The 230,686-nt window shown below is 62.6% G+C and carries 157 protein-coding genes and 1 pseudogene (2 of these 158 running past the window's edge); 74 read left to right on the top strand and 84 right to left on the bottom strand.

The genetic code is table 11. The features are described 5' to 3' along the window. From AD659_RS14165 to pedF, 9 genes are all read right to left on the bottom strand, one after another. Positions 1-621: the 5' end (the start) of a hybrid sensor histidine kinase/response regulator gene (locus AD659_RS14165; RefSeq protein ID WP_053122215.1), read on the bottom strand. The gene continues 750 nt to the left of window position 1, outside the view; the window shows 621 of its 1,371 coding nt (coding positions 1-621); the start codon lies at positions 619-621; its stop codon lies off the left edge, out of view. Next, a complete protein-coding gene (gene ercA, locus AD659_RS14160; RefSeq protein WP_153044023.1) occupies positions 605-1,762 on the bottom strand; it encodes an alcohol dehydrogenase-like regulatory protein ErcA in 1,158 nt (385 codons plus the stop codon). The genes AD659_RS14165 and ercA overlap by 17 nt, the downstream gene beginning before the upstream one ends. Before the next feature lie 133 nt (positions 1,763-1,895). Then, the gene (gene pqqA / locus AD659_RS29290) at positions 1,896-1,967 is read right to left on the bottom strand and encodes a pyrroloquinoline quinone precursor peptide PqqA (protein WP_003243383.1); all 72 of its coding nucleotides are present in this window, start codon (positions 1,965-1,967) and stop codon (positions 1,896-1,898) included. A gap of 317 nt (positions 1,968-2,284) precedes the next feature. Then, positions 2,285-3,805: an acetaldehyde dehydrogenase ExaC gene (gene exaC / locus AD659_RS14155; protein WP_053122211.1), complete on the bottom strand. Its 1,521-nt coding sequence runs from the start codon at positions 3,803-3,805 to the stop codon at positions 2,285-2,287. 269 nt (positions 3,806-4,074) lie between these two features. After that, positions 4,075-5,850: a PQQ-dependent methanol/ethanol family dehydrogenase gene (locus tag AD659_RS14150; protein ID WP_053122209.1), complete on the bottom strand. Its 1,776-nt coding sequence runs from the start codon at positions 5,848-5,850 to the stop codon at positions 4,075-4,077. Between the two features lie 331 nt (positions 5,851-6,181). Beyond that, positions 6,182-7,120, bottom strand: a complete 939-nt coding sequence (locus tag AD659_RS14145) for a quinoprotein relay system zinc metallohydrolase 1 (RefSeq protein ID WP_053122207.1) — start codon at positions 7,118-7,120, stop codon at positions 6,182-6,184. Positions 7,121-7,136: 16 nt separating this feature from the next. Further along, positions 7,137-7,892 carry a quinoprotein dehydrogenase-associated SoxYZ-like carrier gene (locus AD659_RS14140; RefSeq protein ID WP_053122205.1) on the bottom strand — a complete coding sequence of 252 codons (756 nt, stop codon included), beginning with the start codon at positions 7,890-7,892 and terminating at the stop codon, positions 7,137-7,139. A gap of 10 nt (positions 7,893-7,902) precedes the next feature. Next, positions 7,903-8,778 (bottom strand): substrate-binding periplasmic protein, encoded by an 876-nt coding sequence (locus tag AD659_RS14135; RefSeq protein ID WP_053122203.1) that lies wholly within the window; start codon positions 8,776-8,778, stop codon positions 7,903-7,905. Between the two features lie 5 nt (positions 8,779-8,783). Beyond that, complete coding sequence (gene pedF / locus AD659_RS14130) at positions 8,784-9,245, bottom strand: cytochrome c-550 PedF (RefSeq protein WP_053122201.1); 462 nt, start codon at positions 9,243-9,245, stop codon at positions 8,784-8,786. A 331-nt stretch (positions 9,246-9,576) separates the two neighbouring features. Here pedF and exaA point away from each other — a divergent pair, with 331 nt between their 5' ends. Next, positions 9,577-11,364, top strand: a complete 1,788-nt coding sequence (gene exaA / locus AD659_RS14125) for a quinoprotein ethanol dehydrogenase (protein ID WP_231987744.1) — start codon at positions 9,577-9,579, stop codon at positions 11,362-11,364. A gap of 149 nt (positions 11,365-11,513) precedes the next feature. Further along, positions 11,514-12,158, top strand: a complete 645-nt coding sequence (locus tag AD659_RS14120; protein ID WP_053122196.1) for a pentapeptide repeat-containing protein — start codon at positions 11,514-11,516, stop codon at positions 12,156-12,158. A gap of 180 nt (positions 12,159-12,338) precedes the next feature. Here AD659_RS14120 and AD659_RS14115 read toward each other — a convergent pair whose 3' ends face one another. Further along, positions 12,339-12,977, bottom strand: coding sequence for a response regulator (locus AD659_RS14115; RefSeq protein ID WP_053122194.1), 639 nt, complete (start codon positions 12,975-12,977; stop codon positions 12,339-12,341). Beyond that, positions 12,977-14,230 (bottom strand): HAMP domain-containing sensor histidine kinase, encoded by a 1,254-nt coding sequence (locus AD659_RS14110; RefSeq protein WP_053122192.1) that lies wholly within the window; start codon positions 14,228-14,230, stop codon positions 12,977-12,979. Before AD659_RS14110 ends, AD659_RS14115 begins: the two co-directional genes overlap by 1 nt. 378 nt (positions 14,231-14,608) lie before the next feature. Here AD659_RS14110 and AD659_RS14100 point away from each other — a divergent pair, with 378 nt between their 5' ends. The 6 genes from AD659_RS14100 (at position 14,609) to AD659_RS14075 (ending at position 19,833) form a co-directional block, all read left to right on the top strand. Next, complete coding sequence (locus tag AD659_RS14100; RefSeq protein ID WP_053122188.1) at positions 14,609-15,775, top strand: ABC transporter substrate-binding protein; 1,167 nt, start codon at positions 14,609-14,611, stop codon at positions 15,773-15,775. A 26-nt stretch (positions 15,776-15,801) separates the two neighbouring features. Beyond that, a complete protein-coding gene (locus tag AD659_RS14095; RefSeq protein ID WP_053122186.1) occupies positions 15,802-16,791 on the top strand; it encodes a YVTN family beta-propeller repeat protein in 990 nt (329 codons plus the stop codon). Further along, positions 16,788-17,519, top strand: a complete 732-nt coding sequence (locus AD659_RS14090) for an ABC transporter ATP-binding protein (protein WP_053122184.1) — start codon at positions 16,788-16,790, stop codon at positions 17,517-17,519. Before AD659_RS14095 ends, AD659_RS14090 begins: the two co-directional genes overlap by 4 nt. Further along, complete coding sequence (locus AD659_RS14085) at positions 17,516-18,307, top strand: ABC transporter permease (protein ID WP_053122182.1); 792 nt, start codon at positions 17,516-17,518, stop codon at positions 18,305-18,307. The genes AD659_RS14090 and AD659_RS14085 overlap by 4 nt, the downstream gene beginning before the upstream one ends. Positions 18,308-18,574: 267 nt before the next feature. Then, the gene (locus tag AD659_RS14080; protein ID WP_053122180.1) at positions 18,575-19,108 is read left to right on the top strand and encodes a PQQ-dependent catabolism-associated CXXCW motif protein; all 534 of its coding nucleotides are present in this window, start codon (positions 18,575-18,577) and stop codon (positions 19,106-19,108) included. A gap of 59 nt (positions 19,109-19,167) precedes the next feature. After that, the gene (locus AD659_RS14075; RefSeq protein ID WP_053122521.1) at positions 19,168-19,833 is read left to right on the top strand and encodes a response regulator transcription factor; all 666 of its coding nucleotides are present in this window, start codon (positions 19,168-19,170) and stop codon (positions 19,831-19,833) included. Positions 19,834-20,054: 221 nt separating this feature from the next. Here AD659_RS14075 and nahK read toward each other — a convergent pair whose 3' ends face one another. The 9 genes from nahK to AD659_RS14030 form a co-directional block, all read right to left on the bottom strand. Next, the gene (gene nahK, locus AD659_RS14070) at positions 20,055-22,697 is read right to left on the bottom strand and encodes a hybrid sensor histidine kinase/response regulator NahK/ErcS' (RefSeq protein ID WP_231987701.1); all 2,643 of its coding nucleotides are present in this window, start codon (positions 22,695-22,697) and stop codon (positions 20,055-20,057) included. Continuing rightward, on the bottom strand, positions 22,627-23,784 hold the full coding sequence (gene nosP / locus AD659_RS14065; protein ID WP_053122176.1) for a nitric oxide-sensing protein NosP: 1,158 nt from the start codon (positions 23,782-23,784) through the stop codon (positions 22,627-22,629). Before nosP ends, nahK begins: the two co-directional genes overlap by 71 nt. A 299-nt stretch (positions 23,785-24,083) precedes the next feature. Then, complete coding sequence (locus AD659_RS14060; protein WP_053122174.1) at positions 24,084-24,611, bottom strand: nitrous oxide reductase accessory protein NosL; 528 nt, start codon at positions 24,609-24,611, stop codon at positions 24,084-24,086. A gap of 31 nt (positions 24,612-24,642) precedes the next feature. After that, a complete protein-coding gene (locus AD659_RS14055; protein ID WP_053122172.1) occupies positions 24,643-25,473 on the bottom strand; it encodes an ABC transporter permease in 831 nt (276 codons plus the stop codon). After that, positions 25,470-26,387: an ABC transporter ATP-binding protein gene (locus AD659_RS14050; protein ID WP_053122170.1), complete on the bottom strand. Its 918-nt coding sequence runs from the start codon at positions 26,385-26,387 to the stop codon at positions 25,470-25,472. The genes AD659_RS14055 and AD659_RS14050 overlap by 4 nt, the downstream gene beginning before the upstream one ends. Continuing rightward, a complete protein-coding gene (locus AD659_RS14045; protein WP_053122168.1) occupies positions 26,384-27,697 on the bottom strand; it encodes a nitrous oxide reductase family maturation protein NosD in 1,314 nt (437 codons plus the stop codon). Before AD659_RS14045 ends, AD659_RS14050 begins: the two co-directional genes overlap by 4 nt. A gap of 25 nt (positions 27,698-27,722) precedes the next feature. Further along, positions 27,723-29,642: a TAT-dependent nitrous-oxide reductase gene (gene nosZ / locus AD659_RS14040; RefSeq protein WP_053122166.1), complete on the bottom strand. Its 1,920-nt coding sequence runs from the start codon at positions 29,640-29,642 to the stop codon at positions 27,723-27,725. A gap of 53 nt (positions 29,643-29,695) precedes the next feature. Further along, positions 29,696-31,846 (bottom strand): transcriptional regulator NosR, encoded by a 2,151-nt coding sequence (gene nosR, locus AD659_RS14035; protein ID WP_053122164.1) that lies wholly within the window; start codon positions 31,844-31,846, stop codon positions 29,696-29,698. A 327-nt stretch (positions 31,847-32,173) separates the two neighbouring features. Further along, positions 32,174-33,649: a hypothetical protein gene (locus AD659_RS14030; protein ID WP_053122162.1), complete on the bottom strand. Its 1,476-nt coding sequence runs from the start codon at positions 33,647-33,649 to the stop codon at positions 32,174-32,176. Between the two features lie 180 nt (positions 33,650-33,829). On the opposite strand from AD659_RS14030, the gene AD659_RS14025 reads away from it, so the two are divergent. Continuing rightward, positions 33,830-36,487 (top strand): excinuclease ABC subunit UvrA, encoded by a 2,658-nt coding sequence (locus AD659_RS14025; protein ID WP_053122160.1) that lies wholly within the window; start codon positions 33,830-33,832, stop codon positions 36,485-36,487. Positions 36,488-36,571: 84 nt separating this feature from the next. Here AD659_RS14025 and AD659_RS14020 read toward each other — a convergent pair whose 3' ends face one another. The 4 genes from AD659_RS14020 to AD659_RS14005 all read right to left on the bottom strand — a co-directional run bounded on the left by AD659_RS14020 (position 36,572) and on the right by AD659_RS14005 (position 40,824). Then, positions 36,572-37,171, bottom strand: coding sequence for a LysE family translocator (locus AD659_RS14020; protein ID WP_053122158.1), 600 nt, complete (start codon positions 37,169-37,171; stop codon positions 36,572-36,574). Positions 37,172-37,525: 354 nt separating this feature from the next. Next, positions 37,526-38,914 carry an oxygen-independent coproporphyrinogen III oxidase gene (hemN, locus tag AD659_RS14015; protein WP_053122156.1) on the bottom strand — a complete coding sequence of 463 codons (1,389 nt, stop codon included), beginning with the start codon at positions 38,912-38,914 and terminating at the stop codon, positions 37,526-37,528. Continuing rightward, entirely contained in the window at positions 38,911-40,284 is a 1,374-nt protein-coding gene (locus AD659_RS14010) for an oxygen-independent coproporphyrinogen III oxidase (protein WP_053122154.1), read from the bottom strand. The genes hemN and AD659_RS14010 overlap by 4 nt, the downstream gene beginning before the upstream one ends. Positions 40,285-40,380: 96 nt before the next feature. After that, complete coding sequence (locus AD659_RS14005; RefSeq protein ID WP_053122152.1) at positions 40,381-40,824, bottom strand: CopD family copper resistance protein; 444 nt, start codon at positions 40,822-40,824, stop codon at positions 40,381-40,383. Positions 40,825-41,221: 397 nt separating this feature from the next. On the opposite strand from AD659_RS14005, the gene AD659_RS14000 reads away from it, so the two are divergent. Then, on the top strand, positions 41,222-46,834 hold the full coding sequence (locus AD659_RS14000) for a putative Ig domain-containing protein (RefSeq protein WP_053122150.1): 5,613 nt from the start codon (positions 41,222-41,224) through the stop codon (positions 46,832-46,834). 398 nt (positions 46,835-47,232) lie between these two features. On the opposite strand, the gene AD659_RS13995 is transcribed toward AD659_RS14000, so the two are convergent. From AD659_RS13995 to gabP, 4 genes are all read right to left on the bottom strand, one after another. Beyond that, the gene (locus AD659_RS13995; protein ID WP_053122148.1) at positions 47,233-48,582 is read right to left on the bottom strand and encodes a TolC family outer membrane protein; all 1,350 of its coding nucleotides are present in this window, start codon (positions 48,580-48,582) and stop codon (positions 47,233-47,235) included. 2 nt (positions 48,583-48,584) lie between these two features. After that, positions 48,585-49,955, bottom strand: coding sequence for an HlyD family type I secretion periplasmic adaptor subunit (locus AD659_RS13990; RefSeq protein ID WP_053122146.1), 1,371 nt, complete (start codon positions 49,953-49,955; stop codon positions 48,585-48,587). Continuing rightward, positions 49,948-51,669, bottom strand: a complete 1,722-nt coding sequence (locus AD659_RS13985) for a type I secretion system permease/ATPase (RefSeq protein WP_053122144.1) — start codon at positions 51,667-51,669, stop codon at positions 49,948-49,950. The genes AD659_RS13990 and AD659_RS13985 overlap by 8 nt, the downstream gene beginning before the upstream one ends. 306 nt (positions 51,670-51,975) lie before the next feature. Continuing rightward, positions 51,976-53,376: a GABA permease gene (gabP, locus tag AD659_RS13980; protein ID WP_053122142.1), complete on the bottom strand. Its 1,401-nt coding sequence runs from the start codon at positions 53,374-53,376 to the stop codon at positions 51,976-51,978. A gap of 502 nt (positions 53,377-53,878) precedes the next feature. Between gabP and AD659_RS13975 the strand changes: the two genes are divergently transcribed. Then, positions 53,879-54,490, top strand: coding sequence for a TetR/AcrR family transcriptional regulator (locus AD659_RS13975; protein WP_053122140.1), 612 nt, complete (start codon positions 53,879-53,881; stop codon positions 54,488-54,490). Between the two features lie 51 nt (positions 54,491-54,541). Here the strand turns inward: AD659_RS13975 and AD659_RS13970 are convergent, their stop codons facing one another. The 6 genes from AD659_RS13970 to AD659_RS13945 all read right to left on the bottom strand — a co-directional run bounded on the left by AD659_RS13970 (position 54,542) and on the right by AD659_RS13945 (position 65,467). Beyond that, the gene (locus AD659_RS13970) at positions 54,542-55,645 is read right to left on the bottom strand and encodes a polyamine ABC transporter substrate-binding protein (RefSeq protein WP_053122519.1); all 1,104 of its coding nucleotides are present in this window, start codon (positions 55,643-55,645) and stop codon (positions 54,542-54,544) included. 39 nt (positions 55,646-55,684) lie between these two features. Beyond that, positions 55,685-57,022, bottom strand: a complete 1,338-nt coding sequence (locus tag AD659_RS13965) for an alginate export family protein (RefSeq protein ID WP_053122138.1) — start codon at positions 57,020-57,022, stop codon at positions 55,685-55,687. A gap of 115 nt (positions 57,023-57,137) precedes the next feature. Continuing rightward, on the bottom strand, positions 57,138-58,400 hold the full coding sequence (locus AD659_RS13960) for a serine hydrolase domain-containing protein (RefSeq protein ID WP_053122136.1): 1,263 nt from the start codon (positions 58,398-58,400) through the stop codon (positions 57,138-57,140). A 123-nt stretch (positions 58,401-58,523) separates the two neighbouring features. Beyond that, a complete protein-coding gene (locus AD659_RS13955) occupies positions 58,524-59,174 on the bottom strand; it encodes a response regulator transcription factor (protein ID WP_053122135.1) in 651 nt (216 codons plus the stop codon). 81 nt (positions 59,175-59,255) lie between these two features. Continuing rightward, the gene (locus tag AD659_RS13950; RefSeq protein ID WP_053122134.1) at positions 59,256-59,849 is read right to left on the bottom strand and encodes a lecithin retinol acyltransferase family protein; all 594 of its coding nucleotides are present in this window, start codon (positions 59,847-59,849) and stop codon (positions 59,256-59,258) included. A gap of 134 nt (positions 59,850-59,983) precedes the next feature. Then, positions 59,984-65,467 (bottom strand): trifunctional serine/threonine-protein kinase/ATP-binding protein/sensor histidine kinase, encoded by a 5,484-nt coding sequence (locus AD659_RS13945; protein WP_053122517.1) that lies wholly within the window; start codon positions 65,465-65,467, stop codon positions 59,984-59,986. A 359-nt stretch (positions 65,468-65,826) separates the two neighbouring features. Here AD659_RS13945 and AD659_RS13940 point away from each other — a divergent pair, with 359 nt between their 5' ends. The 5 genes from AD659_RS13940 (at position 65,827) to AD659_RS13920 (ending at position 71,820) form a co-directional block, all read left to right on the top strand. Further along, positions 65,827-66,207 carry a response regulator transcription factor gene (locus tag AD659_RS13940; protein WP_053122132.1) on the top strand — a complete coding sequence of 127 codons (381 nt, stop codon included), beginning with the start codon at positions 65,827-65,829 and terminating at the stop codon, positions 66,205-66,207. Between the two features lie 312 nt (positions 66,208-66,519). After that, positions 66,520-67,923, top strand: a complete 1,404-nt coding sequence (locus AD659_RS13935; RefSeq protein WP_231987704.1) for an efflux transporter outer membrane subunit — start codon at positions 66,520-66,522, stop codon at positions 67,921-67,923. Next, complete coding sequence (locus AD659_RS13930) at positions 67,920-69,482, top strand: MFS transporter (protein ID WP_053122128.1); 1,563 nt, start codon at positions 67,920-67,922, stop codon at positions 69,480-69,482. The genes AD659_RS13935 and AD659_RS13930 overlap by 4 nt, the downstream gene beginning before the upstream one ends. A 6-nt stretch (positions 69,483-69,488) precedes the next feature. Next, positions 69,489-70,520: an HlyD family secretion protein gene (locus AD659_RS13925; RefSeq protein WP_053122126.1), complete on the top strand. Its 1,032-nt coding sequence runs from the start codon at positions 69,489-69,491 to the stop codon at positions 70,518-70,520. 196 nt (positions 70,521-70,716) lie between these two features. Further along, positions 70,717-71,820, top strand: coding sequence for a sigma-54 interaction domain-containing protein (locus tag AD659_RS13920; protein ID WP_053122124.1), 1,104 nt, complete (start codon positions 70,717-70,719; stop codon positions 71,818-71,820). Positions 71,821-71,878: 58 nt separating this feature from the next. On the opposite strand, the gene AD659_RS13915 is transcribed toward AD659_RS13920, so the two are convergent. The 7 genes from AD659_RS13915 to msuE all read right to left on the bottom strand — a co-directional run bounded on the left by AD659_RS13915 (position 71,879) and on the right by msuE (position 79,113). After that, the gene (locus tag AD659_RS13915) at positions 71,879-73,204 is read right to left on the bottom strand and encodes an ABC transporter substrate-binding protein (RefSeq protein WP_053122122.1); all 1,326 of its coding nucleotides are present in this window, start codon (positions 73,202-73,204) and stop codon (positions 71,879-71,881) included. A gap of 72 nt (positions 73,205-73,276) precedes the next feature. Further along, positions 73,277-74,344 carry a branched-chain amino acid ABC transporter permease gene (locus tag AD659_RS13910; RefSeq protein ID WP_053122120.1) on the bottom strand — a complete coding sequence of 356 codons (1,068 nt, stop codon included), beginning with the start codon at positions 74,342-74,344 and terminating at the stop codon, positions 73,277-73,279. Between the two features lie 11 nt (positions 74,345-74,355). Further along, positions 74,356-75,237, bottom strand: a complete 882-nt coding sequence (locus AD659_RS13905) for a branched-chain amino acid ABC transporter permease (RefSeq protein WP_053122118.1) — start codon at positions 75,235-75,237, stop codon at positions 74,356-74,358. A gap of 203 nt (positions 75,238-75,440) precedes the next feature. Then, positions 75,441-76,223: an ABC transporter ATP-binding protein gene (locus AD659_RS13900; RefSeq protein WP_053122115.1), complete on the bottom strand. Its 783-nt coding sequence runs from the start codon at positions 76,221-76,223 to the stop codon at positions 75,441-75,443. 13 nt (positions 76,224-76,236) lie between these two features. After that, entirely contained in the window at positions 76,237-77,397 is a 1,161-nt protein-coding gene (locus AD659_RS13895) for an AMP-binding protein (RefSeq protein WP_053122111.1), read from the bottom strand. Between the two features lie 14 nt (positions 77,398-77,411). After that, positions 77,412-78,509 carry a dimethylsulfone monooxygenase SfnG gene (sfnG, locus tag AD659_RS13890; protein WP_053122109.1) on the bottom strand — a complete coding sequence of 366 codons (1,098 nt, stop codon included), beginning with the start codon at positions 78,507-78,509 and terminating at the stop codon, positions 77,412-77,414. A gap of 40 nt (positions 78,510-78,549) precedes the next feature. Beyond that, entirely contained in the window at positions 78,550-79,113 is a 564-nt protein-coding gene (msuE, locus tag AD659_RS13885; RefSeq protein ID WP_053122107.1) for an FMN reductase, read from the bottom strand. A 377-nt stretch (positions 79,114-79,490) separates the two neighbouring features. Here msuE and AD659_RS13880 point away from each other — a divergent pair, with 377 nt between their 5' ends. Both AD659_RS13880 and AD659_RS13875 read left to right on the top strand, forming a co-directional pair. Next, positions 79,491-80,735 carry an acyl-CoA dehydrogenase family protein gene (locus AD659_RS13880; protein ID WP_053122105.1) on the top strand — a complete coding sequence of 415 codons (1,245 nt, stop codon included), beginning with the start codon at positions 79,491-79,493 and terminating at the stop codon, positions 80,733-80,735. A gap of 338 nt (positions 80,736-81,073) precedes the next feature. After that, complete coding sequence (locus AD659_RS13875) at positions 81,074-82,027, top strand: MBL fold metallo-hydrolase (protein ID WP_053122103.1); 954 nt, start codon at positions 81,074-81,076, stop codon at positions 82,025-82,027. Positions 82,028-82,079: 52 nt separating this feature from the next. On the opposite strand, the gene AD659_RS13870 is transcribed toward AD659_RS13875, so the two are convergent. Then, positions 82,080-83,501 carry a diaminobutyrate--2-oxoglutarate transaminase gene (locus AD659_RS13870; RefSeq protein ID WP_082343560.1) on the bottom strand — a complete coding sequence of 474 codons (1,422 nt, stop codon included), beginning with the start codon at positions 83,499-83,501 and terminating at the stop codon, positions 82,080-82,082. A gap of 108 nt (positions 83,502-83,609) precedes the next feature. Next, a complete protein-coding gene (locus AD659_RS13865) occupies positions 83,610-85,673 on the bottom strand; it encodes a TonB-dependent receptor (protein ID WP_053122101.1) in 2,064 nt (687 codons plus the stop codon). A 248-nt stretch (positions 85,674-85,921) separates the two neighbouring features. Between AD659_RS13865 and AD659_RS13860 the strand changes: the two genes are divergently transcribed. The 8 genes from AD659_RS13860 (at position 85,922) to AD659_RS13825 (ending at position 123,283) form a co-directional block, all read left to right on the top strand. Further along, complete coding sequence (locus tag AD659_RS13860) at positions 85,922-86,899, top strand: TauD/TfdA family dioxygenase (protein WP_082343559.1); 978 nt, start codon at positions 85,922-85,924, stop codon at positions 86,897-86,899. 7 nt (positions 86,900-86,906) lie between these two features. Continuing rightward, the gene (locus AD659_RS13855) at positions 86,907-90,335 is read left to right on the top strand and encodes a condensation domain-containing protein (RefSeq protein WP_053122099.1); all 3,429 of its coding nucleotides are present in this window, start codon (positions 86,907-86,909) and stop codon (positions 90,333-90,335) included. Positions 90,336-90,352: 17 nt separating this feature from the next. Further along, entirely contained in the window at positions 90,353-91,399 is a 1,047-nt protein-coding gene (locus tag AD659_RS13850) for a TauD/TfdA family dioxygenase (RefSeq protein WP_053122094.1), read from the top strand. Positions 91,400-91,510: 111 nt separating this feature from the next. Next, positions 91,511-94,573 (top strand): non-ribosomal peptide synthetase, encoded by a 3,063-nt coding sequence (locus AD659_RS13845; protein ID WP_053122092.1) that lies wholly within the window; start codon positions 91,511-91,513, stop codon positions 94,571-94,573. 58 nt (positions 94,574-94,631) lie between these two features. After that, positions 94,632-108,566 (top strand): non-ribosomal peptide synthase/polyketide synthase, encoded by a 13,935-nt coding sequence (locus AD659_RS13840; RefSeq protein WP_053122090.1) that lies wholly within the window; start codon positions 94,632-94,634, stop codon positions 108,564-108,566. Between the two features lie 86 nt (positions 108,567-108,652). Further along, positions 108,653-117,754: a non-ribosomal peptide synthetase gene (locus AD659_RS13835; RefSeq protein ID WP_053122088.1), complete on the top strand. Its 9,102-nt coding sequence runs from the start codon at positions 108,653-108,655 to the stop codon at positions 117,752-117,754. A gap of 58 nt (positions 117,755-117,812) precedes the next feature. After that, positions 117,813-121,643, top strand: coding sequence for a non-ribosomal peptide synthetase (locus AD659_RS13830; RefSeq protein ID WP_053122086.1), 3,831 nt, complete (start codon positions 117,813-117,815; stop codon positions 121,641-121,643). Beyond that, a complete protein-coding gene (locus tag AD659_RS13825) occupies positions 121,640-123,283 on the top strand; it encodes a cyclic peptide export ABC transporter (protein ID WP_053122084.1) in 1,644 nt (547 codons plus the stop codon). The genes AD659_RS13830 and AD659_RS13825 overlap by 4 nt, the downstream gene beginning before the upstream one ends. A 45-nt stretch (positions 123,284-123,328) precedes the next feature. Here AD659_RS13825 and fhuF read toward each other — a convergent pair whose 3' ends face one another. Continuing rightward, positions 123,329-123,982: a siderophore-iron reductase FhuF gene (gene fhuF, locus AD659_RS13820; RefSeq protein WP_053122082.1), complete on the bottom strand. Its 654-nt coding sequence runs from the start codon at positions 123,980-123,982 to the stop codon at positions 123,329-123,331. Positions 123,983-124,217: 235 nt separating this feature from the next. On the opposite strand from fhuF, the gene AD659_RS13815 reads away from it, so the two are divergent. From AD659_RS13815 to AD659_RS13800, 4 genes are all read left to right on the top strand, one after another. Then, positions 124,218-125,921 (top strand): ABC transporter ATP-binding protein/permease, encoded by a 1,704-nt coding sequence (locus tag AD659_RS13815; RefSeq protein WP_053122079.1) that lies wholly within the window; start codon positions 124,218-124,220, stop codon positions 125,919-125,921. 852 nt (positions 125,922-126,773) lie between these two features. Beyond that, the gene (locus AD659_RS13810; RefSeq protein ID WP_053122076.1) at positions 126,774-128,636 is read left to right on the top strand and encodes an ATP-binding protein; all 1,863 of its coding nucleotides are present in this window, start codon (positions 126,774-126,776) and stop codon (positions 128,634-128,636) included. 76 nt (positions 128,637-128,712) lie between these two features. Further along, positions 128,713-129,951, top strand: a complete 1,239-nt coding sequence (locus tag AD659_RS13805) for a porin (protein ID WP_053122074.1) — start codon at positions 128,713-128,715, stop codon at positions 129,949-129,951. An 11-nt stretch (positions 129,952-129,962) separates the two neighbouring features. Beyond that, entirely contained in the window at positions 129,963-130,400 is a 438-nt protein-coding gene (locus tag AD659_RS13800; RefSeq protein WP_053122511.1) for a type 2 periplasmic-binding domain-containing protein, read from the top strand. Positions 130,401-130,480: 80 nt separating this feature from the next. On the opposite strand, the gene AD659_RS13795 is transcribed toward AD659_RS13800, so the two are convergent. After that, complete coding sequence (locus AD659_RS13795) at positions 130,481-132,829, bottom strand: bifunctional diguanylate cyclase/phosphodiesterase (RefSeq protein WP_197676976.1); 2,349 nt, start codon at positions 132,827-132,829, stop codon at positions 130,481-130,483. Between the two features lie 323 nt (positions 132,830-133,152). Here AD659_RS13795 and AD659_RS13790 point away from each other — a divergent pair, with 323 nt between their 5' ends. Continuing rightward, complete coding sequence (locus AD659_RS13790) at positions 133,153-134,163, top strand: response regulator (RefSeq protein WP_053122070.1); 1,011 nt, start codon at positions 133,153-133,155, stop codon at positions 134,161-134,163. 3 nt (positions 134,164-134,166) lie between these two features. Further along, entirely contained in the window at positions 134,167-135,120 is a 954-nt protein-coding gene (locus AD659_RS13785) for a GGDEF domain-containing protein (protein ID WP_053122068.1), read from the top strand. A 247-nt stretch (positions 135,121-135,367) separates the two neighbouring features. Here AD659_RS13785 and treA read toward each other — a convergent pair whose 3' ends face one another. Beyond that, positions 135,368-136,996: an alpha,alpha-trehalase TreA gene (gene treA / locus AD659_RS13780; RefSeq protein WP_053122067.1), complete on the bottom strand. Its 1,629-nt coding sequence runs from the start codon at positions 136,994-136,996 to the stop codon at positions 135,368-135,370. Between the two features lie 302 nt (positions 136,997-137,298). On the opposite strand from treA, the gene AD659_RS13775 reads away from it, so the two are divergent. The 3 genes from AD659_RS13775 (at position 137,299) to AD659_RS13765 (ending at position 140,696) form a co-directional block, all read left to right on the top strand. Beyond that, entirely contained in the window at positions 137,299-138,309 is a 1,011-nt protein-coding gene (locus tag AD659_RS13775; RefSeq protein ID WP_053122065.1) for a zinc-binding alcohol dehydrogenase family protein, read from the top strand. 17 nt (positions 138,310-138,326) lie between these two features. Next, positions 138,327-139,853 (top strand): UxaA family hydrolase, encoded by a 1,527-nt coding sequence (locus tag AD659_RS13770; RefSeq protein ID WP_053122063.1) that lies wholly within the window; start codon positions 138,327-138,329, stop codon positions 139,851-139,853. Positions 139,854-139,943: 90 nt separating this feature from the next. Further along, positions 139,944-140,696: a FadR/GntR family transcriptional regulator gene (locus AD659_RS13765; protein WP_053122061.1), complete on the top strand. Its 753-nt coding sequence runs from the start codon at positions 139,944-139,946 to the stop codon at positions 140,694-140,696. 156 nt (positions 140,697-140,852) lie between these two features. Here the strand turns inward: AD659_RS13765 and uxuA are convergent, their stop codons facing one another. From uxuA to AD659_RS13735, 6 genes are all read right to left on the bottom strand, one after another. Further along, positions 140,853-142,040, bottom strand: a complete 1,188-nt coding sequence (gene uxuA / locus AD659_RS13760) for a mannonate dehydratase (RefSeq protein WP_053122059.1) — start codon at positions 142,038-142,040, stop codon at positions 140,853-140,855. 16 nt (positions 142,041-142,056) lie between these two features. After that, positions 142,057-143,514, bottom strand: a complete 1,458-nt coding sequence (locus AD659_RS13755) for a mannitol dehydrogenase family protein (RefSeq protein ID WP_053122056.1) — start codon at positions 143,512-143,514, stop codon at positions 142,057-142,059. A 17-nt stretch (positions 143,515-143,531) separates the two neighbouring features. Then, on the bottom strand, positions 143,532-144,824 hold the full coding sequence (locus AD659_RS13750) for an MFS transporter (protein WP_053122054.1): 1,293 nt from the start codon (positions 144,822-144,824) through the stop codon (positions 143,532-143,534). A gap of 78 nt (positions 144,825-144,902) precedes the next feature. Next, complete coding sequence (locus AD659_RS13745) at positions 144,903-145,934, bottom strand: Zn-dependent oxidoreductase (RefSeq protein WP_053122052.1); 1,032 nt, start codon at positions 145,932-145,934, stop codon at positions 144,903-144,905. Between the two features lie 56 nt (positions 145,935-145,990). Then, positions 145,991-147,202, bottom strand: a complete 1,212-nt coding sequence (gene manD, locus AD659_RS13740) for a D-mannonate dehydratase ManD (protein ID WP_053122050.1) — start codon at positions 147,200-147,202, stop codon at positions 145,991-145,993. Between the two features lie 4 nt (positions 147,203-147,206). Then, entirely contained in the window at positions 147,207-148,208 is a 1,002-nt protein-coding gene (locus AD659_RS13735) for a sugar kinase (RefSeq protein WP_053122509.1), read from the bottom strand. 154 nt (positions 148,209-148,362) lie between these two features. Between AD659_RS13735 and kdgR the strand changes: the two genes are divergently transcribed. Continuing rightward, positions 148,363-149,145, top strand: a complete 783-nt coding sequence (kdgR, locus tag AD659_RS13730; RefSeq protein ID WP_053122048.1) for a DNA-binding transcriptional regulator KdgR — start codon at positions 148,363-148,365, stop codon at positions 149,143-149,145. Between the two features lie 216 nt (positions 149,146-149,361). Here the strand turns inward: kdgR and AD659_RS13725 are convergent, their stop codons facing one another. Beyond that, positions 149,362-150,909, bottom strand: a complete 1,548-nt coding sequence (locus AD659_RS13725) for a carbohydrate porin (protein ID WP_053122046.1) — start codon at positions 150,907-150,909, stop codon at positions 149,362-149,364. Positions 150,910-151,078: 169 nt separating this feature from the next. On the opposite strand from AD659_RS13725, the gene AD659_RS13720 reads away from it, so the two are divergent. The 6 genes from AD659_RS13720 to AD659_RS13695 all read left to right on the top strand — a co-directional run bounded on the left by AD659_RS13720 (position 151,079) and on the right by AD659_RS13695 (position 157,914). Continuing rightward, the gene (locus tag AD659_RS13720) at positions 151,079-152,353 is read left to right on the top strand and encodes an ABC transporter substrate-binding protein (RefSeq protein ID WP_053122044.1); all 1,275 of its coding nucleotides are present in this window, start codon (positions 151,079-151,081) and stop codon (positions 152,351-152,353) included. A gap of 21 nt (positions 152,354-152,374) precedes the next feature. After that, complete coding sequence (locus AD659_RS13715; protein WP_053122042.1) at positions 152,375-153,337, top strand: carbohydrate ABC transporter permease; 963 nt, start codon at positions 152,375-152,377, stop codon at positions 153,335-153,337. After that, complete coding sequence (locus AD659_RS13710; protein ID WP_053122040.1) at positions 153,334-154,176, top strand: carbohydrate ABC transporter permease; 843 nt, start codon at positions 153,334-153,336, stop codon at positions 154,174-154,176. The genes AD659_RS13715 and AD659_RS13710 overlap by 4 nt, the downstream gene beginning before the upstream one ends. Before the next feature lie 31 nt (positions 154,177-154,207). Beyond that, positions 154,208-155,347: an ABC transporter ATP-binding protein gene (locus tag AD659_RS13705; RefSeq protein ID WP_053122038.1), complete on the top strand. Its 1,140-nt coding sequence runs from the start codon at positions 154,208-154,210 to the stop codon at positions 155,345-155,347. Next, positions 155,344-156,846, top strand: a complete 1,503-nt coding sequence (locus tag AD659_RS13700) for a glycoside hydrolase family 32 protein (protein WP_053122036.1) — start codon at positions 155,344-155,346, stop codon at positions 156,844-156,846. The genes AD659_RS13705 and AD659_RS13700 overlap by 4 nt, the downstream gene beginning before the upstream one ends. 75 nt (positions 156,847-156,921) lie before the next feature. Continuing rightward, positions 156,922-157,914, top strand: a complete 993-nt coding sequence (locus AD659_RS13695; protein ID WP_053122035.1) for a LacI family DNA-binding transcriptional regulator — start codon at positions 156,922-156,924, stop codon at positions 157,912-157,914. A 227-nt stretch (positions 157,915-158,141) separates the two neighbouring features. Here AD659_RS13695 and AD659_RS13690 read toward each other — a convergent pair whose 3' ends face one another. Then, positions 158,142-158,732 carry a TetR/AcrR family transcriptional regulator gene (locus AD659_RS13690; protein WP_053122034.1) on the bottom strand — a complete coding sequence of 197 codons (591 nt, stop codon included), beginning with the start codon at positions 158,730-158,732 and terminating at the stop codon, positions 158,142-158,144. Positions 158,733-158,900: 168 nt separating this feature from the next. Here AD659_RS13690 and AD659_RS13685 point away from each other — a divergent pair, with 168 nt between their 5' ends. The 6 genes from AD659_RS13685 (at position 158,901) to AD659_RS13665 (ending at position 164,928) form a co-directional block, all read left to right on the top strand. Continuing rightward, positions 158,901-159,995 carry an alkene reductase gene (locus AD659_RS13685; protein ID WP_053122033.1) on the top strand — a complete coding sequence of 365 codons (1,095 nt, stop codon included), beginning with the start codon at positions 158,901-158,903 and terminating at the stop codon, positions 159,993-159,995. Between the two features lie 72 nt (positions 159,996-160,067). After that, positions 160,068-160,856, top strand: coding sequence for an SDR family NAD(P)-dependent oxidoreductase (locus AD659_RS13680; RefSeq protein ID WP_053122032.1), 789 nt, complete (start codon positions 160,068-160,070; stop codon positions 160,854-160,856). A gap of 90 nt (positions 160,857-160,946) precedes the next feature. Continuing rightward, complete coding sequence (locus AD659_RS13675) at positions 160,947-161,963, top strand: NADP-dependent oxidoreductase (protein WP_053122030.1); 1,017 nt, start codon at positions 160,947-160,949, stop codon at positions 161,961-161,963. After that, positions 161,956-162,105, top strand: a complete 150-nt coding sequence (locus AD659_RS29790; RefSeq protein ID WP_156330587.1) for a hypothetical protein — start codon at positions 161,956-161,958, stop codon at positions 162,103-162,105. Before AD659_RS13675 ends, AD659_RS29790 begins: the two co-directional genes overlap by 8 nt. Before the next feature lie 107 nt (positions 162,106-162,212). Beyond that, entirely contained in the window at positions 162,213-163,574 is a 1,362-nt protein-coding gene (locus AD659_RS13670; protein ID WP_053122028.1) for a DUF2599 domain-containing protein, read from the top strand. Between the two features lie 118 nt (positions 163,575-163,692). Beyond that, the gene (locus tag AD659_RS13665; protein WP_053122026.1) at positions 163,693-164,928 is read left to right on the top strand and encodes a DUF2599 domain-containing protein; all 1,236 of its coding nucleotides are present in this window, start codon (positions 163,693-163,695) and stop codon (positions 164,926-164,928) included. A 53-nt stretch (positions 164,929-164,981) separates the two neighbouring features. Here the strand turns inward: AD659_RS13665 and AD659_RS13660 are convergent, their stop codons facing one another. The 5 genes from AD659_RS13660 to AD659_RS13640 all read right to left on the bottom strand — a co-directional run bounded on the left by AD659_RS13660 (position 164,982) and on the right by AD659_RS13640 (position 169,747). Continuing rightward, positions 164,982-166,592 (bottom strand): gamma-glutamyltransferase family protein, encoded by a 1,611-nt coding sequence (locus tag AD659_RS13660; protein WP_053122024.1) that lies wholly within the window; start codon positions 166,590-166,592, stop codon positions 164,982-164,984. Positions 166,593-166,634: 42 nt separating this feature from the next. Then, complete coding sequence (locus AD659_RS13655; protein ID WP_053122022.1) at positions 166,635-167,414, bottom strand: amino acid ABC transporter ATP-binding protein; 780 nt, start codon at positions 167,412-167,414, stop codon at positions 166,635-166,637. 2 nt (positions 167,415-167,416) lie between these two features. Then, positions 167,417-168,193, bottom strand: coding sequence for an amino acid ABC transporter permease (locus AD659_RS13650; RefSeq protein WP_053122020.1), 777 nt, complete (start codon positions 168,191-168,193; stop codon positions 167,417-167,419). 12 nt (positions 168,194-168,205) lie between these two features. Then, the gene (locus AD659_RS13645) at positions 168,206-169,012 is read right to left on the bottom strand and encodes an ABC transporter substrate-binding protein (protein ID WP_053122018.1); all 807 of its coding nucleotides are present in this window, start codon (positions 169,010-169,012) and stop codon (positions 168,206-168,208) included. A 66-nt stretch (positions 169,013-169,078) separates the two neighbouring features. Next, positions 169,079-169,747, bottom strand: coding sequence for a GntR family transcriptional regulator (locus AD659_RS13640; protein WP_053122016.1), 669 nt, complete (start codon positions 169,745-169,747; stop codon positions 169,079-169,081). Here AD659_RS13640 and AD659_RS30375 point away from each other — a divergent pair. After that, on the top strand, positions 169,746-169,880 hold the full coding sequence (locus AD659_RS30375) for a hypothetical protein (protein WP_269457820.1): 135 nt from the start codon (positions 169,746-169,748) through the stop codon (positions 169,878-169,880). The two genes, AD659_RS13640 and AD659_RS30375, sit on opposite strands and share 2 nt — an antisense overlap. 180 nt (positions 169,881-170,060) lie before the next feature. Here AD659_RS30375 and AD659_RS13635 read toward each other — a convergent pair whose 3' ends face one another. From AD659_RS13635 to AD659_RS13590, 10 genes are all read right to left on the bottom strand, one after another. Continuing rightward, entirely contained in the window at positions 170,061-171,002 is a 942-nt protein-coding gene (locus AD659_RS13635; protein ID WP_053122507.1) for a helix-turn-helix domain-containing protein, read from the bottom strand. A 264-nt stretch (positions 171,003-171,266) separates the two neighbouring features. Further along, complete coding sequence (locus tag AD659_RS13630; protein ID WP_053122015.1) at positions 171,267-172,028, bottom strand: 2-keto-4-pentenoate hydratase; 762 nt, start codon at positions 172,026-172,028, stop codon at positions 171,267-171,269. After that, complete coding sequence (locus AD659_RS13625) at positions 172,025-173,632, bottom strand: bifunctional 3-(3-hydroxy-phenyl)propionate/3-hydroxycinnamic acid hydroxylase (protein ID WP_053122013.1); 1,608 nt, start codon at positions 173,630-173,632, stop codon at positions 172,025-172,027. The genes AD659_RS13630 and AD659_RS13625 overlap by 4 nt, the downstream gene beginning before the upstream one ends. A 2-nt stretch (positions 173,633-173,634) precedes the next feature. Beyond that, positions 173,635-174,498 (bottom strand): alpha/beta fold hydrolase, encoded by an 864-nt coding sequence (locus AD659_RS13620; protein ID WP_053122011.1) that lies wholly within the window; start codon positions 174,496-174,498, stop codon positions 173,635-173,637. Between the two features lie 27 nt (positions 174,499-174,525). Next, positions 174,526-175,128 carry an amino acid synthesis family protein gene (locus tag AD659_RS13615; protein ID WP_053122010.1) on the bottom strand — a complete coding sequence of 201 codons (603 nt, stop codon included), beginning with the start codon at positions 175,126-175,128 and terminating at the stop codon, positions 174,526-174,528. Between the two features lie 14 nt (positions 175,129-175,142). Beyond that, the gene (locus tag AD659_RS13610) at positions 175,143-175,592 is read right to left on the bottom strand and encodes a VOC family protein (RefSeq protein ID WP_053122009.1); all 450 of its coding nucleotides are present in this window, start codon (positions 175,590-175,592) and stop codon (positions 175,143-175,145) included. Between the two features lie 11 nt (positions 175,593-175,603). After that, positions 175,604-176,644, bottom strand: a complete 1,041-nt coding sequence (locus AD659_RS13605) for a VPS10 domain-containing protein (protein ID WP_053122007.1) — start codon at positions 176,642-176,644, stop codon at positions 175,604-175,606. Between the two features lie 12 nt (positions 176,645-176,656). Continuing rightward, positions 176,657-177,451 (bottom strand): SDR family NAD(P)-dependent oxidoreductase, encoded by a 795-nt coding sequence (locus tag AD659_RS13600; protein ID WP_053122005.1) that lies wholly within the window; start codon positions 177,449-177,451, stop codon positions 176,657-176,659. A gap of 26 nt (positions 177,452-177,477) precedes the next feature. Next, the gene (locus AD659_RS13595; RefSeq protein ID WP_053122002.1) at positions 177,478-178,968 is read right to left on the bottom strand and encodes an aldehyde dehydrogenase family protein; all 1,491 of its coding nucleotides are present in this window, start codon (positions 178,966-178,968) and stop codon (positions 177,478-177,480) included. A 10-nt stretch (positions 178,969-178,978) separates the two neighbouring features. Continuing rightward, positions 178,979-180,520 carry an acetolactate synthase large subunit gene (locus AD659_RS13590; protein WP_053122000.1) on the bottom strand — a complete coding sequence of 514 codons (1,542 nt, stop codon included), beginning with the start codon at positions 180,518-180,520 and terminating at the stop codon, positions 178,979-178,981. 273 nt (positions 180,521-180,793) lie between these two features. Here AD659_RS13590 and AD659_RS13585 point away from each other — a divergent pair, with 273 nt between their 5' ends. Then, positions 180,794-181,546 carry an IclR family transcriptional regulator gene (locus AD659_RS13585; RefSeq protein ID WP_053121999.1) on the top strand — a complete coding sequence of 251 codons (753 nt, stop codon included), beginning with the start codon at positions 180,794-180,796 and terminating at the stop codon, positions 181,544-181,546. A 176-nt stretch (positions 181,547-181,722) separates the two neighbouring features. Here the strand turns inward: AD659_RS13585 and AD659_RS13580 are convergent, their stop codons facing one another. The 4 genes from AD659_RS13580 to AD659_RS13565 all read right to left on the bottom strand — a co-directional run bounded on the left by AD659_RS13580 (position 181,723) and on the right by AD659_RS13565 (position 187,448). After that, positions 181,723-183,048, bottom strand: a complete 1,326-nt coding sequence (locus tag AD659_RS13580; RefSeq protein WP_053121997.1) for an alginate export family protein — start codon at positions 183,046-183,048, stop codon at positions 181,723-181,725. Positions 183,049-183,131: 83 nt separating this feature from the next. Further along, a complete protein-coding gene (locus AD659_RS13575; RefSeq protein ID WP_053121995.1) occupies positions 183,132-184,481 on the bottom strand; it encodes an aspartate aminotransferase family protein in 1,350 nt (449 codons plus the stop codon). A gap of 11 nt (positions 184,482-184,492) precedes the next feature. After that, complete coding sequence (locus AD659_RS13570) at positions 184,493-185,914, bottom strand: aldehyde dehydrogenase family protein (RefSeq protein WP_053121993.1); 1,422 nt, start codon at positions 185,912-185,914, stop codon at positions 184,493-184,495. An 85-nt stretch (positions 185,915-185,999) separates the two neighbouring features. Then, complete coding sequence (locus AD659_RS13565; RefSeq protein WP_053121992.1) at positions 186,000-187,448, bottom strand: APC family permease; 1,449 nt, start codon at positions 187,446-187,448, stop codon at positions 186,000-186,002. Positions 187,449-187,926: 478 nt separating this feature from the next. Here AD659_RS13565 and AD659_RS30505 point away from each other — a divergent pair. The 4 genes and pseudogenes from AD659_RS30505 to AD659_RS13550 form a co-directional block, all read left to right on the top strand. Next, a pseudogene (locus AD659_RS30505) lies at positions 187,927-189,120 on the top strand (PDC sensor domain-containing protein); the annotation flags it as partial. 102 nt (positions 189,121-189,222) lie between these two features. Next, a complete protein-coding gene (locus AD659_RS30500; RefSeq protein WP_408003309.1) occupies positions 189,223-189,978 on the top strand; it encodes a methyl-accepting chemotaxis protein in 756 nt (251 codons plus the stop codon). Positions 189,979-190,067: 89 nt separating this feature from the next. Beyond that, positions 190,068-191,237 carry an efflux RND transporter periplasmic adaptor subunit gene (locus tag AD659_RS13555; RefSeq protein WP_053121988.1) on the top strand — a complete coding sequence of 390 codons (1,170 nt, stop codon included), beginning with the start codon at positions 190,068-190,070 and terminating at the stop codon, positions 191,235-191,237. 3 nt (positions 191,238-191,240) lie between these two features. Further along, on the top strand, positions 191,241-194,336 hold the full coding sequence (locus tag AD659_RS13550; protein ID WP_053121986.1) for an efflux RND transporter permease subunit: 3,096 nt from the start codon (positions 191,241-191,243) through the stop codon (positions 194,334-194,336). A 268-nt stretch (positions 194,337-194,604) separates the two neighbouring features. On the opposite strand, the gene AD659_RS13545 is transcribed toward AD659_RS13550, so the two are convergent. The 4 genes from AD659_RS13545 to AD659_RS13530 all read right to left on the bottom strand — a co-directional run bounded on the left by AD659_RS13545 (position 194,605) and on the right by AD659_RS13530 (position 198,856). Next, positions 194,605-195,453, bottom strand: coding sequence for an ureidoglycolate lyase (locus tag AD659_RS13545; protein WP_053121985.1), 849 nt, complete (start codon positions 195,451-195,453; stop codon positions 194,605-194,607). A 25-nt stretch (positions 195,454-195,478) separates the two neighbouring features. Then, positions 195,479-196,219, bottom strand: a complete 741-nt coding sequence (locus AD659_RS13540; protein ID WP_053121983.1) for an SDR family oxidoreductase — start codon at positions 196,217-196,219, stop codon at positions 195,479-195,481. Then, entirely contained in the window at positions 196,216-197,598 is a 1,383-nt protein-coding gene (locus AD659_RS13535) for an MFS transporter (RefSeq protein WP_053121981.1), read from the bottom strand. The genes AD659_RS13540 and AD659_RS13535 overlap by 4 nt, the downstream gene beginning before the upstream one ends. Positions 197,599-197,917: 319 nt before the next feature. Beyond that, entirely contained in the window at positions 197,918-198,856 is a 939-nt protein-coding gene (locus tag AD659_RS13530; RefSeq protein ID WP_053121979.1) for a LysR family transcriptional regulator, read from the bottom strand. A gap of 114 nt (positions 198,857-198,970) precedes the next feature. Between AD659_RS13530 and AD659_RS13525 the strand changes: the two genes are divergently transcribed. From AD659_RS13525 to AD659_RS13515, 3 genes are all read left to right on the top strand, one after another. After that, the gene (locus tag AD659_RS13525; protein ID WP_053121978.1) at positions 198,971-200,152 is read left to right on the top strand and encodes a fumarylacetoacetate hydrolase family protein; all 1,182 of its coding nucleotides are present in this window, start codon (positions 198,971-198,973) and stop codon (positions 200,150-200,152) included. 47 nt (positions 200,153-200,199) lie between these two features. Next, a complete protein-coding gene (locus AD659_RS13520) occupies positions 200,200-201,984 on the top strand; it encodes an IlvD/Edd family dehydratase (protein WP_053121976.1) in 1,785 nt (594 codons plus the stop codon). A gap of 139 nt (positions 201,985-202,123) precedes the next feature. After that, positions 202,124-202,342, top strand: a complete 219-nt coding sequence (locus tag AD659_RS13515) for a tautomerase family protein (RefSeq protein ID WP_003200762.1) — start codon at positions 202,124-202,126, stop codon at positions 202,340-202,342. Between the two features lie 7 nt (positions 202,343-202,349). Here the strand turns inward: AD659_RS13515 and AD659_RS13510 are convergent, their stop codons facing one another. Next, positions 202,350-203,027 carry a TetR/AcrR family transcriptional regulator gene (locus AD659_RS13510; RefSeq protein WP_053121974.1) on the bottom strand — a complete coding sequence of 226 codons (678 nt, stop codon included), beginning with the start codon at positions 203,025-203,027 and terminating at the stop codon, positions 202,350-202,352. Positions 203,028-203,175: 148 nt separating this feature from the next. Between AD659_RS13510 and phlG the strand changes: the two genes are divergently transcribed. After that, complete coding sequence (gene phlG / locus AD659_RS13505) at positions 203,176-204,057, top strand: 2,4-diacetylphloroglucinol hydrolase (protein ID WP_053121971.1); 882 nt, start codon at positions 203,176-203,178, stop codon at positions 204,055-204,057. 19 nt (positions 204,058-204,076) lie between these two features. Here phlG and AD659_RS13500 read toward each other — a convergent pair whose 3' ends face one another. Next, positions 204,077-204,703 (bottom strand): TetR/AcrR family transcriptional regulator, encoded by a 627-nt coding sequence (locus AD659_RS13500; protein WP_053121965.1) that lies wholly within the window; start codon positions 204,701-204,703, stop codon positions 204,077-204,079. Between the two features lie 417 nt (positions 204,704-205,120). Here AD659_RS13500 and AD659_RS13495 point away from each other — a divergent pair, with 417 nt between their 5' ends. From AD659_RS13495 to AD659_RS13470, 6 genes are all read left to right on the top strand, one after another. Continuing rightward, positions 205,121-206,203 carry a hydroxymethylglutaryl-CoA synthase gene (locus tag AD659_RS13495; RefSeq protein WP_053121961.1) on the top strand — a complete coding sequence of 361 codons (1,083 nt, stop codon included), beginning with the start codon at positions 205,121-205,123 and terminating at the stop codon, positions 206,201-206,203. A 30-nt stretch (positions 206,204-206,233) separates the two neighbouring features. Then, positions 206,234-207,430: a thiolase family protein gene (locus tag AD659_RS13490; RefSeq protein ID WP_053121959.1), complete on the top strand. Its 1,197-nt coding sequence runs from the start codon at positions 206,234-206,236 to the stop codon at positions 207,428-207,430. Between the two features lie 10 nt (positions 207,431-207,440). Continuing rightward, entirely contained in the window at positions 207,441-207,881 is a 441-nt protein-coding gene (locus tag AD659_RS13485) for a Zn-ribbon domain-containing OB-fold protein (RefSeq protein WP_053121956.1), read from the top strand. A gap of 158 nt (positions 207,882-208,039) precedes the next feature. Further along, positions 208,040-209,089 (top strand): type III polyketide synthase, encoded by a 1,050-nt coding sequence (locus AD659_RS13480; RefSeq protein WP_053121955.1) that lies wholly within the window; start codon positions 208,040-208,042, stop codon positions 209,087-209,089. Positions 209,090-209,221: 132 nt separating this feature from the next. Next, positions 209,222-210,487 carry an MFS transporter gene (locus tag AD659_RS13475; RefSeq protein WP_053121953.1) on the top strand — a complete coding sequence of 422 codons (1,266 nt, stop codon included), beginning with the start codon at positions 209,222-209,224 and terminating at the stop codon, positions 210,485-210,487. Next, a complete protein-coding gene (locus AD659_RS13470) occupies positions 210,487-211,410 on the top strand; it encodes a fumarylacetoacetate hydrolase (RefSeq protein ID WP_053121951.1) in 924 nt (307 codons plus the stop codon). The genes AD659_RS13475 and AD659_RS13470 overlap by 1 nt, the downstream gene beginning before the upstream one ends. Positions 211,411-211,467: 57 nt before the next feature. Here AD659_RS13470 and AD659_RS13465 read toward each other — a convergent pair whose 3' ends face one another. Further along, positions 211,468-213,693 (bottom strand): TonB-dependent receptor, encoded by a 2,226-nt coding sequence (locus tag AD659_RS13465; protein WP_053121949.1) that lies wholly within the window; start codon positions 213,691-213,693, stop codon positions 211,468-211,470. A 247-nt stretch (positions 213,694-213,940) separates the two neighbouring features. Between AD659_RS13465 and AD659_RS13460 the strand changes: the two genes are divergently transcribed. From AD659_RS13460 to AD659_RS13430, 7 genes are all read left to right on the top strand, one after another. Then, complete coding sequence (locus AD659_RS13460) at positions 213,941-215,167, top strand: MFS transporter (RefSeq protein ID WP_053121947.1); 1,227 nt, start codon at positions 213,941-213,943, stop codon at positions 215,165-215,167. A gap of 84 nt (positions 215,168-215,251) precedes the next feature. Continuing rightward, positions 215,252-215,767, top strand: coding sequence for a sigma-70 family RNA polymerase sigma factor (locus AD659_RS13455; RefSeq protein WP_053121945.1), 516 nt, complete (start codon positions 215,252-215,254; stop codon positions 215,765-215,767). Next, positions 215,768-216,745 (top strand): FecR domain-containing protein, encoded by a 978-nt coding sequence (locus tag AD659_RS13450; RefSeq protein WP_053121943.1) that lies wholly within the window; start codon positions 215,768-215,770, stop codon positions 216,743-216,745. A 100-nt stretch (positions 216,746-216,845) separates the two neighbouring features. Further along, positions 216,846-219,257, top strand: coding sequence for a TonB-dependent receptor (locus AD659_RS13445; RefSeq protein ID WP_053121941.1), 2,412 nt, complete (start codon positions 216,846-216,848; stop codon positions 219,255-219,257). Between the two features lie 64 nt (positions 219,258-219,321). Next, complete coding sequence (locus tag AD659_RS13440; protein WP_053121939.1) at positions 219,322-220,509, top strand: ABC transporter substrate-binding protein; 1,188 nt, start codon at positions 219,322-219,324, stop codon at positions 220,507-220,509. Continuing rightward, positions 220,506-221,567 (top strand): FecCD family ABC transporter permease, encoded by a 1,062-nt coding sequence (locus AD659_RS13435; RefSeq protein ID WP_053121937.1) that lies wholly within the window; start codon positions 220,506-220,508, stop codon positions 221,565-221,567. Before AD659_RS13440 ends, AD659_RS13435 begins: the two co-directional genes overlap by 4 nt. After that, on the top strand, positions 221,561-222,316 hold the full coding sequence (locus AD659_RS13430; protein WP_053121935.1) for an ABC transporter ATP-binding protein: 756 nt from the start codon (positions 221,561-221,563) through the stop codon (positions 222,314-222,316). The genes AD659_RS13435 and AD659_RS13430 overlap by 7 nt, the downstream gene beginning before the upstream one ends. A gap of 43 nt (positions 222,317-222,359) precedes the next feature. On the opposite strand, the gene AD659_RS13425 is transcribed toward AD659_RS13430, so the two are convergent. Further along, the gene (locus tag AD659_RS13425; protein ID WP_053121933.1) at positions 222,360-224,321 is read right to left on the bottom strand and encodes a methyl-accepting chemotaxis protein; all 1,962 of its coding nucleotides are present in this window, start codon (positions 224,319-224,321) and stop codon (positions 222,360-222,362) included. 272 nt (positions 224,322-224,593) lie between these two features. Between AD659_RS13425 and AD659_RS13420 the strand changes: the two genes are divergently transcribed. The 3 genes from AD659_RS13420 to AD659_RS13410 are packed head-to-tail and all read left to right on the top strand — an operon-like array spanning position 224,594 to position 227,419. Continuing rightward, positions 224,594-225,391 (top strand): MipA/OmpV family protein, encoded by a 798-nt coding sequence (locus AD659_RS13420; protein WP_053121931.1) that lies wholly within the window; start codon positions 224,594-224,596, stop codon positions 225,389-225,391. Then, the gene (locus AD659_RS13415; RefSeq protein ID WP_053121929.1) at positions 225,391-226,077 is read left to right on the top strand and encodes a response regulator transcription factor; all 687 of its coding nucleotides are present in this window, start codon (positions 225,391-225,393) and stop codon (positions 226,075-226,077) included. The genes AD659_RS13420 and AD659_RS13415 overlap by 1 nt, the downstream gene beginning before the upstream one ends. Beyond that, positions 226,070-227,419: a sensor histidine kinase gene (locus AD659_RS13410; protein WP_231987712.1), complete on the top strand. Its 1,350-nt coding sequence runs from the start codon at positions 226,070-226,072 to the stop codon at positions 227,417-227,419. Before AD659_RS13415 ends, AD659_RS13410 begins: the two co-directional genes overlap by 8 nt. A gap of 1 nt (position 227,420) precedes the next feature. Here AD659_RS13410 and AD659_RS13405 read toward each other — a convergent pair whose 3' ends face one another. The 3 genes from AD659_RS13405 to AD659_RS13395 form a co-directional block, all read right to left on the bottom strand. Next, complete coding sequence (locus AD659_RS13405; protein ID WP_053121925.1) at positions 227,421-227,906, bottom strand: ester cyclase; 486 nt, start codon at positions 227,904-227,906, stop codon at positions 227,421-227,423. 61 nt (positions 227,907-227,967) lie between these two features. Continuing rightward, entirely contained in the window at positions 227,968-229,446 is a 1,479-nt protein-coding gene (locus AD659_RS13400; RefSeq protein ID WP_053121923.1) for an APC family permease, read from the bottom strand. Between the two features lie 87 nt (positions 229,447-229,533). Next, a protein-coding gene (locus AD659_RS13395) for an aldehyde dehydrogenase (protein WP_053121922.1) crosses the window boundary here: on the bottom strand, positions 229,534-230,686 show its 3' portion. It continues 341 nt past the right edge of the window; 1,153 of the gene's 1,494 nt are visible here — the last part of the coding sequence; its start codon lies off the right edge, out of view — the gene reads right to left on this strand; it ends in the stop codon at positions 229,534-229,536.

The raw sequence follows: 230,686 nt of genomic DNA, 5'->3' as shown, positions 1-230,686 counted from the left end.
GTCGGTCAGCACCGCCTCGTCGCCAAACCGCACCCGCAGCGTCAACCCGGCGGCACCGGCCACCGATTGAAACTCCGACACCAGCGGCCCCAGCAACTCATCCAGCCGATACGGCGCCAGGTCGGGCTTGACCGCAGCCTGGTCGAGCCGGGAAATGTCCAGCAGGTCGGTGAGCAGGTCTTCGGCCCCTTCGAGCGCCTGATGGGTGCGTTCCACCAGCACGTGCTCGGCGGCAGGCAATTGGCGCTCACGCAACGTAGCAATCAGCAGGCGGGCCGCGTTGAGGGGCTGCAACAGATCATGGCTGGCGGCGGCCAGGTATTTGTCCTTGCTGCGGTTGGCGGCCTGGGCGACATCCCGGGCGTCGCGTAATTGCTGCTCGATCTGCTCACGCTGGGCAATCTGCTGCTGCAGGTTGTGGTTGGCTTCCAACAGCGCATCGGTGCGCTCGGCCACCCGCTGCTCCAGCTGATCATTGAGCTGTTGCAGGTGTCGCCGGGCCTGTTCCAGCTCATCGAGACGCGCGGTCAGTTCCGGGTAGTGACTCTTGCGCGTCGAATGATTGCCCAGCCCCAGTAGCCCGGCCAGGGCTTTTTGTTGCTCGTCAGAGGGCTTCGCCATAGACGACCTCGACATCCCGCTGGCTCGACTCCCGAGGGTTGGTGAGAATGCACGGGTCGTGCATCGCATGTTGCGACAGGAACGGAATGTCCGAAGTGCTCACGCCGTGCAGGCCCAGGGTCTCGTGAAAACCGATGGTGCGCTTGAGGGCAATCAGGTGCTCCACCAGCCGGCCGCGGATCTGCCGGTGGTTGAGCCCCCGGCAATCGATGCCCAGGGTCTCGGCAATCACCTTGAAACGCTCCGGTGCCGAGTTGTAGTTGAATGCCACCACATGCTCCACCAGCACCGCGTTGCACAAGCCATGGGGCAAATCGAGGAAACCGCCCAAGCTGTGGGACATCGCGTGCACGGCCCCAAGGATTGCGTTGGAGAACGCCAGCCCGGCCTGCATGCTGCCCAGCATGATTTTTTCCCGCAGGGCGACGTCCGCCGGATTGGCGATCATCTGCACCAGGTTGCTGTTGATCAGGCGCATGGCTTCCAGCGCATGAGGGTCGGTCAACGGGCCGTGGCCGGTGGACACGAACGCCTCGATGGCATGCACCAGGGCGTCGATGCCGGTACAGGCGGACAGGAACGGGTCCATGCTCAGGGTGGTCTCCGGGTCGATCAGCGACACGTCCGGCACCGCCGCCTTGCTGACGATGGAGAATTTCATGCGTTCTTGCTGGTTGGAGATGATCACGAACTGCGACACATCCGCCGACGTCCCCGCCGTGGTGGGGATCAGGATCAGCGGCGGGCTGGGCACATGCAGGGTATCGACGCCTTCGAACTCGAGGATGTTGCGGCCGTGGGCGACGACAATGCCGATGCCTTTGCCGCAATCCATCGGGCTGCCACCACCCACCGCGACGATGACATCGCAATGGTTTTCCCGGTACAGGTCGGCGCCGAGCATCACTTCCTCGACTCGCGGATTGGGCGAGACCGCGCTGTAGATGCAGTAATCGATACCTTGGGCCTGGAGACTGGCTTCGACGTCCGCCACCCAACCGGCGGCGATGACCCCGGGATCGGTGACGATCAGCACTTTGCGTGCGCCGAAGGTCTTGGCGTAATTGCCGACATTGTGCCGACAACCGGCACCGAACATGATTTCAGGGGAAACGAACTTGCGCAGCGGGCTAAGGCTCATCTTTTCAGTGACGTGGCTCATCGGTAAGCCTGTTGTTATTGTCTGGGGAGACCTTGAGCCTAAAGCATCCCGCTGTGAATGCAATCAGACCAATGGGGGAGCCCGGCCTGAACGTCCCAGGCCGGGCCAGTACTCATCGGTTGGCGAAGTACATGGTCACTTCAAAGCCGATACGCAGGTCGGTGTACGCGGGTTTAGTCCACATGGGTCTTTCCTCTTCTTGTACCGGGCCATTCCGGCAAGGTCATTAATGCACGCCACGCCCGGGGCTCGAATGCTACTTTCGAAGCGGTGGGTGGGGTGCGTTGGTACTACTGGAACAGCGAGCACCTGCTCCCCCTAAGTTGCAGGAGCTGTGTAGATGCGGTGTAGGAGCTGTGTAGGAGCTGTCGAGTGCAACGAGGCTGCGATCTTTCCCAATACACTTGAATCTCAAGCGAAAGATCAAAAGATCAAAAGATCGCAGGCTTCGCCAGCTCCTACAGGGGTCACAGCAACTGCCCTGCTTGCTATCTCCCAGGGTTAGAAGAAACCCAGCGGATTGACGTCATAGCTCACCAGCAGGTTCTTGGTCTGCTGGTAGTGGTCGAGCATCATCTTGTGGGTTTCACGCCCGACGCCGGATTTCTTGTAGCCACCAAACGCGGCATGGGCCGGGTACAGGTGATAGCAATTGGTCCAGACGCGACCGGCCTTGATCGCCCGGCCCATGCGGTAGGCGCGGTTGATGTCACGAGTCCACAGGCCGGCACCGAGGCCGAACTCAGTGTCGTTGGCGATCGCCAGGGCTTCGGCTTCGTCCTTGAAGGTGGTCACACCCACCACCGGGCCGAAGATTTCCTCTTGGAACACGCGCATTTTGTTGTGGCCCTTGAGCAAGGTCGGCTGGATGTAATAGCCGCTCGACAAATCCCCTTCGAGTCGCTCGGCAGCACCGCCGGTGAGCAGCTCGGCGCCTTCTTGCTGGGCAATTTCAAGGTACGACAGGATCTTGTCGAATTGCTGTTCGGACGCCTGGGCGCCGACCATGGTCTCGGTGTCCAGCGGGTTGCCGCGCTTGATCCTGGCGATCTTTTTCATCACCTCGGCCATGAACGGCGCGTAGATCGACTCCTGCACCAGGGCCCGGGATGGGCAGGTGCAGACTTCGCCCTGGTTGAAGAACGCCAGCACCAGGCCTTCAGCCGCCTTTTCGATAAAGGCCGGTTCGGCCTGCATGATGTCTTCGAAGAAGATGTTCGGCGACTTGCCGCCCAGTTCCACGGTGGACGGGATGATGTTCTCGGCGGCGCACTTCATGATGTGCGAACCCACCGGAGTGGAGCCGGTGAAGGCGATCTTGGCGATGCGCTTGCTGGTGGCCAGGGCTTCACCGGCTTCGCGGCCGAAACCATGGACGATGTTCAACACCCCGGCTGGCAGCAGGTCGGCGATCAGTTCCGCGAAGACCATGATCGACAACGGCGTCTGTTCGGCCGGCTTGAGTACGATGCAGTTACCAGCGGCCAGGGCCGGGGCGAGTTTCCAGGCGGCCATCAGCAGCGGGAAGTTCCACGGGATGATCTGCCCGACCACGCCCAGCGGCTCGTGGAAATGATAGGCCGTGGTCAATTCGTTGATCTCGGCCGCCCCACCCTCTTGGGCGCGGATGCAGCCAGCGAAGTACCGGAAATGGTCGGCCGCCAGCGGCACGTCGGCATTGAGGGTTTCGCGCACGGCCTTGCCGTTGTCCCAGGTCTCGCTGACAGCGAGGATTTCCAGGTTCTGCTCGATGCGGTCGGCGATTTTCAACAGCGCCAGGGAGCGGTCCTGCACCGAAGTCTTGCCCCAGGCGTCGGCGGCGGCATGGGCGGCATCCAGCGCCTTGTCGATGTCAGCGGCGCTGGAACGCGGGAATTCGGCAATGACTTCGCCATTGACCGGGGACGTGTTGGTGAAGTACTCGCCGTTGACTGGCGCGACGAATTCGCCGCCGATGAAATTGCCATAGCGCGGTTTGAAGGAAACGACGGCGCCTGGAGTTCCGGGTTGTGCGTAGATCATGATGGGGCCTCTGCCTGGTCGATGCCTGTCACGGGACAAGCGATAGGCCGATGGTAGAGAGCCCCGTGCCATGGACGAATGCGTCATTGGCAGGGGGCTCTCTCGTTATTTGGTCGTAGGTTTCAAGCGACTGGCGCAAGTTCAAGGCCAGCGCAGGCCCTTGTGGCGAGGGAGCTTGCTCCCGCTGGAGTGCGCAGCACTCCCTCTTTTGGCGGCTGCTTCGCAGCCGAGCGGGAGCAAGCTCCCTCGCCACGGTTCTCGGCAAGCTTTTAGCGCTTGGCTACCAGCTCTTTCGGCAACTTGAAGGTCCAGAGCATGCCGCCCTGGTTGAAGTCCTTCACGCGCTTGGCCACCTCGCCGCCCCACAGCGGCACCGCGCCGCCCCAACCGGACACCACGGAGACGTATTGCTCGCCGTCCATTTCCCAGGTGATGGGCGAGCCAAGCACGCCGGAGCCAGTCTGGAATTCCCAGACCTTTTCCCCGGTCTTGGCGTTGAACGCCTGCAAAAACCCTTCAGGCGTGCCGGTGAAAACCAGGTTGCCCTTGGTGGTCAGGACCCCGCCCCACAACGGCGCGAAGTTCTTGTGGCGCCAGACTTCCTTGCCCGTCTTGGGGTCGATGGCCCGCAGCACGCCGATGTAATCCTCGTTCAGCGGCTTGATGGTGAACCCGGCCCCGAGGAACGCCGCGCCCTTCTTGTAGGCGATGCCTTCGTTCCAGATGTCCATGCCCCATTCGTTGGACGGCACGTAGAACAGGCCGGTGTCCTGGTTGTAGGCCATCGGCATCCAGTTTTTCGCACCGAGGAAGGCCGGTGCCACGAACACCGAACTGCCCTTGGCTTCGCTGCCCGGTGCCCCCGGACGGCTGGCCTCGTTGTAGATCGGCCGCCCATCCTTGTCCAAGCCAGAGGCCCAGGTGATCTTGTCGACAAACGGGAAGCCGCGGATGAACTTGCCGTTGGTGCGGTCAAGCACGTAGAAGAAGCCGTTGCGGTCGGCGGTCGCCGCGGCCTTGATGTCCTTGCCGCCTTCCTTGTAGTTGAACGAGATCAGTTCGTTGACGCCGTCATAGTCCCAACCGTCGTGGGGCGTGCTCTGGAAGTGCCACTTGATGCTGCCGTCGTCCGGGTTCAAGGCCAGGCGCGACGACGAATAAAGGTTGTCGCCAGGGCGCAGGTGGGAGTTCCACGGAGCCGGGTTGCCGGTGCCGAACAGCAGCAGGTTGGTTTCCGGGTCGTAGTAGCCGCCCAGCCAAGGCGCGGCGCCGCCGGTTTTCCACAGATCGCCCGGCCAGGTCTTGCCGGCCTCGCCGCCGGAAATACCGTTCTCGACCGCCTTGCCGTCCTTGTAGACATAGCCCATGTGGCCTTCCACCGTCGGGCGGGTCCACAGCAGCTCGCCGTTCTTCGGATCGTAGGCGCTGATCTGGCCGACTACACCGAACTCACCACCGGCCACGCCAGTGATCAGCTTGCCGTTCACCACCATGGGCGCGGCGCTGATGGAATAACCTTCCTTGTGGTCGGCCACTTTCTTGCTCCACACCACTTTGCCGGTGTCCTTGTTCAGGGCCACGAGCTTGGCGTCGAGGGTACCGAAAAACACCAGGTCGCCATACAACGCCACGCCGCGGTTGATCACGTCGCAGCAAGGGCGGATGTCATCGGGCAGGCGCGCATCGTATTGCCACAGCTTCTTGCCGGTGCGCGCATCCACCGCGAACACCCGCGAATAGGAACCGGTGAGGTACATCACCCCGTCCTTGATCATCGGCTGGGCCTGCTGGCCGCGCTGCTTTTCGCCACCGAAGGAGAACGCCCAGACCGGGCGCAGGTCCTTGACGTTACTGACATTGAGGCTATCGAGCGGACTGTAGCGCTGGCCCTGGACGCCCAGGCCGTTGGTCACGACCTGCTGCGGGTTTTTCGGGTCCTGGAGAATTTCCTGATCGGTCACGGCGGCCAAGGCCGAACCTGACAGCAGCATGGCACTGAGCAGCAGGCTCACGGCGAAGGGTTGGCGACGTGCGGGATGAGTCATGACGGCTACCTCTGCGGTTATTGTTATACCCGGGAAATTTTCCCGGTCTGCCACAGATTCTTGGGCTCGGGGCCCTCGCCAACAATTGCCCGCTGTGTTGAGTTTTCTAGTTCCTTGGTACACATGAGGAGTCGTCGCATCCAGCTTCTTCGCTGGTGACACCAACCCCTGTGGCGAGGGAGCTTGCTCCCGCTGGGGCGCGTGTAGGAGCTGACGAGTGCAACGAGGCTGCGATCTTTTCCCGGACACTTGAGTCTCAAGCGAAAGATCAAAAGATCGCAGCCTTCGGCAGCTCCTACAGGGCCCAGCGCCCCGCCACAGGGGCATGTGTTCAGTCAGGATCGTGGGTATCCACCCGCTTCATCCCCGCCCGCTCATAGCGTGGGTAGAGATGGCTGACACTGCGAATCAACTCATACCGGCTCAAGCTGATCCCGGCAAAACGCTCAGGAATGGGGCTGCGGATCATCTCGGCCATGTCGTCGCCCCGGGCCGCGCCGTCGCGCATCAGCTGGTCGAGCCAGCCCAGGTAGTCGCGCATCTGCGCAAAAGGCCGGGCGTCGCTCGCAACCGGTCCATGGCCGGGCACGATCTGCCTCCAGGGCAAGGCCTGCAAGGTGTCCAGGTCCTTGAGCCATACCTCCAGCCCCGGGCTGTTGGGGGTGGTCAGGGCCCGTTCGTAAAACACCAGGTCGCCGGCGAACAGCACGCCGGTGGTTTCGTCGAGGATCGCCAGATCGGCCCCGGTGTGCCCGGCCAATGCCAGCAGACGCAATGAATGATTGCCCACCGTCAACGTCCCGGCCGCCAGTTCCCGGGTCGGCAACATCACCTCGGTGCCGCGCATCCAGTCGCCCACCAGCCGGTACATGTTTTCCGCCAGCGCATCACCCTGTTGCCGCAGCAGGTCCGTGGTACCCGCCAAGGCGCCGATGGGTACGTCGCTGAAAGCCTGGTTGCCCAGTACGTGGTCAGGGTGATGATGGGTCAGCAAGACCTGGATGACCGGCTTGTCGGTCGTCGCAGCAATGGCCTGGCGCAGCGCCTCGCCGTAGCGTTTCGACGGCCCGGTGTCGATCACCACCACGCCGGCCTCGGTGACAATGAACGCCGTGTTGACGATGTTGCCGCCATTGTCCTTGGCAAAGTTCTCGGTGGTGCCTTCCAGCAACCAGGTGCCTTCGGCGATCTGCCGGGGCTTGAGGGAATAATCGGTGGCGGACCATGCCGGCAGGCACAGGCCAAGACAGAGCAGTAACAGCCAGCGCATGGCGCGCTCCTTCTGGTCAGGGAATGGCCGCCTCGAACGCGTTGCCGCTGTTGTCGCGCAGCACCAGGCGGGTCTGTCCCGGGCCTTGGATGTCGAAGCCCAGGTTGGGGTTTTCGCTGACCGCCGGGAACAGCTCCAGGCGCGCCAACACCTGGCCGTCGGCGTCCAGCAGTTGTGCCTGGTTGAGGAAAAACTCCGGGATGCCGCTCACCAGGCCGTTGTCCATTGGATGATTAACTTGCAGACGCAGGCGACTCGAATCCCCTCGCGGATAACGACCGCCCAGCACCTCGCCCAGATGCTCCTCCCAACCCGGCTGGGTGCGCACCACGCTGGGCGCGGTGCAACCACCTCCCGCCGCGTCGATCAAGGTCGAACCCACGTGCCACAGGCCATCGCGGGTCTGCACGGCGGCGCGCAACGGCGTGGCTTGCTCGATGCGAATACGGACCGACAACCAAGGCAGCACTCGCTCCCCTGGCTGGAAGTCGACGATTTTCGGCAACGGGTTCAGCTCGGCCCAGGCCAGTACCCGTACGACGTCGCCGGCAAAGGCCCGCGCATCGATTTCCAGTGGCACCTGGCGCGCGTCTTCGGCAAAGGGTGGCGCCAGCAGGCGCACCCGGTCGTCGAACACGAACGGCGCGTCCCCCAGCAATTGCTTGTGATAAAAGGCCCACATCACCGACGGCACCGGATCCTTCCCTGGCTCGACCGCCATCGCCAGCCACGGCAGGCACCACAACAGCAGGCCATACGCTCGCCAGTTCATCCCTGCGCTCCTATTGGTACATTTCGGGGACTTCGTAGCGCAGGCCATAGCGGGCATACACCGCCTTGAGGCTGCCGTCACGGATCAAACCTTCCAGCGCCTCTTCCACCGCATAGGCCAACTGACGGTTGCTTTCATGCACCGCCATGCCGATTTCCCAGCGTTGCTTGCCCATGTTCGGATAGGCATTCTCCGCCAGTGCCAGTTGCGGATCGGCCGCCTCATGCACTTGCCAGTCGACTTCCCCGCGCATCGCCATGACGGCGTCGACCTCGCCGGCCTGCATGGCCCCGAAGGCTTTGGCGACGCTGGGGTAATGGCGGGTCTTGGCGCTGAGCATGCCGTTGAACACCGAGGTCAGGTAGAACGACGGCACGCTGTCGACCTCCACCCCGATGGGGTGTTGCTGGAACACCGCGACGCTGCCCACCGAATCCAGCCGGCGCCGGTCATACGCCACCTGCCAGCACTCCTGCTGATAAGGCCCGAACATCACCACCTGGGCGTTTTCCAGCTCTCCGATGTCGTTGCGCCTTTGCACGTAGTCGTGATCGTACGGCACCCGCATCATCAAGTCGGCCAGTTGCCGGTCGTGCAGCGGGCTGCTGCGCCAGATGTAATCGCGCAGGTCGTCATCGAGCTTCTCGCCGGGCGGCGCCCACATCAGTTTCAGACGCACGCCCATGGCCTTGGCCAGGGCTTGCGCCAATTCAACATCGACACCCCGGGGCTGGCCGTGGTCTTCAAAACTGTAGGGAGCGAAATCCTTGTAGACCGCCACCTTCAACTCCCCGGCGGCGATCATCTGATCGTAGCTGCGCACCTGCGCCTGCACCGCCTGGCCACACAGCAGCACGCTGCACATCACCCACGCGAACAGGCGCATGGCGATCACTCCTCGACGTGCACGCTGTCGAGGTAAGTGCGCACCGCCCACAGGGCCTCCTGGCTCAGGTAGTCGGCCATCTTCGGCATGTAGACCCGGCCGTCGCGCACCGCACCATGGCGTACGCGTTCGACGAACCATTCATCGCCGGCTTCGGCGGCGTCGAGCATGCGCAGGTCCGGGGCGATCCCGCCGGATTTGGCCTCCAGGCCATGGCAGGCCGCGCAGTTCTGGTTGTACGCCGAGGCACCGATCTCCACGGCTTTATCACGCTCGGGGGAATTGCGATACGGGTTCTGGGCAGCCCACCCATCAGCGTCCAACGGTAAGTTGGTCTCCTTGATCGGGGTCAGTCCCTTGGTTTCCACTGCTTGGGGCACTACGTTGCCATGGGCCCATGCGGAGCCTGCGCCGGTCAGCCCCATCAATAATGCGGTAGCGATGATGGCGTTGCGTTTTGTTGTCATTGTTATGCCCTCTGGATTGCACGCAAGACCTCTTGGCAGAGGCCGTGCCGTCATCTTAGGAACCCTGTGCCGCCGGCCGAATGCTGCTTTGGTGGCCGGGGTCTAGTTCCTTGGTAGCAGGCCATCCGACGCAAGTCGCAAAGACAGGCGGTTTGGGAAATCTTCCCGGCAAAGGCGGGACTTTTTCCGTATCGGCGGACCCCGGCGCGACCCAACCTAGTCAGGCCAAAACCTTTCATTGGGAACTGCCACCATGAGAATAAAAACGCTACCCGCCCTCTCCTCCCTGACTGTTGCCTTGCTGCTGGCCGGCAGTCTGTCGCTCAGCCCCATGGCCAACGCCGCAGCGCCAGGGGTCAGTTGGGAAGACATTGCCAACGACCACCTGACCACCCAGGACGTGCTGCAATACGGCATGGGCACCAACGCCCAGCGCTGGAGCCCGCTGGCCCAGGTCAACGACAAGAACGTGTTCAAGCTGACTCCGGCCTGGTCCTATTCATTCGGCGACGAGAAGCAGCGCGGCCAGGAATCCCAGGCCATCGTCAGCGACGGCGTGGTGTACGTCACCGGCTCGTACTCGCGGGTATTTGCCCTCGACGCCAAGACCGGCAAGCGCCTGTGGACCTACAACCACCGGCTGCCTGACAACATTCGCCCGTGCTGCGACGTGGTCAATCGGGGGGCGGCCATCTATGGCGACAAGATCTACTTCGGCACCCTGGACGCACGCGTGGTCGCCCTGGACAAGAACACCGGCAAGGTGGTGTGGAACAAGAAGTTCGGCGACCACGCCGGCGGCTACACGATGACCGGCGCGCCGGTGCTGATCAAGGACAAGACCAGTGGCAAGGTGCTGCTGATCCACGGCAGTTCCGGTGACGAGTTCGGCGTGGTCGGGCAACTGTTCGCCCGCGACCCGGACACGGGCGAAGAGGTCTGGATGCGTCCGTTCGTCGAAGGCCACATGGGCCGCCTCAACGGCAAGGACAGCACCCCGACCGGCGACGTCAAGGCGCCCTCCTGGCCCGACGACAAGACCACCGAGACCGGCAAGGTCGAGGCCTGGAGCCACGGCGGCGGCGCCCCTTGGCAGAGCGCCAGTTTCGATCCCGAGACCAACACCATCATCGTCGGCGCGGGCAACCCCGGCCCATGGAACACCTGGGCGCGCACGTCCAAGGACGGCAATCCTCACGATTACGACAGCCTCTACACCTCCGGCCAGGTCGGCGTCGACCCAAGCACTGGCGAGGTGAAGTGGTTCTACCAACACACGCCCAACGACGCTTGGGATTTCTCCGGCAACAATGAGCTGGTGCTGTTCGACTACAAGGACAAGGACGGCAAGGTGATCAAGGCCACCGCCCACGCCGACCGCAACGGTTTCTTCTACGTGGTGGACCGCAACAACGGCAAGCTGCAGAACGCCTTCCCCTTCGTCGACAACATCACCTGGGCCAGCCACATCGACCTGAAGACCGGCCGCCCCGTGGAAAATCCCGGCCAGCGCCCGGCCAAGCCATTGCCCGGTGAAACCAAGGGCAAGCCGGTGGAAGTCTCGCCGCCCTTCCTCGGTGGCAAGAACTGGAACCCCATGGCCTACAGCCAGGACACCGGCCTGTTCTACGTCCCCGGCAACCAGTGGAAAGAGGAGTACTGGACCGAGGAAGTGAACTACAAGAAAGGCTCCGCCTACCTGGGAATGGGTTTCCGCATCAAGCGCATGTACGACGATCACGTCGGCAGCCTGCGGGCAATGAACCCCACCACCGGCAAGGTGGTCTGGGAGCACAAGGAACCGTTGCCGCTGTGGGCCGGCGTGCTGGCGACCAAGGGCAACCTGGTGTTCACCGGCACCGGCGACGGTTTCTTCAAGGCCTTCGATGCGAAAACTGGCAAGGAGCTGTGGAAATTCCAGACCGGCAGCGGCATCGTCTCCCCGCCCATCACTTGGGAGCAGGACGGCGAGCAGTTCATCGGCGTGACCGTCGGTTACGGCGGCGCCGTGCCGTTGTGGGGCGGCGACATGGCCGAACTGACCAAGCCCGTGGCCCAGGGTGGGTCGTTCTGGGTGTTCAAGATCCCGAGTTGGGATAAGGCGACGGCGCAGAAATAGCCCGAACCCACCCGGGCCCCGACCCACACCATAACCCCCTGTGGGAGCGAGCTTGCTCGCGATAGCGCAGTGTCAGTCAACATCAATGCCGGCTGAACCACCGCCATCGCGAGCAAGCTCGCTCCCACAGTTAACACCGAGTTCCTGCCATGAAATTATTGCCATTGCTGCTTCTGTTCATCGGCGTCTTTGCCCATGCCGACGACTCTGACACCCCTCTGACGATTAACGGTTGCCTCATCGCCGAATCCAGCCAATGCCCCGGCGCCAACCTGCGGGGCGCAAAACTGGCGAACCAGGACCTGCGCAAGATGAACCTCAGCGGCGCCGACCTGCGCGATGCCGACCTGCGTCACGCGCGACTGGACCTGGCCAACCTCGAGAAAGCCCAGCTACAGGGCGCCAACCTGACCCGCGCCAGCCTGCAACAAAGCAACCTGCGCCTGGCGGACTTCAGCGGTGCCACGCTCAAGGCGATCCAGGGTTGGGGCCTGTTCGCCCAGGGCGCGCAATTCCAACGTGCCGACCTGACGGCGGCCTACCTGCAATTCGCTCGCCTGTCCGGTGCCCGCCTGCACGAGGCCAACCTGCAGGCCGCGGACCTGGAAATGACCTGGCTGAGCAAGGCCGACCTGAAGGGCGCCGACCTGCGCGACGCCAACCTGCAAGAAGCCAAGCTCGGCGAAAGCAACCTGGAACAGGCCAACCTGAGCGGTTCTCGCCAGCATTACGGGAATTTCCAGGATGCGAACATGCAGGGCTGTACCGGATGCCCGATGTCGTGGGATCAATGAAGACTCTGGATCACACAACCCCTTGTGGCGAGGGAGCTTGCTCCCGCTGGGCCGCGAAGCAGCCCCAATAGGGTCAACTCAATGAACCTGACACACCGAGGTGCCGGGTTTTGGGGGCGCTCCGCACCCCAGCGGGAGCAAGCTCCCTCGCCACAAGAGGTCAGCATTTCAAATCAGTACTCACCCCGCCACCCGCACCACCCCCATATCAATCCCCAAATGCACCAACTCGGCATGAGAGCTGACCTGCAACTTGCTCTTGAGCAGCGTCAAATGGTTGGACACGGTCTTGGCGCTGATGCACAACTGTTCAGCGATGGTACGGGCCGGGGTGCCCTTGGCGAGCATGACGAAGATCTCCAATTCCCGTTGGGTCATGCATTGCAGGCGTGGGTCGACAGCCTGTCGCGAGCTGGCGCAAGCCAGTTGCGTGGCCAGGGACTGTTCGATGTAGGCATGGCCGGCCAGCACCCGGCGCACCGCTTCCACCAGTACCTGGGGCGCCGAGTTCTTGGTCAGGTAGCCCGCCGCGCCGGCATCCAGCGCCTGACGCACCAGCGGCAGTTCGTCGTGCATGCTGAAGAATAACACCCGCAGTTGTGGCAGGCGCTGGCGCAGCCGGCGGGTGGTTTCCAAGCCACTGATCCCAGGCAGGCCGAAATCCATGATCACCAGGTGAGGCACCTGCTCTTGCACCTGGCTCAACGCCTCTTCACCGGTGGCCGCTTCGCGAACCTGCAGGTCCGGCATCAGCACCCGTAACAGGCTGGCGTAGCCCTGCCGCACCACCGCATGGTCATCCACCAACAGAATGTTCATCACGCCTCCAAAGCAATATTCAAGGCCAGCGCCCAACCGGCACCGGGCTGGCTGATGACGCGCAACTCACCGCCAAGGCTGCGCGCCCGTTCGGACATCGAATGCAAGCCCACACCGGCGCGCGGGGGTTGCGTCGCGCCGCGGCCGTTGTCGCGCACCAGCAAGCGCAGGCGCCCGGCGCGGTGTTGCAGGCGAATCCGCACCTGCGTCGCGCCGGCGTGCCGGGCAACGTTGGTCAGCGCTTCCTGCAACAAGCGATACAGGTGGGTCTTGTCCGGCCCCGACATGGGCGGCAGGGCTGTATCGATCCGCAACTGGCAGGCGATGCCCTGGGTTGCCTGCCATTGCCCGGCCAACACCTCGATGGCCTCGCATAACGGCAGGTGCTGCAACACCACCGGGTACAAGTCATGCACCAGCGCCCGGAACCCCTGCTGCAAATGCTCGCAATGGTCTTCAAGCTGGCTGACGGTCTGCTCCAACGCCGGTGGCTGGTCGATCACCAGCCGCAGCAGGCAGGCACGGGCACGAATGCCGGCCACGTATTGGCCCAGGTCGTCGTGCAGGGTCTGGGCCAGCCGGGTGCGCTCCTGCTCCTGCACCGCCAGCAAGGCCTGGGTGAGCCGGGCGTTATCGGCCTGGGCCTCGGCCAGGGCAGCGGTCATGCGGTTGAAATGCCCCGCCAGTTGCTGCGCCTCCGGCACACCTCCAGTGCCCAGGCGCACCTGCAGGTTCCCCGCAGACACCTGACGCAGCGCCTGCAGCAACTCATCGAGCAAACGCATGCCCCGGCGTACTGCCCAGCGGATCACCAACAGACTGAGCAACAATGCCAGGGCGCAGACGTACAACAGTTGCACCAATGAATCGAGGATCTCGTCGATTTCGTCCCGCGGATCGACGGCAATCCACGCTCGCCGACCATCAAGCAAGTCCACCACCTGGGCCGCCGGTCCGTCGTCCAGCAGCCGGCGGCCGAGCCAGGCCTTCGCCCCTTCCTCATCCGCCGGGAACAGCTCCCCGGGGGCCAGCCAACGGACCCGCACGTGACGCAGGCTGCCGGTCAACCGTGGCTGAAGACTGGCCGGGTCACGCTCGGCGGTTTCACGCAGGTAATGCACCACCGACTCGGCCGATTGCAATTCGCGTTTCACATCGGCCATGGCTTGGTGCAACAGCAGGAGGGCACAGGCCAGGGTGACCAGGGCGAAGAAGGCACAAACCCAGAGGTTGATCCGCCAGAGGGCTGACATGGCTAGTGCTCCAACCCTGAATTCACACCCACACCTTGTGGGAGCGAGCTTGCTCGCGATGAGGCCGGGACTTTCAACATCGATGTTGACTGATCGGCCGCTATCGCGAGCAAGCTCGCTACCACAGGGGGGCTTGGGGGTTTCCAGATTTTGGGACGATCCACCCCAATCAAACTCAGGATCAGCAGGAATGGCAGCAGCAGGGTCTTGAGAATCCGCATGGTCTGTCCGCTCCTGGTCAATGACGATTGCCTTGCATCCTAAAACCCCCGCCTCCAAGGTGAGTTACTACCTTGGTACTGCCCCGGCGGTACTTTCTGCATATTTCCCCATGGCCGTGGCCTTCCTATGCTGGCGCTACCCGCAATGGAGGACGTCATGCGCCGGCTCGTCAGTTACGCCCTGGTTTTTCTGCTGGCAGCAGCCACCGCTCATGCCGGCGATGCCGCGCCGTTGCAAGTGCGCATCGGCTACCTGGGTTATCGCCCCGACCCGGGCCCGCTGCTCTCCAATGTCATTGCCGAACCGGCCGATGCCGGCTTGCGCGGCGCTGAGCTGGCGATCGTCGACAGCAACAGCACCGGGCGTTTCCTCAAGCACGACTACCGCCTGGAAAGCGCCAGCGTCGACACGCCCGAAGCCCTGCTCCAGGCCGCCCGTGCCCAACACGACCAGGGCCTACGGCTGTTCGTGGTCAACGCACCGGCCGCCAGCCTGCGCCAGCTCAGCGCCGCCCTCCCCGACAGCTTGCTGTTCAACGCCGGCAGCGCCGACGACAGCCTGCGCACCAGCGACTGCCTGGGCAACGTGCTGCACAGCCTGCCCGAGCGCGCCATGCTCGCCGATGCCCTGGTGCAGTTCAGCGTCGTGCGCAAATGGCAACGGGCCTTGCTGGTCGTCGGCCAGAGGCCCGAGGACCAGGCCTACGCCGCCGCATTGCGCCGCGCCATGAAGCGCTTCGGCATGAAGATCGTGGCCGAGAAGGCCTGGCAGTTCGACAACGACCAGCGCCGCAGCGCCCAGGCCGATATGCCGCTGTTCACCCAGACCGCCGAGTACGACGTGGTGCTGGTGGCCGACGAACGCGGCGACTTCGGCGAATACCTGCCCTACCAGACCTGGTACCCACGCCCGGTGGCCGGCACCCAAGGGCTGACGCCCACCGGCTGGCACAAGACCGTGGAAACCTACGGCGCCGCGCAGTTGCAAAAACGCTTCGAAGCCCTGGCCGGACGCTGGATGAACGACCGCGACTTCGCCGCCTGGATTGCCGTGCGCAGCATCGCCGCCGCCGTGAGTAAATTGCGTCAGGACGCCCCGTTCGCCATCCGCCAACTGGCCCTCAGCGACCAGTTGCCCCTGGACGGTTTCAAGGGTCGCAAGCTCAGCTATCGCTCCTGGAATGGCCAATTGCGCCAGCCGATTCCCTTGGTCCAGCCCCGGGCATTGGTGAGCACTTCGCCCCAGGACGGCTTCCTGCACCCTTCCAATGAAATGGACAGCTTGGGCTATGACCACCCCGAAGTGAGCTGCCGTTACCCCTGATCGATAACAACAATAAGGAAACCGCCATGCGCCGCTCCCTGATATACCCGGCCCTGTTAGGCAAAGCCCTCGCCCTGGGCACTGCATTGCTCGTTGCGGGGCCCGCCGCCGCCAGCATCGCCTGGGTCTCCAACGAAAAGGACAACAGCCTGAGCCTGATCGACCTGCAGCGCCTGGAAGTCATCGAGACCCTGCCGGTCGGCCAGCGCCCCCGCGGCCTGTTGCTGTCCCATGACAATCGCCTGTTGTACATCTGCGCCAGCGACTCGGACCGGGTCCAGGTGATGGACGTCGCCACCCGCAAGATCATCAAGGAGCTGCCCTCCGGCAAGGACCCGGAGCAGTTCGCCCTGCACCCCAACGACCGCTGGCTGTATGTGTCCAACGAGGACGATGCCCTGGTCACGGTGATCGACACCCAGACCTCTCAAGTGCTGGGCCAGATTGGCGTGGGGGTCGAGCCCGAAGGCATGGCCGTCAGCCCCGACGGCAAATGGGCGGTCAACACCAGTGAAACCACGAACATGCTGCACTGGATCGATACCAGCACCCAGACCCTGGCCGACAACACCCTGGTGGACCAGCGGCCGCGTTTCGTCGAATTCAATCGCGACGGCACGCAGCTCTGGGCCTCGGCGGAGATCGGCGGCACCTTGACCATTCTCGACGTCGCCACGCGCCAGGTGCTCAAGACCCTGACCTTCCAGATCAAGGGCGTGCACCCGGACAAGGTCCAACCGGTGGGCATCAAGCTCAGTGCCGACGGCACGCTGGCGTTCGTCGCCCTGGGCCCGGCCAACCATGTGGCGGTGATCGACGCCAAGACCTTCGAAGTGCTGGATTACCTGCTGGTGGGCCGACGGGTCTGGCAACTGGCGTTCACCCCGGACCAGAAGCAACTGCTGGCGACCAATGGCGTGAGCGGCGATGTCTCGGTGATTGACGTAGAGAGCCGCAAAGTCCTGAAGTCGGTGAAAGTCGGACGCTATCCGTGGGGCGTGGTGGTGACGCCATGAACGCGCTGGAGGTCAGCGACCTGAGCTTTGCCTATGGTGCACGCGAAGCCCTGAAGCCGATGAGTTTCAGCCTGCCCGCTGGACGTTTCGCCGCGCTGCTGGGGCCCAACGGCGCCGGCAAGTCGACGCTGATTGCCCTGCTCACCCGTCTGTACGACCTGCAACGCGGCGACATCCGTGTCGGCGGTCATTCCCTGCAATCGTCGCCACGCCCGGCCTTGCGCCAGTTGGGTGTGGTGTTCCAACAGAGCACCCTGGACCTGGACCTGAGCATCGAACAGAACCTGCGCTATCACCTGGCGCTGCATGGTTTTTCCCGGCGCCAGGGCAGCGCCCGCCTCGACGCCGAGCTGACCCGCCAGCACCTGACCGAGCGCCGCCATGAGCGGGTGCGCGACCTCAACGGCGGGCATCGGCGCCGGGTGGAAATCGCCCGCGCCCTGCTTCATGAACCGCGTCTGTTGCTGCTCGACGAACCCAGCGTCGGCCTCGATCCGGCCAGCCGCCTCGCCCTGGGCCTGCACATCCGGCAATTGTGCAGCGAGCAAGGCATCAGCGTGCTCTGGACCACTCACTTGCTGGACGAAGTGCAGCCCAGCGACGACCTGTTAATCGTGCACCAGGGCCGCCTGGTCGCCAGCGGCCAGGCCGATGCGGTGAGCCAGGAACACGGCGGCACCCTCGGTTCGGCCTTCACCCGTTTGACTGCCTCGGGAGTCCGGCCATGAACGCGTATTGGCAATGTTTCAGCGGCATCGTCATGCGCGAATGGCTGCGCTTCGTGCTGCAACGCACCCGGCTGCTCAGCGCCCTGGTCCGGCCACTGCTGTGGCTGCTGGTATTCGCCGCCGGCTTTCGCGCGGCACTGGGCATCGCCATCATCGCCCCCTACGACACCTACATCCCCTACGAGGTGTACATCGTGCCGGGGCTGGCCTGCATGATCCTGTTGTTCAACGGCATGCAGGGCTCGCTGTCGATGGTCTACGACCGGGAAATGGGCAGCATGCGCGTGCTGCTCACCAGCCCCCTGCCTCGGGCGTTCCTGCTGGCGAGCAAGTTGCTGGCGACCTCGCTGATCTCGCTGTTGCAGGTCTATGCCTTTCTCGCCATCGCCTGGCTGTACGGCATCCAACCGCCGGCCATGGGCCTGCTGCTGGCCTTGCCGGCCCTGCTGTTAGTGGCCCTGATGCTCAGCGCCCTGGGCCTGTTGTTGTCCAATGCGATCCGGCAACTGGAGAACTTCGCCGGGGTGATGAATTTCGTGATCTTCCCGATGTTCTTCCTGTCGTCAGCGCTGTACCCGCTGTGGAAAATGCAGGAAGCCAGCCCGTGGCTGTACTGGCTCTGCGCGGTCAGCCCGTTCACCCACGGCGTGGAATTGGTGCGTTTTGCGCTGTATGAGCAGTTCAACCTGCTGGCGATGGCGGTGTGCGTGGGCTTGACCCTGGTGTTCGCGCTGTTGGCGGTGTGGACGTTCAATCCGCAGCATGCGGCGTTGCGCAAGGGCAATTGAACTGCCCCCAAGCCAATCCTCCTGGGGGTGGAATCCCCTGTGGGAGCGAGCCTGCTCGCGATTGCGGTGGTTCAGCGAGCAAAAATGTGACTGGTAGACCGCTATCGCGAGCAGGCTCGCTCCCACAGAGGCTGTGCATGACGTCGAGATCACGCTTGTCTTTAAGACCGAAATTACTACTTTAGTACTGGTTTTCCTGTCTATGGTCGCATTCACAAGACCTCGACCCTGGCATGTAATGGGCGCATAACAAAAAGGATAAATCCTATGCCCCGTTTGCTGGCGATCCTCCTGCTGGGCCTGGCGCTGAATGTCGCACAGGCCGAGACCGCGCTGTTTTCAGCCCAGGGCTATCGCATCGCCCAATACCGCAGCCCGACGCCCGCCACTGTCGACGGTGCCCAGACCCTCGACACCCAAACCCTGCAGCGCCTGCTCGATCAAGCCCAGCCCCCGCTGCTGGTCGATGTTTACCGTCGTCCGTGGGTCCAAGGGCGTTTCATCGACAGCGAACCCCACGCCAACCTCCCCGGCAGCCTGTGGCTGGCCAATACCGGTGACGGCGATCTCGACCCGACCTGGCAGGACTACTTCAGCCATCACCTGCGCACGGCCACTGGCGGGCGGCTGGATCGACCGCTGGTCTTTTATTGTCGCTCGGATTGCTGGTTGAGCTGGAACGCGGTAAAACGCGCCGCGGCCATGGGCTATAAGCAATTGTATTGGTACCGCGACGGCCTGGACGCCTGGGAGGCGGCCAACCTGCCCCTGCAAGCGGCCCGGCCCGAACCCTTTCCCTGAACGTGCAAGAAATGCGTGCAACTGCCCTGCCCCACACGACAATAACGAGGTGAATGGCCATGTATAAAATCCTGATAGCCGACGATCACCCACTGTTTCGCGAAGCCATCCACAACGTCATCAGCGACGGTTTTCCGGGCAGCGAGGTCATGGAGACCGCCGACCTGGACAGTGCCCTGGCGTTGACCGCCGAGCACGACGACCTGGACCTGATCCTGCTGGACCTGAACATGCCCGGCATGCACGGGCTCAATGGCCTGATCAACCTTCGCAACGAAGCGCCGACCATCCCCGTGGTGATCGTCTCCGCCGAGCAGGACAAGCAAGTGGTGCTGCAAGCCATTACCTATGGCGCGGTGGGTTTCATCACCAAATCCTCGCCACGCTCGCAGATGACCGACGCCATCGAGCAGATCCTCAACGGCAACGTGTACCTGCCGCCCGACATCATCCGCACACAAAAAAGCCCGATGGGCCGCCGCCTGAACGAAACCCCGGCGTTCCCGCCGGAACTGCTCCAGGCCTTGACCCGCAAGCAACTGCTGGTGCTCGAACGCATGACCAAGGGCGAGTCGAACAAGCAGATCGCCTACACCCTGGACATCGCCGAAACCACGGTCAAGGCCCACGTCTCGGCGATCCTGCGCAAGCTCAATGTGCACAACCGGGTGCAGGCGATCCTCAGTGCCGGGGATATTGATTTCGGGGCTTATTTGCGGCGTTGACTGAATGCACATTCCTGTGGCGAGGGAGCTTGCTCCCGCTGGGCTCTGTAGGAGCTGGCGAAGCCTGCGATCTTTTGATCTTGATCTTTCGCTTGAGATTCAAGTGTCTGGGGAAAGATCGCAGCCTCGTTTCACTCGACAGCTCCTACACAGCTCCTACACACCTCCTACACAGCTCAGCCCCAGCGGGAGCAAGCTCCCTCGCCACAACAGCGTTCGACTTAATGGCTCTGAGATTGGCCTAGCAGATGGCTCATCGCGATCTTGAGCTTCATCGGCCGCACCGGCTTATGCATCAAAGTGTGCCCGCGCTCGCGGATCTGTTGCTTGAGTTCGTTGCTGTAGTTGGCGGTGATCATCATGGCCGGGATCGGTGAAGCCCGGCGGGCGTTGATTCGGGCCACGGCGTCCACGCCGTTCTGATCGTGGTCCAGGTGATAATCGGCGATCAGCAGGTCGGCCTCGGCGTGGTAATTGTCCACCTGACGGGCCAGGTCCTGTTCCGACAACGCCGTCACCACCTGGCAACCCCAGCCTTCCAGCAAAGTGCGCATGCCGGCGCAGATCGCCGCATCGTTATCCAGCACCCAGACCCGTGCCCCCCGCAGTCTTTCGAGCATCGGCTCGCTCATGTCCAGGCACGGCAACGGCTTGGGCGCGGTGGCGCTCAGCGGCACGTCGATAGCGAACATCGAGCCCTTGCCCGGCCAGGAGCGCACCTGGATCCGGTGCCCGAGAATCCCGGCGATTTTCTCGACAATCGCCAGGCCCAGGCCCAACCCACGGTCCTGGTTCGGGCGCTGGACGTCGCCGCGCTTGAATTCCTGGAAGATTTCCTCCAGACGGTTCTCGGCGATGCCGATGCCGCTGTCCCAGACCTGGATCGACACCCGCTGGCGATGCCGCCGGCAGCCCAACACCACCCGACCGCTGGGGGTGTAGCGAATGGCATTGCTCAGCAGGTTGCGCAGGATCCGCGCGAGCAATTGCATGTCGCTGCGCACCAGCACCGAACAGCCGACAAAGTGCAGCGCCAGCCCTTCGCTGCGGGCAATCTGGGCGTATTCGGCGGCCAGGTTGTCGAGCAACTCGCTGAGGCCGAACGGCGCGACATCAGCCTTGATCACCCCGGCGTCCAGCTTGGAAATGTCCACCAGGGTGCCCAACAGGTTCTCCACGTCCTGCAGCGAATTGCTGACGTTGCGCACCAACTGTGTGTTGGCAACCGGCTCGCGGCGTTCGAGCAAGGCACTGGTGAACAGCCGTGCGGCGTTGAGCGGTTGCAGCAGGTCATGGCTGACCGCGGCGAGAAATTTGGTCTTCGACAGGTTGGCTTGCTCGGCCTCGCGCTTGGCTTCGCGCAGGCGCAATTCCACCCGACTGCGCTCGTCGATCTCGCGCAGCAATTGGTCGTTGAGGGTGGTCAGTTCGGCCGTGCGTTCCTGGACTCGCTGCTCCAGGTTCTGGTAAGCCTGATGTAACGCTTCGGCGGTGCGCCGGCGCTCGGTGATGTCGCGGATCAGCACGAAGATCCCCACCACTTCGCCATTGGCCAGCCGGTTCGGTACGTAGGAGCGCAGCATGTAGCGCTCCTGGTTGTTGATGTTGGTCTCGGCGAATTCGAACGTCACGCTCTCACCCGCCAATGCCCGGGCCACGTAGGCTTCCAGGCGCTGGTAATGCTGCTCGCTGTGGGCTTCGCGCAGGCTTTGGCCGAGCATCACGCCACGGGGCCAGCAATACCACTGCTCGTAGACCTTGTTGGTGAATTCATAGACCAGGTCGGCGTTGAGGTAGGCGATCAGCGCCGGCACATGGTCGGTGATCAGGCGGATCCAGCGCTCGCTTTCGCTCAGCGCCTCGGCGTGCTGGTAACGCTCGGTGATGTCGGTGAAGGTGTTGACGTAGCCGCCAGTGGGCAATGGATGCGTGCGGATCTCCAGGACGCGGCCATCGGACAGGCGCTGCTCGCATTCATGGATCAGCCGACCGTTGCTGTCGCGACTGGCCGGGGTCAGCAGTTGCAGTTCGCTGTCGCCGATCACTTCGTTGAAGGGCCGATGGGCCGCCACCGGTGCCAGGCCGCTGAGTTCGAGGAAGCGCCGGTTCCACAGTTCCAGCACGCCTTGGGCATTGACCATCGCCACGCCTTGGGAGAGGTTGTCCACCGCCCGCTGCAACAAGTGGGATTTCTGCGCGATGGCCTGCTCGCGGCGCACGGTTTCGCTGAGCTTGACGTCGGTGATGTCGGTAAACAGGATCACTCGCCCGCCTTCCTGGGTCGGTCGCTCGCTGACTTGCAGCCAGCGGCCGTTCTGCAAGCGATACAACACGTGCTCATCGGCCTGGCCGCGGGGTTCTTCGCTGAACAAGCCGTTGGCGGTCATCAAGCGCTTGACTTCGGACAGACGCATCCCAGCGATGATGCGCACCCGGCTGTTGGCCCAGAAGGCCTTGAAGCGGCTGTTGAACAGCACAATGCGTTGCTGCTCGTCGAACAACACAAACGCGTCGGAGATGCTCTCGATGGCGTCAATCAGGTGCCGGTGGGCCGTTTCGGCTCGCAGCCGCGCCTCGCCCAGCAAGTGATTGCCGGCCTTGAGCTCGGCCATGGCCTGGTTCAGAGCGTCGGTGCGCTCGCGCACCTGTTCGGCCAGCACCACCGAGTGCTGGAACGCCGCATAGGGGTCGTTGCCTCGGGTCACGCCAGATTCCACCCGCTCGATCAGCGCCTCGTTGATGCGCCGCAACTTGCGGTTTTCGTTTTGCAGACTGGCGAGCTGGGCCTGTAGGTCAGCGATGGCCGGGGACGCGATGTCGGGCAATGGCAACTCCGGTGAACGTCTGGTTGATGTGCATGCCATTGAACTGTTCTCCATAGGTGTTGAACCCCATCACCCGTTGCTCGCGCAGGAACTGGCCGATCTGCTCCAGGCCGCCGCGATCTTCCAGCTCCAGCCGCCGGAGGAAGCAATCGCAGCCGATGGTCAGCAGCAAGTCGCCGAGGCGCGCCTGCAAACCGTCGAACAGTGTTTGCAGGTTGTGCAGCAAGGGACCGGGGGTCATCGCGGTGAGGACGATGCCGTTCTCTACCGCACAGTAGAAACTCAGGCTCAGGTCCGGGTGCACCTGCTGGATCGCCCGCACGTAGTACTGGTCGTTGATCCGTACCGCCAGGGGATGGGCAGCAAAGATCCGATAGTCGAGGGCGCTCACTGGCACGCCGATGTGCCGGGCGTATTCCTCGGCGGCGGGTTCGGCGTTGAGCTCATAGACCCGTCGCGAGGCACTGTCGGCGCCCGTCACCACCAGTTTCTCTTCCCGGGGCAGGATGTGATGGGTGGTGAAGACTTCGAATGCCAGCCAGGTGTTGATCAACAGCACCACGGCTGCGCCACTGTGGAACTGGCCTTCGAAGTAGACGTGGGTGTGGGTCAGGTAGTTGTCATCGCCAGCCGAACCGCCGAAATGCGGGATGTCCCCCAGCGCGGCGCTCAAGGCTGCCAGCACCATTTCCTCGCGGCTGGACAGGCCATCGAGCAAGGTCAGGGCGAAGCTGTGGCCCTTGATCGGCGCCAAGGCGTTGCTGCGACAGCCGCTGGCCAGGCGCTCGACCATCTGCTGGGCGTCGATCAGGCTGAAGTGTTCCATTTCGCCGATCAGCTCGGCGGCAATGGAAAAGTGCCGATGATCGAACCCCACCGCCGTCACGCAGTTGCGGCCGTAGCCCTGGACGGTGATTTCACCGGCGCTGGTGCAGCCCACCAGGCGAATCCCGCCGAAACTCCGGGACAGCGCCTGGCCCAGGGCCGGCAAGTCGTATTCGGCAGAACAGAAAAACAGCACGAACCCCAGGTGCGGGTGCAACAACTGCCGCGCCAGCGCCTGGGCCACCTGCTGGACGTCGGTCGCCTGGGACATGGCGCTCACCACACCTTCGCTCTGCTGCATCGTCGCCTCCGGCGGGTGCGTGATAGGAGCCCTGAGTGTACGAAGCCGCGCCGGGGCGACGAATGCTACTTGGGTAGTGGGTGGACGCTTCCATGGGATGAGAAGGTGATGCGCATGGCCCTCCCTGACATGAAATACCTTTGTGGCGAGGGAGCTTGCTCCCGCTGGGGTGCGAAGCGCCCCCCCATCCAGGCTGGAGGGATCAACCTGGCACACCGCGCGGGCCGTTCCGGGGCTGCTACGCAGCCCAGCGGGAGCAAGCTCCCTCGCCACAAAAGCAGTTCGATGCGTGATGAATATCAGTGGTTCATCGGCGCCATGGCACTCGCCTGCCCCAGCAGCTTCTGATCGATGTCCTCCAGGCGCAGCACCTGGCCACCGGTATCGCTGGCGAGTTTTTGTGCCGCCTGGGGATCGGAGAACGAAGCCAGTACCACGCCCATGGCGCCTTTGAGCCCGCTGCCGATGACGAAGTAGGCGGTACGAGCGTCGATCAGGTGGGCGTCATCCGGCGTATCCCAATGGCCGCGGCCCATGTCGTGGACATACAGCTTCACGTCGGCCCGATGGTTTTCCGGCTGCAACCACCAACCCAGCATTTCCGCCGGCGAACAGAACTTCTTCACGCCCCCTGCCCCGACCGCCGCGCCCTTGGGCCCGGGAAAGTCAGTGATGACCATGCCGCACACATGGCACTCGTCACTGGGATGGAACGCCAACGCCGCCTCGCTGACCGCCGGTGGCTCGGCCTTGTCGCACGCCGCCAGCGCCAGGCACACCAATAACCCGGCCAAGAGGCGGCCCGCCTTCAAAGACATTCTATTCATCGTTACATGCTCCTTGATCAAGATCAGACATTCACGGACACCGGCGATTGAACAACCGGTAGGCCAGCCACAACGGGATTGCCATCCACAGGCCCAGACACAGCCAGAGCAACGGCCCCGACACCGGCAAGTCGCTGCCCAGGGTCAGCACCGCGGCGCCGCTGGAGGTGGCATCGAACCCGGACAGGTTGATCAACCGATACACGTCGGTCGGGTTAAACAGCAGCAGCCAGGGCAACAGCTCCGGGCTGAACCTCCCCTCGCTCAGCACCAGCAGCGCCAGCAAGGCCAGGTCGAACACCAGCACGAAGAAAAACCACACCCCCAGCGCCAACCCGGCGGCGGTGGACTTCTCTGCCGACAGGCTGCTCAGCACATAGGCCAACCCGAGGAACACCCAGCCCAGCAGCGTGCTGGACACCATGAAGCGACCGAAGGCCCAGAGCAGCAGGCTTAACTCGACATCGTCCACCAACAGCGCAATGGCCAGCATCGCGCAACCAAAACCGATGAAGGTGGCCAGGGCCAGGATCAAGCCGTGCCCGACAAACTTGCCCAGCAGCAATTGGCCGCGACCCAACGGGTAGGTCAGCAACAGCAGCAGCGTGCCGTTCTCGTCCTCGCCAACAATCGCGTCGTAGGCCAGCAGCAAGGCGATCAGCGGCATCAGGAACGTCGCCAGGCTGGACAGGCTCGCGACCGTGGCGGGCACCGAGGTAAACCCCAGTTGACCGGACGCCGCCGCGCCAAGCCAGGCGATGCCGATCGCTAGCACCGCGAACAACAGGCTGATCGCCAACAACCAGCGATTGCGCAGGCCATCGCTGAATTCCTTGCGGGCCATGTTCCAGACCGGGTTCATAGGCTGGCCTCCTCGGCTGCGGCCCGGACCATGTAATGACGGTACAGATCCTCCAGGGACGGCGGCTTGATCTCGACATCCGTCGGGTCATCCTGGGCCAGTAGCTGGCGCAGCAATTTGAGTTTGCTGCCGTCCGGCGCGGACACCTGCACCCCTTCCGCGCCCCAGCCTTGGGTGGCGTGCCCTTCGCTGCGCCAATGCTGGCGAAGCCAGTCGGCCCGTGACAGGCCCGAGGCACGGATCAGTGTCGGCAGCCCGGCGTCCTCCCGCAGCCGGGCCAGGCTGCCCAGGGCCAACAGCCGACCGCGGGTGAGAATCGCGGCGCGGTTGATGTGCGCTTCCACCCCAGGCAACACGTGCGAGCAGAGAATGATGCTGGTGCCCTGCCAACGCAGGCGGTCAAGCAGCTGATAGAGATCCTGGGTGGCGATGGGGTCCAGGCCCACGGTCGGCTCATCCAGCAACAACAGGCGCGGTTGACCGAGCAGCGCCTGGGCCAGGCCGAGACGTTGGCGCATGCCCTTGGAATAGGTCCTTACGCGCCGTTGAGCGGCGCCCGCCAGCCCCACTTCCTCCAGCAGACGCTCCACCTGCGCCGGTGCCGCGCCTTTGAGCCGGGCAAAATGGCGCAAGGTTTCCAGCCCGCTCAATTGCGGATAGAACATGACGTTCTCGGGCAGATAACCGAGCATCTGCCGCACACTCGGGTCGCTGGGCGTGCGACCGAAGACACGCACCTCCCCCTCGCTGGCCCGCAGCAGACCGAGGATCAACTTCATGGTGGTGGTCTTGCCCGCACCGTTGTGCCCGAACAACCCGAGCACCTCGCCCTGGGCCAGGTTCAAGTCCAGCCCGCGCAGCACGGCGACATCGCCATAGCGCTGGCTGACCCCTTCGATCTCGACGACGTTCAAGACGCGCTCTCCTGGACACTGTTGCGTGGCGGGGGCTGGACGGGAGTCTCCATCAGCGGATGACTGTCCATCACCCCGGGGGATTTCATCACCGGGAAGGCCCGCTGCACCCAGCGCAGCAGTTCGATCCCCGGACTGTTCATCAACAACCGCACCTGGGGATACAGCCACAGCAGGCGATCGACGTTGTCGTTGGGTTCATAGGCCACATCGCCCAAGCCATCGCCGTTGCGATCCCAGCCCAGGTAATCGCTCCAGTAATTGCCGCGCCCGTCCGCCGACCACTCCTGCAACCTCGTGGCCACGTATTTGACCTGGCGCTGGTTGTGGACGAAGGCATTGCCGGCGATGCGGTTGTCCTCCGAGCCGGCCGTCAGGTGAATGCCCACGGCGCTGCGCTCGAAGTGATTGCCTTCGATGCGGTTGAACAACGAGTTGTAAATGAACAGAGCCTTGCCCTCGGCGCCGGTGATCATGGTGTCGCCGGTGGACCCGTCGCGTACGTCGCTGACGAAGTTGTCACGCAGGGTCGAATAAGTGATGTAGTTCATCAGGATCCCGTAGTTCTGGTCCTGTTCGGAGCGATTGCCGATCACCGTCAGCTGGCGGCTTTGCATCAACGCATAGCCGGTGCGGGTGCGCCGGGTGACGTTGTCCAGCAGGCGATTATCGTTGGCGAACATGTAATGCACGCCGTAGCGCAGGTCCTCGAGGACATTGCCCTGGAGCAGGTTGCCGCTGGAGGTGTCGATGTAGATGCCGTCGCGGGTTTCGCGCACCTGGTTACCGATGACCCGGGCGCCGTGTACGGCATACAAATGGATGCCGTTGCCCCGGTCCTGGGAGCGCAGGCTGGGGTCGCCCTGGATGCGGTTGTCGATCAGGCTGACGTCCCGCGTGCCGTCGACCCAGATACCGAAGCCCTGGCCCTGCATCCGGTTGCCGCGCACCACGGCGCCTGTTGCCCCGGGCTGGATGAATACGGCTGCATTCATGGCCGTGAGGTCGTGGCCCCAGTCCAGGAAGGTGCAGCCCTGGATCTGCACGTTCGGCACGCGAATGATCAAGCCATTGCCCTCGCCTTGCGCCTCAAATACCGCCTCTGGCGAACAAGTGAGCGTCATCGGTTGATCGATACTGAACGAGCCTTGGTAGTGCCCCGCAGGCAGGCGCCATCGCTGATCGCCCTCGGCCTGCAAAGGCAGATTCGTAATCGGTTGCGGCGCGCCGAACGCACCGCCCGACAGCAGACAGAACACCAGGGCAATGACCGGTCGACGAACGTTGGCATGCTGCGTTTTCCCGATCATTGCGCCTGTCCCCCTCATGAATGAATCAGGCCTTTTCAACCAGCATGCGCCCGACCATTTCCATGTGCAGGGCGTGGCAGAACCAACTGCAGTAGTACCAATGCAAACCGGCCTTATCAGCGATGAAGGTGATCGATGAGGTCTGTTGCGGGCTGATCTCCATGCTCGCGCCGTGGTTAGTCATGACAAAGCCGTGGGATACGTCTTCGATCTGGTCGATGTTGGTGATGGTCACCGTCACCTCGTTGCCTTGCTTGACGGTGAACTCCGTCAGGCCATAGGCCGGCGCCATCGAGGTCATGTAAACCCGCACCTTGTTGCCGTCACGGATGACCTTGTTGTCGGTTTCGAGGTTGATGCCGTCCTTCTTCGCCAGGGCCACGGTGTCGGCGAAGAACGGATCGTTGCGGTTCCAGATTTTCTGGGTCTTGATCTGGTCGCGCCGCGCGAGAATGCAGTCATGGGGTTCGGCGAAGGCCGGGCCGTCGTGCACCAGCTTCATTTCTTCACCGGAAATGTCGATCAACTGATCGTTCTCAGGGTGTAATGGCCCGGTCGGCAGGAAGCGGTCCTTGGAGAATTTGCACAACACCACCAACCACTTGCCGTCCGCCTCGCTGGTTTCGGTGAGGGACGCATGGTTGTGGCCGGGCTGGTACTGGACGTCGAGTTTCTGCTTGATGTAATTGACCTTCTCGCCCTTGTAGGCACGGATGGCCTCGTCCATGTTCCACTTCACCACTTGGCTGTCGATGAACAAGGTCGTGTAGGCATTGCCGCGCCCGTCGAAGGTGGTGTGCAGCGGCCCCAGCCCCAGTTCCGGCTCGGCGACGATCACTTCGCGCGGGTCCTTGAAACGGTCGGCGAACAAATCGTCCAACCGGTCGATGGCGATCATCGAGACCGTGGGGGACAGCTTGCCGTTGGCGATGAAGTATTTGCCGTCGGACGAGGTATTGAGCCCGTGGGGGTTCTTCGGCACGGGAATGTAACGGGTGAACTCGGAATCCTTGCCATCGGTCTTGCGGCCATCGACCACCGGCACCTTGGAGCCATCCAGGATGATGAACTTGCCGGCCTTGATCGCCGCCTCGATCCGCGGGATGTTGAACACCACCACCCAATCGCGCTCGTTGCGCATCATGCCGCCCAGGTCATAGGCCTTCTCAGAGTTGTAGCAAGTGCTGGCGGCGTATTTGCCGGTGTAGTCGGCGTCGGAGTTGTCCAGGTTGCCATCGACGATCACCTGGAAGGCCATTTCCATTTTCTCGGCATCGATGGCGTTGAACATCGTGAAGCTGTTTTTGTCCTGCAGGTCGAAGGTATGGCCATCGTTGGGGTGCGGGATCACGAACTCCGCGTTGGCGAACACGTACTTGGTGTACGGCACCTTCTGCAGGCGCAGGCCGTGGATGGCCTGTACGTTGGGCACGGTGAGGATCTTGTCGCACTTCATGATGTCCAGGCGAATGCGCGCGACCCGGGAGTTGGCCTTGTCGTTGATGAACAGGTATTTGCCGTCGTACTTGCCGTCGGTCATGGAGATGTGCGGGTGGTGGCAATCGCCGTTCTGGTATTTGGCGCTGTCCCCGAGGATGCGCTTGCTCTCGTTGGTCAGGCCCCAACCGGTGGCCGAGTCGACGTTGAACACCGGGATGCGCATCAGCTCGCGCATCGACGGCACACCCAGCACCCGAACCTCGCCTTGGTGACCGCCGCTCCAGAACCCGTAGTATTCGTCCAGCTCCCCAGGCCCGACGTGGATCTTGGACTTGGCCTCCTTGGCCGCTGCCGCCCAGGATTCACGGGTGAACGTCCCGGCCCCCAGCGCCGTCGCGCCAGCCAGCACCGCTCCCGTTACCGCACCGGTGCCGAGAAAGCTGCGCCGGCTGACACCCCTGGGTTCTTCCACCGAGCCCGGGGTTTGGTTTTTTTTATCGCTCATGCTGTGTGCTCCATGAAGAATGAAACGGTCAAGGGACAGGCCATTGGGGTGCCTCAAGGCGCCGGGTTCACCTGCACCACGGGAATCAGTTGCGGATCGATCGCGGTCGCCTTGCCGCGCTTCTTGCGCTTGTTGATCAGCGGCGGGCATTTGTTTTCGTTGTGCCAGGTCATCTGGCAGTCGAGGCAGTAATGGCATTCGTTGGCATTGATCCGGCCATCGGGATGAATCGCCTGGATCTCGCATTCCTTGGCGCACAGTTGGCAGGGGTTGCCACACTCCTTGCGGCGCTTGAGCCAGTCGAACAGCCGCAGCCGGGTCGGCATCGCCAGGGCCGCGCCCAGCGGGCAGACGTAGCGGCAATAGACTTTGCGGGTAAAGACATTGATCACCAGCAGGCCCGCTGCGTACGCGACGAACCACCCTTGGCGGTCGAACTTGAGGGTGATGGCGGTCTTGAACGGCTCCACTTCGGCCAGCCGTTCGGCGTTGGACATCGACTCCAGCGAGACGCCGAACAGCACCAACAAGATGATATATTTGATCGCCCACAGACGCTCATGCACGGCGAACGGCAACTCGTATTGAGGCACCTTGAGCTTGCGCGCCAGTTCGTTGATCAGCTCCTGCAACGCGCCGAACGGACACAGCCAGCCGCAGAACACCCCGCGTCCCCACAACAGAATGCTGCCGGCGGTGAACACCCAGAGGATGAAGATCAGCGGATCGGTGAGGAACAGTTCCCAGCGAAAGCCTTCGAACAGGGCGTGGACGAAAGTCAGCACGTTGACCACTGACAACTGCGCCAGCGCAAAGCCACCCAGGAACACCACGGTGAACACCAGGTAACCGCGACGCACCCAGTGCAGCAATCTGGGCCGCCGCGCCAGTGAGTCCTGGAAAAACAGGATCGCCGTGAGCACCAGCAGGGCCGCGCCGAGTACGCTGATTTCAACACTTTTCTGATACCAGAGCGTCAGCCACATTGGCCGGTTGGCTTCTTCGGCCGCCGCCAGTTGCTCGGCGGTGGGCAATGGCCGTTCCAGGTAAAGTTCGGGCAGTTGATAGGCCAGCTCGAAACTGCTGAAGGTGCCGCTGACCGGGCCGGTCTGGCGGCGCACCAACAGCTCCAGGTTCCACGGCGAGCCGGGGTCGAAACGGTGGGCGGCACGGATGATGAAAATCGCCATTTCATCGAAGTCCGGCATGTCGTCGAGGGCCACATCATTCAGGCGTTGGAAATCCAGGTCGCGAAAGCTGATGGTGTCGCCAGACTGGCGCAGTTGCACCCGGTCGAAAATGCCGCCCCGCACGTAGCCCGAGCCCTTGAAGGAATAACGCCCGCTGCCCATCACGGCGATGGCCTGCTCGCCCGGCTTGAGCTCGGCCATCAGCGTGCGGTATTGCGCCTCGCCCAGCAGGTTGCGGCCAATGGTGGGTGGGTTGAGGTGGGTGGCGTAGAGGTCGATGAAGGTGTCATTCACCTGCTCGCCGCTGGCGGTCTCGACCTGTTCGGCTTCGGTGCCCTTGAAGGACGCATCGACCTGGCCACGGGTCAGGTGCAGGCGACGGACCGCGCCGTTGCCGGTCAGGGTTTTCCAGTCGGCGGGCTCGTAGATATCCGCGCGCACCCGCGCCGGTGCCACGGCCAATCCTGCGTCACCCTTGACCAGGCCCAGGGACACCGCGACATCGTGGGCGGCGCGCATGATCACTTCGTTGACCACCATGGCCGTCACGGTCGCGCCGGCGATCGCATCGACCGTCACCGCATTCGGGTCGCTGGAGTGCCCCACCACCACCCGCTGGTTGACTTTGATGCCGCTGTAACGCGCGCTGAACCCGTGGAGTTTTTCTTCGGCGATGCCGATCAGCAGGATCGGTTCGTGGTGTTCAAGCACATAGGCGTCGAGGATCACCCCCGCCGTGTCGAGAATGACCTGGACGTTGATCGGCTTGCCGGAATAAGCGGGAATGTCCACCACGTCCAGGCTCTGGAACACGTAGCCCACGACCTTGCCGGCGGCGGACAGTTTGCGGACCTTGAAGAGACCGTCGGGCTCGGAGATCGAATCGACCGGGCCCAGGACGTGGTGGATGCGCTGTTGCGGGAGGTCACCGTAATCCTTGGCCTGGACGATTGCGGCGAACATCAGCAGTAGAACGAACAGCCCGGGGAGCCAGGAGCGGGACAGGTGCAACATCACAGAGGGACGGGTCATGAGCGCCAGGGCTTGAAGGCAGGATCTTGGCGATCATTGTGGGCCCCGCCCGTGGCTTGGGCCCTTGATTGAAATCAACTTGGGAAAACTTAACCCTGAATCCGGGAGCAGACGCCGACTTCCAGCAGATGAAAACTGCATTGGTGGCGAGGGAGCTTGCTCCCGCTGGGGTGCGAAGCGCCCCCCATGAGGCTGACCACATCAACCTGACACACCGCGCAGACTGGCCTTGGGGCTGCTGCGCAGCCCAGCGGGAGCAAGCTCCCTCGCCACAACAGCAGTTCAGCGATGTGTCAGGGACATCTGAACTCAGCGCAAGCCATAGGAATAGACACGGCCGTCGTTGCTGTCGTACCAATTGCCGTTGGCCCAGAACACCCGGTCCTGCACCGGTTCAAAGCCAAGAACGCCCAGGTAACCGCCGATGGCGAGGCGCTGCCAGGAGCGGCCCCAATCCTTGGAATAGAACACCCCGTTGGCGGAGATGTTCGCGTCCGACCACCAGTAGAGCCAGCGCGGTGGATGGTGCTCGCTGGTGGTGTTGATCAGCAGGGTGTTTTGTCCCATCCAGAAATTGCTGCCTCGCACCTGGGTTTGCGATGCCAGGGGTGAAAACACACTGGGCAGGTCACCCATGGGCGTCCAGGTCAGTGCAGCGGTGTCCAGTTCGGCGACAACTGTTTGCCCGTGGTTTCCCTGGTCAATCAGCCCCATCACCTTCCCGGCGTCATTCTGTATCAGCTTGCTCACGAACAGGTTGTCGTCACGCTGCACGTCGACCACCTGCCACTGCCCTGCCTTGGCTTGCAGCCGGGCCCGTGTGGTGACGTTAACCGCGAGATTGTTGCTGACGCCATCCGGATGACTGCCCCAGAAGCGTTGGGAGACCCAGATAAAGGCCGTCTGTGTATCCAGCTGCAGGACACCGGTGTGGACTTCCCCATGTTCACCTTCGCTCGTGCCCCACTCAGTGATGTCAGGACGCTTGCCATGCGCATATTCGGCAGGCACGAGCAACGACTCGGGTGCCATGACCGGCGAGCTGTGCGCACCGCGATCAGCCGAGTAAAAGACGCCGGTGGAAACGGCCGTCGGCTGTGCTTCAGCGCCGTCGTCCTCCACCCCGTCCGGCTTGCCCACGGCCCAGACTTCATTCGCGCCGTGGAAATAGGGAACCAGGCTCCAGGCCAACGAATCGACCTCGGGAAACCAGCCCTGGGTCAACCAGGTCCAGTGCTGGCCTTGATCATCGCTGCGAAAGACGGTCTGATCGGGCTCATGGGTATTCGCCGTCTCAGGTCGACGCAGGCCCGTGAGCAGGAACATATTGGTCCCATCGGGACTGGCCACAAGACAAGCGGCACCGCTGACATGGGCCACAAGTTGAAATTGCCCTTGGTCATCCAGGCGGGAAATGAAGGAGGTTTCCGTTTCGGCACGAGAGAACAAATGGGAAAAGGTCCCGAGTGCCTCCGGTTCTTCATTCTCGGCGGGCTTGCCATAAACCACCGCATCCAGGTTTACGACGCCCGCGGACGGTTCGAGCGCTTGGGCCTCCCTCTCCAGGCGCGCCACCAGCCAGGTGCCCTGCGGGGTCACCGTCACGCCCGTGCAATACTGGGTCATCGCGCGCAAGCGGGTGTCCTTCACGGCGCCCAGTTGCTGCTGATCGGGACTGTCGCCGCCCCACTCCAGCTTGGCACTGGTGATCATCCACATGTACCACAGCGCGGCGCCGGCCAGCAGCGCGACCAATAATTTAGAGAGCAGTTTTGAACGAGGCATGGGGAGGTCCGTAACCAGGGGAAAACTGCGAAGCTTTTCTCATCTCTTTTGTCCGGAGTAAATTTTTATCGCACGAGAATGGCCAAACCCGGTCGCATAATTGTCAGCGCTGTGATCCAGTCCACTCTCCCATCGCCATAACGCCCCGAAACGCTGATCGACGTACACAAGGAATGCCCGATGCCCCCACGTTCCGCCCCCGCTTCAACCGCTGACCAGCCGCAAGCCACCGGCTTCGTCCGGGTACGCGGCGCCCGCGAACACAACCTCAAGAACGTCGACGTGGACATCCCCCGCGATGCGCTGGTGGTGTTCACCGGCGTGTCGGGGTCCGGCAAGTCGTCGCTGGCGTTCTCCACGCTCTACGCCGAAGCCCAGCGTCGTTACTTCGAGTCCGTCGCGCCCTATGCGCGGCGCCTGATCGACCAGGTGGGCGTACCGGACGTGGACAGCATCGAGGGCCTGCCCCCGGCAGTTGCTTTGCAGCAACAACGCGGCACCCCCAGCGCACGCTCATCGGTGGGCAGCGTCACCACCCTGTCGAGCCTGATTCGCATGCTTTACTCCCGCGCCGGCAGTTATCCGGCCGACCAACCGATGCTCTACGCCGAGGACTTCTCGCCCAATACGCCTCAAGGCGCCTGCCAGGAATGCCATGGCCTGGGGCGGGTCTACGAAGTGACCGAGGCGTCCATGGTGCCGGACCCATCGCTGACCATCCGCGAGCGCGCCGTGGCCGCCTGGCCCATGGCCTGGCAAGGCCAGAACCTGCGGGACATCCTCGTGACCCTGGGCTATGACGTCGACATTCCCTGGCGCGACCTGCCGAAAAAGCAACGGGACTGGATTCTCTTCACCGAAGAAACCCCGACCGTTCCCGTCTACGCCGGACTGACCCCGGCCCAGACCCGCGCGGCCCTCAAGCGCAAGCTCGAACCCAGCTACCAGGGCACGTTCAGCGGCGCCCGGCGCTACCTGCTGCACACTTTCATGCATTCCCAGAGCGCCCAGATGCGCAAACGCGTGGCGCAATACATGCGCGCCAGCCCCTGCCCGGTGTGCGAAGGCAAGCGCCTCAAGCGCCAGGCACTGACCGTGACCTTTGCCGGCCTGGACATCGCTGAACTGTCGCACTTGCCACTGCTCGAACTGGCCGAGGTACTCAAGCGCGTCCTGGCGCCCGATTACCTTGAACAGGCCGAAGAAACGGGGAGCGTCCTCAGCCACCGACAAACCCGGGAGGCCCGTGAGCAACGCGCCGCCAGAGGCGACAACCCCCACGCCGGCGGACCGGACGCACGCCACACCCCCAACCTTTCCCTGGAAAAACGCCTGGCCGCCCAACGCATCGCCGCCGAGCTGCTGGAACGGATCACCACCCTCATCGACCTGGGCCTCGGCTACCTCGCCCTGGAACGCAGCACGCCGACGCTTTCTTCCGGCGAACTGCAACGCCTGCGCCTGGCGACCCAGCTCAATTCCCAGTTGTTCGGGGTGATTTACGTGCTGGACGAACCCTCCGCCGGCCTGCACCCGGCCGACAGCGAAGCGCTGTTCGGTGCCCTGCAACGCCTCAAGGCAGCGGGCAACTCGGTGTTTGTGGTCGAACACGACCTCGACACCATGCGCCGCGCCGACTGGCTCATCGACGTGGGCCCGGACGCTGGCGAACAAGGTGGAAAAGTCCTTTATAGCGGTCCACCGGCAGGCCTGGGACAGATCACCGAATCACGCACCCGCGCTTACTTGTTTGGCGAAGAACACGCCGCGACACGCAGCCCGCGAACGCCCAGGGATTGGCTGCGCCTGGAAGGCATCACCCGTAACAACCTCGACAACCTGAGCGCGGCCTTCCCGCTGGGCTGCTTCACCGCCGTGACCGGCATCTCTGGCTCTGGCAAATCCAGCCTCGTCAGCCAGGCCCTGCTGGATCTGGTCGGTGCCCACCTGGGCCAGGCCAGCCCCAACGCCGAACCCGACGAGCAAAGCCTGGAAGACGAACCCGTGCAAACCAGCGCCGGGCGCGTGACCGCCGGGCTCGACGCGGTCAAGCGCCTGGTCCAGGTGGACCAGAAACCCATCGGCCGCACCCCGCGCTCCAACCTCGCCACGTACACCGGGTTGTTCGACCATGTGCGCAAACTGTTCGCCGCCACCGAGCAGGCGCAGGCGCTGGGGTTCGATGCCGGACGGTTCTCCTTCAACGTCGCCAAGGGTCGCTGCGAGACGTGCGAAGGTGAGGGTTTCGTCAGCGTGGAATTGTTGTTCATGCCCAGCGTGTACGCACCCTGCCCCACCTGCCACGGTGCGCGCTACAACCCGCAAACCCTCGAGGTTCGCTGGCAGGGCCTGGACATTTCCCAGGTCTTGCAACTGACCGTGAACCAGGCGCTGGAGGTGTTTGCCGAGCAAGCGGCGGCCAAGCGCTCGTTGCAAGTGCTGCAGGATATCGGACTGGGTTACCTGCGCCTGGGCCAACCGGCCACCGAGCTGTCCGGCGGCGAAGCCCAGCGGATCAAGCTGGCGACGGAACTGCAGCGCAAGGCCCGGGGCGCAACGTTATATGTGTTGGACGAGCCAACCAACGGGCTGCATCCCCAGGACGTGGACCGCTTGCTGGTGCAGTTGAATCGCCTGGTGGAAGAAGGTCATACGGTGGTTGTGGTGGAGCATGACATGCGCGTAGTGGCGCAGAGTGACTGGGTCATCGATATCGGCCCGGGGGCTGGAACCCAGGGCGGAAAGGTGGTCGTTTGCGGGGCTCCGGAGACGGTGGCGAAGTCCCGGGAGAGTCGAACGGCGGGCTTCCTGGAAAGGGCTTTGCAGCTTGAACATTGAAGGCTCTACAGCGCGTTATCGGGCTCCCTGGCGCCGATCCAACGATCGGATCCGACGCCATTGAGCGTCAATATCAGCCCGGATTCAGGTGAAATGTACCTGGGAGGCGATATTGAAAAGCATGCTGCAGGCGAACAACCCGATCACCAGGGAGATGGCTCGATTCAAGAATCGTCCCGACACAATGGCGTGAAATTTTCGGCCACAAAAAGCCCCAGCCGCAATCCACACAAGCCCTACCGGAAAAACGATGGCTGTAAACAGCAACATGAATGACAGCCAGTTATCCAGCGACAAGAACGTACCGGCCGGCGCCACGAAGGACACAAAAAACAACCCTTTGGGATTGGTCAGCGTGGCCACAAACAGATCCGCAACGGTAATTCCCGTCGCGGCGCCAGGCGCATCGTTTTTTACCGAGAGCCACAGCTTGAGGGAAATATGAAACAAAAAGCACACGGCAAAAATCTTGGTGGCGGTCACCACCCACGCATGTTCCGCAATGAGCAGATCGATGAACACGCCCCATATCGTCGTCTGGATAACGTACGCCAACCACTCGGCGGCGACAAAACGCATTGAACGCGCATTGAGCCCTCGACTCACACCGACTTGTAACAACAATGAGTTCGTCGGCCCCGGAACCAACAACACGGCCAACAACGAAAGCGCAATATAATCCATAGAATTTTCCATACCAGAAGCCTGCACGGCGAACGTTCAGGGGGCAGGTCAATCCATCACCGTTGCAGCCCTAGCGCCAATTAGACGCGCACTTTACACCGCGGCGACAAGACGATGGTGGTCAAACATTCATCGTCCATCGCATCAGCCCGTTTTACGACGGCTGCGCCGCCGAGCGGGAGCAAGCTCCCTCGCCACAGGGGCTGTGTGTTGGTTGGAAATAACAGTGTGAACACCAGAAAACCTGTGGGAGCGAGCTTGCTCGCGATGGCGGTCGCACACCCAACACCTCCGTTGACTGTCGACTTCTGTGGCGAGGGAGCTTGCTCCCTCGCCACAAGAGCGGTCCTGGCTTCAGACCGTGCGCGAATACTGAACCGTCTGGTCCGCCCCCAGGTACGCGTCGAACGCCATGGCCACGTTACGCATCATCAATTGGCCCTGGGGCAACAACACCAGTTCGTTGTCGCGAATGTCCAGCAACCCGTCGCGCACCAGTTCCTGGAGCCGGTCCAGGGCATCGGCGAAGTAGTCGCCAAATCGAATGCCATGGGCGCTGTCGATCCGACCGAAGTCGATGCGCCCATGGCACATCAGTTCGCTGATGACCTCGCGCCGCAGTCGGTCATCGTCGCTCAGTCGATAACCGCGCTGCACCGGCAGCAAGCCTTGGTCCAGCCGGGCGTAATACTGGGAAAGCTCCTTGACGTTCTGGTTGTAGCTGTCACCGACCTTGCCGATCGACGACACCCCCAGGCCAATCAGGTCGCAATCGGCGTGAGTGGAATAGCCCTGGAAATTGCGCTGCAAGGTGCCCTGGGCGCGGGCACGCACCAGTTCGTCATCCGGCAGGGCAAAGTGATCCATGCCGATGTAGACGTAGCCGGCTTCGGTCAGGCGATTGATGGTCAGTTCCAGCAGTTCCAGCTTGCGCTCGGGTGGCGGCATGTCTTCGGGACGGATCATCCGTTGCGCCCGCACCCGTTGCGGCAGGTGGGCGTAGCTGTACGCCGCGATCCGGTCCGGACGCAGGGCAATGATCTTGCTCAAGGTGACGTCGAAACTGGCGATGGTCTGCAACGGCAGGCCATAGATCAGATCGACGCTGACGGACTTGAAACGCGCCCGGCGCGCCGCCTCCACCAGCTCGACGACCTGGACCTCGCTTTGCACCCGGTTGACGGCAATCTGCACCTGGGCATCGAAATCCTGGACGCCGAAGCTCAGACGATTGAAGCCCAGCTGGCGCAGACCTTGGATCTGCTCTGCATCGATGGTTCGTGGGTCGACCTCGATGGAAAACTCGTGGGCGTCGCTGTCGTCCATGTCGAACGACTGGTGCAGGCAGTCCATCAGGTCAGCCAGTTGCCCGTGGGTCAGGTAAGTCGGCGTGCCCCCGCCCAAATGCAGCTGGGTCAGTTTGCGCGAGCGGTCGAACAAGGCCGCTTGCAGGGCTATTTCACGCTTGAGGTAGGTCAGGTATTCGGCGGCGCGATGGGTCTTGCGCGTGATGATCTTGTTGCACGCGCAGTAATAGCAAAGGCTCTGGCAGAACGGGATATGGATGTATACCGACAACGGCTTCGGCAACGGCGCCTGGTGGCTGCGCTGGGCGGCCTGGCGGTATTCGTCCATGGCGAAGGCCTGGTGGAACTGCGGGGCTGTCGGATAGGAGGTGTAGCGCGGTCCCGGGCGGTCGTATTTCTCCACCAGGGCACGATTGAAACCGGAGGCAGTCTTCATGAGGGGGTCAACTTTTCAAAAGCGTGTGGGCTTGCATCATCCGGTGTCGGGTCGAACAGGTTGCAGATCGCGTCCACGTTCAAGCGCCCGGCGGGCAGAATGCCGATGAAACGGCTCGACAGTTCGATCAATCCCTGGTCATGCAACGCTTCCAACAACGGCCAGACCGACGCGAAGTACTCGCGAAACACCAGGCCGAAACGCGCCTCGATGGCTTGTATATCCAGCTCCAGGTCACAGGACAGCTGTTCGGTCACGCTCGTCCTGACCTGGTCCTGCGCCTCACAGCGCCAACCGCGACACACCGGCAATTGCCCCGCGTCCAACAGCTGGCAATACTGCAACAGGTCGTCGGTGTTCTGTACGTACAAGTGCTCGATCTGGGTGATGGCCGACAAACCGAAACCCACATGGTCACAGCAACCGTGACGGGTAAACCCCTGGCAGTTGCGGTGCAGGCGTCCATGCTCCTGGGCCACCGCCAGGTCATCGTCGGCCCTGACGAACTGACCCAGGCCGATGTAGTGATAACCGGCGCCGATCAACTGTTCGCAACAGATGCGCCGCATGGCGTCCTTGTCGGCCGCGCTGCAAAAAGTGCCGGCCAGCCCGGCGTTCTTCGAGCGATAACGATAAGGCGCGCGGGCATAGTCGAAGACGTGCAGCCGGTCCGGTTCCAGTTCGATCAGCGTCGCCAGTTTCAGGGCGAAGCTGTCGGGGGTCTGCCAGGCATGGCCATAGCCCAAGTCAATGTTGATGGAGCGAAAACCAAAGGTGCGCGCCGCATCGATCAACGAATGGATCGGTGCCGGATTCTGGTAGCAATCGACTGGCAACTCGCTGTCGAGGCCAATGTCGGGCACGCCGATGCTGACATGGGTGAAGCCCTGGTCACGGATCAGGCCCATGGTTGACCAGTCGGTGTGATGCAGGTCCACCTCGATGCTGTGATCGGCGCCGTCGTACTCGCTGAAGTCGAAGCGCTTGCGCAGGTCATGCATCAGCTTCTGCAGATGCGCGATCACCGGTGTGCCGCCGGTCAGGCAGAACTGTTCGACGCGCCGCCCTGCCCCCAGGTGGCAACCGACCAAGCCCATTTCATACGCCAGGCGTTGCAGATAGCCCTCGATCTCGCCACATCGGCAGTCGCTGGCCAGGGGCGAACATGACGCCAGCCGCAAGTGCGAAGGCAGGTGCACCGCCAAGGATAGGGGCCGGCGTTTCTGGCGGCTGGTGCGCAACCCTCGCAGCAGGTCGAGGGAACCGATACCTGCATGGAACCTGCGTGTGCCGACCGGGCAATCGAAATCAGCCACCCGCGGGGCACGTCCCGAGGGTCGCTCGCCGAGGGTATGGAACGGGTCGAACATGACAATCTCCGAGTGGCGGTGCGGAGCCAGTTTGCGCCCTGGCCCGCCGGGCCACCTTGACCTGTATCAAGCGCTTTGAAACCACACCGCCAGCGCTTACCAGGTAACGTAGAACATGGCCTTGGCCAGCAGCACGATCGCAACCAGGTGCAGGAACACGCTGGCATGGATGATGTGCACGTAGCGGGCGTTCATGCGCCCGCTGCGGAACAGCCACATGGCCCAGAGGAAATGCCCCAGCACACTGCCCGCCAACAGGATCTTCAACCCCAGCAGCACACCGAAGGACGACTGCAACGGCGACGACAACGCCGGCCAGTAACGCAGCCAGACCATGCCGCCGCCTGCGCCGAACAACACCAGCAGCACCCACGGCATCAACTGCCGGGCACGCTGGCTGACGCCTTGCTCCAGCAACACCATGACCTTGGCGGGCAGCTGCTTGCGAATGCTTTCAAGGAACAGGACTTCGAAAAACACCGTGCCGATGAACACCAGCGCGGCAAACAGGTGCAAGGTCAGAAACAGCGGATAACTCATGGAGGTCCTCGGCGCCCTTTTCAGCGGGGCGATGGTTTATTCGAGGTTATCCCGCGGTCCCGGAAGTGGGGTTGATGCCAATCAAGGAAACCGTATTGCCTACCCCTGTGGGAGCGAGCCTGCTCGCGATAGCGGTGTGTCAGTCAACGTCAAAGCATTTGATCTGACGCTATCGCGAGCAGGCTCGCTCCCACAGGGGGCGTCATTCGGGCTTGAAGCGTCAACGGAACGTTGCCCCTGCGCAACCTCGACACAACCGCTGATCAGTTACTTCGGCTTTTTGACACTTTCCCCGATATGCGGTCACAACTTTTGCGCTCCGCTGGGTCATAACACCGAGGTCGTCGATGGAATATTGGCGTCTACCGAGGTTTAAGCCTGATACGGAGATAAGCTCATGATTTTCAACGTACAAAATTTTGGCGCCAAAGGAGATGGCATCACCGACGACACGGCAGCCATTCAGAGTGCGATTGATGCGGCTGCCGCTGCGGGCGGAGGCCAGGTGTACATGCCGACCGGCACCTACATCGTTTCGGGGGGCGAGGAACCGTCCGATGGCTGCCTGATGCTCAAGAGCAACGTCTACCTGTACGGCGACGGCATGGGCGATACCACGGTCAAGCTGGCCGATGGCTCCGACACCAAGATCACCGGCATCATCCGCTCGGCCTACGGCGAGGAAACCCACGATTTCGGCGTGAGCAACCTCACCATCGACGGCAACCGCGACAGCACCACCGGTAAGGTCGACGGCTGGTTCAACGGCTACATTCCCGGCGAAGAAGGCTACGATTCCAACGTCACCCTCGACAGCGTCGAGATCAAGGATTGCTCCGGGTACGGTTTCGACCCCCACGAGCAGACCGTCAACATGGTCATCAAGAACAGCGTGTCCCACGGCAATGGCCTGGACGGCTTCGTCGCCGACTTCCTCAGCGACAGCACCTTCGAAAACAACATCGCCTACAACAACGACCGCCACGGTTTCAACATCGTCACCAGCACCCACGATTTCACCATGACCAATAACGTCGCCTACGACAACGGCGGCAATGGCATCGTGATCCAGCGCGGCAGCGAGGACATTCCCTCGCCCAGCAACATCACCATCACCGGCGGCGAGGTGTACGGCAACGGCGCCGAAGGCGTGCTGGTCAAGCTCTCCAGCGAGGTCACCGTCACCGGCGTCGACATCCATGACAACACCAGCGCCGGGATCCGCATCTACGGCAGCAACCACGTCGACATCATCGACAACACCCTCAACAACAACGCCCTGGGCAGTGCCGTACCGGAAATCATCATCCAGTCCTACGACGACACCCTGGGCGTGTCCGGCAAGTACTTCAACGGCAGCGACAATCTCATCCAGGGCAACGTCATCAGCGGCAGCGACCTGTCGACCTACGGTGTTGCCGAGCGCAATGAAGACGGCACCGACCGCAACGCCATCATCGCCAACACCATCAGCCACACGAGCAAGGGCGCCACGCTGGTGTATGGCGACGGCAGCTACGTCAGCGCGACGGTGCCGATGACCACCGTGCAAGGTACGGCGGGTAACGACATCCTTACGGGCACCAGCGCCAGCGAGATTTTCTACGGCGCGGCAGGCAACGACACCATCAACGCCGGGGCTGGAAGCGACATACTGGTAGGCGGCGCCGGCGTCGACAAACTCACCGGCGGCACCGGCGCCGATACGTTCCGGTTCGTCGCGCAGTCGGACAGTTACCGCAACGCGACCACCAGTTTCGATGACACCATCACCGACTTCGACGTCACCCAGGACAAGATCGACCTCGCCGGCCTCGGTTTCACCGGCCTGGGCAATGGTCGCGGCGGCACCTTGCAAGTCAGCTACAGCGCCAGCAACAACCGCACCTACATCAAGGACTTCGACGCCGATGCCAGCGGCAATCGCTTCGAGCTGATCCTCTCGGGCAACCTCGCCAGTACCCTGACCGCCAGCAACTTCATCTTCAATCGCGTGATCACCGGCACCAGCGGCAGCGACTCGCTGCTGGGGAGCGATGCGGCCGACACCCTGCTCGGCCTGGCGGGCAACGACAGCCTCAGTGGCGGCGCCGGCGACGACAAGCTCGACGGTGGTGCCGGGATGGACACCCTCACCGGCGGCACCGGCGCGGACACTTTTGTGTTCGCCAACCGGCTAGACAGCTACCGCAACTACAACACCGGCGGTGCCAACCTGGGTGACCTGATCACCGACTTCAACATCAGCGCCGACAAGATCGACCTCTCGGCCATGGGCTTCACCGGCCTGGGCGATGGCAAGAACAACACCGTGTACCTGGTGCTCAACAGCGCCGGCACCAAGACCTACATCAAATCCCTGGAGACCGACGCCAACGGCAACCGCTTCGAAGTGGCGCTGGACGGTAATTACCTCAACACCCTGACCAGCGCCAATTTCGTCTTCGCCACATCGTCGCCGACCAACCAGGCGCCCGTGCTGGCCACGCCTTTGCTGGACCAGAACGCCAGCGAAAACACCCCGTTCAGCTACGTGGTGCCGGCCACCAGCTTCACCGATCCGGATAACGACAGCCTGAGCTATACCGCCAAGCTCGCCAATGGCAGCGCCCTGCCCGCCTGGCTGACCTTCGATGCCGCCACTCGCACCTTCAACGGCACGCCCCCCGATACGGCATCGGGCACCTACTCGATCCAGGTCACGGCGACCGACGGCAGCAACGCGACCGTCAGCGACAGCTTTACCCTCGCCGTGCAGGACGTTCCAGCCGCCATTGTGATCAACGGCACACCGAACAACGACACGCTGACCGGCACCGCGGCCAATGAACAATTGTTCGGTGGCGCGGGCAACGACACCCTCAATGGCGGTGCCGGCAACGATATCCTGGTCGGCGGCACCGGGGTCGACAAACTCACCGGCGGCACGGGTGCCGATGTGTTCCGCTACACCTCGAAACTCGACAGCTACCGCACCAGTTCCACCAGCGCCAGTGACCAGATCCTCGACTTCGACGTGGCCGCCGACAAGATCGATGTCTCGGCCCTTGGCTATACCGGCCTGGGCAACGGACTCAACGGCACCCTTCAGGTCACTTACAGTTCGTCGACCAACCGCACCTACCTCAAGGACCTGACGGTGGATGCCAACGGCAACCGGTTCGAGATCTCCATGGCGGGCAACTTCGTCAGCAGCCTGACGGCCAATCACTTCGTCTTTGCCGACCAGACCAACCCCACCAACGTGGCGCCAGTGGTAGCCACTCCACTCCTGGACCAGAACGCCAGTGAAAGCACGCCGTTCAAATACACGGTGGCAAGCAACAGCTTCACCGACGCCAACCAGGATGTGCTGACCTACACCGCAACCCTCGCCAACGGCAACGCCCTGCCCGCCTGGCTGAGCTTCAATGCCACCAGCCTGACCTTCAGCGGTACGCCCACCAGCACCGCGGCGGGCAACTACGACGTATTGGTCAAGGCCACCGACCCATCAGGTGCCTCGGTCAGCGACAACTTCACCCTGGTGGTGGCCGATGCGCCCGCCAACACCATCACTGGCACCGCCAATGCCGAGACGCTCAACGGCACGACGGGCGCCGACCTGATCCTCGGCCTCGGCGGCAACGACACGATCAAGGCCGGCACCGGCGCGGATATCGTCGACGGCGGCGCTGGACGCGACTCTTTGTATGGCGGCGATGGCGCCGACACGTTCCGCTACAGCAACCTCGCCGACAGCTACCGCGACTACGACACCGGCGGTGTCACGGCCACCGACACGGTTTATGACTTTACCGTCGGCGTCGACAAAATCGACGTCTCGGGACTGGGCTTTCTCGGTCTCGGCGATGGCAGCAACGGCACGCTGTACATGACCCTGAACACGGCTGGCGACAAGACCTACATCAAGTCCGCCGAAGCCGACGCCGATGGCAATCGCTTCGAGATCGCCCTTAACGGCAACTACCTCAACACCCTCACCGCCAACGATTTCGTCTTCGCCGAGCGCGCCCAGCAGGACATCCTCTACCTGCCCACCCTCGGCCAATCCAATGCGCGCCTGCTGCGCATGTCCGAGGACGATGATCAATCGGGCACCTCGATGCTGGTCAACGACCTCAACCGTTACACCACCTATGACGTGCGCAGCCAGTTCAACGATGCCGACGGCAACGGGATCGACATTGCCGTGGGTGGCAGCACGGTCAACGGACTGTCCACACTCGGTGCCGAGGAACTCAAGCTGTGCTGGTGGCTGACCGACACCAACCAACCCGGGCAGGCGCTGTTGCGAGCGGTGACATTGCTGCGCGATCAGCGCACCGAACTGCAGTCGATCGATAACGTCACCATGGGCATCATCTGGGGCCAGGGCGAGGAAGCCGCCCAGGAGATCGCCCGCGCCACGGACAAGGCAGCGGCTGCGGCGGCGTACAAGGCCGCGACCTTGAAGGTGTTCGATTACCTGCACGCCCAGTTCGGCAATTTCAGCGTTTACCTGATGGAAACCGGTCATTACTCGGAGGACGCGGCTCGGGCCCGGGGTTATTCGGAAGAGAAAATCGCCGCCATCGTCGAGGGCGTCGGTTATGTCCGCGCCGCCCAGGAAGCCATGGCCGCCGAACGCGCCGACGTCAAGCTGGCGGTGGACTACACCGACCTGCCCCTGCGCTACGAAGTCGATCCACTGGTGTATCCCGATGACGTCTGGCACCTGCACGAGGAGTCGGCGGAAATCGTCGGCCAACGCCTGGCGGATTACATAGCCGATGACCTGGGTTTCCAGGGCAACCCCGACGACAACAACAGCGTGCAGGACATATTCGACAAGGGCCAGAACCAAGGCGGGATGATCTCCGGCACCGACCAGGACGACACCCTGGTGGGCAGCGCGGGCAACGACACCCTGGATGGCGACTTGGGTGCCGACACCCTGACCGGCGGTGATGGCAACGACATCTACGTGGTCGACAACGCCTTCGACAGCGCAGTGGAAACCAACACCTCGACCGCGCAGATCGATACGGTGCAGGCCTCGGTCAGTTGGACGCTGGGGGCCAATCTGGAAAACCTGGTGCTCACCGGCGTATCGGAGATCGACGGCACCGGCAACGAGCGGCGCAACTTCATCACCGGCAATACCGCCAACAACGTGCTCAACGGCGCCGCCGGGGCCGACAGCCTGAGCGGAGGCGATGGCAACGACACGTACTTCGTCGACAATGCCGACGACAGCGTAATCGAGACCAGCACCAACGCGGTGACAGGTGGAGTCGACAGTGTGCACAGCAGCCTGGCGGCCTACACCTTGGGCAGTAACGTCGAGAACTTGTATGTCGATAGCACCGGCGCGGCCAATGGCACGGGCAACGCCCTGGACAATACGCTGTTCGCCGGTGCCGGCAACAATGTCCTGGATGGACGCGATGGCATCGATACGGCGAGCTTTGAACGCGCGCTGTCCGGCGTGACCGTCAACCTCTCGACGTCTGCCCAGCAGAACACCGTGGGTTCCGGGCTCGACACCTTGAAATTCATCGAGAACCTGGAAGGAAGCGCCTACGCCGACACGCTGTCGGGGAACAGCGCGACGAACGTCCTCGACGGGGGCGCCGGTAACGATACGTTGGTGGGCGGTTCGGGCGATGACCGCTTGATCGGTGGTGCGGGTACCGACAACCTCACCGGTGGCACTGGCGCGGATACCTATGCGTTTGGTGCGCTGTCGGACATGGGTGTCGGGGCTTTGCGTGATGTGATCAGCGGGTTCAAGAGTGCGGAGTTCGACAAGCTGGACCTCACCGGCCTGGACGCCAACCCGTTGACCGCCACGGTCGATGCCTTCACCTTCATCGGCAGCAACGCCTTCGACCCCAGCAACGCCACCGGCCAGCTGCGCTTCGTCGATGGCGTCCTCTCCGGCAGTACCAACGCCGACGCCACCCCCGAGTTCGAATTCGAACTGGTGGGTGTCAAGGAGCTGCACGCCAGCGACTTCACCGCCTGACCCAAGCCCCCTCCGGGGGGCTTGCTATGCCAGAGAAACCCAAGACAACCACAAATCAAACTGTGGGAGCGAGCCTGCTCGCGATGACGCCAGCACATCCAACAGGGATGCTGACTGACACACCGCCATCGCGAGCAGGCTCGCTCCCACAGGGACATTGCTGTGCCAGAAAAACCCAGGTCAACCCCAGGGGCATGTTGGATCAGAAAAGTTGAGCAGTGGTCATGGACAGCTTTTGTGGCGAGGGAGCTTGCTCCCGCTCGGCTGCGCAGCAGTCGTGAACCGCTGGACTCGGTCTGCCTGAAACTACTCATTGCCTGGGTTTGGGGCTGCTTCGCAGCCCAGCGGGAGCAAGCTCCCTCGCCACAGGGATGAATGCAAACTTCAACCCTGGGTTTCTAGAACAAGCTTTGCACCTGCTCCAGCACCGCGCGGTTCATCTGGCCGGTGTGGGTGTGCAGGCTCACATAGCTTTGCAGCATGTCGAGCTTGGTGTTGAGCAGGTCCCGGCGGGCCTGGAACAGCCGCTGCTGTGCATCAAGAATATCTACCGTGGAACGCACACCGCCCTGGAAGCCCTTTTCCGTCGAGGCCAATGCGCGCTGATTGGACTCCACCGCCCGCTGCATGGCCTTGCTCTTGGTAAACCCGGCGACGACGCCCAGGTAATCGGCCTCGATGTCTTCGGCCAGTTGCTGGCGTTGCACGTCGTAGTCGGACTGAGCGCCGGCCAGTTGCGCTTCGGCCTTGGCCACCGACGCTCGCACGGCCCCGCCGCGATACAGCGGAATGTCCAGTTGCACGCCCACGTAATAGGTGTCCTGGCGCGGGTCGAGTTCCTGGTATTGACGGGTTTCCCGGCGGGTCAGCTGAGTGGTCAGCGACAAAGTCGGATAATGCCCGGCGCGCTGGCTGTCGGCCTGGGCCTCGGCGACTTTCACTGCCGCCAGCCGGGCGGCCAGCTCGGGGCTGGCCTGGCGGGCAATCGCGGTCCAGTACGGCAAATCCTGCTCCGGCGGGATCGGACTTCCAGCGGCCAGCTCCTCGCGCATTGGCAGGATGTCATCGATGGGCACGCTGGCTCGCCCGGACAAGGCCCGTAATGCCGCCACGCGACGGGCCTGGGCTTCGGCCTCCTGGGCTTGCACCAGGTCGAGCCGCGCCTGGGCTTCGTCGATGTCAGTGATCGCGCCCTGGCCACCTTCATAGAGCTTTTTGCTCTGGATGACCAAGCCTTGGATAGCCGCCTTTTGTTGCTGGATCAGCTTGATCTCGTTCTCGGCCCGGGCGACGTCGAAATACCCCTTCGCCACCCGGTCATACAAGGTCTGGCCAGCCACGTCGAACACCTGGGTGCCCAGTTGCCCCCGCGCCTTGCCTTCCTGGTACGCCGCCCAGCGGGCCTTGTCGTAGAGCGGCTGTTGCGCCGCCAGGGTGACATTGTTCGCCTGGTAGTCGTTGCTGTTGACGTAAGTGCTGTCGTCGCCGCCGTCGGTACGCCCGCCGTAGCCGTAGCGCGAACTCAGCGACACTTGCGGGTAGAGGCCGCCACGACCGATGTCCTCCTCATGCCGTGAAGCCTCAAAGGCGTGGGCCGCCGATTGCACGGTCGGATCGTTGAGGCGCGAGGCATCGTAGGCGGCGGTGAGGCTCAGGCCACCCTCGGCGGCCCACAGCGGATTGATCACCGCCCAACCGGTATACAGGCCCAGTAACACACGCCAACGGTAGCGGCAACGGTCGACCATGCTCATTCCTCTTTGAAGGCTGCCAGCAAGCGTTCACGCAACGGTTTCATCAGGTAATTCATCAAGGTGCGTTCGCCCGTCACCACCGTGACATCGGCGAGCATGCCGGGGCGCACCAGCAGGCCGGCGCTCTGCAACGCGGCCACGGTGTCGGCGGGAATCTCGACCTTGGCGGAGAAGTACGGTTGGTGCGTCTGCTCATTGATCAACTGGTCCGCCGACACCGTCGTCACCGTGCCGGTGACCGTCGGCGTATCCACCCGTTGCAGCGCGGTAAAATGCACATGCACCGGCAGGCCCGGGCGCAGTTTGTTGGCCATCAGCGGCTCGAACCGGGCAGTGATCGCCATCGGCGCATCCAGCGGCACCACCTGCATCAGGGTCTGGCCGGCCTGTGCAACGCCGCCGACCGTGTGAATGCTCACATCCATCACCTGCCCGGCCACCGGCGCCCGGATCGCACCGTTGTCGACCTCAAACTGCAAGGCCCGAATCTGATCGGCATAACCGGCCGCCTCGGCCGAGACCTCGCTGAGCTGCGTCTCGGCATCGCGGCGAAATTCCTGCTGCGCCTGCAAGGCCTTGAGCCGGCTTTCGTTGATCGCCTGGCGGGTCCTGCCGACATCGCCCACGCCAGAGGCGATCTGCCCCGCCAACTGGGCCGCGTTGCGCTCGGCCTCGAACAGTTTGTTGCGCGGAACGTAGCCTTCCCGGGCCAGGTCACGCAGGCCCTCAAGCTCCTGCTGCTGAAAGCGCATCTGCGCGTCGTAGTTGCGCTTGACTCCTTCATACCCCAGCAACTGCTGCTGCAACGCCGCGGCTTCGTGCTCGATGATTTGCAAGCGACTGCCCAGCTCCGCGCGGCGGGTGATGAACAATTGGCTCTGCAAGGCCATGGCCGCCTTGACCCGTGGCTCGTCGGCGTGCGCCAGCAGTTCGGCGGGCCATTGGATCTCGGCACTGCCCAGGCGCTCGGCAATCAAGCGCGCCTCGATGCTGCGATCGTTGAGCAACTTGCCCAGGGTCACGTCCAGTTGCGACTGCGCCTGCACCGTGTTGAGCTGCACGAGCAATTGCCCCTGGGTGACCCGGTCGCCATCGCTGACCAGCAGCTTTTCCACCACCCCACCGACCAACGACTGCACCGCCTTGCGCTCCCCCGCCACCACCACGGTGCCGCTGCCCACCACCCCTTGGTCGAGTGGCGCCAGGCAGGCCCAGAGCAGGAAACCGCCCAGCGTCAGGACCAGGAATCCCACGCCATAACGGGCCGCGCTCCCGGCGTCGGTCCGAGCACTGGGGAGTGTCGTGGTGCCGCGCACACTCAGCCCCTGCTCACTGTAGGTCTGTGCCTCAGGGATCAGATCACGCATCGCCGCCAGCCTCCCGGACCGCGGCCGGTCTCGGCCCCGGCATCAATGCCTTGAGCACCCGGTCTCGAGGCCCGAACGCTTGTTGAGTCCCGTCCTTGAGCACCAGGATGTGATCGACCACTGCCAGCACACTGGGCCGATGAGTGATCAACACCACGGTGCTGCCGGTCGCCTTGAGCACATTGATGGCCTGGACCAGCGCCAGCTCGCCGGCGTCATCGAGATTGGAGTTGGGCTCATCGAGCACGATCAGCGACGGTCGGCCGTAGAGCGCGCGCGCCAGGCCGAGGCGTTGTTTTTGCCCACCGGACAAGCCAAGCCCGCCAGGGCCCAGCGGCGTGTCGTAGCCCTTGGGAAACCGCAGGATCATTTCGTGGATGCCGGCATGCCGTCCGGCGGCGATGATCTGGTCCGCGTCCTGCTCGCCGAAACGGGCAATGTTGTCGGCAACCGTGCCGTCGAACAACTCGATGTCCTGGGGCAGGTACCCCAGGTATGGGCCCAGGGCGTCATGGGACCACTGGCTGATCTCGGCATCGTCCAGGCGCACCGACCCGCCCATGGCCGGCCAGACCCCGACCAGGGCACGGGCCAGCGTCGATTTGCCACTGGCACTGGGCCCGACCACGGCCAGTACGTCGCCCTTGGCGAGACTGAAATTGATCCCCCGCAAGATCGGTTGCGAAGCACCCGGCGGGCCGACATACAACTGCTCCAGCCTCACCGCCCCGGTCGGTGGCGGCAACGGCATGCGCAGGCGCTCGCGCGGGTGTTGGGCCAGCAATTGGCCCAGGCGCTGGTAGCTCTGGCGCCCGGAATTGAATTGCTTCCACGAGCCGATGGCGATTTCCACCGGCGCGAGGGCCCGTCCCAGCAACAGCGACATCGCAATCATCATGCCCGCCGACAGTTGGCCCTCCAGCACCAGCAAAGCCCCCAGGCCCAACGCCAGGGACTGCCCGGAAATCCGCACGAAACGCGTTGCCGAGGTGATGCGCGCGCCGCGGTCGCTGGCATGGGCCTGGGCAGCAATGATGCGTTGCTGCAACAGGCTCCAGCGCTGGCGCAACGGCCCGAGCATGCCCAGCGCCTGGATGACCTCAGCGTTGTGCAGCGTGCTATTGACGTAGATCGACGATTGCACGCCCAGGCGATTGGCTTCACCCAGGCGTGTACGTGTCGCCAGTTCGCCCCACAGCGCCAAGCCGATCAGCACCAGGGCGAGCACCAGCGTCAGCACGCCGAACCAGGGATGAAAGATGAACGCCACCAGCAGGAAGATCGGCAGCCAGGGTGCGTCGAGCAAAGCGATCAGGCCCTGCCCGGTGATCAACTGGCGCAGCGTCGCCAGGTCGGTGAGCACCTGCGCCGGGTTGGCGTTGTGCTCGCGCAGGCTGCGGGCGAAGGCGGCGTCGAAAACCCGCTCGCCCAGGGCATCGTCCAGCCCCGCGCTCATGCGAATCATCACCTCGCCGCGCACCCACTCGATCAGGGCACTGAACATGAACAGTCCCAGGGCCATCAAGGTGAGCATGAACAAGGTGGTTTCGTTGCGGCTGGTCAGGACCCGGTCGTAGACCTGCATCATGTACAGCGACGGCACCAGCACCAGCAGATTGATCACGCCACTGAACAGCGCCAGAGCCCAGAACACCCGGCGGTAGCTCAATAAGGCAGCATCGATGTCATGACGCGGATCGAGTAGAAACCCCATGGAAAATAGCCTGCAAGAGAAATTGTCGGTCTAGGACGCAATCCGTCGCGAGGCTCTTTTTCCCGAGGAGGCTCGAGAAAAACTATTCAGCCGATGTGCCGATACCAGGGACGATCCTCATCCCTACAGGCGCCAATTACTGACAACGCGGCCGCGGGTTAGTGCCGCTTCGCAAGGCTGGGTTTGCAAGTGGGTGACAGGCGGAAGAGCCGCGCTTCAAGACGGAGGTTTTTGCGCCTTGAATGGGCTTGAAAAGCGGTTTTGTTGACGCCAGTAACGTGGCGTCAACTGGGGAAAATGAGGGGGTTAGCCGAGCGAGGCGACGCTCTCAGGCTGGGGCGAATGCCGCGATGTCGCCAGGCCGATAAAGGAAATGATCAGCGCCAGGCCCAGGGTGGTACTGACCTCGCTGCGATGCTCGGGCGTGATCATCATGACCGCCAGCGCCGCCGAGATGAACACGATGACCAACCAGGTCAGCCAGGGGAACAGCCACATGCGAAAAGGCAGCTCGATATTCTGCCGTTGCAACATCCGGCGCATGCGCAGTTGCGAGATGGCGATCACCAGGTACACCAGCAAGGCGATGGCGCCGGAGCTGGCGAGCAGGAACTGGAACAGGCCGGCGGGCATGAAGTAGCTGAACAAGGTGACACCCGCGCCCAGCACGGTACTGGCAATCACTGCGGACCTTGGAACGCCGGCCGAGGACGTCACCTTCACCGCCTTTGGCGCATCGCCGCGGCGGCCCAGGGAGTACAGCATCCGCGAGGCGATGTAGATCGAGGAGTTCATGCAACTGGCCACGGCGATCAGCACCACCACATCCACCAGGAATTTGGCGTGGGGAATGTTCATCAGTTCCAGGGCCCGCTGGTAGGAACCGACTGAAGCCAGGAGCGGATCGTTCCAGGGCACCACGGAAATGACCACGAAGATCGACAGCAGGTAGAACACACCGATACGCCAGATCACCGAACGGGTGGCCTTGGCAATGTTCTGCGCGGGGTTATCGGATTCGGCGGCCGCGATCGTCACCGCCTCCGTACCGATGAAGCTGAACATGATGGTGATGAACGCGCCCACCACCGCCGACAGGCCGTTGGGGGCGAACCCGCCATGCTCCTCCATCAACCGACTCAGGCCGCTGGCTTCGCGCTCGGGTATCCAGCCCATCAGCACCGCGAACCCCAGGGAGATGAAGCCAATGATCGCCACGACCTTGGCCATGGCGAACCAGAATTCGAACTCGCCGTACTTCGACACGCTGAACAGGTTCGTGACGGCCAGCAGAACGATCGACACCGAGGCGAACAGCCAGGCATCGACGGCGGGAAACCATTGGTTGAGGACATGACCGGCGGCCAACGCTTCGATGGGAATCACCAGTACCCAGAACCACCAGTAGAGCCAACCGATGGTGAAGCCTGCCCAGCGCCCGATGGCCTGATCGGCATAGGTAGAAAAGGAGCCAGTGTCCGGATTGGCGACGGCCATCTCGCCCAGCATGCGCATGACCAGGACCACCAACAGCCCGGAAAACAGATAGGCCAGCATGACGGCCGGGCCAGCGGCGGCAATGGCATGGCCCGATCCCACGAACAGACCCGCACCGATGATTCCGGCAATGGACAGCATGGTGACGTGACGAGGCTTGAAGCCCTGTGCCAGATGGCCGTTCGAATCCTTGAAGCTGGGGCTGGTCATTTTTTTATTCTCTTGTGATCGAACATTGAGACGCGCGCAGGGACCGTCGGTGTCGCTGGTTTTCCCGCCCCTCCTGGAAGCGGCACCGCTTGGTTGTGTAGATCCACCTTGAGCGAACGTGCGCACTTGCGGTGAAAAGTCGCGCCACGTTACCTGCCTTCCCTCTCGAGTTAGTTACCTGAACGCGCCATCTCTATGCCTGATTTCGCCATGTGGGGCATGGCGTTTTGCCTCTTGCCAGGTGTCTGGACCGTGGCGTTCAGCCAGGTCCTTGTGGGGCAACATCGAAATAAACCCTTTAAAAACTTTACTGGGTTAAGTATTTTTGCAGACCTATACCCGGCCTGTTGCCAACCAACAATCCTGTGGGAGCGAGCTTGCTCGCGATGGCGGTGTTTCAATCGACTTCAATGCAACTGATCCACCGCTATCGCGAGCAAGCTCGCTCCCACAGGGTTGCTGCGCCAAGGCACTTAACCTCTTCTTCCAACAAGGACCTCCCGTGAGCGGACTGCGTGAACGTCAAAAAGCCGAACGCCGGCAAGCCATCAGCAAGGCGGCAGTCGAACTGTTCGAGCGCCAGGGTTTCCAGAACACCACCATCGAACAAATCGCCAGCCAGGCCGGCGTATCGGCGCCCACGGTGTTCAAGTACTTCGGCAACAAACAGGAGATCATCCTGGAAATCCTCCACGACGCCGACCAGCGCGCGCTCACGGACACCCGCAGCCAGATGCCTGCAATCGAAGACCCGGTCGAAGCGCTGTGTTATCTGGAGCGGCTGTTGACCGGCTACGCACTGGAGGTCATGCACCCGAGCCTGTGGCGCGAGTTGCTGCCGCTGATCCTGTTTGGTGGCGACAACGGGCTGCCGGAAGGGTATCGCGCCATGAACGATGCGCTCAGGGCGGAAATCAGTGGGCTGATCAGGGAATTGCAACAGGCCGGCAAACTGCGCGCCGACTTGGACGTCGACCTCGCCGCATTCCTGTTGAACGACTATTCGCACTTGCAGTTGTTCAGGCTGGTCAACCAGGAACAACCGGACATCGAGGCACACTCCACCCAGGTCCGGCGGATCACCGAGTTGCTCTTCCTGGGCATGCGCGCCTGAGCGAACTACCCACCGAGACGGACCCGGCGCCGCAACGCCGGGTCACGCCGATCAGCGATTCGTCTTGATGCTGATCCAGGTGCGGGTGCGGATCCGCTCCGCAGCGGCCGGCACCGGTTCCAGTGCGAACAGGGTCTTGCGCGCCTCGTCCGGCACATACATCGCGGGGTTGTTGCGGATTTCGGCATTGACCAGTGCCGTGGCTTCCTTGTTCGGGTTGGGGTAACCAATCTTGTTGCTGATCCGCGCAATGACATCCGGACGCAAGATGTAGTTGATGAAGGCGTAGGCTTCCTTGGCATGAGGGGCGTTGGTGGGCACCATCATGACGTCCGACCACATCGGCGCCCCTTCCTTGGGCAGCGCCATCTCCACCTTGACTCCCTTCCCTGCGTCTTCGGCCAGTCGCTTGGCCAGGGCCACCCCACCGGACCAACCTACCCCGACACAGATCTCACCGTTGGCCAGGTCCATGCCATAGCGGGATGAATTGAAGTAGGTGATATACGGCCGAACCTTGAGCATGGCCGCCTGCGCCTTTGCGTAGTCCTCACGTTTCTGGCTGTTGGGGTCCAGCCCTTCGTAATGCAAGGCAATGGGCACGATCTCGTTGGCGGCGTCCAGCAGACCGACACCACAACTGGCCAGCTTGGCCATGTTCTCTTCCTTGAACAGGATGTCCCAGGTGTTCATTTGCACATCGGCGCCCAGCACCTGGCGCACCTTGTCGACGTTGTAGCCGATCAGGGTGGTGCCCCATAGGTACGGCGCGGCATAGCGGTTGCCCGGATCGCCCACCGCTTCCAGAGACTTCATGAACTCGGGGTCCAAATGCTCCCAGTTCGGCAACTGGCTGCGGTCCAGGGGTTGGACGGCGCCGGCGGCAATCAGGTGACTGACGTTGGAACTGCTCGGGTAAACCACGTCGTACCCGGAATTGCCGGTCAGCAGCTTGGACTCCAACGTCTCGACGCTGTCGAAGACGTCATAGATGGGGCGGATGCCGGTTTCCTCCTCGAAACTCTTGAGGATTTCCGGCGGCAGGTACTCGATCCAGTTGTAGATTCGCACCGTCCGTTCTTCGGCCAGGCTCGCGCCACTGACCAGCATCGAAACGACAGCGCCCAGCAAGGTGTTGCGCAAAAACAGGCTCATGATCAAACACTCCAGCGCGGCCGCGAAGGCTCGCAGCACTTAATAGCGGTAGGTGAAAAAGAGTTCCAGCGCGCTGAATTTCCGGTCGTCGCCGAAGACTTGTTTGGCCGCCGCCATGGGCTTGACCCAGTTATAGGACAGCGAGGTGGACAGCGATTTCGAAGGCGCCCAATCCAGGAAGACTACACTCTCGTCGGCAAACCGTTTGTCGCTGACGGCAGTGCCCATGTAGTTTTTTTCGTCCAGCCAGAACTGGTAGTGGATCGCACCGAGGGTGAGGGTTTCGTTGAGGTGAGTCTTGAGTGAGAATTGCTGGACGTTTTCGTTGCTGTTGAACATCAGGTAGTTGCCGACGACATCGCCAATCAGCCAGGTGCTCCAGTCGACGAAGCCTTTGGTCAACGGATCCCAGGCTTTCTGTTGGTTGTCCGTAAGGTTGTCGTCGCCGGAAAAGCTCGCGTAGCGGTAGCCGATCACCGGGGTCAGCGGCAGCGTACCGAAGGTGTAATCGGCCTGGCCGTACCAGGCCTTGGCGTCGTAGTCCACGCTCTCGCCGCTGCCGCGCTCCACGGCATATTCGGCATTGAGGGTCAGGTCCGGAATACCCGGGAGCTTGGCGTTCAAGGCCCTGAGGTTGTACACCAGCATGCCATCGCGACGACGCGGCAACGTGCTGCCCTTGGGCCCCATGGCCTTGACCTTCAGCGCGGTGGCGCCCAGCGTCACCTGGTCGTCGAGGTTGTAGTCCAGGTTCACACCGCTCATGCGAAAATCGCCCAGGTCGCTGTCGGTTCCCAGGCTGAAGCCCTGGACCTTCAACGCGCCATGGTCCCAGGCGAGCACCGCCGAATCCTTGAAGGCAGTGCGTGGGGCGAGCCAATAGGCACCGTCGTTGAACTGGTCGAGGTTGCCATCCATCACGATGAAACCGTTGCCGATCATGTAGTTCTGGCGACCGCCCGTGACCGTCCACTCCCCGGCCCGGAATCCGCCATAGAACTCTTCGGTGGACACCTTGCCATCGGAGCTGCGGGTAAAACCACCGGCATCGCCATCACCGAAGGTGGTCGCCCCCACCAGGGAGCCGCCGGCCAGCAGGCTGAAATCCGGCTGCACCGCGTATTCCAACTTGACGCCCGGCTTGACGTAGAACTCCTGCCAGTCGATTTTCGTGCCGCCATTCTTGCCGCTGCGCAGGTCCACCACGCCGCCGCCAAAGTTGACGTTGCGGGTGGACACGGCTGCGCCACCGACCGTTAAGTTGACCTCGCCCTTGAGATTGCCCTCCTCGAAGGTATAGCCCGCCCAGGCAACCTGGGCGGTCAAGGGTAATCCGAGGACGAGGCACGTTCGGGACAAACGCATCATGGAAACCATATGGAGCTCCTGTTGATTATTGTTGTTACAGGGCAGTGAATGGCGGCGCAAACCCGCGCCAACACCTGGCCGGGCCAGGTGAGCGGAACGAAATTGTTGTGTTTATCGGGTGAAGTCAGGGCGTCAGTTGCGCCGCGATGGCCCGCAGCATGCGCACGCTGTCGCCGTCGAACGGGCTGACGGCTTCGGCCAGGGAAGACTGCTTGACGATCACCACGCCGGAAGGCTTGTCGATGAACAGGTATTGGCCATGGATGCCACCGGCCATGAGCGCCTGGCTGTGGTCGTTGAAGACATACCACTGGCTGCGGTAGGACGCGCCTGGGGTCCAGCTCGAAAAGTCGGCACTGGCGGCATAGATCGCCGGATCGGCACCGGCGGCGATGCCGGCGAGGGCCTCGGCCGAGAGCAGTTGGCGCCCGTCCTGGCGACCCTCGTTGGCCAACAGGCGGCCGAAGCGCGCCATGTCACGCAAGGTCGCACTGAACCCGGCACCGGCCACGCTGCGACCCCAGGGATCCGCCAGGAAGTAGCCGTCACGCTCACAGCCCAACTGGCTCCAGACCTCCTGCAGCAACTGGTGACAGGCCTTGCCGGACGCCCGTTCCATGACCCAGGCCAACGCCTCGGTGGTGGCCGTCACGTAATGGAAAAAGCCGCCGTGATTGCCGCGTTTGCGCAGTGACGGCAAGTACTGGTACAGGGATTCGAACGTCGTGTACTGCGCCGGCGCCGGCTGGAAACCGCAGGCGTAACCGTATTGGGAACTCTCCGAATCCGGATCCTCATAAACCTCGCTGTAATCGACGGCCACGGCCATGTCGAACAGCTGGCGCACGGTCGCATCGCCGAACGCGCTGGCGGTCAGTTCCGGTACGTAATGGGCGACCCTCAGCGTCGGGTCCAGCAAGCCTTCGCAGACCAACTGTTCACCCAGGGCACCGATCAGTGACTTGGTCACCGAAAACATGACGTGCCGATCCTGGGGGCGCTGGCCATTGAAGTAACGCTCAAACAGTACGGTGTCACCCTTGAGGACCAGGAAAGCATCGGTCTGGCTGGCGATCAGGTGGTCGATCACACTGATGCTCAAGCCACACTCGCTGTCGAAGTGCAGCGTATCCAGCGGCTGGAGCGCCTGCTTGAACACACTGACCGGCCCGGTGCCGGCCTGCACGTCGATGGAGGGGCGCAAGCGCGCCAGGTTGCGAAAGCCCCATTGGTTGAACGGCGGGCTCATCCAGTTGTGCCAGGTGACACGGCGGTGAGGTTCGGCGGGAAAGCCTTGCATGAGCGAAGGCGCCAAGCGTGCGTCAGAGGGCGATTCGTGAGTCTCGACGTAAAGACTGGCCAGTGAAGGCACGGTGTTCTGATTCATTGGGTTGCCCCTGCGAAATGACTCTGCGTGAAAGCAGATGCAGGAGAATAATTACCCGATGTAATTTTTTAGTCAATAAAACTTTTTACCGACACTTCTATACAGTGTTGAGGCCATGGACGCTCATCGACTCTGCCCAGTGCCCAACGCTTCGGCCATCCGGACCAGGTCCGCAAACGACTTGGCGCACATTTTTTTCATGGCGTGGGCGCGATGGATCTTCACGGTGATTTCGCTCAGGTTCATCTGCCCGGCGATCTGCTTGTTCATCAGCCCCGTGACCGCAAACCCCATGACCTCTTTTTCACGGACGGTGAGCGTCTGGTAGCGGGCATGCAGATCGGAAAACTGTTGCTCGACCTGCCGCCGCCGGACATCCACCTGAAGCGCGGCGGACACCGCATCCAGCAGGTTCTGTTCACGGAAAGGTTTCGCCAGGAAATCCACGGCACCGGCTTTCATCGCCTTGACCGACATCTCGATGTCGCCGTGGCCGGTGATGAAAATAATCGGGATATTCGAATTCGACTCCGCCAACTGCGCCTGGAAGTCGAGGCCACTGGCGCCTTGCAGGCGGACATCGAGGACCAGGCAACTGGGGCACTCAGGCTTCGGCTGCCGAAGAAAATCCGCCGTGGAGGCGAACGTCTCGACGCGGATCCCGACAGAGCGCAGCAGGTTACTCAACGCATCGCGCATGGAGGCATCGTCATCCACCACGAACACAATGGACCCTTTGAAACCCGGCTCATTGGATGAAGAATTACCGTTCATTCACGACCCTTCCGACGAGTAAAACGAAAAAAAGTGTAGCACAGCGACCTTGCGCGACCGGCCCTGTGCCCAAGGCAGAAACTAGGCAATCAGATGCGGCTCCAGCATCGACATAAAAGCGAAAAGATAACGGGGACGCTGGAAGTAGGCATCGACTTGGGCGCTGTAGTGTTTTCCGCTGATGCACCAGTTGCAAAAGTGCTCGCAGTTGTTGGACAGGATCCGGTATTGGTTCTCCCCGAGCCGTGAACGCGCCCGCCTGACGACTTCATCGTTGGAGTATTCATACGGTTCCTGTGCTATCCAGACCGGTTTGCCGTGGGCGAAATGTTCAAGGTCAATCACTTCGATGGGGCCGGATCTGAGCGAACCGCTGAACCCGGAGTAGTGAGCGACTTTCAGGCCGCCCAGGTAGATTCCGTGATGCAGATAGAACCCGCGCGGACTGACCAGGTGTGCACCGATCGGCAATGTATTCCCAGACTGCTCGACATGCACCCACTTCAAGGTTATGTCAGACAGGCCGCGGTTGCGGGCCGCTGTGCATGCCTGCCCGTCCAGCATCGGCGTACCCAGGCGATAGAAAGCACTCGTGGTGACAAGCGCCATGAAAATCAGCGCTATCGAACGAAGCGCAGAAAGTCCATCCATTGCCCGGTGGGTTAAATCGATCATGGCTCACACTCCGCAACCCTTGAAGCCAATCTATCGCCCGGGTTGAGGCGTTGCATTTGTACGTGGGAGTGGAGCCGGTGATCTATTGATATGCAGCCTTTAAACCTAAGTATGAATCAAACGCTGTCGAGCCCTCAGGCATGCGTTTCCCCGTGGACGACGGGCAACGTGAATTGAACGCTAGCGCCGCGAGGCTGGCTGGCGCAGGCCTTCAAGCAACCGCCATGGGACTCGATGATCGAACGACAGATCGATAACCCCAGCCCCAGTCCGGTGGGTTTGGTGGTGTAGAACGACGTGAACACCTGATCGACGTTTTCCGAGGCGAACCCCGGCCCCGAATCGCTCACACTCACCAGCACCCAATCGGCCCCGTCTAACGTTGCGCAGATCCGCAACTGCCGTTCGCCCTCGTTGACGCAACTCATCGCCTCGAGCGCATTCATGATCAGATTGAGCAGTACCTGTTGCAGCTCGACCCGGTCGCCCTGGATGAGCGGCAAACCGTCGGCCAGTTGCGTCTGGATCGAGACGCCACACTTGATGATCTGGCCACGGGTGAACTCGATCATTTCGCCGATCGCGACGTTGATGTCCATCGGGCCTTTTTGCGGCGGTGCCTTGCGGATATGCCCACGGATCCGGCCCAGCACGTCCGCCGCCCGACTGGCATCGAAGATAAGGCGCCCCAGTACCTGGCGGACTTCCTCGATCTCGGGTGGCTGGGTGTTCAGCCAACGCAGAGCGGCATCGGCATTGAGGATCGTCGCGGCAATCGGCTGGTTGACTTCATGGGCGATCGAAGCCACCAGTTGGCCCATGGTCGCGACTCGGTTGGCGTGCGCCAGTTCGGTTTGCACCTCGCGATAACGTCGCTCGCTTTCGCGGATTTTTTCTTCGGCCTGCCGGCGTTCGCTCAGGTCCAGCACGAAGGCGACCCCTTCCCTGCTGTTGGCCTCGAACAGCGCCAAGCCGACGATGACCGGCAGGCGGCTGCCATCCTTGCGAAAATATTCCTTTTCATAGGGCCGGGCGTGCCCGGTGAGCAGCGCCTGGGCCAAGGAGCGTTCGCTCAGTTCGCGGAACTCCGGCACCGTCAGGTCCCGCCAGCCCAGGCGGCCCAAGGCCAGGTCTTCGCGCTCGTAGCCGACCATGCGCAAAAAGGCGTCGTTGGCTTCGATAATGTCGCCCTCGGCATTCCAAAACAGGATCCCAATGATATTGGCGTCGACCAGCCGCCGGATCCTCGCTTCACGCTCGGCGACTTCGCGATACAAACGGGCATTTTCCAACGAGATGGCCGCACGGGATGCCAACAGTTTCAACACGGCGATCCGGGTCGGGTTGAATACATGGGCGGCCAAATTGTTTTCCAGGTAGAGCGCGCCGACGAGCTTGGCCTGGTTCAGCAACGGCACGCAGAGAATCGAGCGGGCGCGCTGCTGACGGATGTAGGGGTCTGCGGCGAACGGCGCCGCGATCTGGGCATCGTCAAGAAAAACGCTCTCCCCGGTGCGCAGGACGTGGTAGAGAATCGACTCCGGCAACAGTGCCGCACTGACCGGGGCATTGTGGATCTGCGTTGCGTGGTTGCCGGTGGTCACCTGCGCCGCGACACGGTGCTCGCCGTCGCTGGACAGAATCAATAACCCACGTTCGGCGCCGGCCTGTTCGATCGCCGTACACATGACCATGTCGATCAGCTTGTCCAGCACGATTTCTCCCGACACCGCCTCGGAGACCTTGAGTACGGTGGCAAGATCCAGGTGCTCGACCGGCGTGGTCATCGTCGTCGTTGGTCCGGGCACCGGCGCTTCGGTCCTCAGCGATGGATAGGTGTGCTCCAGCTGGCGCACTTTGCCCTCAGCGCCCCAACGCTGGTAGGCGTAACGAGCATCCTGGAGATAGACGCGGGCGATCTTGCCGAAACCACGGGCCGCGTAGAAGCGCGCCGCAAGCTCATTGGCCAACGCCTCGATATGCACAAAACCGCTGTCCTGTGCGGCCTGGATGGCTTGTTCGTAGAGCGACTCGGCATCGATTACGCGCCCTTCGACCCGGGCCAGTTCGGCACCGACCAACGCGGTGCGGCTGGCGAAGTTTTCCGGACACTGCTGCGCCCATGTCTGGAGCCGGCGGTGATCGACCGCCATCGCCACCCAGTGAGGTTCGCGCTCGTCCACCGGTACACCGTCGCACCAGGCGGCCCGCGCCAGGGCGCCGTAGAAATGATATTCGGCTTCCTCAAAGAATGCCTGGCAGACCCAGAGCAGACTTTGGGCCTTTGCCGCGGCCGCCATCGCCGCTTCAGGATCATCGGCCAGGTAGCGGGCCTGTAGTTTGCGGACCCAGTACAAACATTCAGCCAGTACCAGATCCGGGTTGCTGGACAAGTGGGTTTCGATGGCCGGTTCGTTCAACTGGCCGTCGTCCAGGCAGCCGAACGTCAGCGTCACCCCCCGAAGCATCCGGATCAGCGCCAACTGGGCGACGATAAAATCCGTCACCAGCCCGAAGTGCACCCTCCTGGCGTAGGCCAGGCCCCGTTCGGCTTCGTCTTGTACATCGGCCAACGGCTCGCCAGCGAACAGCAGATCGGCGGTGAGGTTATTGCCGGCGTAGGCCCCATATGGCAAGTCACCGATCCGGTTCGCCGCCGCAAACGAACGACGCAACAAGTCCCGGCATTGCCCCACGGGTTTCATCCAACGCACGGCAAAGCACGAAAAGCACAGATAAGTGCTGGCCTCGAATCGCCGCAGGTCGCGCTTTTCAATGAGATCGCAACCGAGCTGGCCGAAGCGGAATCCCAACTGGTAGTCACCGAACCGCCGGCCGGCGACCCGGAACAGATTGGCGTACAGCACGCAGGACGCATCGCAGTTGCCCTGCTCCAGGCTCAAGGTGACCGCCTTGCAGATCAACAGGTCCGCCAGGTTCGCTTCGCTCTGCAAGGCCGGCGCAAAGAGCTTGCCCAGTGCGTTGAGCGTCGCCAGCGAGGTGGCGTCCTCCATCAGCGGCAGATCGATAAGGCCCTCGATGGTCCGCTCGCCCAGCAGTTCCCCGATGCGCTCGTACTCGTGGCGCACATCGTCGTCGCTCGGATGGGCCGACCATTCGATCCCCACATGACGCAGATAGTCGAGACAGACTGCCACCGCACCATCGCTGCGATCCAGGAGCAGGTAGACATCCATCAACAGGCACGCCACGTTGGCCCGCTCGATCACCGTCACGGCGCGGTCGGCCAGGGCCTTGAGGCGTTCGTCTGCGGCACCAAGTTGCCCGGTCAGGAACTCGCATTCGGCCCGGTTCAATTCCAACGCGAAAATCAGGTCATGACACGATATCCAGCAGTCTTCATCCAGCAACTGCGCGCCGGTGGCCAGGTAGTTGAGTGCTGAAGCATAGGCCGTCGAGGCCTTGGCCCGTTGACCGGCCATCAGGTTGAATTCAGCCAACTGCTCCCGTTCAGCCCGGTCGCTGAGCAATGCCGCGCCACGATTGAGCTGGCCGGCAATTTCAAAGATCGCCTCTTCAAGCGCCTGGGCGTCCGTTTGCGCCGCGAGCAGCCGTCCGATGCGCAGGTGCGTCTCGGCACGCGCAGCCTGGGGAATCAGCGAGTAGGCGGCCTCATGAATGCGGTCGTGAACGAATCCATAGGCATCGTCCAGCCGCTCGACCAACTCCTGGCGGACCGCCTGCCACAGGACCGCCCGGACCTGCGCCGCGGGGATGTCCAAAACGGTGGCAAGTGCCTTGAGACCAGCCACGTTGCCCAGGCACGCCAGTTGCTGCAACGCCTGCTGCGTGTCGGCCGGCAAGCGGACCAGTTTGCCAACCATCAGGTCGACGACGTTGTCGGTGTAGCCCTTGCCGTGAATGCGCTCCGGATCCCACCACCACTGCCGCGCCTCGTGGTCGAAGGTCAGCAAACGCTCGTCAGCGAGCGCCTGCAGGAACTGGATGACGAAGAACGGATTGCCCGCCGTCTTGTCCAGCACCAGCTGTGCCAGCGGCTCGACGCGATCAAGCGCGTCATGCAGGGCTTCGGCGATCAACTGTTCGATGTGCCCCTTGGCGAGAGGCGCCAGGGTGATCTCGCTGATGGTGCCCCCCGCGCTCCGAATGGCCTTGAGCTTACCCGTCAACGGGTGCGCGGCGTCCACTTCGTTGCTGCGGTAGGCCCCCACCAGCATCAAGTGCCGCACGTCGGCGCTGATCAACAGATCCTCCAGCAGGTCGAGCGTAGCCGCATCCAGCCACTGCAGGTCGTCGAGAAACAGGGCGAGCGGATGGTCCGCGCGCGCGAACACACCGATGAAGCGCCTGAACACCAACAGGAATCGGCGTTGTTCCTGTTGAGGGTCAAGGGCCAGCACCGCCGGCGGCTCGCCGATGATGAGCTTGAGTTCGGGAATCAGATCGGTCATGAGCCGAGCGTTGACGTCCAGCGCCTCCAACAACGCCTCCCGCCAACTCGCCAGCTCCGTGTCGCTCTTGCCCAGCAATGTGCGCACCAGGCTCTGGAAAGCCTGCACCAGGGTCGAATAAGGAATGTCGCGTCGGTATTGATCGAACTTGCCACTGGCGAAGAGCCCCCGCGGCGGAACCAGGACCTTGTGCAACTCATTGACCACCGAGGACTTGCCGATACCGGAGTAGCCGGTCACCAGCACCAGCTCCGGCGCGCTGGTTTCAACCACCCGACCGAACGCTGTGACCAGCGTCTCGACTTCACGCTCACGGCCGTAGAGCTTCTCGGGAATCAGCAACCGATCGGATGCGCCCTGCTCACCCAGGGCAAAGACATCGATGTGCCGCGATTGTGTCCAGTGCGCGAGGCAACGGCGTAGATCATGTTCGACGCTCGCAGCCGTCTGGTAGCGCTCCTCGGCGGTCTTGGCGAGCAGCTTCATGACCATCCGGGACAGCATTTCGGGAATGGTTTCGACCCGCACACTGGGGGACGAAGGCATTTTAGCGATATGGCAGTGGACCCACTCGATCGGGTCGGACGCGGTGAACGGCAGCGAGCCGGTCAACATCTGGTACAGCGTGACGCCAAAGGAATAGAGGTCACTGCGCGAATCGATCGAGCGATTCATCCGGCCGGTCTGCTCGGGGGCCATGTAGGCGAGCGTGCCAGCCAGGGTCTCGGGGGCCTGGCGCTCCCGCGGCAGCCGCGAGGCCAGGCCGAACCCGGTGAGCCGGGCCTGGCCATCGGTGCAGTTCACCAGAATGTGGCTGGGTTTGATGTCCTTGTGGACGATGCCGCGCTGGTGGAGCTTGCCCAGCGCCACGGCGATGCTCACGGCAAGGCGCAGGAATGTCACGGTTTCCATCGGTGCGATCAGCAACTGCACCAGCGGCGCGCCACCGGGGTCTTCAAGCACCAGTTGCACCTGGGCACCTTCGCGCACCAAAGCGAGCGGCCGCACCGCCCAGGCGCCATCGAGTTCATCCTTCAGGCCAAACTCGTGGGCGAGCCGGTCAAGGCAGCCGGGGCGAGGCTGCTCGGTGGCGGGCCGGGCCACCAGGACCGGGCTATCGCTGTCCACACCCGAGCGGAGCTCCCGACAGAAGATACGCTCACCATCGTCCCATAATATTTGCATGCTGTTATCCATCGGCTATCCACCGGCACATGAACACTCGTTTGTCTGTTCTGCCGCACTTTGCCGTCGGCTGTCGTCCAGTGTCGTGTCGCCCTTGCCGATAGCGTCGCCTGGGGCGACTTCCGTGGCGGAGCTGGATGCCTGTGGTTCAAGCGTGTGCCGGGATCCAGGACGGGTCGTGTTGCGCTCTTTAGATTAGCGCCTCCCGCAAGCCCTTCCCAGTGTTTTCATGGCCTGGCGCAAGCCCCGGCAACCGGTGCCGAGCCTTTGGTTTTAGCGCGTTATACGTAGGTATACTTCTGCGACTTATGGGAGCGCGTATCGTGTCATCACGACAGGCGCTGTTACGAGCGATCCCTATGACGCAAGCCACCTTGCTACGCAATAAGACGACCATCGCCGTTGTTGATGATGACGAATCCGTTCGGAGGGCTCTGGATAGTCTCCTGCGTTCCAGTGGCTATAAAGTTCGAACCTATTGCAGCGCCATCGAGTTCCTGGACGCCGAGGCTCAGGCCGACACGCACTGTCTGGTTTCCGATATCCAGATGCCGGGCATGAGCGGTGTAGAGCTGCATGAACGGCTCGGTGCCATGGGCTTGCGGATTCCCACCATCTTCATCACCGCTTATCCGGACCTGGGTGCACATACGCCGGGGTTGGTCGCTTGCTTGCCCAAACCTTGTGATGCCGACAAGCTGCTGGATTGCATCGAGATGGCCTTGCGTCCGGCACGCTGAGGTTGATGTGTGGATCGCCCCTTAGTGTGTACATCCGTTTCTTCGGTAACGGATATACACCCCCCTTTACTGGCCCAAACACATACCTTCGTATAAATCCCCCGCCACCGAGGTATGACTTGGCTGACCCGATGTAGAAGTGCCCTCGCCGCAACCATTCAATACCATGACCCCACAGCGGACGACTCGCTATCCAGGATCGATCGAGCCCAGGCGCACGCTCACGCAGCGGCGCTGCAACCTTGTGGGGAACTGCCCATGTCGGCTTTTTTCGAGCTACTTCAACCCTGTTTGAAACCCATGGTCGTACTCATGACACTCGCCCTCGCCGGCTGTGCGGTGGGACCAGACTTCGTGCAACCCGGGAGCGAACTTGGCGCAGCGCAACTGACGCCCCGGCCCGAGCTAGGCAGCGGTGACTCCCTGTCCGCTGCCGCCGTTCCCAGCCAATGGTGGCAACTGTTCAACGACCCGCTGCTCGCCCTGCTACAGTCCCGGGCGCAGGCCGGCAACCTTGATTTGCAGATGGCCGCCGAACGCATCGAACAAAGCCGGGCGCAACTGGGAATTACCGCTTCACGGCTGCTGCCCAACGTCGGCGCCAATGCCAGCTACGCCCGGGAGGCCATTAGCGAACATGGCAAGTTCGCCGCGCTGGGAGCCCCTACCGATCCCAGCAATTTCTGGCAGCTGGGTTTCGATGCCAGTTGGGAAATCGATTTGTGGGGCCGGGCTCGCCGTGCGCGCGAGGGCGCGGCGGCAACCCTGGAAGCTACCGTTTATGATCGTGAGGCCGCACGGGTCGCCTTATCCGCCGAAGTGGCACGGACCTATTTGCAATTGCGTGGCACCCAGGCGCAACTGGACATCGCGCGGCAGAACCTGACAATCGCCGAGCGCACCCTGGGCCTGGCCGAAAGCCGCGAGCGCAATGGCGTAGCGACCCACTTCGAAACCTCCTCCGCTCGGGCGCAGTTGGCGACGATCAAGGCCATGCTTCCCGAGCTGGCCCAGCGTCGCAACGCCCAGATGAATGCCCTTGCGCTGTTGATGAGTGAACCGCCTCGCGCACTCGATGCACAACTGCGCCACGCCATGCCCCTGCCCTCGCTGCCCACCCGGGTGCCGGTCGGTGTGCCGTCTGAACTGGCCCAGCGACGCCCCGACATCCTGCGCGCCGAAGCGCAGCTCCACGCCGCCACCGCGGCCATCGGCGTGGCCAAGGCCGATTTCTACCCTCGTATCGGCTTGAAAGGGCGAATCGGCGTGGAAGCGTTCGACAGTGGCGACCTGGCCAGCTGGGACGCTCGCTTCTTTTCCATAGGGCCGACGGTTTACCTGCCGATCTTCCAGGGTGGCCGCCTGGTGCAGCGCCTGGTCTTGAACGAATCGCGGCAAAAGACCGCCGCCCTGGCTTATCGGCAAACCGTATTGCGCGCCTGGCACGAAGTGGATGATGCCTTGGACGCTTGGGCCGCCCAACAACGCCAACATGACGAATGGCGGGTGTCGTATGAGCAGAACAAGCAAGCATTGCACGCGGCTGAACGCGGCTATCAACAAGGTGCCACCGACTACCTGAGCGTCCTCACGGCGCAACTGAACCTGCTCGCCAGCCAGACCAGCCTCAATGCCAGTGCCACCAACGCCACGCTGACCGTGGTCAACCTCTACAAATCCCTGGGCGGCGGTTGGACCCCGGAGCAAGTCCAATGAACAGCGTTGCCTTGTCACCAGCGCCCGTCGCGGCCAGCGAAGCCCCCTTGGCCAAATCTTCGAAACGCCCGCTGGTCGGTCTGGCCGGGATCTTTCTCGCGGCCATGATGGCGGGGCTGAACACCCGGGTCGGCGCGCTGGCGCTGGCGGACGTGAGAGGCGCGCTGGGCTTTGGCTTGGACGATGCGTCCTGGCTGACCACGGCGTATAGCGCCGGGGAACTGATCGCCATGCCCTTTTCAGCGTGGTTTGCCCTGACGCTCTCACTCCGGCGCCTCGAACTGTGGATGCTCGCCACGTGTACCTCGCTGGCGCTGCTCCTACCGTTCATTCATGACCTCGACCTGCTACTGGGCCTGCGTTTTGTGCAAGGCATCGCCAGCGGCACGACGATCCCGTTGCTGATGATGGCGGCCCTGAAATTCCTGCCTCCCCCCATACGGTTGTATGGCCTGGCGATGTACGCGATGACCGCGACCTTCGCGCCCAACCTGGCCATCTGGCTGGCGGGGCATTGGACAGATGAACTGCTGGACTGGCGTTGGGTGTACTGGCAGATCATCCCTCTGGCCCTGATCGCTGCCGGCTTGATTGCCTGGGGGTTGCCACGGGACCCGGTTCAGTTCCCACGCTTTCGCCAGGCCAATTGGGCCGGCATGGCCTGCGGTGTCCCGGCGCTTGGCCTGCTGACCGTCGCCCTGGATCAAGGCATACGACTGGATTGGTTTCATTCAGCGTTGATCACGTCGACACTGGTCGCAGGCCTGGCGTTGCTGGCGATTTACCTGCTGACTGAGTGGTTCCATCCCTCACCGTTCATCAAGTTGCAGATCCTCGGGCGTCGCAACCTGGGGCTGGGCTGCATCCTGTTCGTCTCGTTGCTGGTGGTGCTGCTGTCCAGTTCGTTGCTACCGGCCAGTTACCTCGGGCCGCTGCAGGACTATCGCCCGTTGCAGATGGCCACGATCGGGCTGATCGTCGCGCTGCCGCAACTACTCCTCGGAGCTTTGGTGGCACTGCTGCTGTACCAGAAATGGGTCGATGCGCGCCTCATGTTCGCGTTGGGGCTGTGCCTGGTCGCCCTGGCCTGTCTCTGCGGCGCGCAATTGACCAGCGGCTGGAACCGCGACCAGTTCGTCGTGGCGCAAACGCTGCAAGCCCTGGGGCAGCCGATGGCGGTGGTGTCGATGCTGTTTCTCATCACCAGCGTGGTGCAGCCCACCGAAGGCCCTTATGTGTCGGGCACCATCAACACCCTGCGCGCCTTCGGGTCGTTGTTCGGGGCGGCGCTGGTCGGGCAGTTCGTGGTCGTGCGCAGCCGCTTCCACGGGGAAATGTTGCTGGACCAGGCGGCCCTGGCAAGCAATGCCCTGGCCTTCGCGCCGCAGCCCTCACAACTGGCGGGCATCGTCGGCCAGCAGTCAATGGTCTTGTCGATCGCCGATGCCTATCGCGTACTGGGGCTGCTGGCAGTGCTGTTGATTCCCCTCGTACTGCGACTGACCTACATCCCTGCGCCTGTCATCCAGGCTGCCTCACCTCCGTCCTTACAGGGGTAATTCATCATGGCCTTACCGAAAAAAACCCAAATCTTCAGCGTTGCGCTGCTCGTCGTAGCAACCGGTGCTGTTTTCTACCTTAATCGCCCCGAATCCAGCGCATCGATACAATCAACGGATGATGCCTATGTCCACGCCGACTTCACCACAGTCGCGCCGCAAGTGTCCGGTACGGTCGAGACGGTGTTGATCGAAGACAACCAGCGGGTCGAGAAAGGCGACTTGTTGGCGACGTTGGACGACCGTGATTTCGTCGCCGCCGTGAACGCGGCCAAAGCCCAGGTTGCCAGTGCCCGGGCCAGCATCGTCAGCCTGCAAGCGCACCTGAGCCGACAGCAGACCGCCATTCGCCAGGCGCAAGCGGCGGTGACCGCGGACGAAGCGGCGCTGAAACTGGCCAGTGCCAACCAAGCGCGGTATCGCAATTTGGCCAACGATGGCTCGGGCACCGTGCAAGCGCGGCAACAGGCCGAAGCGCAATTGAGCATCCAACGGGCGCGCCGGGACAAGAGCGAGGCAGGCCTGCAGGCCGCCCGGCAGCAAGTGGATGTCCTCAGGGCCGATATGGAAAAAGCCCAGGCCACCCTCGCCCATGCCCAGGCCACGCAGGCCATCGAGGAACTGAAGCTGTCCTATACCCGTATCACGGCGCCGATCGCCGGCACCATCGGACAGAAATCCGTGCGCATCGGCGCATTCGTGAATACCGGGCAACCGTTGCTGGCGATTGTGCCGCTCGACGCCGTCTACATCACCGCCAACTTCCGCGAGACGCAACTGGCGCACGTCGCGATGGGCCAGGCCGTGGACATCACGGTCGATGCGTTGCCGGGCGAGTCGCTGCTCGGCACCGTGCAGAGCCTTGGACCGGCCAGCGGCGTCAGCTATTCAGCCGTTGCGCCACACAACGCTACCGGCAACTTCACCAAGATCGTCCAGCGCTTGCCCGTGCGCATTCGCATCGACCCCGATCAACCCGCAGCGGCGAAACTGCGCGTGGGGATGTCCGTGACCCCGCATATCCGTATTGATGGATAAAAGCCAAGCCCCCCCCGGACTGTGGGGAGCGAGCCTTGCTCCCACAGTCGCCTAAGCAAATAACTTAAAGTTATTTATTATCATTTTTTTAGATCATTTAGATTAAGCCTTAAGCCCAATGGCTTCCGTGGTGCTGCCATCAAGGAGCGTTGGCGCCCACCTTCCGTCACGGCAATCTCATTAGCGGGCCACCGTCATGCAGCTTCTAACGCTACCTCCCTCCCCCGGCCTGGCCACCTCGATTCGTGCCACCGCCCAGGTCTTCGAAGACCCCACCTCCCGCGCCTTGCTGGCTCATCTGCAACAAGTCGCGCCCAGTGATGCCAGCGTGTTGATCATCGGCCAGACCGGGACCGGCAAGGAACTGGTGGCGCGCCATGTCCACAACCTCAGCGCCCGCCGCCACAAGCCGTTCGTTGCGGTCAACTGCGGGGCGTTTTCCGAGACCCTGGTGGAGGCCGAGCTGTTCGGGCATGAAAAAGGCGCCTTCACCGGCGCGTTGACAGCCAAGGCCGGTTGGTTCGAGGAAGCGGACGGCGGCACCCTGTTCCTCGATGAAATCGGGGACCTGCCGTTGCCGATCCAGGTCAAGCTGCTGCGGGTATTGCAGGAACGTGAAGTGGTCCGGCTGGGTTCGCGCAAAAGCATCAAGATCGACGTACGAGTGTTGGCGGCCACCAACGTACAGCTGGAAAAAGCCATCAACGCCGGGCATTTTCGCGAAGACCTCTATTACCGGCTGAACGTGGTCAATCTGGTGCTCAAGCCGTTGCGTGAGCGTCCTGGCGACATCCTGCCGTTGATACGCCACTTCATCGCGCAGTACAGCCACCGACTCGGCCACGGCGAAGTGACGCTGGATGCCCAGGCGCAACGCAAGTTGCTCGATTATTCCTGGCCGGGGAATATCCGCGAGCTGGAAAACGTCATTCATCACACGTTGCTGATTTGCCGCAACAAAGTGATCGGTGTGCAGGACTTGCACCTGTCGAACTTGCGCATCGAGCGCCAGGACAATTTTCCGGAATCGGTCCCTCAAAGTGCAGAGACGCTTTTGCAGAAGGCCTTCGAGAAACTGCTCGAGCAGGCGCATGGCGATGTGTATGAAAAGGTCGAGGCCGAGTTGTTGCGCACGGCCTACCGGTACGCCAATTGCAATCAGGTCCATACCGCCAGCCTGCTGGGCCTGAGCCGCAACGTCACCCGCACGTTGCTGATCAGGATTGGCGAACTGGTGGTCAATCGACGCCGCCCGGCCCTGGACACGCGGGATGGCCGAGTGATCAACCTGTCGACCTGAGCCCACACCTTTGTGGCGAGATAGCGACCTGACGCCCGCGCCCGGTCGCCATGATGCCTCAGGATTCCTTGCTGCAATCACGCGGGGTAATGCCTTTTTCCCGGGCGTACTGGTGCGAAGACGCTTCGATGATCGGCCGCAACAAGGCGCGGTCGGCCTGCACCCAGTCACTGATCAGCTTCCACTGGCTACCGTCCCATTGCTGGAAGCGCACCGCACCACCGCCTTCATGGTCCGAGCACGACAACTGCAACGGCTGCACCAGGCCCAACGCCCCCAGTTCCTTGAGCCGGGCGTCGTCGAGCTTGAGGTGCTCGAAGCCCCAGCGCACCTGCTCGCCGGTCAGGGGTTGCTTGCCGAATTTCTGCTGGGCAATACGCAGCGCTTCGACGTTGAGGATGCCGTTGACCACGCCGAGGTTGTAGTACACGGTGCCGAAACGCTTGGGATCGGCCAGGTCGCCATGGCCGGCGTCGACCACTTGCTGCTTGATGCCCTGCAACACCGGGAAATCAGTGCCTGAAGGGTGCGTGGTGATGGCGATAAAGCCTTTGGCCGCAGCACCGGCCGGCGCGGCATCATCTTCGGAGTTGCTCCAGATGTTGCCAATGATGTGGTCGGCCGGGAAACCGACTTTCTGCGCGGTTTTCAGCGCCACCGGGTTCATCACCCCCCAACCGCGCAGGATCACCCAATCGGGTTTTTCCCGACGGATATTCAGCCATTGCGATTGTTGTTCGTTGCCCGGGTGTGGCACCTCCAGCAAGGTCAGCGCAAAGCCGTACTTGTCAGCCAGGGTTTGCAGGACCTCGTTGGTTTCCTTGCCGTAGGGCGAGCCGTGATACAGGGTGACGATCTTCAAGCCCTTGAGCTTGTCCAACCCGCCGGCGCGCTGGCCGATGTAGTTGATGATCGCCGAAACCTCGGAGTACGGATTCAACTGCAAGGGGAAGACGTAGGGAAACACGCTGCCATCGGTGGAGTCGGTACGACCGTGGTTGATGGTGATCAGCGGCAGCTTGTCAGCCGTCGAACGCTCCAGCGTGGCGTAGGCAATGCCCACCGACAGCGGGTTGGTGGCCGCCGCCGGCGCGCCGTTCAAGCCTTTCTTCAGACGTTCGTAGCACTCCACGCCTTTTTCGACCACGTATTCGGTTTCGCACTCGCTCCAGGTCAGCTTGACGCCGTTCACCCCGCCGTTGGCGTTGACGTACTTGAGGTAGTCGATGAAGCCGCCGAAAAAACCGGTGCCGCCGGCCGCATAAGGGCCGACGCGATAGCTTTGCAGCGGGAAGTATTGTTCGTTGTCCGCCTGAACGGCGAAGGCCGCGGTGGTGAGGCTCAGGGCCAGTGCCAGGCTGCTGGCGAATGATCGTTTGAACATCGGATTTTCCTTGTCATGAAGCTGTAGGTAAGCCAACAAAATGGAACTGCAAACCCGCGCTGTGCGCATCGCTCAGTAGCGCAATGGCCACAGCCGTGCGCGCTGGCGAAATCTCTGCCAGAGGCGCGCAAGGCCCTCTGGCTCCTTGATCAGGAACAGAATGATCAGGGCGCCGAATAGCATCTTCTGAAGGTTCTCCACCTGGCCGGCGTCCACCAGCCCGCCAGGCAGCAGCGACACCAGGTTCGAGAGCAACACCGGAAACAGCACGATGAAGGCCGCGCCGAGGAAGTTGCCCAACAGGCTGCCGAGGCCGCCGATAATGATGATGAACAGGATCTGGAACGACCGATTGAGGTCGAACCCGTGGGGCTCCACCGTGCCCAGGTAAGCGAAGGCCCAGAGCGCGCCGGCCACCCCGAGGAAAAAACCACTGATGGCGAACGCCAGCAGCTTGGTTTTCGCCAACGCAATGCCGATGACCGAGGCGGCGGTGTCCATGTCGCGCACCGCCATCCAGTTGCGCCCCAACTCGCTGCGCACCAGGTTCTTGCCCAACCAGAACAGCGCCACCACCACGCTCAGGGTCAACAGATAGCGGCCGGCGGGCGCGTCGAGGCTCACCCCGAACACCTCCAGGCGCGGCGCACTGATCACGCCCGAGGCGCTGTTGTTGGAAAACCAACTGAACCGGGTCAGCGCCCAGGTCACGAAGAACTGCGCCGCCAAGGTCGAGACCAGCAGGTAGAAACCTTTGATGCGCAGGCTCGGCAGGCCGAACAACACTGCCACCAGCGCCGCCGTCAATCCGCCCAGGGCAATGCTGACCAACAACGGCAAGCCGGCGACGCGTATTTCAAGGTTGTAGGTGGCAAAGGCCCCCACCGCCATGAACGCCGCTGAACCGAGGGACAGTTGCCCGGCATAACCGGTGAGCAAGTTGAGCCCCAACCCGGCCAGGGACAGCACCAGGAACGGAATCAGGATCGCACTGAACCAGTAGTCATTGCCCAGCCAGGGCACCCCGACGAAGGCAAACAGCAGCAACGCGACCAGGCCGTGACGGTCCTGGCGCAGAGCGAAGATCCGGCGGTCCTGGGCGTAGCGGGTGTTGAACTGGCCTGCTTCTCGATAAAACATAAGTGCTCCCCCTAAACCCGTTCGATGGCCCGTTCGCCAAACAACCCCGCCGGACGCACCAGCAGGAACAGCAGCGCCAGCACATAGGGAAACCAGTTCTCGATGCCACTGCCGATGAAGGGCCCGAGGTAAACCTCCGCCAGCTTCTCCGAAGCACCGATGATCAAGCCGCCGACAATCGCCCCGCTGATGGAGGTGAAGCCGCCGATGATCAACACCGGCAAGGCCTTGAGCACCACCAGCGAGAGCGAGAACTGCACACCGAGGCGCGCGCCCCAGAGCAGGCCGGCGACCAACCCGACAAACCCTGCCACCGCCCACACCACCACCCAGACCCGCTGCAAGCGGATGCCCACGGCCAGCGCCGCCAACGGGTCATCGGCCACCGCCCGCAACGACAACCCGAGCCGGGTCTTGTTGAACAGCCAGGACAACAGCAGTACCAGGCACGCTGCCGTCACCGCGGCAAAAATGTCGAACTGCGACAACAACATCCCGCCCAGCTCCAGCGGTTCATCGCTGATGCCCAGTTCCAGGCCGTGCACCTGGGCGCCCCACAGCGCCTGGGCGAAGCCTTCGATGACGTAGGACAGGCCGAGGGTGGCCATGAACAGCGTGATCGGCGACCGGTTGACCAAGGGCCGCAGCACCACCCGCTCCACGGCCACGGCGATCAGCACCATGGCCGCCAGGCTGATGAGGAACGCCAGCCAGAACGGCACGCCGCGCTCCAGCAGGCTGACGAAGGTCAGCGCCGAGAACAGCACCATCGCGCCCTGGGCGAAATTGAACACCCCGGAGGCCTTGTAGATCAGCACGAAACCGATGGCCACCAAGGCGTACATCACCCCCGCCAGCAACCCGCCAATCAATACTTCAAAGAAAAATTCCATCGCTGTTCCTAATACTGTTCGGTCAATACAAACGAGGATCCTGTGGCCAGAGATTGCTCCCGCTGGGCTGCGCAGTAGGAGCTGTCGAGCGGAGCGAGGCTGCGATCTTTCCCCAGACACGTGAGTCTCAAGCGAAAGATCAAAAGATCGCAGGCTTCGCCAGCTCCTACAGAGCCCAGCGGGAAGGCGTTAAATATTCGGTGTCAGTGGCGAGTGCCCAGGTAGGCCGAAATGACCTCGGGGTTCTGCCGTACGTCTTCGGGCGAGCCGTCGCCGATCTTGCGCCCGTAATCGAGCACCACCACGTGGTCGCTGATGCCCATGACCACGCCGATGTCGTGCTCGATCAACACCACTGTCGTGCCCAGCTCACGGTTGATGTCGACGATAAAGCGGCTCATCTGCTGCTTCTCGTCGGCGTTCATCCCGGCCATGGGCTCATCCAGCAGCAACAGCCGAGGCTCCGCCGCCAGCGCGCGGGCCAGCTCGACCCGCTTCTGCAAGCCATAGGGCAGCGTGCCCACCAAGGTGTCGCGCCAGGGCTGCAAGTGCAGGAACGCGATGACCCGCTCGGCCGCTTCGCGCTGGCGGTCATCCTCGGCCCGGGCGCGACCGATGCGCAGCGCCTGCTCGATCCAGGTGCTGCGGCGCTTGAGGTTGCGTCCGGTGAGCACGTTGTCGAGCACGCTCATGCCCTTGAACAGCGCGATATTCTGGAAGGTCCGGGCGATACCGCGCACCGCCACGTCGTGGGGGCGCATCCGGCGCCGCTCCTGTCGATCGAAACGGATGTGCCCGTCCTGGGCCTGGTACACACCACTGATGACATTCAACAACGAACTTTTGCCGGCACCGTTGGGACCGATCAAGGCGCAGATTTCACCGGTGGCGACGCGAAAGCTGATGTCCGTGACCGCTTTGACGCCTTTGAATGACAGCGAAATATGCTCCAGCTCCAACAGATGCGTGACGGTCGTCTGGGTCATGGGGCGTCTCCTCTCAGGCCAGTTGCGACTGGAGCCGGGTCCAGTCATCGGTGGTGTGCCGCACCCGGTTCGACGGCGCTTCCCAGTGGGCCGCATCGTCCCACTGGCGAACCTTGATACCCAATGCCTGGAAAAAGGCCTGGGTTTCGGGCGGCAAGGCATCGCCCACCAGCAGCGGCGCGCGGGTTCGGGAAAAACCCAGCACGTCGCGCAAAGGCCGGCGAACCAGCCAGTTCCCCAGATGCCTTTGCAGGAAGTCCGGATGGGCCGCCAACGCCCAGTCCACCAACCGGCGCGGCCAACTGCCCGGCGCCGGCAAACGTTCCAGCGCATAGCGGTGCAAACGCTCGTAGGTTTCCCGCGTCCCGGCCACCAGCGTCGGGCCCAACTCGCGCCGGTCGCGATCGCGGGTCGCCAGGTTCTCAGGGAAGTTCAGGCGAAAACCGGCCATCAACCAGGGCGCCAGCAGATAGCGAGCTTGCCCACCCGAGGCGAACGCCCGTGCGGCCAATGCCTCTTCCTGCCGGCCCAGGCCTTCGCGCACCAGCAACCGCTGGCCTTCCTGCAACAGCTCGGCGTGGCTGACACGTTGCTCTTCAATCGCCTGCCCAGTCCCGCGATAAAAGACAAAGGCCGTTTGCAGCACTCGCCCTTGCGGCGCCAGATCATCGATTGGCCGCTCGGCAACCAGCGCGGCGTAATCCAGCGCTTGCGCAAATGGCGCCGAATCCGACAGGCCACGCTTGTCGAGGTAGACCCACACCCTCACCGCCACCTGCGCGGCACGCAGACGCAGCATTTCTTCCAGGCCTTCGACCAGGACGAAATCCGGTTGCAGCGTGGCGAGCCGTTGCACCTGTTCGGCCGCTGCTTCCAGCGGATCCAACAAACTCGCCACGCCACCCAGCCACTGCGCGGCCAATGCGGCAAGCAGCGCCTGCGGCCTGGGTCGGCTGATGATCGTCAGGGTCGCGCCCACCGCAAAACCGCGGGCCTGCAGGGCAGTCGCCAAACGGCGCACCTCGTCGGCCACGTGCGCCCAGGTCCGCTCCTGCCAGACACCCAGGTGCTTGTGGCGCAGCGCGACGTCCGTGCCGTGCGCTAGCGCCTGGTGCTGCAACCACTGGGGCAAACTGGCCGGGACCGCATCGGGGGTGTCGGTGAACGTGCTCATGCTGCCTCCCGCGCCTAAGCGACCGCCGCCGTTTTGGCCGCCACTTTGCGTTGCTCCAGTTCACGCACCAGCGGCAGGACCTTGCGGCCGAAATACTCGACTTCTTCCTGGAAATGCAGGAAACCGGCGAGTATCAAATCCACACCCACGGCCTTGAGGGCGACGATGCGCTCGGCGATCTGCTGCGGCGTGCCGATCAGGTTGGTCTTGAAGCCATCGTTGTATTGCACCAGGTCCTCGAAGCTGGACTTGGCCCAGTTGCCCTCGCCTTCCGGGCTGGACTTGCCGGCCTGCTTCGCCGCATCGCCAAAGGCATTGACCGCCTCGGGATCGGCCTGGTCGATGATTTGGGCGAGGACCGCACGCGCCTCTTCTTCGGTGTCGCGGGCAATGACAAAGGCGTTCACGCCGACCTTGACCTTGTGGTTGTTGGCCGCGGCTTTCGCCTGGAGATCATCGATCTGCGCCTTGACGCCTTCGACGGTATTGCCGTTGGTGAAGTACCAGTCCGATACCCGAGCGGCCATGTCCCGAGCCGCACGCGAGCTACCGCCCTGGAAAATCTCCGGGTGCTGCTGCAGGGGTTTTGGCTTGAGGGTGTAGTCGTGGAACCGGTAGAAGTCACCGCGCAGCGTAAAGTTGTCGGTGGTCCAGATGCCCTTGAGCGCGGTGATGAACTCTTCGGAACGGCGATAGCGCTCATCGTGCTCCAGCCACGGCTCGCCAATGGCCGTGAACTCGCCCTTGAACCAGCCCGACACGATGTTGACCGCCACCCGGCCACCCGTCAGGTGATCGATGGTTGCGATCTGCTTGGCCAACACCGACGGCGTCCACGGCCCCGGCAACACAGCCGCGATGACTTTCAGGCGCGTGGTGGCGGCCAGCAGGGCATGGCTGAACGCCACGGACTCGTGCTGGTATTCGGCGCCGTAGCCGGCGGTAAAGCGCACCTGGGACAAGGCGTAGTCGAAGCCGGCCGCTTCGGCGATCTGCGCCAGCTTACGGTTGTAGTCGATGCCCCAGTCGGTGCGTTGCTCGATTTTGCTGACCACCAGTCCGCCGCTGACGTTGGGCACCCAGTAGGCAAATTTGATCGTGTCCTGGCTCATTGCATGTACTCCACGGCTCGTTTCGAAAGGGAAAAATGGATCAGGCGGCACTGGCGTCGCGTCGGGCGCTCGGGACCAGGCTCAGCAGCGCCGACTCGACGGCGCGCTCGATACGCTCCAGCACCTGTGCACTGGAGATCCGGTATTGGCTGAAATCGGTTTCGCTGGCATAGACCCCCACCGGCAGGCTGAGGGCCTGGAAGAAGCCGAACAGCGGCCGCAACTGGTGATCGATGATCAAGGCATGGCGATCCGAGCCCCCTGTCGCGGCCAACAGCACCGGTACATTCTTGAGGGCTTCGTGATGAACGAAATCGAACAGGTGCTTGAACAGACCGGTGTACGAGGCTCGGTACACCGGGCTGGCGGCGATCAGCAGATCAGCCGACTCAATGGCATGCAGGTCCTCCTGCACCGCAGCCGGCAACGCCTCGCGTCGCAACACCCCGGCGAACTGTGGACCGACCTTGGCCAGTTCGATCAAGCGCACCTCGATCGGCAGTTGCTGCCCGAGCCTGTCCACCAATGCCTGGAGCAGTGCCAGGGTACGTGACGGGTGCTGCACGCTGCCTGACACCGCCACCACTTTGAATTGCTTGCTCATCACTGACCCCATGCCTGGAGACGCCACCTCAGCGTCTGCACAAGGTGTAGAGCAGCAACCGTGCCATGTGAATATTTCCTTAGTAATCAATAGATTAAAAGTTTCATCGAATCACTTCACTGTCGCTCGACGGACAAGCTGTTGCACCGCTGTTGCCTGGCAGACACCTGGCATGTCGATGCCCGTCGCGGCAACTGTTGCCGGGCACACAGTGGTGCAACAGATTGTCCGCAGCCAGGACAGCCCTTTCACTGATGAGCGCCGTACAGGCCCCGCATTTACGGGCGTCAGGGGCCGGGCATGGACTGTGCAATGGCCATTGGCACCGGCAGGTCTCCCCCCTGCCTGCCCACTCGCCATCAAGAAGGAACCTCAACATGACCGCACAGCAACAACACCTGCCGCCGATCCTTTCCACCGGCACCGATTATGAGCCCTTGGCCGAACGCTTCCGACCGATCTTCGCGCGCATCCAGGCCGGTGCCCTGGAGCGTGAGCAAACCCGCAGCCTGCCCTTTGAACAGGTGAAATGGCTGAAGGAAGCAGGCTTTGGCGCCATCCGCGTACCGGTCGAATATGGCGGCGCCGGGGCCTCGTTACCGCAGTTGCTGCAACTGCTGATCGAACTGGCCGAAGCCGATTCCAACCTGCCCCAGGCCCTGCGCGGGCACTTTGCATTTGTCGAGGACCGTCTCAATGCCCACGCCAGCAGCCCACAGGACACCTGGTTCAAGCGCTTTGTCGAAGGAGAACTGGTGGGCAACGCCTGGACGGAAGTCGGCGCGGTGAAAATCGGCGAAGTCGTCACCCGGGTTTCCCGCCAAGGTGATCGATGGGTAGTCAATGGCACCAAGTACTACAGCACCGGCAGTATCTTCGCCGACTGGATCGACGTATATGCCCAGCGCGACGACAACGGTGCCGACGTGATTGCCGCCGTGCGCGTGCACCAGCCGGGCGTCAAGCAACGCGATGACTGGGATGGCTTTGGCCAACGCACCACCGGCAGCGGGACGTCGCTGTTCGAGAACGCATGGGTCGACGCGGAAAACCTCATCGACTTCTCCACCCGCTTCAAATACCAGACCGCGTTTTATCAACTGGTCTTGCTCGCCGTGCTGACCGGTGCCGGCCGCGCCGCAGTCCGTGACATCACTGAGCAAGTGCGCAAACGCACGCGGATTTTCAGCACGGGCAATGCCGGCGAAGTCAGCCAGGACGTACAGGTGCAGCAAGTGATTGGCCGGGCATCGGCCCAGGTCTACGCCGCCGAAGCCACCACCTTGCAAGCCGCGAGCGCTTCCCAACGCGCCTACGAAAGCCGCTTCAGCCAGAACGCCGAGACCGAACACACCGCCAACATCGCCGCCGAGTTGGAATCGGCCCAGGCCCAGGTGGTGATTTCCGACCTGGTGCTCCGGGCCACCAGCGACTTGTTCAATGCCCTCGGCGCCTCGGCCACCAGCACCAGCAAGGCCCTCGATCGCCACTGGCGCAACGCCCGTACCGCCGCTTCGCACAATCCGTTGATCTACAAGGAGCGCATTATTGGGGATTGGGAGATCAATGGTACGGAGCCGCCGTATGTCTGGCAGATTGGCGGGGGGTCCAGGCAAGGTTGATTGCTTGGGCGCGGTAGGTCAGTGTGAATCTCCATTGCTACGGTAACGGCGACCTGGTTCTGGTAGGGACTGCATTTCTCCTGTGGGGGCGAGCTTGCTCGCGATAGCGGTGGGTCAGCTTCCGTTATTGGCGAGTGTACCGCCGCCAGCCGGGCTCGTTGAAAACCCCATACCTTTTACTGGGGTCGATCACGCTAAAGCGCCTGCGCAACATACCCACGTATGGTATCGAACGCCGTCCCGCGGGATGCAGACTCATTCTCCAGGCGATACCCGCTCACTCACGCCAAGCAAGGCGGTTTCGCCGAGTCCTTGATCCAAGCCATCGGAGAACGACCATGACCACGCAGTTGAACGCCCCTGCAGCAAAGGATGGGATACACCCGGATTCAAACATGAGCTTGCACGCGACCTCGTACGAGGAATTGGTCCCTTCGCGTTATGCCCTGAAGATTGGCGAGATCGATGTGCTGGTGGTCAGCGACGGGGTACTGCCGCTGCCGACCGCGACAATGTCCACCAATGCCGATCCCGCCGCCCGTGCGGCCTGGTTCAAGGAGATGTTCCTGGGCCCGGACGCGTTCGATTGGGCCTTGAACGTGCTGGTGGTGCGTAGCGGCGACCAGACCATCCTCGTCGATGCCGGGCTCGGCGGTCAGTTCCCCGGCTTCCCACGGGCCGGGCAGTTTCCCAAGCGCCTGGCCGCCGCCGGTATCGACCTGGCGTCGGTGACCGACGTGGTGATTACCCACATGCACATGGACCACATTGGCGGACTGCTCGTCGATGAGGTCAAGCAGCGGCTACGTCCCGACCTGAGGATCCACGTGGCAGCGAGTGAGGTCGCGTTCTGGGCCGCGCCGGATTTTTCCCGTACTTCCATGCCGTCGCCGGTACCGGACGTATTGCGCGTTACCGCCGAGCAATTCATGAACGAGTACCACGACAAGCTGCGCACGTTCGAGGAAACCTACGAAGTCGCCCCGGGCGTGCTCGTCAAGCGCACCGGCGGCCATACGCCAGGGCACAGTGTGGTCCACGTGACCTGCGGCGAGGAACGGTTGACGTTTGCCGGCGATGCCTTGTTCCCAGTCGCCTTCGACCATCCCGATTGGCAAAACGGCTTTGAACATGACCCTGAAGAATCGGTCCGCGTCCGGGTCCGCCTGATGCAAGAAGCGGCGGCGTCCGGTGAGCTGCTGGTCGCCACTCACCTGCCGTTCCCCTCCGTCGGCCGGGTGGCGGTCAACGGTGACGCCTTTCGCTGGGTAGCGGCCTTCTGGGACTATTGAGTATGCGTCGGGCCGGCCAGCGTCCAAGCCGGATGCTGGCCGAACCTGATGATCAGCCGGCGCGACGCTCGTTGATCGCGCTGGCGGCCTGGAACAGGATTTTCCCGACAAAGTCGATTTCCTGCTCGGTGATAATCAACGGCGGCAAGAAGCGTACGGTCGCGCCGTGACGGCCGCCCAGTTCAACGATCAATCCGTGTTTCAGGCACGCCTGTTGGAAAGCCTTGGCCCGGGCCGTGTCCACCGGCGGATGACCCTGTACGTCTGGCGTACCTTGCGGATCGACGATTTCCATGCCGAGCATCAGGCCGCGACCCCGCACATCACCGATCCAGGCGAACTCGTTCTGCAGTGCCTGCAAGTTTTTTTGCAGATGAACGCCCACAGTTTCAGCGTGTTGGACCAGGCCTTGATCGCGGATGAAGCGCAAGGTCGCGGTACCCGCCGCCATTGCCAACTGATTGCCGCGGAACGTGCCGGCGTGAGCACCTGGCTGCCAGACGTCCAGCGACTCGTGGTAGACCATGACCGACAGCGGCAACCCGCCACCGATGGCTTTGGACAGGGTGATGACATCCGGCGTGATCCCCGATTGCTCGAAGCCGAACATCCGCCCGCTGCGGGCAATGCCGCACTGGATCTCGTCGACGATCAGCGGAATGCCGTGGGCCTGGGTCAACCGACGCAGCTCCTGCAACCAGCGGTCCGGCGCGGCAATCACCCCGCCCTCACCCTGGATCGGTTCCAGGATCATCGCCGCAGGTGCGGTGATCCCGCTTTCCGGGTCGTTGAGCAAGTGTTCGAGGTAGCGAACGTTCAATGTGACCGCTTGATCGCCGGACACCCCGAACGGACACCGATAATCGTGGGGGAACGGCAGGCGCTGGACCCCGGGCATCAACGCGCCGAGGGCATTCTTGGGCGACAGGTTGCCGCTGATGGCCAGCGTGCCCAGGGTCATCCCGTGGTAGGCCCCTTCGAATGCCAGGACCGAGTGTCGCCCTGTGGCGGTACGGGTCAACTTGAGCGCGGCCTCGACCGCATCGGCCCCACTCGGGCCGCAGAACTGAATGCGTGCGTGGCGAGCGAACTCGCTGGGCAGGCAAGCGAAAATTTCTTGGACGAATGCGTCCTTCACAGGCGTCATGAGGTCCAGGGTGTGCATCGGCACACCGGCTGCCATGACCTGGGTGATGGCTTCGACGATCACCGGATGGTTGTGCCCCAGCGCCAGGGTTCCGGCACCGGCCAGGCAATCGACGAACACTTGCCCCCGGCTGTCCTGCACATAAATGCCATGGGCCCTTTCAAGCACCAGGGGAATGCGCCGCGGGTAACTGCGAGCGTTGGACTCCTGCTGTTGCTGACGCTCCAGCAGCGGCGTCGAGTCGAGGCAGTAAGGACTCGACAGACCGGTATGCAACAGGCGTAGCTGTTGCGCGCCACCTGCTGTGACATTCGAAAAAGCACTCATGATTTCCTCCATGGAGGCTGGGTTTGGAAGGGAACGAACAGCCTGGAAACAAACATCCGGAACGTTGCAGGACAGGCGCGGGGAGATTGCCTCCCCGCGCCCATGGGGTTACATGTCGTAGCGCAGGATCATCCCAACCGTGCGCGGTGCGCCGACGTCGATGATGTCGTCGCTGCGGTTGTTGGTGACGTATTCCTTGTCGAACGCGTTCTTCACGTAGGCGGAGACCGCGACGTTCTTGGTGACTTTGTATTCGGTGTTGAAGTTCACCAGCACGTAGTTGTCGCTGCGGCGCTCGCCGGTGACCTTGCCGCTGGCATCGAACTCATACTCCGAAGGCGCGGTGCTCTGGTAGACAACGTCCGTACCGAATATCAGGCGATCGTCGAAGCGATAGACACCGCCCACCGACACCTTGTATTTCGGCGATGAAAGGAACGATTCGCCGCTCATGTCCTGGCCGTCACCGGTGACGAAGTCCTTGTACTTGCTATCGGTAACGGCTCCACCGACGTTCAGCGTCAGCTGTTCGCTGATGTCTTTTTCGACGAAAACTTCCAGGCCCTTGATATCGCTGCGACCGGCATTGAAGACGTCAATGACCGAGCTGCCCGCCTGCCGAACACTGACCTGCTGGTCTTTCCAGTCGGTGTAATACAGGTTGGCGCGGGTGCGCAGGGTCTTGTCGAAAAACGAGCCACGGTATGACAGCTCGTAGTTGGTGGTGTATTCCGGGTCGTAGGCCTGGTGGCCGCTACCGGAGCGCAGGTTGACGCCCCCACCGCGATAACCTTTCTGCACCATGAAACCGAGGTATTGGTCCGTGGCCAGCTCATAGTCAATGCCGAGTTTCGGCAGTACGGCATCAAACGACTTGTTGACCTTGGCCGGTGCGGAGAAATCATCCTGCTTGACGTCGGTGTCGTTCGTTTCGTGGTCGTAACGCAGACCGGTGATCAAGGTCCAGCGCGGTGCGAACGTCCAGTTGACTTCACCGAACACCGCCTTGTTCTCGATCGTGGTATCGCCCTTGACCGTGCCGAACAGTTCGTCATCGAACAACAAGCGGTCGTGGAAGTTGTTGGTGTTACGCCCATAGTAGGCACCAACGAAGCTCTTCACCGTGTCGGACGCGTAATTCAAACGCAGTTCCTGACTGAACAGGTCGCCGTCCTGTTTACGTAGAACGACCTGGTTATCAACGGCGTTCTGGTCAAAGTCCAGTCGAGCGCTGTAGTCCGTACTCGTATTGGCGGTCATGCTCGTCAGCGTCCAGGCATCGTTCAGCCGGTAGTCCACCTTGGCGCTGAGGGTGTCCTGCTTGAGGTTGTCGAAGGCCTCGGTATTGGACGCGATGTCGTAATAGCTCGGCTTGCCATCGGCGCCGCGCATCGTCGAGCGGTCACCCTGGCGATGTTCGTTATGGGCATAAGTCAGCAAGACGTCAGTGTCGTCATTGGGCAGGATCAGCAATTTACCGCGGGCGTTGCTGGTGCGATGCGGGTTGGCGTCTTTATCGAGCGTGGTGTTGCGGATGTAGCCGTCACCGTCGGAATAATCCACGGCGATACGGCCGGCGATCTTGTCATCCACAATAGCCCCGCCACCTGCCACAGCCGCGCCGTGCTCACCGTAGTTGCCCATGTTGGTCTGCGCCGAGAAGCTCGGTTCGAAGGTGGGGTTCTTGGTCTGGATAACCACCGCGCCAGCCAGGGAGTTACGGCCCTGGGTGGTGGATTGCGGGCCAAGGAACACCTCGACCTGTTCGGCATCCCACAGCGGGACCGGGCTGAGGGTCAGCGCACGGTTCGGCTGCACGGCACCGTCGACATACACCGACACCGCACCGTTGAGAGTCGCCGGGCCCTGATCGTCAAAACCGGACACCGGCACGCCACGGATACCCCAGTTCTCATTGCCGGCCTGACTGAAGACGCCGGGCGTACGGGCAAACACATCCACCAGATCCTTGTCGCCGTGCTCACGCAGGTTCTTGTCGGTGACGACCACGACGCTGGACTGGGTCTTCTCGAGGCTGCGGTCGATCTTTTCACCGGTCACGGTGATTGGAGCGATCTCCATCTTGCCGGCTTCTTCAGCCGCCCATGCGCCGTTGCTCAGGCCGATGGCCGACCCTACAGCCAACGCAATTGTGTTCTTTTTGAAATTCACGCCCCGCTCCCCTGCGACAGATATTTTTGGTTTTTTGAGCTGGCCGAAGGCTGTTTGGCACCAGCGGAGCGGAGTCTAATCCAAAAAAAAAATTAAATAAATAGTATTGATAATCCATCTCATTTACACCTAGTATGCCGTCTTGTATTGATCTGGATACATTACAGACGAGTCCTACACAACCGACCGCTGCCCTGCTTACAAGGTCTTGTGACGAGTCGAAGAAGATAAAAAGAGGATGCACAAGGATGACCTCAATCGAACACCTGAACGGGCGTTCCGAGCTGTTTTCAATGGCGCCCACGGATGCAAGCGCCCAGTCGCTACCCGTGCTGGTGCAGGGAGCATCGGGACAGTCGATCCACGACCTGGACGCCTCGATACGCGACGGCCTGGCCCAAGTCCTGGCTACGGTTGGCGGCGTGTTGTTCCGCGGTTTCACCGTTGCCACGCCCATCGACTTCAAGCGCTTCGCCGCCAGCTTCGGCGCGCCGCTGGCCAGCTACGAGTTCGGCTCCACGCCGCGCAGCAAAGTCTTCGCCGGGGTCTATAGCTCCACCGAGTATCCGGCCCATCAGTTCATTCCCTTGCACAATGAGCAGGCGTACACCCGGCCCTGGCCTTCGCGCATCTGGTTCCATTGCATCAAGGCCAGTGAAACCGGCGGCGAGACCCCGATTGCCGACAGTCGCCTGATCTACCAGCGCATGCCTGCCGATATCCGCGAACTGTTCGCCAGCCGCGAGCTGCTTTATGTGCGCAACTACAGTGGCGCCCTGGACCTGCCCTGGGAAAAAGTCTTCAACACCCAGGACCGCGCCCAGGTTGAACGCTACTGCCAGGACAACGACATCGAGTGGGAATGGAAAGCCGATGGCGACCTGCGCACCCGCCAGCGTTGCGCCGCCGTACAGCAGCATCCCGAGACCGGTGAATGGGTCTGGTTCAACCAGGCGCACCTGTTCCATGTCTCGGCCATCGAACCCAGCGTACGCGCCAGCCTGCTGGCGGCGGTGGGTGAAGAGAACCTGCCGCGCCATGTCTATTTCGGCGACGGTTCGCCGATTGCCGACGACATGCTCGACACCGTACGCGAGGTCTATCGCGAGACGGCCATCAGCTTCCCCTGGCAGCCCGGCGACATCCTGATGCTCGACAACCGACTGGTGGCACACGGTCGCAATCCTTTCACCGGTGACCGCAAAGTCATCGTGGCCATGGCGTGAATTGCACATGTTTTCTTTCGAACACTGGATCGATGTGCTGGAAACCAACGCCCAGCACTTCCCTCAGCGCGCCGCCCTGCATTTTCTGCCGGACGGCGTAGAGATCGGCGAAACCCTGACTTTTGCCCAACTGCACGAGCAATCCCGCTCCCTGGCGGCCGCGCTGCAAGCGCGTTATGCCCCGGGTGATCGCGTGCTGTTGATGCTGCCCAGCAGCCTCGACTACGCCCGCGCCTTCTGCGCCTGCCTCTATGCCGGCCTGATTGCCGTGCCGTTGTTTCCACCACCGTCACGCAAACCGCGCCACCTCGACCGCGTCCGCAACGTGGTGGTGGATGCCGAGCCGGCGCTGATTCTTGCCCCGACGGATTATTGCGAAGGCTTGCTGGAACTGGTGGAGGGACGCGTCGATGTGCTGACCGTCCAGGACCTGGGCACGCCATCGGCCAGCCAGTGGCAACGCCCGGCCATCGACGGTTCGACCGTGGCCTTCCTGCAATACACCTCGGGCTCCACCGGCTCGCCAAAAGGCGTCGAGGTGCGTCAACGCAACCTGATCGCCAACGTCGAACTGATGCGCCAGGCCTACGATTTCGACGAGCACGGCGCCATGGTCAACTGGCTGCCGCTGTACCACGACATGGGCCTGATCGGCGGCATGCTGGCCCCGCTCTACAGTGGCATGCCGTGCTATTTGATGGCCTCCCAGACCTTCGTCAATGCGCCGTCGACCTGGCTGCAGGCGTTGAGTCGCTACCGTGCCACCGCCAGTTTCGCCCCCAACTTCGCCTATGCCCTGTGCAACCGCGTGGTCAGCGACAACCTGATCGCGCAGCTCGACCTGAGCGCCTGGAAGCACGCCATCAACGGTGCCGAGCCGATCCACCCTGGCACCCTGGAAGCCTTCGCCCAACGCTTTGCCGCGTGCGGCCTCAATCCGTTGGCCATCAGCCCCGGTTACGGCCAGGCCGAAGCGACCCTGTGCGTCAGCGCCACGCCGCCCGACGCGCTGCCGGTGGTGCTGCGCCTGGACAAGGCCGTACTGGAAACCGGCCGCGTGGCGCTGGCGGCAGCCGATGCCGCCGCCGTGGAATTCGTCGCCTGCGGTTACCCGCAAGCCTTGCACAGCATCGCCATCGTCGACCCGCAGACCTTCGAGCAATGCGCCGCCGATCGCATCGGCGAAGTCTGGCTCAAGGGCCCGAGCAACGCCGAATCCTACTGGAAAAATCCCGAAGCCACTCGCGAAGCCTTTGAAGCCCGGATCGTCGGTTCGTCGGAGCATTACCTGCGCTCCGGCGACCTGGGTTTCATGCACGCAGGCCAGGTGGTGATCTGCGGTCGGCTCAAGGACCTGTTGATTCTCAATGGGCGCAACCTCTATCCCCACGACATCGAATTCGCCATTACCGACTCAGAGCCGGGCATCCGCACCGGGCGCATCGCCGCTTTCTCGGAAATGGACCCGGCACTGGGCCGCGAGAAGCTGGTGATCGTCGCTGAGCCGCAACGCAAATTCGTCGACCCGGCGCATCACCCGGCGCTGTTCGCGTCGATGCAAACCGCCGTGCGCGAAGCCGCCGACTGCGGCATCGACCAGATTGTGCTGGTGCAAGCCGGCACCATCCCGATGACCACCAGCGGTAAGATCGCCCGTCAAGGCGCGCGCAAGCAATTGGCCGCGGGCACGTTGAGCATCATCGCCCAGAGCGGTGGGGCACCGGCCTCGAACGACGAGTCCCTCGACCTTGCCCAACTCAAGCGCCTGGCGAGCGAAACGCCGCAACAGGCCCAAGCCGCCTGCCGCCGATGGCTGGAACAGACGCTGCACGCAGTCAACCCGTATTTTTCCGCCGACTTCGACCTCAGCCTGATCGGCCAGGGCCTGGACTCCATCGGCGTGGCTGACTTCGCCGCGCGCCTGCACAGGGACCTGGGCTGGAACCTCGATACCCAAAGTCTGTTCGGGGAAACCTCTCTCGGGCAATGGGCGCTGGCCTTGCAAGATTTCCTGAATGAGCCGGCGCCGAACACCGAGGCTTCGACCGAGCAGGCCAACCTCAACCAGGGGCATCAATCGTTCGCCCAGCGTCGCCTGTGGTTCCTGCGCCAACTGAACCCGGACGACACCCGGCACAATCTGGTGCTGCACCTGCGCCTGCAAGGTCCACTGGACATCGAGGCGCTGGCCCTGCGCCTGAACGCGCTGGTGGCGCGGCACGGCGTGTTGCGCACGGTGTACCGCGACGGTGTCGACGGCCCGCAACAACAGGTGTTGCCGGCCACGGCGGTGGCGCTGGTCCATCATGATGTGCGTGAGCAGAGCGAAGCCCAGCAACAACAGGCGCTGAGCGAGCGCCTGGCCCACGAACACGCCACCCCTGTCGATTTGCAAGCCGGCCCGCTGCTGCGAGCGCAGTTGCTCAGCCGCCATGACCAGCAGCATGACCTGCTGTTGACCTTGCACCACATCGCCTTCGACGGGCGCTCGGCGCAACTATTGCTGGCGGAACTGGCGGGCTCGACCGACGCCGGACTACCGGGGCAATACCTCGATTTCGCCCAATGGGAAGCCCGGCACTGGAGCGAACAGCGGATCGCCACCGAGCAGGACTTCTGGCGCGAACACCTGGCCGACCTGCCCCAAACCTTGGAACTGGGTGGCAGCGGCCAGACACCAGGCGAACACAGCCTGGACTTCAACGTGCCCCAGGCCCGCTGCGAGCGGCTGGCGGCACTGGCCCGCGAGCAAGGCATGACCTTGTTCATGCTGTTGCTGGCCAGCTACCAACTGGTGCTCAAGCAACTGGGTGGCCAACAACAATTTTTGCTCGGCACCGACGTCAGCGGTCGGCCACTGGCCGAGCACAACGACGTCATCGGTTTCTTCGTCAACCAGTTGAGCTTGCGCTGTGACTTGCGCGGCGAACTGACCCTGGCCGGTTTCCTCGAGCGGGTTCGTGATGAAGCGCGCCTGGCCTACGCCCATCAAGGCCTGCCTTTCGACCTGGTGGTCTCGGCCCTCGCGCCGCAGCGTCGCCCCGGTCACTCGCCGCTGTTCCAGGTCAAGCTCAACTATCAACCTTCACGGGTGACCCCGACCGCCATCGCTGGCGCGCAACTGTCCGCGCTGGACGTGGCCCAGGCACCGGGGGATTTCCACCTGGTGCTCGACCTCGTGCACGGCAGCGAAGGCCTCGCCGCGACCCTCAAGTATCGCGGCGAATACGTCGACCAGGGCCGTGCCTTGCGCCTGCAACACCTGTGGACGTGCCTGCTGGAACAACTACCCACCCTGCTGGACGAGCCGTTGACGGCGCTGGCCGAGCGCATCGACCGTTGGGACCAGGCCTTTGCCCGTGAGCGACAACAGTCCCAGGCGCTGGCCGGTCGCAGCCAGATGATGCAAGCCAAACGTCGCTCCTTGTCCCTTTAACCGAGTCGGATGCCATTATGTCTATCGTGCCCCCATCGCCACGCGCCCTCGGCGCCGTGCGTCGCAAAGCCATGAGCGTCTCGGAACAACAATTGGTCACCGAGCGCCTGCTCAGCCCGGACCACGCCCTGCCTCTGGTGATCGAACCGGCGGTCAGTGGTGTCGACCTGGTCGCCTGGGCCGCCCGGGAACGCGAGTCGCTGGAAAAGAAACTGCTGCAATACGGCGCCCTGCTGTTTCGCGGCTTCAACGTCGCGTCCGTCGAGCAGTTCGACCAGGTGATCGCCGCCCTTTCCCCCGGCGCGCTGGAATACATGTTCCGCGCCTCGCCCCGGACACGGGTCGGTGGCAACATCTACACCTCGACCGACTACCCGGCCGACCAGATGATTTTCCCCCACAACGAACACTCCTACTCGCCGCGCTTCCCGCTGCGGTTGTTCTTCTACTGCCAACTGCCGTCCGAGACCGGTGGTGAAACACCGATCGGCTCGACCCGCGCCGTGAAGGCCAGGATCAGCCCGCAGATCGAAGCGCGGTTCCGGGAAAAAGGCGTGCTGTACGTGCGCAACTACGGCGACGGTTTCGGCCTGCCGTGGCAGACCGTGTTCCAGTCCGAAGACCGCGGCGAAGTGGAAGCCTACTGCGCCAGCGTCGGCATCGACGTGGAATGGAAAGACAACAACCGCCTGCGCACCCGTCAACGCGGACCGGCCGTGGTGCGCCACCCGCGCACCGGCGAAGAGGTCTGGTTCAACCACGCCACATTCTTCCATATCAGCACCCTGCCCGAGCGCATCCGCGATTCGCTGCAAAGCAACTTCAACGACCTCGACCTGCCCACCAACACCTTTTATGGCGACGGCGAACCGATCGAGCCGCAGGTCCTGGAGTCGCTACGCGCGGCCTACCTCGACTCGCTGGTACGGTTCAGCTGGCAACAGGGGGACGTGTTGTTCATCGACAACATGCTCGCCGTGCACGGTCGCGAACCCTTCACCGGCAAGCGCGCCATCATGACCGGCATGGCCGAAGCCCTGCTGTCGAGCGACGTTGCCGTCTGACATTCAACGAGGCCACCCGCCACTCGCAGGAGGCTTGCCCGACGCCTGTCCAGCAAGCTCCTGCGTCTGTGCGGTGATCCAGGCTCAAGCCCTTTTCCAGTCGAGATGAACATGAGCGGACTTCAAGGTTTTCGTATTTCGCCGCAACAGGCATCGGTTTACCCCCACATCAACGGCGCGACGGAACACCCGTTCAGTTGCCATTTGCAATGGTCCCTTTCGCACCCCCTGGACGTCGATGCGCTGAACAATCGCCTGCAGGCACTGGTGACCGGCAGTGAAATCCTGCGCACGCGCCTGATGCCCGTGCCCGGCCTGCGCCACCCGGTGCAGGTGATCGACGAAACCGCTTCGCTGGTGGTGAGTCTCCAGGACCTGCGTCAACACAGCCGCACCGCACAGGACGCCGCCCTGGCTCAACTCGCCAGCCAGCCCCGCGACTGGACAATCCCTTTGTGCGTGACCCTGGTGCGCCTGGCCGATGAACAAGGCGTACTGGACCTGGCGGCGGCCAGCAGCCACTTCGACCTCGCCAGCCTGAAATGGCTGGCCGAGGCATTGCTGCAAGACAGCGCTGCGGACCTGTCCGACACCTTGCAGTACGCCGACTACGCCGAATGGCGCTGGAGCCTGGTAGAAGACGCCCCGGACCATCCGGGCGTGAGTTTCTGGACACCCTCGGGCGATACCGAACAGGCCACCCTGCAACTGCCCCTCGAATCGGCTCTCGAAGGCGGGTTTGCGCCGACCCGATTGGACCTGACACTGCCGACCGACCTCGCCCGCCACCCAGCCCTGACCTCGGATTTGCTGCTGGCGGCATGGGCAGCGGTGTTGGGACGCCTGGCCGGCCAGCAACAGGTGCCGCTCACCCTGATCCATGAAAGTCGCGGTGCGGAACTGGAAAGCACCCTGGGCCTGTTCGAGCAGTGCCTGCCCGTGCGCATCGAACTGAATGCCCAGGCGTCCCTGCTGGAGCAAAGCACGCAAGTGGCCGCCACCCTGGAACGGGCGGTCGGCTGGCAGGACTATTACACCGGCACCCTCAACGGCGGATACGCCTTTGCCTGGCGCTCGGGCGATGCCCGGGAGCGTCATGCCAGCGCCGTGATGAACCCGTTCAAGGCGTGCCTGAACGTGCGCCAGGTGCCCGATAACCTGCACGCACAGCTGGTCTACAACCGCCATGCCCTCAGCGCCGAAGCCGCCGGCTGCCTCGCCGAGCAATGGCTGCAACTGCTGCAAGGCGCCCTGGCCGAACCGCAACGGGCCTGGGCGCAGTTGTCCTTGGGCGGAGCGCTGCAATCGCAATTGATCGGCACCGGCGCGGACGTGCCGACCATCGAACCGGTGACGCTGGTGGAACTGATTGCCCGTCAGGTTCGTCAGCAACCGAACGCCATCGCCCTCAGCGACCAGCACGGCGAGCTGAGCTACAGCCGCCTCGATGCCTGCGCCACGCAACTGGCCCATCGACTGGTCGCCGCCGGCATCGGCCCCGGGGTGCCCGTCGGTATCCTGTTCGCCCGCAGCAACGCCGCCATTGTCGCCATGCTCGCCGTCCTGAAAGCCGGCGGTGCCTACGTGCCAATCGACCCGACCTACCCGGCCGACCGCCGTGCCTACATGCTCGCCGACAGCGCCATTGCGCACATCGTGGTCAGCGCCGAACTGGCCGACAGCGTGCCGGCCGACCTGCAACGCTTCGTGCTGGATGACCTGGCGACACCGGACCTCGGCGATTTGCCGGTGCTGCCGTTGCCAGACGCGAACGACCTCGCCTACTTGATCTACACCTCCGGCTCCACCGGGGCACCGAAAGCCGTGGAAATCAGTCACGGTGCACTGAGTTTTTCGACCCAGGTGCGCATGGCGGCCTATGAGATGCCGGTACGCGCGTATCTGCTGCTGTCGTCGTTTGCCTTCGACAGTTCGGTCGCCGGGATTTTCTGGACCCTGGCCCAAGGCGGACGCCTGGTGTTGCCCGCCCCGGGTGAAGAGTTGGAGATGGCCCGCCTGGCGCAATTGATGACCCAGCATAAGGTCAGCCACGGCCTGTCATTGCCGTCGCTGTACCAGGCGTTGCTCGATCAATTGCAGCGCAGCGGCGCAACCGACAGCCTCGCCTGCTGGATCGTCGCCGGTGAGGCTTGCCCGCCGTCGCTGATCGCGCAACACAGCAAGACCCTGCCCCACGCAGGGCTGGTGAACGAATACGGCCCCACTGAAGCGACGGTCTGGGCCACCTACGAAGTGTTGGAGCCGGGCCGGAATGTCAGCATCGGCCGCCCCATCGCCGGCATGGACCTGCGCCTGCTGAACGAATTCGACAGCGCCTGCGGCGTTGGCGAACCGGGTGAAATCGTCCTCGCCGGGCCGACCCTGGCCCGCGGATATCGCCACAAACCCGAAGAAACCGCCAAGGCCTTCGTCACCCTGGCTGACGGCACCCGCGCCTACCGTACGGGTGACTTGGCGTGCTGGTTGGCCGACGGACGCCTGGCCTTCCTCGGGCGCAAGGACCATCAGGTCAAGGTGCGCGGCTACCGCATCGAGCTGGGCGAAATAGAACGCCAGTTGTGCAGCCACAGCGACGTGCGCGAAGCCGCGGTGATCGTCCAGGAACAGGCCGCTGGCAAGCGCCTGCTCGCCTACGTCCTTCCCGCCCACGGCTACGCACCGGATTCCGAGGCGATCAAGCGCTTCCTCGGCGAACGCCTGCCGTCGTACATGGTGCCGGCCCTGGTGCTGACCCTGGCGAGCTTTCCGCGCACGCCCAACGGCAAGCTCGACACCCGCCAGTTGCCCGACCCGGAGCAGTTCGACGAAAGCACCCATGTGGCGCCGCGCAACGCCATGGAAACCACCCTGCAAGCGATCGTCGCCAAGGTCTTGAAGCTCTCGACGGTGAGCGTCACCGACAACTTCTTCGCCATCGGCGGCGACTCGATCCTGAGCCTGCAAGTGGTGGCCCAGGCCCATGAGCAAGGCATTGCGCTGTCGGCCAAGCAAGTCTTCGAACGCCAGACCATCGCGGCCATGGCCGAGGTCGCGCAGCCGCTGGACCCGAGCGCCGCCGAGCCGCAAGCCGACAGCACCGAGTTCAGCGCCTCGGGCCTGTCCGATGACGAAATGCAAGCGTTGATGGCCGAACTGGACGAGGCCAACCTGTGAACGGCTCCTCCCGTCGCCCCGCCATCACCGTTGCCCCTTTTTACGCAGGACGTTTTCAATGACCACCGAAAAAACCGCCGGCAACCCGATCGAAGACATTTACCCGCTCTCGCCGCTGCAACAAGGGATGCTGTTCCACTCCCTGCTGCACGAAGACTCCGGTGTGTACCTGATGCAGGATCGCTACCGCATCGGCGGGGCCATCGATGAAGGAGCGTTCCTCGAATCATGGCGCCAGGTGGTGGCGCTGCACCCTTCCCTGCGCGCCAGTTTCCAGTGGAAAAGCCAGAAGCAACCGGTGCAAGTGATCCACCGCCAGGTCAAGGTGCCGCTGGATACTCTCGACCTGCGCGGGCTCGCTCCCCATGAACAGGAAGCGCGGATCCGCACGCTGCTGGAAGACGAGCAGAAAGTCGGCTTCAACCTGTCCAAACCACCGCTGATTCGCTTCCGTCTGGTGCGCCTGGCCGATGAGTCCTACGAATTCATTCGCAGCTTCCACCACATCCTGATGGACGCCTGGTGCATTTCCCTGGTGACCGTAGACTTCCTCAAAGTCTATGAAGCGCTGTGCAACGACCGCACGCCGGAGCTGAAAAGCCCTCGGCCATTTCGCGACTACATTCAATGGCTGCAACGCCAGGACGCGGGCAAGGCCGAGCAATTCTGGCGCGGCCAGTTGCAAGGTCTCAACGCGCCCACGCCCCTGACCGTGGACAACGGCGTGACCCGCGACCGCTACACCGATGCGGTGCTGGTGGACGACCAACTGATTCACCTCGACGAGCAGGAAACCCAGGCGCTGGCGGCGTTCTGCCGCAGTCGCCGGATCACCCCGAACACGTTTTTCCAGGGTGTCTGGTCGCTGCTGCTGTCACGCTACAGCGGGCAACAGGACGTGGTCTTTGGCGTCACCGTGGCCGGACGTCCGGCCGACCTGACCGGCGTTGCGGAAATGATCGGCCTGTTCATCAACACCTTGCCGTTGCGGGTCTCGGTGGACCCGAGTGCCGCGCTCGGCAACTGGCTGGGCGACTTGCAGAAGCTCAACGTCGACATGCGCGACTTCGAGCACACCCCGTTGACCGACATCCAGGGTTGGAGCGATTTCCCCCGGGGCGAAACCCTGTTCGACAGCATCCTGGTGTTCGAAAACGCGCCCATCGACGAACAGATCCTCGAAGGCGGCTTCCAGTTCAGCCTCGAAGGCATGGACCACAGCGTGCACACCCACTACGGCTTGACCGTGGTGATCCTGCCGGGCGAACAACTGGGCATCCGCGTGTCCTATGACCGCGAACGTTTCGACGCCGCCACCGTGCAGCGCCTGCTGGGCCACATCGCCAGCCTGGTGCGCAGCATGCTCGCCGCCCCCGACGCGCCGTTGTCCCGCTTCGAACTGCTGGCCGCCGACGAGCGTCAACAGTTGCTGGGCGAATGGGCGCTCAACCCTCAAGATTTTCCGCTGGATCAAAGCTACGCCGAGCTGTTTGCCGCCCAGGTCGCCCAGCGCGGTGATCAGGTCGCCGCGATCTGTGCCGGCGAGTCGCTGACCTACGCCGAGCTGGACCTGCGCTCCACGCGCCTGGCCCATGCCCTGCGCGAAGCCGGCGCCGGTGAAGACCAACTGGTCGCGCTGGTGGCCCCCCGTGGCCTGGCGCTGTTGACCATGATGCTGGCGGTATTCAAGGCCGGCGCGGCGATGCTGCCCCTTGAGGTCAATCACCCGCCCGAGCGCCTGCGGGAAATCCTCGGGCTGTCCCGCGCGCCGTTGCTGGTTGCCAGCGAAGGGTGCAGCGGCCTGCTCGATCAACTGCTCAGCGGCCTCGACCGGGCGCCTGAGGCGCTGTTCGCCGAAGCCTGCTGGACGTCCGGCAACGGTGCGCCGCTGCCGGTACTCGCCAGCCCGGACAGCCTGGCCTACGTGCTGTTCACCTCGGGCTCGACCGGCACGCCCAAGGGCGTGATGATCGAACAGCGCGGCATGCTCAACAACATCTTCGGCAAGGTGCCGGCCCTGGGGCTCAGCGCCGCCGACCGGATTCCCCAGACTGCGTCGGTGGCGTTCGACATTTCGGTGTGGCAGTTCCTCGCCGCGCCGGTGCTCGGTGCCACGGTGCACATTCTTCCGGGTGACGTCGCCCACGACCCGCAACGCCTGCTGCAAGTGCTCGCCAGCGAGCGCCTGAACGTGCTGGAAATCGTCCCGAGCCTGATGCGCACCTTGCTCGCGCTGTGCCCGTGCGACTTGCAACTGCCGGACCTGCGCTGGGTCCTGCCCACCGGTGAAGCCCTGCCGCCGACCGTGGCCCGGGACTGGTTCGCACGCTTCCCCGACATCGCCTTGATGAACGCCTACGGACCGGCCGAATGCGCCGACGACGTGGCCTTCCAGCCGATCTTCGAAGCACCGGGGGCCGAGGTCAGCCACATGCCCATCGGCCAGCCGACCGCCAACAACCGCCTGTATGTGCTGGATGAAGCCCTGCGCCCGGTGCCGGTTGGCGTGGCTGGGGAAATCTGTGTCGGTGGCGTCGGCGTCGGCCGCGGCTACCTGCACGACTCGCAGCGCACTGCAGACGCGTTTATCGACCACCCTCAACTCGAAGGTCGCCTGTACCGCACCGGTGACCTGGGACGCTGGCGCGCGGACGGCGTGATCGAATACCTCGGCCGCCGCGACCAGCAGGTCAAGTTGCGCGGGCACCGGATCGAATTGACGGAAATCGAACACCGTCTCGCCCAGCACCCCAACGTGCGCGAAGCCGCCGTCCTGCTGCGGGAAAACACCGTCGGCGAAGCCTGGCTGGTGGCGTATTGGTCGGCCCATGACCAGAACGTGGGCAGTGACGGCCTGAGCGAACATTTGCGGGCGCAACTGCCGCCGTACATGGTGCCGGCGGCCTTCGTCGGCCTGGACAAGCTGCCCCTGAACAACAACGGCAAGGTCGACCGCAAGGCCCTCGCCGCCCGCGAGCTGGACTGGCAAGCCGACGCCCAGGAGAGCATCGCCCCGCGCAATGCGCTGGAAGCCGCTGTGGCATCCATCTGGGCCGAAGTCCTGGGGCGTGACACGGTGGGCGTGGAAGACAACTTCTTCACCCTCGGCGGGCACTCGCTGCTGGCGACCCAAATCGTGGCCCGCCTGCGCACCCAGTTCAAGCTCGACCTGCCGTTGCGCGTATTGTTCGAACAGCCGACCGTGGCCTTGCTGGCCGTGGCCATCGGCGCCCGCCAGGCCGAGGCCGCCGCACCGCAAGCCAACGCGACCAGCCTGCTCAAGGCCCAGCCACGCCCGCCGTTGCTGCCGTTGTCGTTCTCGCAACAGCGCCTGTGGTTCATCGAACAACTGACGCCGGGCACCACCCTGTTCAACATCCCGTTCGCCCTGCACCTCAAGGGTGAACTCAATGTCGAGGCGCTGCACGCCAGCCTCAACGATCTGCTGGTGCGCCACGAAATCCTGCGCACCGGCATCCACAGCACCGACGGCGTGCCGTGCCAGCGCATCAGCCCAGCGCTGGACATCGCGCTGCCTTTCGAAGACTTGTCGGGCCTGACCGCCACCGCCCGCGAAGGCGCGCAATTCAATGCCCTGCAAGACACCTTCGAGCAGCCGTTCGACCTGACCTGTCCACCGCTGCTGCGGGCGCGTTTGCTGCGCCTGGCGCCGGGCGAGCATGTGCTCGGCATTGCCCTGCATCACCTGGTCTCGGACGCCTGGTCGGCCACCATTGCCCTGCGCGAGCTGGCCCTGGGTTATGAAGCCCGTTGCAACGGCGCCACCGCCGAACTGCCCGCCCTGCCGCTGCAATACGCCGATTTCGCCCTCTGGCAGCGCGAACACCTGCAAGGCGCCGAACTCAAGCGCCAGCTCGATTACTGGACCACTACCCTCGACCGGCGCGACAGCGACGCCAGCCCGCTGCTGGCCTTGCCCACCGATCATCCACGGCCGTCGGTGCAAAGCTACCGCGCCGGGATCGTGCAGCGTGAACTCAGCGCCGACCTCAGCGGCCGAGTGCAAGCCTTCGCCAGTCGCCTCGGCACCACGCCGTTCACCGTCCTCTTCGCCGGCTTCGCCGTGCTGATGCACCGCTTGAGCGGTGACGCCACGGTGCTGATCGGCACCCCGGTCACCCACCGCGAACAGCCAGGCACCGAAGGCCTGCTGGGCATCCTGTTGAACAACCTGGCGATCCGCGCGGACTTCGAGCCGCAAGCCGACTTCAGCACCCTGGTCAAACAAGTGGCCGAGCGCCTGCGCAGTGGCCTGCAACATCAGGACCTGCCGTTCGAGCAACTGGTGGACAGCCTGCAACTGCCACGCAGCCTCAGCCACGCGCCGCTGTATCAGGTGATGGTTGCCCAGCAACTGGCCATGGAGTCGCGGTTGCGCTTCCCCGGGTTGGAATTCGAAGCGCTGGACACGCCACTGCGGCATTCCGAATGCGACCTGGACCTGCACGTGCTGTGCCCGGCCAATGCGCCGATCCAGCTGGAACTGATGTTCGCCCTCGACCTGTTCGTCGCCGACAGCGCCCGCCAGACCCTCGCCCGCCTGGAACACCTGCTCCAACACATGCTCGCCGAGCCCCAGCGCCCGGTCGCCGCCTTGCCGCTGCTGATGGACGCGGAGTGGCAACGCACCGTGGTCGAGTGGAACCGTACCGAGATGGCGGTGCCGACGCACCTGACCTTCGCTCAGTTGTTCGAACAACAGGCCGAGCGCACTCCGGAGCGTGACGCGCTGTGTTTCGAAGGCCGCAGCCTGAGCTACGGCGAACTCAACCGTCGCGCCAACCAAGTGGCGCATTACCTGCGCAGCCGCGGCGTCGGTGCGAACAGCCCGGTGGCGCTGTGTGTCGAGCGTTCGCTGGAACTGCTGGTCGGGCTGTTGGGCATCCTCAAGTCCGGTGGCGCCTATGTGCCGCTGGACCCGACCTACCCGGTGGATCGCCTGGCGTACATGCTCGAAGACGCCCGACCGGCACTGTTCCTCGGTCAGCAGGGCCTGCTGGAACAGCTGGGGGCCGAACTGCCACGCGTGCGCCTGGACAGCGACGCAGCGCTGTTCGCCGACCAGCCGGACAGCAACCCCGCCCCGCTTGCCGGGCCGCAAGACCTGGCCTACATCATGTACACCTCCGGTTCGACCGGTAAGCCCAAGGGCACCCTGGTGACCAACGGCTCGGTGGTGAACCTGGCCTGGGCGCGTATCCATGGCTTGTATCGCCGCTACACCGACCAGCCGATGCGCACCAGTTTCAACTACTCGTTCGCCTTCGACAGTTCCGTGGCCGAGCTGATCCTGTTGCTCGACGGCCACAGCCTGTACCTGACCCCGGAAGACGTGCGCTACGACCCCGAGGCCCTCGCCGGCTTCTTCCGCGACACCCGCCTGGACGCCTTCGAGTGTACTCCGGCACAGCTCAAGGGCCTGCTCGAAAGCGACGGCGTCCGCCGGGGCGAGGTGTACCTGCCGCGCTTCGTGCTGTTCGGTGGCGACGCGGTGGACGCGCAGCTGTGGCAACGCCTGCCGTCGATTGCCGGCAGCCGCTTCTTCAACACCTACGGCCCGACCGAATGCACCGTGGATGCCACCGGCTGCGCGGTGGATGACTTCCCGTTGCGGCCGATCATCGGCCGTCCCATCGCCAACGTGCGCACCTACGTGCTCGATGCCTTCCTCAACCCGATGCCGGTGGGCGTCCCGGGGGAACTGCACATCGGCGGTGCCGGCGTGACCCTGGGCTACCTCAACCGCGCCGAGCAGACGGCGAAGGTGTTCATCGAAGACCCGTTCTCGTCGCAGCCAGGCGCGCGGATGTACAAGTCCGGCGACCTGGTGCGCTGGTTGCCCGACGGCCAGCTCGAATACCTGGGGCGCATGGATCATCAAGTGAAGATCCGTGGTTTCCGCGTCGAGCTGGGGGAAATCGAAACCTTGATCGGCGCCCAACCGGGCGTGCGCCAGGCCGTGGTGCTGGCCCGTGAAGACGTGCCCGGCGACAAGCGCCTGGTCGCCTACGTGACGTGCGACCCGCAAGCCGACATCCACGCTTGGCGCAAGACCATTGGCGCCGCCCTGCCCGACTACATGGTGCCCTCGGCGTTCGTGGTGCTCGATGAGCTGCCGCTGACCGACAACGGCAAACTCAACCGCAAGGCCTTGCCGGCCCCGGACATCCAAGCCGCGCCAGACGCCTTGGACCCGCCGCGCAGCGCCGCCGAACAGCAACTGGCGGCCCTATGGGCCGAGTTGCTGAACGTGCCGACGACGCAGATCGGCCGCGACAGCCATTTCTTCTACCTCGGCGGCCACTCGCTGCTGGCGGCGGCGCTGTTTGCCCGCTTGCGCCAACAGTTCGGCAGCGTGCCGCCGTTGCGGGCGGTGTTCGAACACCCGACCCTTGAGGCCTTGGCCGCGCTGCTGGGCGATCCCCTGCAAGCCCCGGCGGCGACGTTCGTTGCGGCGACCCGCCCGGCGCGCCTACCGCTGTCGTTCGAACAGCAACGCTTGTGGTTCTTGGAGCAACTGAGCACCGGCGGTGGCGAGTACAACGTGGTCAGCGCCGTGCAGTTGGACGGTGAACTCAATGCCCCGGCCCTGCAAACAGCCTTGAACAGCCTGGTCCAACGCCACGAGATCCTGCGCAGCCGCATCGTGCGCGATGGCGACGGCGAGTTGGCGTTGGTCATCGAACCGAAGGTCGATCTCACCATGCAGGTGACGGCACTCCAGGCGAGCAGCGACGAGCAGTGGCAGCAACTGACCGACTCAGCGATCCACGCAGAAACCGGCCGCCGTTTCGACCTCGCCGCCGAAGTACCGGTGCGGGCCACGTTGCTGCAACGCAGCGGCGGCGCCCAGTCGTTGCTATTGCTCAGCGTGCACCACTGCGCCATCGATGACGCCTCCAGCCAGAACCTGCTGGAGGAACTGCGACAGTGCTACACCGCCCAATGCCAAGGCACCCCGGCGGTACTGCCGGCGCTGGCGCTGCAATACCCCGATTACGCCCTCTGGCAGCGCGAACCCGGTCAACAGACCGCGTTCAGCAGCCAACTGGAATACTGGCGCGGCCAACTGGAGGACGGCGACTACCTGCTGGACCTGCCGACCGAACAGGGCCGTCCAAACCAGCTCGCCCCGGCGGCCGGCGCGGTGCAACTGCAGTTACCGCCCGTCCTGGTGGAACGCCTGCGGCAGTTCGCCCAGCAACGCGGTGCCACCCTGTACATGCTCATGCTCGGTGCCGCGCAGTTGCTCTTGGGCCGCTACGCCAACCAGCGCGACGTGCGGGTCGGTACCCCAGTGGCCCAGCGTCCATTCGCCGAGCTGCAGCCGCTGATCGGCTGCTTCGTCAACACCGTAGTCATGCGTGTCGACCTGGATCCGGCGCTGGACTTCGAAGGCTTGCTCGACCAAGTGCGCAACCGTGTGCTGGATGCCCAGCAGCACCAGGACGTGCCGTTCGACCAGGTCGTCGAGCATTTGAAACCGTCGCGCAGCCTCGGCCAGACGCCGCTGTTCCAAGTGCTGTTCGCCATGCAAAACGCCGACGCGTCGAGCCAGCCATGGCCGCAGTTGCAGGTCAGCGAGCGCCCCGTGACCGCCCAGGCCACCAAGTACGACCTGAACTGGGAAGTGCATGACGGTGAGGTGCTGTCGGTGTTGCTGGAATACCGCGCCGCGCTGTTCAGCGAAACCACCGCCCGGCGTTGGCTGAAACAGTGGCAACAACTGCTGGAAGCCATGCTCGAAGCGCCACAGACCCGCCTCGGCGATTGGACACCGCTGCCGCCAGCCGAGCGTCAGCGTCAACTGATCGAGTGGAACGCCACCGAACGTCACTACAGCGGCCCGACCAACCTGCACACGGCGTTGAGCCAACAAGCGGCCTTGAGCCCCAACGCCCCGGCGTTGGTGTTCGAAGGCCAGCGCCTGAGCTATGCCGAGCTGGATCAACGGGCGCAAACCGTCGCCCGGGCCCTGCGCGCCGCTGGCGTGGGCAGCGACAGCATCGTGCCGGTGTGCATGGAGCGCTCGGTGGAGATGGTCGTGGCCCTGCTCGGCATCGTCCATGCCGGCGCCGCCTGGTTGCCGCTGGATCCGGAGCTGCCAGCCGCACGCCTGGCTTTCCTGATCGAAGACGCCGACGCCAAGGTCACCTTGACCCAAGCCCAATGGTTGTCGCGCCTGCCGGCCGGGCATGACGCCTGGACGCTGGATACGTTGCCAAACGCTGAGATCGGAGAGCCGATCAGCGTCGAGGCCAATAACCTGGCCTACGTGCTCTACACCTCCGGTTCCACCGGCCAACCCAAAGGCGTGATGAACGAACACGGCGCCCTGATGAACCGCCTGCACTGGATGCAGGACGCCTTCCCGATTGGCCCGAACGACCGCGTCTTGCAGAAAACCCCGTACAGCTTCGACGTGTCGGTGTGGGAGTTCTTCTGGCCGCTGATCACCGGCGCAACCCTGGTGGTTGCCCGTCCGGACGGTCATCGCGACCCGGCCTACCTCAGCCAGTTGATCCAGCAGGAACGGGTCACGACCTTGCACTTCGTCCCTTCGATGCTGCGTGCCTTTGTCGAGGAGCCAAGCCTGGTCGACTGCCACAGCCTGCGCCAGGTCTTCGCCAGCGGCGAAGCCTTGCCGGTGGACCTGGTCCGACGTTTCATGGGTCAACACCCGGCGGCGCTGGTCAACTTGTATGGCCCGACCGAAGCGGCCATCGACGTCTCCGTCTGGCGTTGCTCGGCGGACGATGCCATCGTGCCGATCGGCAAGCCCATCGCCAACCTGCGCTTGTACATCCTTGACGAAGCCATGCAACCACTGCCGCTTGGCAGCATCGGCGAGCTGTACATCGGCGGCGTCGGCGTGGCCCGCGGTTACCTGAAACGCCCGGACCTGACCGAGGAACGTTTCCTCGCCAGCCCGTTCGTGGCCGGGGATCGGCTGTACCGCACCGGCGACCGTTGCCGCTTCCTGGCCGATGGCAACATCGAGTACCTGGGACGTCTCGACCATCAGGTGAAGCTGCGTGGGCAGCGCATCGAATTGGGTGAAATCGACGCGGCGCTGCTGGCCCAGGCCGGTGTTCGCGACGCCGCCACCTTGTTGCTCGACCAGCGCCTGGTAAGTTTTTGGTGCGGTGACGCCGACGAGGCGACTTTGCGTGCCGACTTGAGCGACAGCCTGCCCGCGCATATGCAGCCAAGCGTTTTCGTGCAGTTCGACCGCCTGCCGCTCAACAGCAACGGTAAGCTCGACCGCAAGGCCCTGGCCGCCACGCCGTTGCCACACAGCCAAAGCGACCAGCCGCGCACCGCGCCACGCAATGCCACTGAAACCGTGCTCTGCGAACTGTTCAGCGAAGTGCTGGGCGGTTCGCACGTCGGCATCGACGACAACTTTTTCCAACTCGGCGGTCACTCCTTGCTGGCCACCCGCCTGGTCAGCAGGGTCCGTGAGCGTCTGGGGGGCTCCCTGCCCTTGCCGCTGGTGTTCGCCCAACCGACGGTCGCGGCCCTGGCCGAGCATCTGCGCGCGGCCATGCCCGGTGAATCGATCACCGCACAACCGCGCCCGGCGCACTTGCCCCTGGGCCTGGCCCAGCGCCGGTTCTGGATGCTCAGTCGCCTGGTGCCGGAGTCCCGCGAATACCACATGCCATTCGCCCTGACCTTGCGCGGCGCGCTGCAGGTCCAGGTCTTGCGTGACGCCTTCGAGCAGATCAGCCAGCGCCACCTGGTGCTACGCAGCCGGATTGTCGAGATCGACGGCGAGCCGCAATTGCTGATCGACGACCACGGGCCGGCGCTTACGGTCACTGGCGTTGCAACCCAGGACTGGGCCGCGACCTGCGCCAGCGCCCAGGCCGAGCTGATGACGCCGTTCGACCTGGCCGCCGCCGCACCTTGGCGCGCGCACCTGCTGCAACGCCAGGGCAGCGACGAAAACCTGTTGCTGGTGTGCCTGCACCACAGCGCCACCGACGGTTGGGCCATGCAGTTGCTCATCGACGAACTGACCCAGGCCTACACCGCCGGCCTGAACGGACAGTCGCCCACCTGGACGCCGCTGGAGATCGACTATATCGATTTCGCCCTGTGGCAACAGCACCCGGACACCCAGGCCCGGCGCAGTGCCAGCCTGGACTACTGGAAAAACCACCTGGGCCAGGACGACTACCAGCTCGACCTGCCCATCGACCATCCACGTGGCGCCGAAGCCGATCGTCGCGCCCGCCAACTGAGCGTCCGCCTCGGCACCCAGCGCGCCGAAGCCATCCGCCAGTTTGCCCGTCAGCGCGGCACCACCACCTACGTGGTGCTGGCCACGGCCCTGAGCGCGCTGCTGGCCCGCTACAGCGGTCAGCGGGAGATTCGTCTCGGCACCCCGGCGGACCAGCGTGACCACGCGCAAACCCAGACGTTGCTGGCCTGCCTGGTCAACACCCTGGTGATCCGCAGCGACGTCGACCAACGGGCCCCGGCCGAGCAACTGCTCGCCAGCCTCGAGGCTGACCTGCGCGCCGCCCAGGCCCACGCCGACCTGCCCTTCGCCACCCTGGTCGGTGCCGTCGCGCAGAACCGCGACTTGAACCGTACGCCGTTGTTCCAGGTGCTGTTCTCCCTCAACTATGGCCGCGTCGACAGCAGCCAGTGGCCGGGGCTGAATGTCGAAGAGCAAATGCTGCCGGTGATCGACGCCAAATTCGAACAGAGCTGGGAAGTCCAGGACGACGGCAGCGACATGACGCTGGCGCTGGAATACCAATCGGCCTTGTTCGACGAAGCGACGATGCAACGCTGGAGCACGCAGTGGTGCGCGCTGCTTGACGCCCTGGTGACAACCCCTGGGCGCACCCTGGTCGAACTGTTCCCGCAACAGCAGGATCAGCAGCAACTCGACCGTTGGAACGCCACCGAACGTCACTACAGCGGCCCGACCAACCTGCACACCGCCCTGAGCCAGCAAGCGGCCTTGAGCCCCAACGCCCCGGCACTGGTGTTCGAAGGCCAGCGCCTGAGTTATGCCGAGCTGGATCAACGGGCACAAACCGTCGCCCGGGCCCTGCGCGCCGCTGGCGTGGGCAGCGACAGCATCGTGCCGGTGTGCATGGAGCGTTCGGTGGAAATGGTCGTGGCCCTGCTCGGCATCGTCCATGCCGGTGCGGCTTGGTTGCCGCTGGATCCGGAGTTGCCGGCCGCACGCCTGGCGTTCCTGATCGAAGACGCCGACGCCAAGGTCAGCTTGACCCAAGCGCAATGGCTGTCGCGCCTGCCTGTTGGGCATGAGGCCTGGACGCTGGAGGCGTTGCCAAACGCTGAAGTTGGAGAGCCCATCAGCGTCCAAGCCAATGACCTGGCCTATGTGCTCTACACCTCCGGTTCCACCGGCCAACCCAAAGGCGTGATGAACGAACACGGCGCCCTGATGAACCGCCTGCACTGGATGCAGGACGCCTTCCCGATTGGCCCGAACGACCGCGTCTTGCAGAAAACCCCGTACAGCTTCGACGTGTCGGTGTGGGAGTTCTTCTGGCCGTTGATCACCGGCGCAACCCTGGTGGTTGCCCGTCCGGACGGTCATCGCGACCCGGCCTACCTCAGCCAGTTGATCCAGCAGGAACGGGTCACGACCTTGCACTTCGTCCCTTCGATGCTGCGTGCCTTTGTCGAGGAGCCAAGCCTGGTCGACTGCCACAGCCTGCGCCAGGTCTTCGCCAGCGGCGAAGCCTTGCCGGTGGACCTGGTCCGACGTTTCATGGGTCAACACCCGGCGGCGCTGGTCAACTTGTATGGCCCGACCGAAGCGGCCATCGACGTCTCCGTCTGGCGTTGCTCGGCGGACGATGCCATCGTGCCGATCGGCAAGCCCATCGCCAACCTGCGCTTGTACATCCTCGACGAAGCCATGCAACCGTTGCCGATTGGCAGCATCGGCGAGCTGTACATCGGCGGCGTCGGCGTGGCCCGCGGTTACCTGAAACGCCCGGACCTGACCGAGGAACGTTTCCTCGCCAGCCCGTTCGTGGCCGGGGATCGGCTGTACCGCACCGGCGACCGTTGCCGCTTCCTGGCCGATGGCAACATCGAGTACCTGGGGCGTCTCGACTATCAGGTGAAGCTGCGTGGGCAGCGCATCGAGCTGGGAGAAATCGACGCGGCGCTGCTGAACCTGCCGGCCATCACTGGCGCCTGCACCCTGGTCATCGACAACCGCCTGGTGGCGTTCTACAGCAGTAGCACCGCGCAGTCGGACCTCGACACACAACTGGCGGCCGAGCTGCCGGCCTACATGGTGCCGGCGGTATGGGTACACCTTCCGGCCCTGCCCCTGAGCACCAACGGCAAGATCGACCGCAAGGCCCTGGCCGCGCTGCCCTTGCCCAACACCCAGAAAGACTACGCGGCACCGCGCAACGACCTGGAACGCCTGCTCTGCCAGTTGTTCGGCGAACTGCTCGGCGAGACCTTGACCGGTGGCTGCGACATCGGCACTTCGGACAGTTTCTTCGCCCTGGGCGGCGACTCGATCCTCGGGCTGAAACTGATCTCACGCTTGCGTGAGCAGGGCTATTCGCTCACGCCACGGGACCTGTTCCGTTCGCCGACCCCGGCGGCCCTGGCCCAGGTGGCCACGGCGCTGCTGACCCAGGCCGAACAAGGCGACGTGACCGGGCCGATGCCGCTGATGCCACTGCACCAGTGGTTCTTCGACCAGCAGCAAGTCCAGGCCGCGCACTGGAACCAATCGGTGCTGGCCGACAGCGACCGTCGCCTGGAACCGACCCTCGTGCAAGCCACACTGGATCGGCTGGTCGCCCACCACGACGCCCTGCGCCTGCGTTTCACCGACGCCGACGGCCAATGGCAGGCGCACATCGCGCCGGTGGCACCAGCGCCATTGACCTGCTGCGAGCACCCGGACCAATTGCTGCATATCGCGCAAAGCCTGGACCTGCAACACGGCCCGCTGTTTGCTGCGGCCCTGCTGGAAGGCACGCCGCAGCGCCTGTACCTGGTGGCCCATCACCTGGTGGTCGATGCGGTGTCCTGGACGCCGCTGCTGGAGGATTTCCAGCAGTTGTACACCACGCTGGAGCGTGGCGAGCAGCCGACGTTGCCGGCGAAAACCACCTCGTACCGGCAATGGGCCGAGCACCTGCAAGCCCATGCCGCGAAGGCCGCCGCCGAGCATCGCTACTGGAGCGCCCAGGCCAACGCGAACCGACCGCCGATGGCCACGGTCGCCGAGCGCCAGACCCTCTCGGCCCGCTGGGATGCCCGCCGCACCCAGCAATGGCTGACCGAGTCCCAGGCCGCTTATCGCACGCAGCCGGAAGAACTGCTGATCGCCGCCCTCGCCGCGACCTTGGCCGAGGTGGAACAGCGCAGCGACATCGTCGTGGATCTGGAGCGCCACGGACGTGACGCACCGTTTGCCGGGCTGGACGTCGGCCGTACCGTCGGCTGGTTCACCACCCTCTACCCACTGCGCGTGAACACCAGCGGCGCCGCGGGCGAGCAGGTGCGCAACGCCAAGCAAGCCTTGCGCGACGTACCCGCTCAGGGCCTGGGCTACGGCTTGCTGCGCCAGCGCGGCGAGTTGGCGGCCAGCCACGGCGATGTGCTGTTCAACTACCTGGGGCATGAGCAAACGCCAGCGGGCTGGTTGCGCGCGAGCAACCTGATCCCGCCGCCGGACGTAGCTCCCGAGAACCGCGTGACCCACGCCCGGGAGGTGGTGGCCTGGCTGGAGGACGGCGTGTTGCGTGTCGAATGGCACAGCGTCACGCCGAATGCCGACAGCCGTTTGCCCGCTCGCCTGCTGGAGCGCTTGCAGGCGCTGGTCGAACACTGCCTCGACCCGCAGGCCGGTTCGCTGATGCCAGCGGACTTCCCGCTGGCCAAGGGCATGAACCAGGCGACCCTCGACACCTTGCTCAAACGCCTGGGGCCGAAGAAGTGAGCCCCGGCACGACCTGTATCTGACTTAGCAGTGCGCCGTTCGCGGCGCACGTGTCTCCTCGTTTTTCTGGATTGAACACTGCCGCCATGCATGACCAAATCGAAAACATCTATTCGCTGACCCCGCTGCAAAAAGGCCTGCTGTATCACGAGGCCTATGCGCCCGAATCCCGGGTCTATTACCAGCAGATGAACATCGGCCTGGCCGGTGAGCTCGACCTCGCTGCGTTCCGCCAGGCCTGGGTAGCCCTGATGCAACGCCACGCAGTGTTGCGCACGGCGTTTCTCTGGGAAGAGCTGGACGACGCCTATCAGGTCATTCTCAAGGAAGTCGACCTGCCCCTTCGTGAGGTCGATCTGCGCGGTCACCCGCAAGCACTGGCCGCCCTCGCCGCAGAAGACCACGCGCAGGCGTTCGAACTGGGGTCCGCTCCGTTGATGCGCCTGACCCTGGCGCGACTGGATGATGTGAACGGACAGGCACAGTGGGCGCTGGTCTGGACGCACCATCACCTGTTGCTCGACGGTTGGAGCGTCGGCTCGCTGCTGGCGGACTGGCGCGATCTGTATCGCGCGGCACGACGCGGCCAGCATGCGGCGCTGGAAACGGTGCGACCGTTCCAGGATTACGTGGCTTACCTCAGTGAGCGCCCTTCGTCAGATGACTTCTGGCGCAGCCGCCTGGCGGACTTCGCCAACACCACCCGCGTGCCCGAGTCGGACCCGCGTGGCCTGCTCGCCGACCCGGTGGACGCGCACCTGCCGTGCACCGAGCATTCCCTGAGGCTGGATGCTGCAACCACCGCTCGCCTGGCCGGCTTCGCCCGCAACCACAACCTGACCGTCAACACCTTGCTGCAAGCGGCTTACGCTTACCTGCTGGGTCGTCACAATGGCACGGACGAGAGCCTGATCGGCGTCACCGTGGCCGGGCGCCCAGAGCGTCTGAACGGCGTCGAGCGCATGGTCGGTCTGTTCATCAACACCTTGCCGTTGCGCGTTCGTTGGGACGATGCAACGACCGTGGGCCAATGGCTGGCAGGCATCCAGGACTGGAACGCCGAGATGCGCGAGCACGAACACACACCGCTGGCCAGCCTGCGGGCATTGACCGCGTTGCCACCGGGTGGCGAGTTGTTCGAAGCCATCATCGTGTTCGAAAACTTCCCATTCCCCCGGGAACTGGATCAGATCGACGAGGGCCTGTTCGGCCTACCGGACGCCGAACACGCCGCGCCCTTGCGCCACACGGGCGGACGCAACAACTACCCGATGTCGCTGATCGCGTCGATGGAAAGCGACTGCCTGCAACTGCACCTGGTGCATCAACGCAAACGCTTGTCCGACGCGGCCGGCGCGCGCCTGTTGCAGCAATTGGCAACGCTGCTCGAAGAACTGAGCCGTGACGCGAATCGGCCCCTGGCCGACGTGCCCCTGTGCCCAGCGCAAGAACTGCAACTGACCCGCCACTGGGGCAACGGTGCGCCCCTCGATTTGCCCGATGCGCCGCTGCACGAACTGATCGCCGCCCAGGCCCGCCGCCATCCCGAGCGTGAAGCCGTGCGCGACACCCACGGCGCCTTGAGCTACGGCGAACTGCTCGAAGCCTCGACCGGATTGGCCAACGCCTTGCGCCAGCGCGGCCTGCAACAGGGTGATCGCGTCGCGCTGGCCCTGCCCCGCAACAACGACGCGGTCATCTCGCTGCTGGCGGTAATGCAGGCCGGTGGTTGCTTCCTGCCGCTGGACCTGGGCCAACCGGCCTCGCGCCTGAGTGCACTGATCGCCAGTGCCGATGTGAACTTCATCATCGGTACGCCGGCCTTCGAAAGCGCCAGCGTTCAGGTGATCGAGGCCTCGGCCCGCGCCACCGGCAGCGACCTGCCCGCGGTGGATCGACAGGCCTGCGCCTATGTGATCTACACCTCCGGCTCCACCGGTACGCCGAAAGGTGTACGCCTGTCCCATCGGGCTATCACCGCCTACATCACCGGCATCCTGGCCGAGCTGGGTTGCGCCGAGGCGGAACAACCCTGGCGCCATGCGCTGCTCTCGACCCTGGCGGCAGACCTCGGTTACACCCAACTGTTCGGCGCGCTGGCCAGCGGTGGCAGCCTGTTGCTGGTGGACGACGACACACGTGCCGACCCGAACGCACTGGCGCAGTGTTTTGCCGAGTTCACCCCGGACCTGGTCAAGCTCACCCCCAACCACTTGCACGGTCTACTCGCCGCTCGCCCCGACGCCGATCTGCTCCCGCGCCGCGCCTTGTTGCTGGGTGGCGAAGCGCTGCAAGGCACATTGCTGGAGCCCCTTCGGACACTGCGTCCGGACCTCGCGGTCTACAACCACTACGGGCCGACCGAAAGCGCCGTGGGCATTTGCCTGTCGCGCATCGACCAGCCCCTGGCCGGCGTGCAACCGCTGGGTCACCCGCAACCGAACCGGCAACTGCGGGTACTCGACAACCACGGTCACGCCGTGCCTGTCGGCGTGCCGGGCGAACTGTGGGTGGGCGGCGAAGGCCTGGCCATCGACTACCTCGGCGATCCAGCGCAAACCGCCGCGCGCTTCACGGCCGTCGCCGACCTGCCCCGCGCCTACCGCACCGGCGACCGTGTGCGTTGGCTGGAGTCCGGCGAGCTGGCCTTCCTCGGGCGCGTCGACAACCAGATCAAGCTGCGCGGCTACCGCATTGAGTTGGGCGAAGTCGAAGCACAGATCAAGCGCCTGTCGAGCAACATCCAACAAGTGCTGGTGCGCGTCGTGCAACCGGCCGAGGAGACGCCACGCCTGGTCGCCTGGTTGGTGGCCAGTACCTCCATGTCCGCCGACAAGCTGCGCCATGACCTGGCGCTGCGCGTGCCGGATTACATGGTGCCAGCGGATTTCATCGCGCTGGATGCCATCCCGCTGAACGCCAACGGCAAGCCGGACATCGCCCGCTTGCCCTTGCCCGACGCCCCGGCCCGCCAGGACACCTACGAAGCCCCGCGGGATGCGGTGGAAAGCGCCTTTGTCGAGATCTGGCAGGATGTGCTGCGGGTCGAGCGCGTCGGGATCCACGACAACTTCTTTGCCCTGGGCGGCGATTCGATTCTCAACCTGCAGATCATCGCCCGCGCCCACCAGCGCGGCATGAAGCTGACGCCCAAGCAGTTGTTCGAAAACCGCACCATCGCCGAGATCTCCGCGGTGATCAGCCAAGGCGCGAACTACAGCCGCGACACCAGCAGCGCTGCTCGCGATGTACCGCTGACAGCGGGCCAGCATGCCCGCCTCGAAGCCGGCCCGCTGACGGCAGACTGGCGTTGCGTGGCCTTGAATGCGCCGATCAGCGTCGAGGTGTTGAGCCGTGCCGTGTCGGCCCTGCAACAGCAGCACCGGGCGCTGCAATTGGCGCTGGCCCCACAGGCCGATGGCACCTGGGTGCAAACCCTGTTGACCACGCCTAAGCCGGCCAGCGCCAGTCGCCGATCGCTGAACACTGACGATACCAAGGCATTGGCCGAGCTGGCTGAAACCACCCTGGCCACACTGGACCACGCAGCCGGCGAAGGCTGGCATGCCTGCCTTAGCGAGCAGGGTGACGCGGTGTTGTTGGTCGCGCATGCCTTGCGCCTGGACACCAGCTCATGGGCGTTGCTGATGACGGACCTGGCGCTGGCCGTGGCGCAAGCGCAGTACGACCGTGCAATCGAATTGCCGCGTCACGGTGGTCATCTGGATGAATGGGCTGAGCATCAAAATACCCGTGCCAAGGATGAAGACGGCTTGGAGCCGGCGTGGGAATACTGGCTGCAATACGCCGGTGAAACCCTGCTGTCCACCCCGCAACCGGAGGGCCTGGGCACTGAAAGCCGCGTGCAGATTTCACCGTCTCTCAATGCCCGCCTGAACCTGCTCAGACGCCGCAGTCACGCGCCCTGGGGATCACTGGTCGCCACCGCTGTCGCAGCGGAACTGGCACAACAAAGTGCCCGTCAGGACGTCTGGCTAAGCCTGGATCGCGGTCGCTGCGAGCGCGCTCGCCTACCGCTCACCAGCGCCTTGAGCCGCACCGACTTCGATCCGGCCACGGTCATCGGCGCGCTGAGCCACGCCGTTCCCCTGCGCCTGAGCCTGACGCCGACGGCCAGCGCCGCACAAATGCTGGCGCAGGTTGACGCACAACTGGCCGCCGCCTCGGACACCGGTGATGACTACGGCGTGTTGCGTTATCTGGCCAACAACGAGTACTTGCGCGAACCGCTGCTGAGCCTGCCGCAGCCGACCGTGCATATCGTCATGGCCGGCGAGTGGCAAGCCCATGAAGGGCCGTTGGGCGACGTCATCGCCAGCAGCACGCCAATCGATGCCTCCGGGCTGACCCTGTCCGTCAGCCTGCAACACGATCAACTGCACATCGATTGTCGCGGCCCAGGTGCCGAACAGTGGGCCGAGGTGCTGGAACAGCGCCTGGCCCTGCTGGCCGCCGATGCCGAACACGCCACCCCCGGCGCCCACGCGTTCCCGTTGTGCCGCGCCGCCGGAAACGACCTCAGCGCCCTGGGCACGAATTTCGACTGGGCCGGCATCGACGACTTGCTGCCCCTGTCGCCGATGCAGGAGGGCATGTTGCTGCACACCCTGCTGCGCCCCAACAGCGGCATCTACCTGATGCAGCAACGTTACCGTTGGGACGGTGAACTGGACCGCAGCGCCATCGAATACGCCTGGGCACGACAACTGGCCAGGCATCCGATGCTGCGCACCGGTTTCTGGTGGCAGGACGGCAAGGCGGCGCTGCAATGCGTCTATCACGACACCGATCCGGCCTTCGCCTGGTACGACTGGCGGCACCTCGACGAGGCGAGCCGCCAGCGTCAACTCGACGCCGTGCTGGACGCCGAATGCCGTCAGGGTTTCGACATGCGCCGGCCACCCTTGACCTTCTTGCGGGTGTTCCAGGTGGCCGATCAGGAATTCCTGATCGTGCGCAGCTTCCACCACATCCTGACCGACGCCTGGTGCTTCGGCCTGCTGATGGCCGACCTCTTCGCCCACTACCAGGCACGCGTACTCGGCCAGCCGGTGGCGCGTCCGTTGCTGCCCTCGTTCAGCAACTACGTCCATTGGCTGCAATGCCAGGACACGTCCGTCACCGAGCAATTCTGGACCCGCGAACTGACCGGTTTCAGCGCGCCGACACCGCTGGTGGTGGATCGCCCGGCCACGGCCGAGCAAGCGGTCGAGACCGTGGCGAACCTTGACGTCACCTTGTCGATTGCCGATACCCGCGCATTGACCGCGCTGTGCCAACAGCACCAACTCACGCCTAACACGTGGATTCAAGGCGCGTGGGCCCTGCTCCTTTCGCGCTACAGCGGCAGCGATGACGTGCTGTTCGGGGTCACGGTGTCGGGCCGTCCCACCGACCTGCCCGGCGTGGAAGACATCGTCGGCCTGTTCATCAATAGCCTGCCGTTGCGGGTCAAGGTTGACGATGAACAAGCCGTGGTGCCATGGCTGCAAGCGCTGTTTGCGCACAACGTCGAGTTGCGTGCCTATGAACACGCACCGCTGGTGGATATTCAGCGCTGGAGTGAAATCGAGCACGGCCGTTCGCTGTTCGACAGCCTGGTGGTGTTCGAAAACGCGCCGTTCGACGCTGGCCTGTCGGATCGTCAGGTCGACTTCAACGTCGACATCTACGAAGACCGCGTGCACACCAACTATCCGATGACGGTGGTGCTTTACCCCGGCGATCGCCTGGGCATTCGCCTGACTTACGATGCCGCACGGTTCGACACCGAGACCGTGCAGCGCATGCTTGGCCACTTGCGCCAGCTACTGACGCAAATGGTCGCCCAGCCTGACGTTCCCCTGGCTTCGCTGTCGTTGCTGACGCCGGAAGAACGCCAGACCTTGCTGGTGGACTGGAACCGCAGCGAACTCGACTTCCCGCTGGACCAGACCTACGCCGAGCTGTTCGCTCGCCAGGTGGCCGCGGATCCACAGCGCATCGCGGTCGTGTGTGGCACCGACAGCCTGAGCTACGCCGAGCTGGACCAGCGCTCCAATCGCCTGGCCCGTGCCCTGGTGGAAACCGGCGCCGGTCGTGACACCCTGGTGGCCCTGGCCGGCGAACGTGGCCTGCCGCTGCTGAGCATGATGATCGCCGTGCTCAAGGCCGGTGCCGCCTACTTGCCGCTGGACATCAAGCACCCGCCGCAACGCCTGGGGGAAATTCTCCAACTGTCCGGGGCGACGATCCTGTTGGCCAGCGACAGCGCCGACGCGGTCATCGATCCGGCACTGGCCGCCTGTACTGCAACACCGCGACGCTTGCGCACCGAAGCCCTCTGGCTGACTGGCGATGCGACGCCACTGCAAATGGCAGGCAGCCCTGACGACCTGGCCTATGTAATCTTCACGTCGGGTTCCACGGGCACCCCCAAAGGCGCGATGATCGAACAACGGGGCATGCTCAACAACATCTTCGGCAAGGTGCCGACGCTGGGCCTGTCAAACGCCGACCGAATTGCCCAGACTGCCTCCCCGGCATTCGACATTTCGGTCTGGCAGTTCCTCGCCGCACCGATTCTCGGCGCCACCGTGCACATCCTGCCGGACGTGATTGCCCATGATCCCGAGCGCCTGCTGGCTGCGCTGGAAGACCAACAACTGTCAGTGCTCGAAGCCGTGCCGACGATGATCCGCGCCCTGCTCGACCTCGCCGACGCCGACACACGACTGTCGGCACTGCGCTGGTTGCTGCCGACCGGCGAAGCCCTGCCTCCGGCCCTGGCCCAAGCCTGGCTGGGCCGCTTTGCCCATGTGCCGTTGATGAACGCCTATGGCCCGGCGGAGTGCTCGGACGATGTGGCATTCCACCCGCTGACCCAAGTGCCGGACGAAGACGGCAATGCCATGCCGATTGGCCGGCCTACCGCCAACAACCATCTGTACCTGGTTGACGCGCAACTGCGTCCGGTGCCGGTGGGCGTACCGGGGGAAATCTGCGTCGGTGGCGTGGGGGTCGGTCGCGGCTACCTCAACGATCCGGAGAAAACCCGGGCCGCGTTCGTCGCGCACCCGTTCGAACCCGAGGCCCGTTTCTACCGCACCGGTGACCTGGGGCGCTGGCGTGCTGATGGGGTAATCGAGTTCCTCGGTCGCCGCGACCAGCAAGTGAAAATCCGTGGCCACCGTATCGAACTGGGGGAAATCGAAGATCACCTGGGTCGTCATCCCGCCGTGCAAACCGTGGCCGTGATCGTCAACGCCGACCAGCGCGGCGATCTGCAACTGGTCGCGTACTGGACGGGCGACGACACCCCGGTGGCGGTGCTGCGCGAATGGTTGACCCAACGCCTGCCGTCCTACATGGTGCCGGCCCATTGGCAACGGCTGGAGGCATTGCCGTTGAACGCCAACGGCAAAGTCGACCGCAAGGAGCTGACCTCTCGAACGCTGGGCAGCCAGCTGATCGAACAACGACCGCTGGTCAGCGATACCGAGCAGCAACTGGGCGCGATCTGGGCGCAGATTCTCAACGTGCCGGCAATCGGCGCTGACGACAATTTCTTTGCCCTTGGCGGCCACTCGTTGCTGGCGACCCTGGTGGTTTCGCGCATTCGCAGCCAGCTCGCGGTGGACCTGCCGCTGCGTACCGTCTTCGATCACCCGGTATTGGAAAACCTGGCCCGGGCCATCGACAACGCACGCTTGCAGACAGCGCCATTGGCCCTGCCCGGCATCACCCGGGCGGATCGCTCGCAGGCCCTGCCGCTGTCGTTCGCCCAGCAGCGTTTGTGGTTCCTCGAACAGTTGAACCCTGGCTCCAGCGGCTTCAACATTCCGTTCGCGCTGACGTTGACCGGAGCGCTCAATGTCGAAGCCCTGCGCCTGGCCTTCGAGCAATTGATCGCCCGTCATGAAGTGCTGCGCAGCACCGTACACAGTGATCACGGTGAACCTTGGCAGCGGATCGAGGCGGCGCAGGCATTTGCCCTGCCGGTCACCGATCTGCGACAGGTCCCGATCCAGGAACGGGAACCGGCCATCCAGATGCAGTTATCCGAAGTCTTCGGCCAGCCGTTCGACCTGACCCAAGCACCGTTGATGCGTGCGCGGTTGTTGCAACTGGACGCGCAGACCCATGTACTGGCCATCGCCATGCACCACATTGCCGTGGACGCCTGGTCCATTGCGCAATTGGTGGAGCAACTGGCCAGCGACTATGCCGGCTTAGGCAACCCGACAACCCGCATCGACACCCCGCCGCTGCAATACGCCGACTTCGCCGTGTGGCAACGCAAGCACCTGCCGGGCCCGGTCTGGCAGCAACAATTGACCTACTGGCGTCAGCAGTTGCAAGCCAGCCCGGCGCCGCTGTTGTTGCCGGGCGCCCAGACCCGCGATCACGGCGGGTGCGCGCGGCATCGCAGTCGCCTGCCGACGTCGTTGGCCCAGGCCCTCAGTGACTTGGCGAAGGCTCGCGACGCCTCGCCGTTCATGGTGCTGCACAGCGCGCTGAACGTCGTGCTGCATCAGCAGACCGGGCGTGAAGACCTGTTGGTCGGCACCGACATTGCCAACCGCCATCAACAGCAGACCGAAGACATGGTCGGGTTCTTCGTCAATCAGTTGGTGCTGCGTTGCCGGGTCACGCCGCAGCAGACGTTTGACCAGTTGCTGGGCGATGCTCGACGCGTGGCGCTGGATGCCTTTGCCCATCAGGACTTGCCGTTCGACGCGCTGGTGGCTGACCTGCTGCCACAGCGAGACGCACGGTACACGCCGTTCTTCCAGGTCAAACTGGTGGTGCAGAACACCCGTCAGCAGGACCTGCATTTGCCGGGGTTGGCGATCAGTGAGCGGGAACTGGAACCGCAGGCCTCGGATGTGGACCTGCTGATCAACGTCGTGGATGACGGCGCAGGCCTGCTGGTGGTGTACGACTACGACACCGGCCGTTATACCCGTGACCACATCGAGCTGTTCGACAGCCTGTTCGTTTGCCTGCTGGAGCAACTGAGCCTGAACGCCGACACCGACGTCGCCCAGTTGCTGCTGCCACTCAATCAACTGCAACAGACCCGCCGCGAACAGGCGCAGGCCGCGCTGCGGGAAGCCGGCAGCGCACGTCAAAGCACCTTGGGCCAGGCCCGTCGTCGCAATGTCGTGAAGGACGCCGAGCAATGATTGCCATCGACCCCGTGTCCCTCGCGCTCATTCCCCACCTTTTTGTACAGGTCTCAGCATGACTCAGTCTCACGAAGACACGTCGTTTGAAGGTTTCGAACTGTCACCGCAACAGGCCCACTTGTGGCGCCTGCAGCAAACCCGCCTGGCCTCGACGACAGCGCAGCGGGCCACGTTGCGTATTGGCAGTGAAACACCGTTGGACGGAGGACGGTTGGCCAACAGCTTATCGGCGCTGATGCAACGCCACGAGATCCTGCGCACCCGCTACCCGCAACTGCCGGGGCTGTTGCTACCGATGCAGGTGATCGACGATTCAGTCGCTGATTGGCAGGCGCTGGGCATCGAACTGCACGTGGACGCTCAATCGGCCACGTTGCACTTGCCAGCCTTGCATCTGGACAGCACCAGCCTGGGTTATCTCGGCGAAGAATGGGCGCTGGGCTATCTGCAAGCCCCCCCCCAGGAACCGCCCCTGCAATACGCCGACTACGCGGCCTGGCGCCTGGAGTCGGTGGACGAACAAGGCCGTCGGTTCTGGGATGAGCAGTTCAACGCCATGATCACGGACGTGCCGTTGCCTTGGCATCAGCAAAACCCGGCACCCTCTGCCGTTATCGCCCCTGAGCACATGCAACTGCAGTTCGACGACGCGACCCGGCAGCGCCTTGAACGGCAAGCGAACCACCTCGGCGTCAGCCCTGGCATTGTCGTGCTCGGCGCCTGGGTCACCGTGTGGCAACGCTACAGCGAAGCCGAACGCCTGACGCTCGCCTACGAAAACCAGGCGCGGCCTGACGTACTGGGCGATGCCCTCGGGCTGTTTTCCGAACCGCTGCCACTGACACTCGACACCGCGCCCGGGTTGTCGTTTGCCGCGTTGTGCCAGCAACTGAGCGAACGCGTTGGCCTGCTCAACGATGCCCGCGACAGCTACCCGAGCCACTTGAGCAACGCGCCATTGCTGACGGGTGTAGGTTTTCGCGAACTCGTGGTGACGCCCGACAGTGCCCTGAACGATGCCGGGTGGCGGATCGAACAGGCGACCGGTGCCAGTGCCGGCTGCGCGCTGCTGTTGCAATATCAGCCGTCGTCATCCGCTGGTTTGTCGCTGCACTTCGACGCCGCGCTCTACACGTCGGCCCACGTCGAAATCCTCGCCGAACAACTGCTGAGCGTGATCGCGCACAGCCTGCAGGAGCCCTCTGCCCGCCTGGACCAATTGACGACCTGCAGCGCCGCCGAGCAGCAACGCGTCACCGGCGCGCTGGCGGCTTCGCCCCCCCAGAGTCCGGCGCAAGAACAGTGCTATGCCGCCCTCTTCGCACTGCCCAACCTGGCCGCCTGCTTCACCCTCGACGCCACCGACCGGGCCCAGCGCCCAGCCGTGAGCGGCCCCAGCGGCACCTTGAGCTACGCCGAACTGGATCAGCGCGCCAGCGCCCTGACCCAGCACCTGCTCGCCCAAGGCCTGGCGCCTGGTGCGCGGGTTGCGCATTTCCTGCCGCGCGACATCGATGCGGTGGTGGCCCTGGTGGCGATTCTGCGCGCCGGTGCCTGCTACGTACCGATCGATCCGAGCTACCCCACCGAGCGCATCGAACATATTCTGCGTGACAGCCAGGCACGCCTGGTGCTGACCCACCGCGCCAGTGTGCAAGACCTGCCGACGGACTGGCAGCCGAGCGCGCTGGCCATTGATCAAGCCATGTCGGCGGTGCCGTCACAGGACGAGCCGCAGGTCGCGCGAGAGCAACCGGCCTATCTGATCTATACCTCGGGCAGTACCGGCCAGCCCAAGGGCGTGCTCATCAGTCACGCCAACGCCCTGCATTCACTGGCGGCGCGGCTGTCGGGCTACCCACATCCTGTGCAACGTTTCCTGCTGCTGTCGTCGTTCGCCTTCGACAGTTCCATCGCCGGGCTGTTCTGGAGCCTGGCCCAGGGCGGCTGCCTGCACCTGGCCAGTGAAACCGAGCAGAAAGATCCGCTGCAACTGGCCCGGTTGATCCGCAGTCACGGTGTGTCGCACCTGCTGGCGCTGCCTTCGCTGTATGCGTTGTTGCTCGACGAGCTTGGCGACAGTCCGAGCCCGCTGAACACGGCGATTGTCGCCGGCGAAAGCTGCCCGCCCGCCCTGGTGGACAATCACTATCGCCGCCAACCCGGCGCGCAGCTGTACAACGAGTACGGCCCGACCGAAGCGTCGGTGTGGAGCACCGTCGCCCTCTGCCAACCTGATCAAGGTATGGGGCCTGTGCCCATCGGCCGCGCCATTGCCCACACTTGGGTGTATTTGCTCGACAGCGACGGCGCGCCTGTCGCCCGGGGGCTCAAGGGCGAGATTCACATCGCCGGGCCTGGATTATCCGAAGGGTACCTCGGGCTGCCACAGATGACGGCCGAGAAATTTATCCGGGCCAGCCATCCGGCACTCAATGGCCAACGTCTGTACCGCACCGGCGACTTCGCCTGGCAGGATCTGGACGGACAGTTGCTGTTCCTCGGGCGTACCGACTCGCAGATCAAACTGCGCGGCTACCGTATCGAACTCGGCGAGATCGAAACCGCACTGTGCAAGGTCAGTGGCGCCAGTCTGGCGGTGGTCTTGCTGGATACGAGCCAAGCCGAACCCAGCTTGCGCGCCTTCGTTGAGTCGGCCAACGCGCTTCAGGCCAGTGCCGTGCGCGAATCCCTGGCGGCGCTGTTGCCGGCGCACATGATTCCGGCCGACATCCAGTGGCTGACGCAACTGCCACGCACCGCCAACGGCAAGGTCGACCAGCGCGCCTTGCTGGCCCGGCAGCCGAACCACCGCCTCGCGGTTTATGCCGCGCCCGAAGGTCATGTCGAACAGGTGCTCGCGGCAATCTGGCAAGAGCTGCTGGAAGTCGAGATCATCGGTCGCCACGACGACTTCTTCGCCCTCGGTGGTCATTCGTTGCTGGTGGTGCGCATGACCGCCAGGCTGCGCGCCCTGCTCGGCATCGAAGTGCCGGTCAACGTGATCTTCCAGCATCCGACGCTGATCCAGCTGGCCGGGCAGATCGCCCAGCCGCACGACCGCTCAGCCGTCATCGCCTTGCAGCCCGGCGTGGCAGGCCAGACACCGCTGTTCTGCCTGCATCAGCCGGCGGGCGGGGTTCATCATTATTTGCCGATGGTCGCCGGGTTGCCCCGGGAGATACCGGTTTACGGCATCGCGTTGCCCGAGTCGCTACGCGACCAGGACCTCGTCGCATTGGCCAATGCCTATGTGCCGCAGATCCGCCAGATCCAGGCGCAGGGCCCGTATCGCCTGGGTGGTTGGTCCATGGGGGGCTTGCTTGCGCTGGAGCTGGCTCGACAACTGGAAGCACTTGGGCAGACGGTCGAATGGCTGGGGTTGTTCGACAGCACGTTCCACGCCGAGGACGAAGCGCTGGCCTGGGATGCGTTGTACGCCACCGTGGAGCAAGAATTGCGCAGTGACAGCCGCCAGCGCCTGGCCACACTCGCGGCGGACCAACTGGCACAACTGCGCACGGCCACGGCCAAGCTCGATCGCGTGGCGCAACTGCGTTTCGCCCTGCTGCAATGGACGCTTGCCAACGGCCTGAGCCTCAATGCGCCGCTGGCGTACGTTGAGCAGGTCTTGGACGTGATGGCCGACGCGCGCCGTTGGGTCAATGGCTATTCAGTGCCCACCGTGCAGGCGACCCTGCACTTGTGGTGGGCCGAACAGACCTTGGTCGAGCGCCCGACCTTGCCTGCGCAATGGGACGCCATCAGCCAGCGAACCTGTCATCATCAGGTCGCCGCCGATCACGACACGCTCCTCGGGCAGCCTGCCTTCCATGAACAACTCAACAAGTCGCTGGCCATGGCCTCGACGGAAACCGTCGCATGAACCTGATTCGTTATCTTTACCGCCAATCGGCACGCCTGCTGGCATTGGCTTCCATCAGCGGCGCCCTGGGCGGCCTGGCCAGCGCAGGGTTGGTGATCCTGATCAACCGTGGGTTGGCCAACCCGCATCAGCTGCCGGAATTGGCCCTTGGGTTCTTCGGGCTGTGTGCGGGCATGTTGCTGTGCAAACTCTGCTCGGAACTGTCGTTGCTGCACCTGACCCAGAGCGCGATCTTCCAGATGCGCATCGACCTGTCGCGCAAACTGCTCGCCACCCCGCTCAAGCGCCTGCAAACCCTGGGCAAGCACCGCTTGCTGGTGATCCTGACTGAGGACGTGCACACCTTTACCGCTGCATTCGAGTGGGTCCCGCTGCTGTTCGTCAACGCCGTGGTGACGTTGGCGTGCTTCGCCTACCTGGCCTGGCTGTCGTGGTCATTGCTGTTGATCCTGGCGTTGTTCCTGCTGGTCGGCCTGATCGCGTTTCACCTGGCCGAACGCGGACCGCTGAGCCACCTGGAGCGGGTGCGGCAACAAAAAGATGTGCTTTACCAGCACTTTCGCAGCCTGATCGAAGGCAGCAAGGAACTGCAACTGAGCAATGCCCGTGGCGAAGCGTTCGTCGAGCGCGTCATTCGTCCAGGCGCCGATGAGTTCCGGGTGCGTTTTTTGCGCGGCATGGCCGGGTATTCGGTGGTGGCCAACCTCGGCACCCTGCTGTTTTACCTCAATCTGGGTGTACTGCTGTTTGTCGTGCCGTTCTGGCTGCCGCAGTCGATCACCGTGCTCACCAGTTTCACGGTGACATTGCTCTATCTGGTGCGACCGATCTCCGACCTGATGATTGCGCTGCCCTCTTTGCGCCAGGCCAGTATCGCCCTGACTCGCATTCGCCAGTTGGACGCCGAATTGAGCAGCGAAGCCCAGATGGCTGCGCCGGTTGGCAACGCGTTCGCCAGCCAAGGGCCGACGCGCCTGCTGCTCAATGGGGTCTGTCACCGCTATCCGGGTGAGCATGAGGATCACCCCTTCCTGCTCGGGCCAATCGACCTGACGCTGGAACAGGGCGAGCTGGTGTTTGTCGTTGGCGGCAACGGCAGCGGCAAGACGACGCTGTCCATGCTGCTGCTCGGGTTGTATGCACCGGAATCCGGCTGCGTCGTACTCAACGGTGTGGAGGTGGACGACGACAACCGTGAACAATACCGCCAGCACTTTGCCGCCGTGTTTGCCGACTTCCATTTGTTCGAACACTTGTTGGGCGACGATGGCCCGGGTGCCGAACAGCGCACGGCCGATGCAACCCGCTACGTCAAGGCACTGGGCCTGGGGCACAAGGTCAGCATCGTCGATGATCGCTTCTCTACGGTGGAGCTCTCCACCGGCCAGCGCAAACGGCTGGCGCTGGTCTCAGCGTATCTGGACGACAAACCGTTCTACCTGTTCGACGAATGGGCGGCCGACCAGGACCCGACCTTCAAGCGGGTGTTCTACATGGAGCTGTTGCCAGAGCTCAAGGCCCGGGGCAAAACGGTGATTGTCATCACCCACGATGACGCCTACTTCTCCCAGGCCGACCGGGTATTGAAAGTCGAGAATGGCCGTCTCACTCAAGTCGAAGCCCAAGCCGCTTATGCCTGATGGGGCCTTTCACTGTCTTGGATCGGAATGGGTGATCGCCCCAGGCTAGTCATCCTGATAGATGGAGTGCAGGTAACCGACCTGCACGTCCACAGGCAGGCGATGCAACTTGGGACAGGACTCACAGAGCACCGGCACCTGCCCTTCCACGGGTTCGTGCAACTGATAATGCAGGCAGCAATGCTTTCGCAATGGCAGACGGGGGCAAATCAGCGGCGCGGGGGATTCCACCATGCGCTGCAGGCCTCGCAGCCTCAGGCGACCGTCGTTCACCGTGACCTGCTCCAGCCACTGGTGTGCCTCGGCGAACCCCTCTCTCGACAGGTCGGGGTCCATCCTGGAAAAGGCACCGTCCCAGATCGCGACCATGTTGGCCCACAGTATCTTCGGTGCCAGGCCCCCGGCGGCGGCCAGCGTCACGAACAGCGGCGCCAGGTGCTCATGAACCAGCCGACTCCAGTAGGCGGCACGCCCCGCGGATGACAGCGGCATCAACGGGGCATTCAAGCCCAAGGCCAGGGGTTCGCCCTCAGCGTGGAACAACACTGCCTTCTCGCCCCAGAAGTCGATCGTGCCCTGACGCGTGAGCACACATGCCAGGGCGGCCGGCAAGGCAATGCTCATGTAGTTCATTGACCATTGTGAAACCACGGCCGCACGATTGACGCCCGGATATTGCAGGGCAAACCGGGACAGCAAAGGTTTGAGTACGGCAGGGTCGGCAACATGACTTAACCCAACAAACGGTTGATCAGCCGATTCATGCCGAATGACCCGCTGTATCGGCGGCCAGGCCTGGTTAAGCCATTCTGGAAATTCGATAACGGGGCTCCCGTGGCTTTCCCTAATTAATGCAAACGATTAGCATTGGCTGATCCTATCCTCCCGCCCCTGCAAACTCAACGTCGTCAGCGACCAGGCTCACCAAGACCCCATGCATACACTTCGCAATTTCTGGCGTCTCGCGCGGCCTTTCTGGGCATCCGAGGAAAAGTACCCGGCCCTGTTGCTGTTGTTCGCCACCGTGCTGATGACGCTGTGCATGGTCGGTGTCAACATCCTGACGAATTTCTGGAACCTGCATTTCTATAACGCCCTGCAGGCCTTGGACTACCACGGTTTTCTGATCGGCAGCCTGCAGTTCATCCTGCTGCAGATCGGCACGGCCGCGTTCACCGTCGGCGCGTTTCACTTCCAACAGAAGCTGACGCTGCGCTGGCGTCGCTGGGCGACGCGCAACATGCTCGATCAGTGGCTGGACAGCCAGCGCTACCATAAGCTGAAACTGACCGAGACCGACGTCGACAACCCGGATCAACGGATCGCCGAGGACATTGACCTTTTCATCATCAAATCCCTCAAGTTGAGCCTGGGGCTGTTGACCTCGGTGGTGTCGCTGTTTTCGTTCCTGCACATCCTCTGGCAGGCCTCAAGTCTGGTCAGCGTGCCCTTCAACGGCGAGTCCTTCGTCATCCCCGGGCTGCTGGTGTGGGTGGCCCTGGTGTATGCGATCGTAGGCACCGGCGTCGCATTCTGGCTGGGGCGCGCGTTGCCGGGTCTCAACTTCATGCAACAGCGGCGCGAAGCGGATTTTCGTTTCTCACTCATCCGCCTGCGGGAAAACGCCGACTCAGTCGCCCAGTATCGCGGCGAAGCCGTGGAAAACCAACGTTTCAACCTCCGCCTGGAGGCGGCGCTGGAAAACTTCTGGGCCCTGGTGAAAAAGCAGAAACTGATCATGGGCTACTCCACCCTCTATCTGCGCAGCGCCACGGTCATCCCCATGTTCATCATGGCCCCGCAGTTCTTCGCGGGGGCATTTCCCCTGGGTCGCCTGACGCAGATCAGCGCCGCCTTCGGTGAAGTGCACGCCGCCATCGCTTATCTTGTGGAAGTCTTTCCGGAACTGTCGGAATGGAAATCGGTGATCGACCGCCTGGTCGGTTTCCAGGAGCGCCTGGACACCGTCGAGGTCAAGTCCCAGGTCAGGCACGAACAGCAGGCCAGCGGCCTTGATATCAAGGACCTGGATATCTGGCTGCCCAACGGTCGGACGTTGTTCAAAGGCTTCAACCTGTCGCTCAAGCCCGGTGACAGCCTGATGATCAGCGCGCCGTCCGGCTACGGCAAATCGACGCTGATTCGCACGATCACCGGGCTTTGGCATCACGCTCGCGGCTCAAGCGGCTATGACCGTGAGCGCGCCCTGACGCTGTCGCAAAAACCCTACCTGCCGCTGGGCAGCCTGCGTGAAGCGCTCTGGTACCCCAACCCACCTCGCCGCGAAGAAGATGCAGCGCTGCGTCAGGTCATGGAGCAAGTCGGGCTGCAACACCTGGCTGATCAACTGGACCAGGAGCGGGACTGGGCACAGACCCTCAGCGTCGGTGAACAGCAACGCTGCGCGTTCGTCAGGGCCCTGCTGGCCCGGCCCACGGTGCTGTTCCTCGACGAAAGCAGCTCGGCGCTGGATGCGGCAAACGAAGCGCGCTGCTATCAACTGCTCAGGCAGACGCTGCCGGACACGATCCTGATCAGCGTCGGCCACAGCGCCTCCCTGGAGCACTTCCATTGGCAGGTCCTGGAACTGCAGGACGAGGCGCGGTGGGTACATCGCAAGGTCAAGCAAGCGGTGTGAGCCCGTATCCTGTGCCCACTAAATAAAGATGATCCTGTGGCGAGGGAGCTTGCTCCCGCTGGGGTGCGCAGCGCCCCCAATGAAGCGGAGACCTCCACCTGAGACACCTCGGTGACTGGCTTTGGGGCTGCTGCGCAGCCCAGCGGGAGCAAGCTCCCTCGCCACAAAAGCGATTCGGCGGTGTGTCTATTTGCTGTAGAAATCCGTTCGCCACACTGCAAAGCCCACCGCTCAAACACCTGGCCGCAATCCCTGTGGCGAGGGAGCTTGCTCCCGCTGGGGTGCGCAGCACCCCCAATGAAGCGAAGACCTCCACCTGAGACACCTCGGTGACTGGCTTTGGGGCTGCTATGCAGCCCAGCGGGAGCAAGCTCCCTCGCCACAAAAGCGATTCGGCGGTGTGTCTATTTGCTGTAGAAATCCGTTCGCCACACCGCAAAAGCCCACCGCTCAAACACCTGGCCGCAAACTGTGGCGAGGGAGCTTGCTCCCGCTGGGGTGCGCAGCGCCCCCAATGAAGCGGAGACCTCCACCTGAGACACCTCGGTGACTGGCTTTGGGGCTGCTGCGCAGCCCAGCGGGAGCAAGCTCCCTCGTCACCGGGTCAATTCAGCCACAGAGTTCAATTCCATAGGCGCCCCCTCTTCCTGCGCAATCAGTTCGCTGAAAAGCGCAAACACCTGCGCGACACAACATCCCTCTTCGCACCAATTGGCATGCAGAGTTTGTGGTCTATAGTTCCTGACAGATCCGGGATCTTTCGCTCGGGCTATCAGGAGCAACACCCCCTCGAGCCGTAACCGTGTCGGATGCCCACCAGCCTTCGGCCGACTAGAATGCAGGGAGCAAGCCATGCCGATCCAGCGGCCTGAGACATTGAGGTTGGTCCCTGGCACTGCCCATTGTGCAGAGGCCGATGGCGATATCGACGCCAGCCCGCTTCGGCATTTGTTCGACCAGGCCAAGGAAGCCTATATCCTGTTCCCGTTGCTGGCCGTTCTGCTGTTGCTGGCGATCTGGAGCGCTACCCTCTACCTGATCAAGGTTGAACATCTTCGCGCGCAGCAGAGCGCCGCAACGGCCAGCCTGGAGATGGGCGCCACCTACGAAGCGCAGATGTTGCGCGCCATTCACGAAATCGATCACACCCTCAAGTTGGTCAAATACACCTTTGAGACTGAGGGCGAGCCCAACCCTCTGCGCCGACTCCAGGAGCGGGCCTTGTTGCCACCGGCCTTGGTGTTCGACGTCAATGTGGTCAAGCCCGACGGCAGGCTCGTGGCGAGCACGCGGGCCAACGATCGGGAAAACATCGCTGACCCGGATGAACAGCAAACCCTGCGACACGGCGATTCGCTGTCCATCAGTCCCCCCTGGAGAAGCCCTGCCACCGGAGAGTGGCGCTTGCGTTTCAGCCGACGACTCGACGCCGCCGATGGCACGCTGTCCGGGATCGCCAGGGTCGAGGTCGATGCCGCCTATTTCGTCAGCAGCTACGACGCCTCGAAACTCGGCGACCAGGGTGCTCTCGGACTGCTTGGCACCGACGGCATCTTTCGTGTGCGGCGCACCGGGGAGACGGTACTGGCCGGCGATACGGTCGACTACAGGCAGGTGGTGCCGGACGCGGAAAACGCCGAGGCGGTGCTCTCGGTCAATGGATGGGACGGGGTGCGGCGCTACACCAGTGCCCGCCAGCTCTACGATTTTCCGCTAGCGGTGATTGTCGGGTTGTCCGAGGAAGAACAATTGGCCGCGGTGAACCAGCAAGCGCGCACCTACCTCTGGCGCGCCGCAGGCGGCAGCCTGGTGCTGATGCTGCTGGTGGGCCTGCTCGCGCGGATGAGCTGGCAACTGGCGCAGAGCCGCTTGCGCGCCGCCGAAACCCAGGCTCAACTGGCTGCCGCCGCTCGCCAGGCTGGCATGGCGGAAATCGCCACCAACGTCCTGCACAACGTGGGCAACGTGCTTAACAGCGTGAATATTTCCGCCGATCTGGTCACCCGCAAGCTGCGCACAAGCAAGGCCTTGGGGCTCGGCAAGGCGGTACAAATGATGAATGAGCACGCCGATGACCTCGGCGACTTCATCTCCCACGACGAGAAAGGCAAGCTGCTGCCCGGCTACCTGAACCAACTGGTGGACGCACTGGCGCTAGAGCAACACAGCATGACCGAAGAGCTCGGCCAACTGAGCAAAAGCGTCGATCACATCAAGGAAATCGTCGCCGCCCAGCAATCCTATGCTGGCCCATCCAGCCTTGCCGAAACCGTGCAGATCAAGGAACTGATCGAGGACGCCCTGCGCATGAACGCCGGCATCATCGCGGCGCATCGGATCTCCGTGGTGCGAAACCTGGCCGAAACGCCCTTGCTGCGATTGGACAAGCACCGGGTGCTGCTGATCCTGATCAACCTGATAAAAAACGCCAGCAGGGCGATGGGTGACCGGTCGGAGCCTGCGCCCCAAATCCTCCTTCAGAGCGAGATTCCCCAAGACGACACCCTGGTCATCAAGGTCATCGACAACGGCGAAGGCATCGCACCAGAGAACCTGACCCGGATCTTTGCCCACGGCTTTACCACGCGCAAGGACGGCCATGGTTTCGGCCTGCACAGCTGCGTCCTGGCGGCCATGGAGATGGGCGGTTCGCTGGAGGCCCACAGCGACGGCCCGGGAACGGGGGCGACCTTTACGCTCAAGCTGGCAATCTAGGTGCGTGGTAGCGCGCAGTCGGCACATGACAAGGATGGACGAATGGCGATCCATGCAGCGAGGACACGTTGAGCCTATGGTGACGAAGCCCAAAGCACTGGCCCTGGCCGCCGTGACGCTGTATGTCGGTGGCGCCAGTGCTGACGCGGCCGACACTTCGATATTCTCCTTGAGCAGTTTCGGCACGGTGGGGATCGTTCATTCCAGCGAGAAAAAAGCCGACTTCACGTCCAGCATCTTCAAGCCCAACGGCGCAGGGCATTCGCGCAACTGGAGCGCCGATGTCGACAGCTTGATAGGCGCCCAACTGACGGCCACATTCACCCCACAACTGTCGGCCGTGGTGCAAGTCATTTCCGAGCAGCGCTACGACAACAGCTACCGGCCTTTCGTCGAATGGGCCAACATCAAGTATCAGTTCACGCCGGACTTCAACGTACGCGTTGGCCGTACCGTGCTGCCGACGTTTCTGGTCTCCGACACCCGCAAAGTGGGCTATACCCTGCCCTGGGTGCGGGCGCCCATGGAGGTCTACAGCCTGATGCCCATCTCCAACAGCGACGGCATCGATGGCAGCTACAGGTTTCGTGTCGATGAAATCACCAACACCGTGCAGGCTCACTACGGCCAGACCGACAGCCGCCAGCCTGACGGGGCCGGCAAGGCCCTGACCCGGAATTTCTGGGGGATCACCAACACCACCGAGTTCGACGTCCTCACCGCACGCATCACCTATATGAAGGCCGACCTGACCCTGGAGCAATTCAATTCGCTCTTTGACACATTCAGGGAGTTCGGTCCGGAAGGCATCGCCCTCGCCGATCGCTACGACTCCAATGACACCCCTGTCGAATTCATCGGCGTGGGCGCCAGCTATGATCCTGGCGACTGGTTCGTCATGGGCGAATGGGGGCGTCTCGATAGCCGTTCCGGCCTGGGCAGGACAAGCGCCTGGTACATCAGCGGCGGGTACCGCATCGAAGCGTTCACTCCCTATATCACCTACGCGCGCTCCAGGACCGAAACCGAAGTCTCCAGCCCGGGCCTGACGTTATCGGCCTTGCCACCCGCCTTGGCGGGCACGGCTGCCGAGCTCAACGGTGCGCTCAACAGCGTCTTGGGCTCGAACGAAGGCCAGCAGACCTTTTCCCTGGGTATGCGCTGGGATTTCACCAAGAACATGGATGCCAAAGTGCAATTCGACCACACACGCTTCAAAGGCAACTCGGTCGGTCCGTTGATCAATCCCCAGCCCGGCTTCACGTCGGGGGGCTCGTTCAACGTCATCAGCCTGGCTATTGATTTTGTCTTCTGATGGAGCAGGCCATGGGGGTTGTGAGACTCATCGGATTCGCGGTAGCGGGGCTCGTCCTGTGTGCCGCCAGCGCAGCCGTCAAGGCCGACGTGGTAGTGATCGTCGCCGTGTCCAGCCCGGTGAAGGCGCTCGCGCGCAATCAGGTGGCGGATATTTTCCTGGGCAAGACCAGTCGTTTTCCCGGCGGTGGGCAGGCGATTCCCATTGACCTGAGAGAGGATTCACCGACCCGTGACGAGTTCTACACCACGTTCACCGGCAAGTCCGCAGCCCAACTCAAGGCGCACTGGTCGAAAATCATTTTCACCGGCAGGGGCCAGCCGCCACAGGCTGTTTCAAGCGGCGCGGAGGTCAAGAAGCGTCTTGCGGAGAACCCCGGCACCATCGGCTATATCGACGCTCAGGAGCTGGACGGCAGCGTCAGGGCCCTGCTGCTTGATCCGCAATGAGTAGGTAACCCACTCACTTAAGGCTGCAGATGAATCTGTGGCGAGCGGATTTATCCCCTCGCCACAATGCGTATGAACCCTTACGTATCGAGGCTTGGATCAGCTGCCTGGGCGTCCAACAGTGCCTTGAACTGATCGGCGGGAACCGGTTTGTTGAAGTAGAAACCCTGGAATTCGTCGCAGGCGTTGTCCCGCAGGAAATCGGCCTGTTCCTTGGTCTCCACGCCTTGGGCCACCACGGTCAGGCTGAGGGTCCTACCCATGGCGATAATGGCCTCGGTCAAGGCTTTGTCTTCCGACACGCTGCTGGTATCGCAGATACACGAGCGGTCGATCTTGATGACGTCCAGCGGAAACTGTTCAAGCGCAGAGAGCGAAGAGTAACCAATGCCGAAATCATCGATGGCGATGCGGACCTGCAGGTGTTTGAGCCCGGTCAACACGCTCAATGCCCTTTTGACATCCTGCATGAGCAGGCGCTCGGCGATCTCCAGCTCAAGCAAACGCGCGTCCATACCGGTTTCGGCCAGTATCCCGGCGAGGTCCGCCAGCAGGTTCTCATCGGCAAACTGCCGTGCCGTGAGGTTCACGGCGACGCCCAGGCGTGGCAGCCCTTGTCGTTGCCAGGCGACGTTTTGCCGGCAAGCAGTCTCCAGCACCCACTTGCCGATCGGCACGATCAAGCCAGTCTCTTCCGCGACCGGGATGAATTGCATGGGCGCCACGAGTCCCAGGTCGGGATGATTCCAGCGCAGGAGCGCTTCCATGCCAGTGATCTGGCCGCTGCGAATATCCCGCTTGGCCTGGTAGTGGAGCTGGAACTCGTTGCGCTCCAGCGCGTGGCGCAAGCTCAGCTCCAGCGTCAGCCGCTCCAGTGAGTCCGCGTTCAGCTTCGCGCAATAGAACTGGAAATTGTTCTTGCCACATTGCTTGGCCTGGTACATCGCGATATCGGCGTTTTTCTTGAGGGTCTGCTCATCCAGGCCATCCTGTGGAAACACGCTGATACCGACGCTGGCGGTCACGCGGAACTCCTGGCCCTGGAGGTTGAAGGGCCGGGCAATGGCACCGAGGATTTTCTGGGCAGTGGTCGTCACGTCGTTGTCCTCCGACAGCTCCGGCAACAAGATGACGAATTCATCGCCGCCCATGCGGGCCACCGTATCGCTGGCGCGCAGGCACGCCTTGAGGCGCTGCGCGACCTCTTTGAGCAACTGATCGCCGGCATCGTGCCCCAACGTATCGTTGACTTGCTTGAAGCGGTCCAGGTCAAGGAACAGCACCGCCAATTGTCGATGATAACGGCGGGCCTCGCTGATGCTCTGGCTCAACAGCTTGCTGAACAGACTCCGATTGGGCAGCGTCGTAAGGCCGTCGTGATAGGCCAGGTATTCGACACTTTCTGCGTAGGCAATTTTCGCTTCACCAGCGCGCAGGCGGCTTTGCACCAGTTGCCAGCTCATCCGGGCGAGCAGCCCCGCCAGCAACACCAGCCCCAGGCTGCCGCCGGCGGCGCGCCACAGATAGATGCGCGCTTGCTGGTTCACCGCGGCCAGTTGTTCGTCTTCGGACAAACCGACGATCACCGCCAGTGGAAAGTCGTAGAGCTGGCGGGCGCTGGTATAGCGCTGCACACCGTCCCAGGCATTGATCGCGCGTACGGCTTGAGTATTTTCAGTGTCCGGCACCACTGCGGCGTAATCGATCTGATCGCCGGCCGATATCTCTTCCCCGCTACGCCGTGCCCGGAAGATCCCATCAATGCCCAACAAGCCGAGCAAGCCGTGATTGCCGAGCTTGGAAGTGTCATAACTACTCACGAAATAGGCCGCATCGACGTCGACCCTGGCAACCCCGGAGAATGCACCATCGCTGCCGTCGAACCGCCGGCTGAAACGCAACTTCCACTCCCCCGTCGCGGGGCTTTTCCACGGGCGGCTGATCGACAGCGCAGTGTCCGCCCCCAGCGGCTTCGGCTCAGTCTGGCCCATCCGGCTTCCGGCCTCGCTCGGTTGCGTACTGGCGATGACCCGGCCGCTGGCATCGACCACGCTGACGTCGAACAAGTAGGGTGAAGGCAGCAAGCCGCGCGCCTCGAGCGTGGGCAGCGGATTTGACTCCCGCTCGGACTCGTAGGTGTACTTGACCAGCTTGAGGGTCTGGTCGATTTCACGCATCGCCCGCAGGATCTGCGCTTCGTAGGTGGCGCCGATTTCCAGGCTCGCCTCAGCGATTGCCTGCTGCGCGCGGGCCTGTTCGACCTTGATCAGGTAGAGGGTGCCCGACCAGATGAGCGACAACAACAGAGCGGCCAGCAACGGGACCAGAACGTAGGCTTCCCTGGCCAGGTCGAAGCCGCGCCGAAACAGATTGTTCGTCACATCGGCCTGGGCGCTTTCTCGATGGACGATACCTGGGGCCGACGTCATTACACTCGCCCGTTGGATCGCCATGGTGTGCTCCCTGCATTGTTCCCACTGACGGTCTGCGGGTCACCGACCGCCTGCTGAAAACTATAGACCACAAACCGCGCCTGCCAGACCCAATCGCAGGCCGACCGTGGCTTTGCGCAGGCTTCGATGACGAAGTGCAGTTGACGTCCCTGACTTATTGGTCCAGTTTCAATACAACCGTGTCTGGCGGTGTCTCGTGCTGGACACCACGCTTGATAAACCCGATTCGTTAATCCAAAGGGTCTTTGCAAGCCTATGAATGACGTACGCAGCACCTCCTCTCCTGCCATTGAAATTCGATGGATGTCCTTGTGTCGTTGATCCCCCTGGTGGTGTGTGACGACTCCAACATGGCGCGCAAGCAGGTGTTGCGCGCGCTGCCGAAAGACTGGCCGGTTGCGGTCACCGAAGCGGTCAACGGGCGCCAGGCCATGGACGCCATACGCCAGGGCCTCGGCCAGGTGGTGCTGCTCGACCTGACCATGCCGGAGATGGATGGCTACCAGGTGTTGAGCGCCTTGCGCGCCGAAGGATTGAAGGCGCAGGTCATCGTGATCTCCGGTGACGTACAGGATGAAGCGGTACGTCGCGTGCATGAGCTGGGTGCGCTGGCGTTCCTGAAAAAACCCTTCGATGAAAACGACCTGCGCCAGACGCTTGCCGGGCTGGGACTGCTGGCCCAACCCGGCCAGGCGCCCGTGCCGACTCGTTTGGCGACGAACACGGCCATCGGTTTTCACGATGCGTTCCGTGAGACGGTCAACGTCGCCATCGGCCGGGCGGCGGCGCTGATCGCCAAGGTATTGGGGGTCTTTGTGCAGTTGCCGGTGCCGAACGTGAACCTCCTCGAGGTCGGGGAATTGCACATGGCGTTGAACGATGTCGGCAGTTCCCAGCAGCTCACGGCCATCTGCCAAGGCTTTATCGGCAGCGGCATCGCTGGCGAAGCCCTGCTGATCTTCCACGACTCGGAGATCGCCGACATTGCGCACTTGATGCAACGCCAGAGCGCCGAGTATTCGGACCTGGAAATGCTGCTGGACCTTTCCAGCGTCTTGATCGGCGCTTGCCTGAGCAGCATCGCCGAGCAGATCGACGTGGTGTTTTCCCAGGGTCACCCGCAGATTCTCGGCCAGCACGCGGCCATCGAGGAGCTGATCCGGGCCAACAGCAAGCACTGGAAAAAGACCTTGGCGGTGGAAATCAGCTACAGCCTGGAAGGGCACGATATTCGTTTCGACCTGTTGCTGTTGTTCACCGAGGACTCCATCGAACGGTTGACCCACAAACTCGCCTACCTGATGAACTGAGCCATGAGCGAATCCATCGATCTGAACGAATTTCACTGGTTGCTGGCCATCGTTCAGAGCATCGACGTCGGGGTCGTCGTGCTCGACCGTGAGTACCGCGTGCAAGTCTGGAACACCTTCATGGAGAACCGCTCCGGGGTGCAGCCCAAGGACGCGCACAACCAGCATTTCTTCAGCCTGTTTCCCGAAATCGATCGGCCCTGGTTCAGCCGCAAGGTGGAAAGCGTCGCGACCCTGGGCACGCCGGCGTTCACAGTCTGGGAACAGCGCCCCTACCTGATGCGGTTCAAAAGCTACCAACCGATCACCGGCCAGGAAGCGTTCATGTACCAGAACACCACCCTGCTGCCGCTGCGCTCACCGGACAATACGATCAAGCACATCTGCCTGGTGATCTATGACGTCACCGACGTCGCCACCAACCGGCATCAACTCCAGGCCGCCAACGCGCAGTTGCAACAACTCTCCAGCACCGATCGATTGACGGGGCTGTACAACCGCGGCCATTGGGAAGGCAGCCTGAAAGCCGCCTACGCCCGGCACCAGCGCTATGGCAATGCCTTGAGCCTGGTGATGCTCGACATCGACCACTTCAAGCGGGTCAACGACACCTATGGCCACCAGGCTGGCGACAAAGTCATCGAGCACGTCGCCAGGCTGCTGCGCGAGCATGTGCGTGAGTCCGATGTGGCTGGGCGTTATGGCGGTGAAGAGTTTGGCGTGGTGCTCTCAGACACCGACAAGGCCGGCGCACAGATTTTCTCCGAGCGTCTGCGCATGGCTGTCGAAGCGCTGGAAGTGGAGTTCAACGACCAGACTATCCGCTTCACTGTCAGCCTGGGCGTGGCCGACCTGAGCCAGCCCGCGAACGACCATGCCGAGCTGATCGCCAGGGCCGACCAGGCACTGTATGCATCGAAGAAGACCGGGCGCAATCGGGTGACGGTGCATGAGTAGCGAGCCTACAACGGCTCAGTGTCCGATCAAACCAAGTCCATCCAACACCGCCCCCTGTGGCGAGGGAGCTTGCTCCCGCTGGGTTGCGAAGCAACCCCAAATCAGCCACACCGTTTCGCCAGGCACTCCGCGGACACCGTTTCTGCGACTGCTGCGCAGCCGAGCGGGAGCAAGCTCCCTCGCCACAAGTGCGTCTCGATTCGGGTGAAGGTGAGATTTGTGCCTCCCACAGGAGTCTGCGTGGCATTCACTTGCCTACTAGGTTTGGGGAAGTCGCGCCATATTTGCCCAGCAGCTTGAGCGTCACCCCGTTGGTCCAGCCGAAGCCGTCCTGCAGTTCATATTCGCCACCTCCGCCGCCGTCGCCGCGTCCAGACAGGTCATATTTCTCCACCAGCTTGTTTTCCTTGCCATAGAGGTTCTCCACCTGCTGCAGGAAGCGACTGCCGATCTGTTGCGCCAGCGCGGTATGCCGGTAGCGGTCCAACCCTTCCACCGCGACCCATTGCAGCGGTGCCCAGCCATTGGGCTCGTCCCATTGCTGGCCATTGCTGACCTGGGTGGTGGCGATGCCCCCGGGGCGCAACAGACCATTGCGTACCGCATCGGCCGTGCGATTGGCATGCTCTGCGGAGGCCAGGCCCGTGTACAGCGGGAAAAGCGCAGCGGCCGTGAGTGGCTGGCGTTGCTGGTTGCGTTGCCAGTCGTAGTCCACGTAGTAGCCTTTGTCAGCATTCCACAAGTGCTGCTCGATCGCCCGCTGACGCTGTTCGGCGCGCCGGCCGTAAGCCTGGACGCAGGGGGCGTTCTGCACCGTCTCGCAGGCTTTGGCGATGGTCTGTTCCAGATGATAGATCAGGCTATTGAGGTCCACGGGCACGATGGCCGTGGTGCGAATGCTCGCCAGGTTCTGGCGGTCGTCCAGCCAGCGAGAGCTGAAGTCCCAGCCGCTTTCGGCACCGGCGCGCAGGTCACGCCAGACCTCTTCCTTGGGTCGCTGCGGTGCCTGCTCGGCGGTGCTTATGTCTTGCAGCCAGGACTCCTGCCGAGGCGTCGGGCTGGCGTCCCAATAGCGATTGAGCACACTGCCGTCGGCGAGTTTGACCACGTGCCGGGCGGCCGCACCGGGCTCGAGTGCCTGGGCACCCTCCATCCAATAGGCATATTCCTTCTGCAATTGCGGCAAGTAGCGCCCATAGGCCTGGTCGCCTTCGATATGCGCCTGCAATTCCACCATGTAGGCAAAGAACGGCGGCTGCGACCGGCTCAGGTAGTAGGTGCGATTGCCGTTGGGAATGTGGCCGTAGGTGTCGATCATGTAGGCGAAGTTATCGGTCATCTGGCGGACCTGGTCCCTATCGCCGCTTTGCTCAAGCCCCAGCATGGTGAAATACGAATCCCAGTAGTACATCTCGCGAAAGCGTCCGCCGGGCACCACATAGGGCTGCGGCAACGGCAACAAGCTGCTGTAGGCCGGCACCTGGCTATAGGATCGGCTCAGCACCGGCCAGAGGCTGTCGATGTGTTCCCTGATCGGAGCACCCGGCTTGGGCGCCGGGCTTTCGGCTTCGCCGGACTCGATGAAGTTGTCCTTCACGAAGGCCTTGATATCGAAGCCCTCGCGGTCACGTTGGGCCAGGTAATCGGCACGGATCTGCGCCGGATCCCGGTTGGGCAATGCGTCCACGAAATGCTTCTGGTCGGTGAACACCTGCTCCCGCTGCACCGCTTCAAAGAGCTCCGGGTAGGTCTGGTCGGGTGGGAGATTGGCCCGTCCTTGAGCATCTGCATAGCTCCAGGTTGCAGGCGGTTGGCTTGAACAGGCCACGCACAGCAGCGCGGCAAAGGAGAGGCTGGTGAGGTTGATAGGTCGCATCAGAGGGTCCGTCCTGTTTTCGTTTCTGACAAACGAGGGACATGACAGGACGGGGCTGGGTTCAGTAAATGATGCAGCGCCGGGCGACGCTTAAATCGCATATTGGTCAGTCCAATTGGTTTTTTTATAAATTGGTCTTGCCAATATTTTTTTCGACCTGTAGTTTCGGACCAAGGTCTTCGGTGCAGATCACCGCTCGCCTACAACAAAAAAGAGAGCCTCGGTCCCGGCAGCCGCGCGCTCACAACCCTCCTCCCGCCTGCAGGCTCCCATTGTCTGCACGCCAGCCAAGGAGCATCGACATGCTGACGGTCATCTGTAACGAACCCGGCTCGCTCACCGCCATCGAACGTGAAAAACCGCTCAAGAAACCGGGCGAGATCCTCGTCCGCGTCAAGCGCGTTGGGGTCTGTGGCACCGACTTGCACATTTTCACCGGCAATCAACCGTACCTCGAATACCCACGGGTCATGGGCCACGAGTTCTCCGGGGTCGTGGAAGGCACTGACGTCGCCAGCGACCTGGCGGTGGGTGACGTCGTTTATGTGATGCCGTACCTGTCCTGCGGGACCTGTATCGCTTGCCGCCAGGGCAAGACCAACTGCTGCACCCGCATTCAAGTGCTAGGGGTTCATTGCGATGGGGCGTTCACTGAGTACCTGAGCGTTCCCCACGAATTCGTGCACAAGGCGGTGGGTGTTTCCCTGGATCAGGCGGCCATGATCGAGTTCCTGTCCATCGGCGCTCACGCCGTGCGGCGCTCAAACGTTCAGGCGGATAAACGTGCGCTGGTGGTCGGCACTGGTCCAATCGGTATGGCGGCGGCAATCTTCGCCAGCCTGCGCGGTGCGCAGGTCACCGTCCTGGATACCCGTGAGGATCGCCTGGCGTTCTGTAAGCAACACTTGGATATCCACGCCGCCGTGCACATCGGCGAAGGCGACAAGCAGACCCTGGCTGAACTGACCGGGGGGGATTTTTTCGACGTGGTGTTCGATGCCACCGGCAACGCACGGGCCATGGAGCGCGGATTTGAGTTCATCGCCCACGGCGGCACCTATGTGATGATCTCGGTGGTTCGAGACTCCATCACCTTCTCCGACCCTGAATTCCACAAACGTGAAGCCACGCTGATGGGCAGCCGCAACGCCACCCAGGAAGACTTCCGGCACGTCGAGCAATGCCTGCGCGACGGTTTGATTCCAGATGCGGCCCTGAACACCCACCGATTGACGCTGGACGATGTGCCCCAATCGTTCGCCACCTTGCTCGACCCCAAGCAAGGTGTCGTCAAAGCAATCATCGAGTGCTAGGAATCGGAGAAAGCCCCATGAACCCGCCTTCTTCTTTGCTTGTTTTGACCCCTGGTGATGATGTCGCAGTGGCCCGAGGCGATATCGCCGAAGGTCAGCCGGTGAACGCCGACGGCCTTATCCTGATCGCGCGGCAGGCGGTTCCGTCCGGCCACAAGCTTGCCCTGCGCAGGGTGCTGGCCGGCCAGCGGGTGCTCAAGTATGGGCAAACCATCGGCCAGGCGACCCAGGTCATCGAGCCCGGCGATCACGTCCACGTGCACAACCTGGACATGCCCGCCACCACTGCCGAACACAGGGTACGGAACGTTTATGTCCCCACCTCGTTGAGCAATGCCCCCGCGACCTTCGAAGGTTACGTCCGCGAGGATGGACGCGTCGGCACACGCAATTACATCGGGGTCATTTCCAGCGTCAACTGCTCGGCAACCGTCTGCAAGCACATCGCCAACGCCTTCTCATCCGAGCGTTTGAAAGACTTCCCCAACGTCGACGGCGTCGTTGCGATCACCCATGGCAGCGGCTGTGGCATGGGTGCCCAGGGAGAAGGCATCGACCTTCTCAAGCGAACCCTGCGCGGCTACGCCGATCACGCCAATTTCGCCGGTGTGCTGTTGATCGGCCTGGGGTGCGAGGTCAACCAACTCACGCCGTTGATGAATGAACTGGGGGAGCGCCCTGCAACGCTCAAGGCCAGCCTGATCATCCAGGACGAAGGCGGTACTCGCGACGCCGTGCGACGTGGCATCGCCCATATTGAAGCGATGCTGCCCATCATCAACCAATGCCAACGGACGACCGTTGCCGCGCGCCACTTATGCGTCGGTTTGCAATGCGGCGGCTCAGATGGTTACTCAGGCATTACGGCCAATCCGGCACTCGGCGCCGCCGTGGACTTGCTGGTGCAGCATGGCGGCACCGCGATTCTCTCGGAAACCCCGGAGATCTATGGCGCCGAACACTTGCTGACAGCCCGCGCCGCGTCTGCTGAAATCGCGGACAAACTGATGGCGCGGATCCATTGGTGGGAAGCCTACGTGCACCACAACGATGGCGACATGAACAACAACCCTTCGCCGGGCAACAAGGCCGGGGGCATCACCACCATTCTGGAAAAATCCCTGGGCGCCGTGGCGAAAGCCGGTGCGACCGGGCTGATGGGTGTTTACCAATACGCTGAAACGGTCGATATCCGAGGCCTTGTGTTCATGGACACGCCCGGCTACGACCCGGTGTCCGCTACCGGCCAGGTGGCGGGAGGCGCGAATCTCATCTGCTTCACCACGGGTCGCGGCTCGACCTACGGGTGCAAACCCACGCCATCCTTGAAGATCGCCACCAACACCGGCCTGTTCCAGCGCATGGAACTGGATATGGACTTCAACGCCGGCGGCATTGTCGATGGCCTGGAGTCAGTGGCGCAAGCGGGTGAGCGGTTGTTCCGGCTGATGCTGGAGACCGCGTCCGGACACCGCACCTGCAGCGAGGAAAACGGCTTGGGCGATAACGAGTTCCTGCCTTGGCAGATCGGCGCGGTAATGTGATTGAGGGAGTCATTCATCCCTTTCCCACATAAATGAACACCATCAAGCGCCTATGGTAGCCTTTGCCGACTCTCCGATGGACGCCAACTCATGGTCTCACCGATCAACGCCGCCGAGCGAAAGCCGTACCAGAAAATCGCCGATCAATTGCGCAACTACATCGCCCAGGGGGATTTCAAAGCAGGCTCCAGGCTTCCCCCCGAGCGTGATCTGACCCAACTGTTGGGGGTTTCCAGGCCGTCGTTGCGCGAGGCGCTGATTGCCTTGGAAATAGACGGCGACATCGAGATCAAGATGGGCTCCGGCGTGTACGTGCGAGCCAAGCCCAAGGACGGAAAAAACCCGAGCATGACCTTGGGCGAGAGCCCTTCGGAACTGATGCAGGCGCGCGCCTTGATCGAAGGTGAGTCGGTGATCCTGGCGTGTTTGCACGGCAAGAAAAGCGACTACCGCTATCTGCAGGACTGCATCGATGCCATGCGCGCGAGCATTGCCAACGGCCTGCCTCCGCTGGAGGACGACCGTCTATTCCATCAGCGCCTGGCCAAGATGAGCGGTAACTCCGCCCTGGTCCGGATCATCACCGCCCTCTTTGATGAAAGACACAACCCGATTTCGGCTCACCTGAGCAAACACTCGGAGAATGCCCTGACGTGGGAAGCGGCGGTCGTCGAGCATGAGGCAATCCTGCACGCCGTAGCCAACAAGGATGTGCTCGGCGCCCAGACCTCGATGCGCCAGCATCTGAGCCGTTCGGAGAACCGCTGGTTGAAAGCCCTCGAACCGGAAGATTCCGCCGACCAGCCCCCGCCCAGTGGCGCTTGTATGGATCACCCAAATTAAATCGGATGAACACCAACCCTGTGGCGAGGGAGCTTGCTCCCGCTGGGTTGCGCAGCGACCCCAAACCGGTTGAATGCGATCTGGCTGATACACCGAGGCGCCTGATTTGAGGGCTGCTGCGCAGCCCAGCGGGAGCAAGCTCCCTCGCCACAGGGATTAGTGCGCTACTTGACTCAGTTGTTGGCGCACCGCCAGTTCCACGCCGCGAATTTCCGCCAGGCCCTTGAGGCGGCCGATCAGTGAGTAGCCGGGATTGCTTTTGCGGTGCTGGTCGTCCAGCAATTGATGCCCATGGTCGGGCCGCAGTGGCAAGCGCGGGCCGCCTTCGCGTTCACGTCGGCGCTCTTCGGCCACCAAGGCACTGATGACTCCGACCATGTCGACGTCGCCGTCCAGGTGATGGGCTTCATGGAAACTGCGTGGGTCGGTTTCCCGGCGGGTTGAACGCAGGTGGGTGAAGTAGATGAACGGCGCAAAGTGCTTGGCCATCGCCACCAGGTCGTTGTCTTCGCGCACGCCATAGGAACCGGTGCAGAATGTCAGGCCATTGGCCGGACTGGGCGCGGCGTCCAGCAGCCATTGGGCGTCTTCGGCGGTGGACAGGATGCGGGGCAAACCGAGCAGTGCCCGGGGCGGGTCGTCCGGGTGGATCGCCATGCGCACACCGACCTCCTCCGCGACGGGGATCACTGCCCGCAGAAAATAGCCCAGGTGTTCACGCAACTTGGCTTCGTCGATGTCGGCGTAGGTCCGCAGCAAGTCTCGGAAGTTGTCCAGGCTGTAATGTTCCTCGGCGCCGGGCAAACCGGCGATCAGGGTGTTGACCAGGGTTTCGCGCCGGGCCGGCGTCAGTTGTTCGAAGTAGGCCTTGGCCTGCTGGATATCCTCGGCGCTGTATTCGGCCTGCGCCCCCGGACGCTGGAGGATGAACAGGTCGAAGGCGGCAAACGCGGTTTGATCGAAGCGCAAGGCCCAGCCGCCATCCGCCAGTTCAAAGGACAAATCGGTTCGGGTCCAGTCCAGCACCGGCATGAAGTTGTAGCAGACGATATCGATGCCGCAGCTTGCCAGGTTGCGCACGCTCTGCTGGTAGTTGGCGATGTACTCGTCGCGCCGCCCGCAGCCGCGCTTGATGTCTTCGTGCACCGGAATGCTTTCCACCACCGACCAGCTCAGGCCGGCCGCTTCGATCATCTGTTTGCGCGCCGCGATGGCGTCCACCGGCCAGACTTGGCCATTGGGAATTTCGTGCAGCGCGGTGACGATGCCGGTCGCACCGGTCTGGCGAACGTCCGCCAGGGAAATCGGGTCTTTGGGGCCAAACCAACGCCATGTCTGTTCCATGTGTTTCTCCTTGTTATCAGTTGGGTACGGCAAGGGGGGGCAACAGGCTGTCCACGCCATCGCGGACCAAGGCGCGATAGGCGTGGTGCACGGCGTCGCGAAATGCTGCGCGAGCCGCCAGCTGCGGCGGGAAGACTTCATCCAGGTCGAGGAACGCATTCACCCGCGATGCGCCCTCGAAACGTCCGGCAAGATCGGCAAAGGTGGCGCTCAGCGGGTCGTCAATCGTGTGCGCCGGGCGACCGGGCAACGGCTGCGTGCAGTAGTGAATCCATGCCGCGATGCCCAGGGCGATGCAGTCGATGCCGCGCCCCTGGTCAAGCAATTGCTGCGCGCCGAGCAACCAGCGTTGCGGCAGTTTCTGTGAGCCGTCCATGGCGATCTGGCGCAAGCGATGTTGCAGGCTGTCGTTGGCAAAGCGCGCCCGCAGATCCTGGGCATACGCCGCAAGATCGATGCCGGCCGGCATGTCCAGGGTCGGTGCGGCTTCCTCGGCCATGTAGCGCTCGATGAGGCGCGCCAGCCTCCCATCGCTGACGGCGTCGAAGACCGACTCATGGCCGGCCAGCAGGCCCACGTAGGCCAGCAATGAATGGCTGCCATTGAGCATGCGCAATTTCATGGTTTCAAACGGGCGCACGTCCTCGACCATCTGCACCCCTTCGACTTCCCAGTCCGGACGACCAAGGGGAAAGTGGTCCTCGACCACCCACTGGCTGAAGCTTTCACAGACCACTGCCGCGCGATCGTGACAGTCGAGTTGCTGCGCCAGCCGGCGGAAGGACTCGTCGTCCATGGCCGGCACGATGCGGTCGACCATGCAGCTGGGAAACGCCACCTGTTGCTCGACCCACTGCGCCAGCGCCTCATCCTGCAACGCCGCCAACGCGCTGACCGCCTGGCGGGTGCGCTGGCCGTTGTCGGGCATGTTGTCGCAGCACAACACGGTGAAGGCCGGGATACCCGCGGCGCGGCGGCGGCGCAGCGCTTCGAGGACAATGCCGGGCGCCGAGCGTGGCGTGTGTGGATGGGCGATGTCATGGGCAATCGTCGGATCTTCGCGGCGCAACTGCCCGGAAGAAGGGCTCAGGCAGTAGCCTTTTTCGGTGACGGTCAGCGTGACGATCCGCGTCTGCGGCGCGGCCATGCGCTGTAGCAACTGCTCCAATTCCTGACCGCCCTCGCCCACGTACAAGGCCTGGCGCAACACCCCGATCTCGCGCAGCGTCACCTGCTCGCGGTCGCGGTACTCGGCCACATGATAGCGGCCGTCCTGCTCGCGCAACTGCTCGACCACGGTGCGGTTGGAGCGCAGGTTGGCACTGCACACGCCCCAATCGCTGTTGCCATGGCGATTGAGATGGCGTTGCAGGTAGACCGCCTGGTGCGCGCGATGAAACGCGCCCAGGCCCAAGTGCACGATACCGATCTGCGCTGCAGTGCCGGTGCAAGGTTCACGTTTCACAACAGGCATCGACTCACTCCTTCTGTTCAGGAACGGCCCAGGGCCGAAGCGGGTTGCGGGCTTTGTGCCGCCGCGTGGCCGGTATCCGCCACCGACAGCGGTTTAACGTAGCGCGCCACACACACGGCACCGATCACGGTCAACAACCCCGCCAGCAGGAATGCACTGGTGAACGAACCGGTGAACTGCACCAGGAAGCCCGTCAGGGTCGGACCGACAATGCCCGAGGTGTTCGCCAGAAAGTGCATGAAACCACTGACGCCGCCCACCCGCGCCGCCGGGACGGTGTCCTGGATGATCGCCCAGTAGATGGCACCGGTGAGGTAGAGGAAGAACACCGCCAAGGCGACCAGAATCACCGCCGGATACAAGGTACTGACCATCCCGGCACAGGCGATGCAAACGGCGCAAGCCAGCAGGCAGGTCACCAGCACCACTTTGCGGGAGAACATCATTTTTCCGGTTTTCTTGAACACGAAGTCGGAGATGAAGCCGCCCAGGGCCAGGCCGAGGAAACCCAACACCCAAGGAATGACCGTGGCGATGCTCATGTCCTTGACGTTCAGGCCGTGGGCCATGGTCAGGTAGCTGGGGAACCAGGTCAGGAAGAAGAACAAGGTGTAGTTATAGGAAAAGAAGGCCAGGGAGGTGAACAGCACCGTCGGCTGCTTGAGGTAGAACCGCAGCGGGAACACCGGTTGTGCCGCCAGCTCGCCCTGCCCCTCGGCCCGCAGAATCTCCTCGGCGCCCTCGCCTTCAGGCTTCTCCTTGACGAACTTGTACCAGACCGCCGCCCAGATCAGGCCGACCAACATGATGATAATGAACGACACCTTCCAGCCGTAGGTGACGGCGATGAAGCCCACCACCGGACCGGAAATCGCCCCGCCCAGCGGCGTGCCGGACATCGACGTGCCGATCGCCCGCGCCCTGCGCTTGGGGGTGTACCAGTTGTTCACCATCTTGCTGGTTGTGACGCTCAGCGGCCCTTCGCCCATGCCGAACAGGATCCGGATGAGCACCAGCGACGCGAAGCCCACCGTCAGCACCGTAAGGCCACTGAACAACGACCACAAGACCATGGCCAGGAGCAACGTGGTCTTGGCGCCGTAACGGTCGGCGGCCCAGCCGCCGATGAAGTTGAAGGCGGCATAACCGACGAAAAAACTGCTGAAGATCATGCCCATCTCACCCGTGCTCAGACCGTAGTCTTTCTGGATGAAAGGCGCCGCCACAGACAATGCCGACCGATCGAGGTAATTGATGACCCCGGCCAGGAACAGCATGATGATGATTAAGCTACGTCCTTGACCAAACATGGTGGAACCTCCCGCTTGTTGTGTTTATTCGGTGAGGGTGCCCATGACAGGCACGATGAAACCGATAGTACCGACGGCTCAGTGATGGGCGTTCGTCAGCTCCACCAGGACTTTTCGGGTTTGCTCGGGGTGTTTTTCGATCAGGTCGATGGCGCCGGGCATTTCGTCGAAGGTGACGCGGTGACTGATCAGGTCCTGGACTTGCAACTTGCCACTGGCGATCAGTTCGATCACCCGCGGGAACTTGCGGTTGTTGAGCCGCGAGCCCACCAGGGTCAGTTCCTTCTTGATCATTTCCAACTGCACCAGATCACTCGGCGTGGCGTTGAAGCCCAGCAACCCGATGCGTCCGGCCGGCGAAGCCAGGCGCACCATTTGCGGCATCAGTGCCGGTATGCAGGCGGCATCGACAATCAACGGCACGCCCTCGCCTTGCGTCAGCTCACGCATCACCGCTTCGACATCGACTTGCTGGCCGTTGAGGGTCCGGCTGGCACCGAGTGCTCGCGCCGTCTCCAGGCGACTGTCGATGACATCGGTGACGGTGATGTCGGTCAACCCCAACGCCTTGGCCATCTGCACCAGGGTCAAGCCGATCACCCCGGCGCCGTAGATCAGCACGCTGTCACCCGGATGAGGCTGCATGCGATCGAGCACGTTCAGGGCAATGGAATAAGGCTCGACCAGGGCGCCGTGGCTGAGGGACATCGAATCGGGCAAGCGGTGGCCGTTCTCGGCCGGTACGCAGACCTGTTCGCTGAAGCCACCGTCGCGGTGTACGCCGATCACTTGCAGCCGCGTGCAGACATTGGGCCGGCCAATACGACAGGGATAACAGGTGCCGCAACTGATCACCGGATCGATGCACACCCGGTCACCCACCTGCAGGTGCTCGACACCTTCACCCACTTGCCGGATCACCCCGGAGAATTCATGGCCGGTAACACGGGGGAAACGCACGAATGCGTTCTGCCCATGAATGATGTGCATGTCCGAGCCACAGATGCCGGCATACGCCACATCGACCTGGACCTCGCCATGGGCGACCTCGGGTCGGTCGACCTGGGCCAGCCCGAACTCGAACGGTGCTCTTACCTGGAACGCTTTCATCGGGTCACTCCTGGCGGGACGTTTTCGTCCCGTGTCCTCAAAGGGTTGGAACGGCTTCACCAATGCCAGAGCGTGCCGTCTTCGAGACGGTTGACCGGCAGGCTGGCGCGTTTGTAGGGGTATTGGCGGGCAAGGTCTTCATCGATATCGACACCATGCCCCGGTGTTTCGCCGGGGGTGAAGTGGCCGTCCTCGAAGCGATAGGCATGGGGAAACACTTCATCGATTCGCGCTTCATGAGGCATGTGTTCCTGAATGCCGAAGTTGGGCACCCAGGTATCGAAATGCAGGGCCGCGCCCATGCACACCGGTGACAGATCGGTAGCGCCGTGGAAACCGGTCCGCACCTGGAACAGCGCGGCGAAATCGGCAATGCGCCGCACATGGGTAATACCGCCGGCATGCACCAGCGTCGTGCGGATGTAGTCGATCAACTGCTCCTGGATCAATTCGCGGCAGTCATGGATGGAATTGAACACCTCACCCACGGCCAACGGCGTGGTGGTGTGCTGGCGAATCAGACGGAAGCTCTGCTGGTTTTCCGCCGGCGTGCAGTCTTCCAGCCAGAACAGGTTGTACGGTTCCACGGCCTTGCCCAACCGCCCCGCCTCGATGGGCGTCAGGCGATGGTGCACGTCGTGGAGGATATGCAGGTCGTCACCAAAGCGTTCGCGCACGGCGGCGAACAGCTTGGGCACGTAGTTGAGGTATTTGGCGGTGTCCCACACGTGCTCGGCGGGCAGGTCGCTGTCGGCCGGCTCATAACGTTCGCCGCTGCGCTTGGCGACCCCGTAGGTGGTGGCGATGCCGGGCACGCCGCATTGCACGCGCACGGCTTTGTAGCCCAGTTCGACGTGACGGGCGACTTCGTCCAGGCACCCTTCGATGTCCTTGCCGGTGGCATGCCCGTAGACCATCACCCGCTCGCGACTCTTGCCGCCGAGCAACTGGTACAAGGGCATGTTCGCGGCCTTGGCCTTGATGTCCCACAGCGCCACGTCGACGGCGGCGATAGCGGTCATGGTCACCGGCCCCCGGCGCCAGTACGCGCCGCGATACAGGTACTGCCAGATGTCCTCGATGCGGTGGGCATCGCGGCCGATCAACGCCGGCAGGACGTGCTCTTCCAGGTAAGCGACGACGGCCAGTTCGCGGCCATTCAAGGTGGCATCGCCAATGCCGTAAATGCCCTCGTCGGTGACAATCTTCAAGGTGACCAGGTTGCGGCCGGGGCAGGTGACGATGACGCGCGCTTCAACGATTTTCATAAGGTCAGACCTGTGCAACGGAAGGAAGTGAGGACGCGCCCATGTTCGGCATCGCCGCCTGGGGAATCAGCGCGCCCCGGTACTGTACGACCTGGGCTGCCAAGCGATGGCCCCAGCGGGCGGCCTGTTCCGGATCGCCGCCGCGCAGACGGCAGGCCAGGTAGGCGGCGCTGAACGAATCACCGGCAGCCGTGGTGTCGACGACATGGGAAACGGTTTGCGCGGGCACGTCGAAACGCCCCGTCGGGCATTGGATCAAGCAACTGGCGGCGCCACGCTTGAGAGCGACTTCGCCGACTTCTGCCTGGGCATAGGCACTGAACAAGGCCTCAGGATCGCGATAGCCGAACAGGGCCGCGTCATCTTCCCAGGTGACCAGGGCCAGGTCGGTCAGGTGCAACAGGTCGCGGTAGGCTTGCCGGGCCGTTTCAGAATCGGGCCAAAGATGGGGACGGTAGTTGTTGTCGAAGACGATGCGCGTGCCCGCCCGACGCGCCCGATGCAAGGCCTCGATCAAGCGTTGGCGCCCTGCTGGCGTGAGGATCGCCAGGCTGATGCCACTCAGGTAGGCGTAGTCGTAATCGGCCAGCGCCTCGAGCATGGCGTCGGCCTCGGGACCTTCGAACATGCGCCGCGCCGCCGCTTCCCCGCGCCAGTAGAGGAAACGCCGCTCGCCGTGTGGATCGGTCTGGATGAAATACAGCCCGGGCAGCGCATCTTCGATCACGCGGACGTGGGCATCACCGATCCCCTCGTCCAGCCAGGACCGGCGCATGGCGACGCTGAACGCATCGTTGCCCACTGCCGTCATGTAGTCCACGGCCACTGCGCCACGGGGATTCAATCGGGCCAGGTAGACCGCAGTGTTGAGCGTATCGCCACCGAACGTCTGGATGATCGCGGCACCCGGCTCACCGCGCATCTCGATCATGCATTCACCCACCAGCGCCACTTTCAGCGGGCGGGTGACGCGGGTCTGCGGACCATGGTTGTGCGTTAAATCCATCATTACGCGCCCTTTCTTTATTTTTAAAACGGCGTTTCATTTCTATCTCAAGGCCCGAGTCTAGTCAGATTTCCGCCCCCGTCAAGTAAAAATGAAACAGCGTTTTGTTCTGCTAGCGTATATCCTTGGGTTTTACTTTCACGTTGGAGCCTTCATGGACAACAGCGTCATTCCAAACAACGATCTGGTGTCGGCGGTGGGCCGGACCATGGCCGTGCTCGAGGCCTTGGCCGAGCATCCGGAAGAGAGCGGCGTGTCGGAGATCGCCACCAAACTGGACATGTCCAAGGCCACGGTCTATCGCTTCCTGCAGTCGCTCAAGGCCCGTGGGTATGTGGTGCAGGACGCCGAGGATCGCTATCGCCTCAGCGTCCGGCTGTTCGAGTTGGGCGCCCAGGCCCTGCCCCACCTGGACATCGTCCGGGAAGCGGAGCCCGGGATGCGCAGGATCAACGAGCTGACGGGCGAGACCGTGCACCTGGGGATTCTCGACGAAGGCAGCATCGTCTACGTGCACAAGATCGACTCCAAGTACAACCTGCGCATGTACTCGCGGATCGGCCGACGGGCGCCGTTGTACTGCACCGGCATCGGCAAGGTGCTGATGGCCTGGCTCGAAGAAGACGAATTGCTCGCGCACCTGGCACTGGAAAGTTTCGAGCGCCGTACGGCCAATACCCTGACCAGCGTCGAGGCGTATCTGCAGGAATTGGAGACCGTTCGCCAGCAAGGCTATGCCGAGGACCATGAAGAATTCGAAGACAACATGCGTTGCCTGGCCGCACCGATCCGCGACCGTTTTGGCCATGTGATCGGCGGGATGAGCGTTTCATTCCCGTGCTTTCGCTTCCGGGAAGAGTTGAAGCAGGACTATGTCAAGCAACTGATGCAAGCGACCCAACAGATTTCAAGCCAGTTGGGTTGGCATGTGCGGTAGTCGCAAAGTCGATCGACAAACCCGTGGCGAGGGAGCTTGCTCCCGCTCGGCTGCGAAGCAGTCGTGAACCGGCAAGTGCGGTGTGCCTGATGCTCCCCATGCGGCAGGTTTTGGGGCCGCTTCGCGACCCAGCGGGAGCAAGCTCCCTCGCCACAGATCCACCGTTGTTCTTAAGTGAACCGCATACCTGTGGGAGCGAGCTTCAACTGACTGGCCTCAGAACCAGGTTTCCATCTGGATGCCGTACTGCCAGGTGCCGCCGGCGTTGAAGTCACTCTTGCCGAAGGAATCCGTGGTGCTGTACCTGTCCAGGTCCGACGACCAGTTCATGACGCTGGCGAACAGGCGCAGTTCAGGGCGCGTGAGCAGATCGCCCAGGTCAGGCTTGAAGGTCGGGGCAACCGTGAATTTCCAGAAATCACCGTCAACCGCATTGCGTTGCAGGTAGCCCTTGGGGTCGAGCTGCATGGTCTGCCAACTCATCTCGTAAGCCATCTCGAAATTGCTGTTGATTTCGTTGGCCAACCGCACGTTCAGGGTCATCCAACGGTAGTCGTCGCCCTTGACGTAGCGATCCTTGCTTTGCTCGGCCAGCAGGCTCGGGCCGATGCGCCAGTTGGGCGCCAAGGGCGTCTCGCCGTACACCGCCAGACGCAGCGCACGGGCGTCGTCGATCAGTTCGCCGTCCGAGCCGACGTTCTTGACCTCTGCCCCCAACCCCTGGCCATAGAGCAGCGCCGTCTTGAAGAAGCCTTCGCGGCCGAAAAAGGTTTTCTGGTGATTGGCGACCATGCTGTGCAAGCCGGAATCGGCCGGCGTCAGCCCTGCTTCATTGCTGCGAGTGCCGAAGTCGTTTTTCTTCGAGCCAATGGCGTTGAACATCCATTGCCACTGCCCGCCGTCGAAAAACTGATTGGACGTCAGGATGTAGCTTTCCACATCGGCATTGACGCCGCCCTCGCTGAAATCCCCGTAGTTACGACCGATCAACGAGTAGTTCGAGCGCCAGTCCTTGGTCATCTGTATGTCATAGATGCCGCCGCCGGTGCCGGCCAGATAGACCACGTCCGAGTCCAACCAGTGGATGTCGAAATTGTCCCTGTCGAAGCGCTTGCCAGCCCACAGAGTGGAATTTTCGAACATCGAATTGCCCTTGAATGCCGCCAGGTGATCGAGCTCGGTGAACACCTGGCGCACGTTCAGGTTGCTTTCCTCGGCGGTCCAGTCGTTGGAGCTCTCCACGCCATCGGCGATGGACACCGTGAATTTGGAGCGGGTGCCGTTCTGCGCGTACAGCTCTTTCGACAGGTCGATGCGCATGTAGGTGTCGTCCTCGTTACCAAGCCGCCCGACAGCACCGCCGACAGAACCGGCCGGGGTGGTGTATGGACCGCCACGCCCACCGCCCAACCCATCGTTGATCAGCAGCCCGGAACGAGCGTAGCCCTTGAAGCTGAAGCCGTCAGTGAGGTGTGCGCCATTGCCCTGCTTTTCCGTGCTTTGCTGACTGGCTTCGAGTTTTGCCAGGCGAGCATCGACGGTTGGCGTCGCAACGGCGGCGACAACCGGTGGCGTGGCGAGTTTGATTTGCTGCAGTTCCCTGGCGAGTGCCTGGGTTTGTTGTTCGGCGGCGGCAGCGCGTTTTTCCGCTGCGCTGGCCCTGGCCTCGAACGCGGCCATGCGCTCTTCCAGCGTCGCGGCCTGAGAAGTGGTCGCCGAGACGCCGAGCACGCTTGCGAGTAGCCAGCTTGATGCTTTCTGCATGTGGATTTCCCTGTTTTGTTTTTATTGTTCTGTTGCCGCGAACGGCCTTTTTCGCCCTGGTCATGAATTGTCAAACCGAAGGAAAAAAAGGATGCCTCAGCGCAAATACACTGCTACATTTGGCGATGTTAACGTTAACTTTTCTAAAAACAAAAATAAAGAGGGCTTTATGAAACAGCTCAAATCGCTCCTTCCAACGGCGCTGCTCGGCCTTTGCCTCGGGTTTCCAGCCCTGTCGACGGCCGCCAACCTGACGATTTCCTGCGGTGCCGTGGGCGCCGAGTTGCAACTGTGCAAGGAGGCTGTCGAGGCGTGGTCGAAGCAGACCGGCAACAACGTCGAGGTGGTATCCACGCCTAACTCGGCGACCGAGCGGCTGTCGTTCTACCAGCAGATTCTCAGCGCGCAATCCAGCGACATCGACATCATCCAAATCGACATGGTGTGGCCGGGCATGTTGGCCAAGCACCTGCTGGACCTGCGCGAAGTGCTTCCTGCCAACGCCACCCAAGGTTACTTCCAGGCCCAGGTGGACAACGCCACGGTGAACGGACGCCTGGTGACCATGCCGTGGTTCACCGATTCGGGGCTGCTGTATTACCGCAAGGATTTGCTCGAGAAATACAACCAGCCCGTGCCCCAGACCTGGGAAGAAATGACCACGACCGCCAGGGCTGTCCAGCAAGCCGAGCGCGATGCCGGGAACGCCAACGCCTGGGGTTATGTGTTCCAGGGGCGCGCCTACGAAGGCCTGACATGCAATGCACTGGAATGGATCAGCAGCCAACCGCAAGGCGGCCTGGTCAACGCCCAAGGCGATATCGTGGTCAACAGCCAGGCCTCGAGGGCGGCGTTGACCTTGGCTAAAAGCTGGGTCGGCGACATCGCTCCCCGTGGCGTGCTCAATTACACCGAGGAAGAAGGACGCGGCGTCTTCCAGTCCGGCAATGCGCTGTTCATGCGCAACTGGCCTTATGTCTGGGCCCTGGTGCAAAGCCAGGACAGCGCCGTGAAGGACAAGGTCGGCGTCGCTCCCCTGCCCCGTGGCGGCGCGACGGGCACTCACGCGTCCACTCTTGGCGGCTGGGGCCTGGCGGTGTCGCGCTACAGCGCCAACGCCAAGCTCGCCGCGGAACTGGTGAGCTACCTGAGCAGCGCCCAACAACAGAAACACCGCGCCCTGGTGGGCGCCTACAACCCAGTGATCGAGTCGCTCTACCAGGATCCCGAGCTACTCGCGGCCATGCCTTACTACAACCAACTGCACAGCATTCTCAACGATGGGGTCATGCGCCCCGCCTCGATCACCGCCGACCGCTATCCACGGGTCTCCAATGCCTTCTTCGATCAAGTGCACGGCGTGTTGGCGGGCGAGCGGCCGGTGGACCAGGCCCTGGCCGAGCTGGAAAGCGAACTCACACGGATCAAACGCCGGAACTGGTAAGCCACAAGGAAGGAAATCACCATGTCTGTCTCCACCACACTCGCCCCCGACGACGAGTACCTGCTCACCCGGGAAACGCCGGTACAACGCCGTCGCGTTCGCGCCGCCTGGCTGTTCCTGACCCCGATGTTGCTGTGCCTGGCGCTGGTGGCGGCCTGGCCGCTGCTGCGCACATTCTGGTTCAGCCTGACCGACGCCAGCCTGGCCGATACGGGCGATGCCAGCTTTGTCGGCTTGAGCAATTATCTGTTTCACAGCGGTGCCGGCTGGTCAGGCATCCTGGTCGATCCACAGTGGTGGAACGCGGTGCGCAACACCTTGCATTTCACCGTGGTGTCAGTGGGGCTGGAAATCGTCCTGGGGCTGTTGGTGGCGTTACTGCTGAACGTCAAGTTCACTGGACGCGCGTTGGTGCGGGCGTTGATCCTGATCCCCTGGGCGATCCCGACCATTGTCTCGGCGAAAATCTGGTCATGGATGCTCAATGATCAGTTCGGCATCATCAATCACATGATGTTGAGCCTCGGCCTGATCGATGCGCCCTTGGCCTGGACAGCCGATGCAGACCTGTCGATGTGGGCGGTGATCATCGTCGACGTCTGGAAGACCGTGCCGTTTGTCACGCTGCTGATGCTGGCGGCGTTGCAGATGCTGCCCAGCGACTGTTACGAAGCCGCCCGGGTCGATGGCATCCACCCGGTGAAAGTGTTCTGGCGGGTGACATTGCCGCTGCTGATGCCGGCGTTGCTGGTGGCGGCTATCTTCCGGATCCTCGATTCCTTGCGGGTCTTCGATGTCATCTATGTGTTGACCTCGAACTCGTCGAGCACCATGAGCATGTCGGTCTACGCGCGCCAGCACCTGGTGGAGTTCCAGGACGTCGGTTACGGCAGCGCGGCCTCGACCTTGCTGTTCCTGGTCGTCGCGGTGATCGCCATGGCTTATCTGTACCTCGGACGCCGTCAACTGGAGGTCCGCTCATGAGTCCGCGCCTGCTGAAAAAAACCCTGTTGCGCCTCGGGTTCTGGTGCCTGATCGGGATCTTGCTGGTGTATGCGGTCTTCCCGTTCTACTACGCCATCGTGACCTCGCTGAAGCCGTCCAGCGCCTTGTTCCAGGTGAGCTACTGGATCGATAACCCGGACTTCTCCAACTATGCCGCCGTGCTCAACCAGGCCTCGTTCCTGCGGGCCATCGGCAACTCGCTGGTGGTGGCGCTGTGCGTGGTCACGCTGGCGCTGTTCCTCAGCCTGACCGCTGCCTACGCCTTGGGCCGGGTGAAGTTTCGCGGACGCGGCCCGGTATTGATGATGGTCCTCGGTGTTTCGATGTTTCCCCAAGTCGCGGTGCTGTCGGGACTGTTCGAGGTGATCCGCGCCCTGGGCCTGTACAACACCTCTTGGGCGTTGATCCTGAGCTACACGATATTCACCCTGCCCTTCACCGTCTGGGTGCTCACCACCTTCATGGGGCAACTGCCCCATGAGCTGGAAGAGGCCGCGATCATGGACGGTGCGTCACCCTGGGTCACGCTGACCCGCGTGCTGTTGCCGCTGCTCTGGCCGGCACTGGTCACCACCGGCCTTCTGGCCTTCATCGCCGCCTGGAACGAGTTCCTCTTCGCCCTGACCTTCACCCTGACCGATTCGCAACGCACGGTCCCGGTGGCCATTGCGCTGATTTCCGGCGGCAGCCCCCATGAGCTGCCCTGGGGCCTGCTGATGGCGGCGTCGGTGCTGGTCACGGTGCCTTTGGTGATTCTGGTGCTGATCTTCCAGCGCCGCATCGTTTCCGGCCTCACGGCCGGTGCGTTAAAGGGTTGAGGCCCAACACAGACAAGAAAGGAACAGCATCGTGATCAAGTTGAAGCTGGACAACGTGAACAAACAATTGGGCGGCGCGCGCATTCTTCGTGACGTCAGCCTGGAAATCTCGGCCGGCGAATTCGTGGTCTTCGTCGGCCCTTCGGGCTGCGGAAAGTCGACCCTGCTGCGACTGATCGCCGGGCTGGATTCGATCTGTGGCGGCGACCTGCTGATCGACGGCCGCCGGGTCAACGACCTGGAGCCGCGCGAGCGTGGCGTCGGCATGGTGTTCCAGTCCTATGCGCTGTACCCGCACATGAGCGTCTACGACAACATCGGCTTTGGCCTCAAGTTGGCCAAGACCGAGAAGACCAGCCTGCGCGAGCGGGTGCTGAAAACCGCGCAGATCCTGCAATTGGACAAGCTGCTGCAACGCAAGCCAAGGGAACTGTCGGGGGGCCAGCGCCAGCGCGTGGCCATGGGCCGGGCCATGGCGCGGGAGCCGGACATCCTGTTGTTCGACGAGCCGCTGTCCAATCTCGACGCCTCCCTGCGCGTGCAGATGCGCAACGAAATCGCCCGCCTGCATGGGCGACTGGGTTCGACCATGATCTACGTGACCCACGATCAGGTGGAAGCGATGACCCTGGCCGACAAGATTGTCGTGCTCAATGGCGGTCGCATCGAGCAGGTCGGCTCGCCACGAGAACTCTACGAGCGTCCGGCCAGCCGTTTTGTCGCCGGTTTCCTCGGCTCGCCACGGATGAACTTTCTTGCCGCATTCCTGCATGCGCCCGGCGAAACCAGCCAGGTGGAAAGCCTGGTGTTGGGCAGGACCACCCTGCCCGTCGACAGCTCGGACCTGGCCGCGAATACGCAACTGAGCCTGGGGATTCGCCCGGAACATCTCTCCCTCAAGGCGGCACAGGGAACGACCGGACTCGTGGTGAGCGGGGTCGAATACCTGGGGAGTGAAACCTATGTGCACCTCGACACCGGCCAGGACGAACCCATGGTCTGTCGTTGTGAGGTCAACGCCGGATGGCGGATCGGCGATCGGGTCGAGCTGCAACTGGATATCGACAACCTGCACGTGTTCGACGCGCACGGCACGGCGTTGAAGCGCCGCGCCATCGAAAGCCTGCCTGCTGGCGTCGCTCCACACCCGGCATCTGCGGGCGTCCTATGACCTTGTCCTTGAATACCATGAGCCATCCAATACCTGCGTCTCTCGAAATGGCCCAGCAGGCCCTGATCGACAACCTGCCTCGCCTGATCCATGACTATCGACCCGACTATCATCTGGCCCCGCCAACGGGCTGGATGAACGACCCTAACGGGGTGGTGTTCTTTCGTGGCGAGTACCACGTGTTCTACCAACACCACCCCTTCGACGCCAAGTGGGGCCCGATGTACTGGGGCCACGCCAAGAGCGCCGACCTGGTCCATTGGCAGCACCTGCCCATCGCCCTGGCACCGGGCGATGATTTCGACCGCGACGGCTGCTTTTCCGGCAGCGCGGTGGTGTGTGGCGACACCCTGGCGCTGATCTACACCGGGCACACCTGGCTGGCAGACGTGGGTGACGAACGCTTCATTCGCCAGGTCCAGTGCCTGGCCACCAGTGTCGACGGCATCCACTTCGTCAAGCACGGCGCCGTCATCGAGGAAGCGCCGCAAGCGGCGATCATGCACTTTCGCGACCCCAAGGTCTGGCAGGAGGGTGGTTATTGGTACCTGATTGCCGGCGCACGCCTGGGCGACACGCCGCTGCTGCCGCTGTACCGCTCCACCGACCTGCGCGCCTGGGCGTTTCTCGACTACGTGTCCAGCGGCACTGACGGCGATGGCTACATGTGGGAATGCCCGGACCTGTTTCGCCTGGACGGACGCGATGTGCTGCTGTATTCCCCGCAAGGGATGCAGCCTGAAGGCTACGAACGACTCAACAAGTACCAGACCGGTTATCGCGTTGGTCACCTCGACAGCGAATGGCACTTCAGTGGCGGGCCGTTCATCGAACTGGATAACGGTCACGATTTCTACGCCGCGCAAACCTTGGTGGCCGCTGATGGTCGGCGCCTGGTGTGGGCCTGGCTGGACATGTGGGAAAGCCCGATGCCGAGCCAGGCCCATCACTGGTGCGGCATGCTCGGTTTGCCACGGGAGCTTGAGCTGCAGGGCGATCGCCTTGGCGTGTTTCCGGCGCGGGAACTGGTCGCGCTGCGCCAGGCACCGTTGCCAAGCGTCGCGCCGTGGGCCGAGTCGGGCAGCCGCTGGGTGCCGCAGGTGACGGGCGACCGGTTGGAAATCCATGTTCACCTGGATCTGCTCGGTTGCAGCGAAGGCCAACTGGGCATCGCCTTGCGCTGCAGTGTCGATGAGCAGGAACAGACCCTGCTTTACTACGACGCGGCGCTGCAACGCCTGGTGCTCGATCGCAGCCGCTCGGGTGCGCAAGTGAGCGGTCAGCGCAGCGTGTCGATAGAGCAGGCGCAAACACAACTGCGCCTGCGGGTGTTCCTCGATCGCTCGTCCATCGAGGTGTTCGAGGACAGCGGCCGCTTCAGCCTCAGCAGTCGCCTCTATCCCCGGCCCGACAGCCTCGGGGTGAAGCTGTTGGCAAGCGGGACCGGCGGGCGCGTCACCATTGCCAACGCCTGGCCCCTGGGCTCGGGTTGGCTGTGAGGCACGTCATTCGAGTCGCGAGAAGCCCGGGCCCTGTGTCATGATTCTGCGTCAACCTGACGGGCCGCACTTCGCATGACTTCAGTGAAAGACGTAGCACAGCTGGCCGGCGTATCCCTGATGACGGTTTCGCGCGCGCTCAACACGCCGGAAAAACTGAGCCCCGAAACCCTTCAGCGGGTACGTCGCGCCATCGACGAACTGCAATTCGTACCGAGCCTGTCGGCGCGCAGGATGCGCGGCGACAACCTGCAGGCGCGCACCATCGGTGTGTTCGCACTGGATACCGCGACCACACCGTTCGCCGTCGAGTTGCTGCTGTCCATCGAACAGACCGCGCAGCAGGCAGGCTGGAACGTCTTCATCCTCAACCTGTTGAGCAACCCGCCCACCGACCAGAACATCGACCTGATGCTGTCGCACCGCCCCGACGGGTTGATTTTCAGTGCCATGGGCTTGCGCCAGGTGAGCATTCCCGAACGACTCAAGCGCAAACCGCTGGTGCTCGCCAATTGCCTGGCCGATGACAGCCAACTGGTCAGTTATGTACCGGATGATGAAGCCGGGCAGCATCGCGCCATGCATCATGCGTTGAGCCAAGGCTATCGGCGCCCGCTGTGCATCAATTTACCCAGGAAAAGTGTGGCCTGGCGCCTGCGCCAACAAGGCCTGCAACGCGCCTGCCAGGCCTTCGGGCTGGCGCCGGAAGCACTGCTGCAATACGACCTTTCCGATCACGACGCCTACGGAGAAACCGCCACCATTCTCGACCGGCACATCGTCGACGGCCGTCCGCAATTCGACATCCTGGTCTGCGGCAACGACCGCATTGCCTTTTGTGCCTACCAATTGCTGTTGGGCCGCGGTTTGAAAATTCCCGACGATGTCGCGGTGCTGGGCTATGACAACATGATCGGCATCGCCGAGCTGTTCATGCCGCCACTGACCACGGTCCAACTGCCGTACTACGAGATCGGTCGCCAGGCGGCCCGGCACCTGATCGAGACCCTCGAACTGACGGGCGCCCAGCCGGTGGATTGCCCGTTGGTGGTCAGGGCGTCGCTATAAGACCGCCGACAAAACCGTGGCGAGGGAGCTTGCTCCCGCTCGGCTCTGTAGGAGCTGCCGAAGGCTGCGATCTTTTGATCTTTTGATCTTTCGCTCGAGACTCAAGTGTCTGGGGAGAGATCGCAGCCTCGTTGCACTCGTCAGCTCCTACACAGCTCACACAGCGCCTACGACCCAGCGGGAGCAAGCGCCTTCGCCACAGGTGCAGCGTTTTTCTTAAGTGAATATCACTCCGGCTGCTTCGCGGGCGATGGCGGCAACGCTGCGATGATCCGGGCGCGGCACACCTCGAGGATTTCATCGGCCAGGGCGGAATCGTCCGGGCAGGCCCGCGACAACATGATCGCGCCGACGACATGGGCCAACATGTCGAGCATCTTCGCCCTGACCTCTTCCTGCGGCGCCTCTTCCCCGGTCTCGTACTGGCTTTCGAGCGCCGCCAGCGTGTTTTCGATGCCGTTGGCAAAGGTCGCCTTCAGCTCAGGCGATTGACGGGCCGCGTCCCCGGACAGCGCCGCCATGGTGCAACCGCCACCCGGGGCGTCACGGTGATCCCTGGACACGTAAAGATTGACGAACTCAGGCACACCGAGCCCCACACTGTTGGTCAGCGATTGCGCCAGGCTGCTCGCGGCCGCTTCGGCCATCAGGTCGGCCTTGGAGCCGAAATGTTTGTAGAAACCGCCATGGGTGAACCCGGCGGCGGCCATCAGATCCGCCACCCCCACGCCGTCAAAGCCTCGTTCACGAAACAAGACAGAGGCCGTCTCGACGATGTGCTCCCGATTTGCCTGGGCCTGGGCCTTGGTTACCCGCATTTTTCACTCCCTCGTGCTGCTGGAAAATCATGCTCACATCATACATAGATGTCGAGCATAATCAAATTCGTTGACAGTTTAGATTTCGGTCATCATCCTAATGAAAAGCCCCGCTCACGTCGGCAAGCTGCACACAACGTTTATCCAAACCTACGGAAACAAGACACCATGACCGACCAGAACCTGTTCACGCCCTACACGTTGGGCAATCTCACGCTGTCCAACCGAGTGGTCCTGGCACCGCTGACTCGCAACCGTGCGGGGCAAGGTTTTGTACCGAGCGAGTTCGCGGCTACTTACTACAGCCAACGAGCGTCGGCAGGTTTGCTGATTTCCGAGGCCTCGCAGATTTCCCAGCAGGGCCAGGGTTATCAGGATACGCCCGGGATCTACACACCGGCGCAGATCGACGGCTGGCGCAAGGTGACCGATGCAGTCCATGCCAAAGGCGGACGGATTTTCCTGCAGCTGTGGCATGTCGGTCGGGTCTCCCACGTCGATTTGCAAGCGAACGGTGCCGCCCCAGTGGCCCCCTCCGCCCTGCGTCCGGCGACCAAGGTGTTCGTCAATAACCGTTTCGAGGACGTTTCCGAACCGCGAGCGCTGGACATCGACGAGTTGCCGGGGATCGTCAACGATTTTCGCCTGGCGGCGGCGAACGCCATCGCGGCGGGATTTGACGGCGTAGAGATCCACGGCGCGAACGGCTACCTGCTCGACCAGTTCCTCAAGGACGGCGCCAACGTGCGCACCGATGCCTACGGCAGTTCGATTGAAAATCGCGCTCGCCTGCTGCTGGAAGTGACCGCGGCCGTCGTGGAAGAAGTCGGGGCCGAACGCACCGGCCTGCGCATCTCGCCCGTCTCGCCGGCCAATGGCGTGTCCAGCAGCGCACCCCAGGCGCAGTTCGACTACCTGGTCGATCAGCTCAACGCCTTGGACATCGTTTACCTGCACGTGGTCGAAGGCGCGACGGGCGGGCCGCGCGATGTTGCACCCTTCGACTTCGGTTCATTGCGCCAGCGCTTCAAGAACACCTACATCGCCAACAACGGCTACGACCTGAACCTGGCCACCTCGCGACTCGCCGAAGACCAGGCTGACCTTATCGCTTTCGGCCGGCCGTTCATCGGCAACCCGGACCTGGTAGAGCGGCTCAAGACCGGCTCGCCATTGTCGGCCTTCAACCCCGCCACCCTCTATGGCGGCGGCGCGGCGGGCTACATCGACTACCCGACGCTCGCTGAATCCAGCGCGCGGTAACACTGACCAGCCCCAAATGCGCGCCCGAAAAGCAGCGCGTCAATGACATTTCCCTGAAGAAGAGAATTACCCATGGACACTCGCACAACCGTTCTCATCACTGGCGCCTCCACCGGCATCGGCGCTGTCTATGCCCAGCGCTTTGCGCAGCGCGGACACAATCTCGTCCTGGTGGCCCGCGACAGCGCGCGCCTGCAAGCGTTGGCCACCAAGCTGCGCAGCGAACACAGCGTTGCCGTCGACATTCTCCAGGCCGACCTGACCCAGATCAGCGACCTGACCACCGTCGAAGCCCGCCTGCGGGATGACGCCAGCATCGGCATCCTGGTCAATAACGCCGGTGCCGCCCAATCCGGCAGTTTCATCGAGCAGTCGACCGACAGCGTCGCGCACCTCGTGTCGCTCAACACCACCGCGCTGGTCCGGCTGGCCAGCGCCATCGCCCCACGCCTGGTCAAAGCGGGTGACGGTGCGATCATCAACATCGGCTCCGTGGTTGGCCTGGCACCGGAATTCGGCATGTCGGTCTACGGCGCGACCAAGGCGTTCGTGTTGTTTCTGTCCCAGGGCCTCAGCCTGGAACTGTCGCCCAAAGGCGTCTACGTTCAAGCCGTCCTGCCAGCGGCCACCCGCACCGAGATCTGGGAACGCGCGGGCATCGATATCAATACCTTGAATGAAGTCATGGAAGTCGGTGACCTGGTCGATGCCGCGCTGGTCGGTTTCGATCGTCGCGAACCGGTGACCATCCCGCCCTTGCAGGAAGCGGCACGCTGGGACGCCTTGCAGGCGGCGCGCCAAGGCCTGCTCGGGCAAATCAAGCAGTCCCAGGTTGCCGAACGCTATCAAGACCTGGCGTGATCGACGTCTAGCGGGCGCCGGCGCGAGAGAAAGCGCCGGATGCCTCGATGCCTGGCCAGCCTGCTGCGCCCCTTATGAGAACAAAGCACCATGAAGGCATTTTTAATCGACCGCTACGGCAAGCACAGTGGCCGTATCGGCGACGTACCGGCCCCTGAAGTGGCTGACCACGACGTTCTGGTCCGCGTCCACGCCGCCAGCGTCAACCTCTTGGATTCAAAGATCCGCAAAGGCGAATTCAAGCTGATCCTGCCCTACTCGTTTCCCTTGGCATTGGGGCATGACGTGGCCGGGGTCGTGATGCGTGTGGGATCCCGTGTCCAGCATTTCAAGCCGGGCGATGAGGTCTATGCCCGCGCCCCGGATGGGCACATCGGCACCTTCGCCGAGCAGATTGCAGTGAACGAAAATGCCCTGGCCCTGAAACCCTCGAACGCCAGCATGGAAGAAGCCGCAGCCCTGCCGCTGGTCGCCCTGACGGCCTGGCAGGTACTGGTTGAAACCGCCCGACTGAAGAAAGGCCAAAAGCTCTTCATCCAGGCCGGTTCAGGTGGCGTCGGCACCCTTGCCATCCAGCTTGCCAAACACCTCGGCGCCTTCGTTGCGACCACCACCAGCACCCACAATGTGCCTTGGGTCAAAGCGCTGGGGGCGGACGTTGTCATCGATTACAAGCAGCAGGATTTCTCAAGCGTTCTGCAGGACTACGACGTCGTGTTGAACAGCCTGGGCGCCGATGAACTGGAGAAGTCGCTGAAGATCCTCAAGCCCGGCGGCCAGCTCATTTCCATCTCGGGACCACCCACCCCGCAGTTCGCCCAGGCCCAGGGATTTTCCTGGCCATTGCGACTGATCATGGGCCTGTTGAGCAGCGGCATCCGCCGCAAGGCCCGCCGAAAAGGTGTGAGCTACGCCTTCGTGTTCATGCGCGCCAGTGGTCCTCAACTGCGCGAGATCACCACGCTCGTCGAGGCCGGCAACCTCAAGCCGGTGATTGACCGTTCCTTCCCTTTCGACGCGACGGCCGATGCCTTGGGTTATGTCGAACAAAGTCGTTCGAAAGGCAAGGTCGTCATCAAGATCCACCCGGGAGTGGCTGATGAGTGAAAGCGTGTCCGCTCCGGAAAACGACCAAGGTTCAATGACAGAATTGAACCCTGCGGATTTACCCGCCGAGGCGGAAAACAAGGAGGTCCCAGACACCGTTGCTCCCGTGATTGTCTGGCGTCCATTGATGCTTGAACAATGAGCGGCGAGCCTCTGGAAGGCCCATTGCGAAGCAAGTGCTGATTTGACCAGAGGTCATCGGTTGACTACCTTGATGCTCAACTATCTCGTTCGACAAGGAGTGTCGACATGTGCGCAGCCGTTCGCGCGTCTTTTGCCCTGGCTTGGATGCTATCCCTGGCGTTCCATGCGGTGGCTGCCCAGCCGCCGCTTGATCCAGTGGCGACCCTGAACCGCATCAACCACAATTACAACACCCTCAAGGACGCGTGCCAGGAGCCCGACACCGGTGCCGCACGCGGTCACTATTACTGCAGCGGCGTGACCTTGCGCATGGTCAATGACGGGCCTTTCAACCCGTGGGACTACAGCCCCTACGCCATCAAAATCGGCGCGACCTCCTACTCCTGGATCCGCAAGGATCTGAGCACCCGGATACTCATCCACCCGGCCGGTTTCATCCTGCGCACCCCAACCGATGCGGCGTCCTTGGGCCTGCCCGTCAAGGAGCAGGGTTGGACGTGCATCTACGCCTTCGACGGCGGTACCGGGCCTGAGCGCAAATGGTACGGCTGTGGTTTCTTCGACAGTCGCGAGCCACCGCGTGCGGCCCAGGGCACGATGAATAACCGCAACGCTGCCCTGGCCTACGGCACCTGCGCGGAAGCCTCGGTGAGCACCGCTGAGCAATGGACCCGCAAGTACACTGGGCTGATGAAGGGACCGATCCAATACAGCCAGTGCTCCTGGAACGCCGAAAAGCCCAGCGATTGGAACGCCATGATCCGTGTCCACGAGTCCCGGCCGAACACCACCAACCGGGACCCCTTTGCCTACAGTGCCCAGGTCAACGAGTTCATGTTGAAAAATGCCTCGGCGACCCACGATGGCAGCGAAAACATGAAGTACATCGATGCCTTCATCTACAACGTCAACAGCACGCAGAACTTCGCCACCCGCGGTGACCAGGCGCCACCGAAACCGGAGAGCGGCCTCAACAGTGCGCGCAATTTCCAGAAGAAGCTCCAGGCCCAAGGCTACAGCGTGCCGATCCTGCGTCTCGACTTCACCAAGCCTGCGCAGGAGCGCTTCAGCTATGTCGCCGCCGACCAGGCCATTGACCTCACCGCTGCCGGCGGCCCACAGCCGCCCATGAAACCGGCGCCCGTCTACATCGCATCGGCCACCTGGATCGATCGCTACGACCCAGGCAGCAAGAAAAACGAATGGAGCCTCAAGGTCATGCCGACCGCCCAGGGCAAGGCGATCCAGGCCAGCGACCAAGATGCCTTGTACCGCGAACTGGTCGAGTTGCGTGCCGCCGATCAGCAGTGGCGTGACAATGAAAAATCCCCAGGCAGCATGCGCCAGCAGCTGAGCTGCCTGGTGCGCAACTACCCGGCCAAGACCGAATGGAACCTGGAACCGTTTCGCCCCGTAGTCTCACCGCAGGAAGCGGCCAGGGCCGGTTGCAATCCGATCTCGCGCTGAGTCGCCGTAGCCCCTTGTCCAGGGTCCGCGACAGGTTCAATGGACGACGCCGGCACGCATGAAAAAACTCTGCGTTACCTATCCCCGGCTAACGGTTTCAACACAAGGAAGTCACCTCATGAAGACTCCTATGAAAAGGATCACCCCACTCCTTCTCTTCCCGTTGTTCCTGCAAACGACAGCGGCCAATGCCGAGTCGTGCGAAGAGACGCTGAAACGGGTGGAAGGCTTGTACAACAACACCGTCGACAGTTGCCGGCAGGACCCGGCTTCGGACTGTTCGGGGTTGCTGGTCAGGGGCACTCACCGCGCCAATCCGGCGAAAGGCGAGAAATGGGATGTCTGGAACCCAAGCCCTAAAGCGAAAGAGCTGGGCACTTTTGCCGCCTCCTGGATGCGGGTCGATGGCATCAGCTATGAAGACCCGGGCATGAGCACCCAGAACGGCTACCTCATCACGCCCATCGACCAGGTGCGCGAACCGGAGACGCCGGTGCACATCTACTGTGCGTTCCCGAACGATGCCTGGACCGACTTTCGCGATGACCGCGGCTGTGGCAACAACAAAAACACCGCCCAGACCGAGGCGGTCTGCCAGGCCATGGCGCCACCTATCGTCACTGCCAATGCCTGGGTCGCACATTTCACCCGGTTCAATAACGACCGCAAGCAAGACCAGCTGCAATGCGGTTTCAACATGCGCAACCCCATGAGCAGCAAGGAACGGGTCGACGCGTTTCGCAACTTCATGGGCGCCCGAAAAGTCATCAATACCCGGGAGTTTCAGACCCAGACAGAACTGCGCCTGGGTAACCCGAAAGACGATGAGCTGCCAATCCTGGCATTTTTCTACAGCGATCAACGGGGCCTGAACGATGCCCTGGCCAATCAGCGGGACTACAAGGAAAAGACCGGCAAGGATCGCAACATCATCAAGATCGACTTTCCACGGACGCCGGGCAGTAAAGCCACCTTCTCCTGCACCCGAACCACGCCGCCTGCGCCACAATTCTGTGACCGATACATCGAGTCCAGTACCTGGGCACAACGCCCCGATCCGAAGCTGGGGCCCAACACCTGGTCACTCCAGGTCGTGCCCACCGCCTGCGGTCGCGCGATCAAGGATGACCAGACCGACCGGATGTTCGCCGAGTTGTACAACAAGCACAAAGATGACGAGCAATGGCGGCAATACAGCGTCCACGGTGGCTCCCTCCGCCGGCAATTGGTGTGCCATCTGGCGGCAACCTTCGATGGCAAGCCCGTCAGGAACAAGCCGGAGTGGAACCTTGAACCGGCACGTCCCTACGTCGACCAGGCCAAGGCCGTCGCGCAGTATTGCAATCCTTACTGAGGCTTGAGCGGCAACGTGATCGGTCGAGACGCCAGGTATCGGCCGATCACGCATTACCAAACCGCAATGTGCGAATCCGCCCGGGGCTCGGTCCCGCCGCACAGCACCCCACTGATCGGGTCGCGCAGGATGATCTGGCCGCGGCCATAGTCGGTCAGGTCGCTGGCGATCTGAACCTCATGCCCCCGCCGGGCCAGGGCATTGGCCAGGTCCCGTGAGGCGCCGTGCTCGATCCCGACCTTCATGTCGCCCAGCCATTGCCAGCGCGGTGCGTCCAGGGCCGCTTGCGGGTTCAGGCCGAAATCCACCAGGTTCATGACCATCTGCACATGCCCCTGGGGCTGCATGTAGCCGCCCATCACGCCGAAGGGGCCGAGGGCCTCGCCATCGCGGGTAAGGAACCCGGGAATGATGGTGTGGAAGGTTTTCTTGCCCGGGGCCAGGCAGTTGGCGTGGCTCGGATCGAGGCTGAATTCCTGCCCACGGTTCTGCAGGGCGATGCCGCTGTCGGGCAGCACCACGCCGGAACCGAACCCGTGGTAGTTGCTCTGGATGAACGAGACCATGTTGCCCTCACCATCCGCGGCCGCCAGGTATACCGTGCCGCTGGCGTGGGGGTCCCCGGGCTTGGGCGGTTGGGCCTGTTCGCCGATCTGTCCGCGCCGACGGGCGCTGTAGTCATCGCTGAGCAGATCGGCCACCGCCATGCGCATGTGCAGGGGGTCGGTGATGTAGTGCAGACCGTCGCTGTAGGCCAACTTCATCGCTTCCAATTGGCGATGCCAAGTCTGTTGGCTGTCGCGCTGATCGAAGTCGAAGCCTTCCAGAATCTTCAGGGCCATCAAGGCCACCAGGCCCTGCCCGCTCGGCGGGATTTCCCAGACATCCACGCCTCGGTAGTTGACGTGGATGGGGTCGACCCACTGGGCGCGATAATCCCGGAGGTCCGAGGCGCGCAGGTAGCCGCCGCTGGCCCGGGAGTGAGCGTCCAGGCGCTCGGCCAACGCACCGCGATAGAGGCTTTCGCAACCGGTGTCGGCCAGTTCCTGGAGCGTGCGCGCCTGGGCCGGGTTGCGAAAGAGCTCCCCGGCCCGTGGCGCCCGGCCGTCGATCAGGAACGTCTCGAACCAGGCGTCCATGACGGCATTGCGATGGGGCGTGAACTCGTTCACGGCGATCTGCCATTGATGGGCAACCACCGGTGACAGCGCAAAGCCGTCCCGGGCCAGGCTGATGGCCGGTTGCAGCAGCTCGGCGAAGGGCAGCTTGCCAAAACGTCGGGACAGCTCGGCCCAGGCCGATGGACAGCCTGGGACCGTCACCGGTGTCCAGCCATAGACGGGCATTTTTTCATGGCCGGCAGCCTTGACCGCCTCGATGCTCAAGGCCGCCGGCGCATGACCGTTGCCGTTGAGGCCGTACAACTGGCCCTTGCACCAGACCAGCGCGAAGGCGTCACCGCCGATGCCGCAGCCCGTGGGCTCCACCACCGTCAGCGCGGCCGCCGTGGCGATGGCGGCGTCGATGGCATTGCCGCCTTTTTGCATGATCTCGATGCCCGCCTGGGCCGCCAGGGGCTGGGACGCGGCGACCATGCCCCGACGGGCGAAGACGCTCTGGCGTTGTGACGGATAAGGGTATTCGTGGGCAGAAAATTTAAGCATGGCAAAAACTCTTCAATACAGAAATTCGGTGGCCGGGAAACGTCACAGCACGCGGCTGAGAAAAGCCCGGGTGCGCGGATGAATCGGATGACAGAAAATCTGCTCCGGCGGCCCCTGCTCGATAAGCTCGCCCTGGTCCAGGACCACCACACGGTCGGCCACTTCCCGGGCAAAGCCCATTTCATGGGTCACCACCACCATGGTCATGCCCTCCTCGGCCAACTCCTTCATCACCTGCAACACCTCACCCACGGTTTCCGGGTCGAGGGCGCTGGTCGGTTCGTCGAACAGCATGGCCTGGGGCTTCATGGCCAGGGCCCGGGCAATCGCCACCCGCTGTTGCTGGCCGCCGGAGAGCATCGAGGGGTAGTGATCGGCCTTGTCCGCCAGGCCGACCCGCTCCAGCAACCCGCGGGCCTGTTCCAACGCGGCGGCGCGAGTCACGCCGAGCACCTGGATCGGCGCCTCGATGATGTTTTCCAGGGCGGTCATGTGGGGGAACAGGTTGAAGCGCTGGAACACCATGCCGATGTCCCGCCGCTGCCGGGCGATGTTGCGCTCCGACTCACGCACCAGGCTGCCATCGGCCCGTTCGCGATAGCCCATGGGCTGGCCATTGACGCGGATGCGTCCGCCCTGGATGTCCTCCAGCAGATTGATGCAACGGATGAAAGTGGTCTTGCCGGAGCCCGACGCACCGATCAGCACCACCACTTCGCCGCGCCGCACTTGCAAGGAGATGCCCTTGAGAATCTGCAGCTCGCCGAAGGACTTGTGAACGTCCAGCACCTCGATGATCAGCTCTTCGCTTTTATGCGCCATGGTCAACGTGCCCTCAGCAGGTTCAGGGTGCTGCGACCGAACATCCGCGTCGACGCCGGCGGTGGCGACGAAGGCCGGTCCGACTGGCCGAAACGGGCCTCCAGCCAGCGCTGGAAAAAGCCCCACAGCGTGGTCAGCAACAGGAAATAGATCGCCACCACCAGGTACAACTCGAACACCCGGAACGTCGCCGACGTGACCATCTGGGTACTGAGCAACAGTTCCTGGACGCCGATCACGCTGACCAGCGTGGTGTTCTTGAGCATCACGTTGAACTCGTTGCCCAGCGGCGGAACGATGACCCGGAACGCCTGGGGCAGGACAACGCGGCGCATCAGTTTGGCGAAAGTCATGCCCAGGGAACGTCCGGCCTCGTATTGGCCCTTGTCCACCGCACCGATGCCGGCGCGGATGATCTCGGCCATGTAGGCCCCCTCGTTGAGGCCCAGGGCGATGATCGCCGCCTGGATATTGCCGGGGATCACCAGCCCAAAGAGGTCGATGTCTTCGAAGCGGAAAATCCCGCCAGCGGCCAGCGCGGTGTAGAGGAAGACGATCTGCACCAGCAACGGCGTGCCACGCATCAGCCACACGTAAAAGCGCACCGGCACATGCAGCAACGGGTTCTTCGACAACCGCAACAGCGCGGCGGCCAGCCCCAGCACGCAACCCAGGAGCATCGCCAGCACACTGATCAGGCAGGTCAGCCAGAGCCCGGTGAGGTACACCCCACTGGGCTGCAACAGGTACTGCCAGAACACATCCCAATTGAAATTCATCGACGGTTCACCTCAATCAAGTGTGTCACTGGCGACATGCCATTTGCCGAGCAGTTGGCTGTAGCTGCCGTCGCTGCGCATGTCGCCGATCACCTGCTGCACGGCGGCGGTCAGTTGCGGATCGTCTTTGCGAATGCCCAGGCCGGTGAGAATCCGGCTGAAGGCTGGCACGCCTTCCTCGAACAGGTCGGGGGCCATGGCGGCGTAGTAACCGGCGGTTTCCACGGTGGTGCCGTAGGCGTCGACCTGGCTGATGCGCAGGGCCTGGAAGGCATCGGTGTCGGAGTTGTAGACCACCAGTTTCATGGGCGGCTTGCCGGCCTTGGCCAGGGTGTCGTTCTCGGCGTCGAGCAGGGTCTTGATGGTGGAGCCGTTGAGCACCGCGACCTTGTGACCGGAGAGATCCGGCAGTGTCTTGAGGCCCTTTGGATTGCCCTTGGGCACCACCACCGCCTGGCTGGAATACATGTAGTTGACGATGTCGATCACCTCGCGGCGCTCGGGCTTGTCGAACAGCTGGTCGACGATCATGTCGCACTGTCGGGCCAGCAGCGCGGGGAGCAATCCGGAAAAGGGAATGACCCGCCACTCCACCTTCTTGTCGCCCAGGCGCTTGGCGACTTCCAGCCCCAGGTCCACGGTCAATCCCTTGGGTTTCTGCGCCTCATCGAAGGACACCAGTGGCGGCGAATCCATGCCTGAGCAATAGACCAGTTTGTCGACCTTGAGCAGACGCTCCGGGACAACGGGCGCGGCAACCGCCCACTGCGCACAGAAACCCAAGGATAAAGCGGCAACCAACAGGCGAGGCTTATGCATGACCAGACACTCCAGTTCAGTAAATGACGGCAGTACTCAAAGTCAGAATCTGATCCTCTGCTCTCGTTATTTTTTCGATTGCAGGAACTCGATCAATTCAGGAACGGTGCCTTCGATGTGCGCACGCACCACCGCCTCGGCCTTCTCGGCATCGCCCGCACGCAGCGCGTCGAGGATCAGCATGTGCTCCTGACGCGCGCTCAGGGGCTTTTCCACGTGCTGCAGCCATAGGCGCATGGGCGCTTCGATCAGGGAATAAAGCGCGCTGATCTGCTTGAGCAATCGCGGGCGACCGCTGAGGCTGCACAGGTATTCATGGAAGGCGCGATGGCGGCTGACCCACTCGGCACTTTCCTCGCGGTAATCGTCCATCTCGTCCAGCAAGCGCTCTAAGGCAGCCAGCTGGCGCTCACCAATCTTCGCCGTCGCGACACGCACCGCCAGGCCTTCGAGGGCGCTGCGCATTTCGAAGACTTCATGCAACTCATCGATGTCCAGGCCGCTGACCACCGCCCCGCGATTGGGCCGCAGGGTCACCAGGCCCTGGGCATCCAGGCGGCGAAAGGCCTCGCGCACCGGCATCCGGCTCATGCCGATCTCGTTGGCGATGTCCTCGGCGATCAGCCGGTCGCCCTTGCGCAACCGACCGCCACAAATGGCATCGAGGAGGAAGTTGTAGGCCTCCTCCTCGGCCGTCATGGGCGGACGTTCAGCGTACGTCGGAGCAAATTGCATGGCAGCACCTTCTGCATTTTTGTATCCAATTATCCATGGATTCAAAAAAGCAGAATGCGTGCCAACCTCACGCATCATCGTGCAAGGGATTGATTTGAAGGAATTAATCGAGGCGAACGACTGCCAGGCTTAAGCCCTTAGCCGCACAGGTGTGCTACTAAACAGCTCAGCGACTGCCTTTTATAGGTGCGGGATGGCGCTTCGGTAACACCGCAATGTCGCTCACTTAAGGCTTGCTAGATTAATTGTGGCCAGGGGATTTGCCTGCGTTCTTAAGTGAACAGCAGCGGGTAATACCGCAGGCGTGAGCCCATCATGCCGGTGCCCTGGGCGTATCCGAGGGTGACTCGCCAAACAGCGCCCGGTAATGGACGGCAAAATGACTCAGGTGGAAAAACCCCATCGCCACGGCGATCTCACTGACGTTCAGCGCGGCCGCACGGGTCGTGATCAGTCGGCGGCGCACGGCATTGAGCCGCAGGTTGCGCAGGTACTCCACCGGACGCATGCCGGTGACCGCCTGGAAACTGTTCTGCAGGGTCCTGCGGCTGACCCGCAATTGCTCGCACAAATCGAGGATGCTCAAGGGCACATCGGCACTGGCCACAACCAACTCTTGGCAACGCTTGACCAGGTAGGCACTGACGGCAAAGTTACCGCGCCGGCCACGCACCTCGTCCGAGGCGTTGCTGAACAGGTCGAGAAAGGCATTGAGCAGAACGTCTTCGAGGATTTTTTCCGAAGCATGATTGACCGCGTCGGCCTGTTCCAAAAGGTGACGAAACAGTGGGTGGATCCGCTGTTGCACCCGTTGCAGTACCGCCTCATCCACGCTGACCTGGGACACGCTTTTCAAGCGCTTGAGCTGTTCGCTCGACAGTTCGTAGGCCGCCAGCTTGGCGAAGCGTACCGTATCGACATTGGCCGCGAAGAAGTGCGTGCCTTCCGGGGCGTGCAAGACGAAGTCCTCGCCATCGCGCAGCAGCACGACGCTGTGGGCGCCCACTTGATGCCCCTGGACCACCGGCGCACCGCCCAGGGACATGGCAATGCACAACCGTCCTTTTGGCGCGCAACCGCGCTGCACCACGCGTTTATCCAGCACCTCCTGGAAGATCTGGAAACGCTCGGCGCACACCTGCCGCAGCTCGCTGGACAAGCAACCGCGGCCAAGCTGGTCATAGACTTGTTGCCAGCCCAGGATCGAACCGGCGTGTTGCTGAGGATCATTGAAGGTACGGACTTCGGCGAACATGATCATTGTTCCTCGGTGGCGCTGTGCTTATTACCCGGTGCTGTATAGGAGCTGTGCCAGACGCTGTGCCGATGCTGTGCCAGACGCTGTGTCGGACGCTGTGCCGATGCTGTGTCGGACACTGTGCCGATGCTGTGTCGGACACTGTGTAGGAGCTGTCGAGTGCAACGAGGCTGCGATCTTTCCCCAGACACTTAAATCTCAAGCGAAAGATCAAAAGATCAAAAGATCAAAAGATCAAAAGATCGCAGCCTTCGGCAGCTCCTACCGGAAATCCAAAGCCAATTCCATGCCAAGCATGTACAGCCGATACTCGGCGGCCTTGATGTCCAAGGGCGCCAATAAAGCCCCGGACAGCACCACCTGCCCCGCTTCAACGCACTGCCCGTCGGCCAGCAAGCGCCGGATCAGCCAGCACAGGTTGGCCTGGGGCGTGTCCTCGCGCGCCTGGGCATTGCCCTCGCCGCAAGGCACCCCGTCGCACGCCAGGCGATAGTTGACGTGGGCCAATTGCTCAGGATGAAACCTGACCCGCGAACCCAGGCAATACAGCGCCGCGGCAGCATTGTCGGCCAGAAACGCGCCGACGCCGAAACGCCAGCCCTGCCAGCGACAATCGGCAATTTCGAACGCCGGCGCGACCTCGGAGATGGCGGCGAGGATGTCCTCGTCACTGTGGAAACCCGGCACCAGCGTGCGCCCCAGGACAAACGCCAGCTCGATTTCCAACTTCGGCTGGATCAGCCGTGCGAGGGACACCGTACGGCCGGGCTCCACGACCATGGCATCGGTCAGCGCACCCAACACCGGCTCATCGATACCGAAACGATCCTGGGCGGCGCGGCCGGCGAAGGCCACTTTCCATCCGGTCAACCGCTCACCACCGGCCTGGCGCCGGCGCAACGCCTCGCGCTGCAAGGTGTAGCCCGTCGGTAAATCGACGGCCTCCGGTTCCAACGAAGGCAAGGCGTGCACGGCCCGCCCGGCGTCGTGCAGCCGGACCAACAGATCATCTTCACGCCTCATGAAAGTTGCTCCGCCAGTTTGCGCAACACGCCTTCGAGCCGCTCGGGGGTGGTGATCGCGGCAACGAACCGATCCGGCCGCACCACCACGACGCAGTCACGCACCTTGGCAAACCATTCGCCCAGGCGGTTATCGACGTCTTCGACGCAAATGGCGCCGCTGGCAGACAAGGGCTGGTTGCGCCCCACGCCACTGCGCGAGCGATTGATCTGAATGAAACGCGTGTCCCAGCGCGCCCAATAAGCGGCGGTCTGCTCGCTGAGTTGTTCGCTCGGATTGACCCGATAGCCCAGCACCGCATAGGAATGCCCCAGCACTTCGTCCAGGCGTCGGCGCTGGCCCTGGGCATCTTCGATGGACGGTTGGATGAACAACTGCCCGACCAGATCGTCCTCATGCAGCTCGGCGCGCTCGTGGTACACCAAGCCCTTGGTGATGGTCGCCTTGGGTTTGAACTTGAACTCCAGCAAGTGCGAACGCAGGTTGTCGACGCTGTTGACGGCCTGGAACAACCAGTCCCGCACACCGGCCATCAACGGGTTGGTCAACCCCAGGACGGCGCCCATGTTGTCGGCCAGCGCAATCAGATCGGTCGCGTGCCCACGGCGCTCCTGGTCGTAGCTGGCCAGAATCGCCGGCGACGCCCGCCCCTGGAGAATCGCGGCGAGCTTCCAGCTGACGTTGGCGACATCCCGCAGGCCCGAATTGAGCCCCTGCCCGGCCCAGGGCGGGGAAATATGCGCCGCATCCCCCACCAGTGCCACCCGCCCCTGGACAAAGCGCGCCGCGACCCGGGAGTTATGGGTGTAGGCGCGGATCCGGATGATCTCCAGTTGATCGACCGCCTCGCCGATATGCCCACGGATCAAGTCCCGGATCGTCGCCTCTTCGCACATCCGGGTCTCGTCTTCGCCCTCCAGGAGCATGAACTCCCAGCGCCGTTGCTGATACGGCAAGTAGATGCAAACGAAGGGCCGCTGAGGGTCGGCATGCAACGCCGTATAGGGTGCGTCCAGGCTGTCGTTGGCCGTGTCGATCACCACCCATTTGCGCGGATGGGTCAGCCCCAGCAATTCGATGCCGAGTTTCTTGCGCACGCTGGAACGTCCACCGTCGGCGCCGATCACATACTGCGCCTGCAACTGATACAGCTCGCCTTGGGCGTCACGCACCTGCAGGGTCACGCCCTCGGCATCCTGCTCCAGATCGAGCATTTCATGGCCCTGGCGCAGCTCGACACTGGCGTGCTTGCCCAGTTGCTCGCGCAACGTCGTCTCGAGCAACTGCTGCATGAAGATGTTGCGCATCGGCCAGCCATAGTTCGCCGTGCTCGGCTTGACCTCGGCAAAACACACGCCTCGTGCATTGTAGTAACGCAGGGGCACGTTGCAGATCATGTCGCGGGCGGCCAATTCGGCAATGCCGATGCCCTGTAACACCCGCAGCGCTTCGTCATCCATGCCCACTGCGCGGGGATACGGCAGGACGCCGTCAGCCAATTCGAGGACGATGCAGTCGACACCGTACAGCCCCATGTAATGAGCGGCCGTGATCCCGTTCGGGCCGCCGCCGACGATGACTACCTGGGTTTTCTCCTGCTTCATCGCTATTCACCGCTTTGTTGTTGTGGTTGTAGGCACTGGTCATACAAATAATCCATGACGACGAGGTTGAACATTTCGCTCTGGTCATCATGGACATAATGGCTGGCGTCGGCGATTTCCTCTGTCCGCACCCACGCATTGGCCTGCTTGATCGACTCAAGGGTCGCCAAGGGCAGGAAATCGGAACGGGCGCCGCGAATGAACAGCGTCGGGCAATCCAGTGCCCGGACCGCCGGCCACAAGTCAGTCGGGGTAATACTCAGGCGCGCCTGGGCAATACCCTGCTGGTCGTGACGCCATTCGATGCCAGCCAGGGTTTCCTTCATGGAGTGCATCAATCTGGAAGCCAGCCCCTCCAGCGATAGGCCGGGTCGCGCTTGTCGCCAGAACTGGGCGGCACTCTCCCAGTCAGGAAACAACAGCGGCGTCTGGCTCATCTCGCGCCGAATGCGCTCGGCACCATCGCCGCTGACCGAAGAGCCAGGGCCGATGTCCTCGATCACCAACGCTTGCAGTCGTCCCGGATTGAGCCGCGCATACTCCAGTGCATTGGTGCCACCGAGGGAATGCCCCACCAGGACGAAACGCTGCAATTCCAAATGCGCCACCAGATCTTCGAGGTCGTTGACGTAGACCTCGGTCCGGTAACTGGAGGCATCCGCCCAGTCACTGTAGCCACGACCGCGCTGATCAAGGGCATAGCAGCAGTACCGCTCGCCCAGCGCATTGGCCAGGCCACCCCAGGTCTGGGCATAGGATCGCAGCCCGTGCAGCAGCACCACCGCAATGCCCGACGGGTTGCCCCACGACAAATAGTGCAGGCGCATCCCCGAACGATTGGTGAAGAACTGGCTGTTTGCAGACATTCGTTGGCTTTCCACGATCAGCGCCCCTCAATACAGGCCGTCATTGCCCTTGACGTCAACGGCCTGGAGACCGCCCAGACGTGCATGCAAACGCCCACGCGTGGCGAAGGCCCAGATGATGATCAACTCGTCGGCCGAGGGACCGTCACCGAACGAAAGCGAAATGCTGTCGTAATGGGAGCGGACATACAACGCGTCCTTGTGGGCCAGCGGCACGTCGATGGTCACGCCAGGCCCGCCGCGCTTGCCGGTGGAAGGCACCCAGGACTTGCCGCCGCCCAACGCGACACGGATCGGATCCGCCGCCGGATTGGTCAGCAACGCATTGCCGTGCTCGTATTCGCCCTGGCTGCCCACCAGGCATGCCTTGCCGTAGCTGACAATCTCACGCTCGCCGGCCAAGGCCTGGATGCGCCGACCAAACTCCTGGCCCAGCAAGGGCGACGGTTCTATCAATTCGGCCAGGCTTTCACTGAAACGACCGGCATAAGGGTTGGCGATCACCGCGCCAATGGCGTACTTGAACAGCGGCTCGCCATCCGCCAACTGGCCGGTTTCGTTGGCCAGGGTTTCCTCGACGAAGCTGTACCATTTGCGGATGTGATAGCTGGCGAAATTTGCGGTTTTCATAAGAGCAGTCTCATTCAAAGTGGGTCGAGATCGAAGTGCCGACTGGGGGCCCCAGCGGCCTTGAAGCGGGCCTTGCCGAGCGCGTCGTCGTGTTCGGACTCGAGGAAAAATTCCATGCGGTTGCCATCGGGGTCGTTGAAATACACACCGTTGCCGATTTCGTGGTCGGTGATCTTCACCACCTCGACGCCCTTGTTCAGCAACATGCCGTAGAGCTTGCGCAGGGTGGTCATGTCGCCCGCGATCTCCAGCCCATAGTGCTGCAACCCCAGCCCGCCCTGGTGCGCCCCGGGTTCTGCGCGGAGCAATGCGATGTCGTGATGCTTGGCACCAAACGCCATCATGATCCAGCTTTCACCCCGGGCGCTTTCATGCATGCCCAGCACGTCGGCGTACCAGCGCGCCGACACTTCCGGGTCCCTGACAAACAACGACAGGTGAGTACGAACGACTTCGACTTTCATCGCGCGATCCCTCAGTTCTTCTTGATGATGGATTGATGCCCGGACTTGATTTGCGCCACGGCGGGCGTCCAGAGCACATCAGCGATTTCACTGAACTCACGCCACTGCTTCTGCCAGCCGTCACCGCCGTTTTCGGAGGTGAACAAGTGCCCGTACTTGGTACCGGCGACGATCTGGCGAGGATCGGCAGGGTTCAAGGCAATCGCCCAGACGCAGGAGTTGGGTTGTTGCGGCAGTGGCAGCACTTCCCAACCGAGGGCGGCATCCCGGGAGACCAGCACCTTGCTGGTGGTGCCTGGGGTGCCGTCGGAGATGCTCAGGTAGAGCGTATCCTCGCTGCCCAACGCGGCATTCATGGCGCGCACGTAGTACAGGCCGAAGGTTTCCCGGGCGACGATGCCGGTCCAGGTCTGCCCTTCGTCGAGGCTGCGGTAAACGGCGTTGACGCAGACCACGACGATGACCTTTTGCCCATGATTGGGCAGGACCACGATGTTGTGCACGTCCGAGTTGTAGTCCCACAGCAAGCGATCGTCGACGCGGGTCCAGCTGTCGCCACCGTCACGGCTGTGGAACAACCCGCCCTCTTCCAGGCCGAACCAGAGCTGGTTGCGGTCCGTCGGGTCGTAGGCGAAGGCCAGCAAGCGTGGACGACTGACGCCGTCGCAGAACTCCGGGATCTCCACCGGGGCACGATCCCAGGTCTGGCCACCGTCGAGGGTGCGCCACAGCACGGCGCGCGACGGCGCACCGGTGCCGACGAAAATCCGCTGTGCATCCTGGGGATCCACGGCCACTTTCCAGACCGTCTGCCCATTGAACGGCGAATCCACCCGTTGCCAATGGCCACCGGTATCGTGGCTGACGCACAGGCCGACGTCGGTGCCGGCATAGATCACCTCGGGCGTACCCGAATGAAAACTCAGGGACCGGGTGATCGCATCGAATTCCAGGTCCTGGCCCAGCCCCAGGCGATGCCAGGTACGGCCATCGTCGGCGCTGCGGATGACCGCTTGCCCGACGGTGGCGACCAAAAGGGTTCCGTTACTCATCACTGTTGCTCCTCAAATGAAGATGCCACGGGTCAAGCCGCCGTCGATGCCAATCGATTCTCCGGTCACGGCGCCGGCCTTGGGCGATGCGAGGAAACCGATCAGCCAGCCCATTTCGATGGGCGCCAGGGTGCGTCGGATCGGCGTCGCGTCGATGTAGCCCTGCTCCACCTGCGCGGGCGTCTTGCCCTGCTTGACCCCTTCGCGTTCGTACAGCTCCTGGATGTGCGGGGTGTCGACCACGCCGGGGTGGATCAGGTTGACCGTGATGCCGGACGGGCCGAGTTGGTCGGACAGGGTCTTGGTCATGTGGGCGATGGCCAGGTTGCGCATGCCCGAAAGCACCTTGCTGCCACGCCCGGTCAGGCCACCGATGTTGATGATGCGACCGAAACCGCCGGCCTTCATGTGCGGGGTCACCGCCTTGGCGCAACGGAAATAGCCGATCACCTTGGTGTTGAGGTCCGAGAGCAATTCGTCGTCGCCGGCATGCTCGATGTCGTTGCGCACCACACCGGACGGGGCTGCCGCGCCGTTGACCAGGATGTCGATGCGGCCAAAGTGCTTGTGGGCCGCCTCGACCATGTCGGACACCGCCGACATCTGGTTGGTGTCACAGAACAGCGGCAGCACTTCGTTGCCGGTTTCTGCGGTGATTTCCTCGGCGGCTTGCTGGAGAAACTCCATGCGTCGCGCGCAGATCACCACCTTGCAACCTTCCTGGGACAAAAAGCGCGCTACCTCCTTGCCGATGCCCATGCCACCGCCGGTGACGATCGCCACACGGCCCTTCAATTCCAGATCCATAGCAGTTCCTCTTGTGATTATTCGGCTCAGGCCAGATCGACGAAGACACTTTTGGTTTCGGTGTAGGCATCGATCACGTTCTTGCTCATTTCCCGACCCCAGCCGGATTGCTTGTAGCCACCAAAGGGCGACGCCGGGTCGACGACGTTCCAGCAGTTGATCCACACCGAGCCGGCCTTCAACTGCGCCGCCACGCGATGGGCGGAACGCAAGTCACGGGTCCACAGGCCGGCCGCCAGGCCGTAAGGCGAGTCGTTGGCGCGCAGCACCAGTTCATCGATTTCGGTCCAGCTCATGACGGTCAATACCGGGCCGAAGATTTCTTCCCGGGCGACACAGGCGCGCTCGGCGCGGTCGAGAAACACGCTGGGGCGGATGAAGTGGCCGCGCTCCAGGTGGGCCGGCCGGTCACCGCCGCAGATCAGTTCGGCACCCTCTTCCTGGCCCCGTTGCAGGTAGCCACGCACCGTGCCCAATTGTCGGGCCGAGACCAGCGGCCCCATGCTGCTGGCCGGATCCAGGCCGGACCCCAACACATGGGCGGCCGCGTGGCGCTGGAGTTCTTCAAGCACCTGGTCGAGCACACTGGCGTGCACGTACAGACGCGATCCAGCGGTGCAGACCTGGCCCTGGTTGTAGAAAATCCCATCGGCGGCGCCTTTGGCGGCCCGAACGATGTCGGCGTCCGGCAGGATGATGTTGGGGGACTTGCCACCCAGCTCCAGGGAGACCTTCTTCATGTTGCCAGTGGCGGCCTGGGCGATCAGTCGTCCCACCTGGGTCGAGCCGGTGAAGGCGATCTTGTCCACGTCCGGGTGTTGGGCCAGCGGTGCGCCGGTCTGCGCGCCGAGGCCGGTCAGCAAGTTGACCACCCCGGCCGGGAAGCCGGCAGCCTCGATCAGTTGCACCAGGCGAATGGCAACCAGAGGCGTCTGTTCGGCAGGCTTGAGCACCGCGACACAACCGGTCGCCAGCACCGGGCCGAGCTTCCACACGCACATGGTCAGCGGGAAGTTCCACGGCACGATCAACGCGCAGACGCCCACCGGCTCGCGCAAGGTGTAGTTGAGCATCGGCGCGCCACTGGTGGGCGACACCGGCAGCGTGCTGCCTTCGATCTTGGTCGGCCAGCCGGCGAAGTAGCGAATGATATTCGCGGCGCTGGCCGCCTCCCCGCGGGCTGCGGCGATCGGCTTGCCGTTTTCCAGGGTGATCAGTTGCGCCAGCTCTTCGCGATGTTGATCGAGCAGTTCCGCCAGGCGAAACAACAGCAACCCGCGCTGGGCCGGCGACTGCTGCGCCCAGGTTCCCGTGAAGGCCGCACGGGCGGCGGCAACGGCCGCATCGACGTCGCGTTCGCCGCCTTCGGCGACTTCGGCCAGGGTGTGTTCAGTGGCCGGGTTTTCCACGGCAAACCGACGGCCATCGGCGGCATCCTGCCAGGTGCCGCCGATGAACAGGCGCCCCGGTTGCGACAGGAACTTCTCGACCGCAGGTAACAATTGAATCGGGTTCATATCCGCTCCTTCACAGCGCCATTTCAATCAGGCAAGGACCGCCGTCGGCCTTGGCGTTGGCCAGGGCGCGCTGCAACTCGCCGTTGGTGTGCACGGTGCTGGCCGGCAAGCCGTAGCCCTTGGCCAGGGCCTTCCAATCGATACGTGGGCGGTCCAGTACAGTCAGGCTCAGGGCCTCGGGGCCCAGCTCGGTCATGCCGAAGCGGCGCAGTTCGTTCTGCAAAATGGCGTAGCGATGGTTGGCCGCGATCAGGATCACCACCGGCAGTTGCTCGCGGGCGATGCTCCACAACGTCTGGATCGTGTACTGGGCACTGCCGTCCGACTGCAGGCAGAACACCGTGTTGCCACGCTCGGCCATGGCGGCGCCAAAGCCCACCGGGATGCCCTGGCCGATGGCCCCGCCGGTGTTGGTCAGGACCCGATGCCGTGCGGCATGGGCCGAGGCGGTGAAGAACGGATAGCCGCACGTCCCGCCTTCCACCGAAACGATGCAGTCGTCCGGCAGCGACGCGGCCAGCACCTGGCCCACGGATTGGGGCGTCAACGTGGCTTCGCTGGGCGGCAGTTCGATACCGGTTGGCGTGGGCACATAAGCCGACGCTTCAAGGGCATCGGCAAGCGCAGTGAGCGCTCCGGCAACATCATCCCCCACCTCAGCCAGACACAGCAGACGCTCACGCTCTGCCAGCCGGGACGCAATGCCTTCGTAGCCAAAATAGCTGATGGGTTCGGGGACGCCGGCGCAAACCACCGCGTCGTATTGATCCAGGATCTCGATGGCCACTTCAGGGAAGTAAGGCAGGCGATCCAGGTCGGGCAGACCACCCCCGCGATAACTCATGCGCGGAAAGGTTTCGGCGAACAGGCGCACGCCCGGCAGTTGGGCCAGGCGCCCCGCCGCTTCGAGGCCGGCGACGGACAAGCCTTGGTCGCCAACGATAAACACCAGGCGCCGGCCATCGCGCAGTGCCTGGGCGACCGCCTCGATCCGGTCACCGGCAAAACGCCGGACCGGCGCCTGCAATGCCGTGAAGGCTTTCTCGTGCTGCACGGTGTTGGCTTGCAGGTCCATCGGCAGGATCAGGCTGGCGATCTGGCCGTTGGCTTGCCAGGCGGCACGCACCGCCTCCTGGAAATCTTCACCAATGCCCGATGCCGTGCGCGAGGTACGTACCCACTTGGAAACGCTGCCGGCCAACGCCTGGATATCACTGGCCAACGGCGGATCGTAATTGACATGCCAGGACGCGTGATCGCCGATGACGTTGACGATCGGGGTGTTGGCGCGCCGTGCGTTGTGCAGGTTGGCAATGCCATTGGCAAAGCCTGGGCCGAGGTGTGTCAGGGTCATCGCCGGCTTGCCGGCAATCCGGCCGTAACCGTCGGCGGCACCGGTGCACACCCCTTCGAACAAGGACAGTACCGGCTTGAGGGCTGGCGCGCTGGCCATGGCCGCCACCAGAGGGATTTCAGTCGTCCCGGGATTGGCGAAGCAGTATTCGATACCGCTCGCCACCGCCGCTTTCACTATCAGTTGCGCACCATTCATTTCCAGCCCTCTTCATCGAGCGTTTGCAGTGGCTGAGATTTATCACACAGCAGAATCGACAAAACAAGTTATTTTTATGCATTAAAATCATATTTTGAGATAAATGCTAATTTATTAAGATAAAACGACCATGAATCAGCTTGCATTTCTCAAGCGTTCGGTTACCGTGGCAATGCGCTCCTGAGGGCGTGCGCGGGCTTTTCATCACCGCCGCGGCTACCTATAGTGCTCACCCAACGACCCCTTACGCGCCATTCCCCCTTTAGGAGCGAAATGAGCAGTCTGAGCAAAATGCTGAGCGTGCTGGACCTTTTCGGCCCGGCCACGCTGAAGATCGACCCCGATACCATCGCCGAGCGCATGGGCCTGTCACGGGCGACCGTGTACCGCTACGTCAAGGATTTGTGCGACTCCGGCCTGCTGGTGCGGGTGGATGCCGGCAGCTACGGCCTGGGGCCACGCGTCATTGAGCTGGACTGGATGATGCGGCAGTACGACCCGATCCTGATGGCCGGCCGCGAGTTGATGCACGAGCTGTCCGACGCCACTGGCCTGGCGGTGTTCGCCAGCGTTTTCTACGACGGTCGCATCATCAACACCTACATCGCCGAACCCAGCGACACCTACCAGTTCTCGTTCGGCCGCGGCCAGCCGCTGCCGTTTTTTCGCGGTGCGCAATCCAAGGTGTTGATCGCCTTCCAGAAAGGCCGACGCCTGCAACGCCTGTTCGAAGAGCACCTGGCCAACGCCCCCGACAGCGGCTATGACTGGGCAAGCTTTTCCAAGGCCGCGAAAAAGATCCGCAAGGACGGCTATTGCATGACCCACGACGAACTCAACCTGGGGCTCACCGGTATCGCGGCCCCCATCGTCAACCCGGAGCTCGACGACGTGGTGGGCAGCCTTTCGGCCGTCGGCAGCACCGACAGCTTCAAGCTGTTGCGCCAGGAAACCGTGATTGAAATGGTGATGGACACGACCCGGCGGATTGCTGAGCGGATGCAACATTCGCCTGCTGCGAATTAGCAAGGAATTGCGCCATACCGATCACTTAAGAAAAACACAGAACCAGTGGCGAGGGAGCTTGCTCCCGCTGGACCGGTCCGACGCTTCGGGCGTAGCAGGCCCCAAAAAAGAGGGGCCGCTGCGCGACCCAGCGGGAGCAAGCTCCCTCGCCACAAGGTTCTCTATCAGCCCTCACTTCAGAACGGCACGGCCACCGTCACCTGGCTGTACACGTTGGTGCCATTGCCCGTCACTTGATTGCCGCCGGTTGTCGCGTCCCGATCCGGCTTGTAGAGGCCGATCAGCGGCGTGACGATCAAATGCTCGTTCACCGCCCACTCGGCATACAGGTCCAGCTCACGGGCGTCCAGGTTCAGGGCATTGTCTTTACGTACGGTGTTGTAGTCGAAGTACAAGGCACCGAGGGTCAGGTTCTCCAACGGCGTGGCTGTCAGGCCGACATGATGAATACCCGTGTTGCTGTTGAAGGGGCCGGAATAATTGCCTGCGACTTCGCCTTGGAACCAGGTGCCATAACCGGTGCTCTGCCCGGTGAACAGCGAATCCCACTTCTGCGAATAGCGGGTGTAGCGGTACGTCAGCTTGGGGGCCCAGGCGAGGTCGGCAAAGGTGTAGCCGGCCTCGGCGTACCAGGCGTTCTGCGGGCCGGCGTCCTTGTCTTGCCAGGCGTATTCGAATGCCAGGCTGGCGTTCTCGATGCCCGCGTCGCCTTCACCGCGAATGCTGTAGACGTCCATGCCCTTGCGTTGCTTCTGGAAATCACTGGCCCACTGGTCGTTCACGTCGAGGCCATGGATCCAGGTCAATCCCAAGGTCCCAGCCTTGGCGGTGTAGTCCAGCATGCCGGCGGCCAGTTCGGTTTCGGCCTGGGCGCGGTTGTCGGACTTGAGCCACACCACGCTGCCATGCAGCCCCTCCTGCCCACCCAAGCGCAACACGGCAGTCTGGTCGAACGCGTGCCGGGCCGCCAGGTAGTAGGCACCACCGCGATTCAAGCGACCGTCGGCAGGCCCTTTGCCCAGGTTCGGCCCGTCATCGTTAATCAAAAATCCCCTGCCCAGCTTGACCACCTGGCGACCGCCGGAGATGTCGACACCGTCCTGTCCCAGCACGGGGAACAGGTCGGCGGAGCGCCACCCCAGGTAAGCGTCTTCGATCTTCGTCGTACGCTCGCTGCCCAGCGAATTGCCGGCCGCGTCGCCATCCCCCCAGGTGGCGGAACTGACCAGGCTGAACGCACCGTAGGCGGTGCCATGACCTGCCGATCCCTGGTCGCCGCTGACGCCATACTTGATAAAGCCTTCGCGCCAGGTTGAACCGCCGGGCCTGCCGTCGTAGTTCTTGCGGCTGTTGAAATGGCCGAACACGGCCAGCATGTCGGCGTTGAAATGCGTGTCGTCATCGGCATACAACTCATAGGCCTGGACCTGACTCGCGGCGCAAAGCGCCAGCGTGCAGGCCAGACCACTGCCGAAAAATTCCATACGCGATAGGTTCCGCATGGCTGGAGCTCCTTGTGCTGCGCCTTTTGAAGGCTGTTTTTATATTCAGGGAGCCGGCACGGCACACCGCGCCGGCTTGCAGATTAGCGGCAGTCGGCGAGCGCGCTGTCCAACGCGTCGACCATCAGGGTGACCTCGCCGGCGGTGAGGGTCAGCGGTGGAGACATCACGATCTTGTTGCCGATCGGGCGCACCAATACGCCGGCGCGCCGCGCTTGCTCGGCGATGCGCGAGGCCAGGCCGTTGGCCGGGTCAAGCGGCTCGCGTGTGACCTTGTCCGCCACCAGGTCCACGGCGATCATCAAGCCCTTGCCGCGCACTTCGCCCACCACCGCATGACGTTCGGTCAGCGGCTGCAATTGCTCCAGCAATTGCGCACCGACTTTCCCGGCGTTGCCCGGCAAGTCTTCGGCCTCGACGATGTCCAGCACCGCCAGGGCCGCCGCACACGCCGTCGGGTGTCCGCTGTAGGTGTAGCCGTGCATGATCACGTTGCTGAAACCCGGGCCGTTCTCGATGGCATCGACGATGCGCTGGTTGAACACCGTGGCGCCCATGGGGATGTAGCCGGCGGTGATGCCCTTGGCCAGGCACAACACGTCGGGCGCGACGCCCCAACCCCGACTGCCGAGCATGCAGCCGGTGCGGCCGAACCCGGTGACCACTTCATCGGCGATCAACAGGATGCCGTGGCGGTCGCAGACTTCCCGCAGCCGCGTCCAGTAATGCGCCGGCGGCACGATCACACCGCCGGCACCTTGCACCGGCTCGGCGATCAACGCGGCAATGGTCTGCGGGCCGAGCAGCGCGATCTGGTCTTCCAACTGGCGAATGCAGTGAGCAGTCAGTTCCTCCGGATCGCGGCAATCCCAGGGATTGCGGTACAGCCACGGCGTATCGAGCAGATGACAGCCGGCCAACAGTGGCCCGTGGTTGTAGTGATAGACCCCGTTCCCGCCCACGGAGGTGCCGCCCATGTGCACGCCATGGTAGCCATTGCGCAACGACAGGAAGCGCGTGCGCCCTGGCTCACCGCTGGCGATCCAGTATTGGCGGGCCATTTTCAGGGCCGTCTCGACCGCATCGGAACCGCCGGAACTGAACAACACCCGCGCCATGTCTTCCTGGGCGAACATCGACGTCAGCCGCTCGGCCAGGTCGAACACCCGCGGATGGGCGATGCCGTCGAAGGTCTGGTAATAAGCCAGTTCGTCCAGCTGCGCGGCGATGGCCGCCTTCACCGAAGGCCGGTTATGGCCCACATTCACGTTCCACAGGCCGCCGACACCGTCGAGCATGCGATGCCCCTCGATATCGGTGATGTAGTTGCCGTCGCCACGGGCGATGATCAACGTCTTGGAGCGGTTAGCGGGCGCCGAAGAACTCATCGGGTGCCAGAACTTCTTCTGTGCTGTCTTGTAGTGCTCGTACATGGTTGCCGTCCTCACTGTGTTTCACGCTTGCGTACGTACAGCAGTTGCTGGCCGGTGAACTCCAGCAACCCTTCAAGGCCGAACTCGACGCCGAACCCGGACATCTTGCTGCCGCCAAATGGCGTATTCGGCTGGATCTGCGCATGGCAGTTGACCCAGGCCATGCCACACTCCAGGCGACTGGCCAGTGCCTGGGCCTGCTCGCTGTCGCTGCCCCAGACCGACCCACCCAGGCCCATGTCGCCGGCATTGGCGCGGCGCAGGACGTCCTCGACATCTTGGTAGGCGATCAGGGGCAACACCGGACCGAACTGTTCCTCGTCCACCAGGCGCTGCCCGTCGGTCACGTCGGCGACCAGCGTCGGCGGGTAGAAAAAGCCCGGGCGGTCCAGACGCGCACCGCCGCACAACACCCGCGCCCCCTGGGCACCGGCGTCGGCCACCAGTACCTCAACCAGCTTCAACTGTTCGAGGTTCTGCACCGGGCCAAACGTGACCCCAGGCGTCAAGCCATCGCCCACCACCTGACGCCTGGCGATAACGGCCAGGGCCTCGGCAAAGGCTTCGTACTGGGATTGGTGGACATACAAACGCTTGAGAGCGGCGCAGGTCTGGCCCATGTTCAGGAAGGCCGCCTGGAAAATGTCTTCGGCGACCGCCTCGACCGGCGTGCCAGGCAGCACGATGGCAGCATCGTTACCGCCCAACTCCAGGGTCAGGCGCTTGAGGTTGCCAGCGGCGCCGCGCATCACGCTTTGGCCGGTGGCGGTCGAGCCGGTGAAGACAATCTTGTGAATACCGGTATGGGCCGTAATTGCACTGCCGAACCCTTGTTCGCCGGTCACGCTATTGATCACGCCACGCGGCACATGACGCGCGATGATCTCCACCAGCCGCAGGGTGCTCAGAGGGGTCAGGCTCGACGGTTTGCTGATCACGCAGTTGCCGGCCCGCAACGCCGGCATGATGTGCCAGACGGCGATCATGAACGGCCAGTTCCAAGGCGTGATCGACGCGACGACGCCCAACGGCTTGCGGTGCAGTTCAATGCGCTGGCTCGGGGTCTCCTCCACCAGTTCCACGGGGATCTGTTGTTCGGCGGCGTAGCGCGTCCAGGCCACCGCGCCCATCACTTCGGAGAACGCCAGTTCCAGCGGCTTGCCCTGTTCCAGGACGATCAGCCGGGCCAATGCTTCGGCGTCCTGCTCGATGTCCGCCGCGATGTCCAGCAGGCGCTGGCGGCGATCTTCATGGCGGCTGTGGCGCCACTCGAGAAAAGCCGCTTGCGCCGCTTCGACGGCAAGGTCCAGTTGGGCCAGGGAACCGGCCGGGCAGCGAGCGAACGCAGTGGCGGTCGCCGGGTTGAGCACATCGAAGTGGCCGTTTTCGCCGTCGACCCGGGCCCCATTGATGAACATTTGATAATCGTGCATGACACCTTCCTTTCACGCGCTGCCGGACCGTCCCGAACGGCAGCGGATTTATTTTCTGGGTAGATTGATGTGGTCGCGCGGCGCCCTAGAGCTTGTGGCTGCCCAACGCCATGAACCGCTCAGGCGAGGCCTTGCGCAATCGGGCGGCGAGGAACACACCAACGATCAGCGCGACGGGAATGACCGCGCAAAGGCCATAGGACAAAAGCTGGCTGGCGCCGGTCAGCACGTCGAAATGCATCACCGCAAGGGCCAGGACTGCCAACAACGCCAGGCACGAAAAGCCCGGCAGAATCCGACCGCGCCAGAGCCCCAGCTTCAACTCCGGGTGCGAGCGGAAGTAAACGAATACCGCCGCCGAGGTCAGGGCCATGAGCAGGATCACGCACAACGTGGCCAGGTTGGAGAACCAGGCGAACAATTGCAGGATCGGATCGGCATCCAGGGCGGCGAAGATCAGCACCACCACCGCCGCGATCAGGCTTTGCAGGACCGAGCCCATGTGCGGGCTCTGGTGCACGCGGTGGGTGGTGCCCAGGCGGCTGTGCAGCAAACCGTCACGCCCGATGGCATAGAAGTAACGCGCCGCGGCGTTGTGGAACGCCAGCAGCCCGGCGTAGATGCTGACCATGAACAGCACGCGGATGATCTGGGTCAGTTGCGGGCCGACAAAGTGATCGGACATGCCGTAGATGAACGTGGTCGGATCCTGCAGCGCCTGCAAGGTCGGCACGATCTTGTCCGCCCCGACGCCAATCACCATCGCCCAGACCGACAGGGCATAGAAACCACCGATCAACAGCACCGAGCTGTAGGTGGCGATGGGAATCGTACGGTGTGGGTTCCGAGCCTCCTCGCCGTAGATGGTGGTGGCCTCGAAGCCGATGAACGCCGCGAAGCAGAACAGCAAGCCGATGGACGGCGTGCCGCTGAACACCTGGCTGCGATCGAACGAATCGAGGTTGATGCCACTGTCGCCACCGGTCTTGAGGATGGCGAAATCCAGTGTCAGGATCGCCAGGTACTCGGCAATGACCACCACCGACAGCACCCGGGCCGACAGGTCGATCTTGCGATAGCCAAGAATCGCAACGCTGGCCATCGCCAGGAGCGAATAGGTCCACCACGGCAAATCCAGGCCAAAAACGCTGGCCATCGTACCGCTGACCACGCCACCGAACATGCCATACAGCCCGACCTGGAGAATGTTGTAGGCGAACATCGCCAACACCCCCGCCGCGCCACCGGCCAAGCCCCCTAAACCGCGAGCGGTGAACGCATAGAAACCACCGGCGTTGGTCATGTGCCGGGACATGGCGGTGTAGCCCGCTGAAAACGCCAGCAACACCAACAGCGCCACGAGCAGCAACGCCGGCGTACCAGCGCCATTGCCCAGCATGATGCCAATGGGAAAACCGCCGGCGATGACACTCAAGGGGCTCGCCGCCGAAATCACAAAGAAGATGATGAAACCGACGCCCAAGGCGCCGCGCTTCAACTCCGTCGAGCTGCTGATCGGGAAAGATACGCTCATTGTTCTTGACCTTATTGTATGAGGCAGTTGTTGCTGGATCGCAGACGCCAGCTTTGCCGACTTCCAAGAGCTTATTGCTCTGCTTGCACGCTGGATTCGATGCTAGGCCCTGACCAAAACCCTTCGCTATCCCAAAACGGCAGCATCCGAAGCCGTGCCCCAAAACAGGTCAACTCAATGCCGGAACGCTGGCCATGTCGCTGGACCCAACAACAACCTGTGGCGAGGGAGCTTGCTCCCGCTGGGTCGCGCAGCGGCCCTTCTTTTTTTGGGCCTGCTGCGCAGCCCAGCGGGAGCAAGCTCCCTCGCCACGGGTTCTGCGTTTTCTAGCGGAACCGCATTAGCCCACTGTCGGCGCACAACGGCTGCCGATTCGGGATAACCGGCAGGCGCTGCCTGCCGCAAGATAACCTCGCCCACCGCTCAGACAGTGCTGGGCACAGAACAATAAAAATCCCTAAGCGCAGGAAACTTCAGCATGTTCTTCGCTCGTCTCTCTATCCAATGGCGGATCACGCTCCTGAGTGGCCTATGCCTGCTCGCCGTCGTCGGCGCATTGACCGGCGCCTCGCTGTATCAGAGCCAGCAAGGCGCGACGCTGCTCAAGCAGCAAAGCAGTCAACTGCTGGGGCGTTCGGCCCTGGAAGGTTTGCAGGCGCAGGCCCTGGCCCACGGTCAGCGGGTGGAACGGTTTTTCAGCGAAACGGCCATCTATGGGGAAGGTTTTGCCCAACAGGTGCTGCAACTGCGCACCCAAGCGTGGAACGGGCGACTGACGCCCGGGCAACTGCGCCGGGACCTGATCGCCGCGACCCGCCAGGCCCTTCAGAACCGCGAAAAAGTCCTCGGCTTCTACGTGGTGCTGCTTCCCGACGCGCTGGTCGGTGAAGATGCCGGTTTCACTGGCCAACGCGATCTGGCCGGCAATGAAAAAGGTCGTTTTGCCCTGTACTGGTCGCAAAGCCAACCCGGCCACCTGGTGCAAGAGGTGCTCAGCGAAGCCCAGATCAGCGCCAACACCGCACCACCGGGCAGCGAGCCGGCCAACGCCTGGTACGTCTGCCCGCAGACCCAGGGGCGCACTTGCGTGACGGAGCCCTACGCGATCGAGGTCGAAGGCCAGAAGACGTTGATGAGCAGCATCTCCGTACCGTTGCTGGACCAGGGCAACGTCATCGGCGTGATGGGCATGGACATCAGCCTCGATACCCTCCAGCAACTCGCCGCCAGCCTTGCCAACGACTTGTACCCCGGCCACAGCGAAATCAACATTCTTTCTCCATCCGGGCAAATTGCCGGCCACAGCGGCACCGTGGCGGGTACGTCTGTCGATGTGCAGCAAACCGTGCAAACCGCTCCGGAAAATGCCCCTTGGCAACTGCAGATACGCGTGCCGGAAGCGCTTGTACAAGCGCCGGCCCTGGACATGCAGGCGCAGTTGGACGACAAGCATCGCCAGGCCAACTGGTTCAACCTCAGCCTGGGTTTGCTGGCTGCCGGCCTGGGCCTGTTGCTCATCTGGCTCACCGCTTACGGCGTGACCCGGCCACTGCTGAAGGTGGCACGGATGCTCGATGCGATTGTCGACGGCGACGGCGATCTCACCCAGCGCCTGCCCAACGACCGCCACGATGAATTGGGCCATCTGGCGCAGGGGTTCAACCGCTTTCTCGATAAATTGCAGCCCATCATCCGCGATATCCAGCAAGCCTCCCTCGACACACGCAACACCGCCGACACCTCGGCGCAGGTGGCCCGGGAAGTCAGCGCGGGCATGCACACGCAGTATCGGGAAGTCGAGCTGGCGGCAACCGCCCTGCATGAAATGAGTACCAGCGCCCAGGAAGTGGCGCGCCATTCCCACCAGGCGGCCGATGCCGCCACCGTTGCCGAAAACGCAAGCCGATCGGGCCGTGAATTGTTCGCCAACGCGGTCACCCGCATCGACAGCCTCGACCGATGCCTGGACACCACCCTCGAACAAGTGCAGGCGCTCGCCGGCAACAGCCAGCACATCGGCCAGGTGCTGGACGTGATCTGCGCCATTGCCCAGCAGACCAACCTGCTGGCGTTGAATGCCGCCATCGAGGCTGCCCGCGCTGGCGAACAGGGCCGTGGTTTCGCGGTGGTGGCCGACGAAGTCCGGCATCTGGCGAGCAATACGCAGAATTCGGTCGAACAAATACGCTCGGTGATCGAAGCGTTGCAGCAACTGAGCCAGGACGTCGTGCACAGCACTCAGTCGAGCCGCGAGCTGGCCAGGGACAGTGTGGTGCAAGTCGATAAGACCCAGGCGGCGCTGCAGCGCATCACCGACGCCGTGGAAGTGATCGAACACCTGAACCAGCAGATCGCCAGCGCGGCCCTGGAGCAAAGCGCTGTCGTGGAAGACATCAGCCACCGCGTCAGCGACATTCGCGGGATCAGTGAAACCTTGACCCGCCGCATGGAAGAAGCCTCGCAGGCGAGCCACTCGTTGCATGCCATGGCCAACCATCAGCAGCAGTTGGTGGGGCATTTTCGGACCTGATTACACAATTTCACAGAGCCCCTACAAAGCTTCACCCCTGCCGAGGGCCTCGCTCCCTACCATGGGCGGCTCAATAGTGGGGAAGCACCATGTCCAAGACTCCTTTCGTCACACTGGGCCTGTTGGTCGGCGCGCTGCTGCTCAGTGGCTGTGACAGCGCCTCGAACCCCGAAGCCTCGGCCCCGCTGGCAAGCGTGCGTGTCGAAACCGTCCAGGCCCGGCCATTGTCGATCAGCAACGAGCTGAGTGGTCGGATCGCCGCGCCACGGGTCGCCGAGGTCCGGGCGCGGGTGGCCGGCGTGGTCTTGCAGCGGGTGTTTCGTGAAGGCCGCGACGTCAAACAGGGCGAGGTGCTGTTTCGCATCGATCCGGCGCCGTTCAAGGCCGACCTGGACAGTGCCGAGGCGACGTTGCGCAAGGCCGAGGCCAATGCGTTCCAGGCCCGTTTGCAGGCGCAGCGCTACGCCCAGTTGATCGATGACAAGGCGATCAGTGGCCAGGACTACGACAACGCCCGGGCCAACGTGCGCCAGACGGCCGCGGACGTCGCCGCCAGCAAGGCCGCGGTGGAACGGGCGAAACTGAATCTGGGGTACGCCACGGTGACCGCGCCGATTTCCGGACGCATCGGTCGCGCCCTGGTGACGGAAGGCGCCTTGGTCGGGCAGAACGAAAGCACGCCGTTGGCGCTGATCCAGCAACTGGACCCGATCCACGCCGACCTCACGCAGTCGACCCGCGAGCTCAACGAGCTGCGCCGGGCCTTTCGCGCAGGGCAATTGCAAGCGGTCGGCCAGGGCCAGGCCAAGGCCACGTTGATCCAGGACGACGGCAGCCCTTACCCGTTGCCCGGCAAGTTGCTGTTCACCGATCTCAGCGTCGACCCGAGCACCGGCCAGATCACCCTGCGCAGCGAATTCCCCAACCCGGATCTGGACCTGCTGCCGGGCAGTTTCATCCGCGTGCGCCTCGAACAGGCGGTCAACAGCCAAGGCATCACCGTGCCGCAACGGGCGATCCTGCGGGACAACGCCGGCGTCGCCCAGGTGTTGCTGCTGGACGCCGAGCAAAAGGTCAGCCAGCAACCGGTGCAACTGGGCGCCGCGCAAAACGATCGCTGGGTCGTCACCCACGGTTTGAAACCCGGCGACCGCATCGTCATCGAAGGCCTGCAACACGCCCGCCCCGGCGAGCAAGTCCGGGTCGACGATTCCCCACTTCCCCTCGCCCAGGTTCCCGGGCCAAAGGCAGGACATTAAGCCATGCCGCAATTTTTCATCGACCGTCCGGTGTTCGCCTGGGTCGTCGCTTTGTTCATCCTGTTGTCCGGTGTCCTGGCCATTCCACAGTTGCCGGTGGCGCAATACCCGGTCGTGGCCCCGCCACAAATCGAGATCTACACCGTGTACCCGGGCGCGTCGGCGCAAACCGTGGACGAAAGCGTGGTCAGCCTGATCGAGGAAGAACTCAACGGCGCCGACAACCTGCTGTATTTCGAATCCCAAAGCAGCCTGGGCAGCGCCACCATCACCGCGACCTTCCAACCCGGCACCAACCCGGAACTGGCCCAGGTCGACGTGCAGAACCGCCTCAAGGCGGTGGAGTCGCGCCTGCCGCAAGCGGTCACGCAGCAAGGCTTGCAGGTGGACAAAGTCTCCGCCGGCTTCCTGCTGCTGATCACCCTCACCTCCAACGATGGCAAACTCGACGACGTGGCCCTAAGCGACTACCTGGCGCGCAACGTGATGAACGAGATCAAGCGCCTGGACGGTGTCGGCAAGGCCCAGCTGTACGGCGCCGAGCGGGCCATGCGGATCTGGATCGACCCGCAGAAACTCGTCGGTTTCAACCTGACCCCGGCTGACGTCAACGCCGCCATCGTGGCGCAGAACGCCCAGGTGTCGGCCGGCAGCCTGGGGGATTTACCCAGCCGCAGCACCCAGGAAATCACCGCGACCATCGTCGTCAAAGGCCAGCTCAACACCCCGCAGGAGTTCGCCGACATCGTGCTCAAGGCCAACCCCGATGGCTCGACGGTGCGCATCGCCGACGTGGCCCGGGTGGAAATCGGCAGCCAGGAATACCAGTTTTCCACGCGTCTGAACGGTAAGCCGTCCACGGCGGTGGCGGTGCAGCTGTCACCGGGCGCCAACGCGCTGAACACCGCGACCCTGGTGCGCAACAAGATGGATGAGCTGTCGCGCTACTTCCCGGCCGGCGTGGAATACAAGATCCCCTACGACACCTCGCCGTTCGTCAAAGTCTCGATCACCAAAGTGATCTATACCCTCGGCGAAGCGATGCTGCTGGTGTTCGCGGTGATGTTCCTGTTCCTGCAGAACATCCGCTACACCCTGATCCCGACCTTGGTGGTGCCGGTGGCGTTGATGGGCACCTTCGCGACGATGCTGGCCCTGGGGTTCTCGATCAACGTGCTGACCATGTTCGGCATGGTGCTGGCCATCGGCATCCTGGTGGACGATGCCATCGTGGTGGTGGAGAACGTCGAGCGAATCATGGCCCAGGAAGGCTTGTCGCCCAAGGAGGCTACGCGCAAGGCCATGGGGCAGATCACCGGGGCGATCATCGGCATTACCCTGGTGCTGGTGGCGGTGTTCATTCCGATGGCGTTCATGCAGGGCTCGGTGGGGGTGATTTATCAACAGTTCTCGCTGTCGATGGCGACGTCGATCCTGTTCTCGGCGTTTCTCGCCCTGACCTTGACCCCGGCACTTTGCGCGACCTTGCTCAAGCCGATCGCCCAAGATGATCACCACGCCAAAGGCGGTTTCTTCGGCATGTTCAACCGTGGCTTCGACCGATTCGGCGACCGCTATCAAGGGTGGGTGGCCTACGCGCTGAAACGCAGCGGCCGTTACCTGCTGATCTACGGCGTGCTGCTGGTGGGCATGGGCCTGCTATTCAGTCGCCTGCCCTCCTCGTTCCTGCCGGTGGAAGACCAGGGTTACACCATCACCGACATCCAACTGCCACCGGGCGCCAGCAAAAATCGGACGGTGCAGGTGGTGGAGCAGATCGAAGCCCATAACGCCGGTGAGCCGGGGGTCGGCGACAGCACGGTCATCCTCGGTTTCAGCTTCTCCGGCAGCGGGCAGAACGCGGCCCTGGCCTTCACCACCCTCAAGGATTGGTCCCAGCGCGGTGGCGATGATTCAGCCGCGTCCATCGCTGATCGTGCCAACCAGGCCTTCAGTGCAATCAAGGACGCCATGGCGTTCTCGGTGCTGCCGCCGCCCGTGGATGGCCTGGGCACCTCCAGCGGTTTCGAGTTCCGCTTGCAGGACCGGGGCGGCCTCGGCCACGCCACTTTGATGCAGGCCCGCAGCGAATTGCTCGCCGCCGCCGAAAAAAGCCCGATGCTGATCAATGTCCGCGAAAGCGCGTTGGCGGAGGCACCGCAGGTGCAACTGGAAGTCGACCGCAAGCAGGCCAATGCCCTGGGCATTTCCTTTGCCGACGTCGGCGGCGTGTTGTCCACGGCGGTGGGGTCGGCCTACATCAACGACTTCCCCAACCAGGGGCGGATGCAGCGGGTGGTGGTCCAGGCCGAGGGCGACCAGCGCAGCCAGGTCGAGGATTTGTTGAAGATTCACGTGCGCAACAGCAGCGGGAAAATGGTCCCGTTGTCGGCGTTCGTCCAGGCTCGCTGGACCCAGGGGCCGGCGCAACTGACCCGCTACAACGGTTATCCGGCGGTAAGTATTTCCGGCGAACCGGCACCGGGCTATAGCACCGGGCAAGCCATGGCCGAAATCGAACGGCTGGTGGCCCAGGGGCCGACAGGCCTGGGCCAGGAATGGACCGGATTGTCCTTGCAGGAACGCTTGTCCGGCAGCCAGGCACCGATCCTGTTGGGCCTGTCGTTGCTGGTGGTGTTCCTGTGCCTGGCGGCGTTGTACGAGAGCTGGTCGATCCCGACCTCGGTGCTGCTGGTGGTGCCGCTGGGTGTGCTCGGCGCGGTATTGGCCGTGTCGTTGCGCGGCATGCCCAACGATGTGTTTTTCAAGATCGGCCTGATCACCATCATCGGCCTGTCGGCGAAAAACGCGATCCTGATCATCGAGTTCGCCAAGAGCCTGTACGACGACGGCCACGACCTGATCGACGCCACGCTCCAGGCCGCGCGCCTGCGCCTGCGACCGATCATCATGACCTCGCTGGCGTTCATCCTGGGCGTTGTCCCGCTGGCGATTGCCAGTGGTGCAAGTTCGGCTAGCCAGCAAGCCATCGGCACCGGGGTAATTGGCGGGATGATCACCGCCACGCTGGCGGTGGTGTTTGTCCCGGTGTTTTTCGTGGTGGTGATGAAGCGGGTCAGGCGTGTTGATTCCAAGTGAGGCCAGGCCGGACCACCGCTATCGCGAGCAAGCTCGCTCCCACAGTTGATCTTCGACAGGCACAGAATTCATGTGCCCCGTAGGGCCCTGTGGGAGCGGGCTTGCTCGCGAAGAGGCCAGCACATTCAACATCTTTATTGACTGTGACGCCGCCTTCGCGAGCAAGCCCGCTCCCACAGTTGATCCTCAGCACAGACAATATCCGCGTCCATCCGGAGTCTTTCTGTGGGAGCGAGCTTGCTCGCGATGACGGCAGCGAGCCCACTGATCAGTCCGCCTGCACCGTGACCTGACGCTGTTCGCCCAAGCCCTCGATACCCAGGCGCATGGTCTGGCCCGGGCGCAGGAACACCGGGTTGGGCTTGATGCCCAGGCCGACGCCAGGCGGCGTGCCGGTGGAGATCACATCCCCCGGTTGCAGGCTCATGCAGCGGCTCAGGTAGGCAATCAGTTGCGGCACGCTGAAGATCAGCGTTCGGGTATTGCCGCTTTGATAGCGGTGTCCATCGACCTCCAGCCACAGGTCCAGCGCATGCGGATCGGCGATTTCGTCCCGGGTCACCAGCCACGGTCCTAGAGGGCCGAAGGTGTCGAAGCCCTTGCCCTTGTCCCAGGTGCCGCCTCGCTCCAGTTGCCACTCGCGCTCGGACACATCGTTGATGACGCAATAACCGGCGACATGCTCCATGGCATTGGCTTCGTCGATGTAGCGCCCGCCTTTACCGATGACCACACCCAGTTCGACTTCCCAGTCGGTCTTGAGCGAGCCACGGGGAATCTGGATGTCGTCGTTCGGCCCGCAGATGGCACTGGTCCATTTGTTGAAGATGATCGGCTCTTTCGGCACTTCCATGTTCGACTCGGCCGCATGATCGGCGTAGTTCAGACCGATGCAGATAAATTTGCCGACCTGGCCGACACAGGCGCCGATGCGCGGCTGGCCGCCAACCAGCGGCAGGCTGCGCGGGTCGAGGGCGGCGAGCGCTGCCAGGCTGTCCGGGCCGAGGGCCTGCCCGGCGATGTCCGGCACATGGCCCGAGAGATCGCGGATCTGATTGTTGTTGTCCAACAGCCCGGGCTTTTCCGAACCTTTTTCGCCGTAGCGCAATAGTTTCATGACGTGCTCCTGTTCAAGTGAAAATTCAGAGGCTCATGCCGCCATCGATCACGTGCACCACCCCGGTGGTGTAGGCGGACGCGTCGCTGCCCAGGTACAGCGCCAACTGCGCGATTTCCTCAGTGCTGCCGATACGCCCCATGGGTTGGCGGTCGAGAAATTGCCGGTAGACCTCCCCTTCATCAACCCCCTGTCGCACGGCCTGGTCGGCGATGCGCTGGCGCAGCGAAGGCGAATCAACCGTGCCCGGGCATATCGCGTTGCAGCGAATGCCCTGGCTGACGAAGTCAATGGCGACCGATTTGGTCAGGCCCACCACCGCCGCCTTGCTGGCAGCATAGGCGAAACGATTGGGCACGCCCTTGATACTGGAGGCCACCGACGCCATGTTGATGATCGAGCCGCCGCCACGGGCCAGCATGCCCGGCAGGAAGGCGCGGATCATGCGGTACATCGCCGTGACGTTGAGGTCCATCGAACGCGCCCAGGCCGCGTCATCGCACTCCAGGATATTGCCGCTGTGCACGTAGCCTGCGCAGTTGAACAGCACATCGAGCCCACCGATGCGTTCGCAGGCGGCGCTGATGGCGATGGTCGACGTGACGTCCAGGTGCATGGCGGTGATCCCTTCGATCCCCGCCAGGGCATGAGTATCGATATCCGTAGCGAACACCTCGGCACCGGCCCGGGCGAAGGCAACGGCGCTGGCCAAGCCAATGCCCTGCCCCGCAGCCGTTACCAGCACGCGCTTGTTTTGCAAGTTCATGCGGTCTCCAGTTGCGCCGCCGTGGGCGCGGTCTTGGGCGTCCTGCCGAGCATCGAGGCAGGGATCGCGAGGATCAGCCCACCGCTGACCAAAAGACACAAGGCGAGTACATAGGTGCCATTGTTGATGTTGCCCGTGAGGGTTTCCGCCACGGCGGTGATCATCGAACCGGTGAAACCCGACAGGTTGCCGATGGCGTTGATCATGCCAATGCCGGCTGCCGCGGCGACACCCGACAGCACGGTGCCCGGCAAGGTCCAGAAGATCGGCATCAGGCTGAGGATCCCCGAGGCGGAGACACTGAGGAACAGGACCGACAACACCAGGTTATCCGCGAAGAACGCGCTGAGGATCAGGCCGACGCCACCAATGAACGCCGGGATCGCCGCATGCAGGCGCCGCTCACCGGTGCGGTTGGAGTGCCGAGCGTTGAGCAGCATCGCCACCACCGCCACCGAGTAAGGAATGGCAGTGAGCAAACCGATGTGCAAGCTGTTGGTGATGCCGGTGCTCTTGATGATCGACGGCATCCAGAACGCCAGGCCATAGAAGCCGGTGTTGAAGGTCAGCAGGATCAACACCAGCAGCCACACCCGAGGGTTGAAGAACACTTCGCTCAAGCGCGTGGCCTTGCCCTGGTTGTCGGTTTGCAGATTGGCCTTGAGCAAGGCTTTTTCCGCGACAGAGAGCCATTTGGCTTTGTCGATGTTGTCGGCCAGGCAGACGATCACCACGAACGCCATGATGATCGACGGAATGCCTTCGATGAGCAGCATCCATTGCCAGCCAGACAGACCGTGCACCCCTTGCATGCTGTTCATCAGCCAACCGGAGAGGATGCCGCCCAGGGTCAGGCTGACCGGCAGCGCCAGCAGGAAGCCGGACATTACCCGGCTCTGCCGGTGGGTCGGGAACCAGTAGTTGAGGTAGAGGATCACGCCCGGGAAGAAGCCCGCTTCGCAGATGCCCAGCAGAAAGCGCAGCACGTAGAACATCGTGCTCGATTCGATGTGGAAGAACACCGCCAGCGGCACGGTATAGGCCACGGCCATGGAGATCACCGCCCAACTGAGCATGATCCGGGCGATCCAGAACCGTGCGCCAAAGCGATGCAGCAACAGGTTGCTGGGCACTTCGAAGAGGAAATAGCCCCAGAAAAACATACTGGCGCCCAGGGCATACACGGTGTTGCTGAATTGCAGCTCGTTGAGCATGTCGAGCTTGGCGAACCCGATGTTCACCCGATCGAGGTACGCCGCCATGTAGCACAACAGCAACACGGGCAGGATCCGCCAGATGACCTTTCGGTAGGTCCGGTCTTCGAAATCGAGCTCGCCGGCTTGCGCCTGGGCGGGCAAATGCTCGGAGATGGTTTGCATGAGGTAACCCCTGATTGTTTTTATTGGGTCACGTCGAATGAGCGATTCATCCGGCGATTGAACGAGGACTCTACTGTCGCGGATCGATTCTTTCCCAATGGCATTTTTGGATTAGTTGATAACCATCTGTTATCGGAACCCAGAGGGGCTACTGCGTAGCCCAGCGGGAGCAAGCTCCCTCGCCACAGGGTTCAGCGCAGGCTGATCCGCCGCCATCGCGAGCAGGCTCGCTCCCACAAGTTGTTTCGTGTTGACTGAAAGATCCGCGGCACTCCCGTCCCCTGTGGGAGCGAGCCTGCTCGCGATGGCGGCGGCACATTCACCCGCTCAACCGGGCGTTGTCCTTGAGGATCTCGGCGAACTCCAGCGCCGCGCCCACCAACGGTTCATCCTTTCGGGTCAGGATGCCGTAGTCCTGTGGCACCAGGTGCAACGGGGTGTCGAGGGTCTTGAGCTGGCCGCTTTCGAGCAGCGGATCGACCATGGCATTGGGCAGCATGCCGATCATGGGCCCGCGTTGCAGGACCTGGAGGAAGGTCTGCATGGAAATGGTGTCGATGGTGTTGCGCGGCATCCCCACCCCGGCCTCGGCAAAGGCCAGTTCCATGCGCGCGCGGATCGGCGTGCCGACCGGGTAGAGAATCCACGGTTGGTCCACCAGTTGCTGCAACGACGTCGGCCCGGCGTTCGCCAGGGGATGGCGGTCGTTGACCACGATGCAGAACGGTTCCGGCGCCAGGGGCTGGAAATCGTAGCGCTGTTGCTGGCTTTGCTCGGTAAACCGGGCTACCGCCAGATCGAGCTTTTTCTCTTCAAGCATCTTCATCAGATGGTTGCTGGTCTGCTCCACCACTTCGATGGACAGCAACGGCCAACGCTGCTTGATCTGCAGGATCGCCTCGGGCAGGGCCACCGCCGTCGCGGCAAAGATACCGCCGACCTTGAGGTAGCCGTGGCCGCCTTCGCGCAGGCTACTGATTTGCTCGACGAACGAACGGGCGTCGTTCAAGGCGATCTGCGCGTAACGCAGCACATGTTCGCCTAGTGCGGTGGGCGGCATGCTCCGGGGTCGACGTTCGAACAGGGCGAAGCCGAGCAGGCTTTCGATTTCCTTGAGCATCTTGCTCACGGCCGGCTGGCTGAGGTTCATCTGCTCGGCCGCCAAGTGCATGTTGCAGGTGCGCCCCAAGGTATCGATCAACAGCAGATGGCGGAATTTGAGCCAGCCGCAGAAGCTGGAGAAGGATAGATCGGACATGGGCAATCCTCGACAATGCAATAACCGGACGTTATCAGATACTGAATATATCTCATTGGAGTTCATCAACAGCGCGCCCTAGCTTGAAAGCTTTACGAACCAGGAAGACTGCCCATGTCGCTGATGCTTACTCCCGAGAACACCTTGCCCGTCGATGGCGTCGCCGGCACCCTGATTGGTCGTGCCTGGGTACCAGGCCGTATCGCCGGACCCTCACCCGTGGTGCTGCGCAGTGACGGGGTGTTCGACCTGTCGGATCGTTTCGCGACCCTGAGCGATTTGCTGGAAACAGAATCCCCCCTGGCCGCCGTCAGGCAAACGCCCGGTACCTTCATCGCCAGCGTCGAAGCGCTGCTGGCCAATACCGGCGTTCATGCCGACCCGACCAAGCCGTTCCTTTTGCCGCCACTGGACTTGCAAGTGATCAAGGCCGCCGGCGTGACCTTCGCCGCCAGCATGATCGAGCGGGTGATCGAGGAACAGGCCGGCGGCGACGCGGCAAAGGCCGAGGCCGTACGCGCCACCGTGCACAGCGTGATCGGCGACAACCTGCGCGCCATCGTGCCGGGGTCCGAGCAAGCCATGCGCCTGAAAGCCTTGCTCATCGAACAGGGCATGTGGTCGCAGTACCTGGAAGTCGGCATCGGCCCGGATGCGGAAATCTTCACCAAGGCACCGGTCCTGGCCGCCGTGGGCAGCGGCAGCCGCATCGGCATTCATCCGATATCGCAATGGAACAACCCGGAACCGGAAGTGGTGCTGGCGGTGAACAGCCGTGGCCAGATCCACGGCGCCACCCTGGGCAACGACGTCAACCTTCGCGACATCGAAGGCCGCAGTGCGCTGTTGTTGAGCAAGGCCAAGGACAACAATGCGTCCTGCGCCATCGGGCCGTTCATTCGCCTGTTCGACGAACACTTCAGCCTGGATGACGTCCGCGCTTGCGTGGTCGATCTCAAGGTGCAAGGCGAAGATGGCTACCGCCTCCACGGTTCGAGTTCCATGAACCAGATCAGCCGTGACCCGCAGGACCTGGCGGGCCAGACACTCAACGCCAACCACCAATATCCGGACGGGTTTGTGCTGTTTCTCGGTACCCTGTTCGCCCCCACCGAAGACCGCGACCATCCCGGCAGCGGTTTCACCCACAAGCGCGGGGACGTCGTCAGCATCAGCAGCCCGTTGCTCGGCAGCCTGCATAACCAGGTGACCCACAGCTGCGACGCCGCCCCCTGGACCTTCGGCGTCAGTGCCTTGATACGTAACCTCGCCGCCCGAGGACTGCTGGGCCGCTGAGACCACGACCGTGACCGATTCATCCAATTACAAGAGAGACATGAATCATGAGTGACACGCCAAAACGCCGCCTGCGCAGCGAGCAATGGTTCAATGACCCGGCCCACGCGGACATGACCGCGCTGTATGTCGAACGCTACATGAACTACGGCATGACCCGCGAGGAGCTGCAATCGGGACGCCCGATCATCGGCATCGCCCAGACCGGCAGCGACCTGACGCCCTGCAACCGTCATCACCTGGAGCTGGCCCAACGGGTCAAGGCCGGCATCCGCGATGCCGGTGGCATCCCCATGGAATTCCCGGTGCACCCGATCGCCGAACAGTCGCGGCGGCCCACGGCGGCGCTGGACCGCAACCTGGCCTACTTGGGGCTGGTGGAAATCCTCCATGGCTACCCATTGGACGGCGTGGTGCTCACCACCGGTTGCGACAAGACCACACCTGCCTGCCTGATGGCGGCGGCGACCACCGACCTGCCCGCCATTGTCCTGTCCGGCGGCCCGATGCTCGACGGCCATCACAAGGGCGAACTGATCGGCTCGGGCACCGTGCTCTGGCATGCACGCAACCTGATGGCCGCTGGCGAGATCGACTACGAAGGCTTCATGGAAATGACCACCGCGGCGTCGCCATCGGTGGGTCACTGCAACACCATGGGCACGGCCCTGTCGATGAATGCCCTGGCCGAAGCCCTGGGCATGTCGCTGCCCGGTTGCGCGAGCATTCCGGCGCCCTATCGCGAGCGCGGGCAAATGGCCTACGCCACCGGCAAGCGCATCTGCGAACTGGTACTGCAAGACATACGCCCGTCACAGATCATGACCCGCCAGGCCTTCGAGAACGCCATCGCCGTCGCCTCGGCCCTGGGCGCTTCGAGCAATTGCCCGCCGCACCTGATCGCCATCGCCCGGCACATGGGCGTCGAACTGAGCCTGGACGACTGGCAGCGGATTGGCGAAGACGTGCCACTGCTGGTCAACTGCATGCCGGCGGGCAAGTACCTGGGCGAAGGGTTCCATCGGGCCGGCGGCGTGCCCTCGGTCATGCATGAACTGCAAAAGGCCGGACGCCTGCACGAAGACTGCGCCACGGTCAGCGGCAGGACCATCGGCGAAATCGTCAGCAGCAGCCTGACCAGCAACGCCGATGTGATCCATCCCTTCGACACCCCGCTCAAACACCGTGCCGGCTTCATCGTGCTCAGCGGCAATTTCTTCGACAGCGCGATCATGAAGATGTCGGTGGTGGGCGAGGCGTTTCGCAAGACCTACCTGTCCGAGCCCGGCGCCGAGAACAGTTTCGAAGCCCGAGCCATCGTCTTCGAAGGGCCGGAGGATTACCACGCCCGCATCGACGACCCGGCGCTGGACATCGACGAGCGCTGCATCCTGGTCATCCGCGGTGCTGGCACGGTGGGTTACCCCGGCAGCGCCGAGGTGGTGAACATGGCCCCGCCGGCCGCGCTGATCAAACAAGGCATCGACTCCCTGCCCTGCCTCGGCGACGGCCGCCAGAGCGGCACCTCAGCCAGCCCATCGATTCTCAACATGTCCCCTGAAGCCGCCGTAGGCGGTGGCCTGGCGTTGCTGCAAACCAACGACCGGCTGAAAGTGGACCTGAACACGCGCACCGTGAACCTGCTGATCGACGACGAAGAGATGGCCCGGCGCCGACTCGCATGGACGCCAAGCATCCCGCCTTCACAAACGCCCTGGCAGGAACTGTACCGGCAACTGGTGGGGCAGCTTTCCACCGGGGGTTGCCTGGAACCGGCGACGTTGCATCTGCGGGTGATCGCTCGCAGCGGCGAGCCACGTCACTCGCACTGAGTCCAGGCTGGCGATTGTTCGCGTACGTTGAATGCTGATGGCAATCCAAAGGGATTTATTCCGTGGACCTAAAGGAGAAAGATGCGCGCCAGGGGTCATTGTCCCTACCGAATATTTCTCACACCCACGGAGTAGATCCATGCCATTTGCCAACTACAAATTCCCCGAAGGAATCCTGGACCACGCGCGCAAGGAAGAGATCATCCATCGCACCACGGAAATGTTCGTCGAGTACTTCGGCGAAGGGGTCCGTCCCTTTACCATGGTCCTGGTCGAAGAAGTGGCAGACGGTGGCTGGGGGCGCGCTGATGAAACGCTGACGCTGGCGAAGATGGGGCTGCCGGCCAAAGGACAATAGCCCCGCGTCAGCTTGCAGCATCGTGCGCAGTCGCCGCCACTGCCTGGAGTCCACCAAGGGCATAACACATCATATGGTCTATCAAACCCTGCGGCTCGAGACTCAGCCCCTGCAGTACGTGCTGCTTTAATGGCTGATGGGCTATTAGCAAAAAAAGACAGGGCGCGAAGACACTGATGGCGCTGCGCAACGTTGTCGGGTGATCCGCCGGCAAGTTCATGATTTGTCCAAGCAAGCCACGCAGTATGTGTGCCTTGGGAAACGACTGTTCCTTGAGCACCACCTCAAACTCAGGAGAAGGCGAAAGCACTTCGCGCGTGAGCACTTTCAGCGCCCAGCCATCCGGATGGTTGTGCAGGCGTTCGACCAACACGGTGATGAGCGCACGTAATTTTTCTTGCGCAGAACCTGGCCGCTCGTTAAGCGAAACCAGCGTTTCCAGCTGCACCAACCGAGCGTGGGCTTCAAGCAGCACTGCGCGATACAGGCCCTCTTTGTTCACGAAGTGATAATTCACCGCCGCGCTGTTGGCTTGCGAGCGTTCGCAAATTTGCTTGCTGGTGGTGTTGGCCAAACCCTGTTCGGCAAACAATTCACCCGCCTTTTCCAGAATCTGCAGCCGCGTTGCCTGCCCATCCAGCCGCGAAGCACGAGGCAGGGAGGGCTTGCCGATGGCATTGTCCATGAGCTCATCTCTTTATAGTTCTAATTCAAATTTGACTTTTTATTTAAGCCTACCTATTTTGGTCCCGTCATTGTCCCTTTACAACACCGCGTGAGAATTTCGCAGCCGATGCCGCGGGCTTTTCACGCACTACCAAGGAAATACCGTCATGGAAGCGCGCGTAATGACACCTTTCACCTACTTCTCATTGCCGATGCAGAAGCAGTTCCTGGCCAATCAGCAGGCCATCAAAGGCAAACCCTACGCCGACTTTTTCCGCTCGAAGATCAGCGTGCCGCTCAGTGCTGTCGAAAAAATACAGCAAGGCCCCATGCCCCTGGCTGACACCTTGACGCCCAGCGTTGAAGACCTTAACCGCATGCTCGCCGCTGATTTCATCAGCGAAGAGGCCGGATACGCCCTGCTGCCAGGGCCGATGGCCTACGTGCAAAGTCGCAAGTTTTTCCCCAACTGCACCGCAGAAATGCTCAAGTGGTGGTTCATGTGGCATCCATTGGAGGCTGAACGCTACACCCTGTGGTTTCCTTATGCCCATGTGGCAAACCCCTGCGTTCATCACGAGCGCCTCCTCGACAATACCCTGAGCTTCGAGGAGCGCTTGTATGGCAATACTTTTTGCGCCTCTGAGTACGTCGGTGACCGACTCATGCACCTGCACATTGATTTCAGGAACCCCTGCGAGCTGGGCTTCTGTCCGGACCTGTACCGCGAATCCAAAATAGACGGCAGCGTCAGCGCCTTGATGAGCCTGGCCCACGAACCGCAAGTGCCGGTGTCGCTGATGGCGCACTTGTTCAAGGAATGCCCGGAAGGTTTGTACCTGACCAGCCGTTACTGGGTTGGCAGCCACCCTTCCATGCAACGTTTTCCGGGCGCCGAGCGAGCCGCTCAACTCTTGGAAGAAAACGGCCTGGGGGAAGTGGAACTGGAAACCCTGGCGTATGAATTTGCAGTGCATGACATGTGTGAATTCAACCACCTGGCCAGCATCCTGCCGAGCCTTCATGCACAATTCAGTGGCGCAAAGTAAGGGCAACCCCACCCGATAATCAGGCTTCGGCGGCGCCCTGAACCGCTGCCGAATTCGTGCCCAGTACCCCGTTCAGCAGAAGTGTCGTGAATTCATTGATATCCGCTTCCACCTCCAGTTGCTCGGTCAACAGCCGGTACCAGCAAAACCCAAAGATCATGTCCAGAAGCAATTCACGCGACGTGTCCTTGGGCAACTCGCCCTGCTGAATTGCATTTTCCACCAGTTTGCGAGGCAACTCCCTACGCCGCTCCATGAATTCGTCTTTCAGTTTGGGCAGTGTGCTGGGATCGAGTTGCGCCTCAGCGATGACACACCGAAAAGCCTCCCCGCAAATTGTTTCTCGCCAGACCTTCCAGAGATTGAGCAGCAAGAAATTGAGGTTCTCCTTGAAGGAACCTTTATCAGGCTCTTTGCGAATCTGCTCGCTTTCACTCTCGTAGACCTCGGCGATCAAGGCTGCCTTGTTCCCCCACCACCGGTAGATTGTCGGTTTGCTCGCGCCAGCCCGGCGAGCCACAGCCTCGATGCTCAACCCCGAGTAACCGCACTCCTTAAGGGTCTCTATGGCAGAAATAATGATCGCTTTGTGCGTGTGAGGGCTCCTCAATGAGCCAATGGAGCTCCGAGATGGTTTACGGGCCATAAATAAAAATCTCCAATATGGCGCTTGACAAAAGAGACTCAGGGTATAGGATTCTCTCGAAAAGCAATGAAACGGATCGTTTCGTTTTGTATGTTTATTTGATCTCAGCTTCTGCTTAGCAGTAGGTCTCTTGAGCGCTTTTAACCTCTATATAGGGGAATCGGAGAAAGAAAGTCATAAATTTTTCACGCTACCTTAACGATACGGCACGTTTCGTATCATACATAATAATTGGAAGAGAATAAACCCATTACTCACAAGCTGACCGGCAAGTTCTGCCTCTCGAACGTGCCGATTTACGGGCATAGGACTGCCAATGACACTTTGCGGGTAGCAATAGATAGTTTCTAAATATTTCATGCGCCTGCCACGGCTTTCCGCCAGCAGGTGAAAGAACGGAATCTGGAGGATGTACACATGAATAAGGTAGGAATTGTGAGCTATGGCGCGGGTATCCCGGTCTGCCGGCTCAAGGTGGACGATGTAATCCAGGTGTGGAAAAACACCGATCTGAGCTTGGTCAAGGGTCAATTGGGTGTTATTGAACGGGCCGTGCTGCAACCCGATGAAGACGTCATAACCTTGAGCGTCCTCGCCGCACAACGCGCATTGGACAAGGCACCGCCTTGTTCTCTTGAAGCGCTTTACCTAGGCACCTGCACCAATCCATATGACTCCCGGGCCTCCGCCGCGATCATCCTGGAAATGCTCGGTTGCGGCTATGACGCCTTTTGTGCAGACGTGCAGTTTGCCGGTAAATCAGGCACCAGCGCCCTTCAGATTGCATACGCCTTGGTCGCCTCGGGCATGGTAGGCAACGCTTTGGCAGTGGGCGCCGATACGATCAACCGCAACACCGCCCCCGGTGATTTGACTGAGTCCTACGCCGGGGCAGGCGCCGCGGCCCTACTGCTGGGCACAGAAAACGTGATCGCGCATTTTGATGCAAGTTTTTCTTGCGCGGCAGATGTCGCTGACAACATCAGGCCTCAAGGGGACCGCTATATCCGGTCGGGAATGGGTCTGGGCTCGGACAAGAACAGCATCGGCCTTGAAGACCAGACTCGCCGTGCTGCCTCGGGATTGATGGCCAAGATTCATGCGCAGGCCGGTGATTTCGATTATGTCGTCTTCCAACAGAACCTGGTGTCGACCCCCTACTCGCTCGGCAAGCACCTGGGATTCACCAGCGCGCAAATCGAACCGGGCATCTATGCCCAGAGTGTCGGTGATGCTGGGGCAGCAAGCCCTTTGCTGGGCTTGGTCAACGTCCTCGATCAGGCGCGCCCGGGTGAAAGAATCCTGATGGTTTCCTACGGGTTTGGGGCGGGCAGCGATGCCATTGCCTTGACCGTCACCGATGCCATCGAAGCCTATCAAAAGACCAACGTTCCGCTGCGCACGCTGCTGGAGGATAAGTACTACGTGGATTACGGGACGTCGATCAAGTACGAGTTCAAATACTTGCGGCCCGACTATGCGCTGACGGCCTATCTCTGATTCCAATCATCCAGCAAGGAGCACCTTTTTATGTGCGCACGACGCGTTGCTATCGTTTCGGCTGCCTATACCCCTAAACCTGGCAGTTCCAGAGTTCGTCAGACGTTCAAGGAGATGATCGTCGAGTCCGCCTATCAAGCACTCAACGCCATCAAGATGCATCCCCGCGAACTCCAGGCAGTTGCCTATGGCTACCACGGTGAAGGCATTTCTGAATACGGAGGCCTGGGCCCCACCATTTCCGATGCCTTGGGTATCAGCCCTGCCCCTACGTTCATGAGTACTGCCAACTGCACCAGCAGTTCGGTGTCTTTCCAGATGGCTCACCAAATGGTCGCCTCAGGTGAATACGACATCGTCCTGTGCGGGGGCTTTGAAAAAATGACCGACCACTTCAACTACGCCGAGTACATCGGTTCCAGCACTGAATGTGAATACGATTATTTTTTAGGTATCTCACACACCGACGCCTTCGCCCTGGCGACCGCCGAGTATTTTGAAAAGTTCGGTTATGCGGGACGCGAAGCGGATGTATTGGCGACTTTTGGCCGGCAGATGCGTATCTATGCCCACAACACCCCCACGGCGACCCGTTATGGCGTGCCGATTCCGTCCCTCGATACCCTCAAAAGTAGCGAAGCATGTGGCTCGATGCTGGCCTGGGGTGAAGCCAGCGGTTGCGCCATCCTGGTGGCCGAACACCTTGTGCACCGCTACACGACCCAACCGGTATTTATCCGTGGCTGTGCCTACACCGGCGTATCGCACTATTTCGGTACGCGCTATCACAACCCGACGTTGCAATTTCCGGGTCTGCCAAAAGATGTGGGCATGGCGGTTTCCGCCAACTCGATGGCCTGCGCCGAAATCGCCTACAAAAAAGCCGGTATCACTGCAAAGGATATTGATGTGGCGCAAGTCTACGACTTGCTGGGCGCCGGGTTGATTCAAATGGAATCCATGGGCGTATGTGGTCCAGGCCAGGCCGGCGACTTTGTATTGGAAGGCGGCATAGCCCTTGATGGACAACTACCGCTGAACACTGACGGCGGCAACATCGGACGTGGCCACGCCTCCGGCTGCGATGGGATTTTGCACATCACTGAATTGTTCCGGCAGCTTCGCGGCGAGTCCAACAACCAAGTCAAAGGCGCCCGTATTGGCGTCTCGCAAAACCTGGGCGGTTACGCCGCGCACAACAGCGTCATTGTGCTTTCCAACGATTAAGGAGCCGACCATGTCCCTTTACCCTGAACAAATCCACCGCATGACCACCGCCAGCATGTTGCGCGAATGGCGCGAGCACGGTGGCAAATACCGCCTCGAAGGCAGCCAATGCCAGGATTGCGAAGAAATTTTCTTCCCTCGGCGCACCGTCTGTGGCGCGTGCAACTCGTTGAACGTGGAACCGTATCGCTGCGCACGCACCGGCACTATCCAAGTCAGCGCTCACGCCGAGAATCCGATATTGGCAGCCATGGGCTATGGAGAAACCGTACCCCGCTTCATGGCAATGGTGCGTTTGGATGATGGTCTGGTGATTGCGTCGGAAATCGTTGACGTCATCGATTCCCGGCAAGTCGTCAGCGGCGCCCCCGTACGCATGGTTATTCGAAAACATGTCCGGGAAAGCAACCTGGCCTGGCAATATGCTTATAAGTTTGTACTGGTGAAATAACTAACAAGACGTCCGTCATACCCCGCGCCATCGATAACAACAGTCAAGTTTTTTGGCCTCCCAGCCCGTTGCTTTGATTCTGTTTTTCAGAGTCCTGCTTTGCTGTCATTGCCTTAAATGTGTTTCTAACTTTATTGGCTATTAGCCGAGGACTTGTCATGTCTACTCTTTGCAAACCCAGTCTGCTTTTCCCGCAACACAAGATTACTCAGCAACAAATGATCGAGCACCTAGAGCAGTTGCATGATGATCACCCACGAATGGCACTTGCCAAACGAATGATTCAAAACACACAGGTAAACGAACGACACCTGGTCCTGCCTATCGATGAACTGGCGGTGCACACCGGCTTTACCCATCGCAGCATCGTTTATGAGCGCGAAGCCCGCCGCATGTCATCCATTGCGGCGCGCCAAGCCATCGAGAATGCCGGGCTGACCATCGACGACATTCGAATGGTCGCGGTGACATCGTGCACGGGTTTCATGATGCCTTCGCTGACAGCCCATTTGATCAATGACCTAGGCCTGCGAACGTCGACCGTACAACTGCCCATCGCTCAGTTGGGTTGCGTGGCGGGCGCTGCGGCGATCAATCGAGCCAACGACTTCGCCAGCCGGGCGCCGGACAACCACGTCCTCATCGTCTCCCTGGAGTTTTCATCGCTCTGCTATCAACCCCAGGATACCAAGTTGCATGCGTTCATCTCCGCGGCGTTATTTGGCGATGCCGTATCAGCCTGCGTCATGCGAGCCGATGACAAGGCCCCTGGTTTCAAGATCGCCAAGACCGGGTCTTACTTCCTGCCTAACAGTGAGCACTACATTAAATATGACGTTAAAGACAGTGGTTTTCACTTTACCCTGGACAAGGCCGTCATGAACTCCATTAAAGATGTCGCACCGATGATGGAAGAATTGAACTACGAGACCTTCAATCAACATTGCGCTCAAAATGACTTTTTCATCTTCCATACCGGCGGACGGAAAATCCTTGATGAACTGGTCCTGCAACTGGACTTGGAACCTGGCAGGGTCGCTCAGTCTCGCGACAGCTTGAGCGAAGCCGGGAACATCGCCAGCGTGGTGGTCTTCGATGTACTCAAGCGCCAGTTCGACAGCGGGCCGGTCGATGGAGCGACGGGCATGCTGGCGGCCTTCGGCCCGGGTTTCACCGCCGAAATGGCCGTGGGCAAGTGGGTTGCCTGACAGGCCCGATAGCACACCGATACCCAGCCAGGGGCACATCTGCCCCTGGCTACAGGCGTATTGATCGTAGGCGCTCACCTCGTTCGAGAGAGCGTCGAAAGCGCCAAGGAAAGAAGGGGAAGGAACATGGAGATGAAGTTTCCGGTCGCTCGACCTTGGGGCGGCTATGAAAGACGCATGATCACGCTTCTGTCGCTGAGCTTCGGGCTGGTAGGACTGGACAGGTTCATTATCATGCCGTTGTTCCCGGTGATCATGCATGACTTGGCCCTGGACTATCAGGACTTGAGCATGTTGTCGGCGATCCTGGCCTTTGCGTGGGGAGGTTCAGCCCTGTTCATGGGAGCCGCCATCAGGATACTGGGCACCAAGAAGTTGCTGGTGCTGTCGATTACCCTGTTATCCCTGCTGGCCGGTGCGTCTGCATTGATCACCAGCCTGGTGGGCCTGGTGCTCTTGCGCGCCTTGATGGGGGTCTGTGAAGGTGCGTTTACACCCGTCAGCATCATTGTCACCGATGAAGTCTCGCAGCCCTGCCGGCGCGGTCTCAATCTAGGTATTCAACAGGCATTGTTCCCCATCATCGGCCTGTGCCTCGGACCGCTGCTGGCCGGCGTCTTGCTTGAAGTGTTCGGCTCCTGGCGCGCCGTGTTCGCCATCATTTCGTTACCCGGCCTGGTCGTGGCCTGGTATCTCTATAAAACCTACCAACCGACCCAGGCGCCCAGCACGGCGTCGATTGCACGCGCCTCCAAAAGCCAGTGGAGGACGGCCCTGTCCAGCGGGAATGTGCGGCTCAATATTGCCTTGATGCTTTGCATACTGACGTGCCAGTTCGTTCTGTGCGCCCTGCTCCCCAGCTACCTGACAGACATTTTGCACCTGAGCAATTTTTCCATGGCCATGATCATTTCCGCCATTGGCCTGGGTGGTTTTTTTGGACAACTGGTCATTCCCGGCTTGTCCGACCAACTGGGTCGCAAGCCCGTGGTTTCCATCTGTTTCATGATCAGTGCGCTGTTAGTGGGTTTATTGATCATCAGCCCACCGCTGCCCTGGCTACTGTTCCTTCAATTGTTTTTTTTGTCCTTTATCAACTTCAGCCTGATCTGCATAACGGTCGGCCCATTGACCAGCGAATCAGTGCCGCCCAGTTTATTGGCCACCGCGACCGGGCTGGTGGTGGGCTGCGGAGAGATTCTTGGAGGAGGGGTCGCGCCTGTTATCGCCGGTTACATCGCCATGACGTGGGGGCTCACCGCAATCCTGTTCCTGGCACTGGCCGGTAGTTTGACGGGTGGTTTGCTGTCCTTGTGGCTCAAAGAGACCTCCCCGGTTTTCAACGGACTCAATGACTACTCCCCCCTATCCGCACGCTTGACCCTGGAGGATAAGTAATGACCCATTATGTGATGTTGCTGGACTCTCCAGTGCCGCAAGGAGGCCTTGGCGTATTTGACTTCAAATCCGGTCAAAGTCGGGAAGTGCGTCCACCGCAGGGAAATCTTTATGAAGCCCTGGCCCATTGCGCTGAGCGGAATATGGATTGGCAGTCCTATCTCCAGGACCTGCCGTCCACGCCCTACCCGCTTACACCCGCGGCAGTGAAATACCGACCACCGCTGAAGCCCGATAACAATTTATGGGTCCAGATCAGCGAAGTCACACTCTGTACCGCCAAGACAGAACAAGCCTGGCATTACAAAGGTAACGGCCGACTGCTCAAGACCGACGGCGACCCTCTGCAGGTTCCTTATCATTCACAAAGCATCAGTAGCGAGCCGTGCATTGTCTGCCTTTATTGGGTCGACCCGTTTGGCGCGCTGCGCTTCATTGGCTTTACCCTGGGCAACGATGTTCACGATCATGTGTTGCATGGTCGTGACGCCATTTCTTCAGCGCATGCGCACTTGCGTACCTGTGCGATTGCCCCGGCATTGATCGTGGGGGAATTGCAGGCTGATTTGGCCATCAATGTCCAGATAGAGCGTGACGGCCAACCCTTGACGGCAAGTCACCATCGGATGAGCTTGCATCGCTGGCAGAGTCTGCGTCGATATTCGGAAGAGTTCCTGGAGAAACATGAACAGTTTCTCGAGCCCGGGCTGGTTCACTACGTGTTTCACAGCTTGAGCCATCGGACTGCGAATGTACCGCTCCAACACGGTGACTGGCTCAGCATTGACTGCCCCGAGTTGGAGTTGGCCATGAGCAATCAAATCGTCGAAGAGGAATTGGTTTCGCTGGTTCCCTTGTCCGCGCGACGCGCACTTGACCATGGCTGTATCGACTTGCCCCTGCCCGCGCCAAGAAAGTTCTGATCTACCTCTATAAAACGAGGGGGGTGGCCCTTGGCTTGAGCCACCCTTGCCCACTGCTTAGAAATCGACCGTGGCCGACAACTGCAAGGTACGCGGAGAGCCTGGGGAGAAGGCACCGTACGAGGCGACACCCGACCAGTATTCACGGTCAAAGACGTTCTGGACTGTGGCCCTGAACGTCGTCGGTCGACCTTCGATCTTGGTGGCGTAGCGTGCGCCCGCATCGAAGCGGGTCCAGGCGTCCAGTTCCTGGGTGTTGGCCTGGTTCACGTATTGGCCGCTGGTGTAGATCGCACCGCTGGTGAGGGTAAAGCCCTCCACCCACGGGGTGTCCCATTCAGCCCACAGGTTGGCTTGTACCTCAGGCACGCCCACCGGTTTATTGCCACGGTTGGCCGCGGTGGCGGAATCCGTCAGTTCGCCATCGAGCAGTGTCACGCCACCCATCAAGCGAGTGCCGGGGGCCACTTCGCCGAACACGCTCAATTCCACGCCACGGTTGCGCTGTTCGGCCTGCACCGAGAACACATTGCCCGCACCGATTTCGCCACTGGGCTTCTCGATCTGGAACAGCGCCAGGGTGGTCATGAACGTGCCGTGCTCGTACTTGACCCCAACCTCATGCTGCTTGGATTCATAAGGTGCGAATGTTTCGCCGGCGTTGCTCGCGGTGCCTGGCGCGACGTCACCTTTACTCAAGCCTTCGACATAGTTGTAGTAGAGCGACACATCCTCCCAAGGCTTGACCACCAGACCGAGCATCGGGGTCGTGGCGCTGTCGTCATAACGGGAACTGACCGAACCGGCGGCGTTGTAATTACGCGACTCGATGTTCTGCCGGCGCAGCCCCAAGGTCAGTTGGACACGGTCATCCAGGGCCGACAAAGTGTCGGTCAGGGCGAAACCGGACAACTGCGACTCAGAGACGCGCAACACCTTGGGTGCGTTGATGGCTGGCTTGGCCACGTCCACCGGGTGATAGATGTTCGAAAAAACCGCTGGCCCGTTGGTGATCCCCCGAGACAATTCATCCTGATAAGTGCTCGCCATCAATGTGGTGGTGTGGGTGACGGGGCCGGTGTCGAACACGCCACGCACGCCCACATCAGCCGTCGAGCGATCCACGTTGAATTTGTAATAGCCCGGTGTGTTGCTGATATCACCGGCGTCGTTGAGAATCCTGGGCACCTGGTCCGACATCCGCTGGACGTCCGATCGGCCACCACCGGCATGGGCGAATACCGTGATCGAGTCCGTCAGGTCATATTCGCCACCGAGCAATGCCGACTGCTCCTTGGTGTCCGACCAACCCCATTTCTGCGACGCGTTGGTGCGGCCGTTGGGGGCCGATGGAATCTCCACGCCAGGCGCGACGGTGAAGGGCCGCGAAGCACCTTCGAAGCTTTCTTTCTGGCTGATGAAGTCGAGGTTCAAGCGCAGACGCTCACCGCGATAATCGAAGGCGATGGCGCCAATGTTGAGCTCGCGTTCCTGATCATTGACGGCCGTGTCGCCACCCTGGAGGCTGCCGTTGAAGCGCACGCCGAACTGGTTTTGCGAGCCGAATCGACGGCTGACGTCCAAGTGCCCGCCCACGTAGGTATCAGACGCATAGCTGCCGGTAAAGCGTGTCAGGTCTTCGTCCAGCGCCCGCTTGGGAACGATATTGATCACCCCGCCCACCCCACTGTTCGGAGACATGCCGTACATCAGGGCGCCCGGTCCCTTGAGCACTTCGACCCGTTCGGCGTAGTCGGTAAATACCCGGTAGTTGGGCGCCACGCCGTAGACGCCGTCATAGGCCAGTTCGCCAAGGTTGCCCTCGCCAATCGGAAAACCCCGGATGAAAAACGAATCGACAATGCCGCCCACCTGGCCCGTCGAGCGCACAGACGGGTCTCGTTGCAAGGCATCGGCCGCGGTCACGGTTTGCAGGTCGGCCAGGGTCTTGGCGGTGTAGCTGGTCACGCTGAACGGCGTGTCCATCACGTCCTTGTTGCCCATCATCCCCAAGCGGGCGCCACGCGCCACTTGACCACCCGCCAGCTCGGCCGGCAGTGCGCTCGGGTTGTTGTGGGTGCCGGTGATGTTGGTGGCGTCAAGGATCAAGCCTTGGCCGTTGTCGACCGCAGGGACGTTCGAGGTTGGATCGGCAGCGGGCTTTTGCCCGGGGGTTGCCGCCCAGGCAGTGGCGCTTCCTGCGACCAGAATGAAACTCAGGGTGGCGGTACGAATCGCGAGGGATAACGCAGACTCACCACAAGGTCGACGTGCAACAGACATGGCTTAAAGATCCTTTCCAACGAGAGAAAATGGTAATCACTCCTATTGCCAGTCGACCTGCGGAAAAGTATCACCCCCCGGCGGTTATTTTTTCAGGCAGCACCAGAACGCTCGGGCACACAGCCGCTGCAGCGCTATCGACTCTCTTGCAACCTTTCGTGCAGCCGGGCATCTTGCCGACCGTGTCATCGCCTGCAGCACACGCTGACCCACCCGCTTGCTAGCGATTAACCACCGAGGCTGAGTCATGTCCCACGCAGGTACCGTCCAGGGTTCGAACGTAAAAATCCTGATTTCCCTTCTGTTCGCGATCCAGCTCATCTCCATGGGTGCGATGGAAATGAGCGGGCCGTTCTGGCCGGTCCACCTGCGCGGGCTGACGTCCTCGGAGTCAGTCTTCAGCTTCGCCAGCATCGCCGTGTATGTCGGGCCGATGCTGGGCATCATTCTGACCAGCGCGTTCTGGGGCCGTGTCGGCGATCGCTACGGTCATAAGCTGATGATGATCCGCGCCCTGGCGGGCCTGTCGCTGACCCAGCTCGGGCTGGCGCTGAGCAGTGACATCTGGGTCATCCTGATCCTGCGTTTCCTGCAAGGCGCCTTCGCCGGGTACATCGCCCCGGCGCAGGCCTACGGCGTCAGCATCGAAGCCCCGTCGCGACGGGCGCGACTGTTCGCGATCCTGCAGATATCCACCAACGTCGGCTCATTGCTCGGCGCGGTGGTCGGGGGCCTGATCCTCGACTACGCCACGTTCTTCTGGATCAACATCATCGCCTCGGCCTTGTGCGCGGTGTGCACGGTGGTGGCGGCCGTGACCTTGCCGGACGTGCCACCGGTGAAGAAATCCGCGACCGGCCAAACCCCGGCAGCGACGAGTCGTACCGACAGCGTCTGGCAAGGAACACCGCTGCTGTCGTTGCTGTGCGTCATGGGTATCTTGCTGTTGGCGCGGATGCTGCCGCAGACGTCATTCTCCTTGTACGTGAGCTCGGTATTCGACGTCAGCAACTCGGTGGTCGGCCTCTGCTACGGCTTGCTGGCGCTGGGTTTCATCCTCTCGGCCACGGCCTGGTCGCGCTATTTCGAGCACCGTACCCGGCAGGACACCTTGCACCGCATCCTCTACGTCGTGCTCGGTTGCATCGTCCTGACCGCCCTGGCGGGCAGCACGCGCAACGCCATCATCTTTGTCGTCGCCTACTTCATCTGGGGGGTGCTGCTGGGCGCCACCACGCCGGTGCTGATGGCGTTGATTTCGAAATCCGCCGACAGCTCGCGTCAAGGTCACGTGCTGGGCATTGCCCAGGGCACCGCGCAATTCGCTTCGATCGCGGGCATCTCGGCCGGCGGGTTGCTCAGCCAGGTCTACGGCTTGCAGTACACCTACCTGTTCGTTTGCCTGGCTTATGTGTTGGCACTGATCCCCGTCGTCGTGTTGCGCTACTGGCCGGTGAACCGCCCGCGTACCTGAAGCAGCGTTGTCGAATGCCGCTTGCGTCACGGACAAGTTGTCCTTTAGCATTGGGAATACTTCTCAATTGCAAAAAACGCAACCATGAGCGAAACCCTGCCCGCGAACAACGACCATCATCTGCGCGTGATTGAAGCGCTGTACGCCGGCCATCACGGCTGGCTGTACGCCACGCTGAAGAAGAAACTGGGCAACGCCATGGATGCGGCGGACCTGGCCCAAGACACTTTCACGCGCATTCTCGCCTCCCAAGTCACGGCCATTGACCAGCCCCGGGCCTACCTGAGCTGCGTCGCCAAGGGCATTCTCATCAACTGGTATCAGCGCAAGGCCCTGGAACGGGCCTACCTGGAGGCGCTTGCGCATTTGCCGGCCCAGGAAGTGCCGTCTCCCGAATTACGTTTCCTGGTGCTGGAAACCCTGCACGAAATCGACGCCATGCTCGACACCCTCCCGGCGCCGGTCAAACGGGCCTTCCTGCTGTCGCAGATCGGCGGCCTGAAATACGACGACATCGCCCAACAGCTGGACGTCTCGCTGATCACGGTCAAGCGCTACATGAAGCAGGCGTTCGTGCAGTGCCTGATGCTGGTGGAATGAATGCTCACCCGACGTCATGAGCCGCCGCTCGATCCGAAGGTCCTCGAAGAAGCCGCCGAGTGGCTGATGCGCTTGAGTGAGCGCGACCTCAGTGACAGCGAACGTGCCGAGTGGGAATGCTGGAGGGCCAGCAGCCCCGAACGCGGCCGGGCCTGGTCGCGTGCACAAGTGCTGCAAGGCAAGCTCGGCGGCTTGCCACGGTCATTGGCGATGTCGGCGCTGGATCGCCCGAGCAGCCCCGAACGGCGCGCGGCCCTTGGCAAACTGGCGTTGCTGCTGGCCGTGGTGCCTGCCAGTTGGGGCAGTTGGAAACTGGCGCAATCGCAGCAATGGTCCGCCGACTACCACACCGCCGTGGGCGAGCGTCGCGAGTTGACCCTGGCCGATGGCTCGCACCTCACCCTCAATACCGACACGGCCATCGACGTGCTGTTCGACACCCAGCAGCGGCTCATCCAGGTGCGTGAAGGGGAAATCCTGGTGCAGACCGCGCCGGATGCTTCACCCCAGGGGCGACCGTTCCTGGTCAGCACCCGCGAGGGCCGGATGCAGGCCCTGGGCACGCGGTTCACCGTTCGCCAACTGCCATCGCGCACCCAACTGGCGGTACTCGAAGGCGCTGTGCGGATTGAACTGGCCAATGCTCGCCAGGCCGCGCCGCTCATCGTCAACGCCGGACAGCGCACCGACTTCTCATCCCTGGCCTTCGGCCCGTTGACCCCGACCGATCGCAACGTCGGCGCCTGGACCCAAGGCATGCTGATGGCCGACAAGATGCGCCTGGCGGATTTCGTCGCCGAGCTGGCGCGCTATCGCCGGGGCTTCGTGCGTTGCGACCCGGCCATTGCCGAGCTGCGGGTTTCCGGCGCCTTCCCCATCAACGATACCCAGCGCACCCTGAACATGCTGGTGCAAACCTACCCGGTCCTGGTCACCGGCCATTTGAGCGGTTACTGGGTGACGCTTTCCCCTGCCTGACCCCGCAAAAAAGTTTTTGCTGCCCGGGTGATACTTTTTTTGATCTCAACTGGCAAAGACAGGAATAACCCTTTCATCTCGTCCATAGGGTCACCCATCCATGCTCGTCGCACGGCCCCTGCGTCCGGATCGTCCGTCCAAGCTCGTCATACGCAGTGTGCTCTTGAGCCTTGCCTTGAGCACGGTCACCGGGGCATTCGCCTGGGCCGCCGTGCCCGCGCCACTGGCAGCCATCGCCCCCCGGGCCTATGACATCGCCCCCGGGCCGCTCGGCCCCGCCCTGTCGAGTTTTGCGATAGCCGTCGGCATTGCCTTGTCGTTCCAGCCGTCAATCACTGAGGGGCTGGTCAGCCCGGGACTGTCCGGCACTTATCCGACTGCGCAAGCGCTCACACGCCTGCTGGGTGACAGCGGTGTGGAGATGATTGCCCGCGACGATGGGAGCTACACGCTGGTGTTGCGTCAAGTGTCTCTGCCGGAGATCAACGTCGATGCCGCCGGCAGACGCAGCACCGACTTGCCATCCACCGACTCCAGCGGCCAGGTCGCCCGCGGCGCGCGCCTCGGGCTGCTGGGCAACGACGAAGTGATGGATGCGCCGTTCAGCGTCAGCAGCTACACCTCGACGATGATCAAGGATCAGCAGGCGGTCACCGTGGGTGACTTGCTGGAGCGCGATTCTTCGGTGCGCGCCACTGGCCAGACGGGCGGCATCGTCGACTCGTTTTTCATCCGCGGTTTTCCGCTGGGCGAAGGCAACCTCGGTGAACTGGCTTTCGACGGCGTGTACGGCGTAGCGTCCAATTATCGGGTGTTCACCGATTACGCCGAGCGCATTGAATTGGTCAAGGGCCCCGCCGCCCTGCTGTATGGCATGTCGCCCAACAGCGCCGTGGGCGGTGTGATCAATGTGGTCCCCAAGCGCGCCCTCGACGAGGACCTGACCCGTTTCACCAGCCGCTATGCCACGGACTCGCAACTGGGCGGCCACCTCGACGTCAGCCGGCGTTTTGGTGAAGAGCGCCGGTTCGGGATCAGATTCAACGGCAGCCTGCAGCAGGGCGAAACGACCATCGACAAGCAGTCTCGAAACGTCGGTACCGGCGCCATCTCCCTGGACTACCAAGGGGATCGCCTGCGCACGAGCCTGGACCTGATCAATCAGGAGGAAGCGTTCGACGCCGCATCGCGGCCCTTCAGGATCGCCCCCGGCGTGCAGATCCCCTCGGCCGCCAACGGCCGGACCAGTGTCAGCCAGGACTGGGGACGCTCCCAGGCCCGGGACAAATCGGCGTTGCTCAGTGGCGAGTACGACCTCAGCGACCAGCTGACGGTGTTTGCCCACGCCGGCGGCGGAAAATCCGAGGTTGAGCGCATGTCCGACCAGACCCCGACCATCATCAACGCCGCCGGAGACACGTCATCAGATCCCGGCTATTACCAATTCAAAGTCCAGCGCTACACCGTCGACGCCGGCGCGCGCCTGGGCTTCGACACCGGGCCGGTCAGCCACCGCGCGGTGCTGCAAGTCAGCCGTTATCGCGACGAGTTGTCCCGGGGCATTATTTCCGGTCCCGCCGTCCTCTCGAACATCTATCACCCGATCGACCAGCCCCGGCCCAACCTCGCCGAGCCCAACACACCGAAAGTCTCCGAGAGCGAACTGTCGGGCGTCGCCCTGGCCGACACCTTGTCGGTGCTCGATGAACGCCTGCAAGTCACCCTCGGGCTGCGCCGGCAAAACATCCAGTCGGACAACTACAACCTCGCCGTCACCACCCCGTCCTACGACAAAAGCAAAACCACGCCACTGTTCGGTATCGTCGCCAAGCCCTGGGAGCATGTCGCGCTGTACTACAACTACATCGAAGGCCTGAGCAAGGGCGATATCGCGCCGTCCGCCGCCACCAACGCGGAAGAGGTTTTCTCACCCTACATCTCCCGCCAGCAGGAGATCGGGGTCAAGCTCGACTACGACCGTTTCATGGCCACGCTGGCGCTGTTCCAGATCAAGAAACCCAGCGGTGAGTTGTCGAACGGGGTGTTTTCGGTCCAGGCCCAGCAACGCAACCGTGGCATGGAACTGAACCTGTCCGGCGAGATTGCCCGGGGCACACGTTTGCTCGGCGGCGTGACGCTGCTCGATGGGGAGCTGACCCGCACTGGCGTGGCCGCCAACCGCGGCAACACACCGGTGGGCGTTCCCAAGGTCCAGGCCAACCTCTGGGCCGAATGGGACACCCCGGGCATCGACGGGCTGACGCTGACCAGCGGCGCGATCTACACCGCCCGCCAGTACGTCGACCAGGCCAACACCCAGGCACTGGATGCCTGGACCCGCTTCGATGTCGGCGCCCGCTATGCCACGCGCATTGCCGAGCGGCCCACGACCTTTCGCGCCACGGTGCAAAACGTGCTTGACCGCGCCTACTGGTCAGGGGTCGCCTCCTATGGCGCGTTTTCCCAAGGCGCACCGCGCACGCTGCTGTTGTCCGCCACCGTTGATTTCTGAAACCTGCGGGCCGGGGTGGCGGCGTGCGCCGTTGTCCGGGCCGGCTTTTGTAAAGGCCTGAACCATGGTTACCGTTTTTCGTCGCCCTCACACCCTCGCCGCCCTGCTGTTCGCCGGGCTGCTGGGCGTGGTGTTTCTTTCGCTGACGCCCCGCAACGCCCTGGCCGTCGAGGCGGACCCTGCCCTGGCCACCGTGACCGACCTGCTCGGGCGCCAGGTCAAGGTCCACCTTCCCGTCCGGCGGGTGATCCTCGGCGAAGGCCGCCAGTTGTACCTGGTGGCGGCGCTGGACACGCAAAACCCCATCGAACGCATCGTCGGTTGGCGCAAGGACCTGATCCAGTCCGACCCGGACACCTACGGCGCCTACCTGCGCAAATTCCCCGACATCGCCAAGATCCCGACCTTCGGCGGCTTCGAGGACGGCACCTTTGATATCGAGCAGGCGATTTCCCAGCGTCCGGATGTGATCATCCTCAATATCGAAGCCCAGCATGCCACCGAGGATGCGCGCTACATCGAGAAGCTCGACGCCTTGGGCATCCCGGTGGTCTACGTCGACTTTCGCAACAACCCGATGCAGAACACCGAACCGACCATGCGCCTGTTTGGCCAGTTGTTTGGCAAGCAAGCCCGGGCCGAGGCCTTCATCGATTTTCGCAACCAGCAGATCCGGCGCGTCACCGACGTCATTGAAGCGCGCCGCCCTGCCCGGCCAAAAGTCTTCATCGAGCGCATCGGCGGCTACACCGATGATTGCTGCCTGAGTTTCGGCAACGAGAATTTCGGCCTGTTCGTCGAAATGGCCGGCGGCGACAACATCGCCAAAGGCATCATCCCGACCACGTTCGGCCAGTTGAATGCCGAGCAAGTGGTGGTCGCCAACCCGGCGCACGTCGTCGTCACCAGTGCCAACTGGGAAGCCTTTGCCCCTGGCGGCCATTGGGTCGGCGTCGGCCCGGGCGCGGACATGGCCCAAGCCAGGCGAAAACTGGCGTGGTACACCCAGCGGCCGGCCTACGCTGGCATCAAGGCTCAGGACGACCAGGCATTCCACGCCATCTGGCACCAGTTCTACAACAGCCCCTATCAGTTCGTGGCCATCCAGCAATTGGCCAAATGGTTCCACCCGACGTTGTTCGCCGACCTGGACCCGGACGCCTCGTTCCGCCAGTTGCACGAGCGGTTCCTGCCGGTCCCTTATGAACCGGGCTACGCCGTCAGCCTGCGTCAGACCGAGGGCCAGCCATGACAGCGTTGAACGAAACCCTGGCGATGCAACGCGACACCTACCGGCGCCTGGTGCTGCGCAAGCGGCTTATCCTCGGCGGGCTCGCGCTGTTGCTGACCTGCAGCGTCCTCCTTGACCTGGCCCTCGGGCCGGCGCGCTACAGCCTCGACGAAGTGCTCGGCGCGCTGTTTTCACCAGACAGCGCATCGCCCCAGGTTCGCGTGGTGATGTGGGACATCCGCCTGCCCGTGGCGCTGATGGCCGTTGCGGTCGGTGCGGCATTGTCCCTGGCCGGCGCGCAGATGCAGACGATCCTCAACAACCCGCTGGCCAGTCCGTTCACTCTAGGCATTTCCGCTGCCGCCAGTTTCGGTGCGGCCATGGGCCTGGCATTCGGCGTAGCCCTGTTCCCGTTGGCGGCGCAGTACATGGTGCCAGTGAACGCGTTCATCATGGCCATGCTGTCGGCCTTGCTGATCCACTTCCTGAGTCTGCGTCGCGGTGTCACCGCCGAGACCATCGTGCTGCTGGGCATCGCCCTGGTGTTCACCTTCAATGCGCTGCTGGCGCTGGTGCAGTTCTTCGCCACCGAACAAGCGGTGGCCGCCGTGGTGTTCTGGACGATGGGCAGCCTGACCAAAGCCACCTGGCCCAAGCTCGGGGTGATCTGCCTGGTGATCCTGGTCACCCTGCCGATTTTCGCCCGGCGTGCCTGGGCCTTGACCGCACTGCGCCTGGGGGACGACAAGGCCGCGAGTTTCGGCATCAACGTGCGCAGCCTGCGCTTCCAGACGTTGATCATGGTCAGCCTGCTCGCCTCGTTCCCGGTGGCGTTTGTCGGCACCATCGGCTTCATCGGCCTGGTCGGCCCGCACATCGCGCGGATGCTGATCGGTGAAGACCAGCGGTTCTTCCTGCCGGCGTCCTTGTTGACCGGTGCACTGATTCTGTCGGCCAGTTCGGTGATCAGCAAAACCCTGATCCCTGGCGCCATTTTTCCCATCGGCGTGGTCACGTCGCTGATTGGCGTGCCCTTCTTCATATCCTTGATTCTCGGCGGGAAGAAAAACTCATGGTAACGATCCGGCTGGAGAATCTCGGCGCCCGCTACGGCCAGCGCACGGTCATTCACGGCGTGACCACGGCAGCCTTTGTCGGCGGCCAGGTGGTGGCGGTGGTCGGCCCCAACGCGGCGGGCAAGTCCACCTTGTTCAAGCGCATGGCCGGCTTGATCGACGGGCCCGGGCAGGTGATGTTGGAGGGCTCGAAAAAGGGACCGCAGGGCATCAGCTACATGCCCCAGGGCTTGAACGCCAGCGCCCGGTTGACGGTGTATGAGTCGGTGTTGCTGGCGCGCAAGCAGCTCACGCCGGGCTGGGTCGTCCATGATGATGAGCTGAAGTTGGTGGACGACATTCTCGCCGCGCTGGGCATCACTGAATTGTCGTTCCGTAACCTCGGCGAGCTCAGCGGCGGGCAACAGCAACTGGTATCGATCGCCCAGACCTTGGTGCGCGAACCGGAAATCCTGCTGATGGATGAGCCCACCAGCGCCCTGGACATGCATCGGCAAGTCCAGGTGTTGAACTTCATGCGGGCCCTGGCGCGCAAACGCCAGGTCATTGTGTTCATCGCCATCCATGACCTGAACCAGGCACTGCGCTTTGCCGACCAAGTGCTGGTCATCGCCGACGGCACCGCCCAGGGCAGCGGTCCGAGCGCCGAGGTGATTAGCGAATCGATGCTGCGCAAGGTCTACAAGGTCGAGGCGCGGATCGAGCAATGCAGCCGCGGCGAGCGCCATATCCTGATCGACGATATCGTCTGAGCGCACACCCGGGCCTTGCATCAAAGGCCTGAGGTTGCAGGACCTAGGCGACCTTGAAGCGATTGACCAACTGTTGCTGATGTTCGGCCAGGCGCGCCAGCTCCTGGCTGGTGATGGCCGTCTGCTCGGCACCGGCACTCACCTGGATCACCAGGTCATTGATCTCGTTCACGTTGCGATTGATGTCCTCGGACACCGCGCTCTGCTCTTCTGCTGCGGAGGCGATTTGAATGTTACGGTCGCTGATCGTCGCCACGCCCTCGGCGATCTCCACCAACAACTCGCCTGCGCGCTCGACTTTGCTCGCCCCGTCCTGGGCCTTGTCCAGGGTCTGTTGCATGGACAGGGCCGCACGATCCGAACCGGCCTGGAGGTTGCTGATCATCTGTTGAATGTTGCCCGTGGACTCCTGGGTCTTTTGCGCCAGGGTGCGCACTTCGGACGCGACCACCGCGAAGCCGCGCCCATGATCACCGGCCCGCGCCGCTTCAATCGCCGCGTTGAGTGCCAGCAGATTGGTCTGTTCGGCAATACCGCGAATCACATCGAGCACCGAGGAAATGGCATCGCTTTCCAGCTTGAGATCACCAATGATCCCGGCGGTCTCTTCAGCCTGCCCGGACAACTGACGGATCAGTCCGATGGTGCTTTCGATTTCCACGCGCCCTTGGGCCGTGCTGAGATTGACCCGTTGCGACATGTGCGCCGCATCGTTGGTACTTTGCGCCACCTCGCGCACCGTGGCGCTCATCTGATTGATCGCGGTGGCCACCAGCTCGGTGCCTTGGCGCTGTTGCTCGACACTCGTGCTGGTCTGGACCGTCACCGTGGAAGACTCTTGCGCGGCGGTGGCCACTTGCGCCGTGGCGTTGCCGATTTCCTGCACGACCTCGCTGATCTCTTGCGCCATGCGATTGAGGTTGCGCGCGATCTGACCGAACTCATCGCGACCTTCATACGTGGCCCTGGCGGTGAGGTCACGCTGTGCCAGGCCGTTCAGCGCCCGGTTCACATCGCGCACCGCCAGATCGATCAGACGGATGATCACATACGACAGCACCGTCACCGCCAGCAGCGCCACGATGACCGCGCCGACGGTCAACCACAACGCACGACTTGCTTCATCGCGGCCATGGATCGCCAGGCGGCTGACGCTTTGACCGAGCGCATCTTCCACCTGGCTCATCATGTCGATGCGCTGAGTGGAGAGCTCGAACCAGGCCTCTGGCTTGATGCCCAGCGACTGGCCCAATGGCACTTCGAAGGCCAGGCGCTGCAACTTGCCGACTTCGACCGCAGCGGGTTTAAGCATCTGCTCGGTGAATTGTTGAAGCAAGGCTGGTTGGGCCTGGCGACGGAACGCGTCGGAATAGGCGGAGAACTCGCCAAGGTTGCGGCTAAAGCGCGACAACAAGGTCTCGTCGAAGCGATCCTGGCTGAACACCAGGCCAAGCACGACCCGTTCGCGTCCGGCCCGTTCTTTCATCTCGATAAACTGATTGAGCGCATTGAGCGCATGAACAATGGTCGCGTTGTTGATCGTCGCTTCCAAAGAGTGGGTATAGCCCATGAGCGCTTGAATGATCTCGGTATAACGAACACCGGATTCGGTGCTGCTGATACCCAACTTATCCACTTGCCCGCGAATGGCAGGCAATTGGTCCAAGGCCTGGAGGACATTGTCCAATTGCGCGCTGCCCGATGCAGACAACCGGCGTACCACCTCGACCGAGGTATTGGAACCTTGGCGCGCCTGGGCCATCCGTTCGCCCATGGACTTGCCGCCGCTGCCCAGGAATACCCCGCTGGCACCGCGCTCGCGCTGCAATACCGTGATCAGTTGACTCAACTTCTGCGCCGTGGCGCTGGCGGCGACCGTGGCGTCCATATCGCGCAGGGTCTTGTAGTTGTCCACGACAAAGACCCCGGCCAAGGTCAGGAACCCCAACAAGGGAAGTAGCAAGATCAATAAAAGTTTCAGACGCAGCGGTGCATTCCTGAGCATTTCCGTTCAAGCCTCATTTCATATTGAGTTAGTGACGCGTGAACTTGTTGTAAGAAGGCTTTTATACACGCTGACTTGGAGCGATCTTAACGCAATACCAAATAGCCATCACCCCTGATATGGCACCGCTTGGCCCTGATGATGGCCATGACCCGGGCATTTTGATTTGCCTTGATCAGGGTCAAGCTTTCGACAGATAACGGTAAGCATCCGGTAAGGGAAAGTGCTCAACGATAGGCGCGCATTTCATCCTGTCCCGTTGGAGCCTCCCCATGCATGTGCTGCACTTAGCCGTTTCAACAATCCCGAGTGTGATTCTGCTCGCCGTGGCCAGTTCGGCGATCGCCGCTCAGGCAGCTGAAGCTCAAACCGCCGAAGCGTCTTCGTCCTGGGGGATGGGGGTTGGCGCAATCAGCAGCCAGCAGCCCTATAGCGGCATCGATCGAGACAACAAGGCGATCCCGCTGATCTACTTCGAGAATGAATACCTGCGGGTGTTCGGCCCAAACGCCGAGGTCAAGCTGACGCAACTCGAAATCAACGACACCCAGCAAATCGATTTCAGCCTCGTGGGCCAGTACGACTTTAGCGGCTATGATGCCGACGATTCTCGGGTTTTCGATGGCATGAGCGACCGTAAAAGCGGCTTCTGGGCCGGGGCCAAAGTGCAGTGGCGCACTGACTGGGTGGATGTGCACGCCGAGTGGCTCGCGGATGTCTCGGGCAACAGCGACGGACAGCGCTTCAATCTGGGCCTGGAGCGGACCTGGCGGCTCGGCGACCACATCACCCTCACACCCCATGTAACCGCGATGTGGCAGGACCAAAAATACGTCGATTATTATTTTGGTGTGCGTGACAGTGAAGCGCGTATCGATCGCGCGGCCTATGATGGCAAGTCTGCCCTCAATACCGAGTTGGGGGTCCGGGGAAACTACATGTTCGATCAGCACCACTCTGTGTTCCTCGATCTCAAGGCAACTAGCCTCGCCAGTGAAATCAAGGACAGTCCGCTGGTAGACCGTTCTACCGAAAACAGCACGCTGTTCGGCTACCTGTACCGCTTCTGATGAGCCGCATTCTGTTGGTCGAGGACCACGAACGCTTGGCGCAATTGGTCTGCACGGGACTGACGAACGCCGGGATCGCCGTCGATGTGATCAACCGCATGGATGGCGCGTGGGCGGCCATCCAGCGGGTGCCCTACCAGGCGTTGATCCTCGATCGAGGCTTGCCGGACGGCGACGGGCTCGTCTTGTTGAAGCGCCTGCGCAACGCCGGGCTTGGCCTGCCGTGCCTGGTGCTGACGGCACGGGATGCCCTGCATGATCGGGTACAAGGGCTCGATGCCGGCGCGGATGACTATCTGCCCAAGCCGTTCGCCATGGATGAAATGGTCGCCCGTGTGCGGGCCTTGCTACGACGGCCCGTGGACTGTCGCCCTCTCGCCCCCAGCCATGGTGACCTGAGCGTGCAACCCGATACCGGCCTGATGTACTGCGCGGATGAGAGCATCACCCTGGCGCCGGCGGAGATGCAGATCATGTTGCTGCTGTTGCGCAAGCCTGGGGAAATCGTCCGTCGCCCCAGCATCGAGGCGGCGGGCTGGGGTTTGAGCGAGGCGGTCACGCCGAACGCCCTGGACGTGGCCCTGCACCGTATCCGCCGCAAGCTGCTGGCCATCGGCTCCCGCCAACGCATTGTCAACGTGCGAGGTCTCGGTTATGCGCTGCGCCAGGTCGACGTGGTTGAGTAGCCTCAGGTTCAAGGTGCTGCTGGCTTATATTGCCGGCGTGACGCTGAGCATCCTGCTGATCGTGTCGGCGGCGTTGGCCCTGGTTACTTCACAGAGCGACATCCTGTCGGTCATGAACATGGCCGAACGCACCCAGGAGCTGGCGGAAAAACTCCAGTTCGACGCTGACGGGCGCCCCGTCGGATTCGATCGCAGCGAGACCGATCGAATCTGGACCTATGACAGCATGCGGCAGGAAATCGGATACCGCGTGCTGGACGCTTCGGCAAACGTGGCCCTGACGTCCACCGATGCCAGCTTCTGGCCGGCGAACACCTCGGAGCACTCTGAAGACCACGCCCGGTTCAAGTTCGAGCGTCAGGGCATCTTGATGTATGGCGCCACCGCGCCGGTCGAACATGACGGCCAGACCTGGTTCCTCCAGCTTGCCGTCAGCGAACGGCTGATGGACCTCTTCCACGGGGCATTCGCATTACCCTTCATGGGCGCCGGCATCGTCCTGTTCAGCCTGGTGCTGCTCTTTGTCTTTGGCGCCTGCGCCTATGTCATTTTGGGTTATACGCTCAAGCCCTTGCGCGAGGTGTCCGAGTCGGCCGCCGCCATCTCACCCCGCTCCCTGCATTCACGCTTGCAGGCCAGCAGCGTACCGTCCGAAGTCGTGCCACTGGTGGACAGCTTCAATCGAGTACTCCAACGCTTGGAAAATGGCTACCGGACCCAGCAGGAATTCCTGGCGACCGCGGCGCACGAACTCAAGACACCGCTGGCGCTGATACGGGCGCAGATCGAATTGATGGAAGACAGTCCCGGTCGCAACGCACTGCTCAACGACGTGGCCCACATGACCCGCCAAGCCCAGCAATTGCTGCTCCTGACCGAAGCCAGCGAGGCCCAGAACTACCTGTTTGCCGAAGTCGAAGTGGCCGATGTCGCGAAGGAAGCCATCGACTATCTACAGCGCATGGCCGAAGCCGTCGACGTGCGCCTGGTACTGGCCGAGGACTGCTCGGGTGTTGGCCCCTGGCAGGCTGATCGCAGTGCCCTCTTCACTTTGCTGAAAAACCTGTTGGAAAACGCCCTCCAACACGCCCCTCGGGGCACCGAAATTCGCGTGGATATCGGCCGTGATCACCTGAGCGTGCGCGACTGGGGCCCCGGGGTTGATCGAGAGCAACTGCCCCAGCTGTTCGTGCGCTTCTGGCGCGGGCCCCATCGCCGCGACCATGGCGCCGGCCTGGGCCTGACGATCTGCCGGGAGATCGCCCAAGCCCATGGCTGGACGCTCTCGGCCAAGAGAGCCGAGCCAGGCTTGTTGCTGCAGTTGTCTCGACGGGAACACTGATCTACCAGCCGAGCTGCTTGTTGAAACCCAGGGCGTCATAGTAGTCGTGCTGCATGATAATCTTGCTCTCCTTGAGCCGGATGAAACTCACCCCCTTGAAGCTGAGGAGGCGCTGGGTGGCCGGCGTCTCGGTGCTCCAAGGCCCGGTATTGTGCCCTTTGAATTCCCATTCGAAGGCAATGCTTTCACCGTTGACGATTGGCTCGCCCAGCATCATCCATTGCAGATCCGGCACTGCGTGCATGAACACTTCGATCACCTGGGTCTTGGCGTTTTCCCGGCCGACCTGCGGTGTTCCCACCGAGGCGTCGAGGAACTCGCCGTCCTCGGCGAAGTACTTCGCCGCAGCCTCCGCATCGCGAGCGTTCCAAGCTTTCATATAGTCATGGATCACACCCAGGGTATCGTTTTGACTGGCCGCCAGAACCCCATGGCTGGCCAGAATCAGGAGCAACCCAAACAGCATCGAATGGATTCGAGACGTCATAGCGTTCACCCTTTTCTCATCAGAGGAATTTGCCTGCCGCGCCCGGCAGGCCGTCATGTTCCTAGGCTTTTTTCCAGGCATCGGAAGCCGGGGCAGTACCCTTCTCGTAGGGACGAAACAGGACCATGTAGACGAGGCCGACGAGAATCACGATGGCGCCAACCAATACGATGCCGTAGTTCACGTACCACGGTGCATCTGGCGTACGCGGCCAGGACATATTGACGATGGCGAACAAACCATAGCAAAGCGCAGCGATGTTCACCGGCCAGCCCCAACGTCCCAAGGTGAACTGGCCCTTGGGTGTCCAGCCCCGGAGACGGGCATACATTACCCCCCCGACGATCATCTGGAACGCCAAGTAGATACCGATGGCGGCAAAGCTCACCACCAGCGCGATGGCGTTCTGAAGATAGAAGCCGACACACACAATGATCGCCGGCAGCACCCCGCAGACCATCAGCGCGGCGGTCGGCACATGGGTGGTCGGGGAGAGTTTCTTCAGCACGCCACTGCCCATAAGCATCTCGTCTCGGGCGTAGGCATACAACAAGCGGCTCGCGGATGCCTGCAAGCTCAGCACACAGGAAACGAACGAAACCGTGATCACCGCCATGACTACTCGCGACATGACCGGCCCGAACGCCGCGCCGAATATCGTGGCCATGGGATCCTTGTCCTGCCCGGAAACAACGGCGGCGATATCAGGCACGGCCAGGATCAAGGCCAGGGCGGCAAAGATCGAAGCGGCACCGCCGATCCAGATCGTCATCCGCATGGCCTTGGGGACCTGGCGGCTGGGATTGGGCGTTTCCTCGGCCACATCGCCGCACGCTTCAAAACCGTAGTAAAGGAACATCCCGGCCAGTGACGCGGCCAGGAAGGCCGGCCAGTACTGCCCATCGATGGAAATATCGAACGTGTCGAACAACACGCTCAAGGGTTGGTGGCGCTCGAAAATCAGCAAATAGCCGCCGATCAGCAAAGCCCCGACCAGCTCACACAGAAAACCAAACATCGCCACCCGCGCCAGCAGCTTGGTGCCGCTCAGATTCAAGACCGTCGCGGCGGCGGTCAGCACCAGCGCAACCAAGGTATTGGTGACCGGCGACGACTCGAAACCCAGCAGGTTGGCAATGTAGGGACCCGCGCCCAGGGCTACGGCCGCAATGGTCACGCACAGAGAGATGGCGTAGATCCAGCCGACCATCCAGGCCCATTTTTTCCCCACCAGGCGACGGGCCCACGGATAGACTCCACCGGAAATGGGATACTGGGACACCACTTCGCAAAAAATCAGGCACACCAGCATTTGCCCGAACCCCACCAGCAGGTAGGACCAGAACATCGGTGGCCCGCCCGCCGCCAGGCACAGGCCGAACAACGTGTAGACGCCGACCACTGGCGATAAGTAAGTAAACCCGAGGGCAAAGTTCTGCCACAGGCTCATGCTACGTTCGAAATTCGAGGTGTACCCCAGGGCACGGAGTTGCTCCGCGTCCTGGTCCACGGCTGCCGTGGAGCTTATCGAGCTGTTCATTGCGCCATCCTTCAAAAAGGAATTCGTTTGAGTAAGCGTCAAGCAGGCAGAGCCATCCCACCCGTAACGTGGTTCACCAGAAATGCCTCAGAGCTGTATCCAAGTGGCCTTGATCTCAGTGTATTTATCGAAGGCATGCAGGGATTTGTCGCGGCCATTGCCGGACTGTTTGTAGCCACCGAACGGCGCCATCATGTCGCCGCCGTCATACAGGTTGACCCAGACACTTCCAGCGCGAAGTGCCCGGGCCATGGTGTGGGCGCGCGACAGGTTGGCCGTCCAGACGGCTGCCGCCAGCCCATAAGGCGTGTCGTTGGCGATGCGCACCGCATCCTCGGCTTCGTCGAACTCGATCACTGACAGCACCGGGCCAAAAATCTCTTCCCGGGCAATATTCATCGAATTGCTGACGTTATCGAATAGCGTTGGCTCCACGTAGCTGCCGCCGCTGTCCTCCAGCGCCACGCGTCCTCCCAGCAATAACTGGGCGCCTTGGTCCTGTCCCTGGCGAATGTGATGCAACACCCCTTCCAGGTGGCGCGCGTCCACCAGCGCACCGACATTGGTCCCGGGGTCCAGTGGATGGCCTGGCTTCCAGTCTTTCATGGCCTCGACCACCATCGGCACGAAGCGCGCCTTGATGGAAGCCTGGACGAGCAAACGTGAACCGGCGGTGCACACCTCGCCCTGATTGAAAGCAATGGCGGCCGCTGCCGCTTCGGCGGCTGCCTGTAGATCAGGAGCATCGGCGAAGACAATGTTCGGACTCTTACCCCCCGCCTCCAGCCAGACCCGCTTCATGTTCGACTCGCCTGCATACACGAGCAGTTGCTTGGCCACTCGGGTGGAACCGGTGAACGCCAACGCATCAACGTCACCGTGCAAGGCCAGGGCCTTACCCACCGTGTGCCCATAGCCTGGCAGCACATTGAGCACACCCGCTGGCAAACCCGCCTCCAGGGCAAGCTGTGCGATGCGAATAGCCGTTAGCGGCGAACGCTCCGAAGGCTTGAGAATCACCGAATTGCCGGTTGCCAATGCCGGGCCCAATTTCCAGGACGCCATCATCAACGGGAAATTCCACGGCACGATGGCAGCGACCACCCCGACCGGCTCCCGCGTCACCAACCCGAGCTGATCCACAGCCGTCGCGGCCACCTCATCGTAGATCTTGTCGATGGCTTCACCGCACCAGCGAATGCTGTCGATGGCGCCGGGCAGGTCGACCGACAGTGAGTCG

Source organism: Pseudomonas thivervalensis, assembly GCF_001269655.1.
GTDB classification, from domain to species: domain Bacteria; phylum Pseudomonadota; class Gammaproteobacteria; order Pseudomonadales; family Pseudomonadaceae; genus Aquipseudomonas; species Aquipseudomonas thivervalensis.
This window is presented reverse-complemented; position numbering and strand designations above follow the sequence as displayed.

What these genes read in the sequence shown, in the direction of transcription:
- ercA (WP_153044023.1), bottom strand. Translation starts at nt 1,762, where the DNA reads ATGAGCCTTAGCCCGCTGCGCAAGTTCGTTTCCCCTGAAATCATGTTC.
- exaC (WP_053122211.1), bottom strand. Translation starts at nt 3,805, where the DNA reads ATGATCTACGCACAACCCGGAACTCCAGGCGCCGTCGTTTCCTTCAAA.
- AD659_RS14150 (WP_053122209.1), bottom strand. Translation starts at nt 5,850, where the DNA reads ATGACTCATCCCGCACGTCGCCAACCCTTCGCCGTGAGCCTGCTGCTC.
- AD659_RS14145 (WP_053122207.1), bottom strand. Translation starts at nt 7,120, where the DNA reads ATGCGCTGGCTGTTACTGCTCTGTCTTGGCCTGTGCCTGCCGGCATGG.
- AD659_RS14140 (WP_053122205.1), bottom strand. Translation starts at nt 7,892, where the DNA reads ATGAACTGGCGAGCGTATGGCCTGCTGTTGTGGTGCCTGCCGTGGCTG.
- AD659_RS14135 (WP_053122203.1), bottom strand. Translation starts at nt 8,778, where the DNA reads ATGCGCCTGTTCGCGTGGGTGATGTGCAGCGTGCTGCTGTGTGGCCAG.
- pedF (WP_053122201.1), bottom strand. Translation starts at nt 9,245, where the DNA reads ATGACAACAAAACGCAACGCCATCATCGCTACCGCATTATTGATGGGG.
- exaA (WP_231987744.1), top strand. Translation starts at nt 9,577, where the DNA reads ATGGCCAACGCCGCAGCGCCAGGGGTCAGTTGGGAAGACATTGCCAAC.
- AD659_RS14120 (WP_053122196.1), top strand. Translation starts at nt 11,514, where the DNA reads ATGAAATTATTGCCATTGCTGCTTCTGTTCATCGGCGTCTTTGCCCAT.
- AD659_RS14115 (WP_053122194.1), bottom strand. Translation starts at nt 12,977, where the DNA reads ATGAACATTCTGTTGGTGGATGACCATGCGGTGGTGCGGCAGGGCTAC.
- AD659_RS14110 (WP_053122192.1), bottom strand. Translation starts at nt 14,230, where the DNA reads ATGTCAGCCCTCTGGCGGATCAACCTCTGGGTTTGTGCCTTCTTCGCC.
- AD659_RS14100 (WP_053122188.1), top strand. Translation starts at nt 14,609, where the DNA reads ATGCGCCGGCTCGTCAGTTACGCCCTGGTTTTTCTGCTGGCAGCAGCC.
- AD659_RS14095 (WP_053122186.1), top strand. Translation starts at nt 15,802, where the DNA reads ATGCGCCGCTCCCTGATATACCCGGCCCTGTTAGGCAAAGCCCTCGCC.
- AD659_RS14090 (WP_053122184.1), top strand. Translation starts at nt 16,788, where the DNA reads ATGAACGCGCTGGAGGTCAGCGACCTGAGCTTTGCCTATGGTGCACGC.
- AD659_RS14085 (WP_053122182.1), top strand. Translation starts at nt 17,516, where the DNA reads ATGAACGCGTATTGGCAATGTTTCAGCGGCATCGTCATGCGCGAATGG.
- AD659_RS14080 (WP_053122180.1), top strand. Translation starts at nt 18,575, where the DNA reads ATGCCCCGTTTGCTGGCGATCCTCCTGCTGGGCCTGGCGCTGAATGTC.
- AD659_RS14075 (WP_053122521.1), top strand. Translation starts at nt 19,168, where the DNA reads ATGTATAAAATCCTGATAGCCGACGATCACCCACTGTTTCGCGAAGCC.
- nahK (WP_231987701.1), bottom strand. Translation starts at nt 22,697, where the DNA reads ATGGCATGCACATCAACCAGACGTTCACCGGAGTTGCCATTGCCCGAC.
- nosP (WP_053122176.1), bottom strand. Translation starts at nt 23,784, where the DNA reads ATGCAGCAGAGCGAAGGTGTGGTGAGCGCCATGTCCCAGGCGACCGAC.
- AD659_RS14060 (WP_053122174.1), bottom strand. Translation starts at nt 24,611, where the DNA reads ATGAATAGAATGTCTTTGAAGGCGGGCCGCCTCTTGGCCGGGTTATTG.
- AD659_RS14055 (WP_053122172.1), bottom strand. Translation starts at nt 25,473, where the DNA reads ATGAACCCGGTCTGGAACATGGCCCGCAAGGAATTCAGCGATGGCCTG.
- AD659_RS14045 (WP_053122168.1), bottom strand. Translation starts at nt 27,697, where the DNA reads ATGATCGGGAAAACGCAGCATGCCAACGTTCGTCGACCGGTCATTGCC.
- nosZ (WP_053122166.1), bottom strand. Translation starts at nt 29,642, where the DNA reads ATGAGCGATAAAAAAAACCAAACCCCGGGCTCGGTGGAAGAACCCAGG.
- nosR (WP_053122164.1), bottom strand. Translation starts at nt 31,846, where the DNA reads ATGTTGCACCTGTCCCGCTCCTGGCTCCCCGGGCTGTTCGTTCTACTG.
- AD659_RS14030 (WP_053122162.1), bottom strand. Translation starts at nt 33,649, where the DNA reads ATGCCTCGTTCAAAACTGCTCTCTAAATTATTGGTCGCGCTGCTGGCC.
- AD659_RS14025 (WP_053122160.1), top strand. Translation starts at nt 33,830, where the DNA reads ATGCCCCCACGTTCCGCCCCCGCTTCAACCGCTGACCAGCCGCAAGCC.
- AD659_RS14020 (WP_053122158.1), bottom strand. Translation starts at nt 37,171, where the DNA reads ATGGATTATATTGCGCTTTCGTTGTTGGCCGTGTTGTTGGTTCCGGGG.
- hemN (WP_053122156.1), bottom strand. Translation starts at nt 38,914, where the DNA reads ATGAAGACTGCCTCCGGTTTCAATCGTGCCCTGGTGGAGAAATACGAC.
- AD659_RS14010 (WP_053122154.1), bottom strand. Translation starts at nt 40,284, where the DNA reads ATGTTCGACCCGTTCCATACCCTCGGCGAGCGACCCTCGGGACGTGCC.
- AD659_RS14005 (WP_053122152.1), bottom strand. Translation starts at nt 40,824, where the DNA reads ATGAGTTATCCGCTGTTTCTGACCTTGCACCTGTTTGCCGCGCTGGTG.
- AD659_RS14000 (WP_053122150.1), top strand. Translation starts at nt 41,222, where the DNA reads ATGATTTTCAACGTACAAAATTTTGGCGCCAAAGGAGATGGCATCACC.
- AD659_RS13995 (WP_053122148.1), bottom strand. Translation starts at nt 48,582, where the DNA reads ATGGTCGACCGTTGCCGCTACCGTTGGCGTGTGTTACTGGGCCTGTAT.
- AD659_RS13990 (WP_053122146.1), bottom strand. Translation starts at nt 49,955, where the DNA reads ATGCGTGATCTGATCCCTGAGGCACAGACCTACAGTGAGCAGGGGCTG.
- AD659_RS13985 (WP_053122144.1), bottom strand. Translation starts at nt 51,669, where the DNA reads ATGGGGTTTCTACTCGATCCGCGTCATGACATCGATGCTGCCTTATTG.
- gabP (WP_053122142.1), bottom strand. Translation starts at nt 53,376, where the DNA reads ATGACCAGCCCCAGCTTCAAGGATTCGAACGGCCATCTGGCACAGGGC.
- AD659_RS13970 (WP_053122519.1), bottom strand. Translation starts at nt 55,645, where the DNA reads ATGAGCCTGTTTTTGCGCAACACCTTGCTGGGCGCTGTCGTTTCGATG.
- AD659_RS13965 (WP_053122138.1), bottom strand. Translation starts at nt 57,022, where the DNA reads ATGGTTTCCATGATGCGTTTGTCCCGAACGTGCCTCGTCCTCGGATTA.
- AD659_RS13960 (WP_053122136.1), bottom strand. Translation starts at nt 58,400, where the DNA reads ATGAATCAGAACACCGTGCCTTCACTGGCCAGTCTTTACGTCGAGACT.
- AD659_RS13955 (WP_053122135.1), bottom strand. Translation starts at nt 59,174, where the DNA reads ATGAACGGTAATTCTTCATCCAATGAGCCGGGTTTCAAAGGGTCCATT.
- AD659_RS13950 (WP_053122134.1), bottom strand. Translation starts at nt 59,849, where the DNA reads ATGATCGATTTAACCCACCGGGCAATGGATGGACTTTCTGCGCTTCGT.
- AD659_RS13945 (WP_053122517.1), bottom strand. Translation starts at nt 65,467, where the DNA reads ATGCAAATATTATGGGACGATGGTGAGCGTATCTTCTGTCGGGAGCTC.
- AD659_RS13940 (WP_053122132.1), top strand. Translation starts at nt 65,827, where the DNA reads ATGACGCAAGCCACCTTGCTACGCAATAAGACGACCATCGCCGTTGTT.
- AD659_RS13935 (WP_231987704.1), top strand. Translation starts at nt 66,520, where the DNA reads ATGACACTCGCCCTCGCCGGCTGTGCGGTGGGACCAGACTTCGTGCAA.
- AD659_RS13930 (WP_053122128.1), top strand. Translation starts at nt 67,920, where the DNA reads ATGAACAGCGTTGCCTTGTCACCAGCGCCCGTCGCGGCCAGCGAAGCC.
- AD659_RS13925 (WP_053122126.1), top strand. Translation starts at nt 69,489, where the DNA reads ATGGCCTTACCGAAAAAAACCCAAATCTTCAGCGTTGCGCTGCTCGTC.
- AD659_RS13920 (WP_053122124.1), top strand. Translation starts at nt 70,717, where the DNA reads ATGCAGCTTCTAACGCTACCTCCCTCCCCCGGCCTGGCCACCTCGATT.
- AD659_RS13915 (WP_053122122.1), bottom strand. Translation starts at nt 73,204, where the DNA reads ATGTTCAAACGATCATTCGCCAGCAGCCTGGCACTGGCCCTGAGCCTC.
- AD659_RS13910 (WP_053122120.1), bottom strand. Translation starts at nt 74,344, where the DNA reads ATGTTTTATCGAGAAGCAGGCCAGTTCAACACCCGCTACGCCCAGGAC.
- AD659_RS13905 (WP_053122118.1), bottom strand. Translation starts at nt 75,237, where the DNA reads ATGGAATTTTTCTTTGAAGTATTGATTGGCGGGTTGCTGGCGGGGGTG.
- AD659_RS13900 (WP_053122115.1), bottom strand. Translation starts at nt 76,223, where the DNA reads ATGACCCAGACGACCGTCACGCATCTGTTGGAGCTGGAGCATATTTCG.
- AD659_RS13895 (WP_053122111.1), bottom strand. Translation starts at nt 77,397, where the DNA reads ATGAGCACGTTCACCGACACCCCCGATGCGGTCCCGGCCAGTTTGCCC.
- sfnG (WP_053122109.1), bottom strand. Translation starts at nt 78,509, where the DNA reads ATGAGCCAGGACACGATCAAATTTGCCTACTGGGTGCCCAACGTCAGC.
- msuE (WP_053122107.1), bottom strand. Translation starts at nt 79,113, where the DNA reads ATGAGCAAGCAATTCAAAGTGGTGGCGGTGTCAGGCAGCGTGCAGCAC.
- AD659_RS13880 (WP_053122105.1), top strand. Translation starts at nt 79,491, where the DNA reads ATGACCGCACAGCAACAACACCTGCCGCCGATCCTTTCCACCGGCACC.
- AD659_RS13875 (WP_053122103.1), top strand. Translation starts at nt 81,074, where the DNA reads ATGACCACGCAGTTGAACGCCCCTGCAGCAAAGGATGGGATACACCCG.
- AD659_RS13870 (WP_082343560.1), bottom strand. Translation starts at nt 83,501, where the DNA reads ATGAGTGCTTTTTCGAATGTCACAGCAGGTGGCGCGCAACAGCTACGC.
- AD659_RS13860 (WP_082343559.1), top strand. Translation starts at nt 85,922, where the DNA reads ATGACCTCAATCGAACACCTGAACGGGCGTTCCGAGCTGTTTTCAATG.
- AD659_RS13855 (WP_053122099.1), top strand. Translation starts at nt 86,907, where the DNA reads ATGTTTTCTTTCGAACACTGGATCGATGTGCTGGAAACCAACGCCCAG.
- AD659_RS13850 (WP_053122094.1), top strand. Translation starts at nt 90,353, where the DNA reads ATGTCTATCGTGCCCCCATCGCCACGCGCCCTCGGCGCCGTGCGTCGC.
- AD659_RS13845 (WP_053122092.1), top strand. Translation starts at nt 91,511, where the DNA reads ATGAGCGGACTTCAAGGTTTTCGTATTTCGCCGCAACAGGCATCGGTT.
- AD659_RS13840 (WP_053122090.1), top strand. Translation starts at nt 94,632, where the DNA reads ATGACCACCGAAAAAACCGCCGGCAACCCGATCGAAGACATTTACCCG.
- AD659_RS13835 (WP_053122088.1), top strand. Translation starts at nt 108,653, where the DNA reads ATGCATGACCAAATCGAAAACATCTATTCGCTGACCCCGCTGCAAAAA.
- AD659_RS13830 (WP_053122086.1), top strand. Translation starts at nt 117,813, where the DNA reads ATGACTCAGTCTCACGAAGACACGTCGTTTGAAGGTTTCGAACTGTCA.
- AD659_RS13825 (WP_053122084.1), top strand. Translation starts at nt 121,640, where the DNA reads ATGAACCTGATTCGTTATCTTTACCGCCAATCGGCACGCCTGCTGGCA.
- AD659_RS13815 (WP_053122079.1), top strand. Translation starts at nt 124,218, where the DNA reads ATGCATACACTTCGCAATTTCTGGCGTCTCGCGCGGCCTTTCTGGGCA.
- AD659_RS13810 (WP_053122076.1), top strand. Translation starts at nt 126,774, where the DNA reads ATGCCGATCCAGCGGCCTGAGACATTGAGGTTGGTCCCTGGCACTGCC.
- AD659_RS13805 (WP_053122074.1), top strand. Translation starts at nt 128,713, where the DNA reads ATGGTGACGAAGCCCAAAGCACTGGCCCTGGCCGCCGTGACGCTGTAT.
- AD659_RS13800 (WP_053122511.1), top strand. Translation starts at nt 129,963, where the DNA reads ATGGGGGTTGTGAGACTCATCGGATTCGCGGTAGCGGGGCTCGTCCTG.
- AD659_RS13795 (WP_197676976.1), bottom strand. Translation starts at nt 132,829, where the DNA reads ATGACGTCGGCCCCAGGTATCGTCCATCGAGAAAGCGCCCAGGCCGAT.
- AD659_RS13790 (WP_053122070.1), top strand. Translation starts at nt 133,153, where the DNA reads ATGGATGTCCTTGTGTCGTTGATCCCCCTGGTGGTGTGTGACGACTCC.
- AD659_RS13785 (WP_053122068.1), top strand. Translation starts at nt 134,167, where the DNA reads ATGAGCGAATCCATCGATCTGAACGAATTTCACTGGTTGCTGGCCATC.
- treA (WP_053122067.1), bottom strand. Translation starts at nt 136,996, where the DNA reads ATGCGACCTATCAACCTCACCAGCCTCTCCTTTGCCGCGCTGCTGTGC.
- AD659_RS13775 (WP_053122065.1), top strand. Translation starts at nt 137,299, where the DNA reads ATGCTGACGGTCATCTGTAACGAACCCGGCTCGCTCACCGCCATCGAA.
- AD659_RS13770 (WP_053122063.1), top strand. Translation starts at nt 138,327, where the DNA reads ATGAACCCGCCTTCTTCTTTGCTTGTTTTGACCCCTGGTGATGATGTC.
- AD659_RS13765 (WP_053122061.1), top strand. Translation starts at nt 139,944, where the DNA reads ATGGTCTCACCGATCAACGCCGCCGAGCGAAAGCCGTACCAGAAAATC.
- uxuA (WP_053122059.1), bottom strand. Translation starts at nt 142,040, where the DNA reads ATGGAACAGACATGGCGTTGGTTTGGCCCCAAAGACCCGATTTCCCTG.
- AD659_RS13755 (WP_053122056.1), bottom strand. Translation starts at nt 143,514, where the DNA reads ATGCCTGTTGTGAAACGTGAACCTTGCACCGGCACTGCAGCGCAGATC.
- AD659_RS13750 (WP_053122054.1), bottom strand. Translation starts at nt 144,824, where the DNA reads ATGTTTGGTCAAGGACGTAGCTTAATCATCATCATGCTGTTCCTGGCC.
- AD659_RS13745 (WP_053122052.1), bottom strand. Translation starts at nt 145,934, where the DNA reads ATGAAAGCGTTCCAGGTAAGAGCACCGTTCGAGTTCGGGCTGGCCCAG.
- manD (WP_053122050.1), bottom strand. Translation starts at nt 147,202, where the DNA reads ATGAAAATCGTTGAAGCGCGCGTCATCGTCACCTGCCCCGGCCGCAAC.
- AD659_RS13735 (WP_053122509.1), bottom strand. Translation starts at nt 148,208, where the DNA reads ATGGATTTAACGCACAACCATGGTCCGCAGACCCGCGTCACCCGCCCG.
- kdgR (WP_053122048.1), top strand. Translation starts at nt 148,363, where the DNA reads ATGGACAACAGCGTCATTCCAAACAACGATCTGGTGTCGGCGGTGGGC.
- AD659_RS13725 (WP_053122046.1), bottom strand. Translation starts at nt 150,909, where the DNA reads ATGCAGAAAGCATCAAGCTGGCTACTCGCAAGCGTGCTCGGCGTCTCG.
- AD659_RS13720 (WP_053122044.1), top strand. Translation starts at nt 151,079, where the DNA reads ATGAAACAGCTCAAATCGCTCCTTCCAACGGCGCTGCTCGGCCTTTGC.
- AD659_RS13715 (WP_053122042.1), top strand. Translation starts at nt 152,375, where the DNA reads ATGTCTGTCTCCACCACACTCGCCCCCGACGACGAGTACCTGCTCACC.
- AD659_RS13710 (WP_053122040.1), top strand. Translation starts at nt 153,334, where the DNA reads ATGAGTCCGCGCCTGCTGAAAAAAACCCTGTTGCGCCTCGGGTTCTGG.
- AD659_RS13700 (WP_053122036.1), top strand. Translation starts at nt 155,344, where the DNA reads ATGACCTTGTCCTTGAATACCATGAGCCATCCAATACCTGCGTCTCTC.
- AD659_RS13695 (WP_053122035.1), top strand. Translation starts at nt 156,922, where the DNA reads ATGACTTCAGTGAAAGACGTAGCACAGCTGGCCGGCGTATCCCTGATG.
- AD659_RS13690 (WP_053122034.1), bottom strand. Translation starts at nt 158,732, where the DNA reads ATGCGGGTAACCAAGGCCCAGGCCCAGGCAAATCGGGAGCACATCGTC.
- AD659_RS13685 (WP_053122033.1), top strand. Translation starts at nt 158,901, where the DNA reads ATGACCGACCAGAACCTGTTCACGCCCTACACGTTGGGCAATCTCACG.
- AD659_RS13680 (WP_053122032.1), top strand. Translation starts at nt 160,068, where the DNA reads ATGGACACTCGCACAACCGTTCTCATCACTGGCGCCTCCACCGGCATC.
- AD659_RS13675 (WP_053122030.1), top strand. Translation starts at nt 160,947, where the DNA reads ATGAAGGCATTTTTAATCGACCGCTACGGCAAGCACAGTGGCCGTATC.
- AD659_RS29790 (WP_156330587.1), top strand. Translation starts at nt 161,956, where the DNA reads ATGAGTGAAAGCGTGTCCGCTCCGGAAAACGACCAAGGTTCAATGACA.
- AD659_RS13670 (WP_053122028.1), top strand. Translation starts at nt 162,213, where the DNA reads ATGTGCGCAGCCGTTCGCGCGTCTTTTGCCCTGGCTTGGATGCTATCC.
- AD659_RS13665 (WP_053122026.1), top strand. Translation starts at nt 163,693, where the DNA reads ATGAAGACTCCTATGAAAAGGATCACCCCACTCCTTCTCTTCCCGTTG.
- AD659_RS13660 (WP_053122024.1), bottom strand. Translation starts at nt 166,592, where the DNA reads ATGCTTAAATTTTCTGCCCACGAATACCCTTATCCGTCACAACGCCAG.
- AD659_RS13655 (WP_053122022.1), bottom strand. Translation starts at nt 167,414, where the DNA reads ATGGCGCATAAAAGCGAAGAGCTGATCATCGAGGTGCTGGACGTTCAC.
- AD659_RS13650 (WP_053122020.1), bottom strand. Translation starts at nt 168,193, where the DNA reads ATGAATTTCAATTGGGATGTGTTCTGGCAGTACCTGTTGCAGCCCAGT.
- AD659_RS13645 (WP_053122018.1), bottom strand. Translation starts at nt 169,012, where the DNA reads ATGCATAAGCCTCGCCTGTTGGTTGCCGCTTTATCCTTGGGTTTCTGT.
- AD659_RS30375 (WP_269457820.1), top strand. Translation starts at nt 169,746, where the DNA reads ATGGCAGCACCTTCTGCATTTTTGTATCCAATTATCCATGGATTCAAA.
- AD659_RS13640 (WP_053122016.1), bottom strand. Translation starts at nt 169,747, where the DNA reads ATGCAATTTGCTCCGACGTACGCTGAACGTCCGCCCATGACGGCCGAG.
- AD659_RS13635 (WP_053122507.1), bottom strand. Translation starts at nt 171,002, where the DNA reads ATGTTCGCCGAAGTCCGTACCTTCAATGATCCTCAGCAACACGCCGGT.
- AD659_RS13630 (WP_053122015.1), bottom strand. Translation starts at nt 172,028, where the DNA reads ATGAGGCGTGAAGATGATCTGTTGGTCCGGCTGCACGACGCCGGGCGG.
- AD659_RS13625 (WP_053122013.1), bottom strand. Translation starts at nt 173,632, where the DNA reads ATGAAGCAGGAGAAAACCCAGGTAGTCATCGTCGGCGGCGGCCCGAAC.
- AD659_RS13620 (WP_053122011.1), bottom strand. Translation starts at nt 174,498, where the DNA reads ATGTCTGCAAACAGCCAGTTCTTCACCAATCGTTCGGGGATGCGCCTG.
- AD659_RS13615 (WP_053122010.1), bottom strand. Translation starts at nt 175,128, where the DNA reads ATGAAAACCGCAAATTTCGCCAGCTATCACATCCGCAAATGGTACAGC.
- AD659_RS13610 (WP_053122009.1), bottom strand. Translation starts at nt 175,592, where the DNA reads ATGAAAGTCGAAGTCGTTCGTACTCACCTGTCGTTGTTTGTCAGGGAC.
- AD659_RS13605 (WP_053122007.1), bottom strand. Translation starts at nt 176,644, where the DNA reads ATGAGTAACGGAACCCTTTTGGTCGCCACCGTCGGGCAAGCGGTCATC.
- AD659_RS13600 (WP_053122005.1), bottom strand. Translation starts at nt 177,451, where the DNA reads ATGGATCTGGAATTGAAGGGCCGTGTGGCGATCGTCACCGGCGGTGGC.
- AD659_RS13595 (WP_053122002.1), bottom strand. Translation starts at nt 178,968, where the DNA reads ATGAACCCGATTCAATTGTTACCTGCGGTCGAGAAGTTCCTGTCGCAA.
- AD659_RS13590 (WP_053122000.1), bottom strand. Translation starts at nt 180,520, where the DNA reads ATGAATGGTGCGCAACTGATAGTGAAAGCGGCGGTGGCGAGCGGTATC.
- AD659_RS13585 (WP_053121999.1), top strand. Translation starts at nt 180,794, where the DNA reads ATGAGCAGTCTGAGCAAAATGCTGAGCGTGCTGGACCTTTTCGGCCCG.
- AD659_RS13580 (WP_053121997.1), bottom strand. Translation starts at nt 183,048, where the DNA reads ATGCGGAACCTATCGCGTATGGAATTTTTCGGCAGTGGTCTGGCCTGC.
- AD659_RS13575 (WP_053121995.1), bottom strand. Translation starts at nt 184,481, where the DNA reads ATGTACGAGCACTACAAGACAGCACAGAAGAAGTTCTGGCACCCGATG.
- AD659_RS13570 (WP_053121993.1), bottom strand. Translation starts at nt 185,914, where the DNA reads ATGCACGATTATCAAATGTTCATCAATGGGGCCCGGGTCGACGGCGAA.
- AD659_RS13565 (WP_053121992.1), bottom strand. Translation starts at nt 187,448, where the DNA reads ATGAGCGTATCTTTCCCGATCAGCAGCTCGACGGAGTTGAAGCGCGGC.
- AD659_RS30500 (WP_408003309.1), top strand. Translation starts at nt 189,223, where the DNA reads ATGCACACGCAGTATCGGGAAGTCGAGCTGGCGGCAACCGCCCTGCAT.
- AD659_RS13555 (WP_053121988.1), top strand. Translation starts at nt 190,068, where the DNA reads ATGTCCAAGACTCCTTTCGTCACACTGGGCCTGTTGGTCGGCGCGCTG.
- AD659_RS13550 (WP_053121986.1), top strand. Translation starts at nt 191,241, where the DNA reads ATGCCGCAATTTTTCATCGACCGTCCGGTGTTCGCCTGGGTCGTCGCT.
- AD659_RS13545 (WP_053121985.1), bottom strand. Translation starts at nt 195,453, where the DNA reads ATGAAACTATTGCGCTACGGCGAAAAAGGTTCGGAAAAGCCCGGGCTG.
- AD659_RS13540 (WP_053121983.1), bottom strand. Translation starts at nt 196,219, where the DNA reads ATGAACTTGCAAAACAAGCGCGTGCTGGTAACGGCTGCGGGGCAGGGC.
- AD659_RS13535 (WP_053121981.1), bottom strand. Translation starts at nt 197,598, where the DNA reads ATGCAAACCATCTCCGAGCATTTGCCCGCCCAGGCGCAAGCCGGCGAG.
- AD659_RS13530 (WP_053121979.1), bottom strand. Translation starts at nt 198,856, where the DNA reads ATGTCCGATCTATCCTTCTCCAGCTTCTGCGGCTGGCTCAAATTCCGC.
- AD659_RS13525 (WP_053121978.1), top strand. Translation starts at nt 198,971, where the DNA reads ATGTCGCTGATGCTTACTCCCGAGAACACCTTGCCCGTCGATGGCGTC.
- AD659_RS13520 (WP_053121976.1), top strand. Translation starts at nt 200,200, where the DNA reads ATGAGTGACACGCCAAAACGCCGCCTGCGCAGCGAGCAATGGTTCAAT.
- AD659_RS13515 (WP_003200762.1), top strand. Translation starts at nt 202,124, where the DNA reads ATGCCATTTGCCAACTACAAATTCCCCGAAGGAATCCTGGACCACGCG.
- AD659_RS13510 (WP_053121974.1), bottom strand. Translation starts at nt 203,027, where the DNA reads ATGGACAATGCCATCGGCAAGCCCTCCCTGCCTCGTGCTTCGCGGCTG.
- phlG (WP_053121971.1), top strand. Translation starts at nt 203,176, where the DNA reads ATGGAAGCGCGCGTAATGACACCTTTCACCTACTTCTCATTGCCGATG.
- AD659_RS13500 (WP_053121965.1), bottom strand. Translation starts at nt 204,703, where the DNA reads ATGGCCCGTAAACCATCTCGGAGCTCCATTGGCTCATTGAGGAGCCCT.
- AD659_RS13495 (WP_053121961.1), top strand. Translation starts at nt 205,121, where the DNA reads ATGAATAAGGTAGGAATTGTGAGCTATGGCGCGGGTATCCCGGTCTGC.
- AD659_RS13490 (WP_053121959.1), top strand. Translation starts at nt 206,234, where the DNA reads ATGTGCGCACGACGCGTTGCTATCGTTTCGGCTGCCTATACCCCTAAA.
- AD659_RS13485 (WP_053121956.1), top strand. Translation starts at nt 207,441, where the DNA reads ATGTCCCTTTACCCTGAACAAATCCACCGCATGACCACCGCCAGCATG.
- AD659_RS13480 (WP_053121955.1), top strand. Translation starts at nt 208,040, where the DNA reads ATGTCTACTCTTTGCAAACCCAGTCTGCTTTTCCCGCAACACAAGATT.
- AD659_RS13475 (WP_053121953.1), top strand. Translation starts at nt 209,222, where the DNA reads ATGAAGTTTCCGGTCGCTCGACCTTGGGGCGGCTATGAAAGACGCATG.
- AD659_RS13470 (WP_053121951.1), top strand. Translation starts at nt 210,487, where the DNA reads ATGACCCATTATGTGATGTTGCTGGACTCTCCAGTGCCGCAAGGAGGC.
- AD659_RS13465 (WP_053121949.1), bottom strand. Translation starts at nt 213,693, where the DNA reads ATGTCTGTTGCACGTCGACCTTGTGGTGAGTCTGCGTTATCCCTCGCG.
- AD659_RS13460 (WP_053121947.1), top strand. Translation starts at nt 213,941, where the DNA reads ATGTCCCACGCAGGTACCGTCCAGGGTTCGAACGTAAAAATCCTGATT.
- AD659_RS13455 (WP_053121945.1), top strand. Translation starts at nt 215,252, where the DNA reads ATGAGCGAAACCCTGCCCGCGAACAACGACCATCATCTGCGCGTGATT.
- AD659_RS13450 (WP_053121943.1), top strand. Translation starts at nt 215,768, where the DNA reads ATGCTCACCCGACGTCATGAGCCGCCGCTCGATCCGAAGGTCCTCGAA.
- AD659_RS13445 (WP_053121941.1), top strand. Translation starts at nt 216,846, where the DNA reads ATGCTCGTCGCACGGCCCCTGCGTCCGGATCGTCCGTCCAAGCTCGTC.
- AD659_RS13440 (WP_053121939.1), top strand. Translation starts at nt 219,322, where the DNA reads ATGGTTACCGTTTTTCGTCGCCCTCACACCCTCGCCGCCCTGCTGTTC.
- AD659_RS13435 (WP_053121937.1), top strand. Translation starts at nt 220,506, where the DNA reads ATGACAGCGTTGAACGAAACCCTGGCGATGCAACGCGACACCTACCGG.
- AD659_RS13430 (WP_053121935.1), top strand. Translation starts at nt 221,561, where the DNA reads ATGGTAACGATCCGGCTGGAGAATCTCGGCGCCCGCTACGGCCAGCGC.
- AD659_RS13425 (WP_053121933.1), bottom strand. Translation starts at nt 224,321, where the DNA reads ATGCTCAGGAATGCACCGCTGCGTCTGAAACTTTTATTGATCTTGCTA.
- AD659_RS13420 (WP_053121931.1), top strand. Translation starts at nt 224,594, where the DNA reads ATGCATGTGCTGCACTTAGCCGTTTCAACAATCCCGAGTGTGATTCTG.
- AD659_RS13415 (WP_053121929.1), top strand. Translation starts at nt 225,391, where the DNA reads ATGAGCCGCATTCTGTTGGTCGAGGACCACGAACGCTTGGCGCAATTG.
- AD659_RS13405 (WP_053121925.1), bottom strand. Translation starts at nt 227,906, where the DNA reads ATGACGTCTCGAATCCATTCGATGCTGTTTGGGTTGCTCCTGATTCTG.
- AD659_RS13400 (WP_053121923.1), bottom strand. Translation starts at nt 229,446, where the DNA reads ATGAACAGCTCGATAAGCTCCACGGCAGCCGTGGACCAGGACGCGGAG.